Raw genomic sequence first — 230,686 nt, forward strand, 5'->3', positions numbered from 1 at the left:
GCCTTCTTCAAGGGCCTTGAGCAGGGCACAGCCCGGTTCGCGATCATGTTTGCAGTCGCGGAAACGGCAGGTTCCGATCAAATCATTGAATTCGATGAAGCCAGCTTCGACATCGGCGCGGCTGACATGGCCCAGGCCGAACTCGCGAATTCCCGGGGAGTCGATCAAGTCGCCGCCGCGTGGAAAGTGGAACAGGCGCGCGGTGGTCGTGGTGTGAGTGCCCTGACCCGACAGTTCGGAAAGCGGGCCGACACGGGCTTCGACTTCCGGGAGCAAGCTGTTGACCAGCGACGATTTACCGACACCGGACTGACCGACAAACACGCTGATATGCCCGTCCAGCTGGGTCTGCAGTTGCTGCATGCCGTCGCCTTGATGGGCGGACACTTCCAGTAATGGATAGCCCAACTGCCGATAAACTGCCAGCAACGCATTGAGCGCTGGAGCGTTTTGGTCGTTGATCAGGTCCGCCTTGTTCAACAGCAGCAGAGGACGAATCCCCGCATGTTCGGCGGCAACCAGATAACGGTCGATCAGGTTGGCGTGCGGCTCCGGCATTGGCGCGAAGACGATCACGATCAGATCGACGTTGGCGGCGACCGGCTTGAGCTGACCACGGCTGTCCGGGCGGCAAAGCTCGGTTGTGCGGGGCAGTTGCGCGACGATGACGCCGATACCCTGATTGCCGGCACGCCAGACAACCCGGTCGCCGGTGACCAGCGCCGGCAGGTTGGCGCGCAAGTGGCAACGGAACACCTGACCGGTTTGCTCGCCTTCCTGTGCCTCGACTTCGACCTGCACACCAAAGTGAGCGATCACAAGCCCTATTTGCTCAGGGCCGAGATCGCCGCCCTCAAGTGTTTCAAGGGTCTGCGATTCACGTTTGGCGGCGCGGGAGGCGCGCTCGCCCTGAATCTTTTCGATGCGCCAGTTTTGGCGACGATTGAGTTGGCGTTTGGCCATGGGTGTTCCGAGTCGATAAAGCAGCTGATTAGGTAAAACGCCGCAAGTCTAGCATGTCCCGCTAGGCTAAACTGCGCGCCTAAGTTGAGGAGTCGCGACATGCCCACGCAAGAAAAATTTAGTAAGCAGAACCTGATTTGGATCGACCTGGAAATGACCGGTCTGGACCCGGACACCGACGTCATTATCGAGATGGCGACCATCATCACCGACAGCGAACTGAACACGCTGGCTGAAGGGCCGGTGATTGCCGTGCATCAAAGTGACGAGACGCTGGCCCGCATGGATGAGTGGAACACCCGTCAACACGGTGGCTCTGGCTTGACTCAACGTGTCCGTGACAGCCGCATCAGTACCGCTGAAGCCGAAGCGCAGACCCTGGCCTTTATCCAGCAATGGGTGCCGGAACGCAGCTCGCCGATCTGCGGTAACAGCATTTGTCAGGATCGTCGCTTTCTGTATCGGCACATGCCAACGCTTGAGCACTACTTTCATTACCGCAACCTCGATGTTTCCACGCTTAAAGAGCTGGCAGCCCGCTGGGCGCCAAACTTGAAGAAGTTCGAGAAGGGCGGCTCCCATCTGGCGATGGACGATATCCGCGAATCGATCGGCGAATTGCGTCACTACCGTGAGCACTTCATTAAGGTGTAACAGGTCAGCAACGTTATGTGAAAGCTGAGACGTGGCGATAAATTTCGCCGCGCCCTCTTTTGGTGCCTCGTCTGACTGGTTAGACTGCGCGGCTTTATCGCGGGGACTCCGCCATGTTGCTGATGCTTTATCTAATCGCCATCACTGCGGAGGCCATGACGGGGGCGCTGTCAGCCGGACGGCGAGGGATGGACTGGTTTGGCGTGGTGCTGATTGCCTGCGTCACTGCACTGGGCGGCGGCTCGGTCCGTGACGTGTTGCTGGGTCATTATCCGCTGACTTGGGTCAAACACCCTGAATACCTGGTTTTGACCAGCGTCGCGGCGTTGGTGACCGTCTTCATTGCGCCGTTGATGCGCCATTTACGTTCGTTGTTTCTGGTGCTGGATGCGGTGGGGTTGGTGGCGTTTACGCTGATCGGCTGCATGACAGCGCTGGAGACCGGGCATGGCATGCTGGTCGCGTCAGTCTGCGGGGTGATTACCGGGGTATTTGGCGGCATCTTGCGAGATATCTTCTGCAACGACATCCCGTTGATTTTCCGTCGCGAGCTTTACGCCAGCGTGTCATTCGTGGCGGCCTGGTGCTATCTGATCTGCCAATACCTGGAGTTGCCCAATGAGCAGGCAATTCTGATCACCTTGTTTGGCGGTTTTTTGTTGCGGCTGCTGGCGATCCGTTTCCGTTGGGAAATGCCCAAGTTTATTTACAACGACGAGCCGTAAAAGCCGGACCTGCACCGTTTCATCGCCCATGTTGCCTCAACGCCCACTCCACATGCTCACGCACCAGCTCCGACGGGTAGTCGCGTCGAGCTTCCAGCGCTTCCAGCACGGGAATGGTCGATGGTGCATTGCCCAGCCCAACTGCCAGATTGCGCAACCAGCGCTCATAACCGGCGCGGCGCAGGGGCGAGCCTTCGGTGTTGCTGAGGAAGGTTGTTTCATCCCACAGGAACAACTCGGCCAGCCCTGCGTTGTCCAGATTGTGCCGTGGCTGAAAATCACCCTGGCTGGTGGGGCGGGCGAAGCGGTTCCAAGGGCAGACGATCTGGCAGTCATCGCAACCGAACACACGATTGCCGATCAGCGGGCGCAGCTCTTCAGGGATCGCCGTCTTGAGCTCGATGGTCAGGTAGGAAATGCAGCGTCGGGCGTCCAGCACGTAAGGGCCGACGAACGCTGCAGTAGGGCATATATCCAGGCAGGCCGTGCAGCGCCCGCAATGTTCGCTGGTGTGCGGCGGGTCGACGGGCAGCGGCAAGTCGACGAACAATTCGCTGAGGAAAAAATAGCTGCCGGCCTTGCGATTGAGTATCAGGGTATTTTTGCCGATCCAGCCCAGCCCGGCTTGTTCGGCGATGGCTTTTTCCAGTACCGGTGCGCTGTCGACGAACGCCCGATAACCAAATGGACCGATGGCGTGCTGGATGCGTTCGGCCAGTTGCTGGACGCGTTTGCGGATCAGCTTGTGATAGTCGCGGCCCAGGGCGTAGCGCGAGACGTAGGCTTTTTCCGGCTGGGCCAGACGTTGCGCCATTTCAGTGTCGCCCGGCAGATAGTCCATGCGTAGCGACACCACGCGCAGCGTCCCCGGCACCAGCTCTTCCGGGTGCGAACGTTTGCTCCCGTGGGCGGCCATATAGTCCATCTCGCCGTGATAACCCGCATCAAGCCAGCGTTGCAGATGCTGTTCATGCTCAGCCAGATCCAGGCCGGTAATCCCCACTTGTTGGAAGCCCAGCTCGCGTCCCCAGTCTTTAATTGATTGGGCGAGGGCGGCCAAGTCGGTGGAAATTGGCGGATCGGCAATAATAGCGGTCATACGAAGAGGAAACCGGGACTGAGGTGCGTATAATTCTGCCAGACATCGGAGCCTATAGACGCATGTTGCCAACTAAACCCGACGCATTGTACAGCGCAGCGCAAGTGCGAGACCTCGACGCCCGACTGATTGCAGCCGGTACGCCTGGCATTGAATTGATGCAGCGTGCGGCTCATGCGACGTGGCGAGCGCTGCGTCGCCATTGGCCAGAGGCGCGTGAATTGACCGTACTGGCAGGGCGCGGCAACAACGCCGGCGATGGTTATCTGGTGGCGGCGTTGGCCCGGCGAGCGGGCTGGCAGGTCGTGGTGTTGGCGGTGGGTGCCCCTGCACAATTGTCTGGCGACGCCTTGCAGGCACACGCCGAGGCGGTGGCGGCGGGCGTCAGCATCAAGGACTGGTCCGCCGAACAGGTGCCGAGCGGCATTGTCCTCGATGCGCTTCTTGGTACGGGCCTGAGCGGTGAGGTGCGAGAGCCTTACCGCAGTGCGATCAATGCGATCAATGCCAGCGGTCTGCCTGCCGTAGCCGTTGATATTCCTTCCGGGATATGTGCCGACACGGGTAAAACCCTTGGCGTTGCGGTGCGGGCTCAGCTCACAGTGACCTTTATTGGCCTGAAGCTGGGGTTGCTCACCGGCGATGCCGTGGACCGGGTTGGCGAGTTGGTATTCGATGACCTGCAGGCCGATCCGCTGATCGTGGCGCAAACGCCCGTCAGTGCTAAACGCCTGGATACGTTTAATTTGCCGCGCCTGGCCGCTCGATCTGCTTCGGCGAACAAAGGGCTGTTCGGTCGCGTGTTGGTGATTGGCGGTGATCACGGGCTTGGTGGTGCGGCCCTGTTGTCGGCAGAAAGCGCCTTGCGCAGTGGTGCTGGCATGGTGACGCTCGCGACCCGTCGTGAACATGTGCCGGCCGCGCTGACGCGAGTCCCGGAAGTCATGAGCGCGGGTATCAGCTCGGCGAATCAGCTGCGCGCCTTGATCGAGCCAGCTGCCGTGCTGGTGGTGGGGCCTGGTTTGGGTCAGGCCAGTTGGGGGCGCAGCCTGTTATCGGCGGCGGCCAATGCCCAGCGTCCTCAGGTGTGGGACGCCGATGCGCTGAATTTGTTGGCTGTCGGCGTCGTGACCCTGCCACCCGATAGCGTGATCACCCCGCATCCAGGGGAAGCGGCGCGGTTGCTGGGGGTCAGCACTCAGGCGGTTCAGGCGGATCGTCCGGCTGCGGCGCAGGCGCTGGCGCAGAAATACAAGACGGTTGTCGTCCTCAAAGGGGCGGGCAGCCTGATTGCCAGCGTCGATGGGCGGCTGGCGTTGTGTGATCACGGTCATCCGGCGATGGCCACGGCGGGTTTGGGCGATGTGCTCGCTGGACTGGTCGGGGCGCTGATGGCGCAGAAACTGCCGGCGTTCGAAGCGGCGTGTCTGGCGGTCTGGTTGCACGCCAGCGCTGGCGAGCGTGCAGGGAAATCGGGCCGGGGGCTGGCGGCCAGTGATGTCATTCCAGCCATTCGTCAGTTATTGGAGGAACAATCACCGTGTCTGAACTAATGCTGCACCTGGCTGATGAAGACGCCATGATGAGCTTCGGTTCACGTATCGCTCAGGTTACCGAAGGGCTCGGGGTGATCTTTCTCGAAGGCGACCTCGGTGCCGGCAAAACCACCCTGTCACGCGGGATTATCCGGGGCTTTGGGCATGTCGGTGCCGTCAAAAGCCCGACCTTTACCCTGGTCGAACCCTATGAAATCGGACCGGTTCGGGCCTTTCACTTTGATCTGTACAGGCTGGTCGATCCGGAGGAGCTAGAGTACATGGGTATCCGTGATTACTTCGATGGGAGTGCGCTTTGTCTGATCGAGTGGCCCCAACGTGGTGCGGGCTTTTTGCCAAAGCCCGACCTGACCATTACCATTAGGCCGCATGCGGAAGGTCGATCACTGACTTTGAGCCCAAGAGGCTCGCGTGGGGAAACCTGGTGTGCCGCTTTGGCTTTGGAATTCAAATAAATGATGGGGTTAGGTATGCGCATGCGCGCGCTGGTTACTGTTGTAGGTCTGCTGCTGACGGCGCTGGCTGTTGACGCGTTAGCCGCTACACAGGTACGAAGTGTTCGCTTATGGCGTGCACCGGACAACACTCGGCTGGTTTTCGACTTGTCCGGGCCGGTCCAGCACAGTGTTTTCACCCTGACATCACCTGATCGTCTGGTTATCGACATCAACGGCGCGACGCTGGCGGCGCCGTTGAAGATTTCTACGGCCAATACCCCGATCACCAGCATGCGTTCGGCTCAGCGCACACCGACCGACTTGCGCGTGGTCATTGACCTGAAAAAGGCGGTAAACCCGAAAAGCTTTATCCTTGCCCCCAACCAGCAATATGGCAACCGTCTGGTGGTCGATTTGTTCGACCAGGACGCCGAGGCGGCCCCGGTGGTGCCCGATACAGCTGCCAACACCGCACCCGCTGCGCCCATCAGCCCGGCCAAGCCCGAGATCAGGCTGGTGCCTGTCCCCAATGGCAAGCGCGATATTGTGATTGCCATCGACGCCGGCCATGGTGGCGAAGACCCTGGCGCGGGTGGTGCGCGAGGTCAGAAAGAAAAAGACATCGTGCTGTCTATTGCCAAGGAGCTGCAGCGCCAGATCAACTCGGAGAAAGGCTACCGTGCGGAGCTGACGCGTACTGGTGACTATTTCATTCCGTTGCGCAAACGCACGGAGATCGCCCGCAAGAAGGGCGCCGACCTGTTCGTTTCGATCCACGCCGACGCCGCGCCGTCCTCGGCCGCGTTCGGTGCGTCGGTGTTCGCCCTGTCTGAGCGCGGTGCTACGTCCGAAACCGCGCGCTGGCTGGCCGACAGTGAAAACCGTTCCGACTTGATTGGTGGCGCTGGCGCCGTAAGCCTCGACGACAAGGACAAGATGTTGGCCGGGGTGCTGCTGGACTTGTCCATGACCGCCTCACTGTCTTCCAGTCTCAATGTCGGGCAGAAAGTCCTGAGCAATATTGGACGGGTTACGTCGCTGCACAAATCCCGGGTCGAGCAGGCCGGGTTTATGGTGCTCAAATCTCCGGATATCCCATCGATCCTGGTAGAAACCGGCTTCATCTCCAACTCGGAGGAAGCGGCGAAACTCGCAGGCTCATCTCATCAGCAGGCATTGGCGCGCTCGATCAGCTCGGGTGTGAAACAGTTCTTCCAACAGAATCCACCGCTGGGCACCTATATCGCCTGGCTGCGGGACAGTGGCAAGATCGTCCAGGGGCCGCGCGACCACACGGTTCGCTCGGGTGAGACACTGGCCATGATCGCCGTTCGTTACCAGGTGAGCGTGGCGACACTACGTCATGCCAACAGCTTGAGTTCCGATGAACTCAGAGTAGGGCAGCGGCTGGATATCCCGAGTAATGCGTTGGCAGCTCAGCCATGAGCGAGTCGGCAGCGGACAGTGTGATCGACAGCGTTGAGATCAATAGCAGTGCGCGGATTGAGCTGCTTAGCCCGCGGCTGGCGAACCAGATCGCGGCCGGTGAGGTGGTCGAGCGGCCAGCATCGGTGATCAAGGAGCTGCTGGAAAACAGCCTGGATTCAGGGGCGAAGCGCATCGATATCGATGTCGAACAGGCCGGGATCAAGCTGTTGCGTGTCCGTGATGACGGCGGCGGGATTTCCTCCGATGATTTGCCGTTGGCGCTCGCACGGCACGCAACCAGTAAAATTCGCGAACTGGAAGACCTTGAACGAGTGATGAGCCTGGGCTTTCGGGGTGAGGCGCTGGCGTCGATCAGCTCGGTGGCGCGCCTGACCCTGACCTCGCGCACCCGTGATGCCGATCAAGCATGGCAGGTCGAAACCGAAGGCCGCGACATGGCCTCGCGGGTGCAGCCCGCCGCTCACCCGGTGGGCACTTCAGTCGAAGTCCGCGATCTGTTCTTCAATACCCCGGCGCGGCGCAAATTCCTCAAAGCCGAAAAAACCGAGTTCGATCACCTGCAAGAAGTGATCAAACGCATGGCGCTGGCGCGTTTCGATGTCGCGTTTCATTTACGGCACAACGGCAAGACGATCCTCAGCCTGCACGAAGCGAATGATGACAATGCTCGCGCCCGGCGTGTGGCCGCCATCTGCGGTCCAGGCTTTCTGGAGCAGGCGCTGCCAATAGAGGTTGAACGCAACGGCCTGCATTTGTGGGGCTGGGTCGGTTTGCCGACGTTCTCCCGTAGTCAGGCAGACTTGCAATATTTCTACGTGAACGGCCGTGCGGTGCGCGACAAACTGGTCGCCCATGCGGTGCGTCAAGCCTACCGCGATGTACTGTTCAATGGTCGGCATCCGACCTTCGTCCTGTTTTTCGAAGTCGATCCGGCGGTGGTCGACGTTAACGTGCACCCGACCAAACACGAAGTACGCTTCCGTGACGGGCGCATGGTGCACGACTTCCTGTATGGCACGCTGCACCGTGCGCTAGGGGATGTCCGCCCGGAAAATCAGCTGGCGGGTACCGCTCCAGTGGCGGCGTTGATCCGCCCGAGCGGCCCGGATGCCGGTGAGTTCGGCCCTCAAGGTGAAATGCGCCTGGCCAATAATCTGCTGGAGCAGCCACAGGCCGAACCTTACGTGCGGCCGGCGGGCTCGGGTTCAGGCGCTGGCTATCAATACCAGTATTCGCCTCGCACCTCCGCGCCACTGCCGGCGGCCGAGGCGCAAAGTGCGTATCGCGAGTTCTTCGCGCCGCTGCCTGAAGGCGGTGCGGCACCTTTGCCGGGCTCACAGGACGACATCCCGCCGCTGGGCTATGCCCTGGCGCAGCTCAAGGGGATTTATATCCTTGCGGAAAATGCCCACGGCCTGGTGCTGGTGGACATGCATGCCGCCCACGAACGCATCATGTACGAACGCTTGAAAATCGCCATGGCCAGCGAAGGACTGAGCGGCCAGCCATTGCTGGTCCCGGAATCCATTGCAGTCAGTCAGCGTGAGGCCGATTGCGCCGAAGAACATGTCACCTGGTTCCAGCGCCTGGGCTTCGAGCTACAGCGGCTGGGCCCGGAAACCCTGGCGATTCGGCAGATCCCGGCGTTGCTCAAGCAAGCCGAAGCCAATCGGCTGGTGCATGATGTGTTGGCTGACCTGATGGAATACGGCACCAGTGACCGGATTCAGGCACACCTCAACGAGCTGCTGGGGACCATGGCCTGTCACGGCGCGATTCGCGCCAATCGGCGCCTGGCCCTGCCGGAGATGAACGGGTTGCTGCGCGACATGGAAAACACAGAGCGCAGTGGCCAATGCAACCATGGTCGACCGACCTGGACCCAGATGGGTCTGGACGATCTGGACAAACTTTTCCTGCGTGGTCGCTGATGAGTGCTTTGCCCCCGGCTATCTTCCTCATGGGCCCCACCGCTGCAGGCAAGACCGATCTGGCCATTGAGCTGACCAAGGTTCTGCCCTGCGAGCTGATCAGCGTCGATTCGGCGTTGGTGTATCGCGGCATGGACATCGGCACCGCCAAACCGTCCAAAGAGCTGTTGTCCGAGTTCCCCCATCGCCTGATCGACATTATTGACCCCGTGCAAAGCTATTCGGCTGCCGAATTTCGTGCCGATGCATTGGCTGCGATGGCCGACATCACTGCGCGCGGCAATATTCCGCTGCTGGTGGGCGGCACCATGTTGTATTTCAAGGCATTGCAGGAGGGGTTGGCGGATATGCCGCCCGCCGATGCGAGCGTTCGTGCGCAGCTAGAAGCCGAGGCCGCCGCGCTTGGCTGGCAGGGCTTGCACGATCAATTGGCCCAGGTTGATCCGGTGTCGGCGGCGCGAATTCATCCCAATGATCCACAGCGGCTGATTCGAGCTCTGGAAGTTTATCGGGTGAGCGGATTGAGCATGACCGCACATCGCGAGCAACAAACTGCGCAAAGTACTGACGCAGCCGCTTCGGGACGTCATCAATTGCCCTATACTGTCGCAAACCTGGCCATCGCTCCGGCAGATCGCCACGTACTGCATGACCGTATTGCGCAACGATTTGTACATATGCTGGAACAGGGGTTCGTTGACGAGGTCCTAGCTCTGCGAGCACGAGGTGACCTGCATGCGGGGTTGTCGTCGATGCGAGCCGTGGGCTATCGCCAAGTCTGGGATCATCTGGATGGCAAACTGACGTGGGACCAGATGCAGGAGCGTGGCGTTATTGCCACGCGCCAGTTGGCCAAGCGACAGTTTACCTGGTTGCGTAGTTGGGCAGATTTGCAGTGGCTGGACAGTCTGGCTTGCGACAATCTGCCACGTGCCTTGAAATACATGGCATCGGTCTCCATATTGAGCTGATACCGTGCAATTGCCGTCTATCCTTGGGGGGTGGCGGCCTAAGTCAATTTGCTTACTATTTTTTCTATTGATCCTTAAAGGAGTGCGGCACATGTCAAAAGGGCATTCGCTACAAGACCCTTACCTGAATACTTTGCGTAAAGAGAAGGTTGGGGTTTCGATTTATCTGGTTAACGGTATCAAGCTGCAAGGCACGATCGAGTCCTTTGACCAATTCGTGATTTTGCTGAAAAACACCGTCAGCCAAATGGTTTACAAACACGCTATCTCTACCGTTGTGCCAGTTCGTCCAATTCGCCTGCCTAGCGCAGCCGAAACGGAGCTGGGCGACGCTGAGCCAGGTAACGCCTGATAGGAGTCTGCTTTGTTCTTTGAGCGCCACGGTGGTGGTGAACGGGCCATTCTCGTTCACTTGGATGGTCAGGACCCTGAGGCGCGTGAAGATCCGCAGGAGTTTCAGGAGCTGGCGATTTCTGCTGGCGCCGAGACCGTCGCGTTTGTCAGCGTGCCGCGTCATCGGCCAACAGCTAAATACCTGATCGGCAGCGGTAAGGTCGAGGAACTTCGCGACCTGGTCAAAGCCGAGCACGTAGATATCGTGATTTTCAATCACGTCCTCACGCCCAGTCAGGAGCGCAACCTCGAACGTGTTTTCGAGTGTCGCGTGCTTGATCGCACAGGTTTGATTCTGGATATCTTCGCGCAACGAGCGCGCACTCATGAAGGCAAATTGCAGGTCGAGCTGGCCCAGCTTGATCACATGAGTACTCGTCTGGTTCGTGGCTGGACCCACCTGGAGCGACAGGGCGGCGGCATCGGCATGCGCGGTCCAGGTGAAACCCAACTGGAAACCGACCGGCGTTTGTTGCGTGTGCGTGTGCGGCAGCTCAAGAGCCGTCTGGAGAAGGTCCGCAGTCAGCGGGACCAAGCCCGTCGCGGTCGCAAGCGCGCCGATATTCCTTCGGTGTCGCTGGTGGGATATACCAACGCGGGCAAGTCGACGCTGTTCAATGCGATGACCGACTCCAATGTCTTTGCCGCAAACCAACTGTTCGCGACCCTCGATCCCACCCTCCGTCGCCTCGAACTCGATGACTTTGGGCCGATCGTGCTAGCTGATACGGTCGGTTTCATTCGTCATCTGCCACACAAACTGGTCGAGGCGTTTCGCTCCACACTCGAAGAATCGAGCAACTCCGATTTGCTCTTGCACGTCATCGACGCTCATGAGCCTGAGCGCATGGCGCAGATTGAACAGGTGATGGCGGTGCTGGGCGAGATCGGTGCGGATGGCTTGCCGATCCTTGAGGTGTACAACAAACTCGATTTGCTTGAAGGGGTCGAGCCCCAGATTCAGCGAGATGCCGATGGCAAGCCGCAGAGGGTCTGGGTGTCTGCCCGTGATGGTCGAGGGCTGGATCTGCTTAAACAAGCAGTGGCTGAACTGTTGGGCGATGATTTATTCGTTGGCACCTTGCGCTTGCCTCAACGTTTTGCTCGACTGCGTGCTCAGTTCTTCAAGTTGGGCGCAGTTCAAAGCGAAGAACATGATGAGGAAGGCGGGAGTCTGTTGGCGGTACGTTTGCCGCGTGTTGAGTTCAATCGCCTGGTGAGTCGCGAAGGAATGCAGCCGCAGGAATTCATCGAGCAACACACTTTGCAATAAAAGCCTGAGAAAGCGGTTGTGCCGCGGACACAGGCATTCTGTAGCATTGGTTGGCGTGCCGTGGGCGCGTCTTTGCTTTATCAGATGGAGAGCGCTATGGCTTGGAATGAGCCGGGTGGCAACTCGAATAATCAGGATCCTTGGGGTGGTAAGCGCAAGGGCGGCGACCGCAAGGGGCCACCAGATCTCGACGAGGCCTTCCGAAAGCTGCAGGAAAGCCTGAACGGGTTGTTCGGTGGTGGTAAAAAACGTGGTGGCGGCGAGGACGATGGTCAACGCAAGGGCGGCGGTTTAGGTCTGCTCGGCATTGGTCTGGTCGTCATTGCGGCTGTCTGGCTGTATAGCGCCATCTATGTCGTGGATGAGCAGGAGCAGGCCGTAGTGCTGCGCTTCGGCAAGTACTACGAAACCGTCGGTGCGGGTCTGAATATCTATTTCCCGCCATTCGATCGTAAATATATGGAAAACGTCACGCGTGAGCGTGCCTATAGCAAGCAAGGGCAGATGCTGACCGAAGACGAAAACATCGTCGAAGTGCCGCTGACCGTGCAATACAAAATTACCAACCTGAAAGATTTCGTGCTGAACGTCGATCAGCCGGAAGTCAGTCTGCAGCATGCGACTGAGAGCGCTTTGCGCCACGTAGTGGGTTCCACTGCGATGGACCAGGTGCTGACTGAAGGTCGTGAGCTGATGGCCAGTGAGATCAAGGAGCGTCTGCAGCGCTTCCTCGATACGTATCGCACCGGCATCACCGTGACTCAGGTGAACGTACAAAGTGCTGCTGCGCCGCGTGAAGTTCAGGAGGCGTTCGATGATGTGATTCGCGCCCGGGAAGACGAACAGCGTTCGCGTAACCAGGCTGAAACCTATGCTAACGGTGTGATTCCCGAAGCGCGTGGCCAAGCTCAACGCATCGTCGAAAATGCCAATGGCTATCGCGATGAAGTCGTGTCCCGCGCCAAGGGTGAAGCTGATCGTTTTACCAAGCTGGTCGTCGAGTACCGCAAGGCTCCAGAAGTGACGCGTGAGCGTCTATATCTGGACACCATGCAAGAAGTATTCAGCAACACCAGTAAGGTTCTCGTGACCGGTGGCAACAAAGGGCAGAACAACCTGCTCTATCTGCCATTGGACAAGATGATCGAAAGCGGTCGTAGCACCACTGCTCCGACAACCGGCGCACCTGCCGCTGCCAATGAAATCGGCGCACGTGCTGCGACCGAGTCTCAACAGCAGCACGATGCGCGTTCAAGGGAGAGTCGCTGATGAGCAATAAATCGCTGATCGCCCTGATTGTTTGTGTCGTGCTGGCGGTCGTTGCCTGGAATAGCATCTACATCGTTGCTCAGACTGAGCGTGCGGTCTTGCTGCAATTCGGCCGTGTCGTCCAGGCGGACGTCCAGCCAGGTCTGCATGTGAAGGTTCCGTACGTCAATCAGGTGCGCAAGTTCGACGGGCGCTTGATGACCCTCGATGCACCGACGCAACGTTTTCTGACGCTGGAAAAGAAAGCGGTCATGGTTGATGCCTATGCCAAGTGGCGGGTGAAGGACGCTGAGCGTTTCTACACTGCGACTTCCGGTCTCAAGCAGATCGCTGATGAGCGTCTGTCACGCCGTCTTGAATCCGGGCTGCGCGATCAGTTCGGCAAGCGCACCTTGCATGAAGTGGTGTCGGGTGAGCGTGATGCGTTGATGGCGGATATCACCGCTTCGCTCAACACGATGGCAAGCAAAGAGCTGGGCATTGAAGTTATTGATGTCCGGGTCAAAGGCATTGACCTGCCGAAAGAAGTGAACCGCAGCGTTTTCGAGCGGATGAGTACCGAACGTGAGCGTGAAGCGCGTGAGCATCGGGCCAAAGGTAACGAGTTGGCAGAAGGCATTCGTGCCGATGCCGATCGTCAGCGTCGGGTTCTTCTGGCAGAAGCCTATCGTGAGTCTGAAGAAGCTCGCGGTGATGGCGATGCCCAGGCGTCCGCGATCTACGCCAAGGCCTACGGTCAGGATCAGGAGTTCTACGCGTTCTATCGTAGCCTGCGCGCCTACCGTGAAAGCTTCGCGAACAAAAGCGACGTGATGGTGCTGGACCCGAGCAGCGATTTCTTCCGTTATCTGGAAAAATCCAAGCCATAACCGGTTCACCCCGCCGGGCGGCAAAACCGCCTGGCGGGGTGATCGTTTAGGAAAACGTGTGTATGATGCGGCAGCCGGGAAAATCCCGGCTTTTTTGCGTCTGCACGATTGATTGGCCATGGCGTGGTAAAGCGCTGGGCAAGGTTTTTCGAGGAGAGCGGTTTGTAAAGCGGGTCTCGGACCGCTCGTTCTGTTGGGCTTGCATGTAAAAGCGCTCAGAATGTGACCGCACTCTGCTTCACTCAAGGCTCGCCCTCAGGGCTGGCCGCCCGGATCATAGGGGATTGGCGTAATGGCAACGGTTGACCGCTGGCTGCTACCAGATGGCATCGAAGAAGTACTGCCGCCGGAAGCGGCGCGCATTGAAGTGGCGCGCCGTCAGGTGTTGGATCTGTTCCAGAGCTGGGGCTATGAGTTCGTCGTCACCCCGCATATCGAATACCTGGAGTCGTTGCTCACGGGCGCGGGTCAGGACCTGGATCTGCGTACCTTCAAGGTGATCGATCCGCAATCAGGCCGGCAAATGGGTTTCCGTGCCGATATCACGCCGCAAGTGGCGCGTATCGATGCGCACACCTTGCGCCGCGAAGGGCCTAGCCGTCTGTGCTATGCCGGCAGCGTGTTGCATGCGCAGCCGCGAGCCTTGTCGTCCTCGCGTAGCCCGATTCAGTTGGGCGCCGAGTTGTACGGCGATGCCAGCCCGAGCAGTGATGTCGAAGTCATTAGCCTGATGTTGACTATGCTGCAGCTGGCCGACGTGCCTGATGTGCATATGGACTTGGGCCATGTCGGTATTTACCGTGGCCTGGCACGTGCCGCCGATTTGTCTGGCGAGGTCGAGCAGCTGTTGTTCGACGCTTTGCAGCGCAAGGCGATAGACGAAGTCATCGCGCTCACCGCTGATTTGCCAGCTGATCTGGCTGCGATGCTGCGCGCGCTGGTCGATTTGTGTGGTGGTCGTGAAGTGCTTGCGTCCGCTCGTGATCGACTGGCCCATGCGCCTGCTCCAGTGTTGGCTGCCCTGGATGATTTGCTGGCGATTGCCGAGCGCCTTTCCGCGCGCTTCCCGCAATTGCCGCTGTACTTCGATCTCGGTGAGTTACGGGGTTATCACTACCACACCGGCGTCGTGTTTGCGGTGTTCGTGCCGGGCGTAGGTCAGATGATCGCCCAGGGCGGTCGCTATGACGACATCGGCGCGGACTTTGGTCGGGCGCGCCCGGCTACGGGCTTCTCCACGGATTTGAAAACCCTGGTCACCCTGGGGCGTGCGGACATCGAGCTACCGTCTGGCGGTATCTGGATGCCGGACAGTACTGATGCGGCACTCTGGCAGCAGGTCTGCCAATTGCGTAGCGAAGGTCATCGTGTGGTTCAGGCATTGCCTGGGCAGTCGGTGTCTGCCGCGCGTGAAGCCGATTGTGACCGGCAATTGATTCAGCATGATGGGCTTTGGCAGTTAGTGCCGCTGGCTTCTTGAGTTTCCCTGTCGGCCGCAGCCGGCACCAAGTTTGCGCGAATGAGGACAAGTGTTATGGGTAAGAATGTCGTAGTCCTGGGCACCCAATGGGGTGATGAGGGCAAAGGCAAGATCGTTGATCTGCTGACCGAACATGCTACCGCTGTAGTTCGATACCAAGGGGGCCACAACGCGGGTCACACCCTGGTCATCGATGGCGAAAAAACCGTATTGCACCTGATTCCGTCCGGTGTGCTGCGCGAAGGCGTGCAGTGCCTGATCGGTAACGGTGTGGTGGTTGCGCCTGACGCACTCATGCGAGAAATCATCAAGCTTGAAGAGAAGGGTATTCCGGTACGTGAGCGTCTGCGTATCAGCCCTTCCTGCCCGCTGATCCTGTCCTATCACGTTGCGCTGGATCAGGCGCGTGAGAAGGCTCGTGGCGAGCTCAAGATCGGTACGACCGGTCGTGGTATCGGCCCGGCCTACGAAGACAAGGTCGCACGTCGCGGTCTGCGCATCGGCGACCTGTTCCACCGCGAGCGTTTCGCGGCCAAGCTGGGTGAGCTGCTCGATTACCACAACTTCGTTCTGGTCAATTACTACAAAGAGCCGGCCATCGACTTCCAGAAAACACTCGACGAGTGCATGGAATACGCTGAACTGCTCAAGCCGATGATGCTCGACGTCACTGCTGCGCTGCATGAAATGCGCCGCGAAGGTAAAGACATCATGTTCGAAGGTGCCCAGGGTTCGCTGCTGGACATCGATCACGGTACTTACCCGTACGTGACCAGTTCTAACACCACGGCGGGTGGCATCGCGACCGGTTCTGGTTTTGGTCCGATGTACCTGGATTACATCCTCGGCATCACCAAGGCTTACACCACTCGCGTCGGTTCGGGTCCTTTCCCGACTGAGCTGTTCGACGATGTTGGTGCGTTCCTGGCCAAGCGCGGTCACGAGTTCGGTGCAACCACCGGTCGCGCTCGCCGTTGCGGCTGGTTCGATGCCGTCATCCTGCGTCGCGCAATCGAGATCAACAGCATCTCCGGTCTGTGCCTGACCAAGCTCGACGTGCTCGACGGTCTGGAAACCATCAACATCTGCATCGGTTACAAGAACGAAAATGGTGCAGTGATCGATGCTCCAACCGATGCTGACAGCTACATCGGCCTGATGCCGGTTTACGAAGAAATGCCGGGCTGGACCGAATCGACCTTGGGCGCTAAAACCCTGGAAGAACTGCCCGCAAACGCCCGTGCTTATATCAAGCGTGTGGAAGAGTTGGTCGGCGCGCCGATCGATATCATTTCCACTGGCCCGGACCGCAACGAGACAATCGTGCTGCGTCATCCGTTTGCTTGATAAATCGTTGAAATAGTTACTGGAATGCGACAAAGGGCCACTTATGTGGCCCTTTGTCGTTTCTGTCTATCGGTTAGTGCTGGCGCGGCACGGCGCTTGCTGTAATTATCGTTCCAAAGAGTGCCATCATTTTAATGGCATCCGTAGTAGAGGAATAATCCCGTGTCCGCCGTCCTTTCTCTTTTACGTAGCCGCTTGTTGCGGCCTGTGTTCATTGCCCTGGGTGTCGCCCTTTTGGTGCAGGTGTTGGTCGCGGTTGCTCTGACCCGGAGCACGGTGACGGCGCTTGAGGCAGATTTGGCCACTCGACTAGGTGTAGATTCGCAACACCTGTCTGCGGAGCTGGAGCAAGCGAGTCGGGAAGTTACTTCCAGTCTGGATGCGTTGTCATCCAGCACTCGTCAACGCCTGAGTGCAGGTTTGTCATCGCGTCTGAAGGATGAGCAGGTGCAGCTGCGCGGCACGCTCGAAAAAGACCTCAAGGACTCGGCCAATGATATGGCGCAGTTGCTGGCGGCGGTCGCTCCGCGTGCCATGTGGGATAACGATACGCCGACTCTGTCGGAGTTTGCCCGCCGCGCTCAGCGCAATCCCAATGTGCTGTTTGTCATCTATGACGATGCTCAAGGTGAGCACCTGACGCGTTATCTGAATCGCGATAGCCCGCAGATCAAAGCCTTGCTCGCCAAAGGGGAGGGTGACCGGGCGATGGATAAAGTCCTGAACGCCGCCAGGAATGATCCTTCGGTGTATTACGTCGAGGCCGCGATCAGTCCTAATGGCGTCGAAATCGGCAAGGTGCTGATGGGGGTTTCTACCGCAACGGTCGAGCAGGACCTTGCGGCTCTGGACAAGCGCTTCTCCGCTTTAATTGTCGGTGGCGAACAGTTGGTCTCTGACAGTTTGGTGGGGGCGGCGGCCGATAGTTCCGCCGCGTTACGTACGCGTTTGCAGGGGGCGCAAACCGCTGCCTCGGCAATGGCCGCCAACACCAGCATCACGGTCCAGGAGGCGGCAGCGACATTGCGCTGGAGGATCGGTCTGGGACTGGCACTGGTCGGTCTCGGCGTATTGCTGCTGCTGGCCGTAGTGCTCGGGCGCCGGGTCGTGAGCAAATTGCACCTGCTGATTGCCGCGCTGGATGATCTGGCTGCTGGCGAAGGCGACTTGACCAAGCGCGTACAGCTCAACAGTAACGACGAAATCGGTGACATGGCGTCAGCGGTCAATCGTTTTGTCGACAAGCTTCAGCCTATCGTGCGTGAGGCGGGGGATGTGGCGCAGCGTACCGGGGTGGAAATTGGCGCCTTGAGCCTGCGTAACGCCGGGTCGGGCAAGGCGGCTGAATTGCAGCGAGATGAAGTGGCCGCCAGTCTCAAAGCCCTTTCGCAGATGGCGGATGAGGCTCAGGCAGAAAGTAATGCAATGCAGGCGGCCTTGAAGCAGGTTGTCGACATTCGAGTCGCGACCGACGAAAACACGCGGACGTCAACGCAGGTGGGTAACTTGATCGAAGCGTTGGCGGGGCAGGTTGATACCGGCGCCAAGGTCATTGAGCGTCTGGCCCAGCAAAGCGAGCAGATTGAAGTGGTGCTGACGGTTATTCACGGTATTGCCGAGCAAACCAACTTGCTGGCCCTTAACGCGGCAATCGAGGCTGCGCGGGCGGGTGAGACGGGTCGCGGTTTTGCGGTGGTGGCAGACGAAGTGCGTGCGCTGGCCAGCAAGACTCAAAGCTCCACAGGTGATATCCAGGCGCATATCGGGGCCTTGCAGCAGGGTGCCAAAGAAGCGGTGGCAGCCATTGGCTTGGCAGGTCGGCAGGCCAGCGAGGGGCTGGCGGTGTTGCGCAGCAGCGCCAAGCTGCAATTGACGGTGCAGGCATCGGTAGAACAGGTTCATGCCGCCATAGGTCTTGCAACCGAGGCTGCGGCGCATCAGGCGCAGGGCGCGCAAGCGGTGAGGGGCCGAGTGGAAGTTATTCATGCTCAGGCTCAGCGCGCGGCTCAGGCGGTTGTAGAAACCACGGCCAGCGGTAAGGTGCTTGATGGTCTGGCTGCACAATTGAAGGCAAGCCTGGGTCAGTTCCGCGCCTGACGGCGCTGAGCTACAGAGTTGGAAGAGGGTGCGCCAGGCGCACCCTGTGGTGGCGGCTTTTGATGGTTGATCTAGAATCTCAAACGCAGAAAACACAAAACCGAGCACGGGGCTCGGTTTTGTTTGAATTGGTGCCCAGAAGAAGACTCGAACTTCCACGACCTTGCGGTCACCAGCACCTGAAGCTGGCGTGTCTACCAATTTCACCATCTGGGCAGTTCGTTGGGTTCAGCAGCAGCTGTTAAGCTATTGTTTACTTTCAACTACAACAACGTTTGCCGTCGTTGTGGGGCGCATCATACGGAGGAGCTTAGTACCTGTAAACCCCCGTTGTGAAAAATATTTTTGAAATAGCGAACGGAGATAGCAAATGGTGTCTTCGCGTTTCAATCCGGTATATGCCAAACTAAATATATATAGATAAGGTGAACTCATTCTAATGGCCGATTGGCAGTCCCTCGATCCCGAGGCCGCTCGTGAAGCGGAAAAATACGAAAACCCTATCCCCAGCCGTGAGCTGATTTTGCAGCACCTTGCCGATCGAGGGTCTCCGGCGAGTCGCGAGCAATTGGTGGAAGAGTTTGGTCTGACAACTGAAGACCAGTTCGAAGCCCTGCGTCGCCGCTTGCGCGCAATGGAGCGCGATGCTCAGTTGATATACACCCGCCGGGGCACCTATGCCCCCGTGGACAAGCTCGACCTGATCCTGGGGCGGATTACCGGCCACCGTGACGGTTTCGGCTTCCTCATCCCTGATGACGGCACCGATGACCTGTTCATGAGCCCTGCGCAAATGCGTCTGGTGTTCGACGGCGATCGTGCTTTGGCGCGGGTTTCCGGTCTTGATCGTCGGGGTCGTCGCGAAGGCGTGATCGTCGAAGTGATCTCCCGTGCGCACGAAACCATCGTGGGTCGCTACTTCGAAGAGAGCGGCATCGGTTTTGTCGTGCCCGACAATCCGAAGATCCAGCAGGAAGTCCTGATTACCCCTGGCCGCAACTCCAGCGCCAAGATCGGTCAGTTCGTCGAGGTGAAGATTACTCACTGGCCGACGCCGCGCTTCCAGCCGCAAGGCGATGTGGTCGAAGTCGTGGGCAATTACATGGCGCCCGGCATGGAAATCGACATTGCCCTGCGCACCTACGATATTCCGCACGTCTGGCCTGAAGCGGTGCTCAAAGAAGCCGCCAAGCTCAAGCCGGAAGTGGAAGAGAAAGACAAGGAACACCGCGTCGATCTGCGTCATCTGCCGTTCGTGACCATCGATGGCGAAGATGCTCGCGACTTCGACGATGCGGTTTTCTGCGAAGCCAAGCCCGGCAAACTGCGTCTGTTTTCCGGTGGCTGGAAGTTATACGTCGCCATCGCCGACGTATCGAGCTACGTCAAAATCGGTTCGGCGCTGGACGCTGAATCGCAAGTGCGTGGCAACTCGGTGTACTTCCCCGAGCGCGTGATTCCGATGTTGCCCGAGCAGTTGTCCAACGGCTTGTGCTCGCTGAATCCGCACGTCGATCGCTTGGCCATGGTCTGTGAAATGACCCTGTCCAAAACCGGCGAGATGACTGATTACCAGTTCTACGAGGCAGTCATTCACTCCCATGCCCGCCTGACCTACAACAAGGTCAGCTCGATCCTGGAGCAGCCAAAAACGGCTGAAGCCAAGGAATTGCGTGGCGAATACGCCGGCGTCGTGCCGCACCTGAAGCAGCTTTATGCGCTGTACAAAGTGCTGCTGAGCGCTCGTCATACCCGTGGCGCGATTGATTTTGAAACTCAGGAAACCCGGATCATCTTCGGTACTGAGCGCAAAATCGCCGAAATCCGGCCGACCACGCGCAACGATGCGCACAAGCTGATCGAGGAATGCATGCTGGCGGCCAACGTGGCCACGGCTGAATTCCTGAAAAAGCACGAAATTCCAGCCTTGTACCGTGTGCACGATGGTCCGCCGCCAGAGCGTCTGGAAAAACTCCGGGCCTTCCTCGGCGAGCTGGGTCTGTCGCTGCACAAGGGCAAAGACGGTCCGTCGCCGAAGGATTACCAGGCGCTGCTGGCAAGCATCAAGGACCGTCCGGATTTCCATCTGATCCAGACCGTGATGCTGCGTTCGTTGAGTCAGGCGGTGTACGGCGCGGATAACCAGGGTCACTTTGGCCTGAATTACGAGGCGTATACGCACTTCACTTCGCCGATTCGTCGCTACCCGGATTTGCTCACGCACCGGGCTATCCGCAGCGTGATCCATTCCAAGCAAGATACCCCGCACGTTCGTCGTGCGGGTGCCATGACCATCCCGAAAGCGCGCATCTATCCATACGATGAGGCGATTCTGGAGCAGTTGGGCGAACAGTGTTCCATGAGCGAACGCCGTGCCGACGAAGCTACGCGTGACGTGGTCAACTGGCTCAAGTGCGAGTTCATGAAAGACCGCGTGGGCGAGTCGTTCCCAGGCGTGATCACGGCGGTTACCGGTTTTGGTCTATTCGTTGAGCTGACCGACATCTACGTCGAAGGCTTGGTGCACGTCACTGCCTTGCCGGGCGATTACTACCACTTCGATCCAGTGCATCACCGCTTGGCGGGCGAGCGCACCGGTCGCAGCTTCCGCTTGGGCGACACTGTTGAAGTGCGGGTCATGCGCGTCGATCTCGACGAACGCAAGATCGACTTCGAGATGGCTGAAAAAACCATCAGCGCGCCGATTGGTCGCAAGCGTCGTGGTGCTGAGCCGGCTGCGACGGAAAAAGCAGCTGCGCCAGCCAAGGCGGGGCGCCGTGGCGCTTCGACCAAGGCTGCGCCAGTGACTGAAGCCTATCGCCCAAGCGATGCCGTCGCGAAAAACGCGGAAGTGCGCAAAAGCCGTGAGCTGAAGCAGGCCTTGCTGGCAGAAGCGAAAGGTGGTGGAAGGGCGGCGTCGGGAAAGTCCAGTAAAGTGGATTCCGATTCGTCGGCCAAGCCAGCCAAACCGAGCAAACACCGTAAAGGCCCGCCAAAAGCGGGCTCGGCCCCTGCTGCGAAAAGCGGTGGGGTGCGTAAACCTAAGGCCAAGTCATGAGTCAGTTGGAAAAAATCTACGGTTTGCATGCTGTAGAAGCGTTGTTGCGTCACCACCCGAAACGCGTCAAGCAAGTCTGGCTGGCTGAAAACCGCAACGATCCGCGGGTTCAGGTGTTGATCCAACTGGCTAACGAAAATCGTGTGTCTGTGGGTCAGGCCGAGCGTCGCGAAATGGACGTCTGGGTCGAAGGCGTGCACCAAGGTGTGGTTGCCGAGGTCAGCCCGAGTCAGGTGTGGGGTGAAGCCATGCTTGATGAGTTGCTCGACCGTACCGAAGGCGCGCCACTGATTCTCGTGCTCGATGGTGTGACCGATCCGCATAACCTCGGCGCGTGCCTGCGCACTGCCGATGCGGCCGGTGCGCTCGCGGTTGTGGTGCCAAAGGACAAGTCGGCGACATTGACGCCGACGGTCCGGAAAGTGGCCTGCGGCGCGGCGGAAGTCATCCCGTTGGTGGCGGTCACCAACCTGGCCCGCACCCTTGAGAAGCTTCAGCAGCGCGGCCTTTGGGTCGTGGGTACGGCGGGTGAGGCTGAGGTTGAGCTGTATCAGCAAGACCTGACCGGCCCGACGATTCTGATCATGGGCGCCGAAGGCAAGGGCATGCGTCGCTTGACTCGCGATCATTGCGATTACTTGGTGCGCCTGCCGATGGCCGGCAGCGTCAGCAGCCTGAACGTCTCTGTGGCGACGGGCGTGTGTCTGTTCGAAGCGTTGCGTCAGCGCAGCGTCAAGGCAGCCGCGAAGAAGTAACCCTTGTAGGCGCGCGCTTGTCCGCGATGGAACGATAACGCTGTGTGTCAGGCAGACCGCGTCGTTGCTATCGCGGGCAAGCGCGCTCCTACAAGTATTGAGTAGTACTCATTGCTCAAATAATCACCAATTGCCTTGCGCCCCACCAAGCCCTTCTCTACAATTGCGCCCCTTGCTGTCATGGCAGGCGCTCATGTGCCTGTCCCTGAGCAAGACAAACAGTGTCATTCACTCCTTGTCTGACCGCTTTTTAGTTAGCGGCAGGCTACAACCCGTAAGGAGCATTCATGCGTCATTACGAAATCATCTTTTTGGTCCACCCGGATCAAAGCGAGCAAGTCGGCGGCATGGTTGAGCGTTATACCAAGCTGATCGAAGAAGACGGCGGCAAAATCCACCGTCTGGAAGATTGGGGCCGTCGTCAACTGGCCTATGCAATCAACAATGTTCACAAGGCTCACTACGTGATGCTGAACGTTGAATGCACCGGTAAAGCTTTGGCTGAACTGGAAGACAACTTCCGTTACAACGATGCCGTGATCCGTAACCTGGTCATCCGTCGCGACGAAGCCGTTACTGGCCAGTCCGAGATGCTCAAGGCTGAAGAAAACCGCAGTGAGCGCCGTGAGCGTCGTGACCGTCCTGAGCACTCCGACAGCGCCGATGGCGATGACGGCGACAACAGCGACGCCAGCGATAACGCTGACGAGTAATCCACGGACCTTTTGAGGAGCCAATTACATGGCACGTTTCTTCCGTCGTCGTAAATTCTGCCGCTTCACCGCTGAAGACGTGAAAGAGATCGATTACAAAGATCTCAACACTCTGAAAGCCTACGTATCCGAGACCGGCAAAATCGTTCCAAGCCGTATCACTGGTACAAAAGCACGTTATCAGCGTCAGCTGGCCACCGCTATCAAGCGTGCCCGCTTCCTGGCCCTGCTGGCCTACACCGACAGCCACGGCCGCTGAGACCAGGCAGTCGACAAAGTAGTAAGGGATAGAACGCATGCGCGCCATGGCTAATTTCATCATGCGCGGCCGCGTGCAGGCCACTCTCGTAGTGGTCGGATGTGCGGCGTTGCCGCTGTTGTTCTGGTTGAGTGCTGCCGCGGGTTGCCTTGTGCTTCTGCGGCGCGGTTTGAGTGATGCCGTTGGCATCCTCGCCTGGGCTCTGCTGCCGGCATTGGTCTGGTGGTATTTCGGTGAGCCCCGCACGCTTATGGTGTTGTTGGGTTCGCTAGGGTTGGCAGCGTTGTTACGTGCCAGCGAGTCTTGGGTCCGCGTGCTGCTGGTCAGCGTGGCATTGGGTCTGTTGTATGCAGTAATCCTGGGAGCGGTTTTCCGCGAACCCATCGACGCGATGGCGCTGGAGTTGCAAAAACTCCTGCCGCAAGTCCTCGATGGTCTCTACCAGCAGTTATCGGTAGAAGAGCGAGCGCGTCTAGGGGCACTGATTGCACCGGTCCTTAATGGCCTTATAGCGGCTTTGTTGCAGATCGTCAGTGTGTTGAGCCTGATTCTTGGGCGTTACTGGCAAGCGTTGTTGTACAACCCGGGTGGTTTTGGCCGCGAATTTCGTAGCATAAGACTCCCGCGGGTACCGGCGTTGGTGCTGCTGGTGTGCATGCTTCTGGGGCCGAATTTCGGTCCGCAGATGGCGATGTTGACACCGTTGTGCAGCGTACCGCTGGTGTTTGCAGGGCTGGCCTTGATACATGGCCTGGTGGCTGAAAAGCACCTTGGCAGGTTCTGGTTGGTGGGGTTGTACGTAACGCTGTTGCTGTTTATGCAGCTGATCTATCCGTTGCTGGTGGTGTTAGCCATCGTCGACAGCCTGATTGATTTTCGCGGTCGTTTCGCGTCGAAAGACGTCGATAACGGGTCTGCGAACGGTGAAGGTTAAAAGTTAAGAGGATTTTCACATGCAACTGATCCTTCTGGAAAAAGTCGCCAACCTGGGCAACCTGGGCGACAAAGTGAATGTTAAGGCCGGTTACGGTCGTAACTTCCTGCTGCCGTACGGTAAAGCTACCGCTGCGACCGCTGCCAACGTGGCTGCGTTCGAAGAGCGTCGTGCTGACCTGGAAAAACTGGCTGCAGACAAAAAAGCTTCTGCTGAAACTCGTGCTGCCCAACTGGCTGAGCTGGAAGTGACTATCACTGCCACCGCCGGTGACGAAGGCAAGCTGTTCGGTTCGATCGGCACCCACGACATCGCTGATGCACTGACCGCCTCTGGCGTTGAAGTTGCAAAAAGCGAAGTTCGTCTGCCGAACGGCACTATCCGTAACGTTGGCGAATTCGACGTAGCCGTGCACCTGCACAGCGACGTAGAAGCCACTGTACGCGTTATTGTTGTAGCCGCTTAAAGCAACACTCAATCGTCTGGCGACTTGCTCGTCAGACGGTTAACATCGGGCACGATCCTGTTCACAGGTCGTGCCTTTTGTCTTTTTGTTCCCCCTGATTCCGTGTGGCCATGAACGATATTTCCGCGCCCGAGCAATACGATCTGCAAACCGCTGCCCTCAAGGTGCCGCCGCACTCCATCGAGGCCGAACAGGCTGTGCTCGGTGGCCTGATGCTGGACAACAACGCCTGGGAGCGCGTGCTCGATCAAGTATCGGACGGCGATTTCTATCGACATGACCACCGCCTGATTTTTCGTGCTATCGCCAAACTGGCTGATCAAAACAGTCCGATTGACGTGGTCACCCTTGCCGAGCAACTGGACAAGGAAGGTCAGACCTCGCAGGTCGGCGGCCTGGGCTACCTCAGTGAGCTGGCGAAAAACATTCCGTCGGTCGCCAACATCAAGGCTTACGCGCAGATCGTGCGTGAGCGGGCGACCTTGCGTCAGTTGATCGGCATCAGTGCCGAAATCGCCGACAGTGCGTTCAACCCTGAAGGTCGCAGCGCCGCCGAGATTCTCGACGAGGCCGAGCGGCAGATCTTCCAGATTGCCGAAGCACGTCCAAAAAGTGGCGGCCCGGTCAGCGTCAACGACCTGCTGACCAAAGCTATCGACCGCATCGACACGTTGTTCAACACCGATAACGCGATTACTGGCCTGTCTACCGGTTATACCGACCTCGACGAGAAAACCAGCGGCCTGCAACCGTCTGACTTGATCATCGTTGCGGGTCGTCCGTCGATGGGTAAAACCACGTTCGCCATGAACCTGGTAGAGAACGCGGTTCTGCGCAGCGATAAGGTAGTTCTGGTCTATTCGCTGGAGATGCCAGGCGAATCGCTGATCATGCGTATGCTGTCGTCGCTGGGTCGTATCGACCAGTCCAAAGTTCGCGCCGGGCGCCTGGAGGACGACGATTGGCCACGCCTGACCTCGGCGGTCAATCTGCTCAACGACCGCAAACTATTCATCGATGACACCGCTGGCATCAGCCCTTCAGAGATGCGCGCGCGTACTCGCCGCGTGGTGCGTGAACACGGCGAAGTCGGCCTGATCATGATCGACTACCTGCAACTGATGCAGATCCCGGGTTCCAGTGGTGACAACCGTACCAACGAGATTTCCGAGATTTCTCGCTCGTTGAAATCCCTGGCCAAAGAATTCGCCTGCCCAGTGGTCGCCTTGTCCCAGCTCAACCGTTCCCTTGAGCAGCGCCCTAACAAGCGCCCGATCAACTCCGACTTGCGTGAATCCGGAGCGATCGAGCAGGATGCTGACGTCATCATGTTCGTTTACCGGGACGAGGTGTACCACCCGGAAACCGAGCATAAAGGCATCGCCGAGATCATCATCGGCAAGCAGCGTAACGGTCCCATCGGTACAACGCGGCTGGCGTTCATCGGCAAATACACCCGTTTCGAGAACCTCGCGCCGGGCAGTTACAACTTCGACGACGAGTGATTCGCTGGCGACCTTGCAGGCACGTCAGCGCCTGCAGGGGATTTCAGCCTGCACACCCTTTTCCGACCATTGCGGTCGGAATTGGTTATTTTTTGTGCTATATTCCGCGACCGCGATTTTGTCGATAAAAATCGCCTCCCTGAACACCAACGCCGGTCATCGTCATGCAAGCAGCCAAGCCGTTATTTGACTATCCCAAGTACTGGGCCGAATGTTTCGGACCAGCGCCTTTCCTGCCCATGTGCCGGGAAGAAATGGATCAGCTGGGTTGGGATTCCTGCGACATCATCATCGTTACCGGGGATGCGTACGTTGACCATCCGTCGTTTGGCATGGCAATCATCGGCCGGCTGCTGGAGTCCCAGGGCTTCCGCGTCGGGATCATTGCCCAGCCGAACTGGCAGTCCAAAGACGACTTCATGAAGCTCGGTGAGCCAAATCTGTTCTTCGGTGTCGCTGCCGGCAACATGGACTCGATGATCAACCGCTACACCGCCGACAAAAAAGTGCGCTCCGATGACGCGTATACGCCTGGCGGTATGGCCGGTAAGCGTCCAGACCGTGCCAGCCTGGTGTACAGCCAGCGCTGCAAAGAAGCCTACAAGCATGTGCCGATTGTATTGGGCGGTATCGAAGCCTCGTTGCGCCGCATTGCCCACTACGATTACTGGCAGGACCGGGTTCGCAACTCGATCCTCATAGACGCCTGCGCCGATATCCTGCTGTACGGCAACGCGGAGCGGGCCATTGTCGAAGTCGCCCAGCGTCTGTCCTACGGTCACAAGATCGAAGACATCACCGACGTGCGCGGCACCGCATTCATTCGTCGCGACACGCCGCAAGGCTGGTACGAAGTTGATTCCACGCGTATTGACCGTCCGGGCAAGGTCGACAAGATCATCAACCCGTACGTCAACACCCAGGACACCCAGGCCTGCGCCATCGAGCAGGAAAAAGGTCCGGTGGACGATCCGCAGGAAGCCAAGGTCGTGCAGTTGTTGGCCAGCCCTCGGATGACTCGCGATAAGACAGTCATTCGTCTGCCGTCCATGGAAAAAGTCCGCGCTGACGCCGTGCTCTATGCCCACGCCAACCGCGTGTTGCACCTGGAAACCAACCCGGGCAACGCCCGCGCACTGGTACAGAAGCACGGCGAAGTGGACGTCTGGTTCAACCCGCCACCGATTCCGATGACCACCGAAGAAATGGACTACGTGTTTGGCATGCCCTATGCGCGTGTTCCGCACCCGGTGTATGGCAAGGAGAAAATCCCGGCCTACGACATGATCCGTTTCTCGGTGAACATTATGCGTGGCTGCTTCGGCGGCTGTACCTTCTGCTCGATCACCGAGCACGAAGGGCGGATCATTCAGAACCGTTCCGAAGAGTCGATCATTCGCGAGATCGAAGAAATTCGTGACAAGGTTCCGGGTTTTACTGGCGTGATCTCTGACCTCGGCGGCCCGACCGCGAACATGTATCGCATCGCCTGCAAGAGCACCGAGATCGAATCCGCCTGCCGTAAACCGTCCTGCGTGTTCCCTGGCATTTGCCCGAATCTGAACACCGACCACTCGGCGCTGATTCAGCTGTACCGCAGCGCCCGGGCATTGCCCGGCGTGAAGAAGATCCTGATCGCCTCCGGCCTGCGCTACGACCTGGCGGTCGAGTCACCGGAGTACGTCAAAGAGTTGGTGACTCACCACGTCGGTGGTTACCTGAAGATCGCCCCGGAACACACCGAGGAAGGTCCGCTCAACCAGATGATGAAACCGGGCATTGGCAGCTATGACAAGTTCAAGCGCATGTTCGAGAAGTATTCGAAAGAAGCCGGTAAAGAGCAGTACCTGATCCCGTACTTCATCGCAGCCCACCCAGGCACCACCGATGAAGACATGATGAACCTGGCGCTGTGGCTCAAGGGCAACGGTTTCCGCGCCGATCAGGTGCAGGCGTTCTACCCGTCGCCGATGGCCACCGCCACCGCTATGTATCACTCGGGCAAGAACCCGTTGCGCAAAGTGACCTACAAGAGCGACTCGGTCACTATCGTTAAAAGCGAAGAGCAACGCCGGCTGCACAAGGCATTCCTGCGCTACCACGACCCGAAAGGCTGGCCGATGCTGCGTGAAGCCCTCATACGCATGGGCCGCTCCGACCTGATCGGGCCGGGCAAGAATCAGCTTATCCCGCTGCATCAACCCGCGACGGATAGCTATGAAAGCGCCCGTCGCAAGAACTCGACGCCGGCTGGCAGCCATAAGGTTGCCAAGACCACGAAGAGCACGCTGATTCAGACCCAGCACACGGGTCTTCCACCTCGTGCAAGCGATGGCGGCAACCCGTGGGACAAGCGCGAAGAGGCTAAAGCCGCGGCGTTTGCCCGCAACAAGCAGGCGGCCAAAGAGCGCATTGAGGCCGCCAAGGGCGGCAAGAGCCAGCGGCCCGTGCGCAAGCCAGTGGTTCCACGCTAAGCAGCGAGCCCATGCACCACAACGCCAGCCTCAGGCGAGCGTTGTGGTCAGGCCGTCAGGCGTGTTTAACGTCTTCGGTCAAGGTAGCCGGCCTCCTTCGAACACCGTGAACTCCCCATCAGGCACTTTCGATTTAAGTGCCATGAGCCCCGCAGTGCAGGACTGGCAGGTCGGATAGGTTGAAAAAACCTCTATCGATTCCACCTTGGTAAAGTCAATTTTATCGGCGTTTAGTGCGTTCAATATCATGTGCTCGCTGTCCATCATCCTGTGATTTCCTGACGCGTTAGCGGTCAGGTCGGGAAGGAAGAGGGCCTCGTGAGGGTCCGCTTTACGCGTGCCGACCGGGTTTTTAGTTCGCTGAGCATTGATGTAATGCGTTTTGTCCGGCGACACCGCGATGCCTGCCTTGGTGATGTTCCAGTTTTTCAGCGTGGAGTCATCGCCTTTGTCGACCTGTTTTGTCAGTGGAAAATCAAGACGAGGCTTTTTTAAGCCTGACAGGCTGTAATAGACTTTCGTCGGTTGGCTGTCTGAATCTTTTGATTTGATTTTTACGTACGCGAAGTTTTTGTTTTCAGGGGTCAGGCGTTGTGTCGTTGCCCGCTGTGTAATGTTGTCTGCGGTAAATGTTGTCTCTGACACGTGCAGCCTGTTCAGTTCAGTGGCAATCCCCGCTCTCGCTGTCAGCGGAGTGTTCAGGTCGAGCGACGTCCATGAGGGCCTGTTAACACGAGCAGCCACAACAGCGCGGTCTTGAGTATATTTGCAAAAGAGTGCCGCCTGCTGAGGCGTAGTACCCATGTCGAAAGGCCCCCCTACAAATGTGCTGATGTAGGTTTCCCTTCCCGCAACGATGTCCCGCCTGATCGCGTTCAGGTCGGCGTCGATGACGGCGGGGCTAAGTTCTTTTATGTACCTGTTCGCATCATAAGAGCCATTATAAATATAGATAAGATAGTGTTCATCTTTGAGGCGGGTTGCCGAGTCCACGTTATTAATGTTCACCTGTATTCTGGTTAAGGCCAGCGACCGGTCGTCAAAAAAATTTCCAGAGTAATAAATGCCCTCGTCCGCCTGGGTAACGATGACTCTCGCGCCGCCGACTGTTCGTTTTGCGACAACAGCCGAAATGATACGGGTATCTTTTATACCCTCCACCAGACCCTCTTTAATCTCGATCTGTTTGAAAATATCGTTTCCCCCCGTAACGTTTGCCGTAATTTTCTGCTTGTAGTTTTTAGGCAGAAGTAGCGTGGTTGCTGGTTGTTTAATGAGTCGGCCGTTTTTTATTTCATGGACACTGCGTTGATGAACCAGTGTGCCCGTATCGGCGGCGGTCACGCGCCTATCTGTAAACCAGGGCACGGCATCGACCCCCTGTGTCCGGGCCGCGTCAACGTTACTGTGTCCTGCATTAATGAACCTGTTCGCGGCACACTTAATAAGGTCGTCCGGTGATCTTTTAAGTCGGCAAGGCACTTTCAAGAGCGGGTCCAATTCATCTGCTTTGTTTAAAGCCCGTGCCCGCTTCAATACAGACTGCCCGTTCTCGCGGGTTATCTTTTTATACGTAATGCCGCCAGCTTCCAGAAAGAGATCATCCCCCCAGCGCGTCCAATGTTTAGTAAGGTTCGGTGTCGTGTCCAAAAGCGTCCAGCCGCCATTCTGATCATTGAGTGCGATGTCTGTGGGCACATGGCGACTGAGGCTGCCTTGGTCGTTGATACGCATCAATGGCGCGCCATAGGGCTGACGTGTCATGGGGTCGACAAGATAAGGTGTCGAACCTTTTGCCGATGAACGAAGGTCATGATAAGTCAGCACGTTTTGATGCTGATTGACCTTTCGCACGCGATAGCGGCTGTCTGATAATGTCCAGGCGGCTTGTTGTTCGTCGGTGACCAGACGTAAACCCTTATTGCCATGACGGACTGTCGTCAGCCGATCCCTCAACTGTTTGACGCCAACCCGAAGTAAGCGCGTGCCTGCATGATTCAGTTTCAGGACGACGTGCGTGCCGGAGGTGAACAGGGTGAAAACTCCGTCTAACGGGTTAATTGCCGTCACTGCGGTGACAAGGTAGTTGCCGGCAAGAGGCGCCAGGCGGGGCAGGTTGGCTCTGAGGCCAAATGTCGCGGCATTGCGCACGAAGCGAAACGTGAGGCTGCCGACTTTTGCCAGCGGCGCTATTAGAGAAAGCACATCAAAAGCAAGTCCGATCGTGGCCATGATGATAGTGCGAAGGTCGCCCGACTTGATGCCCGAAACAAGATCTTCCAGTGGACCCCATATAGGGATGACGTAGTCTTTCAGAAACGCCACCGCATCGACCGAGCCGTCGAACAGGGTGACTCCCCTGGCCGCTTCGCGCAGTTTACTTTCGCTTTCGAAAAGATAACCTTGGGCCACGTCACGGCCTATCTGCGCCGCTCGCAACGGTCGCCAGGTCTCCGCCAGCGCTGTTGTGTGCTGGGCAGGAAGATACCCGTGGAGAAAGTGAACAACCGCGGTAGAAGTGGTGTTTAACAGCGGCGCAGCCCCTGTGGCGTGTGCGTTCAGGTCGAATGGCAGCAGCGTCCCACGACGCATAAAGGCGCTGTTGCGGAGCTTGATTGCATTGGATATCGGCGCAAGAGCGAGGTCATCCCTGCGACGGATAAACCCTGCATAAGGCAACACTTCATGAACGTTTTCTCGGCCTTCATGGGTGGCGTGGATGATGAATCCATACCGCGCCATCAGTGGCAGGAAATTGCGATCATCATCGTCCAGCGCAATGTTGGCGGTAGGTTTACGCAATCCATATAACTGAACATGGCCTTGTTCAATGGCGTCGCGTTCTTGCTTGGGAAGATCGCTGATGAGCGCCATGATGATGTGTTCATAGGCAGCCTTTGTGCTTTTCAGCCATGACCCGAAGTCGGCCTCGAATGCGGTGGGTATGTCAGGAAGGCCTTTGTATCTTAAAAACTGCGGGTGGAAGGCGCCAAGCTCATAGAGATAGGGCGGGATCCACGCAGGGTTATCCCCCTTTAATCGACCAGAGGCCAGCAGGTCCAGAGCCGAATAACTCGCGGGTCCGTTAGGGTAGAAGTTTCTGTAGTCGACTGAATAACGGCGTCTGTTGGCCTGTAGGGTCATGTCCAGGTCTGTCTCCGGAAAACTGATGAATTCAGTCTCTGGAGGCAAGTTCCATTCGGCCAGTGTTTTTCGTGTCATGTCCAGGCGTTGGGGGGCAGGTTGTTTAAGCTGTTGTATGGCGTTCTCTAGCGTTTCTTCGTGGTCGGTAAACTGCGCCATTGCCGTGTTGCGCTGTTCCGTTGAATAGCCTCCGTCTTCCGTGGGCTGGATCACTGTGTGCGCAGTGGCCCACTGTATGGCTGGCGGTGTAAGTGTTGCCGAAATCAATAACTCTTGTTCGGGTGTCGCCGTGCCGAGCAAGGTCGATGCATAGGTTGAGAGCTGCTGGTAATTCATCGTCAGCGCCGAGCCGGGTTCAATGGCGTGGGCAAGGTTGATGCCGTGTTGAAAATGCACCCACGCCGAACTCCATCGGTACCCGAGTTCGGGGGGCGAACCTTCAATCTGGAAGTCGACCGGGTAATGCGCTCTCAGCAAGAAACTGACCAGCACTGCCGTTTTGTCATAGGCCGCTATGCCGTGCTGCTGGTAGTGCTTTTCAATGTCGTCACGCAGGGCGCTGTAACTTTTCCCCGCGTTTTCTGGGCTTTCAAATTCATAGCCCAGCAGGTTTGAGGCAGGGTCCAACGCCCGCGCGAGCGCGTGATGTACCAGTTTCGCAACGATGGCCGGTGATGTCCTCTGGTGTGCGTGGGCTCCATACCAGCCCAGGGCAACTAGCAGGCTATGGGCAAGACGTTGTCCTTCGGCAGACTCCACGATCTTTGCAAACGTGGTCATTGGATAGGCGCGAATGTCGGCGATCAGCGACGACCTCAGAAAGGTCCCGCCGAGTTGATCCACCCAAGGCGCAGCACTGCCTGACATGAAGTGTTTGAGCGTCTCGATGACGAGTGCGCCGTCGATGTTCTCGCCGATATCTACCGTTTCACGGGTGATGATTCGAAGTACTGCTTCTTGGGTGGCTTGCAGCGCATCAATGCAAACCCGACTCTCGACCTGATTTGTTGGCGGCGTCAAACCATAGCGTTTCAGCAGTTGAAAGGGTTGTACCGTACCGTCGCCGTACAGTGCTCCACCCAGTTGATCTGCGGTATCAAACAGTGCTTTCAGGGCGTCCCTGAGTTCGTCCGATGCCCTGATGATCAGGGTCAGATCGTGATCTGTTCGTTCAGCATCATATCCGCGAAGCCCCTGGGTCCTGGTAATACTGACCTCGGTGAGTGACCCTATTTTTTGAGCCGCACAGACGTCGATAAATGTACGGGTGGCCGCGAAGGCATTCAACGTGTCGACTGCCGCGGCATAGTCCTTGTGAAAGGGCGTGCCGGGAGTGGGTTGAAGACGGGGTATTTCGAAGTTGAAATCGCTGGCAGTTTTTTTCGCAGTAAGCACGTCCAGCAACAGTGCGAAGTCACCCAATTCAGGGCGGCCCCAATGAGTGAAAGGTGTGTGTTTGGTCGGTGCTGCTAATGAGGTTTCAATGTTGGCGTTGAGCATTTCTATTGAGGTTGTCTCTAAAGATGTCATTTCCACGACTCGATCTATGCCCTCGCTGGGGGAGTCTTGTTCGTGCCCGCCCATGATCAATGGGTGGACCATCTAAGCCGGGAGCGCCAGGAAGCCTGCTTTACATAGTTATTGTGTGTGTGGGATTCACCAGGCGCTGGGCCGCAGAGGGACTTTCTGAAGGAAACCGTTCAGGGCGCAGGTTTTTTGGGCGCAAGCACTGTTTGTGTGCAACGCTTGCACCGCAGGTCAGACATGGCGCTTTAATGGTGCCCAACGCTGCTGCTGTACCGAGGAACCGCCGTATTTGCCCGGATGGCATAAGTCTTGCGCGGTTCCATTACCGTCCAGGCTCGCAGGAGGCACGCCGTGTCGATTCATATCGCCTTGCACCATGTCACGCATTACCGCTACGACCGCGCGGTCGAGTTGGGTCCGCAGATCGTTCGACTCCGTCCGGCGGCGCATAGCCGTACACGCATTTTGTCTTATGCCTTGAAAGTCCAGCCTGAGCAGCACTTCGTCAACTGGCAGCAGGACCCTCAAGGTAACTATCTGGCCCGCCTGGTCTTCCCCGAAAAGACCAACGAGTTACGCGTAGAGGTTGATCTGGTCGCCGAGATGGCGGTGTTCAACCCGTTCGACTTCTTTCTTGAGCCGTACGCGGAAAAAATCCCCTTTACCTACGCCAGCGATGAACAGCGAGAGCTGGCGCCGTACCTTGAAAAATTGCCGCTGACCCCGAAGTTTTCGGCTTATCTGGCGAGCATTGATCGCACGCCATTGCCTGCCATCGATTTTCTGGTGGCGCTGAACCAGCGCTTGAGCCAGGACATCGATTACCTGATTCGTATGGAGCCTGGCGTGCAGACGCCGGAATTCACCCTGGAAAACGCTTCCGGCTCATGCCGCGATTCGGCCTGGTTGCTGGTGCAGTTGCTGCGTCACTTGGGCATGGCTGCGCGTTTCGTGTCGGGCTACCTGATCCAGCTCAAGGCGGATGTCGAAGCGCTCGACGGGCCGTCCGGCACCGATGTCGATTTCACCGATTTGCACGCGTGGTGCGAGGTGTATCTGCCCGGTGCTGGCTGGGTCGGACTTGATGCAACGTCCGGTCTGTTCGCGGGCGAAGGCCATATTCCATTGGCTTGCAGCCCGGAGCCGTCTTCTGCGGCGCCGATCAGTGGCCTGGTCGAGCCCTGTGAAACCGAGTTCACTCATGAAATGTCGGTCGAGCGCATCTGGGAAGCGCCCCGCGTCACCAAGCCCTACAGCGAAGAACAGTGGCTGGCGATCCAGGCCCTTGGGCACAAGATCGACAGTGACCTGACCCGTGATGACGTGCGCCTGACCATGGGCGGCGAACCGACGTTTGTATCGATTGATGACCGTGATGGCGATGAGTGGAACACCGCCGCCCTCGGCCCAGAAAAACGTCGGTTGTCTGCCGAGTTGTTCCAGCGCATGCGTAAGCATTACGCGCCAAAGGGCCTCGTGCACTTTGGGCAGGGCAAGTGGTACCCCGGCGAGCAATTGCCGCGCTGGTCTCTGAACTGTTTCTGGCGTCGCGATGGGCAGCCGGTATGGCGTAACAACGCCTTGGTCGCAGATGAAACCGAAGACTACGGTGCCGATGGCACGTTGGCCGGACGTTTCCTTGCCAGCGTTGCAGAGCGCCTGAAACTGCCCGCGCGCTTTGTATTCCCGGCCTATGAAGATAATTTCTATTACCTGTGGCGCGAAGGTGCGTTGCCGCTGAACGTCGGGGCCGAGGATTCGCGTCTGGCTGACCCGCTGGAGCGTGATCGCCTGCGCAAAGTGTTCGCCCAAGGGCTGGACAAGGTCATCGGGCAAGTTCTGCCCCTGGCGCGCAATGCGGCGGGCGACCTGTGGCAGAGCGGTCGCTGGTTTCTGCGCGACAATCATTGCCGGCTGGTGCCGGGGGATTCGGCACTCGGTTATCGACTGCCGCTGGCGTCGCAACCGTGGGTCAAGGCGGCGGAATACCCATTCATTCATCCGACTGACCACAATCAGGCGTTTGCTGAACTGCCTGCCAGCGAGCAGTTGCAGACGCAGCTCCGCGGCTTGACCGAGCACGCAAACCCAGGCGCCGAGCGCGAGCCCAAGATCGATGAGTCGGCCGATTGGCTGACGCGTACCGCGTTGTGCGCCGAAGCGCGAGAAGGGCGGTTGTACCTGTTCATGCCGCCGCTGGAGAAACTCGAGGACTACCTCGAACTGGTCGCTGCCATCGAAGCCACTGCCGAGGAACTGCACTGCCCGGTATTGCTCGAAGGGTATGAGCCGCCCAGCGATCCACGGTTGTCGAATTTCCGGATCACCCCTGATCCGGGTGTCATCGAAGTCAATGTGCAGCCCTCTGCCAGTTGGGATGAGTTGGTTGAACGCACCGAATTTCTCTATGAACAGGCGCGGCTGACACGTCTGACCACCGAGAAATTCATGATCGATGGTCGCCACACCGGTACCGGCGGTGGCAACCATTTCGTCCTCGGCGGCGCGACCCCTGCGGACTCACCCTTTCTACGGCGTCCGGATTTGCTGCGCAGTTTGCTCAGCTATTGGCACAACCATCCCTCATTGTCGTATCTGTTTTCCGGCTTGTTTATCGGCCCGACCTCACAAGCGCCGCGTGTCGATGAGGCGCGCAACGATTCGCTGTACGAACTGGAGATTGCCTTCGCGCAAATGCCGGAACCGGGCGAAGAATGTGCGCCGTGGCGGGTGGACCGGTTGCTGCGAAACCTGTTGATCGATGTCACCGGCAACACGCACCGCGCTGAGTTCTGTGTCGACAAACTCTACTCGCCTGATGGTGCGACGGGGCGTTTGGGCCTGCTGGAGCTGCGCGCTTTTGAAATGCCTCCCCATGCCCGCATGAGCCTGGCTCAGCAGCTGTTGCTGCGTGCATTGGTCGCGCGTTTCTGGCGTGAGCCGTATGCGCCCGCCAAGTTGGCGCGTTGGGGCACCGAGCTGCACGACCGCTTCATGCTGCCGCACTTTATCGAACAGGATTTTGCCGATGTCATCGTCGAGCTGAATGCCGCCGGTTATCCAGTGCGTGCCGAATGGTTTGCCGCGCATCTGGAGTTCCGTTTCCCGAAAGTCGGCGATTACGCGGTCAGCGGCATCGAACTGGAAGTGCGTCAGGCACTGGAGCCCTGGCATGTGCTGGGTGAAGAAGGGGCTGCGGGAGGCGCGGTGCGCTATGTCGACTCGTCGCTGGAGCGCTTGCAGATCAAGGTCAATGGCTTGCCGCCGCAGCGTTACATGCTGACCTGCAATGGCATCGCGGTGCCGCTGCAGCCGACAGGACGGGTCGGCGAGTTCGTTGCGGGCGTGCGTTATCGTGCGTGGCAGCCCTCCAATTGTTTGCAGCCGACCATCCCGGTGCACGCGCCGTTGGTGTTCGACCTGCTCGACACGTGGATGCAGCGTTCGCTGGGGGGTTGCGAGTATCATGTCGCGCATCCTGGGGGGCGCAATTACGAGACGTTGCCGGTGAATGCCAATGAGGCAGAAAGCCGTCGTCTGTCGCGTTTCTTCCGTATTGGCCATAGCCCCGGCAAGCTGCAAGTGCCGTTGTTGAGCATTAATGATGAACTGCCGATGACGCTGGATATGCGCCGCCACTAGCAAGCCCATTGAGGGAGATGCCACGCGCAGGGTTTGCCTGAGCGCGTGACATTTTTCTGTACTCATTCGATGTCTTTTGTTGTCTGCCGAGACTTTCATGCCTGACCTGCTTGACCGTTATCCGCTGACTGCGGGTACTTATCACGAGATGCTCGATGCCAGTGGCGCTGTTCGTCCGCATTGGCAGCGCCTGTATGAGCATCTGCAACGCAGCACGCCCGCGCAGTTGATGCAGCGTCAGGCGTTGCTGACTCGGCAGATTCAGGAAAACGGGGTGACCTACAATGTCTATGCCGATCCAAAAGGCGCAGACCGGCCTTGGGAACTCGATCTACTGCCACACCTGATACCGGCTCAGGAATGGCAGCACGTCGCTGCGGGCATCGCTCAGCGGGCGCGATTGCTCAATGCGGTACTGGCCGACCTGTACGGTCCTCAGCAGTTGATCGCCGACGGCTTGCTGCCGGCGGAACTGGTGTTCGGGCATAACAATTTTCTGTGGCCGTGTCAGGGCGTGAAACCGCCCGAAGGCACGTTCCTGCACATGTACGCTGTGGATTTGGCGCGCACTCCCGACGGCCGCTGGTGGGTAACCGCCGACCGTACCCAGGCGCCCTCGGGGGCCGGTTTTGCGCTGGAAAACCGGCAAATCGTCTCGCGCGCGTTCCCGGACATGTACCGCGACTTGCAGGTGCAGCACCTGTCGGGCTTTTTCCGCGCCTTGCAAGAGACGCTGGTGCGCCAGGCGCCCAGCGACAACGAAGCGCCACTGGTGGTTCTGTTGACCCCCGGCCGCTTCAACGAAAGCTACTTCGAACACCTTTATCTCGCTCGCCAACTGGGTTATCCGCTGGTCGAAGGCGGCGATCTGACGGTGCGCGACGCCACGGTTTACCTGAAAACGCTCAGTGGCCTGCGTCGGGTTCACGCGATCATGCGTCGGCTCGACGATGACTTCTGCGATCCATTGGAGTTGCGCACCGACTCTGCGCTGGGCGTTCCCGGCTTGCTCGAAGCGGTGCGCCAGGGGCGGGTACTGGTCGCCAACGCCTTGGGCAGCGGCGTTCTGGAATCACCTGGCTTACTGGGCTTTCTGCCGAAAATCAATCAGCACCTGTTTGGTGAAGAATTGATCCTTCCGTCCGTGGCGACATGGTGGTGCGGCGAACCTCCGGTGCTGGCCCAGGCGCTGGAAAAACTTCCCGAACTGCTGATCAAACCTGCGTTCCCGTCACAAAGTTTCACGCCGGTGTTCGGTCGCGATTTGAATGTCGAGCAGCGTCAGGCATTGGCAGAGCGGATGCAGGCCCGGCCTTACGCGTATGTTGCGCAGGAGCTGGCGCAACTGTCCCACGCACCTGTGTGGCAAACCGATGGCGATCAGTTGCAACCTCGGGCGATTGGTATGCGGGTGTATGCGGTCGCCAGCGCCGACGGTTATCGGGTGCTGCCGGGTGGGTTGACCCGGGTGGCTGCCGAGGCCGATGCCGACGTAGTGTCGATGCAGCGCGGCGGAGCGAGCAAGGACACCTGGGTCTTGGGTGAGCGTGTCTATGGTGTTGAACCGTGGAAAGGCCAGCGTGCCCTGGGTGTGCGTGACCTGATTCGACGTGATCCTTATCTGCCATCGCGGGTGGTGGAGAATTTGTTCTGGTTCGGCCGCTACTGCGAGCGTTGCGATGACAGCGCACGGTTGCTGCGGATCATGCTGGCGCGCTATGTCGATGGTGACGACCCTTTGGCCCTGCAAGCGGCGGTAAAGCTGGGCGAGAGCCTGCACTTGCTGCCAGACGAGGAAGAGGGGGGCGAACTGCACGAGCGTTTGCTCGCGGGACTGTTGGGCGAAGACGGGGTCTTCAGCCTGCGGGCCAACCTGCAACGCCTGCAGTGGGCGGCATCGCAAGTGCGCGGCAAGCTGTCGCGAGAGAACTGGCAAGCGTTGGTTGAACTGCAGCGCGAAACCACAAGTCTGGAAACAGACGATCCTGACTTTGGTGAACTGCTGGACTTCCTCAACCGTCTGGTGATGTCACTGGCAGCCTTGTCCGGCTTTGCTCTGGACGACATGACCCGCGATGAAGGCTGGCGCTTTTTGATGATCGGTCGACGTATCGAGCGGCTACGGTTTCTCAGTACCAGCCTGGCGGCGTTTCTGCGCGATGCTGCGGTAAACGATGACGCGGGCCTGGAGTGGCTGTTGGAGCTGGGCAATAGCAGCATCACCTACCGCTCGCGTTACCTGGCAGTGCCGCAATTGATTCCGGTGCTCGACTTGCTGTTGCTCGATGAGCAAAACCCGCACGCGGTGTTGTTCCAGTTGAAGCTGGTGTCGAGTTCGCTGGTCCGTTTGAACGAAGACTTCGGCGCGCCTCGCGATACCAGCTTGCCGTTATTGATCAGACGCCTGTCGGCCTTCGACCTTGGCAGCCTGGAGAACTCGCTGTTCGGCCAGGGCAGCGTGCGCGCTGTACTCGATGGTCTGGCCGATTTGCTGCAGAGCATCGGCGAGGCCAGCGGCCAAGTGTCGGACCGATTGGCCTTGCGCCATTTTGCCCACGTCGATGATGTCAGCCAGCGTACGGTGTCCGTCTGATGAGCGCCCATTACCAGATTTTTCACGACACTCATTATGAATACGACAGCCCGGTGTCCCTGGCGCAGCAATTGGCCCATTTGTGGCCACGGCCTTGCGCTTGGCAGCGTTGTACCGAGCAGCAATTGCTGATCACTCCGACGCCCACCAGCCGACGGGATGAGCTGGATGTATTTGGCAATCCGCTCACGCGTCTGGCATTCGAGCGACCGCATGATGAGTTGCGGGTCAACGCACGACTGCGGGTCGAAGTGTTGGCCCGGCCGTCGCTGGACTTTAGCCTGTCCGCCGATTGGGATGCCACGCGCAGCGCGTTGACCTACAGCGGGCGGCCGATGTCACCAGCGATTCTAGAAGCGTGCCGGTTCCGCTTCGAGTCCCCGTATGTGCATTTGAAACAAACCTTCGTCGACTTCTCCGAAAGCTGTTTTCCGCACGATCAGCCGTTATTGCTGTGCGTGCAGGCGTTGATGGAGAAGATTTTCAGTGAGTTCACCTTCGACGGTGAAGCCACTCAGGTGGCAACGCCGCTGGTCGAGGTGTTGGAAAATCGACGCGGGGTGTGTCAGGACTTTGCCCACTTGATGCTTGCCTGCCTGCGTTCGCGCGGCCTTGCGGCACGCTATGTCAGCGGTTATCTGCTCACCCAGCCACCGCCCGGCCAGCCACGCATGATTGGCGCAGATGCGTCGCATGCCTGGATTTCGGTATTTTGTCCGGTGTTGGGTTGGGTCGATTTTGATCCGACCAACAATGTGCAGCCAGCGTTGGAGCACATCAGCCTGGCCTGGGGCCGGGATTTCTCCGATGTATCGCCGTTGCGTGGGGTGATTCTGGGGGGAGGCAGTCATGACCCGGAGGTTCGGGTGACGGTGATGCCGGTCAGCGCCGAGGCCGATTGACCTTGGTTAATACATTCTGAAGGGGGAGGTGCCATGGTCTGCCGCATGAGCGACAGACGTGGCGTACGGGCTTCGTCGATTGGCGAAGCCCCGCGGTTTCAGCTGGCAGGCGTTTGCTCTGGAGTCGCCTCAGCGTCGTCGGCAGGCTCTTGGCCTTCAACGGTTTCGCCTTCTGCGCCGGTTTCAGTCAGGGCAGCATTCTTTTTCTGCAGCTTTTCCTCTTTCTTCTGCTCTTTTGCCAGATCTCTCTGACGTTTGGCGAAGGAATAGTTAGGTTTAGCCATGGGCGGTCCTCTGTATAAGGCGGGAAATGCCGCTATTCTGCCTGAGAACCGGGTCGGGCACACGGCGTTGTGTGCTCAACGGTCTCTGCGAGGCATTTGACCGGCTGGTCAGGTCGGTTTTTGGTCTGCCCACTTCGGGGCTGCCAAGGGTTTCCAGGCCTCCAGGGCGTCCAGCAGTTCGCTCGGCGACTTGCTGATCTGCAGCATGCCGCGGTGCTGCTCGCGGACAAAACCTTCGCTGGCCACGTGGTCGAGAAAGTCGGTCAGTTTGCTGTAAAAACCGTTCACGTCCATCAGCCCCAGCGGTTTGGCGTGATAGCCCAACTGGCCCCAGGTCCAGACTTCGAACATTTCTTCCAGCGTCCCCAAACCACCCGGTAGAGCGATAAAGGCATCGCTTAGTTCCGCCATGCGCGCTTTGCGGGCGTGCATGCCATCGACGACTTCGAGTCGGGTCAGGCCTTTGTGGCCGATTTCAGCATTTTGCAGGCTTTCGGGGATGATCCCGATCACTTCGCCGCCCGCCGCCAAGGCGGCATCGGCCACGATCCCCATCAGGCCGACGGCACCGCCGCCGTAGACCAGAGTCAACTTGCGTTCAGCCAAGGTACGGCCCAACGCAATCGCAGCTTCGCGGTACACCGGGTTAGTACCGGCGCTGGCACCGCAAAATACACATACGGATGTTAAAGACATTGCCTGCTCCATGATCATCGATGCTCACAGAGTAAGGGCTCGGGCACCTCAGTCCAAGCGCCAGTCGCGTCCTGGTTATTCGTAATGGTGTTCATAGGTACCGCTGGCGCCGCACGCATAAGCGGCAAACAAGCTGCGAAACAGGCTGTTGAGGTGCATGATGTGTGCTCCAGTGAGTGATGATGGCCCCATGTTAGGGCGTCGCTACTCGCTTGGCTGGTTGATTGTTTCGATGACGTCGATAGCTGTAGACAGTGACATGCGTTGCGTTGACGCAGGTCATTGGAACTTGACCGCAGATCAGGCAGTCTTCCAACAGACAGTTTTTTCAAAAAAATTACCCTGCCTTGGAGATTCACCATGCTTCGTAAACTTGTTGCTGTATCCCTGCTGACATTAGTCAGTGGCCACCTGTTGGCGGCAGAGTGCAAGGTCGACATCGATTCCACGGACCAGATGTCCTACAGCACTAAAGAAATCACTGTCGACAAAACCTGCAAAACGTTCACTGTTAATCTGACCCACTCCGGCAGCTTGGCAAAAACTGTCATGGGCCATAACTGGGTGTTGGCCAAAGAAGCTGACGCGCAACCCGTCGCTACCGACGGTATCGGCGCAGGCATCGACAAAAATTACCTGAAAGACGGTGATGCCCGGGTCATTGCGCACACCAAAGTCATTGGTGCTGGCGAAAAGGATTCGGTGACGTTCGATGTGTCGAAGCTTAATGCCGCTGAAAAATATGCGTTTTTCTGCACGTTCCCAGGCCACATCAGCATGATGAAAGGCGCTATCGTCCTGAAGTAACGCTTGCGCACAGTGTCATGGCCCGGCCCCGCGTCGGGCTATGACGCTTCAGCCATCCTGAATGTCATGCGAATGGTTTTACCCGCCAGCTCATTGCGGCTCACGGCGCCTCCCGGGCGACGCGGCCTGCGCTGATCGCTGATCAGTGTCCACTGCCGATTCGCGGCATGGCAGGTCAAGAGCGATTGCAGGTTTTGCCCATCCGGCTGGGTATACGTCTGCCAACTGCATATCCCGCGATATTCCTTTTCCCCGGATTCGGGAAACCCCGGTACACCTTTTTGCAGCGCATCACGCACGGCGATTGCGCCGCTGGTCGTACTGCTGCGTTGCGCGTACCCGGCCCCATAAAAACCCTCCGTGACGAAATCCACTTCGCTTAACTGCAGCGTGCAGTCTGGAAGGTGCCACGCCAGCGGTACTTCAAAGCTGAATGTCTGCGGTAAATCGCTTGGGCGAGTGTCCAGGTGTAACTGTGGGTGGTGATAAGGGCAGCCGTGCTGGCCCGGCATCGGATCGTATTGGGCCGTTCCCCGCAGGGCGGTGTTCGCGGGCATTTCGCCAATCAACATAAAGTGGGTGCTGCTGCGGTAACCGCTGTCGTTGGCGGGGGGCTCGCAGGTGGCGATTGCGATCCAGCTGATGACGCCGAGACCAGCGAACAGTGGAAGAAACCAGGCACGCTGAATCATCGAAAGGCGTTGAAGGTGATAAGCCCTGTAGGCACTGAGCATCCAACTGAGTCCTTGCGCGAAACGTCTGACAACAGGTTGCCTAACGCATCGCGCCAACTCAATGGGTTAACAGAAATCGGGAAGTTTCCTACAGCGCTATGCTCGGTGCAGTGTGTTCTTCTTCAGGACGTCATCTTAAAGATGGCCTGCGCATTGCTGCTGTCGAAGTTCAGATCGAGCTTGTCGTCGACGGGGTCGAGTTTGCGCTGGATAAATTCGACAAACGAGCCGGGCACCTGATGCTCATGCAACTGGCCATTGGTGTCCGCCATTGCGCGACTCACGGTGCAGGCCTTGTAGGCGGTTTGCATCACTCGGCCCGATGCGGACACTTCGATGCAGGCCTTCATAGGCCGATCCTTGCGGTTCTGGTCGGCCACTAAAGCCTCAAGGTCGGTGACCCGGTCGGTCAGGTGATTGAAGCTATTGCCTTCGGTGGCGATCCAGGCCATTTCCGCGCTCTCGCTCAGGACTTGCTGATAATCCGCGTGCTGCACCACGCCATGCTGGCGCTCGAATGCGTCGTACAGCCCCGGCAGCAAGCGATACGCTTCGGCCAAGGTGCAGTGACGGGTCAGTTGCAGGCGTTTGAGGATGCTCAAGTGCTCGGCGTTCAGCGGATCGCGGCTGGAGCGGGCCACGCGGCTGACGGCCCCCTGAAACGCTTCGCTGAACCGACCGGGATGCAGTTCGGAAACGAAGAACTGGGCGATGTCTTCCGGCAGATCTTGCTGGCGATAAGCCCAGCCAGTCATGTTCAGTTTGGTCAGTGGATACGTGCGCACGTCAGTAAAGCCCAACGGCTCCAGTAAGCGAGTGAACGCCAGGCGACCGCGCGGCAGTTCGCCGTTATCGAACCAGTCCACGGTACGAATCGCGCCGTGGTCGAACAGCACTTTGCGGCCATTTTCGGCTTGTTCGTCGACGTATACGCGACCTGCTGGCACAGCCTCCACCAGCTTGTGGAGTAGGCACAGGTTCAGCGCTTCAGCCAACCACGCGCGATGCAGCGCGCTGTCGCTCCAGCTGAAGGCGTGCAGCCCTTCCGGTACTTCGACGTGGGATTCAAGCCACTGCGCAGCAGGTTGGCCGACGACGGAGGCGACGAGAGAGAAAAGGCCTTGGAACGAGGACATGGGCAGCGGCTCTGGCTGAATGAGAGGTGCCTATGAAAGCGTTGATCAGCCAGCCGGACAAGCGAAAAAAAACGGCAGGTTCATTCCGTTTTCTATTGTTGAAACGCCATCCCTCTGTAGGCGCGGGCTTGCAACTACGCGTCCCGCCGCGATCAGCTTGATACGGTGTGTCAGTTACACCGCAATCGCGGGCAAGCCCGCTCCTACGTGGGTTCTGTGTTGTTTTACGGCGCGAATGGCAGTTCGCGCTTGTGCTGCGTTTTTGCGTAGGTGTCGCGGATGATCTTGAAGGCTTCTTCGCGGACCGTCTCGCCATGCAGGAACGCATCGATCTCGGCATAGGTCACGCCGTGGGACGCCTCATCCGGTTTGCCGGGTACTAGGTCTTCAAGGTCAGCGGTGGGGACTTTTTCCACCAGCGATTGCGGGGCGCCAAAACTGCGGGCAATGGCCCGAACCTGATTTTTCACCAGCCCGCTGAGCGGTGCCAGGTCGCAGGCACCGTCGCCGAACTTGGTGAAAAAACCCATCACGGCTTCCGCCGCATGGTCGGTGCCGATCACCAGCCCCTGGCGCGCGCCGGCGATGGTGTATTGCGCGACCATGCGCATCCGCGCCTTGGTGTTGCCCATCACAAAATCTACCGCGCTGGCGTGTTGGCCTTCGAATGCCTTGATCTGCGCTGCCAGCGCTTGCACGGACGGACCGATATTGACTGTGTGCGACTCGTCCGGCGCAATGAACTCCAGACATGCCTGGGCTTCGTGCTCGTCGAACTGGACCTGGTACGGCAGGCGGACTGCGATGAACCGATAGCTGTCATCCCCGGTGCTTTTACGCAATTGCTCGACGGCGCGTTGCGCGAGCAAACCGGCGGTCAGCGAGTCGACACCGCCACTGATGCCCAGTACCAGGGTCTTGAGCCTGGCGTTCTGCAGGCATTGCTGGATAAAGGCGATCCGTCGGGCGACCTCGGCTTCAAGTGCATTCTGGTTGGCGAAAGGCGGCTGGACCTTGAGCTGTTCAGCGATCTGGAGCTGTACGGCTTGCATGATTCACTCCTTAACAGGTTGTGCAGAAACGGAAGGGTTGGAAACCGGGCTCGCAGGCACTTCGAACACATGCCGCAGGTAGGCGACAAAGTTGGGGTCCTTGCATTGCGTCTTACCGGGTTCGTCGGAAATTTTCGCCACGGCCTGACCCGCGCAAGCCGTCATTTTAAGCACAATGCTCAAGGGCTCTACACCGGGGATGTCGGCGGTGAGATTGGTCCCGATGCCGAAGCTGACGTTGATTCGACCTCGTAGCGTACGGAATATATCCAGCGCCTTGGGCAGGTTCAGGCCGTCGGAGAACACCAGGGTCTTGCTCATCGGGTCGATGCCGAGCTTCTGGTAATGATCAATGCATTTTTCGGCCCACATGATCGGGTCGCCGGAATCATGGCGTAACCCGTCGAACAGTTTGGCGAAGTACAGATCGAAATCGTTGAGGAAGGCGTCGGTGGTGATGCAATCGGTCAAGGCAATACCCAGCAGGCCACGGTATTCACGGACCCAGCAGTCGAGCGCGGCACTTTGACTGTCGATCAGCCTCGGGCCGAGTTGCTGGTGGGCCATGATCCATTCGTGGGCCATGGTGCCGAGCGGTTTGAGGTCCAGCGTGCGGGCCAGTTGCACGTTGCTGGTGCCGACGAACTGGCCGGGGAAGTCGCGCTTGAGCACGCTGACCACTTCCTCTTGCACGCGGTAGGAGAAGCGCCGACGGGTGCCGAAGTCCGCAACTTTCAGTTCTGCCAGCTCATCGGCGGTGGCGTTGGCGTATAGCCAGTCGAATTTGCGATACAGCTGATCACGCGCCTGCACGAGCAATGTGTCGGGGTGGCGATGACGGTTGCGCACTTCGCTGACAATGGCCAGCAGCGGCACTTCGAACATAATCACGTGCAGCCACGGCCCGTGCAGACGAATGCACAGCTCACCGTTCTCGATGCTGGTCTGCACATAGCGCATGTTGAAGCGGAACAAGCCGAGGAAGCGCAGGAAATCGGGCTTCATAAAGCTGATGCGCTCAAGAAAACCCAGTTGAGCGTCGCTCATGGACAGCTCGCAGAGCAGCTCGATCTGATGACGGATCTCGGCCAGATAAGGCCGCAGGTCTTCGCCATTGCGGCAACGAAACTCCCACTCCACGTCGACGTTTGGGTAGTTGTGCAGCACCGCTTGCATCATGGTCAGCTTGTAGAAGTCGGTGTCGAGCAGGTTCTGCACGATGCGATCGGAGAAGGCGCTCTCACTCATGTTGTCAGCTCTCCAGAGCGGCCGATGGGGTTGGGCTCGCAACGCTCAGGCAACGCTGTAAAGGCGCTGCTGACGTCCGTGCGGGCTGCTGGGCCGGCATTGTCGCCCCTAACTTGTCGGGTTATCCAACTGTTCCAGCATCCAGCGCACGAAATCCCGGATTTTAGGCACTTCTGCCGTGTGCTCCGGGTAGGCCAGGTAATAAGCATCACGGCTAGGCAGCGCATGGGGCCAGGGGATGACCAGCTTACCGTCCGCCAGCTCCTCCTCGACCAGAAACCGCGGGAGCAGCGCGACCCCGCACCCGACCTGTGCGGCGCGTATGCACATGTAGAACGTCTCGAAGCGCGGCCCGTGGTAGCTGTGTTCGGTGTGGTAACCCTGGCTGTCGAACCAGTCATGCCAGGCTTGCGGGCGTGAGGCGCTTTGCAGCAGCACCAGATCGCTTAGCTGGGTCGGGTCGGTAAACGGTGTGTCCGGCAGGCTGCCGGGCGCGCAGACCGGAATAAGTTCTTCGCTGAACAGTTTTACCGACTCGGCACCCGGACGGGCGCCTTGGCCGAAATAAAACGCCATGTCACAGCGGCCCTGAATCAGGTCGTCGGGTTCCTGTTCATCCATTAGGTCCAGGTGGATGTGCGGATGGCGCAATCGCCAGCCCTTGAGCCGGGGCACCAGCCAGCGGGCGCCGAAGGTCGATGGCGTGGACACGCGCAGCACTTCGGTTTCGCCACCGTAGGACCGCAGGTAGTGGGTCGACATTTCCACCTGTGTGAGGATTTTGCGCACTTCGCCCAAGTACAGCGCGCCGGCCGGGGTCAGTTGCAGGCGTCGGCGCACGCGGCGAAACAGCAAGTGCTGCACCAGTTCTTCAAGCTGGGCGACTTGTTTGCTGACGGCGCTTTGCGTCAGGTTCAGCTCTTCGGCCGCGCGGGTAAAACTCAAGTGCCGGGTCACTGCCTCAAAGCATTGCAACGCGGTGATTGATGGCAGATAACGTTTGTTGAGCATGCTCAGGCCTTATGTTTTTCGAGGCTGCCACGTGCAGACGGGAGGGGCAGCATGAATAAACGGAATGATATCTCGCCTAATGGTCGTTTGTTCGCACGTCTCAGGCCAGCTATTAGTAGAGCCTGACGCTTCACCTATCTTTCGATTTCCGTTTTTCATGTCCAGAATCAAGGAGACAACATGCTTACCGACTTGCTCAATCGCCTCGGTGTCGATCCCGCCCTGTATCAGAACGGCGATCAGGCCGTGCACACGCCTGTCGATGGCAGCCGTATCGCTTCCGTGCATTGGGAAGGGCGAGCGGAAGTCGAGCAGCACGTCACCCGTGCCGAGCACGCGTTCGAAGCCTGGCGTAAAGTTCCGGCGCCTCGCCGTGGTGAGCTGATTCGTCTGTTCGGTGAGGCCCTGCGCAAGCACAAGGCCGAGTTGGGCCAGTTGGTGTCTTGGGAAGCAGGAAAAATCACTCAGGAAGGTCTGGGTGAAGTGCAGGAAATGATCGACATCTGCGATTTCGCTGTCGGCCTGTCGCGCCAGCTGTACGGTCTGACCATCGCTTCCGAGCGCCCAGGTCACCATATGCGCGAAACCTGGCACCCGCTGGGCGTCGTCGGTGTGATCAGTGCGTTCAACTTCCCGGTCGCGGTCTGGGCCTGGAACACCGCACTGGCGCTGGTCTGCGGCAATGCCGTGATCTGGAAACCGTCGGAAAAAACCCCGCTGACCGCACTGGCCTGCCAGGCGCTGTTCGAAGGCGTGCTCAAACATTTCCCTGATGCGCCTGCTTACTTGAGCCAGGTGGTTATCGGTGGGCGTGAAGCCGGCGAAGCACTGGTCGACGACCCACGCGTGGCGCTGATCAGTGCCACTGGCAGCACGCGCATGGGCCGCGAAGTCGCGCCGAAAATCGCGGCACGCTTTGCCCGCAGCATTCTTGAACTGGGCGGCAACAACGCAATGATCCTCGGCCCAAGCGCCGACCTTGATCTCGCCGTGCGCGCGATTCTGTTCAGCGCAGTCGGTACGGCCGGCCAACGCTGCACCAGTTTGCGTCGCTTGATTGCCCACGAATCGGTCAAGGACGAAATCGTCAGTCGCCTGAAAACCGCCTACGCCAAAGTACGCATCGGTCATCCGCTGGAAGGCAATCTGGTCGGTCCGTTGATCGACAAAAACAGCTACGAAAATATGCAGGACGCCCTTGAACAGGCCCTGAGCGAAGGCGGTCGAGTATTTGGCGGCAAGCGTCAATTGGTCGAGCAGTTCCCCGATGCTTACTACGTGTCCCCGGCCATCGTCGAAATGCCAGAGCAAAGTGATGTGGTTTGTACCGAAACCTTCGCCCCGATTTTGTACGTGGTGGGTTACGACGATTTCGCTGAAGCCGTGCGCCTGAACAACGCCGTGCCGCAAGGCCTGTCGTCGTGCATTTTCACGACGGACGTGCGCGAAGCAGAGCAGTTTATTTCTGCGTTGGGCAGCGACTGCGGGATCGCCAACGTCAACATCGGCCCAAGCGGTGCGGAAATCGGCGGCGCTTTTGGCGGTGAGAAAGAAACCGGTGGCGGTCGTGAGTCGGGCTCGGATTCATGGCGCGGTTACATGCGTCGCCAGACGGCGACCGTGAACTACTCCCTTGAATTGCCGCTGGCGCAGGGCATTACGTTCGACTGACAGTCCCTTGTCGCGGGCAAGCCCGCTCCTACAGGTTCTGCGTTGTCCTTGTAGGAGCGGACTTGCCCGCGATTGACTTGATTTGGGGTTTTTGCGATGGCGCTACGCGAAGAATGTCTGTGGGAAAAGCTGACGCCACAACGGCCTGAGGCCGAGGCGCTCAAGGGCGAATTGACGGTCGATGTGTGCGTGATTGGCGCGGGCATCACCGGGTTGTCGGCAGCGATTCATTTGTTGGAGCAAGGCAAACGGGTCGCCGTGCTTGAGGCCCACCGCACCGGCCATGGGGGCTCTGGGCGCAATGTAGGGCTGGTCAACGCCGGGTTGTGGATACCTCCAGACGAGATTGAAGCCGGCTTCGGAAAGAAAGTCGGCAGTCAGTTGAATCAGATGCTCGGCGCCGCGCCGTCGTTGGTGTTCAGCCTGGTCGACAAATACAACATCGATTGCCAGTTGCGCCGCGAAGGTACACTGCACATGGCGCACAACGCCCGTGGCGAAGCCGATCTGCGCAGTCGCGAGGAACAATGGAAGCGTCGGGGCGCGCCGGTCGAGTTACTCACCGGCAAGGCGTGCCAGGACGCCACCGGCACTCAGAAAATATCCGCAGCCCTGCTGGATCGCCGTGCAGGCACATTCAACCCGATGGCCTTCACCAGCGGGCTCGCAAAAGCCGTGGGCAGCCTCGGCGGTCAACTATTCGATCACTCCCCGGTCACCCGCCTGGAACGTCAGGGCGAGCGTTGGTGCGTCATCACCGAACACGGTGCCGTGCTGGCCGAGAAAGTGGTGATTGCTTCCAATGCGTATACCGAAGGCGAATGGACGGAGCTGCGCCGTAACTTTTTCCCGGGTTATTACTATCAGGTCGCCTCGGCGCCACTGACCGAAGAGGCTGCACAGCGGATTTTGCCGGGTGGGCAGGGTTCCTGGGACACGCGCCAGGTGCTCAGCAGCATTCGTCGCGACGCTGATGGTCGTCTGTTGTTAGGCAGCCTGGGCAACGGTAATCAGAAGCCGGCCTGGTTCCTCAAAGCGTGGGCAGACCGCGTCCAGCAGCATTATTTCCCCTACCTCAAACCGGTGGACTGGGAATTCACCTGGACGGGCTGTATCGCGTTTACCCCTGACCACCTGTTGCGGCTCTTTGAGCCTGCGCCGGGGTTGGTGGCCGTCACCGGTTATAACGGTCGAGGCAACACCACGGGCAGCGTCGTGGGTAAGGCGTTTGCCGATTACCTGTGCCATGGCGATACCAAGGTGTTGCCGATTCCGTTTGCGCCGATGCTGCCGTTGTCGGGTGTGGGGCTGCGCAGCCGCCTTTATGAGGCGGGTTTTTCCCTGTATCACGCGGGCCAGTGCCTGCGAATCGTGATTTGAGGAGAATTTTCTGGCAACGAGCGGCGCTTTTTCGCGCACCAACTAACCTCTAATGGTGCGTCCCGTAGCGGACGCGCACCGCGGATGTGCACTTCGGTTACGCGTACGGTTACAGTCGGGTTGCACGGGGTCGCCTGCATGGGTTGCAAGTTTTAAGGGGGAGGGTTGCTCTTTTATATAAGGAGGGTTGTACCTGTTCCGGTTTAGACGGTTGCACGCCCAATGAAAAAGGGCACAAAACGGTCGAATAACAACAAAACAACGACTTTTTTCAGAATAAAAAACCTATGGCACGCCACTTGCTCTGCGCTTGTAGCTGAATCGAAGCTTCCGCTGAAGTTGCTGTGCTAACTAAAACACCTCAGGAGCACCGTCACATGTCGCAGACGTTTTACAGGAAAGGTTTTCTGGCACTCGCAGTTGCTACTGCATTGGGTGTTTCTTCGTTTGTTCAGGCAGATGTCAAAATTGGCGTAGCAGGTCCGATGACCGGTGCGAACGCGTCCTTCGGTGAGCAATACATGAGAGGCGCCCAGGCTGCAGCGGACGCGATCAATGCCAGCGGTGGTGTAAACGGCGAGAAAATCGTATTGGTCAAGGGCGATGACGCCTGCGAACCGAAACAGGCGGTCGCGGTAGCCAACCGTCTGACCGATCAGGACAAAGTGGTGGGCGTGGTTGGGCACTTCTGCTCATCGTCGACGATTCCTGCTTCAGAAGTGTATGCCGACGCAGGCATCATCGTGATGACCCCGGGTTCCACCAACCCCGTCGTCACCGAGCGCGGCCTGAAAGCCATGTTCCGTATGTGTGGGCGTGATGATCAGCAGGGCATCGTCGCCGGCGATTACATCGTCGATGTGCTCAAAGGCAAACGCGTTGCTGTGATCAACGACAAAGACACTTACGGCAAGGGTCTGGCTGACGCTACGTCGAAGCAGTTGACCGCGCGTGGTGTTAAACCGGTTATTGAAGAAGGTCTTACCCGCGGCGAAAAAGATTTCAGCGCCCTGGTCACCAAGATCCGTTCAGAAAAAGCCGATGTCGTTTACTTCGGTGGCCTGCACCCGGAAGCCGGCCCACTGGTCCGTCAACTGCGTGAACAGGGCCTCAAAGACGTTAAGTTCATGTCCGATGACGGCATCGTGACTGACGAGCTGGTGACCACCGCCGGTGGTGCTCAGTACGTCGACGGCGTGTACATGACCTTCGGTGCCGACCCTCGCATGTTGCCAGACAGCAAGGTTGTGGTTGAGAAGTTCCGCTCCTCCGGTTACGAGCCTGAAGGCTACACCCTGTATGCCTACGCGTCTGTGCAGGCCTTGGCTGCCGCGTTCAATGGTGCCAAGTCCAACAAAGGCGAGGCTGCCGCCGAGTGGCTCAAAGCCAATACGGTGCAAACCGTAATGGGCAAGAAAAACTGGGACGGTAAAGGCGACTTGAAAGTCTCCGATTACGTGGTTTACCAGTGGGATGCACAAGGCAAATACCATCAGCTGGAAAAACAGAAGTGAGATAAACGCATCGCAGAGCCTGCGTCTCCCGACATAAGTCGTCAGAAGCAGGCTCAGCTTTGGTAATGGGTTCTAATTTCTTCTGGAGCCACTTGAACCCGGCCAGATGCGCCTCACAAGGGCTCATCGAAACCGGATTCAACGTGGCCTCTCAAGCGTGTGAGAGTGCATGATGGACGGTATTTTCCTGCAGCAAATTATCAATGGCCTGACCCTCGGGTCGGTCTACGGCCTGATCGCCATCGGCTACACAATGGTCTACGGCATCATCGGCATGATCAACTTCGCCCACGGCGAGGTGTATATGATCTCTGCGTATCTCGCGGCGATCAGCCTGGCTCTGCTGTCCTCCTTCGGTATTCAATCCTTTCCGCTGTTGATCTTCGGGACGTTGCTGTTCACCGTCTTTGTGACCGGTGTGTATGGCTGGGTCATCGAGCGTATCGCTTACAAACCGCTGCGTAACTCCACCCGACTGGCGCCGCTGATCAGTGCCATCGGCGTTTCACTGATCCTGCAGAACTATGCGCAGATCAGCCAGGGTTCACGGCAACAAGGTGTGCCGACGTTGCTGGCCGGGGCGTTGAAACTGGATATCGGGACAGGTTTCGTCCAGATCACCTACACCAAAATCTTCATTCTGGTTGCAGCGTTTGCCGGGATGGCCCTGCTGACCTACATCATCAAGTACACCAAGCTGGGCCGCATGTGTCGCGCGACCCAACAAGACCGCAAAATGGCTTCGATCCTCGGGATCAACACGGATCGGGTCATTTCCTACGTGTTCATCATCGGTGCAGCCATGGCTGCACTGGCCGGTGTCCTGATCACCTTGAACTACGGCACCTTCGACTTCTACGCAGGCTTCGTGATCGGTATCAAAGCGTTCACCGCTGCGGTGTTGGGCGGGATTGGCTCGCTGCCTGGGGCCATGCTCGGCGGGATTATCCTGGGCATCTCCGAGTCGCTGTTTTCCGGACTGATCAACTCTGACTATAAGGACGTCTTCAGCTTCTCGCTGTTGGTACTGATCCTGATTTTCCGTCCTCAAGGCCTGTTGGGTCGCCCACTCGTGGCGAAGGTGTAAGTATGTCTGCAGCCAATAATAAACCTATCGATATCAAGAAAAGCCTGGTTGACGCCATTCTGGCCGGGCTGATCTCCCTGATTGTGTTCGGCCCGGTTGTCGGCGTGGTGCTCGATGGCTATAGCTACAACCTGCAACCCACCCGTGTGGCGTGGATGGTCGGGATTGTCATGGTCGGGCGTTTTTTCTTGAGCCTGTTTCTGCAGACTGCACAGGGCCTGAAAGTACTGCAAGGGTTCGAAGTCACCGGCTCAGGCGTGCATGTGCGGGCACCTGACCACAAGTCAAAGCTGTACTGGGTCATTCCGCTGCTGATCGTGATTGCCATCATCTTCCCGATCTTCGCCAACAAGTACCTGCTGACAGTGGTGATTCTCGGCCTGATCTACGTATTGCTGGGCCTTGGCCTCAATATCGTGGTCGGTCTGGCCGGTCTGCTCGACTTGGGTTATGTGGCGTTCTATGCCATTGGTGCCTATGGCCTGGCGCTGGGTTATCACTACCTTGGGCTGGGGTTCTGGACGGTCCTGCCGCTGGCGGCCATCACGGCTGCGCTGGCCGGATGCATACTTGGCTTCCCGGTATTACGAATGCACGGTGACTATCTCGCCATCGTGACCCTGGGCTTCGGTGAAATCATTCGTCTGGTGCTGACCAACTGGCTGTCTTTTACCGGCGGACCGAACGGCATGCCGGTGCCATCGCCGACCTTTCTCGGCCTGGAGTTCGGGCGGGTGGCCAAGGATGGTGGGATACCTTTCCACCAGTTCTTCGGGACTGAATACAACCCGAACCTGAAATTCCTGTTCATTTACACCGTGCTGTTCCTGGTGGTCCTGCTGGTGCTCTACGTCAAACATCGCCTGACTCGCATGCCGGTCGGTCGTGCGTGGGAAGCGCTGCGTGAAGATGAAATCGCCTGCCGCTCCATGGGCCTGAACCATGTTCTGGTGAAGCTCTCTGCGTTCACTATCGGTGCGTCCACTGCCGGTTTGGCGGGTGTGTTTTTCGCCAGCTATCAGGGGTTCGTCAACCCGACGTCGTTCTCCTTCTTCGAGTCGGCGCTGATCCTCGCCATTGTGGTGCTGGGGGGCATGGGCTCGACCATCGGTGTGGTGATTGCGGCATTCGTTCTGACCGTCGCCCCGGAACTGCTGCGCAGCTTCTCGGAATACCGTGTGTTGTTGTTCGGCATCCTGATGGTGTTGATGATGATCTGGAGACCGCGTGGCTTGATCCGTATCAGCCGGACCGGTATTACCCCGCGTAAAGGAGTGGCGCCATGAGCGATGAAGTCATTCTTTCGGTAGAGAACCTGATGATGCACTTTGGTGGGATCAAGGCGCTCAGCGACGTCAGCCTGAAGGTCAAGCGCAACTCGATCTTCGCCTTGATCGGGCCTAACGGTGCCGGCAAAACCACGGTGTTCAACTGCCTGACCGGTTTCTACAAAGCCTCGGGCGGTCGGATCGAGCTGAATGCCCGCGGCACCCGTACCAATATCATCCAGTTGCTGGGTGAGTCCTTTCGCGCCACTGATTTCGTCGCGCCAAAAGCCTTCGCCAGCCGTCTGTTCTACAAAATGTTCGGCGGCACGCACCTGGTGAATCGTGTCGGTCTGGCACGCACATTCCAGAACATCCGCTTGTTCAAGGAAATGTCGGTACTGGAAAACCTGCTGGTGGCTCAGCACATGTGGGTCAACCGCAGCATGGTGGCCGGGATTCTCAACACCAAGGGTTACCGCAAAGCTGAAAGCGATGCCCTGGACCATGCTTTCTACTGGCTGGAAGTGGTGGACCTGGTGGACTGCGCCAACCGTCTTGCGGGCGAGCTGTCCTACGGCCAGCAACGGCGTCTGGAAATCGCCCGGGCCATGTGCACACGGCCGCAGATCATTTGCCTGGACGAACCGGCTGCGGGCCTCAACCCGCAGGAAACCGAAGCCTTGAGCAAAATGATTCGGTTGCTGCGCGACGAACACGACCTGACAGTGGTGTTGATCGAGCACGACATGGGCATGGTCATGAGTATTTCCGATTACATCGTGGTCCTCGACCATGGCAACGTGATCGCCGAAGGTGGCCCCGATCAGATCCGCCACGACCCGAAAGTGATTGCCGCGTACCTGGGCGCTGATGAAGAGGAGTTGGTATGAGCGAACCGATCCTCGAACTGAAAGAGATCGATGTGTTTTACGGGCCGATCCAGGCCCTGAAAAAAGTGTCATTGCACATCAACGAAGGTGAAACCGTCAGCCTGATCGGCTCCAACGGTGCCGGCAAGTCGACCCTGTTGATGTCGATCTTCGGCCAGCCACGGGCCGCCAGTGGGCAGATCATTTATCGCGGCGTCGACATCACACAGAAGTCTTCGCACTACATCGCCTCCAATGGCATTGCGCAGTCGCCAGAAGGGCGGCGGGTGTTTCCCGACATGTCAGTCGAGGAGAACCTGCTGATGGGCACTATTCCGATTGGCGACAAGTTCGCCACGCAAGACATGCAACACATGTTCGACCTGTTCCCACGGCTCAAGGAGCGCCGTAATCAGCGCGCCATGACCATGTCCGGTGGTGAGCAGCAAATGCTCGCCATCGCTCGCGCATTGATGAGCCGACCCAAACTGCTGCTGCTCGATGAGCCGTCGCTGGGGCTGGCGCCGATCGTGGTCAAGCAGATCTTCCAGACCCTGCGTGAACTGGCCTCCAGCGGAATGACGATCTTCCTGGTGGAACAGAACGCCAACCACGCGCTGAAGCTCTCTGATCGCGCTTACGTGATGGTTAACGGTGAGATCCGCCTGACAGGTACCGGGCAGGAGTTGTTGGTCAACGATGAGGTCAGGAACGCTTATCTCGGCGGTCACTGATCCGCACTCAAACAGGCTGTAAATACCAAGCGCGCCCCGGGTGAATTCACTCGGGGCGCGCTTTTTTCAAATTGTGGAAAACAATTTTCACAAGCTCTGAAAGCGCGGCATAAAGCCGCTGCAAATAGTTGTTTTGTCACGCTTTTGACTTGTCCAAGATTGCTGTGGAGGCGGCTGTGGGTAACATGGGAGTAGCTGGCTGAAGCCCTTGTTGTACGCGGGCTGTAGAAGGTTGGTTGTTTTTTGATCAGTGGTTTTTACGCGAGCTCCAGTGCGTTCTGTCAACGTTTTTATAGCTGGTTATTCATACAGCTAATTTATCGGTGCAACCTGTGGATAAGTCTGTGGGCAAGCACTGGAAAGGTTCGGCTAAGGGCCGTAGTTACTGGCATGGGGCCTTCACCTGCAGTTTTGGCCTGGCCGGCTGATTTTTGCCTGCTACACGCGCGGACCCCAGGGTCAAGTGAAAAACTTCCGATATCCGCACGCCGGCCCTGAATTGGCGGGTTTGAGCGAATGTGCACTTGCCCCCAAAGACTGTGGGTCTGGCTGTGGATAAGGTGGGTAAAACCCAGTGCAGCCCATATGGAACGTGGCTTTGCCTCGATAGAGTGTTTTTTGTACAGTCGCAGCCAGCGCAGAAGGCTGATTTATCCCCAAAGGGTTGCTGGAAACCCGCTTGGGCGGGCATTCTGCTGACCTGTTTCCCTTATCCGTCATCATGGCTGCGCTACGTTCAAGCCAAATCAGGAGAAAGACATGACTTCCACTGTGTTCATTACCGGTGCCACTTCCGGCTTTGGCGAAGCGTGCGCCCGTCGATTTGCCGACGCTGGCTGGTCGCTGGTGCTGACGGGCCGTCGTGAGGAGCGCCTTGACGCGCTGTGCGCCGAGTTGTCCAAGCAGACCAAAGTCCATGGCCTGGTGCTGGACGTACGCGACCGCAAGGCCATGGAGAGCGCTATCGAGGGCCTGCCGGCTGAGTTCGCGACCCTGCGCGCGCTGATCAATAACGCCGGTTTGGCACTGGGTGTGGACCCTGCGCCGAAATGCGATCTGGATGACTGGGACACCATGGTCGACACCAACATCAAGGGCCTGCTGTACAGCACCCGTTTGTTGCTGCCACGGTTGATCGCTCACGGGCGTGGGGCCGGGATCATCAACCTGGGCTCCATCGCGGGCAATTATCCGTACCCGGGCAGTCACGTGTATGGCGCGTCCAAAGCGTTCGTCAAACAGTTTTCGTTGAACCTGCGCTGCGACCTGGTAGGCACTGGCGTGCGTGTGACCAACATCGAGCCGGGCCTGTGCGAAAGCGAGTTCTCGCTGGTGCGTTTCGCCGGTGACAAGGCGCGTTATGACGCCACGTACGCGGGTGCCGAGCCGATTCAGCCACAGGATATCGCCGAGACCATCTTCTGGGTGCTGAACACGCCTGCGCACATCAACATCAACAGCCTTGAGTTGATGCCGGTGAGCCAGACCTGGGCTGGTTTTTCGATTGATCGCAGCCGGGGCTGAGTCAGCGGCTGCACATCGTTTATGGCGTGCTCAACCCAGGCAAACCGGTTGACCCACAATTTGCGCTTGCGCGGTGAGGGTCAAGACGGAATCTACAGATTCTTTGCCCGCGAAGGTGGTGTCAGGGTTGGCCGAAATACTCAGCCAATCCGCTGTAGCAGGTCGCCAGGTGATAGGGCGTGGTCGACGGCATATCGTTGCGGCTGACCTTGCCATCGGCATCCAGGCATTCATGCCAGCCTGCCGGGTGCAGAAAGCGTTGTTGCAGGGCCACCAGTTGGCGCGCCAGTAATGCATCGCTGTCAGGCCGCAAGGTCAATGCCCGCAGGTATTCGGCCTGCGCCCAGATTCGCTGGGTGCCATCGCGCACCGCGCCGTTCACTTCCAGCATTGCCTTGACCGCACCTGTTTGCAGGTCGACGCCATGTTGCTCGGTAAATGCGAACGCTCGGCTCAGCGATGCGTGCAGGGGACTGTTGCGCAGCAGTGGTGAGGACTCCAGCAAGAAAAACCATTCGAACTGATGCCCCGGTTCGAACCAGTTATTCACAGCCTCCGTCGGTTTTTCCAGTATTACGCCGTGCACCGGGTCGATGAATCGCTGCTGCATCGCGGCGACCAACGCGGCCAATGCTGCTTGAGTGGGCAGGTCTTCGCGCACTGACACCGTGGCGAGGAAGGCCTCGGCCAGATGCATCAATGGGTTCTGCAGTGGACCACTGTCGAGGAACGACCAATCCTGACCGAGACAGGCTTCGTATAGCCCGTCGCCATTGGTGAAGCGCTCGGCCACCACGTTCAGGGCAGCATTGAGTACCGATTCGACCAGCGGATCGCGCACTTTGGCCCAGTAATGAGCGCAGGCGAAAATGATGAACGCGTGGGTGTACAGGTCTTTGCACCGATCCAGAGGCCCACCTTGTGGATCGATGCTGTAAAACCAGCCACCGTATTCGGCATCATGGAAATGCTGCTGCAAAGAGCGGAACAGCGCTGCGGCATGGACACGTGCATCCGGCGTCGAGGGTTGATCGATCAGGCTGGAGAACAGATACAACTGCCGTGCACACGCCATGGCGCGATAGCGCTTGGGAGGCAACGGCTGATGATCGGCGTCCACGGCCTCATAGGGCAGCGCCAGCGCCGCATTCCAGCCAGAACCTAGCCAGAGCGGCACGATTACCTGCTGGAAATGTAGCTGCACGGCAGCGAATACAGGGGTCAATTCAGGCTTGGAGGCAGAGCTGGAAACATCGGGCATCGGCTGGCGTCACGGCTAGGGCGTTTGCGCGACATGGTAACGCAACGGTGTATTGGGCACACCGTGTTGACCCATTCGCGAATAAATTCGCCCCCACAAAAAAATAGGCGATCTGTGGGGGGATTCGCGAAAGTGCCAACTCATGCGCGTCAGATCACGCCACCTGAGTCAACAGGCCCTGGCGCTCGATGAAGGCAATGATCTGCTCAAGACCCAAGCCGGTTTTCTGGTTGCTGAAGACGAAGGGTTTATCACCGCGCATCTTTTTCGTGTCGCGGTCCATTATTTCCAGCGATGCGCCTACCAGCGGGGCGAGGTCGACCTTGTTGATCACCAGTAAATCCGACTTGCAGATACCGGGGCCGCCCTTGCGTGGCAGTTTGTCGCCGGCCGAGACGTCGATCACATAGAGGGTCAGGTCCGACAGCTCGGGGCTGAAGGTGGCGGACAGGTTATCGCCACCGGATTCGACGATGATCAGGTCCAGTCCCGGAAAGCGTCGGTTCAACTGATCCACCGCTTCCAGATTGATCGAGGCATCTTCGCGAATGGCTGTGTGTGGGCAGCCGCCTGTTTCGACGCCGATGATCCGCTCGGGCGCGAGGGCTTCATTGCGTACCAGAAAGTCGGCGTCTTCACGGGTGTAGATATCGTTGGTGACCACGGCCAGGTTGTAACGGTCGCGCAGGGCCAGGCACAGGGCCAGAGTCAGGGCAGTCTTGCCGGAACCGACCGGGCCACCGATGCCGACACGCAGGGGTTGGCTGTTCATAATGTTCTCCATTGAGCGCTACAAGGCTCTTCACAAAAAAAGATCAGGACCGAAACAGTCGGCTGTATTGACGTTCATGGGCCATGCTCGCCAGCGAGAGGCCGAAGGCGGCGCTGCCGTAATGTCGGGGCTCGGTTGTGGCGGCCTGTTGTTGGGCCTGTTGCAGCAAGGGCAACAGCTCGCTGGTCAGGCGTTGCGCAGCTTGCTGGCCCATCGGCAGGGTTTTCATCAGCACGGCCAGTTGGTTTTCCAGCCAGCTCCATAACCACGCGGCCAAGGCGTCTTGCGGGCTGATTTGCCAGGCACGGGCAGCCAAGGCCCAGCCTAATGCGAAGTGCACCTCTGGCAGTTGCACAAGGAACGCCCGGGCCGGTTGATCCAGTTCAGGCAGACCGTTGAGCAGCTGTTGCAGGGAATAGCCCATCTGCCGGCTTTCCTGATAGAACTCGCGGGTTTCCCGACTGGCGCGGTGTTCCTGGCTCAGCTGGAATAATTGGCCCCAATCGTCCTGTGCCGCTGCGGTGCAGTGGGCCAGCAATAATGGCGCTTCGAAACGCGCCAGATTGAGCAACAGTTGATCGCCTATCCAGCGTCGAGCGCTGCCGGAGTCGGCGACCAACGCTTGCTCGACCGCCATTTCCAGACCTTGCGAATAGCTGTAACCGCCAATCGGCAGCTGCGGACTGGCCAGACGCAGCAGCGCCCAGGCGTTGTTCACGTACGCACGCCAAATTGGTGCATGCGTGGCGGGTAATTAAACTCTTCTTCGCCCGCTCGCGAATGGTGATGGCCGCCACCATAAGCGCCATGCTCGGGTTGGAACGGGGCCTCAATGGATTCGGTGGTTGCGCCGAGCTGGTCGAGCATGGCCTTGAGTACATAGTCATCAAGCAGGCGCAACCAGCCATCGCCTACTTGCAGGGCGACATGTCGATTACCTAGGTGATACGCGGCGCGGGTCAGCTCATAAGCGTTGGAACAGGTAACGTGCAGCAGTCGTTCAGGCCGGGCGCACACGCGAACGATGCGCCCGTCCTCGGCTTGCAGGCACTCACCGTCGCGCAGGGGCGGCTGACCGCGCTCGAGAAATAGCCCAACGTCTTCACCCTCGGCACTGAAGCAACGCAGGCGGCTTTTACTGCGCGCCTCGAAATTCAAATGCAGCTCGTCAGCCCATGTGGCTTGAGGATCGATTCTTCGATGAATCACCAGCATCAGAGTGCTTCCAGCTAAGTGCGATGCAGTAGGCAGAGCAAGGTGCTTGCCAACAGTGATCGTGTGGGGGTTTGCTGACAGAGAGTGCTGCATCTGCGTGCAGATAGCACGCAGAGGGGCACCCTATTGGTGCGTAGCACTGATTGGGGCGCTATTGCGGGTCACTCGGTACTGCCAAGCCCTTGCCAATGGTTGGCGCCGATAAAGATGAAGCGCAACTGCTGGGTGATTTTAGCTCTAGGCGTCAGGTGTTCGGCAAGGTTCTCGGCGGGTGGGTCGATCAGCTCTGGGAGCATGGCGAAGACGCTTTTCACCACCAGATCGGCCATGACAGACAGGTCATCAGGGTTGAGGTGTCGCAATTTTGGCATCCCCGCCAAGTCAGTGGCGAGGTCAGCGCTGATGCCTTCACGCAGGGCGCCCAGCGCCTGACGCACTTGAAGCGAGCCCCCATATTGTTCGCGGGCCAGAAACAGAAACTGTGAGCGGTTGGCGGCAACCACCTCGAGAAAGATTTTCACCGACGCGTCAATGATCCCGGTCGCCACGAAGGTGTTGTGCCGCACCAGCCGAATGGTTTCGCGAAAGGTTTCGCCCACTTCGCAGACCAAGGTCAGGCCCAGTTGATCCATGTCCTCGAAATGCCGGTAGAATCCGGTCGGCACGATGCCCGCTGCTTTGGCCACTTCACGCAGGCTCAGGCTGCCGAATCCTCGGCCGCTCTCCATCAAGCTGCGAGCGGCGTCGAGCAAGGCGTGACGGGTTTGTTGTTTCTGTTCGGCGCGGAGCAGCATGGGGCAGCAGATATCTGAAAGGAGACTGCTCGGCACTCTATCAAATGAACTTCGCATGCGTCGAATCGACCGCTGCAAAAGTGAATATCAGTCAACAGCAGGAATCCGCTGACAGTGAGCCGGCTAAACGATCAGAACCGCCTTCAGTGCTCGGCTGAGTGAGCAGACTGGCGTTGACGTCATCGAATCGAATTCAGCTTATTTGCCACGTTGACCAAACCTGAGCGGCTTTTTCCAGTCGAACAGCAAAGTCGTTCGGAGGCGCGCCCCTACATATGTGGGCGTGCTACCGCTATCAGGAGAATCGTGCAATGACGCGCGGCAGTAAAATTTTTAGCGGTATTAGTGCCACGCTGTTGGTGTTGTTGGCCGTTCTGGGCATTGTGATTGCGACGTTCGATTGGAACCGAATCAAACCGACCCTCAACGAAAAAGTCTCTGAGGCCCTGCATCGACCCTTTGCAATCAATGGCAATCTCGCGGTGCAATGGCAGCGTGAACCTGACCAAGGCGGTTGGCGCGCCTGGTTGCCGTGGCCGCATTTCGTCGCTGAAGACCTGACGCTAGGCAATCCGGACTGGTCGAAAAGTCCGCAGATGGTCATCCTCAAGCGTGTTGAGTTTCGTTTGGCACTCCTGCCGTTGTTGCTTCAACAGGTTGTGATCCCGCGAATCGATTTAACCGGGCCCGATGCGAAGCTGGAACGCCTGGCCGATGGCCGCGCCAACTGGACCTTCGACTTGCCCAAGGTCGACGCAAACGCCGAGCCTTCGAAGTGGGTGATCGACATCGGTACGATTGGCTTTGATAAAGGACTGGTCAGTCTCAATGACCAGCGCCTCAAAACGCAAGTCGAACTGGTCATTGATCTGTTGGGCAAACCCATCCCGTTTAGCGATATCGTCGGCAGTGGCCAGGCGAAAAAAATCCACGATCAGGGCGTCGTGCCGCAGGATTACACCTTTGGCCTGACGGTCAAAGGGCAGTATCACGGCCAGAAACTCAGTGGCACCGGCAAAGTCGGTGGGTTGCTGGCGCTCAAAGACGCAACACAACCTTTCCCGCTGCAAGCCGATCTGCAGATTGCCGACACCCATATTGCGGTTGCCGGCACCCTGACCGACCCGCAAAACCTGGGTGCGCTGGACCTGCGCCTGAAGCTCGCGGGCAGCAGCCTGGCTAACCTGTACCCGCTGACCGGTGTCACGTTGCCGGACTCGCCAGCCTATGCCACCGACGGTCATCTGGTTGCCAAACTGCATGAGCCCGAGGGCGCGTCGTTTCGGTACGAGGGCTTCAACGGCAAGATCGGCAACAGCGATATCCAGGGTGATCTCGGTTATGCCGCCAGCCAGCCGCGTCCGAAGCTGACCGGGACCCTTGTGTCCAACCAGTTACTGCTGGCCGATCTGGCGCCATTGATTGGTGCCGACTCCAATGCCGCGCAGAAAAAGCGCGGGGGCGACAGCAAGCAACCTGTAGGCAAGGTGCTACCCGTTGAAGCGTTCCGCACCGAGCGCTGGCGCGATATGGATGCCGACGTCGAGTTCACCGGTAAGAAAATTGTCCAGAGCACAGACTTGCCGTTCACTGACCTGTACACCCACGTGGTGCTCGACGACGGCCAGTTGAGCCTGCAACCCCTGCGCTTTGGCGTGGCGGGCGGCAAGCTGGACGCGGACATTCGTCTGGACGGACGTGCCACGCCGCTGCAAGGGCGGGCGAAGCTCACCGCGCGTAACTTCAAACTCAAGCAGCTTTTTCCGACATTCGAGCCCATGAAAACCAGCTTCGGCGAGCTGAATGGTGACGCAGACATCAGCGGGCGCGGCAATTCGATAGCCGCGTTGCTGGGAACGTCCAATGGTGATCTGAAAATGTTGGTCAACGACGGCGCCATCAGCCGTGGGTTGATGGAGATCGCCGGGCTCAACGTCGGCAACTATGTGGTCGGCAAGATGTTTGGCGACCAGACAGTGAAGATCAATTGTGCCGCAGCTGATCTGGGGATCAAGAACGGCCTCGCCACAACCCGGTTGTTCGTGTTCGACACCGAGAACGCGATCGTCTACATCGATGGCACGGCGAACTTCCGCAGCGAGCAGCTGGATCTGAAGATCAATCCGGAATCCAAGGGCATGCGCGTGTTTTCGTTGCGTTCGCCCCTGTATGTCCGCGGGCCGTTCGCCAAGCCTGACGCCGGTGTTGAGACCGGGCCGCTGCTATTAAGAGGGGCGGGGATGGTGCTGTTGGGGGCGGTCATGGGACCCGCTGCCGGTTTGCTCGCCCTGGTGGCGCCTAGCGGAGGCGAACCGAATCAATGCGCACCGTTGCTGGAACAGATGAAAGCGGGCAAGGCACCGAAGACGGTGAAGTGAATTAGACAGATCGCACTCTCTGGTGGATGCCGCCCGGTCTCCGACGCCGCGCTGTCGCGCAGCAGACTGAGTCTCGATTCTGCCCAGAGGGCGTGGGAGCTGACTTGTCTGCGAAGAAACCGGGGTGCGCTCGACTCGGCACGACCTTCCTGAAGTGGTGAATTCAACCATTTTGCGACTGCTGCGCAGCCGATTCGCAGACAAGTCAGCTCCCACGAAGTAAATCACCTATTTACCGTGGGAGCCGGGGGACGCTTACAAATCTTTCAAAATATCCGCCATGTCATCGGCGTGCTCTTCTTCCTGAGCAAGGATCACTTCGAAAATACGCCGGGTGGTCGGGTCCTGTTCGCCGATGTATTGAATGATTTCGCGATAGCTGTCGATGGCGATCCGCTCGGCGACCAGGTCCTCGTAGACCATTTCCTTAAGCGTGTTGCCGGCGACGTACTGTGCGTGGGAGTTTTTCGACAGGGTGTCGGGATTGAATTCCGGTTCGCCGCCCAACTGTACGATCCGCTCCGCCAGCAGGTCCGCATGCTCGGCCTCTTGCTGAGCGTGCTCGAGGAACTCGGTGGCCGCGACGTTAGCTTTCAGGCCTTTGGCCATGTAGTAGTGGCGCTTGTAGCGCAGGATGCACACCAGTTCTGTGGCCAGTGACTCGTTGAGCAAACGCAATACGGTTTCACGGTCAGCGCTGTAACCCTCGGTTACGGCACCGTTTTCCACATTCACGCGCGCACGTTGGCGCAAGCTGCTCACATCTGATAATTGCTGCTCGTTGCTCATCATCAATCTCCAGGGCTAATCCGGTTTCCGTCTCGCTTTCGAGAGCTGCCCGTTAAAACCTTCAAATGGGTACTCCGGCGTGATCGGTACGTAGTTGAGAGTGATGAACAACGAGAAAGTTTTATTGAGATGGGGGTGATTGGTCCATTGCCAGTTTCAATTGGACACGAGACAGTGAGCCCGCATTGCGCAGGTACCGTTAAGGTTGAAGTCCTCTCTGCAAAGGATCCGGGTTTATGACGCAAGAGTTGGCGACGCGTTATCCGCTGGTGATGGTTCCGGGTTTATTAGGGTTTGTCCGGGTGGTGGTGTACCCCTACTGGTTCGGGATCGTGTCGAGGTTGCGGCAGGGTGGGGCCAAGGTCTTCCCGGTGAGGGTGTCTGCAGTCAATTCCACAGAAGTGTGCGGCGAACAATTGCTGCAACAGATCGAGCGAATACTGCGCGAAACGGGAGCGGCCAAGGTCAACCTGATTGGCCATAGTCAGGGCGCACTGACCAGTCGCTACGCCGCAGCGAAACGCCCGGATCTGGTGGCGTCCGTGACCTCGGTCGCGGGCCCCAACCATGGCTCGGAGCTGGCGGATTACCTGGGACGAAGCTTCCCTCCCGGCACGGTCCGACGACGCTTGCTCAACGGCGTCATGCGCCTGATGGCCGGGCTGATGCGCCTGTTGGAGACCGGCTATCGCGGGCCGAAGTTGCCGACCGATGTCGATGCGTCTCACCAATCGCTGACCACCGAAGGCGTGTCGCTGTTCAACCGCCGCTGCCCGCAAGGCTTGCCCGAGACGTGGGGCGGGCAGGGCGAAGAGTCGGTCAACGGTGTGCGTTATTACTCGTGGTCTGGCACGTTGCAGCCAGGGCGCAGTGATCGCGGACGTAATCGTCTGGACGGTACCAACGTCACCTGCCGCCTGTTTGCCCGGACCTTTACCCGAGAACGCGGGCATTGCGACGGTATGGTCGGGCGTTTCAGTTCGCACCTGGGGACGGTCATCGGCGATGACTATCCGCTCGACCATTTCGACATCGTTAACCAGACACTCGGGCTGGTGGGCAAGGGGGCTGATCCGGTGCGGTTGTTCACCGAGCATGCCGAGCGTCTCAAAGCTGCAGGGCTATAAGGCTGCTGATGGGGCCCGCAAGGGTGTTTTCCAGCGTTCCGCCAGCACCACGCCGCCCAGCGTCAGCGCACCACCGAGCAAGTGATACAGGGCCAGACGTTCGCCCAGCACTGCAGCGGCAATCAGTGCGGTGATGATCGGCAACAGGTTGAAAAATAACGTCGTGCGACTCGGGCCCAGACGGCTGATGGCGTGCATCCACATCAGCGGGGCCAGCATCGAGGTCGGAATGCAGGCATACAAAATCAAAGGGATATTGCTCGGGCTCAGCCCTGCTTTGGGCGACAGGATAAACAGCGGCAGCAGAACAATAATCGCCACCAACACTTGCAGGTACAGCAGTTGCAGGGGCGGCATGCGCAATTGCCACTTTTTGAGCAGCGTGCTGTAGACCGCATACGCCAGGGTCGCGACCAGCATCATTGCGTCGCCCATGTTCACACCCTGCTCGATCAAGGTACTCAGGTTGCCCGCTGAAATCACCACCAAGACCCCGCCAAACGACAGCACCGCACCCACCAGCGCCCCTGCGGTCAGGCGATTACCGAGACTGGTGATCGACAGCGTCAGGGCCATCATCGGCATCAGCGACAGAATGATCCCCATGTTGGTGGCCGAGGTCAGGGTCGCGGCGAAGTACGCCAGGCTTTGATACACCGCCATGCCGAGCACGCCGAGGATGAAAACTTTCCCCAGGTTGGGTTTTATCATCGTCCAGTTGCTCAGCACTGGTTTGAGCATGAAGGGCGTGAACAGGATCCCGGCCAGCACCCAGCGATAGAAACCGATCTCGGCGGGGAAGATCACCCCCACGGCCAATTTGTTGACGACGGTATTGCCGGCCCAGATCAAAATGGCCAATAACGGATACAGGTATTGCATGAGGACAACCACAACAGAAATGAGGCTGGATTATCCCCTGTCTGGATCGATGGCTATACTCTGTTTCAGACAATATCCCCTTGAATACAGACAGCATGAACAACAAGCTTTTAAGCATTCCAGACTTTTCCGGGCTGCCGTCCCCGGTTTACCTGCGTCACGACGAGTTCGGCGCTGACACTCACAGTGCGTCGCACAGCCACGCCTGGGGCCAGCTCAACTTTGTCGCCCATGGGGTGATGGAACTGGATATCGCCGGGCAGCGCTTTATCTCGCCACCGCACTATGCCGTGTGGATACCCCCCACTACCGAACACAGTTGCTACAACCGCCAGGCTATCGTTTATCGCTCGGTCTATCTCGCCCTCGAACATTGCGCCAGTTTACCGAGCGAGCCGTGCACGCTGGTGATCAGCGATATTCTCAAAGCGATCCTCAATGACTTTGCGGAACGGGACGTGAAAATCCCTGAGCGCGAAGCTGATATCCGGTTGGCGCAAGTGGTGGTCGATCAATTGCGCGTGGCGCAGGTGCAAACGCGTTATCTGCCTTATGCACAAAGCCCAGGGCTGCACAGCGTGCTCCAGGCCTTGCAGGCCGATCCCGGGGATAATAGGCCCTTGGTCGAGTGGGCGCGTGAGGTGCATGTCAGTGAACGGACATTAGCGCGCTTGTGCCTGCGCGAGCTGGGGATGAGCTTCGGTGACTGGCGTCAGCGCATGCGATTTCTGGCGGCCATCGAGGCGCTGGAAGGACGTCGCTCTGTGCAGGAAATCGCTTTCGATATGGGCTACAGCAGTGCCTCGGCGTTTATCTCGATGTTCCAGCGTCTGGTGGCCGGATGTACGCCCGAGCAGTATCGGCGGCAGGCAAAAAAAGCCTGATAGACAGATGCCGTAACACATGGCGGAGCGTTGGCTACACTTCAACGCGAACCGTGCTGCCCGGTGCGGTAATCAGGAGAAAACTCCATGAAGATGCTGCATATACCTTTGCTGATCGTGGGTGTGTTGATGTGTGCCCAAGGATTCGCCGCCACAGAACAACAGAACAAGATGGCCGCGTGCAATGCGGACCCCCAGGCGAAAACCCTAAAGGGCGATGAGCGCAAAGCGTTCATGAGCAATTGCCTGAAGGCGTCACCCGCACCGGCAGCCAAGGCGGTCACGCCTCAGCAACAGAAAATGAAAGACTGCAATGCCGATCCTCAGGCGAAAGCGCTGAAGGGTGATGAGCGCAAAGCATTCATGAGCCAGTGTCTCAAAAAATAATCGACAACCGGCTGCCATGACAGGCACAGCGGTACGTCCAGCGCATTTAAACCTGCGATTGCCGGCCTTGATTCGGGTCGTCATCGCCGGCGTGGTCGGCTGATCATCGGCACGGCTATCGGATCGCTGGTCCTCGACCCCGAACGCTGGCAGACTGCCCACCTTTTCGAGCCGTTCGTTTTGGGGCTGTCATGCCAACGTTTTCTCCGCGTCACGTGTTGTTGGCCAGTTGGATCATCATTTTTTGCGGTTTGTTACTGGTCTTGCCGTTCAAACTGCTACCGAGTCTATTGGCTGGGTTGCTGGTGTACGAGCTGGTCAACATGCTCACACCGAAGCTGCAGCGTCTGATTGCAGGAGATCGTGCGCGCTGGCTGGCGGTGGCGTTGCTGGGCACGCTGGTGGTCAGTGTGCTGGCCTTGCTGTTTGCAGGCGCGATCAGTTTCTTGCTGCACGAAGCAGAAAATCCTGGCGCATCGCTGGATAAATTCATGATTCTGGTGGACCGCGCTCGCGGGCAACTGCCACCGTTCATCGACAGTTATCTGCCCGCCAGCGCCGCCGAGTTCCGTGTGTCGCTGGGTGCCTGGCTGGCGAAGCATGTGGGCGAGTTACAGCTGCTAGGCAAGGGCGCGGCGCACATGTTTGTCACGCTGCTGATCGGTATGGTGTTGGGGGCGATCATCGCCTTGCAGCAGGTGAGCGACGTTCACAAGCGCAAACCGCTGGCGGCGGCGCTGTTCGATCGTCTGAGTTTTTTGAGTCAGGCCTTTCGTAATATCGTTTTCGCGCAGATCAAGATTTCCCTGCTGAACACCGCGTTTACCGGGATCTTTCTGGCGGTGGTCATGCCGTTGTTCGGGGTTCACCTGCCGCTGACCAAAACGCTGATCATCCTCACCTTCCTGCTTGGCCTGCTGCCGGTGGTGGGGAATCTGATGTCCAACACGCTGATCTTCATTGTCGGTATGTCGCTGTCGATCTGGGTGGCCGCAGCGGCACTGGGTTATCTGATCGTGATCCACAAGCTCGAGTACTTCCTCAACGCGCGGATCGTCGGCGGCCAGATCAGTGCCAAATCGTGGGAATTGTTACTGGCGATGCTGATCTTTGAAGCAGCCTTCGGCCTGCCCGGCGTTGTGGCCGGGCCGATTTATTACGCGTATTTGAAAAGTGAGTTGAGGGGTGTCGGGCTGGTTTAGCGCGGTATCAGATCGACCGTTTCGGGCCATTTGCGAATGAGTTCACTCCCACAGAAGCATGCGATCTTCTGTGTGAGCCAACTGTCTGACTGAATCAGCCGTAGCGCTTCTTGGCTTCGATCGCCAAGCCGCTGCCGATGCTGCCGAAGATGTTGCCTTCCACATGGCGGGCGTTGGGCAGCATGGCCGAGACGCTGTTACGCAACGCCGGAATGCCGCTCGAGCCGCCGGTGAAGAACACCGTATCAACCTGATCGACACTCACGCCCGCATCATTAAGCAGCTTCGACACGCTGTTGCGCACCCGCGTCAGCAATGCGCCGATGGCTGACTCGAACAACGCCCGGCTCAGTTCCACGCTCAAGCCAGGCTGAATCCGGTCCAGCGCAAGATGGCGGCTTTCTTCGTGGGTCAGCTGGATCTTGGTTTCTTCCACTTCCATCGCCAGCCAATGCCCGGCGCGCTGCTCGATCAGCTTGAACAGGCGGTCGATGCCGCTGGTGTCCTCGATGTCGTAACGCATGCTGCCTAACGCCAGCTGGGATTTCTGCGAGTACACGGCATTGATGGTGTGCCAGGTCGCCAGGTTCATGTGGTGGCTGGTGGGCATGTAGGCCTGACTCTTCATCCGGCTGCCGTAACCGAACAGCGGCATCACGCCTTGCAGGCTCAGTTGCTTGTCGAAATCAGTCCCGCCGACGTGTACGCCGCCGGTGGCGAGAATGTCGTCGTGACGGTCGGCGATGAAGCGCCGGTCCGGCGACAGGCGTACCAACGAGAAGTCCGAGGTACCACCGCCAATGTCGACGATCAATACCAATTCTTCGCGCTCGATGGTCGACTCGTAGTCGAACGCCGCTGCGATGGGTTCGTACTGGAAGGAGACTTCCTTGAAGCCAATCTTGTGGGCGACTTCCACCAGGGTGTCTTCGGCTTCCTGGTCGGCGGCGGCGTCGTCATCGACAAAATGCACCGGGCGGCCCAGTACCACTTCATCGAACGCGCGGTCGGCGGTGACCTCGGCGCGTTTTTTCAGCTCACCGATAAACAACCCCAACAGGTCCTTGAACGGCATGGCCGTGCCCAGAACACTGGTGTCGTGTTTGATCAGTTTGGAGCCCAACAGGCTTTTCAGCGAGCGCATCAGGCGGCCTTCATAGCCGTCCAGGTACTCGTGCAGTGCCAGACGGCCATACACCGGGCGGCGTTCTTCCATGTTGAAGAACACCACCGAAGGCAATGTAATTTTGTTGTCTTCCAGCGCGATAAGCGATTCCATGCCAGGGCGCAGCCAGCCGACAGTGGAGTTGGACGTGCCGAAGTCGATACCGCAGGCACGGGCTGGAGATTCGTTTTTCATGTGTTCCATGTTCCAGTTAAAAAACGGCCGCGCAGTGTATGTCAGCGCACCGCAGATGCGTAGGGCAAACGTCGGTTAGATGCAGTTAAATGCTGATTTTGAGGATCGATCCGTGCGCAAGGCTTGAACTGGCCGCACTTGCCCCCAATCTTGCGGGTATTGCCTGGCGCCTGAGCGGTTTATAAGCTGAACTCATCACGGGAGTCCGCTCGTCAGCCGCTAAGCTTGCAACGTTAATCGATCCAAACGCGCCGAATGAGAGGATGCTATGCACAGAGCATGGGCGTTTCGGGGCTAAGCTGAATAAATTTGGGGAGGGTGACCGTTAGATGGACTTCAAAGACTACTACAAGATTCTTGGCGTAGAGCCGACGGCGGACGACAAGGCGATCAAGACCGCGTACCGCAAAATGGCGCGCAAGTATCACCCTGATGTCAGCAAAGAAGTGGGCGCAGAAGCCAAGTTCAAAGAGGCTTCAGAGGCTTATGAAGTCCTCAAAAGCGCGGAGAAACGCGCCGAATACGATGACCTGCGCAAGTACGGCCAGCAGGGCCGTCCATTCCAGGGGCCGCCTGGGTGGCAGGGTCGTGGTGCGCCTCAAGGTGGTTTCGGGGATGAAGCCGGGGGCGATTTTTCAGACTTTTTCAGCTCGATCTTTGGTGGTCGGGCTCAGCAAGGCCGTGCGCACAGCGCCGGTCGCCGTGGACAGGATGTAGAGATGGAACTTCCGATCTTCCTTGAAGAAACCCTGTCGACCGAATCGAAACAGGTCAGCTTCAAGGTCGCGCAACACAGCGCTGACGGCCAGCGTATGCCGGACATCACCAAGACCCTGAACGTGAAAATCCCGGCCGGTGTCGCCGACGGTGAGCGTATCCGCCTAAAAGGGCAGGGCGCGCCGGGTGTGGGCGGTGCGGCCAACGGTGATCTGTACCTGATCATCCGTCTGGCACCTCATCCGTTGTTCGATGTCGAAGGTCATGACCTGATCATCACCGTACCGTTGACCCCATGGGAAGCTGCTCTGGGTGCCAAAGTCGCGGTGCCGACCCTGACTGGCAAGATCCACCTGACCATCCGGCCGGACAGCCAGAGCGGTCAGCGCTTACGCGTCAAAGGCAATGGTTTGGTCGACAAAAAGGGGCTGCGGGGTGATCTCTACGCCCAGCTTAAAGTCGTCATGCCCACGTTTTCTGACGAAGAAACCAAGGCGATTTGGCAAAGCCTGGCTGAAAAAGCCGCCTTTGATCCGCGGGTCCAATGGAGTAACTGATCATGAGCAGCACCCTGATCGTAGAGCTGGATATGAAGGAATTCTGTCAGGTAACCGAGATACCGGCTGCCTACGTGATCGAAATCGTCGAACACGGCATCCTCGAACCTCAGGGGCAAAAGCCGGATGACTGGTTGTTCGACGCCCACGCCCTGGCGGTCGCCAAGCGAGCGCTGAAATTGCAGCGTGACTTGGATCTGGAATGGCAAGGGGTGGCTGTGGCGCTGGATCTGTTGGACGAAGTCGAGCTTTTACGGGCCGAGAACCGCATGCTCAAGCAGCGCTTGGGGCGGTTTTTGCTGGAGTAGTCTGGAACTCTCGCCAGCGAGGCTGTGCGGCCCGGATGTTCCTACAGTAGTTCACGTTCCCACTGTAGGAGCCAACGTGTTGGCGAAGCGCTCAATCAGGCACTCAATGCTTCGGTAAAGTCACCGTAAACGTCGTGCCATCGTCACGGTTCGACGTGACCTTGATACTGCCCTGATGGGCATTGACCACTTCCCTGACGATAAACAGCCCCAGCCCAAGGCTGGTCGATGGTTGGCCGACGACTTCGCTGGCGCTGCGTACCAGCGGGTCGAAAATCGTTGCGATCGCATCCTCCGCAATAGGCTCGCCGAAGTTGTGCATGAGCAGGGTAACGTCGTGTTCATCGGCAGTGAGGGTCAGGCTGATTTTGCGGTTGTTGGAGCCGTGCTGTAGCGCATTGCCAATCAGGTTTTGCAGCAATTGATCGATGCGCCCGCGATCCCATTCACCGTGGGTATCACCGCTGACCACAAGACTTGGATCGCAGTGCGGCTGACCGGCGCAGGCTTCTGCGATGGCCTCGCGACAGGCGCTGGCCATGTCCATGGGCTTACGCTCGACCGGCAAGCTGGCACCCAGACGGCTGCGCACGAACTCGAGTAAATCCCGAACCATCGCCCCCATGTGCCGGGTGCCACCTTTAATGCGTGCCACATAAGCCTGCGCGCTTTCATCGAGGTCGAGCTTACGCGCCAGCAGTTCTGTGGACATGCTGACCGCTTGCAAAGGCGTGCGCAGATCATGTCCCAGAATCGCCAGGAAGATATCCCGTGAGCGTGTCACTTGCTCGGCATAGGCCGCGGTGGACTCGGCCAGCGCTTCATCGATGGCTTCGTTGAAGCGAATCATGTCTTGAAAGTACGTCAGATCTGGCGACTCCAGACTGGCGACCCATAATCGAATCACGCTGGCACGCAAATGACGAAATTCAGACGTCATCTGCACTAAATCAAAGCCTACGTTATGACGCAACTCGCCATGGCTGGCGGCTGCCTGATCCAGTGTCGGGGATTTTTCCGGGCCTTCGCCTTTCGCTTTGGCCGCCTGTTCGCTTGCAGTCTGCGAGGTGGTCATGTCCCGGGCGGCCGCCAGCAGAATCGTTTTGGCGTGGTCACGTAGCTCGATTCGGTTCATCGAGTCGGCTGCAGGCTTTATGGTTTTTGCGAACTTTTCCCACTCATCGACTATACGGTCAACCTGTTGGACGATGAATTCAGAGAGGCGCATGGCCGGTTACCTTGCTGGGCAGCTATAAATGAGGTGGCGCATCTTAGCGTCTTTGTCTCGTTTCAAGCACTGCCAGGTTCCGGGCGGCCTGTTAACGCTTCAAAACAGGCCGCATCGAAACCAACGGCATCAGAATAGAAAGTACCGTTGTGCCATGGGCAACACTGCAGCGGGTTCGCACCACAACAACACGCCATCGGCCTTGACCTGATACGTCTGTGGATCGACGTCGATTTTTGGCAGGTAGTCATTGTGGATAAGATCGGTTTTTTTTACGTTGCGACAGCCCTTTACCACGCTGATTTTCTTTTTCAGGCCCAGTGATTCGGGGATCCCGGCATCAAGCGCCGCCTGGCTGATGAAGGTCAGGCTGGTGGCGTGCAGCGAGCCACCGTAACTGGCGAACATAGGTCGGTAATGCACGGGCTGCGGCGTCGGAATCGAGGCGTTGGAATCGCCCATCAGGCTGGCGGCGATGGCGCCACCTTTCAGAATCAGGCTGGGTTTTACCCCGAAGAACGCAGGACGCCACAGCACCAGATCGGCCCATTTACCCACTTCGATCGAGCCCACTTCATGGCTGATGCCGTGGGTAATCGCCGGGTTGATGGTGTATTTGGCGATGTAACGTTTGGCGCGGAAGTTGTCGTTGCCGGGGCCGTCTTCAGGCAGCGGGCCGCGCTGCTTCTTCATTTTGTCGGCGGTTTGCCAGGTGCGCATGATCACTTCGCCGACGCGGCCCATGGCCTGGCTGTCGGAGCTGATCATCGAGAACGCGCCGAGGTCGTGCAGGATGTCTTCGGCAGCGATGGTTTCGCGGCGGATACGGCTTTCGGCGAACGCCACGTCTTCGGCAATGCTCGGGTCCAGGTGATGGCAAACCATCAGCATGTCCAGGTGTTCGTCGATGGTGTTCTTGGTGAACGGCCGGGTCGGGTTGGTCGAACTGGGCAATACATTGGGGAAGCCGCAGGCCTTGATGATGTCCGGGGCATGCCCGCCACCCGCGCCTTCGGTGTGATAGGTGTGAATGGTGCGGCCCTTGAATGCGGCCAACGTGGTTTCCACAAAACCGGACTCGTTGAGCGTGTCGGTGTGGATCGCCACCTGCACATCGTATTGATCGGCCACGCTCAGGCAGTTGTCGATGGCGGCTGGCGTGGTACCCCAGTCTTCGTGCAGCTTGAGGCCAATGGCCCCAGCCTTGACTTGCTCGATCAGGGGTTCGGGCAGGCTGACATTGCCCTTGCCGGTGAAACCGATGTTCATCGGGAAGGCATCGGCAGCTTGCAGCATGCGCGCCAGATGCCACGGCCCCGGGGTGACCGTGGTCGCATTGGTGCCCGTGGCCGGGCCGGTGCCGCCGCCAATCATGGTGGTCACGCCGCTCATCAAGGCTTCTTCGATCTGCTGCGGGCAGATGAAGTGGATATGGGTGTCGACGCCACCGGCAGTCAGGATCATGCCTTCGCCAGCAATCACTTCGGTGCTGGCGCCGACCGCGATGGTGACGTCAGGCTGGATATCCGGATTGCCGGCTTTGCCGATGGCGGCAATGCGTCCGTTCTTCAGGCCAACATCTGCTTTGACGATGCCCCAGTGGTCGATGATCAGGGCGTTGGTAATCAAGGTATCGACGACCTCGGCCGCCAGCAATTGGCCCTGGCCCATGCCGTCACGAATGACTTTGCCTCCGCCAAACTTCACTTCCTCCCCATAGGTGGTGAAATCTTTCTCGACTTCGATCCACAGCTCGGTATCGGCCAGCCGCACGCGGTCGCCAACGGTGGGGCCGAACATGTCGGCGTAGGCTTGTCTGGAAATCTTCATGGCGATCCCTTGGTTCGTTCGGTGCCTGTACCGGCCTCTTCGCGGACAAGTCCGCTCCTACAGGTGAAACGCAATCCATTGTGGGAGTGGGCTTGTCCGCGAAGGCGTCCGTTCAGATGAAAAATATCGGTCTGGCGAAATGAATCATTTCAATCCAACTCACCCATGACCCGACCGGCAAAGCCGAACACCCGGCGGTGGCCGGCCAGGTCGACCAGCTCCACATCCCGCGACTGGCCGGGCTCGAAGCGCACGGCGGTGCCAGCGGGGATGTTCAGGCGCATGCCACGGCTGGCCATCCGGTCGAAGGTCAGGGCGTCGTTGGTTTCGAAAAAGTGATAGTGCGAGCCCACCTGAATGGGCCGGTCACCGCTGTTGGCGACGTTCAGGTTGATCGTGCGACGGCCGGCATTGAGTTCGATATCGCCGGGCTGGATCTGGTATTCGCCAGGGATCATTCGGTCTTCCTCGCCAGAGTTTTGTAATAAATGGCTGTCGCTTTGTATTCACCGTCGGGGTTGCACGCGTAATCGGGCAACTTGCCGGCGCAGGTGTAGCCCAACGAGCGATAGAAGTTTTCAGCAGGCGAACCGGACTCGGTTTCCAGGTACAGCAGACCGCGCTTGTGTTGGTGCGCCGCCAACTCGACTGCCCCCATCAACTGTCCGCCCAACCCTCGCCGTTGCGCGACGCTGAGCACCAGCAGTTTTTGTACTTCGGCGCGATTCAGTCCGTTCTGTTTCTCGCACAGCGACAGTTGCACGCTGGCCAGCACCTGCTCTTCCTGAACGACTGCCCACAGCAGCAAGTTGCCTTTTTCCAGCGCTGCACGCACCCCGTCGAAATAGGTGTAGGCCTCACTGGCCGAGAGATTGGCCATGAACCCCACCGATGCGCCTTGCTTGACGGCGTCCAGCAGCAACTCGACCAGACCTTGGCGATAGTGGGCAAAGCTTTCGGCAGTGACGCGTCGTAACTGGGCGGCGTTCATGGCGGTATTACTCCTGATGGGGTGCGGGAGCCGGGGCATCCGGTGACAGGTTCAGTTGCATAAAGGTCAGGTCCAGCCAGCGACCGAACTTGGTCCCGACCTGCGCCATCTGGCCTGTGACCGCGAAACCCAGGCGCTCGTGCAGGTGCACCGAGGCGGTATTACCGCTTTCGATAGCGGCGACCATCATGTGTTTGTCGCAGGCCTTTGCACGTTCGATCAGTGCCTGCATCAGTCGCGGGCCGAGGCCGTTACCACGTTGGTCGGCGCGCACGTAAACCGAATGCTCGACGGTATGCCGGAAGCCGTCGAACGGACGCCAGTCGCCGAACGAGGAGTAACCCAGTACCTCGTCAGCCGCATCGACTACCACCAAAATAGGGTAGCCCTGAGTCTGGCGAGCGTCGAACCAGGCCTTGCGATTGGCGAGATCGACTGCTTGTTCGTTCCAGATGGCCGTGGTGTTGAGCACGGCGTCGTTGTAGATATCGCGGATGCCGGCAAGGTCGGCTTCCACTGCGTCACGAATGAGGTATGTCATTACAGGGCTCGCAGGGTCAAAAATCAGACAATCGGTTGGTGTACGGTGACCAGCTTGGTGCCGTCAGGAAAGGTCGCTTCGACCTGGATCTCCGGGATCATTTCCGGGATACCTTCCATCACCTGTTCGCGGCTGAGCAGGGTGGTGCCGACATGCATCAGCTCGGCAACGGTTCTGCCATCACGGGCGCCTTCCAGCAGTGCGGCGGAGATGTAGGCCATGGCTTCCGGGTAATTGAGCTTTACCCCTCTGGCCAAACGCCGTTCGGCAACCAGACCGGCGGTGAATATCAGCAGTTTGTCTTTTTCGCGTGGTGTCAGGTCCATTGTTTAATCCGTTTCAAATGGGTCAGGCCGCCGCGATCCTGTAGGCGCTGGCTTGCCTGCAATCGGCCGCGAAGCGGTCGTGCTTTAAAATTGCATGAAGATCCTGCATCAGGTGCTCCATATTCTAGGTGCAACCGCTTCGCGCCCGAGCAATGCCGGGCGCAGCAGCGTCCATAACTCGATCAGCCAGGCGCGTGCGTGCAGGGCTTCGTCAGCCAGGCAGCGGGCGACCAACAGGCCGGGCAATTGGGTCAGGTTACCGCGTACCGGGTTTTGCAGGTTGCGGCAGGTTTCCAGCAACTCACTGCTGGCCTCGCCGGTCATCAGCAGCGTGGCAAAAACCGGCTTGCCATCCAGGCCGATGGGCGAATCGAGCAGGCCATCGCCGCCTATGATTCGCTGGCGTTCGTGCCACAGCCATTGGCCATCGCGGCGAATATCCAGCTGCGATTGAAAATGGCCCAGGTCGAAACGCTCGCCACTGGCCGGGCGACCCAGCGCAACCATGTCCCAGTAGCACAGCCGCGCATCGCCTTGCAGCTCAATATGCGTGGTCAACTCGGCCTGGGCGGCGCTAAAGACGATGGTTTCCTGCGGCAGCCATTCCAGCGTGGCGCCCGCTTCAACGCGCAGTTCCAGCTGCTGGTATGCCGGGCTTGCGGCGCGGTACCACTTGGCGGCGCCGGGGCTGGTCAGTTGTGCCCACGCGTTTTTACCGACGGTGGCGCAAATATCGAGTCGATCCCCGCCGGCAATCCCGCCCGGAGGGTGAACAATGATGTGCTGACAGACCTGCGGACCTTCGGCATACAGGTGTTTTTGCACCCGTAGCGGGCCTTGATGCCGACGCATGACGGGCCGTGTGCTGTCACCGAAACGCCCATAGCCCAGCTCCAGCTCGGCATGCCAACTGGGGGTGAACAGCGCGGTGTGGGCAGGAAGGTTCATTCGTCGTTATGTGTATGAGGTATGCAGGGAGACCGCACCTTAGCGGATTGGCGCATCAAATTGTAACCAGACCACGAACCCCTTGCGTTTCCATGTCCTCGCCACGGCCTTGCTGGACGATTTCGCCACGGGACATCACCAGGTATTGATCGGCCAGCTCGGCAGCAAAGTCATAGAACTGCTCCACCAACAAAATCGCCATGTCCCCACGTGCCGAGAGCTGTTTGATCACCGCGCCGATCTCTTTGATCACCGAGGGCTGGATGCCTTCAGTCGGCTCATCGAGGATCAGCAGGCGAGGGCGACTGGCCAGCGCGCGGCCAATGGCCAGTTGCTGTTGCTGACCGCCGGACAGATCGCCGCCGCGTCGTTGTTTCATTTGCAGGAGCACCGGAAACAGCTCGTAGATAAATGCCGGGACTTCCTTGGCCTCGGAGCCAGGGAAACGTGACAGGCCCATGAGCAGGTTTTCTTCTACGGTCAGACGCCCGAAAATTTCCCTGCCCTGAGGTACGTAAGCGATGCCCGCGTGCACCCGTTGATGGGGTTTAAAACCGGTGATGACCTTGCCTTCCCATTGCACCACGCCTTCCTTGGAAGGCAGCAGCCCCATCAGGACTTTGAGCAGCGTGGTCTTGCCCACGCCGTTACGGCCGAGCAAGCACGTTACTTCTCCGATTTTCACGTCGAAAGACAGGCCGCGAAGGATATGGCTACCGCCGTAATACTGGTGGAGCTTGTCGACTTGCAGCATAGGTAAGTTCTCAAGCAAATAGATGTGCAGGAATGTGCGTTATCGCCCTAAATACACTTCAATCACCCGTTCATTCGTCTGCACATCGTCCAGCGACCCTTCAGCCAGTACGCTGCCTTGATGCAGGACGGTGACGTGATCGGCTATCGAACCGACGAAGCCCATGTCGTGCTCCACCACCATCAATGAGTGCTTGCCCGCCAGGCTTTTGAATAGCTCGGCGGTGAACTCGGTTTCGGCGTCGGTCATCCCTGCGACGGGTTCGTCGAGCAACAGCAATTGCGGGTCCTGGACCAGCAGCATGCCGATCTCCAGAAACTGCTTCTGACCGTGGGACAGCAGCCCCGCCGGACGATGCATCGAAGACGTCAGGCGGATGGTTTCCAGCACTTCATGGATACGGTCGCGCTGCTCGCCGGTCAGGCGTGCACGCAAGCTGGCCCACACGGATTTGTCCGTTTTCTGCGCCAGCTCCAGGTTTTCGAACACGCTCAAGGCTTCGAACACCGTTGGTTTCTGGAATTTACGGCCGATCCCCGATTGGGCAATCTGCACTTCACTCATCTGCGTCAGGTCCAGGGTCTCGCCGAACCAGGCCTTGCCGTGGCTTGGGCGAGTCTTGCCGGTGATCACGTCCATCAGCGTGGTTTTGCCCGCGCCGTTGGGACCGATGATGCAGCGCAGCTCGCCGACGCTGATGTACAGGTTCAAATTGTTCAACGCCTTGAAGCCATCGAAGCTGACGCTGATGTCTTCCAGGGTCAGGATCGTGCCGTGTCGCGTGTTAAGGCCTTCTTCGGCACGCTGGCCGAGGCCGATGGCATCCCGGCTGGTGCCCGCGTCTGAATTCGGATCGAGGATCGGTTCGAGCATGAAGGCGGGTGTCGGTGTGGTTTTCATTGCTCGCCCCTTTTCTTCAGCAGGCCAATCACGCCTTTGGGCAGGTACAACGTCACGCCAATAAACAGCGCACCGAGAAAGAACAGCCAGTACTCGGGGAAGGCCACGGTAAACCAGCTCTTCATGCCATTGACCAGTCCGGCGCCCAGCAGCGGGCCGATCAGCGTGCCACGTCCGCCCAAGGCGACCCAAACGGCCGCTTCAATGGAGTTGGTCGGCGACATTTCGCTGGGGTTGATGATGCCGACTTGCGGCACATATAGCGCCCCGGCCAGGCCGCACAGTACTGCGCTCAGGACCCAGACGAACAGCTTGAAACCGCGCGGGTCGTAGCCGCAGAACATCAGGCGGTTTTCGGCGTCACGCAGCGCGGTCAAGACCCGGCCGAATTTGCTTTGCGCCAGACGCCAGCCGACAAACAGGCTGCCCACCAGCAGGATCACGGTGGCCAGAAACAAGGTTGCCCGGGTGCCCTGCGAACTGATGCTGAAGCCCAGAATGCTGCGGAAGTTGGTGAAGCCGTTGTTGCCGCCGAAGCCGGTTTCGTTGCGAAAGAACAGGAGCATCCCGGCGAAGGTCAGGGCCTGGGTCATGATCGAGAAATACACGCCCTTGATCCGCGAGCGGAAGGCGAAGAAACCAAAGATCAACGCCAGTAAGCCGGGGGCCAAGACCACCAGGCACATGGCCCAGAGGAAGTGATTGGTCCCGGTCCAGTACCAGGGCAGTTCGGTCCATGACAAGACGGTCATGAATGCAGGTAACTCATCGCCTGCCGCTTCGCGCATCAGGTACATGCCCATGGCATAACCGCCGAGGGCGAAGAACAGTCCGTGTCCCAGCGACAGCAGCCCGGCGTAACCCCAGACCAGGTCCAGCGCGACGGCAACGATGGCGTAACACAGGATCTTGCCCACCAGCGTCAGGGTGTAAGCCGAGACATGCAGGCTGTTATCGGCTGGCAGTAACGACAACAGTGCCAGTGCGACCAGCAGCACGAGCACGACTGCGCAGAGGGCCAGGGTGATTTTCGGGCCGGCCTTTTGCGCGGCCGTCACCATAAGAGGCTGGTTCATCAGTCGATCACCCGTCCTTTGAGTGCGAAGAGCCCTTGCGGACGTTTCTGGATAAACAGAATGATCAGCGCCAGGATCAGGATCTTTCCGAGTACGGCGCCGATCTGCGGTTCGAGGATTTTGTTGGCGATGCCCAGCCCGAAGGCCGCCATCACACTACCGGCCAATTGACCGACCCCACCCAGCACCACGACTAGGAACGAGTCGATGATGTAGCTCTGGCCCAGGTCCGGGCCGACGTTGCCGATCTGACTCAAGGCCACGCCACCCAGGCCAGCGATGCCTGAACCAAGACCGAAGGCCATCATGTCGATGCGCCCGGTGGGCACGCCGCAGCAGGCGGCCATGTTGCGGTTCTGAGTGACGGCGCGCACGTTCAGACCCAGACGGGTCTTGTTCAGCAGCAGCCAGGTCAGGGCCACCACGAACAGCGCGAAGGCGATGATCACAATCCGGTTGTAGGGCAGCACCAGGTTGGGCAGTACTTGAATCCCGCCCGATAGCCAGTCGGGGTTGGCGACTTCAACGTTCTGCGCGCCGAATACCAGGCGAACCATCTGGATCAGCATCAGGCTGATACCCCAGGTGGCGAGCAGGGTTTCCAAAGGTCGGCCATACAGATGGCGAATCACCGTGCGCTCTAGCGCCATGCCGATAACCGCCGTGACGAAGAACGCCACCGGCAGCGCGACCACTGGATAGAACTCCAATGCTCCTGGCGCATAACGCTGGAACATCAGCTGCACGACATAAGTGGAATAGGCCCCGAGCATCAGCATCTCGCCGTGAGCCATGTTGATCACGCCCAGCAGGCCGAAGGTGATCGCCAGTCCCAGCGCGGCCAACAACAGAATCGAGCCCAGCGACAGACCGCTGAATGCCTGACCGAGGATCTCGCCGATCAGCAGTTTCCGTTTGACTTGCGCCAGGCTGGTTTCGGCCGCCGTGCGCACACCCGCATCGGTTTCGACGGCGGGGTCGAGCAGGGTTTCCAAGCGTGTGCGGGCCAATGGGTCGCCGGTTTCACCCAGTAAGCGGACGGCTGCCAAGCGTACGGCCGGGTCGCCATCGACCAGTTGCAGATTGGCCAGCGCCAGGCTCAAGGCGGTGTGTACGTCGGCGTTGGTTTCGCTCGCAAGCTGCCGATCCAGGAATTTCAGTTGCGCCGGTTTCGCGCTTTTTTGCAGGTGTTGCGCGGCGCCCAGACGCAGCTTGGCGTCTGCGGCGAGTAATTGGTGACTGGCGAGGGCGGTGTCGACCAGCCCGCGCAGTCGGTTATTCAGACGGAGGGTTTTGGTTTCACCGTCGACGGTAATCTGACCTTGTTGCAGGCTATTGATCAACTCGACACGTGCCGGATCGGGCTGTGCGGCCCACGCTTCAAGCAATTTGGCTTGTTGCCCGGAATCGGCCGCAACGAAGTCGCCAGCATCACTGGCATGGGCTGCAAAGGGCAGCAGCAGCGCCACAGCGAGAATGAAGCGGTAAAAGGCAGTGGGCATATTGGTGTCTCACGTTCATCCACGGACTTTGTAGGAGCGAACTTGTTCGCGAAGGCCAGACAACGCGGTCGGTCAGGCACTCCGCGCCGCATGGCCTTCGCAGACAAGTCAGCTCCTGCAAGGCGAGCTGAATCAGGAATCAAACCGACTTAGTTGCTCTTCACTGCATAGTCCGGCTTCTTGTCGTTGCCAGGGATGTACGGGCTCCACGGTTGCGCGCGGATCGGTTCCTTGGTCTGCCAGACCACGTTGAACTGACCGTCGTCCTGGATTTCGCCGATCATTACCGGTTTGTGCAGGTGATGGTTGGTCTTGTCCATGGTCAGGGTGAAGCCCGACGGTGCGGCGAAAGTCTGGCCGGCCATCGCTTCGCGGACCTTGTCGACGTCGGTCGATTTGGCTTTCTCGGCGGCTTGCGCCCACATGTGGATGCCGACGTAAGTGGCTTCCATCGGGTCGTTGGTCACCGCTTTGTCAGCGCCCGGCAGGTTTTTCTTCTTGGCGTAGGCTTTCCAGTCCGCGACAAACTTGGTGTTGACCGGGTTCTGTACGGATTCGAAGTAGTTCCAGGCCGCGAGGTTGCCCACCAACGGCTTGGTGTCGATACCGCGCAGTTCTTCTTCGCCGACCGAGAACGCAACAACCGGCACGTCGGTGGCTTTCAGGCCTTGGTTGGCCAGCTCTTTATAGAACGGCACGTTGGAGTCGCCGTTGACCGTGGAGATCACAGCGGTCTTGCCACCGGCAGAGAATTTTTTGATGTTCGACACGATGGTCTGGTAATCGCTGTGGCCGAACGGGGTGTAAACCTCTTCGATGTCTTTGTCGGCAACGCCTTTGGACTTGAGGAACGACCGCAGAATTTTGTTGGTGGTGCGTGGGTAGACGTAGTCAGTGCCCAGCAGGAAGAAGCGCTTGGCGCTGCCGCCTTCTTCGCCCATCAGGTATTCGACGGCCGGAATGGCTTGTTGGTTAGGCGCTGCACCGGTGTAGAAGACGTTAGGCGACATTTCTTCGCCTTCGTATTGCACAGGGTAGAACAGCAGCCCGTTGAGTTCTTCGAACACCGGCAATACCGATTTGCGCGAGACCGACGTCCAGCAGCCGAAGACCACCGCGACCTTGTCCTGGGTCAGCAACTGACGGCCCTTTTCAGCGAACAGCGGCCAGTTGGAGGCCGGGTCGACAACCACGGCCTCAAGCATTTTGCCATTGACGCCACCCTTGGCGTTGATTTCGTCGATGGTCATCAACGCCATGTCTTTGAGTGAGGTCTCAGAGATCGCCATGGTGCCGGACAGTGAATGCAGGATCCCGACTTTGATCGTTTCGGCTGCCTGAATAGTCCAAGTCATGCCCATTGCGGCAATCGAGGCGGACAGGGTGAAAGCTTTGATCAGACTGCGACGCTTCATAGGGCCATCTCCATTCACTTGGGATTTTTAGTAGGGCGAATCAGAACACCTGAAAGCTTCTTAGCAAAGGCTATGCCCAGCTCGGGAAATGGAGCATATGCGGGGGGTATATCGGCTGAATATGGCAGGAGCGCACCACGATGGTGCCGGGAAAAACCCTTGGTGCGCAGTTGCGGGTACAAACAGTGCGTGATCTGGAGGGGATCTGATGGCTCGATGCCAAGGGAGAGCAGCCTGCAACAAGTGTTGCCTGCCATAGCAAAGTGGGCCCTGAAACCGGGCGGGGGAGGAACTCATCAAAATCCCTCCCGCCAGGTATCAGGGCCCACACCTGCAATCTAAGCCGTAGCGACGGATTTGGCAAAGCGCGAAAGAACTATCCGATCGAATAGGCACACCCCCACTAACGAAGCCCCCACCAGTGGAAACGCCACCCCCACGCCAATCATGATGATAATCGCGGTTTTCCAGCGTGGGAGGTCATGGCGCAGCGGCGGCACACCCAGGCCACCTTGCGGACGACGCTGCCACCAGATCACCAGCCCGCTGATGGCGCTGAGCAGCACCATCAGGCAAATCAGGAAAATGATGAGCTGGTTGATCCAGCCAAAGAACTTCCCTTCATGCAGCATTACCCCCATTTCCGTGGCGCGGGAAACCGTGCTGTAGTCCTTCCAGCCCACATCGGCCAGCACCTTGCCGGTGTACTGATCAATGTGCAGGGTGGCATCGTTGCGCGGGTCGTCGGCGAACACTGAGACGGTGAACACGCCATCGGCGGTGGCGGGTTGTGTGATGCTGTAGCCCGGCTCTATGCGATGCTCGGTAGCGATGTCGACGACCTGTTGCAGCGACAGCGTGGGCGCAGCGGGTGCCGACATGCCGCCGCCGTGAGCCATGTGTTCGGCATGGTCAGCGGACCGTGGCATTGGCGTGTTTTCCAGAGCCCAAGGGACGGTCTGGCGGGTCGCGGTATTGAGCTCACCGGCCTGTTTGTCGGACTTGGGGATATCGTTCCACATCGCCGCCGGGAAGGTGTTCCAGACATCGGCGAATTGCTTGCCCCAAAAGCCGGTCCAGGTCATGCCGCTGAGCAGCATCAACAGCAGCAACAGGGCGCCCCAAAAACCGGTCACCGCATGCACGTCTCGCCACAGCACGCGCCCGCGACTCTTGAACCGCGGCCACAGCGCGCCTGACCCGGACTTGCCCCTTGGCCACCACAGGTACAGGCCCGACACCACCAGCAGAATGCCCCAGCCCGCGGCCAGTTCAATCAGCCGGTCACCGACTTTGCCGATCATGAGTTCGCCATGCAGAGCACGGGCGATGGCCTGCACGTTATTCCTGGCATCCTGCTCGCCAAGAATATCCCCGCTATACGGGTCGATAAACACGTTCAGTTCGCGGCCTTCCTGCTGCATCACGAATTGCGCGCTGCCTTGGGCGTTCAACGGTGGCAGGTACTTGCTGACATGCGCCTGCGGATAATCGACTTGCACCCATTGTTGCAGTACATCGGCACTGAGTCGATGCTGGCCTGGCGTCACGTACAGCAGATCGCTGTACATCACGGTGTCCAGTTGAGGCTTGAACAGATAAATCATCCCGGTCAGGGACAGTAGAATCATGAACGGTGCGACGAACAGGCCGGCATAGAAATGCCAGCGCCATGCAAGGTTGTAGAAGGAGACGTTTGATTTATTCATGTGTAGCGCTCCCGGCGACATCATTTACAACACGGTTCAGATGGAACAAAGGAGCAGGCATGCCCGCTCCTCTGGAGGCGCAGTGGTCTAGAAGCTCATGTCGACTTTGGTCCACAGCGTGCGGCCCGGTTCGTTGATCGACTGCGGGTTGTCTGAAGGGAAGCCAAAACCGGCGTTGCCGGCCAGGTTCAGGTGCTCGGCATAAGCTTTGTCCAGGAGGTTGTCGACGCCGGCACTGACCTTCAGGTGCTTGTTGATCCGGTAGGCGCCATTCAGCGAGAACACGCCAAACCCTGAGCTGTCACCGAGGTCTTTGCCGACCACGTTGCCTTTGTTCAGGTCGACCCGGGTCTGCGCGCTGACCACTCGCCACAAAGCTCCGGCACTCCAGGCGTCGCGGCTGTAGCTGAGGCCCAGACGGGTCTCCAGTGGCGGCATTTGCGGCAGGGCCGTGCCGTCGCTACTGTTCTTGCCCCAGGCGTAGGCCAGGGTCGCATCGGTTTTCCAGTTGGAAGTCAGCTGGTACGCCGCGCCCAGTTCGCCGCCCATGATCCTGGCGTCGATGTTCTCGGCCTGAGAGGTCGTGCCCATCATGCCGGTGGTGTAGTTGAACAGAATGTAATCACGGACCTGACCGACATAACCCGACGCCCAGGCCTGCAAGTCGTCATGTTGGTATTGCACGCCGAAATCCAGTTGCGTGGTTTTTTCCGGCTTGATCGCATCGAAGGCATTGAGTGATCCGGCCGGGCCTGAGGAGGGGGAAAACAATTCCCAATAGTCCGGAAAACGCTGCACATGGCCCAGGCCGACGTAGAGCGTGGCAGGCGCTGCGGCAAGGTCGTGCTCATAACGCACAAAGCCACTGGGCAGGGTGTCGGCGCGGGTTTCGTTGGCCGTGGGGTTCGCCTTGGCCGTCATTCCCGAACCGCTGCTTTTCCGGTAATCCTTGGCCGAGGCACGGTCCAGGCGCGCCCCTGTGATCAGTCGATTATCCTGCGCGACGTACCACGTCAGTTCGCTGAATACCCCGTAGTTGTGGAAGTCTGCATCCTTGGTCCACGGCAGCTCCTTATAGGCGTCGATACCCATAGCGCTGCGCTGGCGGTGCTCGTTGGTCTGCGCATCAATGCCACTGATCAACTGCACGTCGGCCCAGCGCCACGTGGCCTTGATTCGCGCGCCCAGGGTTCGGCGATCCACGTTCGATGCCATTGGCCCGGCCATCATCCCGGTGCCAGACGGCGTGCGCAGGCTATAGTTGTCCATCACATGGTCGGCGTAGTTGTAGTAGACCTGCGCCTCAACCTTGTCCAGAACATCGCCGATATTGGACTTCTCGAAACGCAGCCCCAGGCTCTCGCGCTTGAACTGCGAACCGTCCATGCCGCGCCCAGCATAACGGGCTTCACCGTCACCTTTGCCCGCCGTCAACTCCACCAGCGTGTCAGCGTCCGGTGTCCAACCCAGCGCGACATCGCCGTTCCACTTGTCCCAGCGCGACGGCACGGTATTACCATTGCCGTCCTTGTAATCGTCGGAGTGGGACTGGTTGCCGATCACCCTCGCGTAACCCAATTCACCGCCGGCTGCGGCGTCTATCAGCTTGTCGAAACGGCCATTGGATCCGGCCAGTACGCTGGCGTTGACCCGGCTGCCCAGCTCACCGAATTTCTCGGGGTCACGTTCGAACAGCACTGTGCCCGCCGAAGCGCCTGGCCCCCAGAGCACGGTCTGCGGACCCTTGATCACGGTCAGGCGGTCAAAGGTTTCCGGGGAAATATACGACGTGGGCGCGTCCATCCGGTTTGGGCAGGCGCCCAGCATCATGCCGCCGTTGGTGAGGATGTTCAGGCGTGAGCCGAACATCCCGCGCAGCACTGGATCGCCATTGGTCCCGCCCGCACGAATGGCGGTAAAACCGGGAATGGTTTTCAGGTAATCCGCTCCGTCGCTGGCCGGAACCGGCTGCCGCGGATCTTTGGGGTTGGTCACTATCGTCAGCGGCGAGCTGGGGGCGATGGCCGTGATCACCGTCGGGCTGATCTCGGTGGCGTCTTGCTGAGGTTCATCAAGGGTCGGCAGTGCAAACGCCAGAGGTGTGAGCATGCAACCGCACAGTACGGCGACTGCGTGCTTCATGCGCAGTTGAGGTTCGTTCAGGGTAAAGCGGGGAGCCACTCGCATCGTGCACAGGCGAGTCTTGGCAGTGGAGCTGGACATAAGCGTTCCATCATCAATCAGTCGGGATCGTCACACCCTGCAACCGCTTCAGGCGGTGCATGCAGGTGTGAACAATAAGGGTGTCAGAGCAGGACTGAAGAGGGTGGCGCGCGGGTGCGGGCGTTGGGGAAGGTGGTCTGCCGCGCATAACCCTGGCGGGCTGCAGCGGTAAAGAAGCCTGTCGGTTTTGGCGGGGTAGCGGCGATAAAGGCCAGAGCTTGCGGCAGTGCCGGACAACTGAACAGCAGTGTGCAATAACCGCACTTGGCCCATATGACGTGATCGGTCGTGACCGAGGGTGTGGCTTGTTCTGCGCTGTGGCAGGCGGGGGTGTCTGCCGTCATGTCCATGGACGCGGACATCGGCATCGACATACCGGCGTGCGGATCCATCGGCATCGCTTGGGAGATCAGCGGGCCGATAAAGATCATCAACATGGCGAACAGGCTCAGCCATGCGCCTCGCGTCCCGTTGGGGCGAGGCTGCACGGAGGACCTGAAGCCTGGTGAGCGCCTGTGGTTCAACGCAGGTCAGTCAGTTACTGCATGTGCATATTCATGGGCATGGAGTCGGTATTCTCGTCCGGTGCGTGCTTTTGCACCGCAACCTCGACCGTTACGTCACCGGCTTTTTCGAAATGCAGCGTCAGCGGGAAACGTTGGCCGTCGACGAGCGTCGACTTATCTTTAAGCCCGAGCAGCATGACGTGATAGCCCATGGGCGCAAACGCCACCTCGCCACCAGCGGGGATGTCGACGCTCTGAACCTGCTGCATCTTCATCAAACCGTTCTGATGCTGGTGTTCATGCAGCTCGGCTTTGCCGGCCACGGGCGTGTCGACACTGAGCAGGCGATCGGGGTTTTTACCGTTGTTGTGCACGACGAAATACGCGGCCACGGTGGGTGCGTTGGGCGGTAATTCCATGGACCACGGATGAGCGATGTGCAATTCGCCGACGGCGTATTCGTGGGCATTGGCAAAGCAGGCAGGCAGCAACAGTGCGGCCACAACAAGGATCTTCTTGATCATGGTAATTCTCCAGCGGGATCGATTCCGATGCACCCAGCCTCATGAGGCTATGGCGCTGATTCAACGGCTCGGATCAAACCAGCGGAGAAGCACGCGGATTGAGGCTCGGCCATTGCTGGCGTGGGGACAGCGGGGCAGGGGAATGAATCGAAAGGGTTTTTCGCGTTTCAAGCTGAGAGGCATACCACGCGGCAAAGCTGGCAGGGATTGCCACCAGCGGTGCGGACCCACTGCAGCACCAGCAATGCTGCATGGTCGAGTGATCATCGTTGTGCGGCGCACTGTGATCGGCCTTGCCCAACGAAATCGCCACCAGCTTAGTGCCGCTGGCCGTACAGAAACTGCCCCACAACACTTGCTCGCTGGCCGTCTTTGGCGCCGCCCCGGAAAGCGGCATGGCAAGCATGTTGAACAGCACTGCAAAGCAGGCAATCCAGGCAAATGCCATCCGACGTTGGGACATGGGAGGTGCTTTCCGTGTCAGTAAGCGATCAATGGCGCTATTTAGCCTGAATGGCCGGGATAAGTAAAAGAAGCGAGTGTGGTGTGATGCCGCAGTGACTGACATCGATCCTGCGACCCCTTCGCGGTCGATCGCAGGCAATAGAACCTTGGCGCCTCTCAAACTGTAGGCGCTGCCGAAGGCTGCGATAAGGTCGGAACGACCTTCAAATACGTTCTAGCCTTTACAAAAAATGGTGCTCATCCAACGCTGACAGCAATTGGCTGACATCTAAAAACTCCCGATCCACCCCCGGCAACTCCGGCCTGCGCAGTATCAACACCGGCACCCCTCGCTCCCGCGCCACCTCCAGCTTCGGCTCTGTGGCGCTGCTGCCGCTGTTTTTGCTGATCAGGACGTCGATATGCCGACGTTCGAACAAGGCGCGTTCGTCGTCCAGCACAAAGGGCCCGCGGGCGCCGATCACTTCGCAGCGTTCGTTGCCTGGGTAGTCGTCCAGGGCGCGCAAGGTCCAGAACTGGTGGCCGGGGATTTCGTGCAGGTGCTGCAAGGGTTCGCGACCGAGGGTGAATAGCGGCCGCGTGAAGGGTTCGAGAGCGGCGATCAGTTCGGCCCAGTCGCCGACTTCGCGCCAGTCATCGTCAGGTTGTGCCGCCCAGGCCGGGCGTCGCAATGCCCAGCAGGGGACACCGCTGAGGTGCGCGGCGGTCACGGCATTTTGGCTGATTTGCGCCGCGTAGGGATGCGTCGCGTCCAGCAGCAAATCGATGCGTTCAGCGCGAATGAACTGCGCCAGACCATCAGCCCCGCCGTAGCCACCGACCCGCACCCGGCACGCCAGATCAGTCGGCACCCGACCCACGCCCGCCAGGCTGTAGATATGCTGCGGCCCCAGTCGACGCGCGATGGCAAGGGCCTCGGTGACGCCGCCGAGCAATAGCAGACGCTTCATTCGCAGCCTCCTGCCTGACCGACGATCCCGCCTTGGCGGTCGATGGCAAACACTTCCACGTGAACCTGTGCCGGCACCACACTGCGGGCAAACGCTCGGGCATGACGGCATACCTCATCGCCCAGGGCGATACCGGCCGCGCTGGCCATCGCCAACGCTTGCTGGCTGGTGTTGGCCTCGCGGATGGCCTGTTGCAGCGTCGCATCGGCACCGAGGGTCGCGGCCCACTTGGCCAGTTGTGGCAGGTCGATGCTGGAATGACGGCTGTGCAGGTCCATGTGGCCGGCCGCCAGCTTACTGATTTTGCCGAAGCCGCCGCAAATGCTCAATTTATCCACAGGCACCTTGCGCAGATGCTTGAGCACCGCGCCGACAAAGTCGCCCATCTCGATCAAGGCGATTTCCGGCAGGTTGTAGACCCGGCGCATGGTGTCTTCGCTGGCGTTGCCGGTGCAGGCGGCGATGTGCAGATAACCATTGGTTTTGGCGACGTCGATGCCTTGATGGATGGATGCGATATACGCCGCGCAGGAAAACGGTCGGACAATGCCGCTGGTGCCGAGGATCGACAGGCCACCGAGAATGCCCAAGCGCGGGTTCATGGTTTTCAACGCCAGTGCTTCGCCGCCTTCGACACACAGGGTGACTTCGAAACCACCGGTGTACCCGGTCTTATCAGCCAGCTGCAGCAAATGTTCGCTGATCATCTTGCGCGGCACCGGATTGATCGCGGGCTCACCCACATTCAACACCAGGCCGGGCCGGGTAACGGTGCCCACACCGGGGCCCGCGACGAATTGCACGCCGGTTTCGGTCGTCAGTCGCACCCGTGAAAATACCAGCGCGCCATGGGTGACATCCGGGTCGTCGCCGGCATCCTTGATCGTGCCCGCTTCAGCGCCATCGGCAAACGGTCGGCAGAACTCCAGGCGCATCTGCACCTGCCTGCCTTTGGGCAAGACGATTTCCACTGCGTCGCTCACCTCGCCGTCGAGTAATAAACGGGCCGCCGCCAGGCAGGTGGCTGTCGCGCAACTACCGGTGGTGTAGCCACTGCGCAAGGGAGCGGGCTGTTCGGCGGTTTCGGCGCGCATCAGGGTTTGATCGCTTCAAGCAGGGTGATGGGCAGGGCCTGGCGCCAGGTATCGAATTCGCCCAGTGGCTTGGCGTGGGCGATATGGATGCGGGTCAGTTCACCGCCGTGCTGTTCACGCCAGTTGATCAGCGCGGTCTCGCTTTGCAGGGTCACGGCGTTGGCCACCAGTCGTCCGCCAGAGCGCAGCTGTTGCCAGCAGGTGTCGAGTACGCCGGGACGCGTGACGCCGCCGCCAATGAAAATCGCATCGGGCGCTTCCAGACCTTGCAGCGCCTGAGGTGCCCGACCGCGAATCAATTGCAGGCCCGGCACGCCCAACGCGTCGCGGTTGTGCTCGATCAGTAACTGGCGACCCTCGTCGGCTTCGACCGCCAGAGCATGGCAGCTTGGGTGCGCGCGCATCCATTCGATGCCTATGGAGCCGCAACCCGCGCCCACGTCCCACAGCAGTTCACCGGGTGCCGGGGCCAGGCGGGCGAGGGTGATGGCGCGTACATCGCGTTTGGTCAGTTGACCGTCATGTTCAAAGGCACTGTCCGCCAGCCCGGCCAGCAGGGACAGGCGTGGCGCACCGGGTTCAGCACGGCATTCGATGGCGACCAGATTCAGCGCCGCAATCGGCAGGTCTACCCACTCACTGGCGATGCCTTCGACCCGGCGTTCAGCGTCTCCGCCCAAATGCTCCAGCACGGTCATCCGGCTCGGGCCGAAGCCACGGGCGCGCAACAGCTCGGCGATGGCGGCGGGGCTGCTGCCGTCGTTGCTCAGCACCAACAGGCGCAAACCGTTATGCAACTGCGCGTTCAACGCCGCCAGCGGTCGGGCGACCACCGACAAGGTGACCACATCCTGCAATGGCCAACCCAAGCACGCAGCGGCCAACGAATAAGACGAGGGCGCAGGCAGCACGCGCATTTCATCGACACTGACCTGTCGCGCCAGGCTGGCGCCCACGCCAAACAACATGGGGTCGCCACTGGCCAGCACGCAAATCGGCGTGCCGCGCTGCTCAAGCACCGGACTCAGGGAAAACGGGCTGGGCCACGGGCTGCGCTCGGCACGAATGCAGGCGGGCAGCAGATCAAGCTGGCGCTGCCCCCCAAACACCTGCCCGGCTTGCAGCAGCGCACGGCGAGCCGTCTTGCCCAAGCCTTTGAAGCCGTCCTCACCGATTCCCACGACTGTCAGCCACGGCGACATGTACATTCCTCAGCCAACTAATGCGTACTTCCGACAGACCGGCTTTTCATGCCTGCGGACAAAGCAGGCATAATACCGCGCCCAATGGGCTATAGCGCCTTTTCAAATTCTGCCGGGTGACCCATTGAACGAGCCAATGCCTGCTCGCACGTCCTCAATCTCTTTACGCCCCTCGGCTTGTCCGGGGTTGTTGCGCATCGTCCCGGCGCTGGACGGCGGTATTTGCCGGATCAAGCTGGCGGGCGGGTCGATCACGGCCGCCCAGGCGTGCGCGGTGGCCGATGCGGCGCAGCGTTATGCCGGGGGCGTGATCGAGGCGACCAACCGCGCGAACCTGCAGATTCGCGGGGTCGGTACTGATCCGGACGGTTTGATCGCGATTCTATTGGACGCCGGTCTGGGGCCGAGTAACCCTGCAAGCGACGATGTGCGCAACCTGATGCTCAGCCCGACGGCAGGCATCGACCCGCAGCAGTTGTTCGACAGCCGGCCGTTGGCCGCGCAGATTCTAGGCACCCTGGAGAACGAGCCTCGTTTCCATGACCTGTCGCCTAAATTTGCCCTGTCGCTGGATGGCGGCGAAGCACTGGCGATGCTCGAGCATCCCCATGATATGTGGTTGTCTGCACGGATGATCGACGACGACGTCTTGATGGCGTTCGGCCTGGCCGGTTGCCCTGCCGAGGATGCGCCGTTGGCCGCTGTGCCGCTGAGTCATGCTCATGAATTGGTGGTGGCGGTGCTGGACGCGTTCCTTGAGCTGGCGCGACCTGAGCAGACGCGCATGCGCCATCTGTTGGCTGAAATGTCGACCGAGGCGTTTCTTCAGGCGGTGGCCAAGCGCATGACTGTTGATTTCTGTAGGAGCCAACGTGTTGGCGAATGGCTTGACACGGTTTGCCTGACACACCGCCTCGCGAGCAAGCTCGCTCCTACAGGGGGCCAATTGCAGTCCCCTGCGAATCGGCATCTTGGCATTTATTCACAGGACGTGGCCGGTCTGGTGGCCGTCGGTGGTGCTGCGCCACTGGGGCGACTTGGCTCGTCGATGTTGCGCTCGGTCGCGCAATTGGCGGCCGAATGGGGCGACGGAACGTTGCGCCTGACACCCTGGCAGAGCCTGTTACTGCCTAACGTTCGCCGTGACCACGCGGCGAACGTGCTGACGGGGCTGCAGGCCGCCGGGTTGATCTGCTCGCCCGAACAACCGTTGGCCCACTTGATCGCCTGCACCGGCTCGGCGGGCTGTGGCAAAGGATTGGCCGACACCAAGGCGGATGCACTGCTGCTGGCCGCCCGACTCGAACACCTCGACCTGAAACAGGCGGCGCACCTGACGGGCTGTTCGCGTTCATGCGCGGCAGCCCATGTCGCCCCGGTGACCTTGTTGGCGGTGTCCGCCGGCCATTACGACCTCTATTTTCGCGACGCGCAGCAACCGGGTTTCGGTAGCTTGCGCGCGCGTGACCTCACTATTGAAGCAGTCGGCACGCTGTTAGCCGCCGACTCACGGAGCAGCACCGATGATTGATTACATCCGCGACGGTCAGGAGATCTATCGCAACTCCTTCTCGATCATTCGCGCCGAGGCCCGGCTTGATCAGATCCCTGCCGACCTGGAAAAACTCGCGGTGCGGGTGATCCATGCGTGTGGCATGGTCGAGGTCATCGAAGACCTGCGCTTCTCCCCCGGTGCAGGCACGGCCGGGCGTAATGCGCTGGCCGCCGGTGCGCCGATTCTGTGCGATGCGCGCATGGTGTCCGAAGGCGTGACTCGCACGCGCTTGCCTGCCAACAACCCGGTGATTTGCACCCTTAAAGACGAAGGCGTACCGGAGTTGGCCCGCGAGCTGGGCAATACTCGCTCTGCCGCCGCGCTGGAACTGTGGCGTCCGTACCTGGAAGGCAGCGTGGTGGTGATTGGCAATGCGCCAACTGCGTTGTTCTACCTGCTGGAAATGCTCGATGCCGGTGCACCTAAACCGGCATTGATCCTCGGCTTCCCGGTCGGTTTCGTCGGCGCGGCAGAGTCCAAGGCAATGCTCGCGGCGAACAGCCGGGGTGTGCCGTTTGTGATCATGCAGGGCCGTCGTGGCGGCAGCGCCATGGCTGCGGCTGCGGTCAATGCATTAGCGACGGAGATCGAATGATGCAGCAACCCGGTCGTTTGATTGGCTTGGGCGTCGGCCCCGGCGATCCTGAGCTGATTACTGTCAAAGCCCTGCGCCTGTTGCGTGAGTCGCCAGTGGTCGCGTACTTCGTCGCCAAGGGCAAGAAAGGCAACGCGTTCGGCATCATCGAAGCCCATTTGCAAGACGCGCAGACCCTGTTACCGCTGGTGTACCCGGTGACCACCGAAGCCTTGCCTGCACCGTTGTCCTACGAGCAAGTGATCAGCGATTTCTACGATGACGCCAGTGAGGCACTGGCCGCGCATCTGGACGCGGGGCGCGATGTTGCGGTGATCTGTGAAGGCGATCCGTTCTTCTACGGCTCGTATATGTACCTGCACGACCGCCTCGCCGAGCGTTATGAAGCCGAAGTGGTGCCGGGCGTCTGCTCAATGCTCGGTGGTGCTTCGGTGCTGGGCGCGCCGCTGGTGTACCGCAATCAAAGCCTGTCGGTGCTGTCTGGTGTATTGCCCCACGACGAGCTCAAACGTCGTCTGGCCGATGCCGATGCGGCGGTGATCATGAAGCTGGGGCGCAACTTCCCCAAAGTCCGGCAAGTACTGGAAGAGCTGGGCATGGCGGACCGCGCGTTGTATGTCGAGCGCGCAACCATGTCCAATCAGAAGATCGTGGCGCTGGACCAGGTCGAGCCAATGTCTTCACCGTATTTCTCCCTGATCATTGTTCCGGGCGAAAGGTGGCAAGGCTGATGATTGTTAAAACACCCGCCATCGTCATTCTGGGCAATGGCAGCCTGGCGACGGCACGCCGCATTCAACAGCTTTTTCCGGATGCCTTGATCCATGGTCTGGCGGCACGGGTTGAAGGTGCCGATCTGACGTACACCGAGTTTGGCGCCACGTTGCGTCAGCTCTATCAGCAGGACACACCGATCATTGCCTTGTGTGCTGCCGGCATCGTGATCCGGACGCTAGCGCCCCTGCTCCTGGAAAAAGGCGTTGAGCCACCCGTGCTGGCCGTGGCTGAGGACGGCAGTGCAGTCGTGCCATTGTTGGGCGGGCTGGGCGGGGTCAACGTCATGGCCCGTGAGATTGCTGCAGGACTGGGGATCGCTGCAGCGATCACCACCAGCGGCGAGTTGCGTTTCGGCACCTGTCTGCTCAATCCACCGAGCGGTTACGCGCTAGGCGATCTGGAGTTGGGCAAACGATTTGTCTCCGACTTATTGTCCGGGCAACACGTGCGGATCGAAGGTGCCGCGCCATGGCTCGCGCAAGCGCAGTTGCCTGAAGATGAGCACGCACAGCTGGCGATTCATGTCGGTTGCGCCGAACGCGAGCCGGCGGCCAACGAGCTGCTGATCTACCCGCGCAGTGTATTGGTGGCTGTCAGCGCGACCGTGCCGGATCTGGTGAATGCTGTGCGCGCCGCTTTGCACAACGCCGGGATTGCCGTTCAGGCGCTGGCCTGCTTGCTGGCGTCCGACCGTGAGATGGCCAACCCTGCGCTACGTGAAGCAGCATGGGCGCTGGGCGTGCCGCTGCGGTTTGCTTCAACAGCAGCGGAGGCTGAAGTCAGCGAGTTGGCGCAACAGGCCGTGCCACAGCTACTGCCCCCCATCAGTGTGGGCAGTGGCATCGCCATTGCTGTCGCCGCGCAGCCGTTGGATGTGCAGCAGATCGGTCGTGGACGCGGGCGTCTGGCGGTTATCGGCCTTGGCCCTGGCGCTGCCGAACTGATGGTGCCAGCGGTCAAAGCCGAACTGGCGCGGGCCAACGATGTGCTGGGTTACGAAACCTACGTGCGCATGGCCGGGCCGTTCCGTGCCGATCAAGTGCTGCACTGCACCGACAATCGCGAAGAAATGCAGCGCGCCCGACACGCCTTCGAACTCGCGGCACAAGGACGCTCGGTGGTCGTGGTGTCGTCGGGTGATCCTGGCGTGTTCGCCATGGCCTCGGCCGTACTTGAAGCACTGCATGAGTCGAGCAACGCCAATTGGCACGCCGTTGAACTGGAAATACTGCCGGGGGTGTCCGCCTCGCTGGCCACTGCCGCCCAGGCGGGCGCACCGTTGGGCCATGACTTCTGCGTGATGTCGCTGTCGGACAACCTCAAGCCATGGGACGTGATTGAAAAACGTCTGGATCTGGCGTCTCAGGCCGATCTGGCGCTGGCGTTCTACAACCCCATTTCCCGCTCTCGCCCCTGGCAATTGGGGCGAGCGCTGGAAATCGTCCGCCAACATCGCACCCCGGAAACCCCTGTCACTCTGGGCCGTGATATCGGCCGTCCAGGGCAAACACTGCGTGTCATCACCTTGGGCGAATTGACCCCGGACCAAGTGGACATGCGCACCATGGTCCTGATCGGTTCGTCGACGACCTGCACCTTTCCCCGTGCCGATGGCGGCAGTTGGGTCTATACGCCGCGATGGTATGGCGTGAAGCCGAGCGGTTGAGTCAACGTCGTCAATATGGGTATTTAGTTCGTAAGACAAGTCTCTGGTTCTGTGGGCTTACGTCGAAGTTATAAAGGCGAAAGTCCACGAATGGCTGCTGAAAATGTACAGGGCTAAGTATTCCGGATGTTTGACGGTATGCACTTGAATAATACCCGGCAGAATGCTCCAGGTAGGCGGCTAGAAGCGATCATCAATGTGCGCTAGTTTGAGTGGTGCCCACGAAGGGTGATCGCTGAATTAGAAAAGGATTTACACATGAATGATTACGTTGAACCAACAATGAGTGTTGAAGCGTGCCGGGCTTATATTATGGGTTGCGAATTTCCGGCAGTAGCGCTGTCTTCGGATGAAGTCGATCATCCTGTACAGGGCAAAATGCTCCGATCCTTGACAGTCGACGAGAAAAAGGAAGGCGCCGCAGTCGTCGCTAATAGTATTGTTTCCTTTGTGGCGGGTATGTCGAAGCAGAATAAGGACGATATCAAGAACTCCGTACTGTTCGCGACGCTGGTTGCCAATCGTGCACATCCCGAGATGGAAGGCCAACGCTGGTATGAGAAGTTCATGGAGGTGATGTCCCGGGCATCTGGATGGCTCCCGAAGCGCAAGGATTACGCCAGGTACACGACGGTCGAACAGCAGTTCACGATGGATCAGGTTGGCCTCAAGATCCTCTCTTCCGCAGTTGCCGCCGCGGCGCTTCCTGGTCCGACCTCGGTATTGCTGCTGGGCGTGGCGAAGCAGGCACTTGATGCCCTTCAGGCCAGCAAAGAGCCACTCAGGTTGTTTGAGGGTAAAAGCCGCTCTCATGCAGGGGGTACCTTCAGTATTGTCTCTTGCACTGAGTCGAGCGATGGCGAAGTGGTAATGGCCGTGGGGACCGTCAGCTTCTCGTCCACTCTGGATGTCACGAACGTCCTGTTCTGGAACTGGAACAATACGTCGGTGAGTATTTCCCGCGCCGAGTCGCACCTGGTGTTGAATCAGGGTGTTTACGCCAACGTGCGGGACGACATCCTTGCAAAACTGGGGAGCAACGCGAAAGACGCCGTTGCGGAATACAGTATTTAATAACCCAGAGAGCCGCAGGTACTGCGGCTCTCTGGCGCAGGTAACGTTATCAAGGAGAGGCCCATGCGCAATGGAATGCAGGATGCTTATGTGAACGCAGGAAGTGTCGTTCTTTTTGATGACGGCGTCGGTCATTCATTTAAAGAGGACGTGCTTGATGCTCAGTTATATATTCAGCTGGCCGCATCGAAGAAGTATTCGAAGTTCGCTGAGTTTGAGGCGTGGCGTACAACATACTTCGCGGCAATGGCTACGTTCGGCTGGATAGTTTCAGGCCGTAAATACGACAGTCACCCAATAGAGAAAGATGAACTGTTTGAACCGTGGTCGTGGATCGAACGTGAACTTGATGACCGTGTACCGGCGTCACTCATCGCTCATGCTAAACGGGTATTGGTACCCGGCCCCGAGCGTGTCCTGAACCCTCCCGCACAGTTGCTTCTCGGAGAGAATACTCTGCAATCTGAACCGTGGCAGGCAGAAGTGAATGAGCGTCTTTCCGGCGATATTTCAGCTCATGTGCTTCAGATACCACCCGCCACCCAATTGTTCAGCGTGGTGTTACAGCTGAGCTTTGTTCATGCCGCCCCTTCGATGAGCTCGGTGTTAATCTCGTTTAAAACCGTAGAACCCATTGAGCCACAGTCATTCCTCCTGACATTCGACCCTGACCGAATCGTGGGCAACATCGCGGTTGCCTCCTACTCGGCCGAATTGTTGGATATTCGTTACGCACAGTTTCGGGAGCCGTTCATTACGGCCCTTGGCGGCCGAAGGACGTCAATGATTCTGCGGCTTGAGGACACGGAACAATGATGGCTAAGAACGCTAGCGCTGCGTTGATAGGCAGCAGCCTGACATCATTTTATTCCGGGATGTCGGAGCAGGAGCGGCAAGATATCAAGGATTGCCTGTTGTACGCGGAGCTGTATGCCAGTGAGAAATTTGACCGGCAACAGCTCTGGACAAGCTGGATGAATCGTTATCAGCGCGGATTGTTGAAGCTCGGGTTCACATTGACGGGTTTCATTGTGGAAAACCCGATACAGATTGAGTCCGCGCGGGATTTCGACCGGGTTACCTTCGACGCGATGAGCAAGGTCGGGTCAGCTCATCTTGTCGAGCTTGCGCAGACCTCGTTCAATGCCATGAAAACCAATGAGCATGCAAAGGTGTTTCTGGACAGTTGGTTCAGTACCGGACGCTCGGAAAGCTTTCAGGTTGTGCCCTGTGAAAATCTGCCCTCGGGAGAGTTACAGGTTCTGGTCTGTGGGCTGAATATGACCTCTCGCGTTGTGGTGGAGGGATCATTTTTTTGGAAGAACATCAACTCGGAGATGACTGTCCGAATCAACGGTGGCAGCTTTGCGTTCAACAGCACTGCCTATGTTGAACACAGGGGGCGCGTGAGGAATGAGTTGGGCGACCAGGCCAAACGCTACATCACTGAAATAGAACTTTAGCGCGGTGGCAGGCTGGCTTCACTACGGCACCAGGTACCCCTTCACCCCGGTAAAGATTATTTGCGCCGCCAGTGCGCACACGAACAAGCCCATCAACCGACTGACGATCTGCAGGCCTTGATCGCCGAGAATGCGTTCAATGCGGTTGGAGAGGTACAGCACAATCCCGACGGTGAGGCTGGCAAGGGCGATGCTGAGGATCGCGGTGACCTTGTCGTCCCAGTGTGGCTGGCTGACGCCCATGACCAGCAAGGCGCCGATGGTGCCGGGGCCAACAGTCAGGGGAATGGTCAGCGGCACGATGGTCACGTCTTGCTGAACGTTGTCGGTCTGGACTGCGGATTTACCTTGAGCCATGCCCAATGCCGAGATGAACAACACACTGCCGGCGCCAATGCGGAACGCATCCACGGTGATGCCGAACACGGTAAAAATCGCCCGCCCGAACAGGTACAGCAGAACACTTGAAACGAGCGTGGCCAGCGCGACTTTCCACGCCAGGCGACGACGTTCCTTGCTGGAATAACCACGGGTCAGGCTGATAAAGCAGGACAGGACGAAGAACGGGCTATAGAGCACCAACATCTTCAAATAAACGCTGAACAACACGTGGAGCATGGTTTTAGCTCGCCCGACAGGTGAATGACGAAAAGAAGTCTATCAGGCGGCGCATGCCGTCTTGTGGAGGAATATCAGTTTCATTTGCGCGTGGGTGAAATCAGCCGGTTTGGGTCTGAGCCTGACGTTGCTCGCGTTTGGCGACCCAGTGTTCAATCAGCTCGCGCAATTGCGACAGCTCTACGGGTTTGGCCATGTGTCCGTCCATGCCTGCTTGAACGGCGCGCTCTTTATGCTCCGTCAGGATATGCGCGGTCAGTGCGACTACCGGCGTGCGTATTCGTTGATTACCGACTTCCCAAGCGCGCAGCTGTTGGGTGGCGGAAAACCCGTCAAGGATCGGCATCTCGCAGTCCATCAACACCAGGTCATAGTGTTGGGCCTTCATCGCGATCAGTGCTTCTTCGCCGTTGCTGGCGGTGTCCGGTTGGAGGTTGAGTTTGCCGAGCATGCCGCGAATCACTTTGGTCGAGATGCTGTTGTCTTCGGCAACGAGGATGCGGAAATCGCTCGGGACGCTGATGGGCTTGCTGGCAGCGGACGGCAAACTGAGCGGGGACGTGCCCTTATTGCGCTGGTTGAGTTCGTCGGCCAGGGTCGTCTTGAGCGTATAGCCCGCTACCGGTTTGGCCAGGATGCGTTTGATGCCGGCGTTGCGTGCGATGATTTTGCTCGGCGCGTTACTGATGCCAGTGAGCATGATCAACAGGATGTCGTGGTTCAGGCTTGGGTCTTCCTTGATCTTGGCTGCCAGTTGCATCCCGGTCATGCCGGGCATGTTCTGGTCGAGCAGGACAGCGTCGAAATAATCACGCAGATGCGCCTTGGTCCGCAGCAGTGCCAGCGCTTCCTTGCCCGACGGCACGGCACTGACATTCAAGCCCCAGGCGCTGCATTGCTGCACCAGGACTTTGCGGCAGGTGTCATTGTCGTCTACCACCAACACACGGGCGCCCTTGAGCGAACTATCGAGGTCTGTGGTGGGTTGTTCCAGTCGATCCGGGTCCAGCGGCAACGTGAGCCAGAGCGTACTGCCCTGATTGGTGCCGCTCTGGATGCCGAATTCACCGTGCATCAGCATGATCAATTGCCGGGCAATCGCCAGCCCCAGGTTGCCGCCGAGCTTGGTGCTGGAGAGGAAATTCTTGCTGTGCAATTCGGTGTGCAGCAGCGCGTCGCGCTCCTTGACCGCCAAGGGCTCGCCGCTGTCTTGCACGGCAATCCGCAGGCGCGGTTTGCCGCTGCGCGAATCCAGTGCAACCACCAGCAGAACCTCGCCCTGGTCGGTTTTCTTCAGGGCATTTTCCAGCAGGCTGAGTAACGTTTGGCGGAGGCGCGTAGGGTCGCCGCTGATCACGCGCGGGACCTGTGGTTGAATAAAACTGATCAGTTCGACGTTCTGCTGTTCGGCTTTGGCCCGGAAGATATTCAGGCAGTCCTCGAGCAGTGCGTTGAGGTCGAACTGCACATCATCGAGCTCGATTTGTCCGGACTCGAGCTTGGTGATGTCGAGAATCTCGTTGATCAGCGTCAGCAGCTCATTCCCGGCGCTGTGGATGGTCTGTACGTAATCACGCTGCTTGACTGAAAGCGGCGTGCCCAGCAGCAGCTCGGTCATGCCCAGCACGCCATTCATCGGGGTGCGGATTTCGTGGCTGAGCTTCGCCAGAAACTCGGCCTTGGCATTGATTTCGGCGGTGCTGGCGGCCAGATCGCGGCTGGCGCTGAAGTTATCTTCGGTGATGCTGCGATGACGCTCGCTGAGGGCAATACTCATCAGCAGCCCCGCGATACAGAACACACCCAGCAGGGTAATGATCAGCCATTGCGGGGCGATCAGAGTCAGACGGAGCAAGGCTGGCAGAATCACCAGGCAACCCAGATTGAACACGACCATCGCCAGGACAAATAGCCGGGCAGGGCTGTAACCCTTGTGCCAGTGGCAGGAGGCAACAAACAGGATGCTCAGGCTCGCCAGCGCCACCACGCCAAAGGTGATGATATTCAGGGGCAGGGCATCGACGAACAATACCAATAGGCCACACAGCCCGATGACCAGCATGTCGGCCAGCAAAAAACGGTTCAGGCGTCTGGACCGCCGAGGCGCGAAAAATCGATAAGCGAACATCAGGCCGCTCAGAGCCGCAAGGATCAATGCCAGGTATGCACCGGGTGTCTGCGCCAGGTGCCTGTTGGGCAGCCAGGGTGCCAGCAGATTCAGGAGCAGCAGCGCACTCAAGGCCAGCATCGCCTCACAGGCCCCCAGCCACAGGCTACTTTGTGCGCGAGTGTGGGCGAAGCGCGTGATGTTTTGCAGGACCAACATTGCCAGGCAGCCGAGGAACAGGCCAAGCAACAACGGCTGCCGCTCGTCTGCCGCGCTGGCTATCGCCGATTGCAGGGTGATGTTGGGGCGCAATTTCTGTTCTGACACCGAGCGCAGGTAGATGTCCAGTGGGACATTGCTTTGTGGCAGTGGCAGGAGGAAGTCGGTGGAGGGTGGCAATTTGTTATCGCGCGGTATGTTATTACCGGCACGTGAGTGGCTGATCAGTGTGTTGCCGTCAAGCACGTACAGGTCCAGGCTAGCCAGGTCGGGCGCGAAGATGCGCAGCAGTTGTTCGTGATCGTCGGGTTGCAGGCGATAGTGCAGCCAGACTGCGCTGTTGCGGTCACCTGCGCTGACTTGATCGAGCTCGATTGGACTGAATTGATTCGAGTAGCGCGCCGAATGGACATCGCTTAATTGCAGGTCGGCCTTTTCATCAAGCAATGTAGACCAGCCACCGCCTTGCTCGGCGTAAGCCGGGGGCATGCAGAGCAGGGTCAGCAGACTGACAGTGAAACCTATGGCGATCCTGAGCCAGCGCACGGCGAAATCCCTTCGTAGGTGAATGCCAGATAACTATGCGCGGGGCTGGAATAAACAGGCAAGCACCTGCTGATAGGTGCCTGCCTGGCTGGCCGTCTAGCCTTATTCCAGGTCTTCACCACGCTCGCGAGCAATGGCACGGTAGCCAATGTCGTTGCGATAGAAACAACCTTCCCAATCAATTTCAGCCGCCAGTCGGTAAGCGTGCTCCTGGGCGCTCGCTACGCTTTCACCTAGCGCGGTGGCACACAGGACACGCCCGCCGGACGTCACGACTTGACCATCCTTCAATGCTGTACCTGCGTGGAATACTTTGCCAGGCAAACCCGCTGCAGCGTCCAGACCTTTTATCACGGCATCTTTGGCGTAATCGCCTGGGTATCCGCCGGCGGCCAGCACGACGCCCAGACTCGGACGCGGGTCCCACTGAGCTTCAACTTTGTCCAGCGCTTGCGCCAGAGCGGCCTCGATCAGTAGCACCAGGCTCGATTGCAGACGCAACATCACCGGTTGGGTTTCCGGATCGCCAAAGCGGCAATTGAATTCGATGACCTTCGGATTGCCTGCTTTGTCGATCATCAGCCCAGCATAGAGGAAACCGGTGTAAACGTTGCCTTCCTCAGCCATGCCCCGGACAGTCGGCCATATGACCAGGTCCATGACACGTTGGTGGACCTGTGCAGTCACCACCGGGGCCGGGGAGTAAGCACCCATGCCGCCGGTATTCGGGCCGCTGTCGCCGTCGCCGACGCGCTTGTGATCCTGACTGGTGGCCATTGGCAATACGTTCTTGCCGTCGACCATCACAATAAAGCTGGCCTCTTCGCCATCGAGGAACTCTTCGATGACTACCCGCGAACCGGCTTCGCCAAACGCGTTGCCAGCGAGCATGTCGCGCACAGCGTCTTCGGCTTCAGTCAGCGTCATGGCAACAATGACGCCTTTGCCTGCCGCCAGGCCGTCTGCCTTGATCACGATCGGTGCGCCGGTTTTTTGCAGATAAGCCAACGCAGGCTCGACCTCGGTGAAGGTCTCATAATCCGCTGTCGGGATCTTGTGGCGGGCGAGGAAATCTTTGGTGAAGGCTTTCGAACCTTCCAGCTGCGCGGCACCTGCGGTCGGACCGAAGCAGTCCAGGCCACGGGCACGGAACAGATCTACGACGCCCGCGACCAGTGGCACTTCCGGGCCAACGATGGTCAGGGACACGTTCTTTTGTGCAAAATCTGCAAGCTGCTCAAGGGCCAGCACGTCGATGGCGACGTTTTCGCACTTGGCTTCAGTCGCGGTCCCGGCATTGCCCGGTGCCACGAAAACTTTCACGACACGCGGGTCCTGTGCGACTTTCCACGCCAGGGCGTGTTCACGGCCACCGCTGCCAATGATCAAAACATTCATTTCAAAAACCTCGATGACGCTGAATTCTGTTTTAGAACCTAAAGCGCTTTTCGCCGTAGGAGGTCGCACTGAAGCACATACCTGCTTCAGTGCGGCCGCTGCCAAGTTAGTGGCGGAAATGGCGCATGCCGGTGAACACCATCGCAATCCCGGCTTCATCGGCTGCGGCGATCACTTCGTTGTCGCGCATCGAGCCACCTGGCTGGATGACGGCAGTGATCCCAGCCTTGGCTGCGTTGTCGATGCCGTCACGGAACGGGAAAAACGCATCCGATGCCATGACCGCGCCCTGTACTTGCAGGCCAGCGTGTTCAGCTTTGATCGCGGCGATGCGTGCAGAGTTTACGCGGCTCATCTGGCCAGCGCCGACGCCGATGGTCTGACGATTCTTGGCGTAGACGATGGCGTTGGACTTCACGTATTTGGCGACTTTCCAGGCGAAGATCAGGTCGTGGATTTCCTGTTCGGTCGGCGCGCGCTGGGTCACGACTTTCAGGTCGTCGCTGCCGATCATGCCGATGTCGCGGCTCTGCACCAGCAACCCGCCATTGACGCGTTTGAAGTCCCAGGCGGGCATGCGCTCGGCAGCCCATTGCCCGGTAGTCAGCAGGCGAACGTTGGCCTTGGTGGCAATAATGGCTTTTGCTTCGGCCGTTACGCTTGGCGCGATGATCACTTCGACGAACTGACGATCGACAATGGCCTTGGCTGTTTCAGCATCCAACTCGCGGTTGAAGGCGATGATGCCGCCGAAAGCCGATTCGGTGTCGGTGGCATAGGCCAGTTCATACGCCTGGCGAATGCCGCCTTCGTCGTCCGGGCTGACCGCGACGCCGCACGGGTTGGCGTGTTTGACGATGACACAGGCAGGCTTGACGAAGCTTTTCACGCATTCCAGCGCGGCATCGGTGTCGGCCACGTTGTTGAAGGACAGTTCCTTGCCTTGTAACTGGGTCGCCGTGGCGATGCTTACTTCGGCAGGGTGGGCTTCCACGTAGAACGCCGCGCTCTGATGCGGGTTCTCGCCATAGCGCATTTCTTGAGCCTTGATGAACTGGCTGTTGAACGTACGCGGGAAGGCGCTACGGCCTTCAGTGCTGAGGGTTTCGGCGCTCTGGTCGATGCTGCCCAGGTAGTTGGCGATCATGCCGTCGTAGGCGGCAGTATGCTCGAATGCCTTGAGCATCAGATCGAAACGCTGGGCGTACGTCAGGCCACCGGCCTTGAGGCTTTCCAGTACGTGGCTGTAGTCGCTGGCGTTGACCACGATGGCCACGTCTTTGTGGTTTTTGGCTGCCGAGCGAACCATGGTCGGGCCGCCGATATCGATGTTCTCGATAGCGGTCGGCAGGTCACAACCTGGCTTGGCGATGGTCGCTTCGAACGGGTAAAGGTTGACCGCAACCAGATCGATCGGCTTGATCCCGTGCTCGCTCATGATGGCGTCGTCGATACCGCGACGGCCAAGGATGCCGCCGTGGATTTTCGGGTGCAGGGTCTTGACCCGGCCATCCATCATTTCTGCGAAGCCGGTGTAATCAGCGACTTCTACCGCAGCAATACCATTGTCCTTGAGCAGCTTGAAGGTGCCGCCGGTGGAGAGGATCTCGACGCCCAGAGCGGTAAGCCCGCGCGCGAATTCGAGAATCCCGGTCTTGTCGGAGACGCTGATCAACGCGCGGCGGATTGGCAGGCGGGTAGTCTGGTCGGTCATTTCAATTCCCATCTAAAGCAAAGGAGTCAGCAAAAAAAGGCGACCCAATGAGGTGGGTCGCCTCTTCTGTTTTAAATGCTTACAGCAGATCGTACTGCTTGAGTTTCTTGCGCAGGGTGCCGCGATTGAGGCCCAGTAATTCGGACGCTTTGGTCTGGTTACCCTTGACGTAGTTCATCACGCATTCGAGCAATGGCGCCTCGACTTCCGACAGCACGAGGTTGTACACATCCGTGACGGCAGCGCCTTCCAGGTGGGCGAAATAATTGTGCAGCGCTTTCTCGACGCTCCCGCGCAGGGTTTGACCCTCTTCGCTCGGGGTGTTGAGGTGCTGTTTCAAATTGACGTTGTCGCTCACGGGTGTTGTTCCACTCACTAAAGTCTCGGTCATCATCGTCATGCGGCCACCTCTTCTTCGTCCCTTGTTTCCGGGCTCTTGTAACGCTCGCTGAAAAAGTCGCGAACGTTGGCGCACTGTGCTTCCGTATCTTCCAAACGATTGAAGTGGGCGCGAAACTCCCTGGCGCCCGGCAAGGTTGCGAGATACCAGCCGACATGCTTGCGCGCAATACGCACGCCCAGCACATCGCCATAGAAAGTGTGCAGCGCCGCCAGATGCTCAAGCAGGATGCGTTCCACCTCACTCAACTGCAGCGCCGGTAATGTCTCGCCGGTGCGCAGGTAGTGTTCTATCTCGCGAAAAATCCATGGGCGCCCTTGGGCGGCCCGACCAATCAACAACCCGTCTGCACCGGTCGCCTGTAGCACGTACCGGGCTTTTGCCGGTGAATCGATATCGCCATTGGCGAAGACCGGGATCGACACTGCCTGTTTGATTTCGGCAATGGTGTCGTATTCGGCTTCGCCGGTGTACAGGTCTGCCCGGGTGCGGCCATGTACCGCCAGCGCCATTATTCCCGCCTGCTCGGCGATTTTCGCCACGGTCAGACCATTTTTGTTCGCCCGGTCCCAGCCGGTACGAATCTTCAAGGTGACCGGTACATCGACTGCAGCCACTACGGCCTGCAGGATCTCGCTCACTAGGTGTTCGTCTTTCAATAACGCAGAGCCGGCAGCCTTGTTGCAGACTTTTTTTGCCGGACAACCCATGTTGATATCAATAATCTGTGCGCCCATTTCGACATTGGCGCGTGCTGCATCCGCCAGCATCTGCGGGTCACCGCCGGCGATCTGTACCGAGCGTGGCTCGGGATCACCTTCGTGGATCATGCGCAGGCGCGATTTGCGACTGTTCCACAGGCTCATGTCACTGGTGACCATTTCCGAAACCACCAGCCCCGCACCGAGTTGACGGCAGAGCTGACGAAAAGGCTGGTCCGTGACCCCGGCCATCGGGGCGAGAATCAAGCCGTTTTGCAATGTATAGGGGCCGATACGTACCGCCGACATAGGTGTGCCTGTTGTGGGGCCGAATCAATGCATGTCATGTGGAAACGACTGCGGGCCTGGCACGCAACGGTTCCACACGGGCCTGCTCGGGTTCTGTCCGTTAAGTGCTTGCGCGACTTTTCAGACCGAACTCAGAGTGTGAAAAAGGGTTGGCATGATACCCGCTCTCGATGACTGGATAAAGGCTGAATTGGATAAAATCTGAACAGTTATTTTCTTGTCGTTGACGGTTCGGTTTTCTGCCACGACGTCATAAAAACGCCGTCAATCCCGGAAGGGTGAGCGCTTCATGCTCAAGCTTGAGGCTATCAGCCTTTTTTACCGGAGCGCTGCTGGCAGGCTGGGCTCTCCGGTCCGCGCGCGCTCACTCGGGTGAGCGGAAGCTCAAGCTGTAATTCACGGCTTTGGTCCCTGGATCGAGGATGTCCAGTGCGATATGAATCGGCGTTTGCGGTGGCATTTCAGCTTTACCGGCCATCTCGCCGCTCAGGTATTCGCTGGGTTTGAATCGACGACTGGCGATCAACTGGCCGTTGGGATCGGCGAATCGCAACTCCAGCAGCGGAAACGGCTGAGAAAAGGACGCCCGGTTATAGATGATTGCGTCAACCACCAGTGCGCCCTTGAACTCGGGATGGCTGCGCACCACCAGATTGCTGCTCTTGAGCAGCTTGATATCAACTTTTGACGGTACGGTGCAACCGATCTGCGGACAGATCTGCTGGAACCATGGGCGGTATTGATCCTGGCGCGCCAGCTCGTCGAAGTGATACCAGATGTATTGACCGGCCAATGCGACGCTCGCAAGCACAATCAGCAATCCCCAGAAAAAGCGTCGGCCCCAGCGCGGCTTGGGTTTCTGCCAGTCGAGTTGCAGTGGGTCGTCGGTCAGATCGAGGAGTGGCTTGTCTCGCGTCCCTTCATCGTACAAACCGGGTTCACTGCGACCGAGTTTGAGTCTTGGCTCCTGACGCTCATGCGATTCGTCGAGGGTGTCCGGTTCGTCGCCGTCGATGGCCGACCAACTTCCGGGGTCTTCTTTGGGCGGAGGAGGGCTCTGGCTTTCGCTCAGGCGTGGTCCCTGCGCCTCGGGTTCGTCGTCCAGTGCTGCGCTGTCGAGTGACAACGAAGGCTCGGTACGATGGTGTGAAGTCGGTTCGGACGCTTCGTTCGTTTTGGGCGCGGCGCTGGCTTCAACGTGGAGGTGTTCTGGTGCATCGTCGTTGAGCAGGCTGTCGACCCACTGCTCGTTTTCTATATTGGCGCTGTCGCGACGTGCGCTCAGTGCCGAGTCGTCATGCCTGGAGTGGCCTTCGCGCCCGAACGTTTCAGGCAGCTGGATTTCCCGTTGCTCAAGCCTGGCGAGCTCTTCGTCCAAGTCGAGGTCGTCCAGATCAACGCTGTCGAGCTCAATTGCGCTGGCCTTCCACTGAGGGGCAGGCTTGACTGGTTCTTCAGTGGGTACGACCACAGGCTCGGGCGGGATGATGGGAGCGGCGGGAAGAGGCGCTTGCGTTTCTGCGGGCGACTTGCCTGACCGTTGTTCGAGCAGTTGTTTTGCCGCATTGAAGACCTGCAGGCAGGAGCCGCACCGGACCACGCCCCGGGCCACGCTCAATTGGGCGTGGCTGACGCGGAAACTGGTCTGGCAGTGCGGACACTGAGTAACGAAACTGTCGGTCATGCGGCTATCCGGTTTAGGCAGGCGCTCATCTTAGTCCATGGTTTCAAATAGCGGTTAACGGCGACGACCTGTGATACGGACCCAGCCATCACGATTGGCGATGGGGTCCAGGTCGAACGTGTCGGCGTAAGCCGCGGCCACTTCTTCGCCTTGCTCAGCGAGGATGCCCGATAACGCCAGGCGACCACCGGTTTTGACCAGACTTGCCAGGGTTGGTGCCAACGACACCAAGGGGCCGGCCAGGATATTGGCGACCAACACGTCGGCTTTTTCTTGCGGCAGGTCTTCCGGCAGGTACAGGGTGAAACGCTCGGGGGCGATAGCGTTGCGGTCTGCGTTGTCGCGCGAGGCATCCAGCGCCTGGTAGTCAATGTCGGTGCCGACGGCTTGTTTGGCGCCCAGCAACAACGCCGCAATCGCCAGAATCCCCGAGCCGCAGCCGAAGTCCAGCACGCTGCAGTCTTTCAGGTCCTGACCGTCGAGCCATTCCAGGCACAGCGCGGTAGTGGGGTGCGTGCCGGTGCCGAAGGCCAGGCCCGGATCGAGCAGCAGGTTGACCGCATCCGGCTCGGGTGCCGCGTGCCAGCTCGGGACGATCCACAGGCGCTGACCAAAACGCATGGGATGGAAGTTGTCCATCCAGCTGCGTTCCCAGTCCTGGTCTTCGATGACTTCGCTCATGTGTTCCGGCAATTCTGCACCGGTGAGCAATTGCAGGTGGGCCAGCACCTGATCGGCATCGGTGTCGGCTTCGAACAGCGCCAGCAAGTGGGTATGCGACCACAGCGGCGTAGTGTTGAGTTCCGGCTCGAAAATCGGCTGATCTTCGGCGTCCATGAAGGTTACGGACACGGCGCCCACTTCAAGAAAAGCGTCTTCGTAGGTTTCGGCTTGTTCTGGGCTGATGGCGAGACGGACTTGCAGCCAAGGCATGGCGGGCACCTTTGAAAAATGACGATGTGCAGCCAGCGGCTGCGAGAAGCGCGCAAGTTTACTTGAGCGCGAAGGGGAAGGGCAAAAAACAACAAAGCCGCGGCTAGGCGGCTTTGAGGGGAAGAGCCCAAGACAGGCTCTTTCTGACATGACAGATCAGATAGGGCTGGGCGACACAATGATTTTGACGTTGTGTTCCTTGTTGTTGACCAGTTCCTCAAACCCGAGACTGACAATGTCCTCCAGGCCAATCCGTCCGGTGACCAGCGGCGTGATGTCCAGGCTGCCGTCGGCGATAAGGGCGATCACATCGGCGAACTCGCCGTTGTAGGCCAAAGAGCCCATGACCTGTTTTTCGGTGGACACCAAGTCGAAGAAATTGAATTGGCTGGGCTCCTCGAAAATACCCACCAGCACGCATTTGCCGGCTTTGCGGATCACATCGATGGCGAGCTTGGCCGTGTGTTTATTGCCGATGCATTCGAAGCTCACATCGGCGCCCAAGCCATGGGTGGCCGCGCGAATTTCGGCAAGCGCGTCGCACTCGGAAGGATCGAAGACCCGGTTGGCGCCGACTTCGAGTGCCTTGGCCTTGCGCGCCGACGACATTTCCAGGGCAATAACCTGTGCGGCACCGGCCGCTTTGGCGCACATGATTGTGCACAGGCCAATGGTGCCAGCGCCCACGACCACCACGGTTTGCCCGTGCAGGCTGCCTGCCTTCTTGACGGCATGCATGCCCACCGCCAGTGGCTCGATCAGCGCACCGGCCTCTTTAGGGAAACCTGCCGGCAATTTGTACAAAAGGTTGGCAGGCACATTGACCCACTCAGCGAAGGCGCCATTGTTCATCAGGCCGGTAAACGCCAGTCGTTCACAGATGTTGTAGAGGCCATGGGTGCAGTAATAACAGGTGCCGCAATGCTGGCAGGCGTCAGCGGTGATCAGGTCACCCACGGCAAAACCCTGGACGTTGGCGCCGAGTTTGATGATTTCGCCGCAGAACTCATGGCCCAGAATGCATTGGCCCTGAATGCCGGTCATCGGGTGCGGAGCGTCTACCGGAATGAACACTGGTCCGGCGACGTATTCATGCAGGTCCGAACCGCAGATGCCACACCAGTCCACGCGAATCTGTACCCAGTCGGCAGGCGGGTCGGAGGGCAGCGGCACGTCTTCTACGCGGATATCGTGGCGTCCATGCCAGACCGCTGCGCGCATGCTGGCGGTGCTTTTCAATGCAGTGCTCATCGTGTGTTATCTCCTCACAACAGTGTGGAAGCTCCAGCGAGCGTCGGGCAGGCCAGAGCCGCTGATTTATTGGCCCTGCAGGAAGCCGAGAATCAGGCGGTTGACCTGCTCCGCCGCTTCCATCTGCACCATGTGGCCTTGACCCGCCAACACCTCGACCTGTGCACTGAGCCCTTGAGCATGAGCGGCAGGGATGATGGCGTCGTTGGCGCCCCAAATCACCAGGCTCGGCTGCTGCGCGACGACTGACCGCAGGTCGCTGTGCTGCTGTCCGCCAGCAAACAATTGGGTGCTCAGCAGGCGCAGGGCTGCGTCGACCCCTTCCAGGCGTTTGAACTTGAGCATGTCTTCAAGCATTTGCCGATTCACCAGCGCGGGGTCGGAAAACAGTTGCACCAGTTGTGGCTTCAAGGCGTTGCGGTTGGCGGCGTCGATAAAGCCCTGCAAATACTCGCCATTGATCTGCGAGCCCAAGCCAGCGCTGGCGATCAAGGTCAGTGAGCGGACTCGATTCGGTGCAAGGCGGGCGGCGTTGAGTGCGACGGCGCCACCCATCGAATGGCCGGCCAAGTGTGCGGACTCTATGTCCAGATGATCGAGCAAGCTCAGGACGGTCTGGCTCAGTTCATCCAAGTCGCCGCGTTGCAGGGTTTTGCCCGACTCGCCATGCCCCGGCAGATCGAGTGCGATAACGCGGCGCCCGGCAGCCAGTGCGTCGTGGTTGAACAGCCAGTTGTTTAAATCTCCGCCGAAACCGTGAATCAACACCAGCGGACTGGTGCCTTCGCCACGGTCGAAGAAGCGTAGCGTGCGGCCCTCGAGCTGGATTTTCTGCGGTGCCGGACCGCTGTCTTCTGCAGCATCGCCACCGGGCACGAACTCGGCCTGGAAGCGTTCGATCACCGCGTCGACCTCTGCATCACTGGCATCCCCCTCGACAACGATGGCGAGCAGGGCGCCCACGGACAGGGTTTCATCCTGTTGCGCTATCCGGCGCCGCAACACGCCAGAAAAAGGGGTTTCGACGCTGCTGGAAATTTTGTCGGTTTCGACATCGAGCACCTGATCGCCTTTCTCTATGCGCTCGCCTTCCTCCTTGAGCCACGTGTCGACGCGCCCTTCGGTCATCGACAGGCCCCATTTAGGCATGGTTAGCGTATGAATCTGGCTCATGCAACCTTCCTCCCTTCGCAAATTTTATGCACGGCCGCCTCGATTTTCGCCGCGGTAGGGATGTACAGGTCCTCCAGCGCGTCGGAGAAAGGCACAGGGGTGTGCGGCGCGGTGACCATTTCAATCGGTGCTTTGAGGGCGAAAAACGCTTTCTGAGCGACCAGTGCCGAGATGTCGGTGGCCATCGAACAGCGTGGGTTGGCTTCGTCGATCACCACCAGACGCCCGGTTTTTTCTACACTTTCGAGGATGCTGTCTAGGTCCAGCGGGCTGGTGGTACGCAAGTCCAGAACTTCACAGGCAATGCCCTGGCGTGCGAGGTTGTTTGCTGCCTCCAGCGCCAAATGGACCATGCGACCGTAGGTCACGAGGGTTACGTCATCGCCCTCGCGCAAGAAATTGGCTTCGCCAAACGGCACGGTATACAGCTCTTCCGGGACTTCACCCTGCATGCTGTAAAGCATTTTGTGCTCGCAGAAAATCACCGGGTCGTTGTCGCGAATGGCCTGGATCAGCAAGCCCTTGGCGTCATAGGGCGAGGACGGGCACACCACTTTCAGGCCGGGGATGTGGGTCCACAGGGAGGTGAGCATTTGCGAGTGCTGGGCGGCGGCCCTCAAGCCGGCGCCATACATGGTGCGGATTACCACCGGGGTGACGGCCTTACCACCGAACATGTAGCGAAATTTAGCCGCCTGGTTGAGGATCTGATCCAGACAGCAGCCCGCGAAATCAACGAACATCAGTTCGCACACGGGGCGAACCCCTTGAGTGGCGGCGCCTATGGCGGCACCGACATACCCCAGTTCGGACAGCGGCGTATCCAGAACCCGCCCAGGAAACTGGTGATAGAGACCCTTGGTGACGCCGAGCACGCCGCCCCAGGCATCCTGCTCGCCGGGTGCGCCTGCGCCGCCAGCGACGTCTTCACCCATGATGAATACGGTGGGGTCGCGGCGCATTTCCTGGGCAAGCGCTTCGTTGATCGCCTGCTGATAGCTTATTTTTCTCGCCATGATAATTCTCCTGTTGTTCTTGTTTTGAGGTCGGCTCAGGGATAGGACACGTACACGTCGGTCAGCAGGTCGCTTGCCTGGGGTTTAGGGTCGGATTTGGCCCGGCGTACGGCGTCTTCGATCAGGTGCTCGACGTCTAGATCGATCTGGTCGAGTTGAGCGACTTTCAGCAGCCCGGCATTCAGGCTGCGTTCGCGGAACTGCATGAGACAGTCACGGGTGTCGCGAAAGTTCTTGATCTCGTCGGGCGCGCGGTAGGTTTGTGCATCACCTTCGAAATGGCCGTAGTAGCGGGTGAGTTTCATCTCGATCAGCGACGGCCCTTCGCCGGCTCGGGCGCGAGCGACAGCGGCACCCGCAGCTTCGTGGACCGCGAAGAAGTCGAAGCCGTCTACCGTCACGCCGGGCATGCCGAAACCGGCTGCGCGGTCGGCGATATGGTCACTGGCGACCGACCACACAGACGCCGTGGCCTCGGCGTAACCGTTGTTTTCGGCGATGAACAGGCAGGGCAGGTTCCAGATCGACGCGAGGTTCATGGCTTCGAAAACCGCCCCCTCGTTTGAACCGCCATCGCCAAAGAAGGCCACCGCAACACCCTGCGTGCCTTTGAGCTTGGCGGCCAGGGCGGCACCGGCAGCCAAGGGTGCGCCGGCGCCGACGATGCCGTTGGCGCCGAGCATGCCTTTCTCCAGGTCGGCGATGTGCATCGAACCGCCCTTGCCGCCGCAGACCCCGGTTTTCTTGCCGTAGATCTCGGCCATCATGCCGTACACATCGACCCCCTTGGCGATGCAATGGCCATGGCCGCGGTGGGTGGAAGCAATGCAGTCATCGTCGGTAAGGTGGGCCATGACGCCAGCGGCCGAGGCTTCTTCGCCGGCATACAGGTGGACGAAGCCAGGGATCTCGCCAGTGGCGAATTCGACGTGCAGGCGCTCTTCGAAGACGCGGATCGTGCGCATCACTTTGTAGGCGTGCAACAGTTGCTCATGGGACAGGTGAGTGGACATCTTGTTGTTCTCCTGGGTTGTCTCAACACGGAAGGTTTGCGGGGTGTTGCGGGTGCTCGCGACCTATCGCCAGCAGGCGATGGAGCGCGGCGTAGGCCAAAACGGCTTCGACATCAATGCTGATCGGGCCGTAAGGGTCGAGGGTGACGGTGGGGTGGTCGTTGGCGCTGAACTCGATTTCACGCTCGCCGTCCAGGGCCAGGGTGCCATTGAGCAGACTCGGCGAATAAGCCACCCCAGGTTGCATCGAGCCGCAGGCACTGACGGCGCAGCCCTGGAGCAAACCTGGCGCCAGCGGCACCAGAACGGCATCGTCGGCGTTGGGGTTCAGGCGGACCCAGGCGCCCAGCGGTGATTGGCGCGAAACTGGACACCACAGCCCGCAGAGTGCCGAAAGGCCAATGGCATGGGGCTCGGCAAACGTCACGAAAACTTCCGCCAGGTCTTCGGCGCGGCAGATCGCACGGGCTCCGATGAAAGGTTGCGACGAGACGGCGACATCGACCAGCGCCCATTCACAAATGCCCCGGGCGTGCTCGCGAACCAGCAAACGCTTGTTGCGCCGCAGGCCAACCCCGGAAGGAATACGTCCGCTTGCGCAGAGCCCACCGGCCAGCCCGGCACTGGTGGCTTCACGCAGTTCAGGGAAGGCGTTGTTAGTCCCGGTCGAGAGTGTCAGCAGGGGAATGTCACCGACTTCGGCGGCAACCGCCTTGTGCGTCCCGTCGCCGCCCAACACTGCGATCAGTGCGACCCCTTGTTCGGCCATCATTCGTGCGGCCAGACGTGTGTCTTCGACGGTCTGGCGCAAGGGCATGTCGAGAAAGGTCAGGCGTGGCCAGTGGCTTTCACGAGCGTTACGTCCCTGGCTGGCTTTGAGCACAGCGGCGGCGATGCCTGTCATGTCGGGCGCCAGCAAGACGTGCTGGATGCCGGTGGCGCCGAAAGCGCCGAGCAGACGCTGGACCACGGAGGCCTTCTCGGTACTCGAATAAACGCCAGCATTGGCCGTCAGGCGGCGCACATCGCGACCCGACGCCGGGTTGGCGATGATCCCCACGGTCAGCGCGGGTTCAGTCATGGCACACCTCTGATTATTGTTTGTCTGTGTCAGAGCAAGGCCGGTGCCAACCCGGTTGATATGGCCGCAGAGGGCCGGTGCAGAGCGCTTCGTGCAACAGCGTCGAGTGCCTGGCGGAGGGGCTGGGCGAGACGCGTGGTTGCAGATGACCGGGGGTTTGAGCGAGACGCTGAGACGCTCCGTCTCAACGACGGCTCGCTCGCAGGAAGGGTTGTCGTGGGTAGGCAAACGGCGCTTAATAACGCGCATAACAACAATACGCCCAGAGGTGGACAGGCCATGTTTGCCGCACACTCCAAAGCTCATGTGGACTGCGTCAGCCGCGTGCTGAGGCATGCCGGTCGCCTGCCACAAGCCCCCGTCCCGGACTTGATTCTCGATTCCTGGCGACGCTCGATGGACCAATACCATTTGGACCCTGCCTCGCAGCAAGGTCCGCGCATCCTTTCTCACACTGTCCTCAAGGAATGCCGCGAGCGTGCTGACCTGTTCCTGCGAATTGCCGGCGAGGAAGTCGCGAGGCTACACGGACGGGTTCGCGAAGCCGATTATTGTGTGCTGCTGACCGACGCGCAGGGCCAGACCATCGACTATCGGGTCGAGTCGGGCATCCGCAACGATTGCCGCAAGGCCGGTTTATACCTGGGAACCTGCTGGTCGGAAGGCGAGGAAGGGACCTGCGGGGTTGCCGCCGTGCTCACGGGCAAGGCGCCGGTGACGGTTCATAAACGTGATCACTTTCGGGCGGCCTTCATCGGGTTGACCTGTTCTGCGGCGCCGGTGTTCGATCCCCAAGGTGAGCTGCTCGGCGTGCTGGACGTTTCGGCGCTGCAATCGCCGGATGATCGGCGCAGTCAGCATTTGATCCGGCAGATGGTCGTGCAGAGTGCCCGCGTTATAGAAAACGCGTTCTTCATGCACAGCGCTCAGGGGCATTGGTTGTTACGTGCGCACAGCGCGCCGGGGTATGTCGACAGTCAGCCCGATTACCTGTTGGCGCTGGATAACGACGGCCGCTTGTTGGCCCTCAACAGCATGGCGCGACAGGCTTTGCGTCAGCGTTTTGGTCGCTTGCCAGAGCACATCAACGAGGTGTTCGGCCCTGATGCCTTGCAGGCGGTAACGGATGAAACGCCGCAACTGCTGCGCTGGGGAGGCGATGACGGCGAATTGCATGTGCGACTCAGCGCGCCCCGCAGGCAGCACCCGATGCGAGCCGTGCCGACAGAGGAAAGCGCCGCCACCCAACTCGATCCGTGCATTGCCCAGAGCTTGCAGTTGGCGGTGCGGGTCAAGGATTGCAACTTGCCGGTCCTGATTCAGGGTGAGACCGGCTCAGGCAAAGAGGTGTTTGCCCGGCAGTTGCATGACATCAGCGCCAGGCGCAGCGGGCCGTTTGTCGCCCTCAACTGTGCGGCTATTCCGGAAAGCCTGATCGAGAGCGAGTTGTTCGGCTACGTCGCCGGTGCGTTCACGGGGGCGTCGAGCAAGGGCATGCGCGGGCTGTTGCAGCAGGCTGACGGTGGCACGTTGTTCCTTGATGAGATCGGCGACATGCCCTTGAGTTTGCAGACCCGTCTGCTGCGGGTCATGGCCGAAGGCGAGGTCGCCCCCTTGGGCGGTGCGCGGCGGCAAACGGTGGATATTCAAGTGATCTGTGCGACACACCGCAATCTTGCGGCGATGGTGGCGGACGGTAGTTTTCGTGAGGATTTATATTTTCGTCTCAGCGGTGCGCGATTCCAGTTGCCGCCTTTACGCGAGCGCAGCGACCGCCTGGTGTTGCTCAATCGACTGTTCGAAGAAGAAGCGCGTTTGTGCGGCGGGCGGGCGGGTTTGAGTGCGTCGGCACTGGAATGCCTGCTCAGCTACGCGTGGCCGGGCAATATCCGCCAATTGCGCTATGTCTTGCGTTACGCCTGTGCGGTGTCCGCAGGCATGACTGTCCAGTTGAGTGACCTGCCGGAAGATGTCCGTGGGGCACCTGGCACCGAGCGTTCGTTGACTCATTCGGTTGAAGAACGCGTCAGTCCGCAACGTCAGCTATTACTGGATGCGCTCATCCGTCATCGCTGGAAACCCGGTGATGCCGCCCGATCACTGGGGATATCGCGGGCGACGTTGTACCGGCGGGTGAACCTGCACGGTATCGAGATGCCGGGTAAAAGGCGCATTTAGGGCCAAAAAAAGACCCTTGCCGCGAGGCGAGGGTCTTTTTCAGGTGCTGCGAGTGGCTCGAGTAACGGAGACCGTTATTCGTTAGCCAATTTGTGTTCCAGGTAGTGGATGTTGACTCCGCCTTTGCAGAAGCCTTCATCACGAACCAGGTCACGGTGCAGCGGGATGTTGGTTTTGATCCCGTCTACCACAATCTCGTCCAGCGCATTGCGCATGCGCGCCATGGCTTCGTCACGGGTTGCGCCCCACGTGATCAGCTTGCCGATCAACGAGTCGTAGTTCGGCGGTACTTTGTAGCCACTGTAAAGGTGGGAGTCGACCCGTACGCCATTACCGCCCGGCGCATGGAAATGCTTGACCAGTCCAGGGCTCGGAATGAACGTTTTCGGGTCTTCGGCATTGATCCGGCACTCCAGTGCATGCCCGCGAATGACTACGTCATCCTGGGTATACGAGAGTTTGTTGCCGGCGGCGATGCTGAGCATCTCCTTGACGATGTCGATGCCGGTGACCATTTCCGATACCGGATGCTCTACTTGAACCCGAGTGTTCATCTCGATGAAGTAGAAGTTGCCGTCCTCGTAAAGGAACTCGAACGTGCCGGCACCACGGTAACCGATGTCGATGCAGGCCTTGACGCAACGCGCTAGAACTTCCTGGCGAGCCTTTTCGTCGATGCCCGGTGCCGGTGCTTCTTCAAGCACCTTCTGGTGCCGACGTTGCAGCGAGCAATCACGGTCGCCCAAGTGGATCGCGTGACCCTGGCCATCGGACAGCACCTGAACTTCCACGTGACGTGGGTTGGTCAGGAACTTTTCCAGATAGACCATCGGGTTGCTGAACCAGGCTGCCGCTTCGGCACGGGTCTGCTTCGCCGCTTCGATCAGGTCTTCTTCGCGGTGCACTTCGCGCATACCACGACCACCACCGCCGCCAGCGGCTTTGATGATCACGGGGTAACCGACTTCGCGACCGATGCGCAGCGCGGTTTCTTCGTCTTCGGGCAGTGGGCCGTCAGAACCTGGAACCGTTGGCACGCCAGCACGCTTCATGGCGTCCTTGGCAGAAACCTTGTCGCCCATCAGGCGGATGGTTTCGGCGGTAGGACCAATAAAGGCGAAACCGGATTTCTCCACCTGTTCGGCGAAGTCGGCGTTTTCCGCAAGGAAGCCGTAACCCGGGTGAATCGCCGTGGCGCCTGTCAGTTCGGCAGCCGAGATGATGGCTGGAACGTTCAGATACGACAGGTTGGCAGGTCCAGGACCAATGCAGACGGTTTCGTCTGCCAGGCCCAGGTGCATCAACTCGCGGTCTGCCGTTGAGTGTACGGCGACGGTCTTGATGCCCAGTTCTTTACAGGCACGCAAGATGCGCAGGGCGATTTCGCCGCGGTTGGCGATCAGAACTTTTTCCAACATCGCAGGCTCTCCGTGGTTCAAACGATGGTGAACAGCGGCTGGTCGTACTCAACCGGCTGACCGTTTTCTACCAGGATGGATTCGATCACACCGCTGGTTTCAGCTTCGATGTGGTTCATCATTTTCATCGCTTCAACGATGCAAATGATGTCGCCCTTCTTCACGGTCTGGCCGATTTCGACAAAAGCTGGCGAAGTCGGAGCAGGCGTGCGGTAGAACGTACCGACCATCGGCGAACGAGCGATCGTGCCGTTGAGTTTTGGTGCGGCAGGTGCTTCTGCAACAACGGCAACGGGCGCGGCAGCAACAGGTGCAACCGGCGCAGCCATTGGAGCAGGTGCGTAGTACTGCTGAGCAGGGGTTTTGCTGTGACGGCTGATGCGTACGGACTCTTCACCTTCACGGATCTCGAGCTCGTCGATGCCGGATTCTTCCAGCAGTTCGATCAGTTTCTTAACTTTACGGATATCCATTAATCATCAACTCCCAAGGGTCGGTCAGGGGCGTATAGCTTGTTGTTCAAGCTGTTCCAGGGCGGCCTCCAGGGCCAGTCGGTAACCGCTGGCGCCAAGGCCGCAGATCACTCCCACCGCTACATCCGAGAAGTAAGAGTGATGGCGGAAAGGTTCGCGTTTGTGCACGTTAGAGAGATGCACTTCGATGAATGGGATGCTCACGGCCAGCAGCGCGTCACGTAATGCGACGCTGGTGTGCGTAAAAGCTGCTGGATTGATCACAATGAAGTCCACGCCTTCATCGCGTGCGGCGTGAATGCGATCGATCAGTTCATACTCGGCATTACTTTGCAGGTACATCAGATGATGGCCACGGTCTCGGGCCTGTTTTTCCAGATCCTGATTGATCTGCGCCAAGGTCACCGCGCCGTAGAGGCCCGGTTCGCGTGTGCCGAGCAGGTTCAGGTTAGGTCCGTGGAGAACCAGTAAGGTCGCCATCTGTTGTTCCTTCTTGTGTATGCGAGCATCGATGCGCAGCGACTATGCCGTAAACCCCTGCGGACTGTCCAGTTAACTGCAATAGCCAGCACGATGACCGATGTTCGCGCGAAGTTTGTGACTCGTTTATTGAATTTGGTCATTTGCCCTGGCGATGCGTGCCGCGAAGGCTGTCGCATTGATTTCGCCGACCACCCGAATATCCGCAAGCTCCGCGCCCTTTTTGCCGAAGAACAGCAGCGCAGGCGGGCCGAACAGCTTGTAGCGGTCGAGCAGGGCGCGTTGTTCGGCGCTGCTGTCGGTCATGTCGAAACGAATCAGGCTATAACCGGTCAGCTTGCTCGTCACGCGGGGATCGGGCAGCACGTCATGTTCGATGACTTTGCAGCTGATGCACCAGTCGGCGTACCAGTCCAGCAGCAACGGTTGACCGGCATTTTTTGCGTCGTTCAGGGCGCGGTCCAGTTCGGCCGCAGTGCTGATGGTCTGCCATGGGCTGGTGGGTGCCACGGCTTCATTGGCCATCAATGCCGCTTGTGGTCGGCCCAGCGGACGCAAAGGATCGGTCTGGCCGCTCAGTGCGCCGTACCAGCAGGCCACTGCGTAGACCAGCAAAAACAGGCCAAGCAACTGATTAAGGCGTTGTGGACCGGACTTGTAGGTGAACTCCAGTGCGCCAAGAAACAGGGCAACGCCGGCCCCCAGCAAGCCCAGCAGGAGCAGGGTGATCTCGCCTGGGATGACCCGGCTGAGCAGGCCGATGGCCACGGCCAGCAGCAGGACGCCGATAATGTTTTTTACCGAGATCAGCCACTCGCCGCTTTTAGGCAGCCATGCCGCGCCGCCCGTGGCGACCAGCAGCAAGGGCGTGCCCATGCCGAGTCCCAGCGCGAACAGCTTCAAGGCTCCACCCAGCGCATCACCGCTGGCGCTGATATAAAGCAGCGCGCCTGCCAGGGGCGCCGAGACACACGGCGAAACCAGCAGGCTGGAGACCACGCCGAGGACTGCCGCGCCCCATAAAGAGCCGCCTTCAGTGCGTCCCGCAACCCGGTGCAGGTGAAAGCTGATGAAGTGCGGCAGACGCAGTTCGAACAGACCAAACATTGCCGCAGCGAAAATCATGAAGAACAGCGAAAAAGGTACCAGCACCCAGGCTGATTGCAGGCGCGCCTGTAAGTTCAGCTCTGCGCCGAACATGCCCATCAACGCCCCGAGCAGGGAAAAACAGATGGCCATCGGGAGCACATACGCCAGCGACAAGCTGAAACCGCGCAACCCGCCGACCTGCCCGCGTAGGACCACGCCGGACAGGATCGGTAGCATAGGCAGTACGCACGGGGTGAATGTCAGGCCGATACCCGCAAGGAAAAACAGCGCCAGTTCCTTCCAGCCCCAGGTGCCCTTGGTTGGTGGTGTGGCAGACAAGCCTGTACTTGCGGCCGCAACGTCGCCGATGTCCAGGCGCTCGGTTTCAGGCGGATAGCACAGACCCTTGTCGGCACAGCCTTGATAGGTGACGGCCAGGGTGAACGGTCGGTTGTCGCCGGGTTTGCGTGGCAGGTCGACATCGAGAATGCCGTGATAGACCTCTACGTCGCCAAAGTACTCGTCGTGTTTTTGCTCGCCCTGAGGCAGCTGCGCGGCGCCCAGGCCGATATCGGCAGGCTCGGTGCGGAACTGAAAGCGATGGCGGTATAGGTAATAGCCTTCGCTGGCGACGAAACGCAATTTGATCGATTGCGGTGTGGTTTCGATCAGGCTCAGGCGAAATGCTTCGCGGACCGGCAGGAAGTCAGCGCTGTTGTTTAGCGATGCTGTGCCTAGTGTGGTGCTGGGGCGATTGTCCAGGAGGCTGGCACCCGAGGCGGGCAGGGCGAGGATCAATAACATCAGGCAGAGCAGGCGGCGCATAGCGGTCTCGCATGTCGAAAGTCCGCGCATGATAGCGGACTGCTCCCGGTCTTGCATGACACAGACCTTGTAGGCGCTTGCGCCTACAAGAGGCGGATCTACACCCTGAACGCTTGCACGGCGGTGTTCAGTCGCCCGCCAAGTTGTTGCAGGTGTTGGCTTTGGCTGCGGCCTTCGCCGATGCGCAGCAGGTTATCCCCGCCCAATTGGTGGATGCCTTCGCTGTGATCGCGAATTTCGCTGACGGCACCGCTTTGTTGGGCGGTAACGTCGGCGATGCGTTCTGCGGTGTTGGCGATGGTCTGGATCGCACCGACGATTTCATCCAGCGCGCCATCGGCGGCTTGTGCCTGATTGGCGGTGGCTTTGGCGTGCTCGACCTGAGCACGCATGCCTTCTACCGACTCACTTGCCGCTTTTTGCAAGCTGGCAATTAGTACTTGAATCTCGCCCGTGGCCCCGGCGGTGCGCTGGGCCAGTGAGCGTACCTCCTCGGCGACCACCGCAAACCCCCGACCCATTTCCCCGGCGCGAGCGGCCTCGATGGCGGCGTTGAGGGCCAGCAGGTTGGTCTGGTCGGCGATAGAACGGATCACGGTCAACACGCTGCCAATGGTGGCCGACTCCACAGCCAGGATTTCTATGGCCTGAGCGTTGTGTTGCACTTCGCCCACCAGGGCATGCAGCCCGGTCAGGCTCAGGCCGATCACCCGTTGACCCTGTTCTACGGCGCGACCGGCATCGCGGCTGGCCTCTGCGGCTTGGCTGGCGTCCCCGGCCACCTGTTGAATGGTGGCTTCCAGTTCGCCCAGCGAGTCGCGAATCAACGCGGTATCACTGGCCTGGCGTTCTGCGCCGCCATGCAGGCCGGTGCAGAGTTCGGCCAAGGCATGACTGCTGCCCTCAACCTGCTCTGCGTTCAAGCGGATAGTGCCGACCAGGTCCACGAGGTAGGCCCGCAGACGATTCAGCGATTCTTCGATGTCGCGCAGTTCGCGGTTGGTCGCGCCCAGCTGGATGTCCTTGGCGAAATCCCCCTCGGCCCAGGTCGATAACGCGGGCGCAAGATTGGTCAGAACGCGGGACAGGCGCCGTTGCAGGGTGTCGATCAACAGCGCGATCAACAGGATCAGGCCGATCATCAGGCCTTGCATCATCCGCACATCGCCCTGGATAAGTGCGTGCTGTCCGCGCACCTCCGGTTCCAGGCTGGTGATTGCTTTTTGCAGCGTGTCGATTTTGAGTTGAGCGCTGGCGCTGAGTTCTGCGCGGCGCTGAATCTGATCCCGGGTACGGTTCAGCTCGGCAGGGTAACGGTTAAGCAGGCTGCTCAATTCACGTTTGTAGCCCACGCCGCTGTCTTCGGCGACGGCTTTCTCGCTGTTGCCCAGGCCCATCATGGCGGAGAAGTCTTCGGTGCTCGACTCGGCACTGGCCGTGACGCCGAGCAATGGCAAGGCATCCAGTGCTTGCGCCTGGGTGCTGATGGCGGCGACTTCACGTTCGACATCGGCGGCCAGCTCACTGCGGCCGCTGCTGACCAGTTTGTCCCGGGCCAGACTCAGGCGTCCCAAGTGTTGTGATGCGCTCAGTAGCGGGCCTTGGTAGCTGGGCGCCGCAGGGTTGGTGTTGCTGGAAGCATAGTGCGTGAGCTGTTCAAGCGCGGCGCCCAGTTCGCGTTCAGCCTGTAACAGCAGGCCTTGCGGATCACCCGCCAGCTTACCGGCGGCCAGCAGGTCGTTACTGCTGAACTCGCGCAGTTGGGAGAGGCTCGGGCGCAGGCTGTCGGCCATCTGTGGCGGCAGCGCATCGAGCTCATGCTGGAGCTTGTCGATGGCCTGAATGGCATCGCTTTGGCGCAGCGCATCGCCGCTGGAGAGGTAATCCTCAATGCTGCGCGCGACTTGGTTTTGAAACGCTTGAGACAGGCTCAGGTAGCGCTCCATCAGTTGATAGGGGCGTTCCAGTGCCTGCTGTGACCACCAAAGCGTTATTCCTAACGCGACACAAACGGTGACCAGCAGTAACGTATTGAGATTGGTAAGCAGCTTCAGGCGCATGTGGTCTCGACCCGACGACTAAGGGTAAGCGCTTGAAGTTATTGCGTTTTGGTTACAGTGTTATGACCGAATCGGTCGATTCATGAATAAAAGTGGCACTTTGCCTCTGGCGGCCCGCGTGCACCTGATTACGTCCCGCATCTTTAGCGTGGTACAGCGCATCATCTGCCAGTGACGACAGCGTCAGGCTGTCGGCGCTTTCGTACAATTCCACAACACCTGCACTAAAGGTGCACGACAAATCCACCGGTTGCGCCGGGTAATGAATCTCAGCAAAGCGCTGGCGGATCTCGTCCAGCACTCGGTGCGCGTTGTGCAGGTCGGTGTCAGGCATCACGATGGCAAACTCTTCGCCACCGTAACGGCCAATGTAGTCGGTCTTGCGCAGGCGTTGTTTGAGGAACAGCGCCAGGCTTTTGATCACCCTGTCGCCCATGGGGTGACCATGGCTGTCGTTGACGCGCTTGAAGTGATCGATGTCGAGCATGGCAAAGCTCAGCGGCTTGCCTTCGCGGCGTGCGCGGAAGCTGCAATCTTCAAGCAGTTGCAGGATATGTGTGTGGTTATACAGGCCGGTCAGACTGTCGCGAACCATCCGCGCTTTGAGGTTGCGCGCTCGCGCCGCGCGGTTGCGCACGGTGGTGATCAAATGCCGTGGCTTGATCGGTTTGGTCAGGAAGTCATCGCCGCCTTCACTCATGGCATCGAGTTGCTTGTCCAGATCGTCTTCGGCCGACAGGTAGATGATCGGTACGCTGACATAACGGTCGTTATGGCGGATCACCTTGGCCAGCTCGGTACCTGTGCAGCCCGGCATGTACATGTCGAGGATGATCAGGTCAGGTTGGAACTCCGCGAGTTCGGCCATGGCCTGGATCGGGTCAATCAATGTGCGGGTGATGATTCCGGCACTGTTCAGCAGGCGCTCGGTGTGAGTGGCCTGAGCGCGGGAGTCATCGATGATCAGCACTTTATAGGGCTCGTATTGCGCCACACAGGTGAGGACTTCGATTTTTTCCAGAAGGCTCGATGCGTCTAGCGTGCCGGTGAGAAACTCCTGACCGCCAGCGCGTACGGCGGCCAGTCGGGTCGGGGTGTCAGTTTCGTTATGGCTGAAAAACAACAGCGGCAGCTTGTGCTCCAGTCCGTCCTGCACCTTTGCCGCCAGGATCAGGCCTTCGCCGGGGCCGCAGAAGTCGACGTCCATCACGATCGCTGCCGGGTAGCGCTCAGCCATAGTGGCGTGGAACGCGGCAATACTGTCCAGCGACAAGGCGCTCAGACCGAAGAACTCAAGTTGTTTGGCCAGTCGCTCTGCGCGCTCGTGGTCCTGAAGCATCACGTAGATTGGCTTACGCAGGGGCGGCAACGACGTTTGGTCCAGGTGGTCACCGTGGCGCAGGCCGGTGCGCGACAAGCGTTGCATCAACCGGTTGAGTTCGGTGATCAGGCTGCTGCTCAGGCGTCCACGGTTGGCTTCGACGTCATCAAGTGCCACGCTGATACTGCGTGCCAATTGTGCGTGCTCAGCCTGTTCAAAGCGCTCGGCGAAACGCAGCAGGCGCAAGGTGGAATCGGTGAGCTCTGCCATGTCTGCAGTTGACCATTCACTTTGCTGCAGGCGTTGCCAGACCTCAAGAATTTGACGTGCCTGATGAATTACCCGCTGGGCAAAATGATGCTTGAGACGATCACGACTCGGATCTTCTGGCTCGGTCATATCCTGGCTACTAGTGAGGGTGCAAGCGTAGGTAGGCTGGTGGCTCTATGCTAGCACCTCTCATCATCCCCCAGCGTGCCGTAAGTCAATTAGCCCCTAAAGTATTGAGCCTTCTAATGACCAATCCGTTTGCGTGGGTAGTACAGAATTACAGGGGTTGAATTGGCGTTTTTTTGCAGATTTTGTATCCGAAACAGGATGTGAGCAGGCAAGCCTGCGAACGGCTGAGAATCGGACGCAACAGGGTGGCGAAAACACCGGGATAGATAGGTAAGAAAGTTCTGATTTTTTGGCTCGGTGCTCTGAATGATTTGTGAGCTATCGCTGTAAGAACATTCTGAATTTTTAGCTCAAGGCTTCGGGCAAGCCTGCGCCTGATAGGGTTTCGACATCCAATCAGGGGCCACCTCAATGACTCAGTGCTTTAAAGATCACGAATGCGACAAACAGGTCTTGAATCAAAACACCAAGCCCATCGCTGAGTGCGCGAGTCACGTCGTCGAACTGTACGGATGCAAAACCAGGGTCACTGAGGTGCCGGTTCTGACCTGTGAGGGTGTCTGGCGCGTTTTTCAGCGGGAGGCCGAAGAGGTTGTGGCCCCCGGCGGCATCCTGATTGCCGACCCCATCGAACGAAACCGCGCCATCAACGCCGCCTACGCCAGACTGTGGCTGCACGAGCCGCGCTTCCAGTGGGCCGGACTGGCGGCCTTTGCTTCCAAGCAAGTCGGTTGCGGGTTGTTGCATGCGGCGGGCTCTGTCGACGGCGTCCAGGCGGAGTACGACGCAGGGCAGAGATTGCTGGCCGGTAGTTCGGTCTCAAGTTCTGGCATTCCGGGCGTGTACACCATCAGCGATATGGATAAGCAAACGCTGCGCGATTACCAGCAAGCGAAGGACAGCAACCCTGTCCCATCCCCCGATATTCGCCTCGAGGGAGAATCGTTATCCCTGATGCAGCAGCAGTTCCAGCACGTCTACGAAATGATGGCACTGGGCAACACCACGTTGTTCCTCGATATCTTTCCGTTGCATGCGTTTTATAAAAAACGCGGGTTCGCGGAATTGAAGACGTGCCTGAAAACACGCGCGAGCATTTATGGTCATCCCAAATTCCCGGTGCTGTGGCCGGTAGGGCAGGAAATACTCCGTTTTGGGAAGTCTTATTCTGAAATTCTACGAGCCTTTGAGGCAATAGAGGCTGGGGATATTGCCGAGAGCGTGAAACGATTTGCCGCTCACGAGCAGCGGAACATCCTGCAACCATCAATCTACGAGGATCGGCAACTGATCGCTCTGTTGCGCGGTAACCACGCGTCCTATGTCACCGGCTTCCCCTCTGGCGTTGCCCAAGCTATCGAGTTGACTCTCGCCAGCCAATGTCAGGGGGTCGAGGATGGCCGCACTATCGGCTTCGGCAGCAACCCGTTGGCGGACCTGTCTGACGTTGAACAGCGGATGGTCTTCGTGCTCAGAGCGGCGGCGCGCTTCGACGAGATGCTGAATGACAACAATCGTGGTGCGCTGGAACAGTCGATCAAGGACATCGCTGCGGGTGAGGGCGTGCGATGAGCTTGCAATCACGCGTCGGTGGCCGGCGTCGGCGACTGGGCATTGTCCTGCTCGCCCTTTTTGCTGTTGCGCTGTTGCGCTGGGGTTTTCAGGCGCTAGCGGATGAACCGGAACTCGCGTTAGTGATCGGTGAACCCTGGGAAGACATGCGCAAGCGTTCAAGTGCGGCCATTAGTCCGGCGATACCTGGAGAGGTTTGGTTTGGCATGCCCAAGTCCGATGCGCGATTGCGGTTCAGCGACCCGCAGTACGGGTTCGTCACGCCGCTGGCTCGCTTCTTCACTATTGGATTTGAAAACGAGCGAATTGATGGCATTCGCATGTCCCCCCAAATCGAACCGCTGCTGCTCGATGACGCCCTTAAGGTCGTGCTGGACTTACAGGATCAATGGCGCCAGAGCGGCTGGGTCGTCATCTGGCCGAAAGACGATCCACCCTTCGCCGATACGCCCGAATGGCGCGCCCAATTGCGGGACGTGAACAAGGGCGGAACAACCTATTGGCAGGCTGGCGACAAATATCAGGTCATGTTGTTGATGAATCGCTTCAAAGATAAAAAGCGCCCCAGCGAAGAGCGCTACCTGATCACCCTTGATCTAGCTAAACCGTGGCTACCCACCCATACGGAGCCACCCGTGCTTGCACGCTGAGTACTCGCCCCACGCCAGTCACCCGAATACTTTTTCTCGCAACAATAATGGAGCATCCGAATGCCAACACCTGCTCTGGAAATCCTGCAAGCCATCGAGCTGACCCTCGCCAGCCAATGTCAGGGGGGCGAGGATGGCCGCACTATCGGCTTCGGCAGCAACCCGTTGGCGGACCTGTCGGACGTTGAGCAGCGGATGGCCTTCGTGCTCAGAGCGGCGGCGCGCTTCGACGAGATGCTGCACGACGACAACCGCAGTGCCCTGGAGCAGTCGATCAACGAGATCGCCGCTGGCGAGGGCGTGCGATGAAACTGCAATCACGCGTCGGTGGCCGGCGTCGGCGACTGGGCATTGTCCTGCTCGCCCTTTTTGCTGTTGCGCTGTTGCGCTGGGGTTTTCAGGCGCTAGCGGATGAACCGGAACTCGCGTTAGTGATCGGTGAACCCTGGGAAGACATGCGCAAGCGTTCAAGTGCGGCCATTAGTCCGGCGATACCTGGAGAGGTTTGGTTTGGCATGCCCAAGTCCGATGCGCGATTGCGGGTCAGTGACCCGCAGTACGGGTTCGTCACGCCGCTGGCTCGCTTCTTCACCATTGGATTTGAAAACGAGCGAATTGACGGTATCCGCATGTCCCCGCAAATCGAACCGCTGCTGCTCGATGACGCCCTTAAGGTTGTTCTGGAATTACAGGATCAATGGCGCCAGAGCGGCTGGATCCCCATCAGACAGAGGAGCGCCCCTCCTTTCGCGGATACCCCCGAATGGCGAGCCCAATTGCGTGACGTGAACAAGGGCGGGACGACCTATTGGCAGGCCGGTGACAAATACCAGGTTCTGCTGCGGGTGCATCGCTTCAAAGACTACAAACGCCCCGACGAAGAGCGCTACATGATCACCCTCAATCTCGGCAAACCGTGGCTGCCCACCCATACGGAGCCCCCCGTGCTTGCACGCTGAGTACTCGCCCCACGGCAGTCACCCGAATACTTTTTCTCGAAAAAAAATGGAGCATCCGAATGCCAAGTCCCGCCTACATGACCATTCACGGAACCCAGCAAGGCCTTATCACTGCCGGTGCGCTCGGCAAGGACTCGGTTGGTAACGCATGGCAGTTGGGCCATGAAGATCAGATTCTGGTGCAGGCATACGACCACGGAGTCGTTATTCCTGGCGGAGTAACCGGTCGTCGTATGCACAAGCCGCTGATCATCACCAAGGCGGTCGATAAGTCCTCGCCTTTGCTCTTTAATGCAGCCGCCAACGGTGAAGCGATCAAAACGTGCCGATTAGACTTGTATCGCCCCGCTGGCAACGGTGTCCAGGAACACTTTTACACTATTGAATTGAAAGGCGCGGTCATCGTCGCCTTCAATGTGACCATGCCCCATTGTCAGAACTTAAGTACTGCCCATTTCACTCAATTGGAAACGGTGCACTTTGCCTATCAGTCCATTGTTTGTCGACACGAAATCGGCAAAACCAGTGGCTATGACGAATGGCAAGCAGGGTGTCAGCAGTGAAGTTAATCAGCGCGTTGTACCCGTCATTGTCGGAGGTGAAACATACCTATCCAGTTGACGAAGCGCTGGATATCGTCAAGCAGTATCTTGAACGTGGTGCCGATATCGATGGGATGGAGCCGCTTCGTAACGTTCTGATGCTCCCGTTTGACAGCGAGGTGGTGAAACGGGTCGAGAGTGGCGAATGGTTGTTGGTGAGGGACGAGGCATATTACTTTGATGGCGGGCAAATTGACGAATCAGTGGGTGCGAAGTTGTTTGATCATCGGGTGATGGAGTTGATGGATGCCCCTCCGCCCCAGGAAAAGCATCATCGCCGGATATTTCGCGTCACCGATAGCCAAACGGGGGAGCCGCTTATTAATCGGGGCTATATCGCCACCGTTGAAGGTGAGACGAGTAAGCGACGAACCGACGTTATTGGAATAGCCCATATACCCGCGCCGCCAGAGGGCGCAAAGATTTCCCTGCACGTGGTGCCTAACTAACTAGCGAATGTATGTCTTTCGGCGTGCCGTAGGTCAATTAATTGCTATTGATAGGAGAATTGACGCCGAAATATTATGATTGTCATCTAAAGCGGGTTTGAAATTCTGAGGAAGGGCGGTAGGACGCTTTGCGGCTGCCCTGTATCTCCATACGAATGGATCTTAGGTGGCAGCCGACTAAGGCCCCTGTCACTGGTCGCTCGAGTATTTCTCTTGTTCAAGACAAGCCCAAGTAGGCCGACAGTCATGGAGTTACAATGGTAACAAGAGCAGTAGTAATCGTGAAGGCGGACAATTGTATATAGGCAGTTGGAAGGGTATAGCCAAATCTGACCATTTAAATAATGGATTACCTATTTTGAAATAAGCAATATAAGTATGCTCAATATAATGCATAAAAAAATTAACACCGCATCACCTAAAAACCGCCGGGAGTATCCGAGTCGGAGAGGAGATGACAAGTATTCCTTGGTAATACGGGTATGGAGCTGGTGGCAAAATTAAGACGTTCGACTGGACTGAGCGAGCCCTCTGTCCTATGAAACTGATTGCAATAACTACGTCACTGGCAATGCTCCTCTGTCTAACCGTGGGGTATTATAAGTCTGCGGGAATGCATGGTCCGGTGCAATGGCATTTTTTTATTAAAAAGTCGCCAACCTTTAAAGTTGAATTTACTAACCTATTTGCCAAATCTGGAGATTATCCAAGGTTTCAGTACTTGAGTGATTCTGAAAGGCGCCAGATTATTGATTATTGTAAATATCGACTAGGGATTGAAACCAACCTTCAGAGTCAACAGGAGATGTTACGGTGCAGCGCTCGATAGGGTTTTGCGGGATTTTGATTCCGGTAGTGATATTGAATGTTGGTTATTACAACGACGTCGAAGAGCAAGGTTTCGCTTTAATCACTTTTTTTGGAAAAAAATCACTCACGCTCCAAATGAAATTCGTTAACCCGTACGCAAGTGGGGGCATAACGCGTTGGGTGGCAAGCAACAAAAACTTATTGATTATTATAAGGAACCGCATCGGATCGCGAACAATAGCTTGTCGAGCCTTTAGACTACGAAGCGAATGCCCCCGGCTACCCCCCTCAAACCATTTCCACGCAACCTCCCTCCCACACCCAAGGCACCTTGCTGTAAGGTTGTGGTCGAACCATTGAATTTCGTGATTGAAAGGATATAGCCATGCTGGACTGGAAGAACCGCGCGGGCCGCGCACAGGACCGTGTCGATGACTCAGCGGTTGGAACCCGCCCCCGAAGCTATTGGGGTGGTGTTTTTTTTAGCCGTGCTCTAGGTGTTCTGGTCGGCTTGTATTTGCTGGTCACGCTAGTGATTGGCTGGTACTGGAGCCAGGAACCGGCGCTGTTTCCGGTTCAGCAAAACGCGCAGTTGGCCGCTGAGAGCCAGGGCAAGCAGATGGTCATCGGCTACACCACGGTCGAAACGCTCAAGACCGTGGCATCGACGCTGCTCGATAAGCGCGGTGGTTATATTTCCAACGACCGCTTCCCGCCGGGCGTGTGGCTGGACAACATCTCGCATTGGGAATATGGCGTACTGGTGCAGGTGCGTGACCTGAGCCGTGCTTTGCGTAAGGACTTTGCCCGCTCGCAATCGCAATCGGCAGAAGACGCCGACTTGGCCAAAGCTGAGCCGCGTTTCAACTTCGACAATAAAAGCTGGGTCTTGCCGTCGAGTGAGTCCGAGTACCGGGAGGGGATCAATTCGTTGAGCCGCTATCAAGCGCGCTTGTCCGATCCTAGCCAAAAAAGTGCACTATTTTATGCCCGCGCCGATAACTTGAATAACTGGTTGGGTGACGTCGCCACCCGTCTTGGTTCGCTGTCGCAGCGGCTGTCGGCCAGCGTCGGCCGGGTGAAGCTAAACAGCAGCTTGAAAACCGAGTCTGTTCTCCCAGGCCAAGTACCGAAGGTCGATGAAGAGATCGTGGAGACACCGTGGCTGCAGATTGACGACGTGTTCTACGAAGCCCGGGGTCAGGCGTGGGCGTTGTCGCACCTGCTGCGCGCTATCGAAGTAGACTTTGCCGATGTGTTGGCGAAAAAGAACGCCACGGTCAGCGTGCGCCAGATCATTCGTGAGCTGGAAGCTTCGCAGGCACCGGTCTGGAGCCCAATGATTCTCAATGGCAGCGGCTTCGGCGTGCTGGCTAACCACTCGCTGGTCATGGCCAACTACATTTCCCGGGCCAACGCTGCGGTGATCGACTTGCGCCAACTGCTTTCGCAGGGTTGATCGATGCCGTTCTCCTCTCAGGAGGCCGCGCACCGCGCCGCCTCCGACGCCGAACAGATTGCCTGGGTCGATGAGCAGGACAAACAGCTGGGTTCTATTGAGCGGGCTCAGCTACGCGAGCGCGGTCTGATTGGACGTGGCACCTATATATTGCTGTTCAACTCTGCCGGTGACTTGTGCGTGCATCGGCGCACCTTGAGCAAGGCTATTTATCCGGGTTATTGGGACGTGGCCGCTGGTGGCATGGTGCTGGCCGAAGAAACGTACGCCGAATCAGCGGCCCGCGAACTCGAGGAAGAGTTGGGCGTCAGTGGTGTATCGCTGAGCGCGCATGAACATTTCTTCTTCGATCAACCGGGCAATCGCCTGTGGTGCGCGGTGTTCAGCGCTGTCTGGGACGGGCCGCTGACGTTGCAGCCTGAAGAGGTGCTGGAAGCACGCTTCATTCCGGTGGCCGAGGCCTTGAGTGAAACGCTGCACAAGCCTTACTGCCCGGACTCCCTGGCGGCACTGAAGCGTTATTTGGGGCAGACGGAGTCTTAGGCGCAAATGTTCAAGAAATTGGCGCATATTTGCCCTTAGCATCTGCACTTTTTGCCGTTACACTGCGCGACCTTTTCAAGCTGAGCCATTATTGGCCCAGTAGCGCTGCCCCTGCCTGAGTGGGGCTTCGCGGTCGGTTACCCGCTACGCCGGAGCCGGCCCATCTTTGTCCTCAAACAAGAGGATTGCTGGTGGCCAAAAAAGCCGCATCCTTCGCCGCCTTGGGCGGTCTGGTATTTTCCACCGACGCAGGACGGCATTGCCCCGACTGTCGTCAGCCCGTGGATACCTGTGTCTGCAAACAAACCGTTATCCCCGATGGAGATGGCATCGCCCGTGTGCGCCGCGAAAGCAAAGGTCGTGGCGGTAAAACGGTGACCACTGTCACGGGGGTGCCGTTGGCCGAAGACCCGCTCAAAGAGCTGGCGACTGCGCTCAAACGGCGTTGCGGAACTGGCGGTGCGCTCAAGGACGGGGTGATCGAGATTCAGGGCGATCATGTCGAACTGCTGTTGGCGGAGCTGGTGAAACTTGGGTTCAAAGCAAAGAAGTCCGGCGGTTAAGCCTCCACGTCTAAACTCTGTGCCTTGATCCGGGTCTACTTCTCAACGCAGACGGGCGCCTGTCGACACAGTGCCAAATCGTCACTTCCATTCTTTACACTGCGCCAGCCCTGTTGCGGCTGACGCTATTTGACTTCTTTATAGGGGACTTCGATGTCCGTACGACGCACACGCAAAGACGATGGCAGCCAATGGACAGTTGCGGACAGCCGCAGTGTTTATGGGATTCGTCATTGGGGAGCCGGTTATTTTGCAATCAACGACGCCGGCCGCGTTGAAGTTCGCCCCAACGGTCCGAGCAGTGCGCCTATCGATCTGTATGAACAGGTCGACGAGCTGCGCAAAAGTGGTCTCTCCCTGCCGCTGCTGGTGCGCTTCCCCGACATCCTGCAAGACCGCGTTCGTCAGTTGACTGGTGCGTTCGACGCCAACATCGAGCGTCTGGGCTACCAGAGCAAATACACTGCGCTGTACCCGATCAAGGTCAACCAGCAAGAAGCCGTGGTGGAAAGCATCATCGCCACGCAGGACGTCTCCATCGGCCTGGAAGCGGGTTCCAAACCGGAGTTGATGGCCGTGCTGGCCTTGGCGCCCAAAGGCGGGACCATCGTTTGCAACGGCTACAAGGACCGCGAGTTCATCCGTCTGGCATTGATGGGGCAAAAGCTGGGTCACAACGTCTTCATCGTGATCGAAAAAGAATCCGAAGTGGCGCTGGTCATCGACGAGGCTGCCGATCTCAAGGTCGCGCCACAGATTGGCCTGCGTGTGCGCCTGTCTTCGCTGGCATCAAGCAAATGGGCTGATACCGGCGGTGAGAAATCCAAGTTTGGTTTGTCTGCAGCGCAGCTGTTGTCCGTGGTCGAGCGTTTCCGCGCGGCGGGCCTTGATCAGGGCGTGCGCCTGTTGCACTTCCACATGGGGTCGCAGATCGCCAACCTGGCTGACTACCAACACGGGTTCAAAGAGGCGATCCGCTACTACGGCGAACTGCGCAATCTGGGCTTGCCGGTCGACCATATCGACGTGGGCGGTGGCTTGGGCGTGGACTACGACGGTACTCACTCGCGCAATGCCAGCTCGATCAACTACGACATGGACGATTACGCCGGTGTCGTGGTCGGCATGCTCAAGGACTTCTGCGACGAGCAGGAGTTGCCGCATCCGAACATTTTCTCCGAAAGCGGCCGCTCGCTGACGGCGCATCACGCGATGTTGGTGGTGCAGGTGACTGACGTCGAAAGGCACAACGACGAAATCCCGAAGATCGCTGACAAGGAAAGCCTGCCGGAGACCGTGCAATGGCTGGTAGACCTGCTCGGGCCGACCGACATCGAGATGGTCACCGAAACCTACTGGCGTGCCACGCACTACATGAGTGACATTGCCACGCAGTACGCGGATGGCAAGATCACGCTGGCGCAGAAAGCCTTGGCCGAGCAGTGCTACTTCGCGGTCTGCCGCCGTCTGCACAACTCGTTGAAGGCGCGCCAGCGTTCGCACCGTCAGGTGCTGGACGAACTCAATGACAAGCTCGCCGACAAGTACATCTGCAATTTCTCGGTGTTCCAGAGCCTGCCGGACACTTGGGCAATTGGCCAGGTACTGCCGATCTTGCCGCTGCACCGTCTCGACGAAGAGCCGAATCGCCGTGCGGTCCTGCAGGATTTGACCTGCGACTCCGACGGCAAGATCAAGCAGTACGTCGACGAGCAGAGCATCGAGACCAGCTTGCCGGTTCATGCCCTCAATGAAGGCGAAGATTATCTGCTGGGGATTTTCCTGGTGGGCGCCTATCAGGAAATTCTCGGTGACATGCACAACTTGTTCGGTGACACCGACTCGGTAAACATCTATCAGAAACCGGACGGCAGCGTGTACCACGGGGGCATCGAAACTCACGACACCATCGAGGACATGCTCCGCTACGTGCACTTGTCTCCGGACGAGCTGATGACGCATTACCGCGACAAGGTTGCCAGCGCCAAGATCAGTCCGCGCGAACGTACTCAGTACCTGGACGCGCTGCGTCTGGGTCTGACGCGGTCGTCGTACTTGTCTTCCTGATCGGATCGCCGGCGGCTGAGCTGTACACGAACGGGCCCTGAATGTGGCCCGTTCGTTTGTCTGGCTATCTGTCTGCCTTGTCGTTTTTTTTTGTAGGCTCTTTCCTGTTCTGCGTTCCAGCCCTCTACTCGGAAGGTTCTCTCGGCGAGAATCCCCGGTCGTACCCACGTAGAGGAGCCGCCGATGTTGGATCCAGTCACCGAGCCTTTTTTTCGCCTGGATATCCCGAACCTGTCCCACAGGCTCAACGTGCTGTCGTTTACCGGCACGGAAGCGATCAACCAGCCTTTTGCGTTTGAGCTGGAAGTGGTCAGTGAGTCCTCTGATCTGAACCTGCAAAGCCTGATGTACCGGTCGGCATGGTTGAGCTTTGTGGACACTAAAACCGGGATCAACGGGCAGATCCATGGCGCCGACCAAAGCCGTCGAGGGCCGCATCTCGGCCACTATCGTTTAAGCCTTGGTCCTCGGCTCGCGTGCCTTGCCGGGCGTTCTAACCAGCGGATCTTTCAAGGCCTGTCGGCCCCGCAAATCATTGCCAGGGTGCTCAAGGAGCATGGCATTCGCGCCGATGCGCACCGCTTTGAACTCAGCGGCACCTACCGTGAACGCATGTATTGCGCGCAGCACCATGAGTCGGATTTGCAATTCGTTCAGCGCCTGTGTGAGGAAGAGGGCATTCATTACCATTTTCAGCATTCAAGGCGCTGCCATATGTTGGTGTTCGGGGATAGCCAGGGTGGCTTTCGACGTGCGCCGACCTGTCCTTTCCAGACGGAATCGGCGCAAATAAAGCCCCGCAAGGTCGCTGCCGCACAGCATGCTGTTACTCGCTTTTCCGTCAGCACCGCTGACGGTGGGCAGGACAGTCGCCGCGCTCTGGAGCAGGCCGAGGGCGAAAGTACGGCGCCTTATCTGGGGGCCGGACTGCTATTGCCGTTGAGTGAGCATCCGCAAAAAGAGTGGAATCATCTCTGGCTCCTGACCGAGGTTCAGCACCGGGGTTATCAGCCGCAGGAGCTCGATGAGCTGTTGGCCGCCGTCATCAGCTCCGACTCGCCGTACAGCAATCATTTCCAGGCGACGCCGTGGGAGGTTGGCTTCCGCCCTTCGCCCGTAACGGCTCGGCCGCCCATGCGGGGTGTGCAGCGCGCGCGGGTGGTGGGCCCTGTTTTCGATCAGGTGTACTGCGACTCGATGGGCCGGATCAATGTGCAGTTCGACTGGGGGCTTCAAGGCGAGGGCGCGCAATACGCCAGCTGTTGGGTGCCGGTGTCTTCGGCGCTGGTCGGCGAGGGCGATGATGAGAGTGCCCAGCCGAGGGTCGGCATGGAGGTGATGGTGAGTTTTATCCACGGCGACCCCGATCAGCCAGAGGTAACCGCGTACTTGCAACGTCAGGGGGCGGAGGGCTTTGACCGCGCAGACAGTGCCCATCCCGAGTCTGTTTCTGACCTTGCCGGGTCAGACGCGAGTGAGGTACCGCGTCAGGACGAGCAGGTTCTGCGGATGCGCCTCGATCCGCGAACGTTTGTCAGCGAAGGGCAAAAAATCGAATTGTCTGGCGGGATCACGCTGACGTTCGAAAAAGACAGCGAACTGTTGTTTAGCGTTGGCAGTAGCTCGGTCCTCCTTAGGCATGACGGTTTGAAACTGAGCAGTGCGCAGATCATGTTTAACGCGGACCCTGCGCCGCAGTCTGCAGCGGACAAGCTCCGCGATGAAGCCGAACTGCACGCGCGAGCCAACGAACTGCTGGAGCTGTTGCAGGCCGGTCATCCGTTGGTCCTGCTGTGTCAGTTGCCTTCGGGTGGAAGTTTTGCCCACTGCCAAAGGACGCCTTGCGCCTGTCGGGCGATGACGCGAATCGACGGGGAGGGAGCGCCATGAAAGAGTCCGATTTCAACGGGTTTTACAGGCCTGACAATAAATGGCTATTGCTTGATACGCCGAGCGTGCCCGGCCTGGCCAGTCAGCTTAAAAAGCGCTTCCCTCGCACCCGCTGCTACGAACTGTTTGCGGACACGGAGATGCACCTGATCCGCAAACAGGGCCCGCTGCTGGTGTCCCTGCGCCCCGATGACCCCTTCAACGTTGTCTGCGAGAGTGAGACGGCGGCCTGGCCAGGTCTGACTATTTTTTGCTCGGCGCCCAAGAACGAATTGTTGGCCCATTTGCGGCGCATGCTCACTGTTCGTTTCAGCGATCACTACAAAAGCCTGATCACTTATTACAACGCACAGACCGCCTCCTATTTTTTCGACTCGATGGACGTGCAGGCGTTGAGCCGCTGGTTGGGGCCGATAGACTCGATCAGTTGGGTCGGCGGCACTTGGGCAGACAAAGCCGACGACTATCAGGACCGGCTGTACCTGAACAATCCGAAGCTGGACGTTGTGCCGTTGACGGCCGAACCCCAACTCAGCGTCCAGCAAGAGAAAAAGCTGCAACAGTGCCTGCTGGAACGCCATGCGTATTTCTGGAGCCGTGCGACCGACAACAGCTACCGCAAGACCCTGCGCCATCTTCAGGAAGGCCTGCGCCTTGGCTTCAATGATCCACAGATTCTTGATGAATGGCTCGGGTTGAGGGCCAGGTTTCCGACGGCCTCGTTGCCCTCGAACCTGGCAGACATGGGGCAGCAGGTGCGTTTCGACAACGTGCGTAATTATTGGGAGGGCGGACGATCGTAGTTTTACGCGCGCGGTCAGCTCAATGAGTAGGGGTCAATGTCCAGCGTTGGCAAACCAGCCATTGCTGCGGTTCAGGCGCCAGGCAAGTATGCCCAGCGTCGCGCCGCGCAGCAGCATGAACACCATGAACGTCAGCCACAGCCCATGATTGCCCAGGCCTTGGGCGAACCAGGCCAGCGGCGCCACGAGCACCACGCTGAGGACCATGGCATTGCGCATCTCCCGCGCACGGGTCGCGCCGATGAACAGGCCATCGAGCAGATAGCTCCAGACCGCAACCAGCGGCAGCGCAGCCAGATAAGGCAAGTAGATAAAAGCGGTCTCACGCACGGCCGGGATATCGGTTTGCATCTGGATAAACAGATGCCCTGCGAACATGAACACTACCGCGAACGCGACACTGGCTAGCAGGGACCAACCGGCAGCAATCGTCAGCGAACGGCGCAACGCGGCTCGGTCATGGGCGCCAATGGCGTGACCGCACAGGGCCTCCACGGCGTGGGCCAGTCCGTCCAGTGCATGAGCGGTGAGCAGCAGGCCGTTAAGCAGTAGCGCGTTGGCGGCCACCGTGGCGTCTCCCAATCGCGCACCTTGTACCGTGATCAGAAAAAAGACCGATTGCAGCGCCAGACTGCGAATGAAGATGTCACGGTTGACCGCCAACAGTGGCCGCCAGCTCTGCCACAAGGCGAGTGCCGCCCACGCGACCTTGCCGGGGTAGGCACGTAATGCTTGTTGGGTCAGCGCCAGGCCGAGAAGGGCGCCGGTCCATTCAGCCAGCACCGAGGCCCGCGCTGAACCGACCACGCCCCACTCCAGGCCAATCACAAACCACAGATTGAGGGCGATGTTCACCAGGTTGGTGGTCAATAGAATTGCCAGCGGGGCACGGGCGTTCTGGGTGCCGAGAAACCAGCCGACCAGCGCGTAACTGGCCAGTGCAGCAGGCAGGCCAAACAGGCGGGTGTGGAAAAAATCCAGGGTCAGTTGCTTGAGATCGGCCGAGGGCTGCATCAGGCCCAGTGCCAGTTGGCTGAACGGTAAGGCGAAGAGGCCGAGCACCAGCGCCAGCAGTACGGCCAGCAGCAACCCTTGCAACAGGATTTTCCGCAGCGCTGCTCCATCGCTGCGCCCGGCAGCCTGCGCGGCAAACCCCGTGGTGCCCATGCGTAGAAAACCCATGGCCCAGGCGAGGAAGGTGTACAGGCTGGCCCCCACTGCGACTGCGCCCAGTTGATGGGCATGCGGCAGATGGCCGATCACCGCACTGTCGACCAATGCCACCAATGGCACGGAAATATTGGACAGAATCATCGGTCCTGCCAGCGCCCAGACCCGGCGATGGGTAGGGCGGTCGCGCCAATCGTTCAGCAGTGTCGACATGAAAGCTCCCTGGAAGGTGCGCAGTGTAGCAATCCCCATGAGAACAAAGTCTCAATCCGGCGGTCTATCTGCCCACTGCGCTGCCCGTTAGGTCGCGGTTGCTCTATAGTTCACCCTCTCTCTACCGCTGCCGATGAGTGACCCATGCTTGACAAAGGATTGTTTCTGGCCTGTGTGCTGACGCTGCTAAGCGCCTGCGATTCGTCCACTTCACACAAGGCTGCGCCGGCCTCCGCACCCAATCCGGCCGCAGCGGTCGTTGAGTCGAGCAAGCCCAAACCGGCACTGGATCTTTCTGCCCTGAGCCAACGCTATGCGGGCCGTGAGCTGACAGTGGTCGATGTCTCGGAAATCCAGGTCGAGGGTGCCAGCACCCTGTCCGTGAGCTTTTCCGTACCGCTGGACCCGGAGCAGAAATTCGCTGAAAAGCTGCACCTGGTGGACACCAAAACCGGCAAGGTCGACGGCGCTTGGGAACTCTCCGACAATTTGATGGAGCTGCGTCTGCGCCATCTTGAGCCTCAGCGCAAATTGGTCCTGACCCTGGATGCCGGTCTGCTCGGGGTGAACAAGGCCAAGCTGGCAGCGGAATACATCAGTCGTCTGGAAACCAGTGATCTGCAAGCCACCGTCGGTTTCGCCAGCCGTGGCAGTCTGTTGCCGACCCGGTTGGCCGAAGGTCTGCCGGTGATCGCGTTGAACGTCGCCAAGGTCGATGTTGAATTCTTCCGCATCAAGCCCGAATCCCTGCCTGCGTTTCTCAGCCAATGGGGCCGTAGCAGCACCTTGCAGGGTTATGAATCCAAAGACCTGTTACCCATGGCCGATCTGGTCTATGGCGGCCGCTTCGACCTGAACCCGGCGCGCAATACACGGGAAACCCTGTTGCTGCCGATTGCCGGCCTCAAGCCGTTGCAACAGCCTGGCGTCTATCTGGCGGTCATGCGTGCTTCGGGCACTTACAACTATTCCCAGCCGGCGACCTTGTTCACCCTGAGCGACATTGGTCTGTCGGTGCACCGTTATCAGAATCGACTGGACGTGTTCACCCAAGCGCTGGAGGGTGGCAAGGCCCTGAGCGGTATCGAGCTTGAACTGTATGACGCCGATGGTCGCGTGGTCGGCCAGGGCAAGACCGATAACGCCGGACACGCCCAATTGCCATTGCCAGCCAAGGCCGAAGTGCTGCTGGCGCATCAAGGTGAACAGACCAGCCTGCTGCGCCTGAACAGCGCGGCGCTGGACCTGGCCGAATTCGATATCACGGGACCTAAAGCCCACCCTCTGCAATTCTTCGTCTTCGGCCCGCGCGATCTGTATCGCCCCGGCGAAACCGTGTTGCTCAACGGCCTGCTGCGTGACAGTGACGGCAAGGACGTGAAGCCGCAACCGATTAGCGTCGAAGTGCGTCGACCGGATGAACAGGTCAGCCGCAAGTTCGTCTGGGAAGCTGATGCGACATCGCTCTATCAATATCAGTTGCAACTCGCGGGTGAAGCGCCGACCGGGCGCTGGCAACTGGTCTTCGACCTCGGCGACGGCAAACCGCAGGTGTATGAATTCCAGGTAGAGGATTTCCTGCCAGAGCGTCTGGCGCTGGAAATCAAGGGCAGCGACACGGCGCTCAACCCGGCCGACAACGCTGATTTCAACATCAATGGCCGCTACCTGTACGGCGCCCCAGCATCGGGTAATCGCCTGACGGGCCAGCTGTATGTCCGACCGTTGCGTGATGCAGTAAAAGCCTTGCCCGGTTACCAGTTTGGCTCGATCACCGAAGAGGAGCTGAGCCAGGACCTCGATCTGGAAGAAAGCACCCTCGACGCCAATGGCGAGCTGAGCCTTGAGGTGGAGAGCAAATGGGCGCAGGCCAAATCGCCTCTGCAACTGATACTGCAAGCCAGCCTGCAAGAGTCTGGCGGACGCCCGATTACCCGGCGTTTGGTGCAACCGGTATGGCCAGCGGATCGGCTGCCGGGGCTGCGCGCCTTGTTCGACGGTGATCAGACCGATGGCAACGGTCCGGCAGAATTCGAGTTGTTGGTGGCTGACAGCGAAGGCCACAAACTGGCAGCCGATAACCTCAAGGTGCGGCTGGTGCGTGAGCGCCGCGACTACTACTGGAACTACTCGGAGAGCGATGGCTGGAGCTCTCGTTACAACGAGAAGTTCCTGAACCTTGACGAAGAAACCCTGAGCATCAAACAAGGCGACACTGCCAAAATCAGCTTCCCGGTGGAGTGGGGCCCATACCGCGTCGAGGTCGAAGACCCGGCAACCGGGATGATCAGCAGCCTGCGCTTCTGGGCCGGCTACCGCTGGCAGGACAATGCCGAAGGCGGCGCGGTGCGTCCGGATCAGGTCAAATTGGCGCTGGACAAACCGGCTTACGCCGATGGCGATACGGTCAACGTCACCGTCACACCTCCGGCGGCAGGCAAGGGTTACTTGTTGGTCGAGTCCAGCGACGGGCCGTTGTGGTGGCAGGAAATCGACGTGCCGGCTGAAGGCAAGCGCTTCGATATTGCGCTGGATAAACAATGGACGCGGCATGATCTGTACATCAGCGCGCTGGTGATTCGACCGGGCGAACGCAAAGCCAATATCACACCGAAACGTGCGGTGGGCGTGCTTCATCTGCCGCTGGATCGCTCACAACGCAAGCTGGCGCTGACGGTTTCGACACCCGAGAAAATGCGCCCCAAACAACCGTTGACCGTCAAGCTGCAAGCAAAAAACGCTGACGGCAGCGTGCCCAAAGAGGTGCATGTGCTGGTGTCGGCCGTGGACGTGGGCATCCTTAATATCACCGAATACCCGACGCCAGACCCGTTCGCCAAGCTGTTCGGGCGCAAGGCGTATGGTGCTGATCAACTGGACATCTATGGGCAACTGATCGAAGCCGGGCGGGGCCGTTTGGCGAGTCTGGCGTTCGGTGGCGATGCAGCGTTGGCCAAGGGCGGTAAGCGTCCGGAAACCAGCGTGACCATCGTGGCGCTGCAAAGCGCGCCGGTGACCCTGAATGCGCAGGGCGAAGGCGAAATCAGTGTCGATATACCCGACTTCAACGGTGAACTACGGGTCATGGCGCAGGCCTGGACGGGCGAGCGTTACGGCATGGCTGAAGCTAAAACCGTGGTCGCCGCACCGCTGATTGCCGAACTTTCAGCCCCACGGTTTCTTGCGGGAGGCGATCAGACTCAACTGGCACTGGACCTGTCTAACCTGTCCGGCAAAGCACAAAGACTTACTGTCCAGCTCAGTGCTGAAGGGCAACTGAGCGTGATCAACGCCAGCGCCGGTCAGAGCGTTGAATTGGCTCAAGGCCAACGCATCACGCTACAGATTCCGGTACGCGCCGAAGGTGGTTTTGGCCAAGGGAAAATCAAGGTGGTCGTGCAAGGGCTGGACTTGCCGGGGGAAAACCTGCCGGCGTTTAGTCGAGAGTGGACCTTGGGTATACGCCCGGCCTATCCGGCGCTGCTCAAACACTACCGTGCGGTGCTCAAGGATCAAGCCTGGAGCCTGCCCGAGGGTGCGCTTGAAGCCTTTGAACCGGCGGGTCGCGAAGCATTGCTATCGGTGTCGAGTCGTCCGCCGTTGAACCTTGGCGAGCAGATTCGCGCACTGAAAGCCTACCCTTATGGTTGTCTGGAGCAGACCGCCAGCGGCCTGTACCCGTCACTGTATGCGGATGCCGCGAGCCTCAAACGCTTGGGGCTCGAAGGCGAGCCGGATGCTGATCGCAAGCGCAAGATCGAGCTGGGGATCGAGCGGCTGCTGGGCATGCAACGCTACAACGGCAGCTTCGGTTTGTGGGGCGCCGATGGCGAAGAGGAATACTGGCTGACCGCGTATGTCACCGATTTCCTCCTGCGGGCCCGCGAACAAGGATTTGCCGTACCACCTGAGGCCTTGAAAAAGGCCAATGAACGGCTGTTGCGTTACCTGCAAGAACGCAACCTGGTCGACGTCAACTACAGCGAAAATGCCGAACACACCCGCTTTGCCGTGCAGGCCTATGCAGGCTTGGTGCTGGCGCGCAGCCAACAGGCGCCGTTGGGCGCGTTGCGCAGCCTGTTCGACAGGCGCACCGATGCGCGCTCTGGTTTGCCGCTGGTGCAGCTGTCGATAGCGCTGGAAAAAATGGGTGATAAACCGCGTGCCGAACAGGCGCTGATCGGCGGTCTTGCGGCCACCCGCAAACCCAATGACTGGCTCGCCGACTATGGCAGTCCGCTACGCGATCAGGCGCTGATTTTTGCGCTGCTCGAAGAGAACAACCTGGCGGCAGACAAACGCGAAGAGCGGCTGTTTGAGCTCTCGGATCAACTGGCGGCCACGCAATGGTTGTCGACTCAGGAACGCAACTCGCTGTTCCTCGCCGGGCGTGGTGTGCTCGGCAAGCCGGAAGCCAACTGGGCCGCGCAACTGAGCAGCGGCAATCAAACGCGTGAACTGAGCAACCATCAGCCGGGCCTCAAGCTTGAAGGCGCAACCCTGGCGTCGCCGTTGTCGTTGCAAAACACAGGCAGCACGACCCTGTATCAACAGCTGACTATTTCCGGCTATCCACAGCAGCCGCCGTTACCGGGGGGTGAAAACCTGAGTATTCGCCGCGAGTACTTGGGTATGAAGGGGCAGGCGCTGAACCTTGATGCGCTGAAAAGCGGTGAGCTGGTGCTGGTCCATATCGAGGTCAAGGCCAGGCAGCGGGTGCCTGATGCACTGGTGGTGGATTTGCTGCCGGCCGGTCTGGAGTTGGAGAACCAGAACCTGGCGCAAAGCGCGGCCAGCCTGGCAGACGCCAGCAGTGAGGTCAAAGAGTGGCGCGAGTCGATGCAGAACGCCGGGCTCAAGCATCAGGAGTTCCGCGATGACCGTTATGTGGCTGCGCTGAATCTGGATGCCTTCAACACCACGCACCTGCTGTACCTGGCGCGAGCGGTGACCCCGGGCACCTACCGTGTGCCGCCGCCGCAGGTTGAATCCATGTACCGGCCTAACTGGCACGCCTTGGGTGACGCGCCGGCGCAGATGGTGGTGAAGGGGAAATGAGCCTGTAACCGTCGATCCGGCAGGGCAGGGTTTGCTAGTGAATTATCCAGCTCAACAACCACAGGCCCAGAATCAGATAAATGATGCCGAACACGATCGAGGCGCGCATGAAGGCGCGGATGGCGGAGTACAACAGCATCAGGCCGATGATCAGCGCCAGGATGCTGATCAGCGACGTGTCCATGCCCAGCGTTCGGGACAGGCCTTCGACAAAATTGCCACCGGCATGAGCCAGCAGATTGAATAGCCCATCCAATCCGTTCACGATAAATCGAATCACGGCGCCCAGCGCCTGGCCGAGCCATTCGAAAAAGCTTTCTACCTGCATGTCTGATTCCTGATGAGGCTAATAAAAGAACACCTGTGTTCGCTTGGGCTATCGGTCGGCTCTGCGAGTTCCCGAGATAATAGAGGCTCTTGCGCTTGAACCCCCGAAAACTTGCGCGCTGGACGATGGGCAGCCTGTTGCTGCTGATCGCCTTGCTGTGGCTGGCCGACCATCTCTGGCCGTTGCCGCTGCCCAAGGATGATCTGGCGCGTGTGGTCCTGGCCGAGGACGGTACGCCGCTGTGGCGGTTTGCCGATGCCAATGGCGTGTGGCGCTACCCGGTGACGACTGATCAGGTGTCGCCGTATTACCTCGATGCCTTACTGACGTATGAGGACCGCTGGTTCTATCAACATCCGGGGGTGAACCCGCTGGCGTTGCTCCGGGCGACCTGGCAGAACCTCAGCGGCGCACGAGTGGTGTCGGGCGGCAGCACGCTGTCGATGCAAGTGGCGCGTCTGCTCGATCCGCATTCGCGAACCCTGCCCGGCAAGTTGCGCCAGTTGTGGCGCACGGCACAGCTGGAATGGCATTTGTCCAAGGATCAGATTCTCGGCTTGTACCTTAACCGGGCGCCTTTCGGTGGGACGTTGCAGGGCGTGGCGGCCGCCAGCTGGGCATACTTGGGCAAGTCACCCTTGCAGTTGACCCGCGCCGATGCGGCGTTGCTTGCGGTCTTGCCTCAGGCGCCGAGTCGTTTGCGCCCTGACCGCCACCCCAGGCGAGCGCAGGCGGCGCGTGACAAAGTGCTCAGGCGGCTGGCCGAGTTTCAGGTCTGGCCACAATCAGCGGTCGATGAGGCACTGGAAGAACCGCTGCTCCTGGCGCCGCGTCAGGAACCGAGCCTTGCGCCGTTGCTCGCCCGGCGCTTGAACCGCGCCGACAGCCCGCCGCTGATTCGCACCACTATCGACGCTACCTTGCAGCGTCGCCTCGAAGACTTGCTGCTGGGTTGGCGTGCGCGCTTACCGGAGCACACGTCGGCGGCGATTCTGGTGGTCGAGGAAGAGACCATGGCGGTGCGCGCTTACCTCGGTTCGGTTGACATCAATGATGCCCGGCGCTTCGGCCACGTCGACATGATCAGCGCGCTGCGCTCCCCGGGCTCGACCCTCAAGCCCTTTCTGTATGGCATGACACTGGACGCCGGGCTGATTCATTCCGAATCATTGCTGCAAGATGTGCCGCGCCGTTATGGCGATTATCGTCCGGGCAATTTTTCCTCGGGTTTCAGTGGCGCGGTTTCAGCCAGCAGCGCGTTGGCGATGTCGCTGAACCTGCCAGCGGTGCAATTGCTCGAAGCGTACGGCCCGAAACGCTTTGCCGCCGAGTTGCGCAACGGCGGTGTGCCGCTGACCCTGCCGCCGTTGGCCGAGCCGAATCTGGCCTTGATTCTGGGGGGCGCGGGCAGTCGTCTGGAAGACCTGGTCAGTGGTTACAGCGCCTTTGCTCGCGGCGGGAAAAGCGCCAACCTGCGCCTGCAACCGCCAGATACATTGCGCGAACGAAGGATGCTGTCGCCCGGTTCAGCGTGGATCGTGCGGCGTATTCTCAGCGGTCAGGCTCGGCCGGACATCGATCCCCACGCCGACTTGGTCCAGCGCCCGGTACTGGCCTGGAAGACCGGCACCAGTTATGGCTTTCGCGATGCGTGGGCAATTGGAGTGGGGCCCCGATTCCTGATCGGCATCTGGATCGGTCGCCCGGACGGCACGCCGGTACCGGGGCAATTCGGCCTGGCGTCGGCGGCACCGTTGATGCTCCAGGTGCATGACATGCTGATCAACCGCGACAGTCAACGCGGCATTACCGCCCCCGTGCAACCGGTGCCGATGAACGTGGGTGTCGCGGCGATCTGCTGGCCATTGGGCCAGCCCATGAGTAAAAGCGATCCGAACTGCCGACGTCAGCGTTTCGCCTGGACGCTGGACAACACCACGCCGCCGACTTTGCAGGCCGCCGATCAACCGCTCGGCCTGGGGTTGTTGGAGAAAGTATGGGTCAATGGCAAAGGCCTGCGGGTCGCCGCCAATTGCCCCGACGCACAGCCTCGGGACATAGCATTGTGGCCTGCGCCGCTGGAACCGTGGCTGCCGCGCCTGGAGCGCCGTGACGCCCGGATGCCGCCGAGCGATCCCGAGTGCCCACCCCAAGCCTCAAGCCTGGCTGCACCGTTGTCGGTGGTCGGTGTGCGAGAGGGGGATCAGTTGCGCCTGCCGACGGGCAGTAAAAACTCGCTGCGTCTCACCCTGTCGGCGTTGGGTGGCAGTGGTCGGCGCTGGTGGTTTATTGATGGTGTGCCCATGGCCGACACGGCTGACCAAGGCAGCTTCAACCCGACCCTGAGCCGGTTGGGACGCTATCAACTCAGCGTCCTCGATGAAGGCGGGCACACGGCACGGGTTGAATTCAGTGTCGTGGATTGAGTCGATCCCCTGTCCTTGATCCGCATCGTCGTGGCGACCTCACAGGGTCGATCTGAAGGATCTGCTCAGCGCGGTGGATACTGCGCCAGCACCTTGGCCACGGTCTGCCGGATTGCTGTATCGCGAGCCGCCGGGTTGTTCGTGTCGGTGTCCACGACCTGTTCGGTGCTGCCGCGCCACACCAACTTGCCGTCTTTGCCGTCGAGCAAATCGATTTGCAGGGTGCTGACTTTGTAGTCGACGCTACGGGTTTCGCTCATGCCTCCCCATCCGCCCCAGCCGTTGCCCCATGGACCACCGCCATAGTTGGTGTTGATCATCTGCTGACGATTCTCGACGATCAGGTAGGTTTGCACCTGGACATCAACTTTGCCCCCCGCCTGCGCCATACGCAGCCCGCGTTGATCGAGTTGCTCAGCCACCGCCTGACGAATGCGTTGTTCGGTCAGGTCGCTTTTTATCCGAGGATCATCGGGGCGGTATTGAACCCCTGGCTCTTTCCAGCCCCAGGTTCGATAGGCGCCAAAGTCCCTTGATGCATCGAAGTCGCGGTTGACCGGGGTTGCACAGGCACCGAGCAGCAACGCGAGAGACAGTACAGCCAGGCGGCGGAACATGATGGTTCTCCGGTAAAGATTATGAGGGAGGGTACGCCTTCAGGGCTTGTTGCACCGCCTGACGCAAGGCCTTGCCACGGGCAGACTGGTCGCCGCCACTGGCCGTTTCGGCGCTCGCACTCCATACAGGCTGACCGCTTTTTCCGTCGAACAGGCTGATGCGCACCACGATCACTTGCTCTTGATACGTACGCACGATTGGGACTGTTGCATACGCGCCATAACCGCCGCCGTGATAGCCGTCGTAATGGCTATAACCCATCCCACCGCCGTAGTAAGGATTGTAGGCGTCTTCACGGTATTGCCGCAGACGTGTTTCCAGGCGCACATCTGCGCTTACGCGCACGTCTGCCGGTTGATTGTTCATCGCCGGGCGTAAGCCGCGCTGATCCAGGCCATTGCCGATAGCTTCAGCCAGCTGCGCCGAATCCGCCCATGCTGAGCCCGTCGGGAGCTTGTCGTTGACCCAGGCCCAATTGCGATAACGCCCATAATCCCGGGGTGCCGCCGGGTAGGCGCTCAGGTCCAGCGTATGGGCCGCTTGCGCCGGTGCCGGCGGTATAGGGTTGGCGCTGGCGACATAGGGATTGCTGCTCTGACAGGCGCTAAGCCCCAGGCAGAGGAGGATTAAAGCGAGGCGGCACTTCATGATGGTCTCCGCAATGAGCCTCTTGGCGATGAACTACTCACCGTGGCTTGCACATCCAGTGCAGATAGCGCCCCAAGCCGGCAAAGGCAGGGTGGCGACGGTGGGCCAGTTCCATTTCCAGCAAATCCGCGAGTTGGACCCTGGCCTGAAATTCAGGCGGCATATAGTCGTGGAAAACCCGTACACCACTTTGGGTTTCGACCTGCCACAGAGGTTCAAGTTGCGCTGCTAATTCGCGCGGATCAAGGGGTTGTTGCGGGGTCAGGCTTTGCTTTTCTCCCGCCATGTCATTTTTGCGCATTTTGCGGAAATGACCTTTGAGCAGATTGCGATAAATCAAGGCGTCGCGGTTATAAAACGCCAGCGACAGCCAGCCGTCTTTCCGGGTCAACTGGTGTAGGACTGGCAGGATCGCGTGGGGTTCTGCGAGCCATTCCAGCACGGCGTGACAGATCACCAGATCATAAGGTTCGGTCAGTTGGCCGAGCAATTGTTGCCAGGAGGCCTGAATGAAGGTCGCGCTTTGCCCTGCATCGGCAAAGCGTTGGCGTGCGCTGTCGAGCATGGGTTCGGCTGGTTCGGCCAACGTTACCTGATGCCCGTGTTCGGCCAGCCACAACGACATATGGCCCAACCCGGCACCGATATCCAGGACGCGCAGAGGCCGGTCAGGCAGGACCTCGATGAGGTCAGCCTGCAAAACGGCCAGGCGGATGGCACCTTTGGCGCCGCCATAGATTTTTTCGGCGAAACGGGTCGCGAGCAGATTGAAATGACGGTCGCTCATTTGCTGAAACGCCGTTCGCTGTCGGCCAGTTTGTTGCGCACCACTTGATCCATATCCAGCCCCAACTCGCTGCACATCAGCAGCAGATACAAGACGATATCGCCCACTTCCTGCCCGGCATGCGCCAGTTGTTCAGCAGGCAACTGCCGCGATTGGTCTTCGCTGAGCCATTGGAAAATCTCGACCAGTTCGGCCATTTCCACGCTGGCAGCCATGGCCAGGTTTTTCGGGCTGTGGAATGGGCGCCAGTCATTCTGGTCGCGGATCTGGTGCAGGCGTTGGGTGAGTTCGTCGAGGTTCATGGGTCTCTCCTGAAGGCGTGTAGCTTCAAGGGGATGACGGCCGGAAGCAAGTGCTTCGAACGGCTGGAGACACGGTGTGTGGCTTACCTGAGTGGCACAAAGGTTTTAAGCCGCTCGGGCTTCTTCTCGTGCGGCTTGTGATAACTGTTTATGGTTGCGACTCGCGTAGTTTTCCGCGATCACCGAACAGACGATCAGCTGCATCGGGTGATAGATCATGATCGGCAACAGGATCAGGCCCAGCCCAGGGTTGGCGCCGAATATCAGTGCCGCCATCGGTGCGCCGGCGGCCAGGGACTTTTTGCTCGCGCAAAACACCGCTGCCACTTCATCGGCGTGATTGAAGTTCAGGGCGCGAGTCGTGCGCGTGGTCATGAACAGAATGACTGCCAGCAAGACGCCACTGCCAATAAAGGCGCTGAGAATCACCGTATCGCCTTGCTGTTGCCACATGCCGGACACCATCGAATTGCAAAACGCGGCGTAGACCAGCAACAGGATCACGACCTTGTCGACGATGTTGGTGTAGCGCTTGTGCCGGGCGAAAAAGGTGCCGAGGAACGGACGCACCAGTTGTCCCAGCACCAGTGGCAACAGAAGCATTGCGCTCAAGTCGAGCAGGGTCGAACCCAGATCAATCCCGCCAGCACCCGTGCCAACCACCAGGCTCACCAGCCAAGGGGTCATGAAAATCCCGAACACACTGGACATGCTGGCATTGAGAATGGCCGCAGGAACGTTGCCCCCTGCGCTGCCGGTCAATGCAACCGAGGAGGAAATGGTCGAGGGCAGGGCGCACAGGTAGAAGAAGCCGAGCATCAACAGGGCGGGCATGTGTGAGCCGAACAGCTGGTTGCAGATCAACCAGATCAGAGGGAAGACCACGAACGTGAAGGCCTGCACCATGATGTGCAGTTTCCAGCTTTTCAGGCCGTGGCTGATTTGTTCGCTGGACAGGTTCACCCCGTGCAGGAAGAACACCAGAAACACCCCGATGTTGATCACATATTCGGCATGCATCCCGCCGCCGGCACTGCCGAAGCCCGGGAAGAAATACGCGAGCAACGTGGCGATCAGCATGCCGCAAAGGAACCAGTCCGTGACGACGCGTTTGAGGTGCTTGAATGCGTGCATAAATAGGTCGGCCTGATGTTGTGGAGACGTTATGGAAAGAGGGACGCGTTATAAAAGAGTTTTGTAAAAAAGGATGACCGAAGGCTAACCTGCGCGCGATGATGCCGTCTTGCGACATAAGGCCAATCGATAGCGACTAACGGACAACTTATGGGCTTTCGTCAGGGTAACGAGCGTCAGATACCTCTACTCAGCGCTTTGCCGCGCCCGGTCTATGCGCGGGCGGAAAGCCTGGGGGCGGGTTCCTGGACGCCGCCTCATCGTCATGACTGGGTGCAGTTCTCTTATGCAATCAGCGGCGTATTAGGCGTGCACACCGCGGAGGGCAGTTTTTTCGCGCCACCGCAGTGGGGCGTGTGGATTCCCGCCGGGGTCGAGCATGACGTGGTTACGTCGATGCGGGCGGAGATGCGCAGTCTGTATGTGCGCAAGGAAGACTGCAGTTGGGCGCCGGAGCGTTGTCGTGTGCTGGAAGTCACGCCGCTGGCCCGCGAGCTGATCAAGACGTTTTGCTTGCTGCCGCCAAGTTATCCACAGGGTGACAGCAGCGAGGCGCGGCTGGTGCAGGTGCTGCTCGATCAACTGGCCCATCTGCCGGAAGTCGGGTTCTCTCTGCCGCTGCCGCGTCATCCGCGTTTGCTTGGGCTGTGCAACGAATTGATCGAAAACCCCAGTCAGTCGATCACCCTGCAGGGATGGGCCGAGCGCCTGGGCATGTCGGAAAAAACCGTGATGCGTTTGTTTCAGCGCGAAACCGGCTTGAGTTTTCGTGGCTGGCGTCAGCGCGCGCGGTTGTTATCCTCGCTCAGCGCACTGGAAGAGGGCGAAAGCGTGACTAACACGGCCCTGTCCTGTGGGTATGATTCGACCTCGGCGTTCATCGCTGCGTTTAAAAGCCTGTTTGGCTTCACCCCGGGTGAGCTGTTCAAGCCTTGATGCCTGCGGTCTGATGTTTTTTGCAGGTCCGTCCTGGGGAATTTATGTTATCTGTAACGGCCATGGATAAAACTGCTTACAGCTTGCGTGGTCCCATCTGACTGGGCTCGGTTATGCTCTGCCCGGCATGGAAGCTGCTAAATAATTGAAGCCTTTCGTAAATCTCTGAAGGTCAAAGGTCGGCATCTACTACTCGCTGTGAGAGGATTGCCGTATAACGAGCAACAATCGCGTGTTTGGCAACGAAGGACCCACAATAAAAGCTGATGAAGACTCCAAAACGCATTGAACCCCTGATCGAGGACGGTCTGGTCGACGAGGTGCTGCGCCCACTCATGAGTGGTAAAGAGGCAGCTGTTTATGTGGTGCGCTGTGGCAACGAGCTGCGGTGCGCCAAGGTTTACAAGGAGGCGAATAAACGAAGTTTCCGGCAGGCCGCGGAGTATCAGGAGGGTCGCAAGGTTCGCAACAGCCGGCAGGCCCGAGCGATGGCCAAGGGCTCGAAGTTCGGTCGTAAAGAGACCGAAGATGCCTGGCAGAATGCTGAAGTAGCCGCGCTGTTTCGTTTGGCCAGCGCGGGTGTGCGAGTGCCCAAGCCGTACGACTTCCTTGAAGGCGTGCTGTTGATGGAACTGATCGCCGACGAGTTTGGCGACGCGGCCCCTCGCTTGAACGATGTGGTGATGGAACCGGACCAGGCGCGGGAGTATCACGAGTTCCTGATCAGGCAGATCGTGCTGATGCTGTGTACCGGTCTGGTGCACGGTGACTTGTCCGAGTTCAACGTGCTGTTGACCCCGGGCGGGCCGGTGATTATCGATTTGCCGCAGGCTGTCGATGCCGCGGGCAACAACCATGCGTTCAGCATGCTGGAGCGCGATGTCGGCAACATGGCTTCTTATTTCGGACGCTTTGCCCCGGAATTGAAGGCGACCCGGTACGCGAAAGAGATGTGGGCGCTTTATGAAGCCGGCATCTTGCACCCGGGCAGTCCGCTGACCGGTGAGTTCGATGAGCCTGAAGACCTGGCCGATGTCGGTGGGGTTCTGCGGGAAATCGAGGCGGCCCGTCTGGACGAGGATCACCGTCAGGCTGTCCGCGCCGCAGATGACGCGCCACCGAGCAAAACCGAAGAGCCGCCTCCACCCTGGATACAGTGATCCGCTAAATAAAAAATCCGGCTCAGGCCGGATTTTTTATTGGGCAGTCGGAATGCCTGCGGCCAGGATCAGTCGCAACACCTACCAGACGCCAGATCCTTGAGAATCGGACAGTCCGGGCGATGGTCGCCCTGGCAGTGCTCGACCAACTCTTGCAAGGTATCGCGCAGGCTGGCCAGTTCGCTGATCTTCTGATCCAGCGCCGTGATGTGTTCACGCGCCAGGGCTTTCACATCGCTGCTGGCACGCTGGCGGTCTTGCCACAGAGTCAGCAGTTTGGCCACTTCTTCCAGTGAGAAACCCAGGTCTCGCGAGCGCTTGATGAAGGCCAGCGTGTGCAGATCTTCCGGCCCATACAGCCGATAACCGCTGTCACTGCGGTGCGCGGCCTTGAGCAGGCCAATGGACTCGTAATAACGAATCATCTTGGCGCTCAGACCACTGTTTTTGGCGGCTTGACCAATATTCATCATGGCTCCTCAATCGATATCCTTCGGCTTCCAGGTTTTCAGCAGCAGCGCATTGCTCACCACACTGACACTCGACAGCGCCATCGCAGCGCCCGCCAATACTGGGTTGAGGAAGCCGAATGCGGCCAGGGGAATGCCGATCAGGTTGTAGACGAAGGCCCAGAACAGGTTCTGGCGAATCTTCGCATAGGTTTTGCGGCTGATCTCCAGCGCCGCCGGGATCAAGCGCGGGTCGCCGCGCATCAGGGTAATCCCGGCCGCATGCATGGCCACATCGGTTCCGCCGCCCATGGCGATGCCGATGTCTGCCGCCGCCAATGCCGGCGCGTCGTTGATGCCGTCACCGACCATCGCCACCACCCCGGTTTTTTTAAGCTCGACAATGGTCGCCGCTTTGTCGGCGGGCAGGACTTCTGCGTGCACATCGCTGATACCCAATGCTTCGGCCACCACGCGGGCGCTGCCGCGATTGTCGCCGGTGAGCAGGTGGCTGCTGATATGGCGTGCAGTGAGTTGTTGGACCGCTTCCAGAGCGCCGGGCTTGAGCGTGTCTCCGAAGGCCAGCAGCCCCAGCACCGAGGGCTGCGCGCCGCGCTCGATCAGCCAGGACAACGTGCGACCTTCTGCCTCCCATGCTTGCGCGGATTGCGCCAGGGTTCCCATGGTCAGGCCGCTTTCTTCCAGCAGACGGCGATTGCCCAGCGCAAGATCCCGACCTTGCACGGTCCCGGCAATGCCTCGCCCCGGCAGCGCCTGGCTGGCGGCGACCGCCTCGATGTTCAAATCGCGGGCCGTGCAGGCATCCAGTACGGCCTTGGCCAAGGGGTGCTCGCTGCCTTGTTGCAGCGCGCCGGCCCATTGCAGCAGGACGTCTTCGTTGCCATCGACAGCGCTCAAGTGGGCGATGCGTGGTGTGCCGGAGGTCAGCGTGCCGGTCTTGTCGAAGACCATGGCCGTGACTTCATGGGCACGCTCCAGTGCTTCCGCGTCCTTGATCAAAATGCCATAACGGGCCGCCACGCCGGTGCCGGCCATGATCGCCGTTGGCGTCGCCAGGCCCAGCGCGCAAGGGCAGGCAATCACTAACACCGCCACGGCATTGATCAGGGCCGTTTCCAGCGGCGCGCCAGCCAGCAGCCATCCCGCCAGGGTGAAGACGGCGATCACCAGCACTGTCGGGACGAACACCTGACTGACTTTATCCACAAGCTTCTGAATAGGGGCTTTGCCCGCCTGAGCATCCTCGACCAGACGAATGATCCGCGCCAACACGGTTTCCGCGCCCAGCGCCCGAGTCTTGACCAGCAAGCGGCCTTCGCCATTGATCGCGCCACCGGTCACCTTGTCGCCGGGCTGCTTGGGCACGGGCAGGCTCTCTCCACTGATCAAGGCTTCGTCGGCGTGACTCTGGCCATCAATCACCTCGCCATCCACCGGGAAGCGTTCGCCGGGCTTGACCACCACCAGATCGTCGAGGCGCAAAGCGCTGATGGCCACGTCCCGTTCTTGTCCATCGATCAGTTGAATAGCACGTTCGGGGCGCAGGGCCTCAAGCGCGCGAATTGCGCTGGCGGTCTGGCGTTTGGCGCGACTTTCCAGGTATTTGCCCAGCAGTACCAGTGCGATAACCACCGCCGAGGCTTCGAAATACAGATGCGGCATGCTGCCCGGCGCGGTGTTCGCCCATTGATAAAGGCTCAGTCCATAGCCCGCACTGGTGCCCAGCGCGACCAGCAAATCCATGTTGCCGGCACCGGCCCTGACGGCTTTCCAGGCGGCGATGTAAAACCGCGCACCGAGAATGAATTGCACGGGCGTTGCCAGGGCAAACTGCACCCAGGCCGGTAGCATCCAGTGCACACTGAATGGCGCCAGCAGCATGGGCAGAACCAGCGGCAGCGCGAGGGCAATCGCCAGCAGCAATGCCCAGCGCTCCCGGGTCAGTCGCTGTTGTTGGTTGTCGGCGTTGGCGCGAGTGTCTTCCAGCAGGCTTGCGCCATAACCGGCCTGGGTGACGGCCGCAATCAGCACGGCAGGGTCGATTGGCCCTGACGATTCGACGTGCGCACGTTCGCTGGCGAGATTGACGCTGACGGTTTTGACGCCGACAACTTTGCTTAATGCGCGCTCGACCCGTCCGGCACAACTGGCGCAGGTCATTCCGGTTATGGGCAATTCGAGCGTGTTGGACATAGGCATGGGTAACTTCCCTGAAGGCTATGCCTCAAGGATTAACCTTGCCACACGGGTAAGGTCAAGCCCCGATCAATATTCCAGCGCGGCCCGCTTCAGGTACATGCCATTGGGGCCCATGGCGATCCGGTATTTACTGACTTCGCCGGCCTTTATTTCAATGACCATGCTCGGGGGGACATCCATGCCTGGCGCGCACCCTGAGACCTGACCGGGCAGGAGACGCAGGCGAATAGAGGTTTTGCCTGGCGCCAGGTTGAAGGACGTTGATGTTTCCTGAAACAAACGCCCGACCAATTGATCCTGAAGATACAGACCGATCTCGCATGAGGTATTCACCTCCAGCCGCTCTCGGGAAATGATCAGGACGCCGTAGTCTTGCGAGTCGGCGTTGGCGAAGGGGACTGTCGCCCATAGGCCGAGGATGCTCATTAGGCTCAATACTGACCAGCGCATTGCTGATACTCCTGCTTTTAATACGTTTATGACGCAGCTTGGCCGAGCCGCGAGACGAATACCAGCCCGGCAGAAAAAAACAGGGCCTTGACCTTGCCATGATGGAAAGGTTGAACATGCCTGCAACCTTACCGAGGAGCAACAACATGCAACGATTCAATGTTCAGGGTATGACCTGTGGCCACTGTGTCCGGGCAATCACCCAAGCGCTGCAGGGCAGCGATCCGGCGGCTGATGTTCAGGTCGATCTGGCCAGCGGCGAAGTGCGGGTTGAAAGCACACTCACGGCCGAGGCCATTATCAGTCTGATCAGTGCTGAAGGGTATGCGGTGCAGGTGATTTAAACGATGCGCCGAGTGAGGGTGTCCCGGCTTTGCGTCGGCCCGATCAACTGAAAAATCTTGAAGTAATTTTCCCATCAAGACGCGCTAAGGATTCAGGACGGTTAGACTGGTAAATTACGCTGGACACAGTTTTGGATGCCTGATGAACCTGAGAATAATCCTGATTCTTGGCGCTTTGAGCGCTTTTGGGCCGCTGGCCATTGATTTTTATCTGCCTGGTTTTCCGGCGATTGCCTTGGCTTTTGGCACCGACGAAAAACAGGTGCAACTGACCTTGGCGTCTTATTTCCTGGGCTTGTCCATCGGCCAATTGGCCTATGGTCCGGTCGCGGATCGCTTTGGTCGGCGCGTGCCGCTGCTGGTGGGTGTCGGACTGTTCACCCTGGCATCACTGGCGTGCGCTTTTGTGCCCACCCTCGAGTGGCTGATTGCTGCGCGCTTCGTTCAGGCGCTGGGCGGATGCGCCGGGATGGTGTTGTCGCGGGCCATTGTCAGCGATAAGTGCGACGCCGTGCAGTCGGCAAAAGTCTTCTCGCAATTGATGTTGGTCATGGGCCTGGCGCCGATTCTCGCACCCATGCTGGGCGGCCTGTTGGTCAACCTGTATGGCTGGCAGTCGATCTTTCTGGTGCTGACGGTATTCAGTGCCGTGTGCTCGCTGGCGGTTGCGCTGGGCTTGCCCGAAAGCATGCCAGCGGAGCATCCACGCCATCCATTGGCCGGCGCGTTGGGGCAATATCGGCGGTTGCTGGCTGATCGGATATTTCTCGGTCATGCCTTGACCGGCGGCATCGCGATTGCCGGTATGTTCGCCTACATCGCGGGCTCGCCATTCGTATTCATCAAGTTGTATGGCGTGCCGCCCGAGCACTATGGCTGGCTGTTCGGTGCGAATGCTGCGGGTTTCATTCTGGTGGCGCAGGTCAATGCGCGCATATTGGGCAAGCTCGGGCCGGCGCTTTTGTTGTCTCGCGCGGTCTGGGTTTATCTGGCGGCAGCACTGGTTTTGCTCGGCATTGCCGGGCTGCACACTCAGGCGCTTTGGCCGTTATTGATCCCGTTGTTCATCTGCATTGCCAGCCTGGGCTGCATCATCCCCAATGCTTCGGCCTGTGCCATGAACGGGCAGTGGGCGAGGGCAGGGAGCGCGTCGGCGCTACTCGGGTGCCTGCAGTTCAGTGTCGCCGCAGGAGCATCCGCCCTGGTGGGCGTACTGCACGACGGCAGCGCAGTTCCCATGGCAATGGTGATCAGTTTGTGCGGGATTTTCGCGGTGAGTGCCGCAGTATTGACCCGCCGTTTGCAGCGCACGCGTGATGCGAGTGTGGCTCAAACGGCTCAGGTCTGAGGCTGCCCGAGTTGCAGGCCGGCCCTGGCTCAGCCGGTGGCTTGCTGGCGACTTTCGGGTAATTTGTGCGGAGCCCGCAGGCGGGATTCAAGCGTGTTGACGAAGGCGCGTGCTTCGGCTTCAGAGCGAAAACTCACGACGTGCTGATCCATGCGGACCTGCCACGGACCCCCTTGGGATTTTGCTGATTCACGTACCAGGACTTTCATTGCTGACTTCCTCCTGTTGGTAAGGCTGCAATTGTAGACCTGGATCAGGCGAATATAGTGATCCAGGTCAAACCTCAGACTGACGGTCTTAAGTGATCAAAAACCTTCGAGAACGATCTTGCCCTTGGCCTTGCCGCTTTCCAGAAACGCATGCGCGCGACGCAGGTTGGCGGCGTTGATGGTGCCGAAGTGCTCACCAAAAGTGGTTTTCAAGGTGCCGGCATCGATCAGCTCCGCGACGCGGTTGAGCAGTGTGTGCTGCTCGATCATGTCGGCGGTTTCGAACAGCGACCGGGTGTACATGAACTCCCAATGCAGTGACAGGCTCTTGCGTTTCAGCTTGCTGACGTCGAGGGACTTGGGGTCGTCGATCAAGGCCAGTCGACCTTGCGGCGCCAGGGCTTCGACCAACTGATCGAGATGCTGGTCGGTCTGTGTCAGGCTGGCCACGTGAGTCACCTGTGGCAGACCTGCGCGGGTCAGTTCTTCGTTCAGCGGCTTGCTGTGATCAAGCACATGATGCGCGCCCAGCTGGCGAACCCAGGCCTCGGTTTCAGGTCGTGAGGCGGTGCCGATAACGTTCAACCCCGTGAGCTGTCTGGCCAACTGAGTGAGCATCGACCCCACGCCACCGGCAGCACCGACGATCATCAGGCGCTGTCCGGTGTCAGTGGCGCCGTCAGCAATCTGCAGGCGCTCGAAGAGCAACTCCCACGCAGTGATCGCCGTCAGCGGCAAGGCTGCGGCATGGGCGAAGCTCAAGGATTTTGGCATGTGCCCGACAATTCGCTCATCGACCACGTGCCGTTCGCTGTTGGCGCCAGCGCGGGCGATGGAGCCTGCATAGAACACCTTGTCGCCCGGCTGAAACAGCGTCACTTCGCTGCCGACCGCTTTGACGATACCGGCCACGTCCCAACCCAGGACCTTGGCGTCGCCGCCTTCGGGTTGGACGTTCTGACGAACCTTGGTATCGACCGGGTTGACGGAGATGGCTTTGACTTCCACCAGCAAGTCCCGAGGGCCGGCAACCGGCTCGGCCAGCTCGATGTCCTGCAATGACAGGGGGTCACTGATCGGCAGGGACTGGTAATACGCGATGGCTTTCATGGGGCGCTCCTGAGAAATAAGACTGAATAAATGGCATGGAGGGATGATTGGCTATTTCTCTTAAAGATAAAACCCGCTAAAACTGCAGGCTCTTTCAATTTATTTTTGATAATGCGAGCGCGTGATGCTGCGTTTTGATGATCTGCAACTGTTTGTCCGGGCCACCGATCTGGGCAGCCTGTCCGCTGCTGCGCGGGTCATGGACATGTCGGCGGCGGTCGCCAGCGCTGCGCTCAAACGTATCGAACAGCAACTGGGCGCGCGTCTGTTGGCACGTTCGACTCGTAGCTTGCGTCTGACGGTCGAGGGTGAGGGTTTCCTCGAATACGCCCGCGCGGCTCTGAGCAGTCTGGAAGAGGGACAGCGTTTTCTGGCCAGCAGCCAGGATCAAGTCAGTGGCGTCTTGCAACTGTCGGCGCCCTCGGATTTTGGCCGTAATGTGTTATTGCCCTGGCTCGACGAATTCCAGCGCCAACATCCGTTGCTCACGGTCCGCCTGCTGCTGGGCGACAGGATTGCCGATCTATTTCGTCAGCCGGTGGACATCGCTCTGCGTTACGGAGAGCCGGAAGATTCGAGCCTGATCGCGTTGCCCATCGTCCCGGATAACCGTCGCGTGCTATGCGCCGCGCCGTCGTATCTGGCCCGTCATGGTGAGCCGCAACATGTGGAACAGCTGGCACAGCACAATTGCCTGCTGTTCATGCTAGGCAATCGGGTGCATGACCATTGGCGTTTCCATGACGGCAAACGTGAAATGAGTTTGACCGTGCACGGAGATCGTTTTAGCGACGATGCCGACGTCGTGCGCCTGTGGGCGTTGGCCGGGGTTGGCGTGGCCTATAAATCCTGGCTGGATGTTGCGGCCGATGTGCATGCCGGACGCCTGAAGCTATTGATGCCGGAGCTGCAAGGGGAACTTGCCCCGCTCAATGTGCTCTGTGCACACCGGGCGCAACTGAGTAAACCGGTCAATTTATTGTGCGAGATGCTCAGGTCGCGCTGTTCTGAATTGGCGCAACGACACCCTGACAGCAAGTGACGTCAGGTCCATGTTGCGGTGGCTTACAGCGGTAAGAGAATTGTCTGACAGTCGATACGCAGGCGCTCTGCAGAAAAAGGATTATCAAGTGTTTTAAGCGCAAACAACGCTGTTTTAAAGTCGTATTTTTTTGCCTGTTTTTTGTGTTTTTTCCGTAGGCATTTCCCTCGCGATGCACGCCAGACTTTTCCGACGATGACTGAGAGTGTCCAGCCAGCGCCGCTTTCACGGCAGCCGGGTAAATCGAGACGGGTTTTCGTTGGCCTGGGTGATGGCTGACTTTGCCTATAGCGTGTCGGCCAATCCCCTGCCGCGGTTTTAATCCCATTTCGTAACAGGGCGCTGGGCTTATACTTGGCGCCAGCGGTCAGGTCCGCATAAGTCGTCAAGCCAGGTCTGAGGTGCAGGACGCTACCAGGCAAGGCGTTATCAATGCAGATGTGAGAGGGGCGTTTGAGTCAGAAACGGTTGTGGCATGTAAGCGCTGCGAGATGATGTTCTGGGCGTACGAGGTCAAATACAGCCCTGGTTTTGGCGGCTTAGCGTCTTGGCTGAACCCGATTTGCTGTTCACTATGTCAGTGCAATAGACGAATGTTTCAACAGGGAGTGAATACATGGAATATGCACCTTGCATTAGCCAGATTGCCGCGCTGCTGGCTGACCCCAAGCGCAGTGCAATGATTTGGGCGTTGATGGATGGTACCGCCCGCCCCGCGGACGAGCTGGCTTTGATGGCTGGTCTATCCACTTCTTCGGCAGGTGCGCATCTGGCGCGACTGACTACCGGCGGGCTTTTGAAGCAGGAGGCGCGCGGTAGAAAGCGTTTCTTCCGACTGGCTGCACCTGAAGTCGGCACTGCAGTCGAGGCACTGGCCAATGCGTCGATGGTCAGCACCGATCACATCAGCAAAAGTGTGTCGCAAGCCATTCCACCCACACCGCTCTCGCCGCTACGCCGTGCCCGGATTTGTTCTGACCATCTTGGCGGAGAGTTGGCGGCGGAGTTGTATCAGCGTCTGTTAGGTGCAGGCTGGATCGAGCAACATGAGCAGCGCATCGAAGTCACCAGCAAAGGTGTCGCTCAATTTGCCGAGCGCGGCATCTATGTTCCTGCGCTGGCCCATCGAAAGCGCCAGACCGTTTGCGCTTGCCCCGACTGGAGCGAGCGCAAGCCGCATTTAGGCGGCGCATTGGGTGCAGGGTTACTGCAATTGTTCATACAGCTGGGCTGGTTGCGCACCAGCGATGAGTCCACCGCCTTGCAGGTCTCGACCAGCGGGCAGCGTGAGATCAGCAGAATAGCCTCAGCTGCCTGATGGCCCCATCGTTCCCACGCGTTTATTGCGCGGGAACGATTACTGTTGCATCAAGGTTTGACCAACCGTGCATCCAGGCTGTTTTGCGCCAGGCGTAGGGCCTGATCCTGGGTCATCCCCAGATGCTTGTGCAGCGCGTAAAAATTCTCGGTCACATAACCACCGAAATACGCGGGGTCGTCTGAGTTGACCGTGACTTTCACGCCGCGCTCAAGCATGTCGAGAATGTTGTGGTGAGCCATGTCGTCGAAGACGCAGAGCTTGGTGTTGGACAGCGGGCAAACCGTCAGCGGGATCTGTTCATCAATGATGCGCTGCATCAGCCGCTCATCTTCGATAGCGCGGACACCATGATCGATACGCCGAATCTTCAACAGGTCAAGCGCTTGCCAGATGTAGTCGGGCGGGCCTTCTTCGCCTGCATGGGCGACCGTCAAAAAGCCTTCATTACGGGCGCGGTCGAACACGCGCTGGAACTTGCTCGGAGGATGGCCCATCTCTGAGCTGTCGAGACCCACGGCAATAAATGCATCGCGAAATGGCAGCGCTTGATCGAGGGTCTTTTCAGCTTCTTCTTCGCTCAAATGGCGCAGGAAGCTGAGAATCAACCCGCTGGAAATGCCGAGTTTTTCCTGGCCATCTTTCAATGCAGTGGCGATACCGTTGATCACCACTTCAAAGGGGATGCCCCTATCCGTATGGGTTTGCGGGTCGAAGAAGGGTTCGGTGTGAATGACGTTCTGCGCCTTGCAGCGTTGCAGATAGGCCCAGGTCAGGTCGTAAAAATCCTGCTCGGTGCGCAGTACATCCGCACCCCGGTAATACAGGTCGAGAAACTCCTGCAAATTGTTGAAGGCATAGGCCCGGCGCAATGTTTCGACATCGGCCCAAGGCAAGGCGATCTTGTTGCGATCAGCCAGTGCAAAGAGCAATTCGGGTTCCAGCGAGCCTTCCAGGTGCAGGTGCAGTTCTGCCTTGGGCAATGCGTTGAGCCATTCGTACATGTGCTTTTCTCATCAGGTGCAGATAGTCGGCATTCTACAGAGGGATGTCCGCTTTGAGATCGCTTCCTTTACGTGGCGTGGCCGACTCGCCGGTTGAAGCCGCGGCGCAACGTATTTGCTGTTACCGTTAGTCGCGAAACATTTACTGACAATGACACTTTTGACCCAAGGCATTCCAATGCTGACTTACTTCAGAGATGAAAAGTTTCTACTGCTGGCTGTCCTCGGTGCGCTGATCGCGTTCCCCTTCGAACATGCGTTGCTGAATCATGGCCAGGGTGTTGCGCAGGCGGGCGGGATTGCACTGGTGGCGGCGATTGTCTGCGCGTCGATGCGCGTGGCCCACCATGCCGAACTGTTGGCGCATAAATTCGGCGATCCCTATGGCACGATGATCCTGACGCTGTCGGCCGTCTTGGTCGAGGTCGTGATTCTGGCGATCATGATGAGCAACGAGCCTTCACCGACACTGGTGCGCGACACGATTTATTCAGCGGTGATGCTCGATATCAACGGCATTTTGGGGCTGGCGGCGCTGATGGGCGGGCTCAAGCATGGCGAGCAGTCCTACAACGATGATTCGGCGCGCACGTACAGTGTGATGATCCTCACTGCGATGGGCGTTTCCATGGTGGTGCCGGAGTTCATTCCCGAAGGTGACTGGAAGGTTTATTCGGCGTTCACGATTGGCGCGATGGTGGTGCTGTACGCCTTGTTTCTGCGCATGCAGGTGGGGCCGCACAGTTACTTTTTCAGCTATAGCTACCCTGAAAAAATGCGCAAGAACTTGCCCGCCGAAGAGGCTCCATCGATCAACCTGGTGCGTTCGATCGGCACCCTGATTTTTGGCGTAGTGGTGATCGGTGCGCTGGCTGAAGTGATGTCGAAAACTGTCGACCTTGGCCTGGAGGGGACAGGCGCACCGCCGGTCATGACGGCAATTCTAGTGGCGGCTATTTCCGCTGCACCCGAGATTCTGACGGCCTTGCGCGCGGCCTTGGCCAACCGCATGCAGTCCGTCGTGAACATCGCGTTGGGCGCCTCGTTGTCAACGGTGATCCTGACCGTTCCAGTCATGGAGGCGATGGCGCTGTACAGCGGTCAGCCGTTCCAGATGGCGATGACCCCGGTGCAAAGCGTGATGATGTTCATCACGCTATTGGTCAGCGCGATAAACCTGAATGATGGCGAAACCAATGCCATCGAAGGCATGACTCACTTTGTGCTGTTCGCGACTTTTATCATGCTGTCGCTGCTCGGGCTTTAAGTCAGCCGCTGATCAACTGCCGCGCCGCCTGGGTATGATAGGCGATCAGCTTTTTTAGATCGAGGCCTTCGACCTGCCCGTCGATCACCCGCCAGCGACCGCCAATCATCACCCGGTCCGCCCGATCTGCACCGCACAGCAGCAGGGCAGACAGCGGGTCGTGACTGCCGGAAAAACGCAGCTCGTCGAGTTTGAACAAGGCAAGATCCGCTTGTTTACCGACCGCCAGTTCACCGATATCACTGCGCCCCAGCAGCGTTGCCGAACCTTTGGTGGCCCAGCCGAGCACCAACTCGGGGGTGATTTTTTCTGCACCATATCGCAGGCGTTGCAGGTACAGCGCCTGACGTGTTTCCAGGATCATGTTTGACGCGTCGTTGGACGCCGAGCCGTCAACGCCCAACCCCAGGGGGACGCCTGCGGCCAGTAGGTCCAGAGTAGGGCAGATGCCCGAGGCCAGGCGCATGTTCGAGCTCGGGCAATGGCAGACTCCCGTGCCAGCGGCGCCTAATCGTCTGATCTCATCCGGATTGAAGTGAATGCCGTGGGCTAGCCAGGTACGCGGTCCGAGCCAGCCGACGCTGTCTAGATAATCCACGGTGCGCAGGCCAAAACGTTGCAGGCAGAAGTCCTCTTCATCGAGGGTCTCTGCCAGGTGCGTGTGCAGGCGCACATCCAGTTGTTCGGCGAGGGCCGCGCTGTCGATCATGATTTCTGGTGTGACTGAAAACGGTGAACAGGGCGCCAGCGCAATCTGAATCTGCGCACCGTCGCCGCGCTGATGATACTCGGCGATCAGGCGCTGGCTGTCGGCGAGAATCACTTCACCCTGCTGCACGGTTTGTTGCGGCGGTAACCCTCCATCGGCTTCACCCAGGCTCATGGAGCCACGCGTGAGCATGGCGCGCATGCCTAGCTCATGGACGCTTTGCACTTGAACATCAATGGCGTGATCCAGCCCTTCGGGGAACAGGTAGTGATGGTCGGCGGCGGTGGTGCAGCCCGACAGCAGTAACTCGGCCAGCGCCACTTTGCTGGCCAGCGCCAGCTTGTCCGGGGTCAGCCGCGCCCACACCGGGTACAGGGTTTTGAGCCACGGGAACAGCGCTTGGTTGACTACAGGAGCCCAAGCGCGGGTCAGGGTTTGATAGAAGTGGTGATGGGTATTGATCAGCCCCGGCAGCACGACATGCTCACGGGCGTCGAAAGTGTGGCCGCAGGGCGCGGACGGTTGCTGGCCTGCGGTGAGCAGTTCGCGGATCACACCGTCTTCAATCACCAGGCCTCCACGGGCGTCGAGGTCGTTGGCGGTGAAAATGGCCAAGGGGTTTTGTAGCCAGATGCGGGTCGCAGGCATGGGCCGGCTCCTCTGAAAGTGGGGTTCAGGTTCGCCAGCTCAGTGTTGCCCTGTCTGCTGATCCAGGGTCGCCGTGCTTCAGGTAGAAGCCGCGGTGAGGCCGAAGTTTATCAGGCCGGTTAATTACCAGGGAATCGTTTCACCTTTGTAGTTGATGAAGTGATGACCACCCTTGCCGGCATAGTCATCAATCTGTTCGACCAAACCATGGGTGCTGGTCTCTACATCGATATGAGCATTTTCGCCGCCCATGTCGGTTTTCACCCAGCCCGGATGCAGGGACAGGACCGTCGGCTTCGGGTCCGCCAATTGTGTAACGAAGGAATTGGTCATGGAGTTCAGCGCGGCCTTGCTGGCTTTGTACAACGCCATGTCGTTGCCTTCGGGGCACGTAACACTGCCCAGCACCGAACTCATAAACGCCAGGACCCCGGTGTCGGGACGAATCTGCTGGATCATTCTTTCGGCCAGACGAATGGGGGCAATGGCGTTGGTCATGAACAGCTGGCCGAGTTCGTCGACGGTAGCTTGCGCGGCGCTCTGGTGCTTTGGTCCGCTGACGCCGGCGTTGATGAACAGCAGATCAAAAACCTGTCCTTTCAGCTTCTCGGTGAAGGCATTCAACGATGACAGCTCATTGATATCGAGCACCTCGACCTGCACCTCAGGGATCGTCTGTGGTCCACCGGCTTTGTGCAGGTCACGCACCGTGGCGGTCACTTGCCAGCCTTGCTCGGAGAGGCGCTGCACCAGGCCCAGGCCAAGGCCACGGGAGGCGCCAATGATTAGCGCGGTTTTGGTATGCGGCATGGATAGAACTCCTTGTTCACAAAAAGTGGTTCAGGGAAGAAATAGCCCAGAGGGAAATTGCCGCCTCATGGACTCAATGGACAACGTTGACCCAGGCGTTGTTGCAACTCAAGGCGTAACTCGTTTAGTTCGGCGATACGAATGTCGATGACGTTGAGTGTGTCTTCCCGCAGTTGAACAAAAAATGACCAGCTGAGCGCACGCCATGATCTGTCTACGCCTGAGGCAGGCTTGCACGGCTTATCCACAGGTTGCTCCACAGTTATTGTGCGCAAGACAAAAGTGCGGGAATAAAGAGTGACCGGGAAGTACCCAACTGCGATAAGTGACGATAACACCCTGTTTTAAGGAGGTTTTATTTCAGTAATGGGTGGATTGAGCAAAAAACAACCAGTCGTCGCAACGCCATACGCAGCAAGGCCCGCAGGGGTGTGTACTCAGCTTATCCACAGCCGGGTGCACAGTAGATGTGGGCAATTAACCAGAAGGGGGTAAGGCGTGGATTCAGTCGTCCTCAAGGCGCTGCAAGAGAATCCGTCCGCGACTCAGATCTGCCAGTTGTCGCTGCAAAATGTCGAAGTGCTCAGGGCCCAGGGCGATCTGCAATTCGACGCCATTGGCGGTGAATGTTTCGTTCTCCAGCAGGCCATGCAGTTCGGCCAGACGCACCTTGACCAGCGTCAGTTCGCTGAAACTGCACGTACAGCTCAATTGCACCCGATGGATCAAGGGCAGTCGCTCGGCCTGCTGCAGGCATTTATTTGCGCCACCACCGTACGCGCGAGCGAGGCCGCCAGTGCCCAATTGGATGCCGCCATACCAGCGGATCACCAACACCACGACTTGATCGCAATCCTGCGCTTCGATCGCTGCCAGAATGGGCCGGCCGGCGGTACCACCGGGCTCTCCATCGTCGCTGCTGCGATAGTGATCGGCCAGTTTCCAGGCCCAGCAATTGTGCGTGGCATTCAGATCGCTGTGCTGCTCGATGAACGCTTGGGCCTGGGCAGCGCTGGTGATGGGGGCTGCAAGGGTAATAAAGCGGCTTTTGCGAATTTCTTCCCGGTATTCGCAAGGGCCAGCAAGGGTAAAAGGCATGCGTATGTTCCAGCTATCGACGACGTGAACCACTGTTTCCTGTAACGGACCGCTCAAGCAGCCGGAGGCGTCAGCCCACAACCTTTGAGGATGATGCGGATCAAATTGTCGCTGGCGGTTTCCATGTCCTGCTTGGTCAAGCGGGCGCGACCGGTGACCCGACAAATCTGCGTGGCGAAGTCAGCGTAGTGCTGGGTGCTGCCCCAGAGCAGGAAAATCAGATGCACGGGGTCGACGGGGTCCATTTTTCCGGCATCGATCCAGGCTTGAAAAACGGCTGCCCGGCCCTGAAACCAGGCGCGGTAGTCCTGACTGAAATGCTCATTCAGGCATTCGCCTCCGCTGATGATTTCCATGGCGAAGATCCGTGATGCTTGTGGCTGGCGTCGAGAAAACTCCATCTTGGCGCGAATGTAATGGCTCAGCGCATGAGCGGGATCGTCGTCGACGCTCAACGCGTTGAACGTGCTGTCCCACAGGTCGAGGATGTTGCTCAACACCGCAATGTACAACCCCAACTTGTTGGTGAAGTAGTAGTGCAGGTTAGCTTTGGGCAAGCCTGCATTCTTCGCGATGGTGTTCATGCTGGTGCCTTTGAAGCCATGACGGGCGAACTCGTCCTCTGCGGCTTTGATGATTGCCTCTTCGTTCTTCTGGCGAATGCGGCTGGCAGGTTTAGCGACGGCTTGGGCGCTATGGGCTGGGACTTCAAAGGTCATGGGCGGTTCCGGACGGATCATGGGCTGCAAGCTGAGAACAGATAACGCACCCGCGACGATCAGACAAGAGCCAGCAGCGCAAATTAATGCTCCAGGGCGTCGATTTTGGCTTCAGTTTGGTCTGCGGGAGCAGTGTCCTTATGCTCCGGCAACAGCATGCACATCACAATGGCCGTGATACCGCCGCTGGTAATCGCCGAGTCGAACAGGGTCTGCACCATTTTTGGCAGGTGACTGAGCAGTGTCGGCTGCGCAGCAATCCCCAGACCTACGCCGAAGGATGTGGCAATGATCAGCATGCTGCGGCGGTCCAGTCGGGCTTGGGACAGGATGCGTACGCCCGCAGCAGCAACGCTACCGAACATCACCAGGGTCGCGCCGCCCAGAACGGGTTTTGGGATTTGCTCAAGCAGCGCGCCGATCATGGGAAACAGCCCCAGCATGAACAGCAGCGGCCCGATGTACAGCCCGACATAACGGCTGGCGACCCCCGTCAATTGAATCACCCCGTTGTTCTGGGCAAAGGTGGTGTTGGGGAACGCGCTGAAGGTAGCGGCGATCATGCAACTGACGCCGTCACCGAGCACACCGCTTTTGAGTCGTGCGATATAGCTGGGGCCGGTGATGGGCTGACGCGAAAGCATGCAGTTGGCAGTCAGATCACCCACGGTTTCGAGGGTGCTGATCAAGTAGATCAGGGCCACGGGAAGAAAAGCCGTCCAATCGAAATTGAAGCCGAACTTGAAGGGGATCGGCACGCTGATTATCGGTAAGTCGGTGATGATGTGCGGCTCAAGTTTTCCGCAAAACCAGGCGGCGAGGCTGCCCGCTGCCAGGCCAATGATAATTGCGGACAGGCGCACCCACGGCGTGTTCGAGCGATTAAGCAGAATAATCACCAGCAGCACGAAAGCGCCAAGCCCCAGATTTATCGGTTCGCCGAAGTCCGGCGCCTTGAAGCCGCCGCCCAGATCGGTGATGCCTACGTTAATCAGACTTATGCCGATCAGGGTGATGACGATGCCTGTCACCAGCGGGGTTATCACCCTACGTAACTGACCAATGAATCGGCTGAGAACAATCTGCACCAGCGCGCCAAAAAAACACACGCCGAAGATCATCGCCAGGATGTCTTCCGGGTTGCCGCCACGCTGTTTGACCAGAAAGCCCGCTGACAGGATGGCACCCAGAAACGCGAAGCTGGTGCCTTGCAGGCAGATCATGCCGGCACCGATACCGAACGGGCGTCGCGCTTGAATGAATGTGCCCACGCCGGAGACCATCAGCGCCATGCTGATCAGGTAGGGCAGGTAAACAGTCAGGCCCAGCGCCGAGCCAATGATCAGGGGTGGCGTGATAATGCCGACGAAACTTGCGAGCACGTGTTGCAGCGCTGCGAGCACAGCTGGCAAAGGTTTTGGCCGGTCATTCAGGCCGTAGATCAGGTCATTGTTGGGAGAAGACTCAGGCTGCATATCAAACTCTCGGTGCGGATGAGGGCGGATCAGTACCGATGTTCTGCAAAAAGCTGTCCAGGTGTTCAGGTAATGCAGCGTTTAAGTTTATTTAAGTCATTTAAATCAATTAGATAAAACATTTAGTAGCTATTTATCTGGTCGCAAATCCACCGCGCAGGCGCGGAAAAAGAGCCTCAGCGCGTGGCGGCCAGGCTTTCAAGAAAGCTTTCCAGCACCAGATGAGGGCGACGTCCCTTGCGAGTGACCGAGGCCAGACTCAAGTCATAAAAACGTGCCGTCGGTTTTAGCGCGCGCAGTCGACCTTGCTGAACCCACAGGCTGGCGTAGTGATCCGGCAGGTAGCCGATATAGCGCCCGGTGAGAATCAAAAAGGCCATGCCTTCACGATCCGAGGCGCTGGCGGTGCAATTGAGTGCCTGGTAATGCGCCTGAATGTCCGCAGGCAAGCGAAAGGTCGGGGCGATAGCGTCCTGAGCATTCAATCGTTCGTCGTTCAGCGCGGCGTCATCCATATAGAAGAGCGGATGGCCAACAGCGCAATAGAGTAGGGAGCGTTCGCTGTACAACGGCTGATATTCCAGCCCGGACAGGGCGCTGGCCTGCGGCACGACGCCCACGTGCAAGCGCCCGTCGAGTACACCCTGTTCTACTTCATGGGGCGCGATCATGCGGATCTGAATATGTACGTCCGGGCCGCGTTCCTTCAATTGCGCCAGGGCATGGGTGATGCGCATGTGCGGCAGTGTGACCAGATTGTCGGTCAGGCCGATGTTCAGCTCTCCGCGTAAATGTTGATGCAGACCGTTGACCTCGGTGCGAAAGCTTTCTAAGGCACTTAATAGCTGCAAAGACGACTGATAGACCTCCCGGCCTTCTTCTGTCAGGGAAAAGCCCGCGCGTCCACGCTGGCAAAGGCGCAAGCCGAGTCGTTGTTCAAGATCGCTCATCTGTTGGCTGATCGCCGAACGGCCAATGCCCAGCGCGCTTTCGGCCGCCGAAAAGCCGCCGGACTCGACTACGCTTCGAAAGATGCGCAACAAACGAATATCAAAATCGCTGACTTGGGCCAGTGGATCGGGTCGACGGGTGCTCATAGTTTAGTAATCGTCTAACTGAAGATTATAAATGTTGGGTTTTTCAGACTTTATCCCCGTGGCAACTTAGCTGCAACCACACAGCTCAATAAGCTGCCCCATCGCCCCGTGAGGTATTTGCATCCATGAATCTTCCTGAATCCGCCGAGAATTCTCTGGCCAGCCAATTGAAGCTCGACGCTCATTGGATGCCATATACCGCAAACCGTAATTTCCAGCGTGATCCCCGGCTGATCGTGGCGGCGCAAGGCAGCTACCTGACGGATGATAAGGGCCGCAAGATTTATGACGCATTGTCCGGCCTATGGACGTGCGGCGCGGGGCATTCGCGCAAGGAAATTCAGGAGGCGGTCTCGCGTCAGTTGGGCACTCTGGATTATTCGCCGGCGTTCCAATACGGCCACCCTTTGTCCTTCCAGCTGGCTGAGAAAATCACCGACCTGACGCCGGGCAATCTGAATCACGTCTTTTTCACTGACTCGGGTTCCGAATGCGCGGATACCGCGGTGAAAATGGTGCGCGCCTACTGGCGCCTGAAAGGTCAGGCCACCAAAACCAAAATGATCGGCCGTGCCCGTGGCTATCACGGGGTCAACATTGGTGGCACCAGCCTGGGCGGTGTGAACGGCAACCGTAAAATGTTCGGCCAGTTGATGGACGTCGATCATTTGCCTCATACCTTGCTGACCAGCAATGCCTATTCACGCGGCGAGCCTGAGTTGGGTGGGATTGCGCTGGCCGATGAGATGCTCAAACTGATCGAGCTGCACGATGCGTCCAACATTGCGGCAGTGATCGTCGAGCCGATGGCGGGCTCTGCCGGTGTGATCGTTCCACCGAAGGGTTATCTGAAGCGCCTGCGTGAAATCTGCGATCAGCACAACATCCTGTTGATCTTCGACGAAGTCATCACTGGCTTCGGTCGCACCGGTTCGATGTTCGGCGCCGACAGCTTTGGTGTGACGCCTGACCTGATGTGTATCGCCAAGCAAATCACCAACGGCGCGATCCCGATGGGCGCAGTGATTGCCAGCAGCGAGATCTATCACACATTCATGAACCAGCCGACGCCCGAGTATGCGGTCGAGTTTCCGCACGGCTATACCTACTCCGCGCACCCGGTCGCCTGTGCGGCGGGCCTTGCTTCGCTGGAATTGTTGCAGCGGGAGAATCTGGTTCAGCAAGTCGCCGAGGTTTCGCCCCATTTCGAAAGCGCGTTGCACGGCCTCAAAGGCTCGAAAAACATTGTGGATATCCGTAACTACGGCCTGGCGGGCGCGATCCAGATCGCGCCCCGTGATGGCGATGCCATTGTGCGTCCTTTCGAAGCGGGCATGAAACTGTGGAAGGCGGGCTTCTATGTGCGCTTCGGCGGCGACACCCTGCAGTTCGGGCCAACCTTCAACAGCAAGCCGCAGGACCTGGATCGCTTGTTCGATGCTGTCGGCGAAGTGCTGAATCAGATCGACTGATTCGCTATGGGTTTAAACAGCAGGCGCGGCCGAGATCGCGCCTGATCGTATTTTTTGGAGTTCTGTCATGAGCAACATCCAGCACCTGATCAATGGCGAGTTCGTTACCGATACCGGCCGTACTGCCGATGTGTTCAATCCATCGACCGGTCAGGCGGTTCATAAAGTCCCCTTGGCCAGCCGCGAAACCGTTCAACAAGCCATCGATGCTGCCAAGGCTGCGTTTCCCGCTTGGCGCAATACGCCTGCGGCCAAGCGTGCGCAAGTGATGTTCCGCTTCAAGCAATTGCTGGAGCAGAACGAAGCGCGTATCGCGCAGTTGATCAGCGAAGAACACGGCAAGACCCTGGAAGACGCCGCCGGTGAGTTGAAGCGCGGGATCGAGAACGTCGAATACGCGTGTGCCGCGCCAGAGATCCTCAAGGGTGAGTACAGCCGCAACGTAGGGCCAAACATTGACGCATGGTCCGACTTTCAACCGCTGGGTGTGGTTGCGGGCATCACGCCGTTCAACTTTCCGGCCATGGTCCCGCTGTGGATGTATCCACTGGCAATCGTGTGCGGCAACTGCTTCATCCTCAAGCCGTCGGAGCGTGATCCAAGTTCGACCTTGTTGATTGCTCAGCTGCTGAATGAGGCGGGGCTGCCCAACGGCGTGCTTAACGTCGTGCACGGCGACAAAACAGCGGTGGATGCGTTGATCGAAGCGCCTGAAGTCAAAGCGTTGAGTTTTGTCGGTTCAACGCCTATCGCTGAATACATCTATAGAGAAGCTACTTCCCGTGGCAAGCGTGTCCAGGCATTGGGCGGCGCGAAGAATCACGCGGTGCTGATGCCCGACGCGGATCTGGACAATGCGGTCAGTGCGTTGATGGGCGCTGCGTATGGTTCTTGTGGCGAGCGTTGCATGGCGATATCAGTTGCTGTCTGCGTCGGTGATCAGGTCGCCGATGCGTTAGTGGCCAAACTGGTCCCGCAGATCAAGGCGTTGAAGATCGGTGCCGGGACTACCTGCGGGCTGGATATGGGGCCGTTGGTCACGGGGCAACATCGCGACAAGGTCTGCAGCTATATAGAGGACGGCGTGAGCTCGGGTGCTGAGCTGGTGATCGATGGCCGCGGTTTGAGCGTTGCGGGCAATGAAGAGGGGTTCTTCCTGGGTGGCTGCCTGTTTGATCGGGTCACGCCGGAGATGCGCATCTATAAAGAAGAGATCTTTGGCCCGGTGCTGTGCATCGTTCGGGTCGATAGCCTGGAACAGGCCATGCAGTTGATCAACGATCATGAGTATGGCAATGGCACCTGCATCTTCACCCGTGATGGCGAAGTCGCGCGTTTGTTCTGCGACGAGATTGAAGTCGGTATGGTCGGGGTTAACGTGCCGCTGCCGGTACCGGTGGCCTATCACAGCTTCGGCGGCTGGAAGCGTTCGCTGTTTGGCGACCTGCATGCTTATGGCCCGGATGGGGTGCGCTTCTATACACGCCGCAAAGCCATCACCCAGCGCTGGCCGCAACGTGCCAGCCATGAGGCCTCGCAGTTTGCCTTCCCTAGTTTGTAAGGGGTGAAAGAGGCGGGCCGTGAGGCCCGCCTCTTTCGTTTAGAGCCCTGTTTTAACGATGTGACAGGTTTGTGAAATTAGGTGTTGACGGCCCGTCAAATCTCTCTATAATTCGCACCTCTTCCGGAGCAGATGAGGCGGGAAACTCCTTGTAAATCAAAGAGTTATCCGAAGTAAGCGGCGAGGAAGGGGTTTTGATCTTCTGGATCGAAAGCGGTAGAAAAGAGGTGTTGACAGCAGCGTGTAACGCTGTAGAATTCGCCTCCCGCTAACGAGAGACGTGAAGTTGATCGAAGCGCAAGTGGTTGAAGTTGCAAAGGAAACTTTGAAACTTGTTAAAATAACCGCTTGACAGCAACAAGGGCTGCTGTAGAATGCGCGCCTCGGCTGAGACGAAAGATCTCAACCACCCGCTCTTTAACAATTGAATCAAGCAATTCGTGTGGGTGCTTGTGTTGTAAGACTGAAGTCAACTGATTATCAGCATCACAAGTTACTCCGCGAGAAATCAAAGATGTAACCAACGATTGCTGAGCTAAATTTAGGGTTTTTTAAAAACCCAAAGATGTTTGAACTGAAGAGTTTGATCATGGCTCAGATTGAACGCTGGCGGCAGGCCTAACACATGCAAGTCGAGCGGCAGCACGGGTACTTGTACCTGGTGGCGAGCGGCGGACGGGTGAGTAATACCTAGGAATCTGCCTGGTAGTGGGGGATAACGTTCGGAAACGGACGCTAATACCGCATACGTCCTACGGGAGAAAGCAGGGGACCTTCGGGCCTTGCGCTATCAGATGAGCCTAGGTCGGATTAGCTAGTTGGTGAGGTAATGGCTCACCAAGGCTACGATCCGTAACTGGTCTGAGAGGATGATCAGTCACACTGGAACTGAGACACGGTCCAGACTCCTACGGGAGGCAGCAGTGGGGAATATTGGACAATGGGCGAAAGCCTGATCCAGCCATGCCGCGTGTGTGAAGAAGGTCTTCGGATTGTAAAGCACTTTAAGTTGGGAGGAAGGGCATTAACCTAATACGTTAGTGTTTTGACGTTACCGACAGAATAAGCACCGGCTAACTCTGTGCCAGCAGCCGCGGTAATACAGAGGGTGCAAGCGTTAATCGGAATTACTGGGCGTAAAGCGCGCGTAGGTGGTTCGTTAAGTTGGATGTGAAATCCCCGGGCTCAACCTGGGAACTGCATTCAAAACTGTCGAGCTAGAGTATGGTAGAGGGTGGTGGAATTTCCTGTGTAGCGGTGAAATGCGTAGATATAGGAAGGAACACCAGTGGCGAAGGCGACCACCTGGACTGATACTGACACTGAGGTGCGAAAGCGTGGGGAGCAAACAGGATTAGATACCCTGGTAGTCCACGCCGTAAACGATGTCAACTAGCCGTTGGGAGCCTTGAGCTCTTAGTGGCGCAGCTAACGCATTAAGTTGACCGCCTGGGGAGTACGGCCGCAAGGTTAAAACTCAAATGAATTGACGGGGGCCCGCACAAGCGGTGGAGCATGTGGTTTAATTCGAAGCAACGCGAAGAACCTTACCAGGCCTTGACATCCAATGAATCTGCTAGAGATAGCGGAGTGCCTTCGGGAGCATTGAGACAGGTGCTGCATGGCTGTCGTCAGCTCGTGTCGTGAGATGTTGGGTTAAGTCCCGTAACGAGCGCAACCCTTGTCCTTAGTTACCAGCGCGTAATGGCGGGCACTCTAAGGAGACTGCCGGTGACAAACCGGAGGAAGGTGGGGATGACGTCAAGTCATCATGGCCCTTACGGCCTGGGCTACACACGTGCTACAATGGTCGGTACAGAGGGTCGCCAAGCCGCGAGGTGGAGCTAATCCCAGAAAACCGATCGTAGTCCGGATCGCAGTCTGCAACTCGACTGCGTGAAGTCGGAATCGCTAGTAATCGCGAATCAGAATGTCGCGGTGAATACGTTCCCGGGCCTTGTACACACCGCCCGTCACACCATGGGAGTGGGTTGCACCAGAAGTAGCTAGTCTAACCTTCGGGAGGACGGTTACCACGGTGTGATTCATGACTGGGGTGAAGTCGTAACAAGGTAGCCGTAGGGGAACCTGCGGCTGGATCACCTCCTTAATCGAAGACATCAGCTTCTTCATAAGTTCCCACACGAATTGCTTGATTCATTGAAAAAGACGATTTAGAAGCAGCCCGAAATTGGGTCTGTAGCTCAGTTGGTTAGAGCGCACCCCTGATAAGGGTGAGGTCGGCAGTTCGAATCTGCCCAGACCCACCAATTTTGTGTGGGAAACGCCTGTAGAGATACGGGGCCATAGCTCAGCTGGGAGAGCGCCTGCCTTGCACGCAGGAGGTCAACGGTTCGATCCCGTTTGGCTCCACCACTTACTGCTTCTGTATTGTAGAGTTTAGAAATGAGCATTCCATCAATTGGATGGTGAATGTTGATTTCTAGTCTTTGATTAGATCGTTCTTTAAAAATTTGGGTATGTGATAGAAAGTTAGACCGGGCAGCACTTTCACTGGTGGTGTCACGGGCTAAGGTAAAATTTGTGAGTTAAATTGCGAATTTTCGGCGAATGTCGTCTTCATAGTATAACCAGATTGCTTGGGGTTATATGGTCAAGTGAAGAAGCGCATACGGTGGATGCCTTGGCAGTCAGAGGCGATGAAAGACGTGGTAGCCTGCGAAAAGCTTCGGGGAGTCGGCAAACAGACTTTGATCCGGAGATGTCTGAATGGGGGAACCCAGCGGTCATAAGACCGTTACCTTACACTGAATACATAGGTGTATGGAGCGAACCAGGGGAACTGAAACATCTAAGTACCCTGAGGAAAAGAAATCAACCGAGATTCCCTTAGTAGTGGCGAGCGAACGGGGACCAGCCCTTAAGCTGTATTGAGATTAGCGGAACGTTCTGGAAAGGACGGCCATAGTGGGTGATAGCCCTGTACGCGAAAATCTCTTTGCAGTGAAATCGAGTAGGACGGAGCACGAGAAACTTTGTCTGAATATGGGGGGACCATCCTCCAAGGCTAAATACTACTGACTGACCGATAGTGAACTAGTACCGTGAGGGAAAGGCGAAAAGAACCCCGGAGAGGGGAGTGAAATAGATCCTGAAACCGTATGCGTACAAGCAGTGGGAGCCCACTTTGTTGGGTGACTGCGTACCTTTTGTATAATGGGTCAGCGACTTATTTTCAGTGGCGAGCTTAACCGAATAGGGGAGGCGTAGCGAAAGCGAGTCTTAATAGGGCGTCTAGTCGCTGGGAATAGACCCGAAACCGGGCGATCTATCCATGGGCAGGTTGAAGGTTGGGTAACACTAACTGGAGGACCGAACCGACTACCGTTGAAAAGTTAGCGGATGACCTGTGGATCGGAGTGAAAGGCTAATCAAGCTCGGAGATAGCTGGTTCTCCTCGAAAGCTATTTAGGTAGCGCCTCATGTATCACTGTAGGGGGTAGAGCACTGTTTCGGCTAGGGGATCATCCCGATTTACCAACCCGATGCAAACTCCGAATACCTACAAGTGCCGAGCATGGGAGACACACGGCGGGTGCTAACGTCCGTCGTGAAAAGGGAAACAACCCAGACCGTCAGCTAAGGTCCCAAAGTTATGGTTAAGTGGGAAACGATGTGGGAAGGCTTAGACAGCTAGGAGGTTGGCTTAGAAGCAGCCACCCTTTAAAGAAAGCGTAATAGCTCACTAGTCGAGTCGGCCTGCGCGGAAGATGTAACGGGGCTCAAACCATACACCGAAGCTACGGGTATCACTTAGGTGATGCGGTAGAGGAGCGTTCTGTAAGCCTGTGAAGGTGAGTTGAGAAGCTTGCTGGAGGTATCAGAAGTGCGAATGCTGACATGAGTAACGATAATGGGTGTGAAAAACACCCACGCCGAAAGACCAAGGTTTCCTGCGCAACGTTAATCGACGCAGGGTTAGTCGGTCCCTAAGGCGAGGCTGAAAAGCGTAGTCGATGGAAAACAGGTTAATATTCCTGTACTTCTGGTTATTGCGATGGAGGGACGGAGAAGGCTAGGCCAGCTTGGCGTTGGTTGTCCAAGTTTAAGGTGGTAGGCTGAGATCTTAGGTAAATCCGGGATCTTAAGGCCGAGAGCTGATGACGAGTGTGCTTAGGCACACGAAGTGGTTGATGCCATGCTTCCAAGAAAAGCTTCTAAGCTTCAGGTAACCAGGAACCGTACCCCAAACCGACACAGGTGGTTGGGTAGAGAATACCAAGGCGCTTGAGAGAACTCGGGTGAAGGAACTAGGCAAAATGGCACCGTAACTTCGGGAGAAGGTGCGCCGGTGAGGGTAAAGCATTTACTGCGTAAGCCCATGCCGGTCGAAGATACCAGGCCGCTGCGACTGTTTATTAAAAACACAGCACTCTGCAAACACGAAAGTGGACGTATAGGGTGTGACGCCTGCCCGGTGCCGGAAGGTTAATTGATGGGGTTAGCTAACGCGAAGCTCTTGATCGAAGCCCCGGTAAACGGCGGCCGTAACTATAACGGTCCTAAGGTAGCGAAATTCCTTGTCGGGTAAGTTCCGACCTGCACGAATGGCGTAACGATGGCGGCGCTGTCTCCACCCGAGACTCAGTGAAATTGAAATCGCTGTGAAGATGCAGTGTATCCGCGGCTAGACGGAAAGACCCCGTGAACCTTTACTATAGCTTTGCACTGGACTTTGAATTTGCTTGTGTAGGATAGGTGGGAGGCTTTGAAGCGTGGACGCCAGTCTGCGTGGAGCCAACCTTGAAATACCACCCTGGCAACTTTGAGGTTCTAACTCAGGTCCGTTATCCGGATCGAGGACAGTGTATGGTGGGTAGTTTGACTGGGGCGGTCTCCTCCTAAAGAGTAACGGAGGAGTACGAAGGTGCGCTCAGACCGGTCGGAAATCGGTCGTAGAGTATAAAGGCAAAAGCGCGCTTGACTGCGAGACAGACACGTCGAGCAGGTACGAAAGTAGGTCTTAGTGATCCGGTGGTTCTGTATGGAAGGGCCATCGCTCAACGGATAAAAGGTACTCCGGGGATAACAGGCTGATACCGCCCAAGAGTTCATATCGACGGCGGTGTTTGGCACCTCGATGTCGGCTCATCACATCCTGGGGCTGAAGCCGGTCCCAAGGGTATGGCTGTTCGCCATTTAAAGTGGTACGCGAGCTGGGTTTAGAACGTCGTGAGACAGTTCGGTCCCTATCTGCCGTGGACGTTTGAGATTTGAGAGGGGCTGCTCCTAGTACGAGAGGACCGGAGTGGACGAACCTCTGGTGTTCCGGTTGTCACGCCAGTGGCATTGCCGGGTAGCTACGTTCGGAATAGATAACCGCTGAAAGCATCTAAGCGGGAAACTAGCCTCAAGATGAGATCTCACTGGGACCTTGAGTCCCCTGAAGGGCCGTCGAAGACTACGACGTTGATAGGTTGGGTGTGTAAGCGCTGTGAGGCGTTGAGCTAACCAATACTAATTGCCCGTGAGGCTTGACCATATAACACCCAAGCAATTTGCGTCGAAAGAGCAGATTGCGGTGTGTGAAGACGACACAAACCGAAAATTGGCAACAACCCACAGATCTATCACATCCCCATTAGTTGGCCCGTTGCGCGCAAGCACGACGATCCGGCAGCCGAATTTCTTGACGACCATAGAGCATTGGAACCACCTGATCCCATCCCGAACTCAGCAGTGAAACGATGCATCGCCGATGGTAGTGTGGGGTTTCCCCATGTGAGAGTAGGTCATCGTCAAGATTAAATTCCGAAACCCCTGTCTGCTTATGCAGACAGGGTTTTTGTTTGTGCGCAGGAAAAAGTCCGATCAGGTGGCAATCCTGCTCGCTTGCCCTTAAGGTTCTGCCATCAGTTTTTCATTCAATTCATGGGCCGTCTGCGCGAAACTCGATGACGGTATCAGTCAAGGAAGCAGCTATGCCGGTTACACCAACGCTCAGTGCTGGATTCATGGTGGTTCATGGCAACCGACTGGATGAGTTGCGCAGCCTTGTCGTTTCATGGATGCGGCGTTATCCGCTGGCGCCCCTGGAGAATGAGATTGCGTTGGTGCAAAGCAACGGCATCGCTCAATGGTTGAAGCTGGCTCTGGCTGAGGACTCTCAGGACGACGATCAGGGTGGATGCGGAATCGCAGCCGCAGTGGATGTGCAACTCCCCGGCAGTTTCATGTGGCAGCTGTACCGAGTGGTGTTGGGACGTGATGAAATTCCAGCGACTTCGCTGTTGGACAAGGCACCTCTCACCTGGCGTTTGATGCGCCTGCTTCCTGCGCTGATTGATCAGCCACATTTCGAGCCGTTGCAACGCTTCCTGACTAACGACACCGATCTACGTAAGCGTTACCAGCTCTCTGAAAGGCTCGCGGACCTGTTTGACCAATACCAGGTCTATCGGGCTGACTGGCTCGAAGACTGGGCGGCGGGTCGCCATCAATTGCGCAACGGCCGAGGCGAGAGCAAGGCTCTGACCCCGGCCAATTGCTGGCAGGCAGAGTTGTGGCGTGCGCTACTGCTGGACGTCGGCGTCGAAGACATGGCGCAAAGCCGCGCGGGCGTTCACCAGCGTTTTATCGAGCGTATCAATAGCCTGACCGAGGCACCTGAAGGCCTGCCTTCGCGGGTCATTGTGTTTGGCATCTCTTCGCTACCGGCGCAAGCGCTCGAAGCCCTGGCCGGTCTGGCGAAATTCAGTCAGGTGCTGCTCTGCGTGCACAACCCGTGTCGGCACCATTGGGCAGACATCGTCGCCGATAAAGACCTGTTACGGCATCAATATAAGCGTCAGGCGCGTAAAGCCGGAATGCCCGTCGTGCTGGACCCCGAGGCGCTGCATCAGCATGCACATCCGCTGCTCGCCGCGTGGGGCAAACAAGGTCGTGACTACATCAATCTGCTGGACAGTTATGACGAGCCCAACAGCTACCGGGCAGCGTTCAGGGACGGACGTATCGATCTGTTCAGTGAGAGCGAACCTCGCACGCTACTGAACCAGCTTCAGGACGACATTCTCGAGCTGCGCCCACTCAGCGAGACCCGCGATCTGTGGCCTGCGGTCGACCCAGGCAAAGACCGATCGATCCGTTTCCATGTAGCGCACAGCGCGCAGCGGGAAGTGGAAATCCTTCACGATCAATTACTCGCCCGTTTCAGCGCTGACCCGGATCTGCGCCCGCGCGATGTGATCGTCATGGTCCCCGACATCGATAGCTACGCCCCGCACATCCGTGCCGTGTTCGGCCAGCTCGAGCGTGATGATCGACGCTTCATTCCGTTCACCCTGGCCGACCAAGGCCAGCGCGGCCGTGAACCGTTGTTGATTGCAGTCGAACACCTGCTGAAGATCCCGGACAGTCGATTCCCGGTCAGTGAAATCCTTGATCTGCTGGACGTCCCGGCACTGCGCGCACGGTTTGGCGTCGAAGAGCGTGACCTTGCGACGCTGCATCGCTGGATTGAAGGTGCGGGTGTTCGTTGGGGCTTGAACGCCAAGCAGCGCGCGGGCCTGGGTTTGCCTGATGAACTGGAGCAGAACAGCTGGCATTTCGGTCTGCGTCGCATGCTGCTGGGCTACGCCGTCGGGGCGGGCGCTTCCTGTGACGGCATTGAACCGTACGATGAGATTGGCGGGCTTGATGCCGCGCTGATTGGCCCTCTGGTCTCACTGATCGATGCCTTACAGGTTGCCCATAGTGAGCTCTCGCTCCCGGCGACGCCCCAGATTTGGGGCGCGCGTCTGCAAGCCTTGGTGCAAGTGTTCTTCGCGGCCGACAGTGAGCATGACGACTACCTGCTCGGCCAACTCGAGCAGTTGCGTGAAACCTGGCTGGACACCTGTGAATCGGTAGGCCTGCTCGACGAACTTCCCCTGACTGTCGTACGCGAAGCCTGGTTGGCCGGTCTTGACCAAGGGCGTTTGTCTCAGCGCTTTCTGGCGGGCTCGGTTAACTTTTGCACCCTGATGCCCATGCGTGCAATCCCCTTCAAACTGGTCTGCTTGCTGGGCATGAACGATGGCGACTACCCACGAGCGCAGCCGCCGCTGGACTTTGACTTGATGGGCAGCGACTACCGTCCCGGCGACCGTTCCCGGCGCGAAGATGACCGTTACTTGCTGCTTGAAGCGCTGCTCTCCGCACGTGATCAGCTGTACATCAGCTGGGTCGGGCGCAGCATCCGTGACAACAGCGAGCGTCCGGCGTCGGTGCTGATTGGTCAGCTTCGCGATCATCTCGCCAGCGGTTGGAAGCCGGTCGGTGCGGTAGAGCCAGAAGACGCGGAGAAACGTAATCCCGGCGAGCAACTGCTACACACGCTGACCCTCGAACACCCCTTGCAGCCGTTCAGCGCACGGTATTTCCATGACGGCAGCGGTTTCTTCAGCTTCGCTCGCGAATGGCAGATGCTGCACGAGTCGAACATCCCGGTGGCTGACGCGACGGCACTGTCCGAGCATCAGCAGGAGGAGCCGCTCAACCTGGCGCAACTACAAGACTTTCTGCGCAACCCGGTCCGGCACTTTTTCAGCCAGAGATTGAAGATTTTCTTCGAAGTGGCCGAAGCGCCCCTCGCGGATGAAGAACCCTTCGTGCTCGATGCCCTTGAGCGCTATAGCTTGAGCGAAAGCCTGCTTGAAGCGGCATTGGCGCGGCCCGAGCAGATCGATGACGCCTTGCTGTCCCAGGCCCGACGGCTGCAAGGCAGTGGGTTGCTGCCCATGGCCGGCTTCGGCGCGAGCCTGCAAGAGGAGCTGATCGAGCCATTGCCTGACCTGCTCCAGCGTTATCAAGACCTGCTGCGCCAGTGGCCCGAACCGCTGAACAGTGCATTGCCCGTCAGCTTTACTCACCAGCAGGTGAGTCTGGACGGCTGGCTCAGCGGGCTGCATAAAAACAGCAGCGGTGGGTTGTTGGCCGTGACCGCAATTCCGAACGCCATTGGCTCGAAGAAAACCCGCAAGTGGCATCGATTGACGCGGCCCTGGGTGATTCACCTGGTGGCCTGCGCTTGCGGTCTACCGCTGAGCACGGCGTTGGTCGCCAGCGATGAAACCCTGTTGCTGGACCCGCTGGAAAAAGACGCCGCAGCGACAGCGCTTAATCATCTGTTGATGGCCTGGCAAACCGGAATGCAGCGACCACTGCCCGTGGCCGTGAAAACCGCGTTTGCCTGGCTCGGCCAGAGTGACGAAGCGAAGGCAGAGGCAGCAGCCTGCAAGGCGTATGAAGGTGATGGCCAGACCACCAATGGTGAGCGTCGCGAAAGCACTGCGTTGGCCCGTCAGTTCCCGGATTTTGCTGCGCTGATCGACAGCGAAGAATTTGTGGGTTGGTGTGACGCCCTGTATCGCCCATTGTTTGAAGCCCCCTGGCAATCCCTGTCCACGGCGGAGGCCAGCGCATGAACCTCAATCAAACAGAACAGCCGACTCAACAACAGACAGCATCCCTGGCCCTGCGCTTTCCCCTTCACGGCAGCCAGCTGATCGAGGCCAGTGCCGGCACCGGCAAGACGTTCACCATTTCTGCGTTGTACCTGCGCCTGGTCCTCGGCCATGGCGGCGAATCGGGCTTCGGCCGAGAGTTACTGCCGCCGCAAATCCTGGTGGTGACCTTTACCGATGCCGCCACCAAAGAACTGCGCGACCGTATTCGCACTCGGTTGGCGGAAGCTGCACGGTTCTTTCGTGATGAGATGGCAGCACCCGATGATCTAATCGCTGAGTTACGCGATCAGTACAGCGCCGAGCAATGGCCTGCGTGCGCCAATCGCCTGGATATTGCCGCGCAGTGGATGGATGAGGCTGCGGTGTCGACTATCCACAGTTGGTGTCAGCGCATGCTGCGCGAGCACGCCTTCGACAGTGGCAGCCTGTTCACCCAAACCCTGGAAACCGATCACAGCGAATTGCTCAGTGAAGTGCTTCGCGATTACTGGCGGCGGTTTTGTTATCCCATGAGCGGTGATGCGCTGCAGTGGGTGCGCGCCCATTGGGGCAGCCCGGCGGCATTGCTGCCGAGAGTTCGGGCCCTGTTCGGCAACGCTGGCGACGGCGATAGAGGCCATACAACCCAAGAGCCTGCCGAGCTGATCGCGGCGACATTGCAGCAACGTCGCGAAGCGTTGCAGGCCCTGAAAGCCCCTTGGGTCGACTGGGCCGCCGAGCTGCTGGCGATCTGCATTGACGCGGTTACGCGCAAGGCCGTCGATGGGCGCAAGATGCAGGAGCGCTATTTCAAGCCGTGGTTCGAAAAGCTCACCGCGTGGGCGGCAGACGAGGATCAGGAAGAACTCGATCTGGGCACTGGCTTCACTCGCCTTACGCCCGATGGCTTTGCCGAAGCGTGGAAGGGTGACGCACCATCGCACCCGGCGCTCGACGCGATGCTCGAACTCAAGGCCAGTCTCGACACCTTACCCACGCCTGATGCCGCCGTGCTTGAACACGCTGCGCAATGGGTAGGCACACGCTTCGAAGAAGAGAAGCGTCGGCGAGCAGAGATGGGTTTCGATGACATGCTGCTCAGGCTCGATGCGGCATTGGGCAGCGCCGGGGGCGAGCGTCTGGCGACCCTGATTCGTGAGCAGTTCCCCGTGGCACTGATCGATGAGTTCCAGGACACCGACCCCGTGCAGTACCGGATTTTCGAGCGCATCTACCGACTCGAAGAGAACAGTCGCGAGACCGGGCTCTTCCTCATCGGCGACCCGAAACAGGCGATCTACGCGTTCCGTGGCGCTGACATCTACACCTACCTGCGCGCGCGCTCGGCCACCACTGGGCGCTGGCACACGCTGGATAAAAACTTTCGCTCCAGCCATGCCATGGTGGAGGCCGTCAATCATGTATTCGGGCGCGCCGAGCAACGCGAGCAAGGGCGCGGCGCCTTTCTGTTCCGTGACGGCAATGGCAATCAGGTGCCGTTCGGACCTGCCAAATCCCAAGGGCGCAAAGCGCTGTTTCAGGTTAATGGCCAAGCGCCCGCTGCGCTGAATGTCTGGCAGCTGGAAAGCGATCAACCGGTCTCTGGTGCGACCTATCGACAACAGCTGGCCGCCAGTTGCGCCAGCGAAATCGTGCGCCTGCTCAATGAAGGCCAGCAAGGTCACACCGGGTTCGTTCTGCCGGGTAAAGCGCTGTGCGGTTTACTGCCCGCCGATATCGCGATCCTGGTGCGAGACGGCAAAGAGGCGCAGGCCGTGCGCGGTGAGCTGTCGGCACGAGGTGTGCGCAGTGTTTATCTGTCGGACAAGGATTCGGTGTTCGCCGCGCAGGAAGCACACGACGTGCTGAGCTGGCTCAAAGCCTGCGCCGAACCGGATTCGGAGCGTACCCTGCGCGCCGCCTTGGCCTGCATCACTCTGAACCTCTCACTGGCCGAGCTTGAACGTCTGAATCAGGACGAATTGGCGTGGGAAGCGCGCGTCATGCAGTTCCGCGGCTATCGTGCGATCTGGCGCAGCCAGGGCGTGCTGCCGATGCTGCGGCGCTTGCTGCACGACTTCCAATTGCCGCAGGCGCTGATCAGCCGCAACGACGGCGAGCGCGTGCTGACCAACTTGCTGCACCTGTCTGAACTGCTGCAACAAGCCGCTGCCGAACTGGACGGCGAACAAGCTCTGATTCGCCATCTAGGCGAGCATCTGGCGTTGTCCGGTCAGGCGGGTGAAGAGCAGATCCTGCGCCTGGAAAGCGATGAGCAACTGGTCAAAGTGGTGACCATCCACAAGTCCAAAGGCCTGCAATACCCGTTGGTGTTCCTGCCGTTCATCTGCTCCTCAAAACCGGTGGATGGCAGCCGCTTGCCGTTGCACTTTCATGATGCGGACGGAAGGGCACAGATCAGTCTCAAGCCCACGGCAGCCTTGATCGAACAAGCGGATAACGAGCGTCTCGCCGAAGATTTACGCCTGCTCTACGTCGCCCTCACACGGGCAGAGTCCATCTGCTGGTTGGGCGTGGCGGACCTCAAACGCGGCAATGCCAACAGCTCAATACTGCACCGCTCTGCGCTGGGCTATCTGCTGGGTGGCGGGGCGCCGTTGACCGAATCCGCGGGGCTGAGCCAATGGCTGCAACACCTAAAAGCCGACTGCACGGCCGTCAACGTCGAAGCCATGCCCGAGCCGACGAGCATCACGTTCAGTCCGCCACGCAATGAAGCTGTCTTGCTTAAACCACGCCTGCCAAAACGCCGTGCCGCCGAAAACTGGTGGATTGCTTCGTACAGCGCCTTGCGTATTGGCGACACACTCACCGCAGGCAGCGACGAATCCCCGGACAGCCCGCAGGCGCAAAAACTGTTCGACGACGAACGACTCGATCCCGACGCACCCCGCGAGGTGCTGGTCAGTGGTGGCGACATCCATCGGTTCCCGCGCGGGCCTAATCCCGGGACCTTTCTGCATGGCTTGCTGGAATGGGCCGGGCGTGAAGGTTTTGCGGCAGCGGCCGCCGACCTGCTCAAACTGGAAAAAGCCATCGGCAGCCGCTGCAATCGGCGCGGCTGGCAAGGCTGGATTCCGACGCTCACTGACTGGATGACGCACCTGCTCAATCTGCCGCTGCGTCTGGCGGCGGATGATCAGCCTATGTCGCTGGGGCAGTTGGGCCAGTATCAGGTCGAAATGGAGTTCTGGTTCGCCTGTCACAAGGTCGACGTGGCACGGATGGATACGCTGGTTCGGCGCTACACCCATGACGGCGCGCCGCGAGCTCCGGCGGAAGCGGCGTCGCTCAATGGCATGTTCAAAGGGTTTATCGACCTGACGTTCGAGCACCAGGGCCGTTATTACGTGGCCGACTACAAGTCCAACTGGCTGGGCGTTGATGAAGAGGCCTACACCGAGCAAGCGATGACCGCCTCGATTCTGGACAACCGTTACGACTTGCAATACGTGCTGTACCTGTTGGCCCTGCACCGCCAGCTCAAGGCGCGTCTGGCTGACTACGATTACGACCGGCACATGGGCGGCGCGCTGTACCTGTTCCTGCGCGGCACCCGTGCGCCGAGTCAGGGCGCCTACTTCACCCGTCCGCCGCGTGAGCTGATCGAGCGTCTTGATCTACTGTTTCAAGGCAAGTCATTGCCCCAGGAAGATGTGCTGTCAGGAGAGTCCGCATGAGCCGCTCATTCGCTGAACTGTTGCCCACACCGCTGGATGCACAAAGCCTGGCCGAGCTGACGCCACTGAGTCGTGTCGACGACCTGCTGCTGTTGCTCGAGCGCTGGGTCGAGCGTGGCTGGCTGCGGGCGCTGGATCGGGCCTTTGTCGCATTCCTCAGCGAGCTGGACCCGCAGGCGGATTCGCTGGTGCTGCTGGCGGCGGCGTTGACCAGCCATCAACTGGGTCATGGGCATGTCTGCCTTGACCTGTATGAAACATTGAAAGAGCCGGACTTTGCCCTGTCACTGCCGCCTGAGGGCGATGTGCAGGCCGGTCCGATGCTGCTGCCCTCGCAATTGCTGGTGGCGCTGGACGGTGGCGCCTGGTGTCAGGCGTTGGCTGGCAGTGCCTTGGTGGCGCAGGCCGATGATCACAGCGAGGCTGCGGCGCACAAGCCATTGGTGCTGTCGGGTCGGCGTCTGTATTTACGCCGTTACTGGCACTACGAAAGACGTATCGCCGCAGCATTGCGTCAGCGTCTGGCGCAACAGGACGCCGCGCCCACAGATCTGGCGCAACGACTCGATGCGTTATTTGGCAAGGCCAATCCGGCCCCGGACGCGCTGATCGACTGGCAAAAACTGGCGTGCGCATTGGCGACGCGCGGGGCTTTCAGCATCATCACGGGTGGCCCTGGTACCGGTAAAACCACGACGGTGGTGCGGCTGTTGGCGTTGTTGCAGGCGCCTGCCGTGGAGAGTGGCCAGCCGTTGCGCATTCGTCTGGCGGCACCCACCGGTAAAGCGGCTGCTCGGTTGACCGAGTCCATCAGTCATCAAGTGCAGTCCCTTGAAGTGGCTGAAAACGTGCGGCAAAAAATCCCCAGCGACGTGACCACCGTGCACCGTCTGCTGGGCAGCCGACCGGGCACCCGTCATTTCCGCCATCACGCGGGTAATCCGCTGCCGCTGGACGTGTTGGTGGTCGATGAAGCTTCCATGATCGACCTGGAAATGATGGCCAATCTACTGGCTGCGTTGCCGGCCCATGCACGCCTGATTTTGCTCGGTGACAAAGACCAGTTGGCCTCGGTGGAAGCCGGCGCGGTGCTGGGTGATTTGTGTCGTGATGCGGAAGCGGGCCTCTATAGTCCGCAAACCCAAGCCTGGCTGCAGGCAGTCAGCGGCGAAGACCTGGGCAAAAGCGGATTGCAGCAAGGTGACGCCACGCAGTTCCCGTTGGCCCAACAAGTGGTGATGCTGCGCCATTCCCGGCGTTTCGTGCAGGGCAGCGGTATCGGCCAATTGGCCCGGCTGGTCAATCAACAACAGGCCGAAGACGCACGGGCATTGCTTGCCGCGCGCAGCCACAGCGACCTGTTTGCACTGGCGCTCAAGGGTGAACAGGACCGCTCTCTGGAGCGCTTGCTGCTAGAGGGGTTGGGGCAGGGCACCGAAGGCCCGCAAGGTTATCGGCATTATCTGGGTGTGCTGGCCGATCAGCGTCCTGCCGAAGGGGCCGCGCTTGAAGATCCATGCTGGACACTGTGGGCGCGCTCGGTGCTGGAAGCGTTCGATTCGTTCCAGTTGCTGTGTGCCGTGCGCAAAGGCCCGTGGGGTGTTGAAGGGCTGAATCAACGGATCACTCAGGCGCTGTTCAACGCGAACCTGATCGAAAGCGATCAGCACTGGTATGAAGGTCGTCCGGTACTGATGACGCGTAACGATTACGGGTTGGGCTTGATGAACGGCGACATCGGCATCGCCCTGCGCTTGCCCGAACGCAGCGGGCCAGAGGCGGGACGCCAGGTGCTGCGTGTCGCGTTTCCGCGCAATGACGGCAACGGCGGCGTACGGTTTGTGCTGCCCAGCCGGCTCAACGACGTTGAAACCGTGTACGCGATGACCGTACACAAATCCCAAGGCTCGGAGTTCGCCCATACCGCGCTGATCCTGCCTGAGTCCTTGAATCCGGTGCTGACCAAAGAGCTGATCTACACCGGCATCACGCGGGCCAAGCACTGGTTCAGCCTGATCGAGCCGCGCCAGGGTATTTTCGACGAGGCGCTCAGGCGCAAGGTCAAGCGCCTGAGCGGTTTGATGCTGGGGTTATAGCGGACGTAGCCCCATAAATCGCCTGACCCGCTCACCCGCGTCATGCGCCCTGATCACTTGGGGCGTGGCGTCGACCTGGATGAGCCCGTCCTCCATGAAAATGACCCGGTCGGAAATCGACAGGGCAAAGTCCATTTCGTGGGTGACGATGAGCATGGTCATGCCCTCTTTGGCCAGGTCGCGAATCACGTTCAGCACGTCGCCCACCAACTCCGGATCAAGGGCGGAGGTGGGTTCGTCGAACAGCATGATCTGTGGGTCCATCGCCAGGGCGCGAGCAATGGCGACGCGCTGTTGCTGACCGCCAGACAGCTGATGCGGGTATTTGTGGGCGTGGGCCAGCAGGCCGACCTTGTCCAGGAGCGCATAGGCGCGTTGTTCGCTCGGTGGCTGTTCGCGGCCGTGGTAGAGCGGTGCGAGGGTGATGTTGTCGACGATGGTGCGGTGCGGGAACAGGTTGAAACTCTGGAAAACCATGCCGATGCGCTGCACGCCGTAGCGGACCTGAGCACTGTTGAGGTTGTCGCCGGCATGGATGAAGCTTTCGCCGAACAGAATGATCTCACCCTGATCAATGCTCTCCAGGCTGTTGATGGTGCGGATCAGTGAGGTCTTGCCCGAGCCGGACGGGCCGATGATGGAAATCACCTGGCCGGCGTTCACGTCCAGATCGATGCCTTTGAGCACGTCATGCTGGCCATAACTTTTGTGGATGTTATGCAGCTGTAGCGCGGGCGCGGCGCCGATGCCGTTTTGCGTGCGGACGACGCTCGATGTCGGTATCAGGCTGGCGCGTAATTGAGCAACGCCAGCCGTGTCGAGGGTTTGCGGCGTGCGGTTGTTTAATTCCAGGTGTTGCTCAAGACGCTGCAGCAACCAGCCGAACAGGCTGACGATCAACACGTAGTACACCGCCACGGCTGACAGGGTTTCCATCACCAGGAAGTTCTGCGCGTAGAGGCGCTGGCCGACGGTCAGCAGCTCGGTCAGCGAGATGACCGAGACCAGTGACGTCAGTTTGACCACGGTGATGTATTCGTTGATCAGGGTTGGCAGGGAAATCCGAAAAGCTTGTGGGATCACGATCAGCCGTTGCATGCCAATCAGACCGATACCCAGTGCGCGCCCGGCTTCCTTCTGTCCTTTGGCAACTGAAATCAGGCCGCCGCGATGAATCTCCGCCATGTACGCCGCCTCGGTCACCACCAAGGCGAACAAGCCGGAATAGAAGGGGTTGGACAGCACTTCGCGGGTGAACGGAAACAGTTGGGGCAGGTTATAGACGAACACCACCAACACCAGCAGCGGGATGCTGCGAAAGAACCAGATATAAATCGACGCAGGCACACTCAACCAGCGTGAGGTCGAGAGTTTGGCCGAGGCCAGCAGAAAACCGAGCAGCATGCCGATGAACCAGGCCAGGGCACTGAGTTCGATCACCGTGATGCAGGCTTCCCAGAAATCCGACACAGAGAACAGAGAAAAAAAGTACGACCATTCAAATTGCATGTACACCTCAAGCTGCCGGCCTCGCAGGGGGCCGGCAGGTCAAACGGGAAAAAATCAGTGGGTGGGTTCTTCTAGGTTGTATTTCTTCAACAGGGCCGCGTATTCACCGCTTTTCTTGCTGTCGTCGAAGGCTTTAAGCAACGCCTGATACAGCGCTTCGTTACCTTTTTTGACGAAGATGCCCAGGGTCTGTTGATAGATGGAATGCTCGGTGCTGACCACCACACGGCCTTTGGTGCGCTCGGCGATCATGCCGGCCGCGCCATCGATTTCAACCTGGGTCTGGACGTTGCCGGACAGCAGCGCCTGGGTCACTTCCGGTGCTGACGGAAATTCGCTGACCGCAATGGCGCCTTTGTTGTTCGGCACGCAGTAGTCAGTGGACAGCTTGTTGAGCTGCGCCACCCAGGTCGTGCCTTTTTCCAGGCCGACTTTCAGGCCGCACAGGTCTTCTGGGGTTTTCGGTTTCAGCGGGTTGTCCTTGAGCACCATGATCGCAGCGCCGGTTTTGGCGTAGGGGATGGTCTGGGCCTGGGTTTGGCGCTCAGGGGTGATGTACATCCCGGAAATGATCGCATCGTAGTGGCCCGAGTTGAGGCCGAGGATCAGGCTCGGAAACTTGGTGTCGACGAATTCGGTCTTGAGGTCCATGTGCCTGGCCAGCAGTTGGGACAACTCGGGGTCGGAGCCGACCACATTCTTGTCTTTGTCATAGGATTCGAACGGTGGGTAAGTAATCTCCATACCGACCTTGAACTGCCCCGGCGTCACCGTTGTAGCGGCGTGGGCCAGGGTGGCGCCAAACACGGCGGCGGCAAGCACGGTCAAGCGGACAGCGGTGTTGTTTTTGTTGCGCATCGTCGGTGACTCCACAGTAGAAAAAAGGCGACATGGGTTAACGGGATCGTGACAGGGCTGCATTCAGGGAGCGTCCGGGGTCTGGTTTTTCAGGTGCCCGAAGCTCGACGGTTTGCGGGCTTTTTCCGGCAGTGCTATCTCGCCGTTTTCTACCCGTTTGCGTAGGTATTGGTAGGTCTGCAGGGCCTGGCCGAACATGTGTTCACCGATGGCGATTTCCTCGTAGTCTTTGCCGGCCTGAGCGAAGCTGGGCAGCGGCTTGATCTGGGTGTGGAAGTCGCAGGCGTAGAACAGCGGGAAGGAGTAACGCTCCTCACTCACCGTTCTGACACGATGAGCCGTAGCAACGAACGTACCAGCGGTCATGACCTCGAGCATGTCGCCGATGTTGACCACAAAGGCGCCCTCAATGGGCGGCGCATCAATCCACAGGCCCTGATCGTTCATGACTTCCAGACCCGGCTTGTCGGCAAGCAATATTGTGAAGCACTCGTAATCGGTGTGTGCACCAATACCGGGCGCGTCCTGCGCAGCGTCGTCGAACGGGTAATGGATCAGCCGCAGCTTGGACGGTGGGCGCGTGACCATCGCATCGAAGCAGTCTTCTTCCAGGCCCAATGCCAGGGCGAAGCCACCGAACAGCCTGCGGCCGAGCGCGAAAATTGCGGCGTAATAGGCTTGCACTGCCGCTTTGAAACCGGGCAGCAGCGGCCACTCGTTGGGCCCCAGCAGCGGCGTGTAGGCCAGCACCAATGGGTCATCGGCGGGCACTTCGAAGCCGATGTCGAAGGCTTCTTTATGGTCGGGCTTGCCCTTGGCGTAAACCTCTTCACCTTCGGGCACGAAGCCTTTATGGGTCTTTGAGGTGCCAATGTAGTGCTGCATCTTGGTGTCGAAGGACTGGTCGAAAAAATCCTTGGCCGCTTGATACAGACCGGTGATCAACTGCGCGTCGATGCCGTGGTTCTTGATGTACAGGAAACCGACCTCGCGGGCGGCGGCACCGAGCGCTGCGGCGACGGCCTGACGCTGGGCGAGGTCGGCACTGAACAACCCGGCAATGTCCACCACGGGGATGCTGCTGAAGTTGGCAGCGACCGAGGGTGCCGTGGTTTCGGAGAAATCAGGCATAACGAAAACGCTCCTTCAAAGACAAGTCGATTGAGTGAAACGCTGGAAGTGCTCGCGCTCGGTCTGGCCCATCCACACGTTCAGCGACCACAGATCGGCCACGGGTACGTTGGTGAAGGGCAGGTGATGCAAGTAACCGTCGGCGCCGAATTCCGGGGTCAGAGTGCTGACCTGATAGCCGCGTCTTTTTTGCGAGCACCAGATCGCTTCCCAATGCTGTTGATGGAAGGCCAGCTCTTTGGCGTATTCCGGCGCGGCCGGGTGCGGGACCTGTGGCCCCTGGTCATAGCCGACCCGGGCTTGAATGTGATGCACGCGATCGACGAACGCGCTGAGGTCATCCTCGGGGTCGTTGAGCAGGCGCTCGCAGGTGACGATCCAATGGCTGATGTCGCTGGTGAACAACAGATCAGGCAGTTGGCGGATCAGTTCGAGGGTGATCCACGGATTGAACAACGAGCGCGAGCGATGGGTTTCGAAGCTGCACACTTGACCGTGTTTGCGTGCCAGCTCCAGCGCCTGACCGAAAAAGTCGACCTGCTGTGGCAACTGCCAGCGGTCGTTGCCGGCAAGCACATTGACGAAGCGCGGCGACAGTTCGGCGGCCCAGGCGAGTTTTTTGTCCAGGTCGACCACGTGTTCAGCGACCGGTGCCGCCTGTTCGGGCAAGACGTTGTAGGCGGTGAAAACGGTGCTGATATAGCCGAGTTGGTTGGCCCTTAGAAACGCCGAGAATTCTGCACGCTCGCTGGCTTCCAGCGGCAGACGCGCTTCCATACCGTCGAAACCAGCGTCCAGCAGCTCTTCCAGCGCTTGGGTTTTACTCGCGGTATAGCCCCAGAGTGTGCGGAAAATATCCAGTTTCATCGACGACCTCAAAGATTCCTCGGGCTACGGCACAGCGCGACGACGGCATAAGCCGGGCCGGCAACGATGGGCAGTAGCGAAGGGGTAATCTTTGGGCCGAATCTCTGGGTATCCGGTCCCTTGGTGGGATGGATCTTAGGGGCGGCGCGGGAGCGGAAAGAATAGGAAAGCTCAAATCCATAGTTCAGAGATTTCTAAACTATCTAGACACGGATCAACTGTAGGAGCGGGCTTGCCCGCGATCCGCCGCGACCCCCGGCTTATCGCGGGCAAGCCCGCTCCTACATGGGGTTACTGTTCATCTGGCGGGTCCGCAAACAGCATTTCCTTGGTTTCGCCCAGCAAAAGCTGGCTGTTTTTCTCGGTCACTGTCCGGATGTAATCCCACAACAGGGTGATCCGCTTGAGCTTCCTCAGGTCCTCTCTGCAGTACATCCAGAATTGTCGTGTGATCTTCACTTCGCTCTCCAGCACCGGCAGCAAGCGCGGGTCTTGTGCTGCCAGGAAGCACGGCAGGATTGCCAGTGACCGACCTTGCAGCGCCGCCACATACTGGGCAATAACGCTGGTGCTGCGCAGGTGCGCGTTGGCGCCGGGGAGTAGATTGCTTAGATACAGCAGCTCCGAGCTGAAGGCCAGGTCGTCGACGTAACTGATGAACTGATGGTTGGTCAGATCCGTACTGCGTTGAATCGGCGGATGGCGGTCGAGGTATTCCTGGGTGGCGTATAGCCGCAGGCTGTAGTCGCACAGCTTGCAGCAGACATACGGCCCATGTTCGGGGCGCTCCAGAGCAATGACGATGTCGGCTTCGCGCTTGGACAGGCTGATGAAGTGCGGCAGCGGCAGGATATCCACCGAAATAGCCGGGTACGCGTCGAGAAAGTGCGTCAGCTGTGGCGTGATGAAAAAGCTGCCAAACCCTTCGGTGCAACCCATGCGGACATGGCCGGACAAGGCCACTCCCGACCCGGACACCTGCTCGCAGGCAAGGTGCAGCGTACTTTCGATCGACTCGGCATAACCGAGCAAGCGTTGGCCTTCGGGCGTCAGGATAAAACCGGTCGTGCGCGATTTCTCGAACAGTAATGTCCCCAACGATCCTTCCAGCGAATTGATCCGTCGGGACACCGTCGTGTAGTCCACCGCCAGGCGCTTGGCCGCGGTGCTGGCTTTGCGGGTGCGGGCGACCTCAAGGAAAAACTTCAGGTCGTCCCAATTGAGCAGGTTCAAGGAGGTGATGTTTTTTTGCATATTGATCCGGCTTTTATGAGCGTTCTTATTAGAAGTTTGCACATCTATACTCCAAAACACGGCCATGACCAACTTCTTGATCAGCGGTTCAGGAGCAAGACCCGCAAGGTCGCGAGCCACATCCCAGGCAACACCCACATGCCATAACACCCTGCACAAAAATAATAAGCGGAGGAGTTTATGAAGAACGCTACAACGGCGGACGCTGGCGCACTCGGTGCCAACCCTGCGAAAAAGGCCAAACCCTATCGGCTTGCCGGTATGGCGAGCATGGCCGGTACGACCATCGAGTGGTACGACTTTTTCCTCTACGGCACGGCTGCCGCGCTCATCTTCAACAAGATTTTCTTTCCCGCTCTGGACCCGATCACCGGTGTATTGGCAGCCTTCGCTACCTATGCCGTGGGTTTTCTCGGCCGGCCATTGGGCGGCGTGATTTTCGGCCACTTCGGTGACCGTATCGGGCGTAAGTCGATGCTGTTGCTGACGCTGCTGATGATGGGGATACCGACCATCATCATCGGCCTGATCCCCACCTATGATCAGATCGGCTACTGGGCCGCGTTGATTCTGGTGGTCATGCGCTTCCTCCAGGGCATGGCGGTTGGCGGCGAGTGGGGCGGGGCGGTGTTGATGGCCGTTGAGCATGCACCCGAAGGCAAGAAAGGCTTTTACGGCAGCTTGCCGCAAACCGGTGTGGGTGCCGGTCTGGTGTTGGCATCGCTGGCCATGGGCCTGGTTGCCAAATTGCCCGAAGCGGACATGCTCAGTTGGGGTTGGCGCCTGCCGTTCATCGCCAGCATCGTGCTGCTCGGCGTCGGCTGGGTGATTCGTCTGAAAGTCCCGGAATCACCGGACTTCGAAAAAATGAAAAAGCAGAACATTGCGGTCAAAATCCCGCTGTTTCAGGTGCTGCGCAATCATCCGCGCGAAACCCTGACCATCATCGGTGCCCGCACGGCAGAAAACGCCTGGTTCTATATGTCGGTGACCTTCGCCCTGGCCTACGCGGCCAACCAGTTGCAGATCCCGCGTGGCGATGTGCTAAACGCCATCACGGCTGGCGCGGCCCTGTCACTGATCACCATGCCACTGTGCGGGCACCTGTCCGACAAGGTCGGGCAACGTCGCTTGTACTTCGCCGGGCTGTTGCTGCTTTGCGCTTTCGTCTACCCGTTCTTCGCCATGCTCGAAACCCGCGAGCCACTGCTGGTCTGGTGGGCCATGGTACTGGCGGTCGGCGTAGTGTTTCCGATTTTGTATGCGCCTGAATCGCTGTTGTTCGCCCGGCAATTCCCTGCAGAAATTCGCTACAGCGGCATCTCGGTGTCGGTGCAACTGGCCGGCGTCCTGGGGGGCGGTTTCGCGCCAATGATCGCCACCAAATTGTTGGCCTACGCTGATGGTAGCCCTCATTACGTCATCGTTTATCTGATCGGCATGGGCGTGGTAGCGCTGTTCTGCACCGCCCTGATGAAGCCTGACCCGGCACGGCACAGGGCTTTATAGCCGCCGTTTGCTTTGACTTTTTTTGCCGCCCGCATCGGGCCGCTCGAATCCAGGAGAACTCCAATGAACGCTTCGCTCAATCCGTCCATCAATAAAAACGACACTGCCGTGGCCCGCGTCAAACTGCTGATCGGGGGTGAATGGGTCGATTCGCAGACCAACGAATGGCACGACATCGTCAATCCGGCGACTCAGGAAGTACTGGCGCAAGTTCCCTTCGCCACCGAGTCTGAATTGAATGCTGCGGTTGCGGCCGCCGAGCAAGCCTTCAAGACCTGGCGCCTCACCCCGGTAGGCGCACGGATGCGCATCATGCTCAAGCTCCAGGCGTTGATCCGCGAACACTCGAAACGCATCGCGGTGGTGTTGAGTGCAGAACAGGGCAAGACCATTGCCGATGCGGAAGGCGACATTTTTCGTGGTCTGGAAGTGGTCGAACACGCGTGCTCCATCGGGACTTTGCAGATGGGTGAATTCTCTGAAAACGTCGCAGGTGGCGTAGATACCTACACCCTGCGTCAACCGATCGGTGTCTGCGCTGGGATCACGCCTTTCAACTTTCCGGCAATGATCCCACTGTGGATGTTCCCGATGGCCATCGCCTGCGGTAACACCTTCGTGCTCAAGCCGTCCGAACAAGACCCGCTGTCGACCATGCTGTTGGTGGAACTGGCCGTCGAGGCGGGCGTGCCAGCCGGTGTGCTCAACGTGGTCCACGGCGGCAAGCAAGTGGTGGACGGGATCTGTACCCACAAAGAGATCAAGGCCGTGTCCTTCGTGGGTTCAACCGCTGTGGGTACTCACGTTTACAACCTTGCTGGTCAGCACGGCAAACGCGTGCAATCGATGATGGGCGCGAAAAACCATGCGGTGGTGCTGCCCGATGCCAATCGCGAGCAGACCTTGAATGCATTGGTCGGTGCCGGCTTCGGTGCCGCCGGTCAGCGCTGCATGGCGACGTCTGTGGTGGTGTTGGTGGGCGCGGCAAAACAATGGCTGCCAGACCTCAAGGCGCTGGCGCAGAAACTCAAGGTCAACGCCGGTAGCGAAGCGGGTACTGATGTCGGTCCGGTGATTTCCAAGCGGGCCAAGGAACGTGTGTTGGGCCTGATCGAAAGCGGTATCCGCGAAGGCGCCAAGCTGGAGCTGGATGGTCGCAACGTCTCGGTACCCGGGTTTGAAGACGGTAACTTCATAGGCCCAACCTTGTTCTCGGGTGTGACCACCGAGATGCAGATCTACACCCAGGAGATCTTCGGCCCGGTACTGGTCGTGATGGAAGTCGATACCCTCGATCAGGCGATTGCCCTGGTCAACGCCAATCCGTACGGCAACGGCACAGGCCTGTTTACCCAAAGCGGGGCGGCGGCGCGCAAGTTCCAGAGTGAGATCGATGTCGGCCAAGTGGGTATCAACATTCCGATCCCGGTGCCTGTCCCATCCTTCAGCTTCACCGGCTCGCGTGGTTCGAAACTCGGTGATCTGGGTCCGTACGGCAAGCAAGTCGTGCAGTTCTACACTCAGACCAAAACCGTCACCAGCCGCTGGTTTGACGATGACAGCGTGAACGATGGCGTGAACACCACGATTAACCTGCGCTAAGTCGCCTGACAGGAGAACGATTATGAAAATTGCATTTATCGGCCTCGGTAACATGGGCGCGCCCATGGCCCGCAACTTGATCAAGGCCGGTCATCAGCTGAATCTGTTTGACCTCAACCAGACAGTGCTGGCCGAGCTCGCCGCACTGGGTGGTCACATCAGCGCCTCGCCCAAGGATGCGGCGCAGGGCAGTGAGCTGGTCATCACCATGCTGCCGGCTGCCGCACATGTGCGCAGCGTGTACTTGAATGAAGACGGCGTGTTGGCCGGCATCGCCCAAGGGGTGCCCGCAGTGGATTGCAGCACCATTGATCCACAGACCATCCGTGATGTCGCGGCGACTGCGGCCAAACAAGGCGTGGTGCTGGGTGATGCCCCTGTTTCCGGTGGCACCGGCGGTGCGCAAGCCGGGACCCTGACCTTTATGGTTGGCGCCAGCGCAGAACACTTCGAAGTACTGAAACCGGTATTGGCGCAGATGGGCAAGAATATCGTCCACTGCGGCGACGTCGGCACCGGGCAGATCGCCAAAATCTGCAACAACATGCTGCTGGGGATTTCCATGATCGGCGTGGCCGAAGCCATGGCCCTGGGCAATTCGCTGGGGATCGATACCGGCGTTCTGGCCGGCATCATCAACAGCTCCACCGGGCGTTGCTGGAGTTCCGAAGTCTACAACCCATGGCCGGGCATCGTCGAAACCGCGCCAGCTTCGCGTGGCTACACCGGCGGCTTCGGGGCGGAACTGATGCTCAAGGATTTGGGCTTGGCGACCGAAGCCGCACGGGTCGCCCATCAGCCGGTGATTCTCGGCGCGGTGGCACAACAGCTGTACCAGGCGATGAGCTTGCGCGGCGAAGGCGGCAAGGATTTCTCGGCGATTATCGAGTCGTATCGCAAGGCTGAGTAAAGCGTCTCCCGCACAAAATAACGGACAACTCGAGTCGTCGAGCTGTCCGTTATTTTATGCCGCGCTGATAAATAAAGGGCTGTTCAAGCAAAAACGAAATACTTACGCACGGTTTCGACCACTTCCCACGTTCCCTTCATTCCAGGTTCAACAACAAAAATATCGCCCGCACGCAGGTGGATCGGCGCCATGCCGTCAGGGGTGATGATGCAGTAGCCTTCCTGGAAATGACAGTACTCCCACTTCACGTAGTCCACTCGCCATTTGCCCGGCGTGCAGATCCAGGTGCCCATGATCTTGCTGCCATCCTCGGAGGTGTATGCGTTGAGGTTGACGGTGTGCGGGTCACCTTCGAGCTTTTCCCATTTGCAGGCGTCGAGCACGGGCAGGGGATGAGTATCGCGAAGAACGGTAATAGGCGCAGACATGACAACTCCAAAGGTAGGGGCGCGGTTGTCAGACGGTGCAGGCCGCGCTCGGACACCATAGGGTGGTTATGTCAGGGGCAATTGTCTGTGCTCGACACTGAGCTATCCAGAAGCGCGGAGCCCGCACTCGATGCATTAAAACCCTGCGGCAATAATCTGAGCGCTATTCGTGCGCTGGAATCAAAAGTATTTTGCCCGGCTGCGGCTTATTCATTCGCGGTCCCATCGGTATTCTGCCGTCAGTCAATTTATAACCTCCTCAATCAAGCGCGTCGGCACTGCGGCTTGCCATTGAATACTGATGAGATACCCATGAAAAAAATTCTGTTATTGAACGGCGGCAAAAAATTCGCTCACTCCGAAGGTTTGTATAACGCCACCTTGCACAACGCGGCGCTGGCCTTCCTTGATCGCTCCGGATTTGATGTCAAAGAAACCCAAATCGATGCTGGCTATGACGTGGCCGAAGAAGTGGCCAAATTCCTCTGGGCCGATGTGATCATTTACCAGATGCCGGGCTGGTGGATGGGCGCACCGTGGACCGTGAAGAAGTACGTCGATGAAGTGTTCACCGAAGGTCATGGCAGCCTTTACGCCAACGACGGTCGGACCCGTTCCGACGCGACGCAGAAATACGGCAGCGGTGGTTTATTGCAGGGTAAGCAGTACATGATTTCCGCGACCTGGAACGCGCCGCAGCAAGCATTCGATGACCCGAGCGATTTTTTCGAAGGGAAAGGCGTGGACGCGGTTTATTTTCCTTTCCATAAAGCCAACGCGTTTTTGGGCCTGACAGCGCTGTCGACGTTCCTCTCTGTCGACGTGATGAAAGTCCCGGCCATTGAGGCGGATGTTGCGCGTTACGAGCAGCATCTAGCCACAGTGTTTGGTCTCTGAAGCGCGATCGCTCGCACGGTGTAGAAGCAGGTTTGTCCGCAATCACCACCCGGCAGGCGCACGTGATCTTTTTTGCTGAAAACAGCGCTAATATCTAGCCAGTTTTGAACGGAAGACAACAGTGAAAGCCAGATCAGATGAGTTGCAGGTATTCGTTTCGGTGATTGAAAGCGGCTCGATTTCTGCCGCTGCCGAACACGTGGGGCAAACCCCTTCGGCGATCAGCAGGACCTTGTCGCGGCTTGAGGCGAAGCTGGAAACCACCCTGATCAATCGCACCACGCGGCGCATGGACCTGACAGAAGAGGGCAAGTTCTTCCTCGAAAAAGCCAAGCAGATTCTGGCGCAGATGGAGGAGCTTGAAGAGCGCTTGTCCCTGCGCCAGCACGTGCCCTCCGGGCGTTTACGGATCAATGCTGCGTCGCCATTCATGCTGCATGCGGTGGTGCCTTACGTTGCCGAGTTCCGCAGGCTGTACCCGGACATTCTGCTGGAGCTGAACAGCAACGACCTGATCATCGACTTGCTTGAACAAAGCACTGATGTGGCGATTCGCATTGGCACCCTGACCGATTCGACGCTGCATGCGCGCTCATTGGGCAGCAGCCCGCTGAACATTCTTGCCAGCCCCGCCTACCTGAAGCAGCACGGCACTCCGGCCACGGTTGAAGCGCTGGCAAGCCATGCCTTGCTCGGCTTTACCCAGACAGAAAGCCTGAACCATTGGCCGTTGCGTCACGCAGAGGGTGATCGATTGCAGATCCAGCCCTCGATGTCCGCCTCCAGCGGCGAGACCTTACGCCAGTTGGCGCTGGCCGGGGAGGGCATTGTCTGCCTTTCCCACTTCATGACCCACGAAGATATCCGCCTCGGGCAACTGGTGGTGGTCCTGCCGGAAGCCAACAGCGGCTATCGGCAACCGATCCATGCGGTGTATTACCGAAATTCGCAGTTGGCGCTGCGTATTCAATGCTTTCTGGATTTTATTCAGAAAAAACTGGCGGGGTATGCGGCGTGAAAGCAGTCGCCTGAAGGACGACTGCTTTCATCAAGAGACAGGCGTCTCCCGCTCACGCCTGCACAGGGGTTACTGGTTATCAGTGATGCTCGCGCGTTGCGCGGAATTTCACATCAGGCCAGCGCTCTTCCATCAGGGCCAGGTTGACCCGGGTCGGTGCCAGGTAGGTCAGGTGACCACCGCCATCGACTGCAAGGTTTTCCACGGCCTTGATCTGGAATTCTTCGAGCTTCTTCTTGTCGCTGCATTCAATCCAGCGGGCTGACCACACGGTGATCGGCTCGTAGGCGCACTCGACCTTGTATTCTTCCTTCAGGCGGCTGGCAACCACATCGAACTGCAGAACGCCCACGGCGCCAAGGATGATGTCGTTGCTGCGCGTCGGGAAGAACACCTGCGTGGCGCCTTCTTCGGCCAGTTGCTGCAAGCCCTGACGCAATTGCTTGGACTTGAGCGGGTCCTTCAGGCGTACGCGGCGGAACAGTTCCGGTGCGAAGTGCGGGATGCCGGTGAAGCCCAGGTTCTCGCCTTCGGTGAAGGTGTCACCAATCTGGATCGTGCCGTGGTTGTGCAGGCCGATGATGTCGCCTGCGTAGGCTTCTTCCAGTTGCTCACGCTCGGAGGAGAAGAACGTCAGCGCGTCGCCGATCCGCACTTCTTTACCCAGACGCACGTGGCGCATCTTCATGCCTTTGTCATAGCGACCCGAACAGATACGCATGAAAGCGATACGGTCACGGTGCTTAGGGTCCATGTTCGCTTGAATCTTGAACACGAAACCGCTGAATTTTTCCTCGTTCGGTTCTACTGTGCGCTCGTTGGCAACCCGGGCCAACGGCTTGGGTGCCCAGTTCACAACAGCGTCCAGTACGTGATCGACACCGAAGTTACCCAGCGCGGTACCGAAGAACACCGGGGTCAACTGGCCGTCGAGGAACTCCTGCTGATTGAACGTGTGGCAGGCGCCCTGCACCAGTTCCAGCTGATCGACGAAGCGTTTGTACTCATCACCCAAGTGGGCGCGGGCTTCATCCGAATCAAGCTTTTCGATGATCTTGACGTCGGTACGCTCATGACCGTGACCGGCGGTGTAGACAATGATGTAGTCGTCGGCCAGGTGGTACACGCCCTTGAAGTCGCGGTAGCAACCAATGGGCCAGGTGATCGGCGCGGCCTTGATCTTCAGGACGGCTTCGATTTCGTCGAGCAGTTCGATCGGGTCGCGGATGTCGCGGTCGAGTTTGTTGATAAAGCTGATGATAGGGGTGTCGCGCAAACGGCAGACATCCATCAACGCAATGGTCCGTGGTTCGACGCCTTTACCGCCATCGAGCACCATCAATGCCGAGTCCACTGCCGTCAGGGTGCGGTAGGTGTCTTCGGAGAAGTCTTCGTGGCCCGGGGTGTCGAGCAGGTTGATCATGTGATCGCGATACGGGAACTGCATGACCGATGTGGTGATGGAAATCCCGCGCTGTTTCTCCATCTCCATCCAGTCGGACGTCGCGTGGCGGTCGGATTTACGTGACTTCACCGTGCCGGCGATAGCAATGGCCTTACCCATCAACAGCAACTTTTCAGTGATGGTGGTCTTACCCGCATCCGGGTGGGAAATAATGGCGAAAGTGCGGCGTTTCGCGACTTCGGCGGCCTGGTTGGTCATGGGAAATCGCCTGGCAGGTGATTCAAAAAAGGGCGCCGATTATAGCCCAAATTGATGCAATAACCGAACCGCTCAGTCGATCAAAGGTGGCGAAATAGTGTCTTTCGTGGGAACCTTTCAGGCTGTGGAGACGTCCACTCCCCTGTTACAGCCAACGTCAGGGGCTGAAAATTCAGCAAGTTAGCTTGACGAAGCTGCGCTTATGGCTTGTGTTTTCGCCGAGGTTAAACCCTTACCGGCGACCCACCCGCTGCTCTTCGCGAACGTTTGTGTGCTGCCAGTATTGGCCGGCCTTGCAACGCGTTTGCCGACTGAAATAAGGAGTCCGCCTGTGGCTAATCGCTATGGCAAGGGGCTATTGGGAGGTGCGGTTGTCATCGCATTTCTGGCCCTGCTGATCCACTGGATCGGCATCAGTACCATCGAACAGTACCAAGACGATCTGTTGTTCTATCTGCAAGCCCATTTGATTCTGGTGATGGTTTCAATGTTGGCGGCTCTGGTGGTCGGAATCCCGGCTGGCATTGCCCTCAGCCGACCGAACATGGTTGGCCGCGCCGAACGCTTCATGCAGATATTCAATATTGGTAACACCGTCCCACCTCTCGCCGTGCTGGCCATTGCCCTTGGGATTCTCGGGATTGGCAGCGGACCGGCCATCTTCGCACTGTTCCTCGCCTCATTGTTGCCCATCGTGCGCAACACCTATGAAGGCCTGAAAAATGTTCAGGGTTCACTCAAGGAAGCCGCCGTCGGCATCGGCATGACACCCACCCAGGTGCTGTTGCGTGTCGAATTGCCGAATGCCGTGCCGATTATCGTCGGTGGTGTGCGGGTGGCCTTGGCGATCAATGTCGGGACGGCCCCGCTGGCCTTTCTGATTGGCGCCAACAGCCTGGGCAGTCTGATTTTCCCCGGCATCGCCTTGAACAATCAGCCGCAGCTGCTGCTCGGCGCAGCGTGTACCGCCTTGCTCGCACTGCTGCTTGATGGCGTGGTGACACTGGCGAGCCGACTCTGGCTGGAACGCGGTCTGACCCGCTGATTGAAAGGAATTCCAATGAAAAGATCATGCTTATTTATAGGCTTTGCCTTGCTGCTCTCGGGATTTGCCCAGGCGGCTGAAAAACCGGTAATCCGCGTCGGCGCCCGAGTGTTCACCGAGCAAACAATCCTGGCGGAACTCACCGCGCAGTATTTGCGCACCAATGGCTACGACGTCAAAGTGACCGGAGGCCTGGGTAGCAATCTGGCGCGCAGCGCGCAAGAAAGCGGGCAACTGGATTTGATCTGGGAGTACACCGGGGTGTCCCTGGTGAATTACAACCATGTCGACGAAAAACTCGATAGCGCGCAGACCTTTGAACGGGTCAAAACGCTGGACGCGAAGAAGGGGCTGGTCTGGCTCTCGCCGTCGAAATTCAGCAACACCTACGCGCTGGCGTTGCCGAAAAAAGTCGCTGACCAGTATCCGCAGATCAACACCATCAGCGACCTGAGCCGCGTCCTGAAAGACGAAGTGAAAGACAAGCACATCGTTGCGCTGGACACCGAGTTCGCTAACCGTTCCGACGGTTTGCTCGGGATGGTCAAGCAATACGACATGAACCTGAACCGCGAGAGCATCCGCCAGATGGATGCCGGGCTGGTCTACACCGCGCTGCGTAACGGCCAGGTCTTCGCCGGGTTGGTCTACACCACGGACGGACGCCTGAACGCGTTCCAGCTCAAGCTGCTCGAAGACGACAAGCATTACTTCCCGGACTACACCGCTGCACCGGTGATTCGCCAGGAATACCTGGACGCTCATCCGGACCTCGCCGCGCAGCTCAAGCCGCTGGCCGAACTGCTGGATGACACCACCATGCGCGCGCTCAATGCGCGGGTCGATGTCGATCACGACAGCCCCTCCGTTGTTGCCGCGGATTTCCTGCGCGAGCACCCACTGCAGCCTGTCTCCCAAGACAATAAGGAGAAGCAATGAATATCTTCAGCACCTTCTCCCACCTGGACTGGCCGCTGGTCCTGCACCTGACCTGGCAGCACATCACGCTGGTCGGGATCGCCGTGACCCTGGCCATCGTGGTGGGCGTCCCGTTGGGCATATTAATGACACGTTTTCCGGCACTGGCCGGTCCGCTGCAAGCCAGCGCCACGGTGCTGCTCACCGTGCCCTCGATTGCCCTGTTCGGCTTGTTGCTGCCGTTCTATTCGAAGTTCGGTCAGGGCCTGGGGCCGATGCCGGCAATCACCGCCGTGTTTCTGTACTCGCTGCTACCGATCATGCGTAACACCTACCTGGCACTCACAGGTGTCGAACCGGGCATTCGCGAAGCGGCCAAAGGCATCGGCATGACCTTCGGTCAGCGCCTGCGCATGGTCGAATTGCCCATCGCCGTGCCAGTGATTCTCGCCGGGGTGCGCACTGCCGTGGTGATGAACATTGGCGTCATGACCATCGCCGCGACCATCGGTGCCGGCGGTCTGGGTGTACTTATTCTCGCTTCAATCAGCCGCAGCGACATGTCGATGCTGATCGTCGGCGCCGTACTGGTCAGTCTTCTGGCCATCTTCGCCGACCTGCTTCTGCAATGGTTGCAACGCACGCTGACTCCAAAAGGTCTATTGAAATGATGAATCCAAAGCAAATGATCGAACTTCAAAACCTGACCAAGACGTTTCACACCAATGGCAAAGACGTCACCGCCGTGGATGCCGTGAGCCTGACCGTCAACGAAGGCGAGATATGTGTATTCCTCGGGCCCTCGGGGTGCGGCAAGAGCACCACGCTGAAAATGATCAATCGGCTGATCATGCCGACCTCAGGCAAAGTCCTGATCAACGGCGAAGACACCGCCGACCTGGATGCGGTGACCCTGCGTCGCAATATCGGCTACGTGATTCAGCAGATTGGTCTGTTCCCGAACATGACTATCGAAGAAAACATCACCATCGTTCCGCGTTTGCTGGGCTGGGACAAGCAGAAGTGCCACGACCGCGCCCGCGAGTTGATGAGCATGATCAAACTTGAGCCCAAGCAGTACCTGAGTCGCTACCCACGTGAGTTGTCCGGCGGTCAGCAACAGCGGATCGGCGTGATTCGTGCGCTGGCGGCCGATGCCCCGTTGTTGCTGATGGACGAACCCTTCGGCGCGGTCGACCCGATCAACCGTGAAATGATCCAGAACGAGTTCTTTGAGATGCAACGGGCGCTGAACAAGACCGTGATCATGGTCAGCCACGACATCGACGAAGCCATCAAGCTGGGCGACAAAATCGCGATCTTCCGTGGTGGCAAGCTGATTCAGTTCGATCATCCCGACACCTTGCTCGCGCACCCTGCGGACGATTTCGTCAGCAACTTCGTGGGTCAGGACAGCACGCTCAAACGCCTGCTGTTGGTCCGCGCCGAAGATGCTGCCGACAACGCGCCATCCGTCAGCCCGGAAACCCCGGTCGGCGAAGCGCTGGAATTGATGGACGAACTCGACCGCCGCTACGTGGTCGTCACCGATGCCGATAACAAAGGCCTGGGCTATGTTCGCCGCCGTGACCTGCACCGTCAGCAAGGCACCTGCGCACAGTACCTGCGCGAATTTAATGCTACCGCAGCGTTCGACGAACACTTGCGCATCCTACTGTCGCGCATGTACGAGTTCAATCGGTCATGGTTGCCGGTGATGGACGCCGAGCGGGTCTTCCTCGGGGAAGTCACCCAGGAGTCGATTGCCGAGTACCTGAGCTCGGGCCGTTCGAAGGGCGGCAAAACCAGCATCACCTCGCCTGCGGAGTTGGCTGAGCAGGCCGCTGCGGTCTGATCGGATGCCATCGCGGGCAAGCGCGCTCCTGCAACGGATCGCGCTTGCCCGCGATTTTGAGCGACGCGGCTCCCCTGAAAATCCTCGCTCGGGGAACATCTGGCTGTCACATCGGTCGGTTACATACGTCAGTGATCCTTGCCTGGCGACGGACGTGTGTAAAAACGCGACATTTTTTGTTGATCTCAAGCCCCTCAAGTCCTAAAGTTCGCGCCGAACGTCCATGCTGGAAACGATCCATCCGGCTCAAGTACTGACGACGAGACAGCAAGGTCACCCAGACGCCCGCAGGGCCCGGTTGACCTTTTTTGCTTTCGGCGGACATGCCTTGGGAAGTAGGCGAACCAAAGTGGGGATACACACGGAGGACGTTCATTTGCACCCATTGATTAATTTAGTTTGCCAGTAGGAGTTCCCAGCATGCCGATCCAGGTCGAAGACTATTTTGAGCGCGAAACCTTCAACAAAATGAAGGCGTTCGCCGACAAGCATGAAACCCCGTTCGTGGTCATTGATACCCAGATGATCAGCAAGGCCTACGACGACCTGCGCGCAGGCTTCGATTTCGCCAAGATCTACTACGCGGTCAAAGCCAACCCGGCGGTGGAAATCATCGACCTGCTCAAAAGCAAGGGTTCGAACTTCGATATCGCTTCGATCTACGAGCTGGACAAGGTCATGAATCAGGGCGTTGGCCCGGACCTGATCAGCTACGGCAACACCATCAAGAAATCCAAAGACATTCGCTACTTCTACGAGAAGGGCGTGCGTCTGTATGCCACCGACTCTGAAGCCGACCTGCGCAACATTGCCAAGGCTGCGCCGGGTTCGAAAGTCTATGTGCGCATTCTCACCGAAGGCTCGACCACGGCTGACTGGCCATTGTCCCGCAAGTTCGGTTGCCAGACCGACATGGCCATGGACCTGCTGATCCTCGCGCGTGAACTGGGCCTGGTGCCTTACGGCATCTCGTTCCACGTAGGTTCGCAGCAGCGTGACATCAGTGTGTGGGACGCAGCGATCGCCAAGGTCAAAGTGATCTTCGAGCGTTTGAAAGAAGAAGACGGCATCGTTCTCAAGCTGATCAACATGGGTGGCGGCTTCCCGGCCAACTACATCACCCGTACCAACAGCCTGGAAACCTACGCTGAAGAAATCATCCGCTTCCTCAAGGAAGACTTCGGCGACGATTTGCCGGAAATCATTCTTGAGCCAGGCCGTTCGTTGATTGCCAACGCCGGTATCCTGGTCAGCGAAGTGGTACTGGTTGCACGTAAATCGCGTACCGCCGTAGAGCGATGGGTGTACACGGACGTGGGCAAATTCTCCGGCCTGATCGAAACCATGGACGAAGCCATCAAGTTTCCGATCTGGACCGAGAAGAAAGGCGAGATGGAAGAAGTGGTCATCGCGGGCCCAACCTGCGACAGCGCCGACATCATGTACGAGAACTACAAGTATGGCCTGCCACTGAATCTGGCTATCGGCGACCGCTTGTACTGGTTGTCCACCGGCGCGTACACCACCAGCTACAGCGCAGTTGAGTTCAATGGCTTTCCGCCATTGAAGTCTTACTACGTGTAATTGTTGAGCGCGTAACGCAAAAGGCCCATGAGCGATCATGGGCCTTTTTTGTGCCGATTAGAAAGCGGTCAGTGTGTGGCGTTATATTCCTACAGGGTGTGTCGATTCCGTTAACTGTTTATTGGGTGTGTGCTCTGCTACTTTTTGGCTGAGCGTTTAAAAACGCCATCCCCCAATAATCAAGGATTCGATTATGCTCAATTCAAGTGCGGCGGAAGTGTCCGCTGAAGAAGTAGGCACGGTCAGCGAACGTCTTATGATGGCGGCTTCCGGCAATCATTCAGATGTTGTCCGGTCCCCCGGGTTATTGATCACTAACGAAGATGTCCGGCGGATAAAAAGATACGTTGAGACGGGTCTTGAACTTCCCGCTGAGCTTGCTCAGGTTCAGCAGCTATTAGGCTATGAAAAAATTGATATCCCCGGTCTTGAGCCGCGTGATATGCAAGTTCTTTATCAGGACATAAAAGAACACGCTGAAAGCTGGTCGACTATTGAAATGGGCATGAAGACCGTTGGCACCAGTCTGGTCGTTTTTTCGGAAGACCTGGAAAGCAGCGGTGGTGCAATAACGGCCTTTGTCAAAGGCTTGGAAAGTTACCAGTCTACGCTCGGTAAGGTGGGTGATCTGACGCCCGAAGAGATCGATAAACTTCCTGAAGTGAGCCTGGGCGACGGTGACAAGAAAAAAATGCCGGCCTTGCTGGCTTTGGTTGATGACTTGAGAACCACCCTCGATCATCACAGTAAAACTGCCACCGACCTGAATTCAAAAATTTCCGATTTCAAAGATATGTTGAAGGACCGCATCGCCCCAGCGGTGGGTTTAAAGATTGCGTTGTGTGCCAGTAACGGAAATGACAAAGAAATAGCCAGGCTTACGGCAGAGGTCGACATCATTAACCTGCTCATTGCCGAAAAACTGGCCACCTACGAGTCTTACTCCGACTATAAATGGTTGGGGATTTGGTGGGGGCCGGTCGGTTTTGCAATCAGTGCTTCGATTTATGGGCCCAAGGCGGCGGCAACGGCCGCAGAGAAAGACCAATTAATAACTCAAAAGCAAGCGTTGGAGCAGCAGATTTCCGCCCGCAACACCTTGCTAAGCTCCCTTGTCGGCTTCGAAACCAGCCTTCAGGATTTGAAAATTCGAATCGATGGTGCTTCAGGCAGTGCGTCCAGTCTTGAGAGCATGTGGGGGTTGATTCAGGGGTATATCGATTCCTCGTATCGGAAGTTGGAAGGTATTACCGACGCCACCTACCTGGTGATTTTCGTGACCCGCCTCGAGAGCATCATCTCAAGCTGGATCAGTATACGGAAACAGGCGCAGGACTTACTGACCGCCTTTAATAATGTAACTGCTGAACGTTAACCCGTATTGCCCTGCGCGGTCTATGGCTGCCATTGCTACACCCTTCGACCCCCTATTCAATAGAGAATTTTATGACTGTTCACCTGTTAGATACACCTTATCAACTTCCTCACCCCGACCTGAACATCATCCGCACCAGCAGGGCTGAAATTGATCATCATGTCATTGCGCTGGGTACTATTTATCTCCCTGTTTTGAAAGACGAACTTCTAGGCTTGCGCAAAGAAATCAGTCTGACCGATGAATACATGCTGAATGTACTCACAGGGGTGCCCATCGCATTAGAGAATGAGGACATGGACGTCCTCTTCAATGCCCTTGATAAGCTCAATAAGCAAGCCTTGACCGAGGAGGTCAAGGCTGCGATTGAGGAATACTCCAAAGAAGTATCCGGGCTGATGGATCAGGGCGTGTCGACCGTTAAACAGTACGCGAGCGATCTGGATGATCGTGTCACAAACCTCAATGCCGCTAGGCTGAGCGACAATAAATACCGACTGCTTGAGTTAGAGCAGTCGGTCGACGCCGGTCAAGCACTGCTCACGGTCGAAAGAGAAGCTATCGCTGCACTTGAAGCTAATGCAGAGCTGCTAAAGCCTGCGATCAATGAGATCGATAAACTCTCGTTTTTCGATAAGTTGAAACCCTTGGTTGAAAGCCTTGAGGAACTGATAAAAATTGATCCGAAAGACCCACTGCTTGGCTCAATTCAGGCGGGCATTAAGGGTGTTAACAATATCCTGGGGTTGGCCAGCGACGGCGTCAATTACACCCACTTGATTCAAGCCCGGAGCGTTATTCAGGAGCGGCTGAAAGAGCGGCGTAAAAAAGTAGTTGATTTGGAGGATCGGATCGAGACGTCGTCCACGCGAGTCCAGCAACTCACAACGGCAGAGGGGCTCTATGAACATAAAGCGCGGTACGTCCAGGAAATCACTAAAATTGGACAGGCGCTTTCTACATTCGTGAACAGCAATCTCCCCAACAGCGCCGAAGCAGTAGCTCAACGTGCCGAGCGATTTGCGATCCAGGCGAAAGCTCTCGTTACCTATTTGAATACCCTTCGTAAGGCATGGCAGAGCTAAGCACGGTGTTAACGTGAGCCCGCCAACGGGATGAGTTGGAGGGCACGGGCGTTGAGTTAAAGGTTGTTGGAGTCGAGACGTCCGGACTCATCTTCCAATGCTGCGGCGCGCCGGTGGTAGTCGCCGGCTAACGCCCGCAGCGTTGGATGCTCAGCCTGCAACAAGGCCTCGGCACTCACCCGGAGGAAATTCAGATTTCCTCCGGCCAATGCTGCAGCGAACCAGCCCAACGCCTCCTCGATCCGTCCTTGATCGGCCAGCACTGCGGCATAGCTGAACTGCCCACGGAAATCCCCGCCCTCTGCCGAGCGGCGATACCAGTCGAACGCAGCCTGCGCGTCGGCCTCGCAAAACTCACCTTCCTCCAGATACCGTCCCAACAGGTTCATGGATTTGGCATGCCCCATGTAGGCTGCTTTGCGGTAACACGCCATTGCCCGATGTGGGTCCTTGGTCATGCCGCGACCGGTCGCGAGCAGGTTGGCAACGTTGTAGAGGCCCCAGTCCAGCCCGGCAATTGCCGCCATTTGATAGTGCGTGGCTGCTTTTTGCGGATCGGCGACACAACCCCATCCGTGTTCATGGCAGCGCCCCAGCATGTTCTGCGCCTGGGAGTGACCTCTATTGGCCGCAATCTGAAACCAGACCATCGCCAGTTTTGGATCGCGTTCGATGCCGTTGCCGTCGAGCAGTATCTGTCCGAGCAGCGCCTGAGCGTCGACGAAATTGGCTTTCGCCGCGCTGAGGATCGCTTGTGCGGCGCGTACCGGGTTTTGCCCCAGCATCGCGCTGAGCTGGTCGCCGTCGACAGTTTCTTCACGTAGCAGGGAGAAGGTCATGGTTCACACCTCGACCCAACGGCGCAGCAGGTTGTGGTAAGTGCCGGTCAACTGGATCAGTGAAGGATGATCGGGTACGTCCTGGGTCAGTTGCTGAATCGCGTTGTCCATTTCGAACAGCAGGGCGCGCTGGCTGTCTTCTCGAACCAGGCTTTGCGTCCAGAAAAACGAGGCGTAACGTGCGCCGCGAGTCACTGCGTTGACCTTGTGCAGGCTGGTACTGGGGTAGAGCAGCAGATCGCCAGCGGGCAGTTTGATCTGACGCGTGCCGTACGTGTCCTGAATCTCCAGCTCGCCGCCGTCGTATTCATCCGGGTCGCTGAAAAACAAGGTGGACGACAAGTCGGTACGTACCCGCTCCGGGCTGCCCTTGGTCTGGCGCACGGCATTATCGATATGAAAATCAAAGCTGCCACCGGCGGTGTAACAGTTAAGCAGCGGGGGAAATACCTTGCGCGGAAGGGCTACCGACATGAACAGCGGATTGGCCCACAAGCGATCCAGCAGGGCGGAACCGATCTCGATTGCCAGCGGGTGGCCTTCGGGCAGTTGCAAGTTGTGCTTGGCCTTGGCCGATTGATAGCCAGCGGTGACCTTACCGTCTGCCCAGTCAGCCTGCTCCAGAGCCTCGCGGATGCGCAGCACCTCTTCGCGAGAAAATAAGCCGGGAATGTGTAGGAGCATGCCGCAGAACCTGTAGGAAGAAAGATTGCGAATAATAATCTATCTCAATTGATAGTAATACCTGTTTGCATTATATTCCTCCGCCTTAACTCCTTGGGGAAGGAACTCACCATGTCGTGCCAACCATTAAAATCTTCTGCCAACTCGTCGCGTTCACTGGCTTCAGCGGTCGGCGTGGCCATCGCTGCGATGTCCGCGAGCCATATGGCCCAGGCGGCTGAAAGCACTGAGGACAAGGCCGTTGCTCTGGGTGCAACCAGTATCACTGGCGAACAGACAGACACGGCTTACAAAGCCGACGACTCCGCGTCGAAGAAATACACCGCTCCACTGCGCGAGACGCCGAAGAGCGTCACCGTGATCCCGCAACAAGTCATTCGCGACACCGGGGCCACCAGTCTGGCCGATGCATTGCGCACCACGCCGGGCATCACCTTTGGCGCAGGCGAGGGTGGTAATCCCAACGCCGACCGGCCGATCATTCGTGGTTTCAACGCCGAGAGCGACGTGTTTATCGACGGTATGCGCGACATCGCCGCGCAAAGCCGCGAAATCTTCAACATCGAATCGGTGGAAGTCAGCAAGGGTCCAGGCTCTGCGTTCACCGGCGCGGGTTCTACCGGTGGCAGCTTGAACCTGATCACCAAGGGCGCTCACTTGGGTGACGCCTATAACGGCGGCTACACCTTCGGCTCCGACCAGACCCAACGCTATACGCTGGACATCAACCAGCAGATGACCGACACCTCAGCGTTCCGCCTGAACCTGATGAAACACGAGGCCAACGTGGCCGGCCGTGATGCTGTGGACGTCAGCCGCTGGGGTGTGGCGCCATCCTTCGCTTTCGGTTTGGGCACTGATACCCGGGTGATGGTTGACTACTATCATTTGGACACCAATGACATACCGGACTACGGCATCCCGCTGACCAATAGGGGCACCGCCCGCAGCAAATACAACGTCGACAAACCCGCGAGCGTCAGCAAGGACAACTTCTACGGCCTGACCGATCGCGATTACCGTAAAAGTACCAACGACAGCGGTACGATCAGGATCGAGCACGACCTGAACGACAGCCTGACGGTGTCCAACAGCTTCCGCATGTCGCGCTCGACACTCGACTACATCGTCACTAACCCTGACGACAGCCGTGGCAACGTGGCCAAAGGGACCGTTTCGCGTTCGGCCAAAAGCCGTAACTCGACTTCCAGTGGCTTCGTCAACCAGACGGACCTGAGTGCCAAGTTCAACAGCGGTTTCATCGAACACAGCCTCGTGACCGGGCTTGAGTTCAGCTATCAGGACACCCACAACCGCAACTACAACGTGCTCAATGCCAGCGGCGGCAGTATTGCATCGACATGTTCATCGGCGCTTCGGGCCTCCGGCGATTGCACCAGCCTGTACAACCCGACGCCCGGTGACGCGTGGAACGGCACCATCACGGACAGTCAGGCGTTCACCGACACTGACACTAAAACCAGCGCTGCGTATGTGTTCGATACCCTGAAGTTCGACGAACAATGGTCGCTCAACCTCGGCCTGCGCTATGACCATTACGACGTTGAGTCCAGCGGGTATGCGACGGCCGGGCGCACCACGTCCGCCGGCACCTTTTCCCGGCAGAAAACCAGCGGGCTGCTGAACTACCAGGTTGGCCTGGTCTTCAAGCCTCTGCCTAACGGCAGCGTTTACGCGGCATGGTCCACGTCCAGCAACCCGGCGGGTGAAACCAGCGGTAACGGTGGCCTGGAAATAGCCGCCAACAACGCCGATCTCGAGCCAGAAAAGAACCGCAGCTATGAGGTGGGCACCAAGTGGGACTTCTTTAACGATGACCTGTCGTTAACCGCTGCGCTGTTCCGCACCGAAAAAACCAATGCCCGCATCAACGACCCGGATAACGCGACCGTTCAGGTCCTGGATGGCGAACAGCGCGTCGATGGTTTCGAGTTCACTTACGCGGGCAAGATTACCCATAACTGGAAGGTCTTCGGCGGCTACACCTACATGGAAAGCGAACTGGTCAAAACCACCCTTGCGGCGGACCAGGGCAATCACATGCCGAGCACCCCGCGTAACAGCTTCAACCTGTGGTCGACCTATGACGTGATGCCGAAACTGACCCTTGGCGCTGGAGCCACCTTCGTCGATTCGCGTTTCGGCAACGAAGCCAACTCGGTGGAGGTCCCGTCCTACTGGCGCTATGACGCGATGGCAACCTATCGCCTGACCAAGAACGTCGACTTGCAACTCAACGTACAGAACCTGACCGACAAGCGTTATTTCGATCAAGTGTTCCAGACCCACTATGCGCACGTTGCCGCCGGTCGTACCGCGCTGATGGGTGTCAACTTCCACTTCTAAGCGATGGTCTTCAACGCCCGGTTCATTTACGTGATCCGGGCGTTTGCCTGTGCAATCGAGAGTGCATGCTGCCTGAGCGCGTGATGCGCCGCAGCGGTTGAGTGAGGTAAGCCAAGGTGTTGAAAAAAACCCTGTTTCAGGTGCACTGGTTCTTTGGTATCAGCGCCGGACTGGTCCTGGCCTTGATGGGCATATCGGGGGCGATCAGCTCGTTTCAGGACGAGCTATTGGAGGTGCTCAACCCGAATGTGTTGCGCGTGGAACAACGTGCCTCAGGGGTTTTATCGCTGGTTGAACTGGTCAGCAAACTTGAGGCTCAGACGGGCAAGGTGGTCGCTTCGCTGTGGGTCGATGCCGACAGTGACAAGGCCGCACGGGTGGCATTTACGCCGCCGCCGGGGGAACGTCGTGGTGAGCTGAATTACTTCGACCCTTACACCGGCCAATTGCAGGGAGAGGTCTTCGGGCAGGATTTTTTCGGTCTGAATCTGCAGTTGCACCGTACTCTGGTGTTGGGCGAGTTCGGTAAGCAGATCACCGCTGCCAGCACCTTGATTCTGCTATTTTTCTGTTTGTCTGGTCTTTATATGCGTTGGCCGCGCCGAGCCTTGAACTGGCGCATCTGGTTGACACTGGACTGGGCGAAAAAAGGCCGGGGTTTCAAATGGGATTTGCACTCGGTTTTTGGCACGTGGTGCCTGGTGTTCTATCTGGTGTCGGCGTTGACGGGCCTGATGTGGTCCTACGACTGGTACAGCAACGGTGTGACTAAACTGCTGGGCGACGCGCCCGCTGGCGAGCAGCGCAAGGGAGGCGGCGGTCGTCCAGGTCGTGGACAGCCGGTAGCAGAAGGTCCGTTGCCGACGGTGGACTACCCTGCGGTCTGGGCCAGTATTCAAAGCGTCGCAGGCCCTGAACTGAGCAGCTGGAATCTGCGACTGCCGCCTGTGGCGGGTCAGGCAGCGACGGTTTATTACCTGCTCAAGGATTCGCCGCACCCGCGAGCCCTGAACCAGATCACCCTGGATCCGGCCACGGGCAAGGTCGGCGCGGTGTCCCGCTATGCCGACAAGAGCCTCTCCGCGCAGGTGTTGATCAGCAATTATGCGCTGCACGTGGGCAGCTATTTCGGGATCGTCGGGCGCGTTGTGATGACGGTTGCATCGCTGATGATGCCGCTGTTTTTTATCACCGGGTGGTTGTTGTACCTGGACCGTCGGCGCAAAAAACGCCAGATCAAAACTGCGCGTGGCCAGCTGATGCGAGATGTCGGCACGGCCAGCGACGCGCCTGCGTGGCTGATTGGCTTCGCCAGCCAAAGCGGTTTCGCTGAACAGCTGGCGTGGCAGACAGCCGGGCAGCTACAGGCGACGGGGTTGCCGGTGCGTGTGCAGCGCCTGGCGGACATCACGGCGCAGGATTTGAAGCAAAGCCACAATGCCTTGTTCGTTGTGAGTACTTTCGGTGACGGTGAGGCGCCCGACAGCGCCCGAGGCTTCGAGCGCACGTTGCTCGGCCAGCCCTTGTCGCTGACTAACCTGAACTACGCGGTGCTGGCGCTGGGCGACCGCCAGTATCAGCACTTCTGCGGCTTCGCCAAACGCTTGCACGGCTGGCTGGCCGAGCGCGGTGGCAACACGCTGTTCGCGCCGATTGAAGTCGACAGTGCCGACAGCGTCGCGCTGCAGCAGTGGCAACGGCAGCTTGGGGAATTAACCGGTGGCGCGCCGTCGATGGCCTGGCAGGCACCGGCGTTCAGCCGTTGGACATTGAGCCAACGCGAGTGGCTGAACCCCGGCAGTGGAGGGTCGAAGGTGTTTCTGCTGAGCCTGACGCCGCCGACTGCGCAGGTGTGGGACGCCGGGGACCTGGTCGAAGTATTGCCGCCAGACAGTGCTGTCGTACGCGAATATTCCATCGCGTCGATTCCGGCGGACGGCCGTCTGCAGCTCATCGTCCGTCAGGAAGTGCATGCAGACGGCAGCCTTGGGCTGGGTTCCGGCTGGTTGACTGAACAGTCCACGCTCGGCGCGTCCATCAGTCTGCGTCTCAGACGAAACAGCAGCTTTCATCTGCCACGCGAGCCGGTGCCGATGATCCTGCTAGGCAACGGCACAGGTCTGGCGGGGTTGCGCAGTTTGCTTAAAGCACGCATTGCCAAAGGACAGCAACGCAACTGGCTGTTGTTTGGCGAACGCAACATCGCTCATGATTTTCATTGCCGGGAGGAACTGCAAGGTTGGTTGGCGACAGGCGATCTGGCACGACTGGACTTGGCGTTTTCTCGCGATCAGGTCGATAAAATCTATGTGCAGGACCGTTTGCGTGAATCCGCGGATGAGTTGCGCAAGTGGCTGGCTGAAGGCGCGGTTATTTATATCTGCGGCAGCCTGCAAGGCATGGCGATGGGGGTCGAAGATGTACTGGTCGACGTGCTGGGGGCGCTAGAGGTTGCGCGTTTAGTCGAGCAGGGACGTTATCGACGGGATGTGTATTGAGCCGTTCGCGAAGGCGGTGTGGTTAACACACCGCCTTCGGCCCGTCACACGATGAACTGTTCTGCGTGATGGCAGGCAACCTGACGGTTGTCCAGCAGGCGCAGGGCCGGTTCTTCGGTGGTGCAGCGCTCAGTCGCGTAGGGGCAGCGCTTGTGGAAGGCGCAGCCGCTTGGCGGATTGAGCGGATTGGGCAGTTCACCGACGATTTTGATCTTCGGCTTCAGCGGGTCCGGGTGGATAGTCGGGGTCGCCGACAGGAGTGCCTGGGTGTAAGGGTGCAGTGGCCTGTTATAAATTTCTTCCTTGGGGCCCATCTCCGCCGGACGTCCGAGGTACATCACCAGCACCGTATCGGCCACGTGACGCACCACTGACAGGTTGTGGGAGATGAACACGTACGCGGTGTTGAACTCCTTCTGCAAATCCATGAACAGGTTAAGTACCTGCGCCTGAATCGAGACGTCCAGCGCGGAGGTCGGTTCATCCGCCACCAACACTTTGGGTTGCAGCATCATGGCGCGCGCCAGGGCGATACGTTGGCGCTGACCGCCAGAGAACATGTGCGGGTAACGCTGGTAATGCTCGGGACGCAGCCCGACCTGTTGCATCATCGCCTGGACTTTTTCCCGGCGTTCGGCACGGGTCAGGTTGGTATTGATCAGCAACGGCTCACCCAACTGGTCGCCGATTTTCTGCCGTGGGTTAAGCGATGCATAAGGGCTCTGGAACACCATCTGCACGTCGCGTCGCAATTGTTTGCGTTCGACTTTGCTGGCGCCAGTGACTTCTTGTCCGGCGATTTTCAGCGAGCCGGAGGAGGGCTCTTCAATCAAGGTCAGGGCGCGCGCCAGGGTGGACTTGCCACAGCCCGATTCGCCGACCACAGCCAGGGTCTTGCCAGCTTCCAGCTCGAAGGACACGCCGTTAAGGGCACGAACCAGGGCATGCCCCTTGAACAGGCCAAGGGATACTTCGTAGTGACGGGTAAGGTCGCGGGCGGTAAGAACGACGCTCATAACACCAGCTCCTGATTCAGCGGATAAAAACAGCGGGCAAGGCTATGGGCTTTAGAGTCCAGGCCTGGACGCTCTGTCCGGCAGTTGTCTTGCACATAGGGGCAGCGCGGTGACAGCAGGCAGCCCTGGGGTCGGTCATAACGCCCTGGCACCATGCCCGGCAAGGTCGCCAGACGTTCGGCGCCCATGCTGTGTTCGGGGATCGCGGCCAGCAAGGCTTCGCTGTAAGGGTGAGCGGGAACGTCGAACAACCCCGGCACCTGACCGATTTCAACGGCTTGCCCCGCGTACATCACGCACACGCGCTGGGCGGTTTCGGCGACTACCGCGAGGTCGTGAGTGATCAGCACCAGTGCCATGTCCTGCTCTTTTTGCAGGCTCAGCAGCAGGTCCATGATCTGTGCCTGAATGGTTACGTCCAGCGCTGTGGTCGGCTCGTCGGCGATCAGCAGTTTTGGCTCGCCGGCAATCGCCATGGCAATCGCGACACGTTGGCTCATGCCGCCGGACAGTTGGTGCGGGTAGGCATGCAAGCGAGCAGCAGCGCCGGGGATTTCTACTTTCTCAAGCAGTTCCAGTGCGCGTTGGCGTGCGGCTTTGCCAGACAGGTTCAAGTGCTGGCGCAACACTTCCTCGATCTGGAAACCCACGGTATAGCTGGGGTTGAGTGCGGTCATCGGGTCCTGGAAGACCATCGCCATGTCTTTGCCGATGATCCGTCGACGCTGACGCGCACTGAGCTTGAGCAACTCCTGGCCATCGAAGCTCAGGGAGTCAGCAGAGACCACGCCGGGCGGATCGATCAAGCCCATCAGCGCCATCATGGTGACCGATTTACCGGAACCCGATTCGCCAACGATGGCCAGCACTTCGCCCTTTTCCACGTTGAGGTCCAGACCGTCGACAACCGGTACGGCCTTGGCGTCGCCGAAGCGGACATTGAGATTCTTGATTTCTAAAAGTGACATGCGAATCTCCTCAGGCGGCATTCTTGAGTTTCGGGTCCAGCGCATCGCGCAGTCCGTCGCCCATCAGATTGATTGCCAGCACGCTGAGCAAAATGGTCAGACCGGGCAGGCTTACGACCCACCAGGCGCGTTCGATGTAGTCACGGGCCGACGCCAGCATCGTGCCCCATTCAGGGGTGGGCGGTTGCACGCCCAAGCCGAGGAAACCCAGGGCTGCGGCATCGAGAATCGCCGAAGAAAAGCTCAACGTCGCTTGCACGATCAGTGGCGCCATGCAGTTAGGCAGCACGGTGATGAACATCAAGCGTGGCAGAGTGGCGCCGGCCAGACGGGCAGCAGTGACGTAATCGCGGTTCAGTTCGCCCATGACGGCAGCACGGGTCAGACGCACGTACGAAGGCAGGGACACGACAGCAATTGCGATGATGGTGTTGATCAGGCCAGGGCCGAGGATGGCGACAATGGCAACGGCCAGCAGCAGCGACGGCAGGGCCAGCATGACGTCCATCAGGCGCATGATCGACGGGCCGAGAATACGCGGAAAGAACCCGGCGAGCAGGCCCATCAGAATCCCCGGAATCAACGACATGACCACCGAGGACAAACCGATCAGCAGCGACAGGCGCGAACCAGTGATCAAGCGCGACAGCAGGTCGCGTCCCAGTTCATCGGTGCCGAGCAGGAATTGCCATTGGCCGCCTGCGAGCCAGACCGGCGGGGTCAGCAGGAAGTCGCGGTATTGCTCGGTGGGGTCATGGGGTGCGACCCACGGGGCGAACAGGGCACAGAACACGATCAAGGTCATGAACATCAGGCCGGCAACAGCACCTTTGTTCTGCGAAAAAGCTTGCCAGAATTCTTTGTACGGCGAGGGGTAGAGCAGGCTTTGATCGACTGCTACCACGGGAGTAGGTGTGCTCATTAGGATGATCTCAGCGCTGGTGGCGGATGCGTGGGTTGGCAAAGCCGTAGAGGATGTCCACCACGAAGTTGACCAGAATCACCAGGCAGGCGATTAACAGGATGCCGTTTTGCACCACGGGATAGTCCCGGGCGCCAATGGCTTCAATCAGCCACTTGCCGATACCGGGCCAGGAGAAAATCGTTTCGGTCAGTACCGCACCCGCCAGCAGCGTGCCGACTTGCAGGCCGAACACCGTCAATACCGGGATCAGCGCATTACGCAGGCCGTGAACGAACACCACGCGTGCTGGCGACAGGCCTTTGGCCCGAGCGGTACGCACATAGTCTTCACGCAGCACTTCGAGCATCGAGGAGCGGGTCATCCGGGCGATCACCGCCAAGGGGATGGTGCCCAGCACGATGGCCGGCAGAATCAGGTGATGCAGGGCATCGAGAAACGAACCTTTTTCATCGCTGAGCAGCGTGTCGATGAGCATGAAGCCGGTTCGTGGTTCGATGTCATACAGCAGGTCGATACGCCCGGACACGGGGGTCCAGCCCAGCGACACCGAGAAGAACATGATCAGGATCAGGCCCCACCAGAAGATCGGCATCGAATACCCCGCGAGGGAGATGCCCATGACTCCATGGTCGAACAGGGATCCCCGCTTGAGCGCCGCGATCACCCCGGCCAACAGGCCCAGGATCCCCGCGAATATCAGCGCGGTAGTCGCCAGCTCCAGGGTGGCGGGGAACAGTGCGGTGAACTCCGTCCAGACGCTTTCGCGCGTGCGCAACGATTCGCCGAGATCGCCGTGGGCGAGCTTGCCGACGTAATCGAGGTACTGCGCATACAGGGGCTTGTTCAGGCCAAGACGTTCCATGGCTTGGGCGTGCATTTCCGGATCGACCCGGCGCTCCCCCATCATGACTTCGACCGGATCACCCGGAATCAAGCGAATCAAGGCAAAGGTCAGCAGGGTGATGCCGAAGAAGGTGGGGATCAACAATCCCACGCGGCGGGCAATAAAACTAAACATCTTCTGGTGTACCTCATCAGCCGGTTAGGCGTGCCCCGGTGAAGCTCGGGTTACGAGCAGCACCGGTGTTTTTATCTACTTCACCTGAGTGGTGGCGAAGTTGTTATTGGTCAGCGGACTGATGTGATAGCCCTCGACATTCTTGCGCATCGCCGTAAACAGTTTGGGGTGGGCCAAGCTTATCCACGGTTGTTCCTGGTGAAAAATGTGCTGGGCTTGCTCGTAGAGTGCGGCCCGTTCTGCGGGGTCGGTCGTCGCGCGTGCCTTGGAGATAGCTTCTTCAAATGCCTTGTTGCACCAACGGGCGTAATTTTCACCATTTTTTGCGGCGTCACAACTGAGAATAGGTGTCAGGAAATTGTCCGGATCACCGTTGTCACCCGCCCAGCCGGCGAACACCATGTCATGTTCTCCGTTCTTGGCGCGCTTTAGCATCTCGCCCCATTCCAGAACGCGAATATCCACCTTGATGCCTACCTGAGCGAGATCCGATTGCAGCATCTGTGCGCCGACCAACGGATTAGGGTTGGTGACGGCACCACCGTTACGGCTGAACAGGGTGAACACTTGCCCTTTTGGGACACCGGCGTCTTTCAATAGTGCGCGGGCCTTGTCCAGATCACGAGGTGGATTCTGGATATCTGTAGCGTAGCCGAGAAGCGTTGGCGGATACGGGTTGACCCCTTCGGTGGCTTTGCCTTCACCAAACAGGGCTCTGATATAGGCTTTTTTGTCGAAGGCTATATTGATCGCTTCACGCACCCGCACATCGCTCAAGTAGGTGTGCGACGTATTAATGGCAATGTAGCTGGTCATCATGGCTTCCATCTCGTCAATCTTGAGATTGGGGTCAGCGTTGATGCTGGCAATGTCGTCAGGTTTTGGATAAAGCGCGATCTGGCACTCGTTCGCCTTGAGCTTTTGCAGGCGAGTATTGTTGTCGAGCGTGATGGCGAAAATCAGCGCCTCGCTGGGCACAGTCCCCTTCCAGTAGTCAGGGTTGGCTTTAAAACGGACCTGTGCGTCTTTGGCGTAGCGGACCAGGATGAACGGGCCGGTGCCGACAGGTTTGCTGTTCAGCTCGCCGGGTTTACCGGCCTTGAGCAACTGATCGCCGTACTCGGCGGAGTAGATCGATGTGAAGGGCATTGCCAAGTCGCGCAGGAACGGAGATTCAGGACGGGACAGGGTGAATTTGACGGTGTAGTCGTCGAGTTTTTCGACGCTTTTGAGCAGGTCATTGAAACCCATGCTCTCGAAATAGGGGAAGCCGGTGAGCGATTTATCATGCCATGGGTGCTTTGGGTTCAGTTGACGCTGGAAGCTCCACAGCACGTCATCGGCGTTCATCTCACGCGTTGGCTTGAAATAGTCGGTGGTCTGGAACTTCACGCCGTGGCGCAAGTGGAAGGTGTAGCTGAGGCCGTCCGGGCTGATGTCCCAGCTTTCGGCCAGGCCCGGTGCGGTATCGCTGGTGCCGGGTTTGAATGCTACCAGCCGGTCGAGAATAGTTTCCGCCGAGGCGTCGGCCGTGACGGCCGTCGTGTACTGCACAATATCGAAACCTTCAGGGCTGGCCTCGGTGCAGACCACCAGGGGTTTGGCTGAAACGCTGACGGCGACGCTGAGCAGAGCCAACGCAATCGAGGTTCGTAGAGAAAGCACTGTCATATAGATCCTCCGTAAACACATGAACGGTGATGGCCTGTGCGGCTGATTGCGGTGGGTTCCGGGTTTCAGCCGCACAAGGCGCTATGGACGATTTAAAGAATGTTGAATGGAATCGTGGTCACCAGACGCAACTCGTTCAGGCTGCCGTCGACCTGATTCTCACTGGCGCGGTGGGTGGTATAAGTCGCGCGCACAGAGGTGTCCTTGAGAGGGCCGTTCTGCAAGGTGTAGCTGGTGCCGATCCCGTACTCCTGGTGTTTTTCACCGTCCATCTTTTTCACGTCGTAAGCGGTGCCGGCGTAGTGAGTACCGTCGATGCCCCAGCCGCGAGCCTCGTACACATTGAATTTCAGGCCAGGGACGCCGTACGCGGCCATGTTCAGCACGTAACCGATCTGGAAGGATTTCTCGTTCGGGCCGTTGAAGTCAGAGAGCAAGGAGTTGGCCAGGAAGATGCCGTTGGTCTCGTGGGCGTAGTCGAAGTACTCGTTACCGGCCACTTCCTGGTACGCGAAGGTCAGGCTGTGCGCCAGGTGAGTCGCGGTGAACGACAGGCTGAAGGTGTCGTTGTCGATCGCGCCGAGTTTGCTTTGGCCTGAGTCCTTGGTTTTGTAGTAGTTGAACCCGGTGGTCAGGCCCACGATCGAGGTGTCACCCACGTCATGAGTGATGCCGACGTAGTACTGCTTCCAGAAGTCTTCCAGGTCCGATGCGTAGAAGCTGGTCGTCAGGGCTTTGGACGGTTTGTAGTCGACACCGGCCATGCTCAGGCGGTCGGCAGTGGCGGTGCTGCTGGCGTACTCGGAGCGGAACCGGGTCATGCTCTGTTCGGTACGCGGCGATACGCGGTCGAAGCTGCCCGCCTGAAACGACAGGTTGTTGAACTCTTCGCTGAGCAGGCTGAAACCGTTGAAGCTCGAAGGCAGCGCACGGTTGCCGATGTAGGCAATGACCGGCGTGTTCATGGACTGGCGACCGGCCGTCAATGTGCTGTTGGAAATACGTGCCTTGATATTGCCCAGGCCCATTTTGCTCCATTGGTCGACGGCATCACCGTTGCTGTCAGTGAGGGTACGGTTTCCGCCGCCGGCGATACGCGCGTGGCCCGCTTCTAGCGCGACTTCGTTGTAAACGGCGACTTCAGTACCGATCCCGACCGTGCCTTCGGTGAAGCCCGAGGTGTAGTTGAGGAGGGTGCCTTGGGTCCAGGTATCACGACGGTTGGTGGGGACTTTTTGGCCGTCTTTTTGATAGCTGAAGAGGTCTGCGCGCGTACTGCGTTCCCGTGCGTAGAAGTTACGGGTGGACCCTGTCAGGTGCTGGTCTTCGATAAAGCCTTTTGCGCCGTCTTGAGCGTGAGTGGTACTCAACGTTGTCGGGACGAACGCCTGACTGGCGTTTTCTGCGTGAGCCATTGCGCCCAAGGTGGTAATGGACACGGCTAATAGAGCGGTACTGGTCTTTCTCACGGTATGAAGCTCCCTTTACTGCTTTTATAAGGGCCAGTCTTATGGGTGATCTGGCTTGATGGAACACGGCTACTGCACGCTTCAATGCCTCTTTGCACGCAAGGCATCAAATCGCCGGAATGGCGTTGCCGGGAGCGAAAATCTCGCCCCAGGATGAGCGTCGGGCAAACGACGACGGAACATCCCTGTTCCCGACGTGTTCTCGATCACTCAACTATTTTTGCGAATAGCAAAGCCATAAGCCTTCGAACTTATGTTCGTCAGGCCGTCCAGTAAATATTCGGAGTGCTTCAGGGCTTGTAGGAAACATGACTAGAGAGCGTGGGAAGTTGCTGATTAGGCGGTTTCCCAGCTGACGTGAGTTTCTATAAGTTCCGGAAGTGGATGTCACTGCGCCGTGTGTAACAGCACAGTGACAACACCCTTACTTGCTAACGCTGACACCGTAAAAGGAGTTCAGACCAAACGGGCTGATCTTGAAGTCCTGAACGTTGTTGCGCATAGGTTGGTAGACGGTGGAGTGCGCGATAGGGGTCATCGGCACGGCGTCTTTGAGGAGGTGTTGCGCCTGTTTGTACAGTTCGATGCGCTTGGCCTGATCCGGTGTTGACTTGGCTTGCTTGATGATGGCGTCGTACGGTTTATCACACCATTTCGAGAAGTTGTTGCCGTTCAGTGCGTCGCAACCGAACAGGGTGCCCAGCCAGTTGTCCGGGTCACCGTTATCGCCGCTCCAGCCAATCAGCATCGCGCCGTTTTCACCTGCTTTGGCGCGCTTGATGTACTCGCCCCATTCGTACGTGACGATCTTGGCCTTGATACCGATCTTCGACCAGTCGGACTGGAGCATCTCGGCCATCAACTTGGCGTTGGGGTTGTACGGACGCTGAACCGGCATCGCCCACAGGGTGATCTCGGTCCCTTCTTTAACGCCGGCTTCCTTGAGCAGCGCTTTGGCTTTCTCAGGGTTGTAGCCCGCGTCTTTGATGGTGGTGTCATACGACCATTGGGTCGGCGGCATGGCGTTGACGGCCAGTTGGCCCGCACCCTGATACACGGAATCGATGATTTGCTGTTTGTTCACCGCCATGTCCAGCGCTTGACGGACTTTCAGCTGAGCCATCGGGTTTGGCGCATCGCTGCCCTTGATTTTGTCCATCACGTTGTAGGCGATGTAACCAAGGTTGAAACCTGCCTGGTTAGGCATTTTCAGCTCTTTGTCCGCTTCGAGCACTTTAAGGTCGGCTGGGCGCGGGAACAGGGTGATCTGGCATTCGCCTTTCTTGAGCTTCTGCATACGCACCTACGGGTCGGTGGTGATGGCGAAGATCAGGTTGTCGACTTTGACGTCTTCAGGCTTCCAGTAATCCTTGTTGCCGGTGTAACGGATGTTCGAATCTTTCTGGTAGCTCTTGAACACAAACGGACCGGTGCCGATCGGCTTTTGGTTGATGTCCTGAGCCTTGCCTTCCTTAAGCAACTGAGCAGCGTATTCAGCGGACTGGATGGACGCGAAGCTCATGGCCATGTTCTGGATGAACGCAGCATCGACGGTCTTGAGCGTGAACTTGACGGTGTGGTCATCAAGTTTCTCGACCTTCGTAATGTTCTCGTCCATGCCCATGTCGGTGAAGTACGGGAACTCGGTCGGGTAGGCTTTGCGGAACGGATCGTCTTTGTTGAGCATGCGGTTGAACGTGAACAGCACGTCATCGGCATTGAAGTCACGCGTCGGCTTGAAGTAAGGCGTGGTGTGGAACTTCACCCCGTCGCGCAGATGGAAGGTATAGGTCAGGACGTCAGGGGAAATGTCCCAGCGGGTCGCCAACCCTGGAATGACCGCAGTGCCGCCGCGTTCGAACTGGCTCAGACGGTTGAACATGGTCTCGGCTGACGCGTCGAAGTCGGTGCCGGTGGTGTACTGGCCTGGGTCGAAACCGGCCGGGCTGCCTTCGGAGCAAAACACCAGATTGGTAGCTGCTTGGGCGAAGGGAGCGCTGGCGATCAAACCTGCGCTGAGTAGAAACGGAATGACCGCGTTTTTGAGCATGGTGGCCTCATGTTGTTGTCATTTTTTAGATAGAGGGTGCGACCTCGTGAGTCGCTCCTGCCGATACTTATGCAGGGGCCGTACCCAAAGCAAGATGGTGGCGCCAAGGAAACGTCAAACAGTGGTACGAACGTACAAGAATGTCGCATTCATGTACTTTTGTGCCAATTTGATCGTTTGCGTGGTCGTTTTCAGGAGCGTTCGCTGCACCGCAGGAGGGCAACCGGGCGTGTGAAATGCACCCGGTTAGCGCGAGAGTGTTACTGATGGCTATTTTTTCAGGCTGACGCCATAGAACGGCGTCAGGCCAAACGGGCTGAGTTTGAAGTTCTGCACTTCTTTGCGCAGTGGCTGAAATACCTTGGAATTGGCAATCGGAGTAATCGGCACCTGCTCCTTGAGAATGTGCTGAGCCTGTTGATAAAGCCTGATCCGCTCGGCGCGGTCACGGCTCAATTTGGCCTGTTGCACCAAGGCGTCATACGCCGGATCGCACCACTTGGCGAAGTTGCTGCCGCTGACCGCCGCGCAGCTGTAGAGCACGCCGAGCCAGTTGTCAGGGTCGCCGTTGTCGCCGGTCCAGCCATAAATCATCACGTCGTGCTCGCCGTTTTTGGCGCGCTTGATGTACTCACCCCATTCGTAGCTGACGATGTTGGCTTTGATCCCTATCTTTGCCCAATCGGCCTGGATCATTTGCGCTGACATACGCGCATTGGGGTTCGACGCCCGCTGTACGGTCATGGCCCACAGGTTGATTTCGGTGCCGGGCGCGACCCCCGCTTCCTTGAGCAGTTGCCTGGCCTTGGTCGGGTCGTAGGGCGCGTCCTTGATCGTAGGGTCGTAACTCCACTGGTTGGGTGGCAGGGCGTTTTGTGCGAGTTGTCCGGCGCTCTGGTAAACCGCCTTGATGATTGCCGGCTTATCGATGGCCATGTCCAGCGCCTGGCGCACCTTGAGTTGATCCAGAGGCTTGTGAGTGACGTTATAGGCGAGAAAACCAAGGTTGAAACCGGGCTGGCTGAGCACCTGGATGTTCGGGTCCTTCTCCATCAACTCGATGTCTTGCGGACGCGGGTAGCCGCTGACCTGGCATTCGCCGGTCTTGAGTTTTTGCAGGCGCACTGCGGCATCGCTGTTGATAGAAAACACCAGATTGTCGAGTTTCACATCCTCCGGCTTCCAATACGTCGGGTTGGCGCTGTAGCGGATCTGCGAGTCTTTTTGGTAACGCTTGAACACAAAAGGCCCGGTGCCGATGGGCTTCTGGTTGATGTCGGCGGCCTTTCCTTCCTTGAGCAACTGCGCGGCATATTCAGCGGACTGGACCGAGGCAAAGCTCATGGCCAGGTTCTGAATAAAGGCCGCGTCGACGTTGTTCAGACTGAAACGCACGGTGTGTTCATCAACCTTGTCGACGCGCTTGATCGTGGTGTTCAGGCCCATGTCGTTGAAGTACGGCGACTCGGATGGGTAAGCCTTGCGAAACGGATTATTCGGGTCGAGCAGACGATCGAACGTGAACAACACATCGTCGGCATTGAAATTGCGGGTGGGCGTGAAGTAATCGGTGGTGTGGAATTTAACGTTTTCGCGCAGGTGGAAGGTGTAACTCAGGCCATCGCTGGACACCTCCCAGCGGGTGGCCAGGCCAGGTTCGACTTCAGTGCTGCCACGTTCGAATTGCGTCAACCGATTGAACACGGTTTCGGCCGAGGCATCGAAGTCAGTCCCACTGGTGTATTGGCTCGGGTCGAAGCCGGCAGGGCTGGCCTCCGAGCAGTACACCAGGGTGCTGGCGGCCTGGACGACAGGCGTGCAAGCCAGCAGTGCGGCGGCGAGGAGCAGGGGTTTGAAGGCGGTCTTGTCCATAGTGGCCTCGAGAAAGTGATGCAAGCGCGTCGTCCAGAATGATCCGGCGATGTGGATAGACACGATAAACGCTGAGTAGGTAAAAGCCATCCTCGGAGCGTCATACGCGTTTCGCTTCAGCGATCTGCACTTCAACGAAGTGCTGAATCAACGAGACCTGCGGCTCTTGCTGGCGCAGGTCTTTGACCATTTTGCTCATGCGCTGCAACTTCTCGCTGGGTTTGGCCCATTCAGCCTCTGGCAACGGAGCGGACCATGCCTGCATCGCCTCGGGCACGGCGGCGCGGCCCATGCTTTTGATGCGGCGAATTTCCCACTCGGTGAGGTGGTTGGGCAAGGTCCAGAGGGTCATGACGTGGTACAGGTACCACCAGAACGGATAACTCCAGCCGACTTCGCCCGCCTTGCGCCGACGGCGCATGCGTTCGCGGGCGTTGTAGAACGTGTGCAGCCCTTCATGCGGCGGATCGTCGGGGCCTTGCAGGTCGAGCGGGTCCTGGATTTCCTTGAGGGTGTGAACTTCGTATTCCATGTACGCGCGAATGGCTTCCCAGTTGCAGATGGCCAACTCAAAACCGGCGCAGTGAAACTCCAGGGTGTACTGCTGATCGTGAGGCGGGTGGTAAAAACCGAGGCCCATGGCGTATTGGATGTTCAGGCCATATTGAGTAACACCTCGGGCCTGGACGACCCACGCGGAGAGTGATTCCCAGGGGACGAAGATCGGTTCGGTTTGGCCTGCGGGGACGAAACAGACTTCACGGCGCTGGCGGTTGAAGCGGGTGGGGACCAGGGTTTCGTATTTGGCGAGGTGGTTGAGGGAGATGATGATGCCGAGGGCTAGAGCGAGGCCGCCGCCCCACGCGCCGATTTGCAAGCCAGATGGGATCATACCCAATGCAAAATCGACAGAACTTTTTAGATCCTCATCTAGGAATAATCCCATTAAACCAAAGATCATCGGAGCCAAGAAAGCGACCATAACAAAGCATGAAAATGGACCTCCCACTATTAATTGCCAACTAAATGCAGTCGGTAATCCCAGCCCAAAGTCCATATAGGTGTCATTTACCGAACCCACTGCATTGCCATAGTCCTGAGCCGGCCTGTCGGTGGGCAAAGGAACGGGGGCCAGATAAATAACCTGGCCGCTGGGGAAGTTTTCGATCATCCCAGCATACGGTTCACGACTGATTGATGGAGGCGCGTTAAGGAGCGGTTTAGCCATATCAGTCGTCCTCCTCCTGCGGCAGGTGGAGGTGATCAATCAGGGCGTCATCGCGGTCCTCTTCTTGATTCTCTCGTTTCGCTTCAGCAATCTGCACTTCAACGAAGTGTTGGATCAACGAGACCTGCGGCTCTTGCTGGCGCAGGTCTTTGACCATTTTGCTCATGCGCTGCAACTTCTCGCTGGGTTTGGCCCACTCAGCTTCCGGCAGCGGAGCGGACCACACCTGCATCGCCTCGGGCACGGCGGCGCGGCCCATGCTTTTGATGCGGCGGATTTCCCATTCAGTGAGGTGGTTGGGCAGGGTCCAGAGGGTCATGACGTGGTACAGGTACCACCAGAACGGATAACCCCAGCCCACTTCCCCGGCTTTACGCCGACGGCGCATGCGTTCGCGAGCGTTGTAGAACGTGTGCAGCCCCTCATGCGGCGGATCGTCGGGGCCTTGCAGGTCGAGCGGGTCCTGGATTTCCTTGAGGGTGTGAACTTCGTATTCCATGTACGCGCGAATGGCTTCCCAGTTGCAGATGGCCAACTCAAAACCGGCGCAGTGAAATTCCAGGGTGTATTGCTGATCGTGAGGTGGGTGGTAAAAACCGAGGCCCATGGCGTACTGGATGTTCAGGCCATATTGGGTAACACCTCGGGCCTGGACGACCCACGCGGAGAGTGATTCCCAGGGGACGAAGATCGGTTCGGTTTGACCGGCGGGAACGAAACAGACTTCACGGCGCTGGCGGTTGAAGCGGGTGGGGACGAGAGTTTCGTATTTGGCGAGGTGGTTGAGGGCGATGACTATGAACAACCCAAACATTAGCCCAGCGCCAATAGAACCGTATTCCAGGCCAGAAGGAAACATGCCTGTTATGAAGCCGATTGCCTCCTCTAGATCGCCGCCAAGTCCCAGAACGATCAAGCCAACAAATAATGGCATTAAAAAAGCGGTCATAAAAAAAAAGCTCGTGGGACCGCCTAGCCCTGCTTGCCAACTAAATACTGCTGGCAACCCTAAGCCGAAGTCCATATAGGTGTTATTGACTTCACCTACAGCATTGCCATAGTCCTGAGCCGGGCTGTCAGTGGGCAATGGAACCGGGGCTAAATAAATGACTTGGCCACTGGGGAAAGACTCAATCATCCCTGCATACGGTTCACGGCTGATCGGCGGAGGCCCTTTAATGGAGGGTTTAGCCATATCAGTCATCTTCCTGCGGCAGTTGGAGGGGATCAATCAGGTAAAAAGTGCATTTCTCCCCTTGAGGTTCAAGGTTCTTATCAGCGATCTCACCGCCTTGGCCGTCGAGAGGTACGCGGAATTGATAAACGTTGAGTAAGTAAGCGCCATCCTCGGGGCTAAAGTCTCCGAGCTCAACGGTGACCACCAACTCGTCGCGTTCGGTGGCGGTTGGGCGATACTCGCGAGTGGGTGCCTCAAGCTCCAGAACCAAGGGTGTCGCTTGTTTGATCCGAAGTTTTTGGATCAATGCGTCAGTCGCGACAGTCCAGCGCTCTACCGGGTTGACTCGCGTAGTGTGAGTGCGGACTTCATAGCCGCCTATCCGGAGCACGGTTTTGGCTTTGCTGTTGCCAAAAGGCTTCATCAAATCGGCGCTGGAGGTGGTGGGCAGGTGCAGCACTATCCGGGTCGTCGATGGGGTGCTCTGATTATCGGATTGCTCGGGCCATACTTCGATTTTTGGGGCCTTGACCTGAACGTGCAGATTTTTTTGGTACTCGCTTAGCGGCAGCGACAAACGTCGATCCGTATCTCTGCTCCAGGGAGTAGTCTGCAGCCATTGATCATGGCGGCTGAGGTTATAGCGGTTGTAAAACCAAGTGCCTGACAGCTCCAGAGCTGTGAACAGAATCCCGGCCATATTGACGCGGAAAAATATCGTGGACAGACGTGTGCCTGCTGCGGCCCAAGCTGCCAGGCGGGCTTCGGTTTGAAATGCGACGGACAGGACATTCCTGGCA

The 230,686-nt window shown here is 58.6% G+C and carries 183 protein-coding genes, 3 tRNA genes, 3 rRNA genes and 4 pseudogenes (2 of these 193 only partly in view); 94 read left to right on the top strand and 99 right to left on the bottom strand.

Annotated features, from left to right (window positions below):
- A protein-coding gene (gene rsgA, locus RHM55_RS17530) for a small ribosomal subunit biogenesis GTPase RsgA (RefSeq protein WP_322177567.1) crosses the window boundary here: on the bottom strand, nucleotides 1-963 show its 5' portion. Its footprint begins 69 nt before the window's first position; the window shows 963 of its 1,032 coding nt (coding positions 1-963); the start codon lies at nucleotides 961-963; the stop codon falls past the left edge of the window.
- Nucleotides 964-1,062: 99 nt separating this feature from the next.
- On the opposite strand from rsgA, the gene orn reads away from it, so the two are divergent.
- On the top strand, nucleotides 1,063-1,617 hold the full coding sequence (orn, locus tag RHM55_RS17535; protein WP_322177568.1) for an oligoribonuclease: 555 nt from the start codon (nucleotides 1,063-1,065) through the stop codon (nucleotides 1,615-1,617).
- Between the two features lie 113 nt (nucleotides 1,618-1,730).
- Nucleotides 1,731-2,342: a trimeric intracellular cation channel family protein gene (locus RHM55_RS17540; RefSeq protein ID WP_322177569.1), complete on the top strand. Its 612-nt coding sequence runs from the start codon at nucleotides 1,731-1,733 to the stop codon at nucleotides 2,340-2,342.
- 19 nt (nucleotides 2,343-2,361) lie between these two features.
- On the opposite strand, the gene queG is transcribed toward RHM55_RS17540, so the two are convergent.
- Nucleotides 2,362-3,441 carry a tRNA epoxyqueuosine(34) reductase QueG gene (gene queG, locus RHM55_RS17545; RefSeq protein ID WP_322177570.1) on the bottom strand — a complete coding sequence of 360 codons (1,080 nt, stop codon included), beginning with the start codon at nucleotides 3,439-3,441 and terminating at the stop codon, nucleotides 2,362-2,364.
- 62 nt (nucleotides 3,442-3,503) lie between these two features.
- Here queG and RHM55_RS17550 point away from each other — a divergent pair, with 62 nt between their 5' ends.
- The 12 genes from RHM55_RS17550 to RHM55_RS17605 all read left to right on the top strand — a co-directional run bounded on the left by RHM55_RS17550 (nucleotide 3,504) and on the right by RHM55_RS17605 (nucleotide 18,513).
- Nucleotides 3,504-4,994, top strand: a complete 1,491-nt coding sequence (locus tag RHM55_RS17550) for an NAD(P)H-hydrate dehydratase (protein WP_322177571.1) — start codon at nucleotides 3,504-3,506, stop codon at nucleotides 4,992-4,994.
- Nucleotides 4,982-5,452, top strand: coding sequence for a tRNA (adenosine(37)-N6)-threonylcarbamoyltransferase complex ATPase subunit type 1 TsaE (gene tsaE / locus RHM55_RS17555; RefSeq protein WP_322177572.1), 471 nt, complete (start codon nucleotides 4,982-4,984; stop codon nucleotides 5,450-5,452). The genes RHM55_RS17550 and tsaE overlap by 13 nt, the downstream gene beginning before the upstream one ends.
- A gap of 15 nt (nucleotides 5,453-5,467) precedes the next feature.
- Complete coding sequence (locus RHM55_RS17560) at nucleotides 5,468-6,880, top strand: N-acetylmuramoyl-L-alanine amidase (protein ID WP_407074643.1); 1,413 nt, start codon at nucleotides 5,468-5,470, stop codon at nucleotides 6,878-6,880.
- Nucleotides 6,877-8,814 carry a DNA mismatch repair endonuclease MutL gene (mutL, locus tag RHM55_RS17565; RefSeq protein ID WP_407074641.1) on the top strand — a complete coding sequence of 646 codons (1,938 nt, stop codon included), beginning with the start codon at nucleotides 6,877-6,879 and terminating at the stop codon, nucleotides 8,812-8,814. Before RHM55_RS17560 ends, mutL begins: the two co-directional genes overlap by 4 nt.
- Nucleotides 8,814-9,785 (top strand): tRNA (adenosine(37)-N6)-dimethylallyltransferase MiaA, encoded by a 972-nt coding sequence (gene miaA, locus RHM55_RS17570; protein ID WP_322177573.1) that lies wholly within the window; start codon nucleotides 8,814-8,816, stop codon nucleotides 9,783-9,785. Before mutL ends, miaA begins: the two co-directional genes overlap by 1 nt.
- 91 nt (nucleotides 9,786-9,876) lie before the next feature.
- On the top strand, nucleotides 9,877-10,137 hold the full coding sequence (hfq, locus tag RHM55_RS17575) for an RNA chaperone Hfq (protein WP_219062428.1): 261 nt from the start codon (nucleotides 9,877-9,879) through the stop codon (nucleotides 10,135-10,137).
- 12 nt (nucleotides 10,138-10,149) lie between these two features.
- Complete coding sequence (gene hflX, locus RHM55_RS17580; RefSeq protein WP_322177574.1) at nucleotides 10,150-11,451, top strand: ribosome rescue GTPase HflX; 1,302 nt, start codon at nucleotides 10,150-10,152, stop codon at nucleotides 11,449-11,451.
- 96 nt (nucleotides 11,452-11,547) lie between these two features.
- A complete protein-coding gene (hflK, locus tag RHM55_RS17585; RefSeq protein ID WP_322177575.1) occupies nucleotides 11,548-12,720 on the top strand; it encodes an FtsH protease activity modulator HflK in 1,173 nt (390 codons plus the stop codon).
- Nucleotides 12,720-13,589, top strand: a complete 870-nt coding sequence (gene hflC / locus RHM55_RS17590) for a protease modulator HflC (protein WP_322177576.1) — start codon at nucleotides 12,720-12,722, stop codon at nucleotides 13,587-13,589. Before hflK ends, hflC begins: the two co-directional genes overlap by 1 nt.
- A gap of 292 nt (nucleotides 13,590-13,881) precedes the next feature.
- Nucleotides 13,882-15,069 (top strand): ATP phosphoribosyltransferase regulatory subunit, encoded by a 1,188-nt coding sequence (locus RHM55_RS17595; protein ID WP_322177577.1) that lies wholly within the window; start codon nucleotides 13,882-13,884, stop codon nucleotides 15,067-15,069.
- A gap of 54 nt (nucleotides 15,070-15,123) precedes the next feature.
- A complete protein-coding gene (locus RHM55_RS17600) occupies nucleotides 15,124-16,416 on the top strand; it encodes an adenylosuccinate synthase (RefSeq protein ID WP_219062433.1) in 1,293 nt (430 codons plus the stop codon).
- Between the two features lie 162 nt (nucleotides 16,417-16,578).
- Nucleotides 16,579-18,513: a methyl-accepting chemotaxis protein gene (locus RHM55_RS17605; protein ID WP_322177578.1), complete on the top strand. Its 1,935-nt coding sequence runs from the start codon at nucleotides 16,579-16,581 to the stop codon at nucleotides 18,511-18,513.
- A 129-nt stretch (nucleotides 18,514-18,642) separates the two neighbouring features.
- Here RHM55_RS17605 and RHM55_RS17610 read toward each other — a convergent pair.
- Nucleotides 18,643-18,729, bottom strand: a tRNA-Leu gene (locus tag RHM55_RS17610).
- 223 nt (nucleotides 18,730-18,952) lie between these two features.
- On the opposite strand from RHM55_RS17610, the gene rnr reads away from it, so the two are divergent.
- From rnr to RHM55_RS17650, 8 genes are all read left to right on the top strand, one after another.
- Complete coding sequence (gene rnr / locus RHM55_RS17615) at nucleotides 18,953-21,571, top strand: ribonuclease R (protein WP_322177579.1); 2,619 nt, start codon at nucleotides 18,953-18,955, stop codon at nucleotides 21,569-21,571.
- On the top strand, nucleotides 21,568-22,326 hold the full coding sequence (gene rlmB / locus RHM55_RS17620) for a 23S rRNA (guanosine(2251)-2'-O)-methyltransferase RlmB (RefSeq protein ID WP_322177580.1): 759 nt from the start codon (nucleotides 21,568-21,570) through the stop codon (nucleotides 22,324-22,326). The genes rnr and rlmB overlap by 4 nt, the downstream gene beginning before the upstream one ends.
- Before the next feature lie 287 nt (nucleotides 22,327-22,613).
- Entirely contained in the window at nucleotides 22,614-23,039 is a 426-nt protein-coding gene (gene rpsF / locus RHM55_RS17625) for a 30S ribosomal protein S6 (RefSeq protein WP_020293663.1), read from the top strand.
- Between the two features lie 28 nt (nucleotides 23,040-23,067).
- On the top strand, nucleotides 23,068-23,298 hold the full coding sequence (gene rpsR / locus RHM55_RS17630; RefSeq protein ID WP_002551829.1) for a 30S ribosomal protein S18: 231 nt from the start codon (nucleotides 23,068-23,070) through the stop codon (nucleotides 23,296-23,298).
- 37 nt (nucleotides 23,299-23,335) lie between these two features.
- Complete coding sequence (locus RHM55_RS17635) at nucleotides 23,336-24,232, top strand: hypothetical protein (protein WP_219062437.1); 897 nt, start codon at nucleotides 23,336-23,338, stop codon at nucleotides 24,230-24,232.
- Between the two features lie 19 nt (nucleotides 24,233-24,251).
- Nucleotides 24,252-24,698, top strand: coding sequence for a 50S ribosomal protein L9 (rplI, locus tag RHM55_RS17640; protein ID WP_322177581.1), 447 nt, complete (start codon nucleotides 24,252-24,254; stop codon nucleotides 24,696-24,698).
- A gap of 110 nt (nucleotides 24,699-24,808) precedes the next feature.
- Nucleotides 24,809-26,203, top strand: a complete 1,395-nt coding sequence (gene dnaB, locus RHM55_RS17645) for a replicative DNA helicase (protein ID WP_219062439.1) — start codon at nucleotides 24,809-24,811, stop codon at nucleotides 26,201-26,203.
- Nucleotides 26,204-26,367: 164 nt separating this feature from the next.
- Complete coding sequence (locus RHM55_RS17650; protein WP_322177582.1) at nucleotides 26,368-28,677, top strand: YgiQ family radical SAM protein; 2,310 nt, start codon at nucleotides 26,368-26,370, stop codon at nucleotides 28,675-28,677.
- A gap of 78 nt (nucleotides 28,678-28,755) precedes the next feature.
- On the opposite strand, the gene RHM55_RS17655 is transcribed toward RHM55_RS17650, so the two are convergent.
- The gene (locus RHM55_RS17655; protein WP_322177583.1) at nucleotides 28,756-33,351 is read right to left on the bottom strand and encodes a hypothetical protein; all 4,596 of its coding nucleotides are present in this window, start codon (nucleotides 33,349-33,351) and stop codon (nucleotides 28,756-28,758) included.
- A gap of 348 nt (nucleotides 33,352-33,699) precedes the next feature.
- Here RHM55_RS17655 and RHM55_RS17660 point away from each other — a divergent pair, with 348 nt between their 5' ends.
- The 3 genes from RHM55_RS17660 to RHM55_RS17670 all read left to right on the top strand — a co-directional run bounded on the left by RHM55_RS17660 (nucleotide 33,700) and on the right by RHM55_RS17670 (nucleotide 40,485).
- A complete protein-coding gene (locus tag RHM55_RS17660) occupies nucleotides 33,700-36,990 on the top strand; it encodes a transglutaminase family protein (RefSeq protein WP_322177584.1) in 3,291 nt (1,096 codons plus the stop codon).
- A gap of 97 nt (nucleotides 36,991-37,087) precedes the next feature.
- The gene (locus tag RHM55_RS17665) at nucleotides 37,088-39,583 is read left to right on the top strand and encodes a circularly permuted type 2 ATP-grasp protein (protein WP_322177585.1); all 2,496 of its coding nucleotides are present in this window, start codon (nucleotides 37,088-37,090) and stop codon (nucleotides 39,581-39,583) included.
- A complete protein-coding gene (locus tag RHM55_RS17670; protein WP_322177586.1) occupies nucleotides 39,583-40,485 on the top strand; it encodes a transglutaminase family protein in 903 nt (300 codons plus the stop codon). The genes RHM55_RS17665 and RHM55_RS17670 overlap by 1 nt, the downstream gene beginning before the upstream one ends.
- Before the next feature lie 98 nt (nucleotides 40,486-40,583).
- Here the strand turns inward: RHM55_RS17670 and RHM55_RS17675 are convergent, their stop codons facing one another.
- Nucleotides 40,584-40,769, bottom strand: coding sequence for a hypothetical protein (locus tag RHM55_RS17675; RefSeq protein ID WP_219062446.1), 186 nt, complete (start codon nucleotides 40,767-40,769; stop codon nucleotides 40,584-40,586).
- A 108-nt stretch (nucleotides 40,770-40,877) separates the two neighbouring features.
- Nucleotides 40,878-41,465 (bottom strand): TIGR00730 family Rossman fold protein, encoded by a 588-nt coding sequence (locus tag RHM55_RS17680; protein WP_322177587.1) that lies wholly within the window; start codon nucleotides 41,463-41,465, stop codon nucleotides 40,878-40,880.
- A 360-nt stretch (nucleotides 41,466-41,825) separates the two neighbouring features.
- On the opposite strand from RHM55_RS17680, the gene azu reads away from it, so the two are divergent.
- Complete coding sequence (gene azu, locus RHM55_RS17685; RefSeq protein WP_322177588.1) at nucleotides 41,826-42,272, top strand: azurin; 447 nt, start codon at nucleotides 41,826-41,828, stop codon at nucleotides 42,270-42,272.
- A 38-nt stretch (nucleotides 42,273-42,310) separates the two neighbouring features.
- Here the strand turns inward: azu and RHM55_RS17690 are convergent, their stop codons facing one another.
- The 5 genes from RHM55_RS17690 to RHM55_RS17710 form a co-directional block, all read right to left on the bottom strand.
- Nucleotides 42,311-43,006 (bottom strand): hypothetical protein, encoded by a 696-nt coding sequence (locus RHM55_RS17690; RefSeq protein WP_322177589.1) that lies wholly within the window; start codon nucleotides 43,004-43,006, stop codon nucleotides 42,311-42,313.
- Nucleotides 43,007-43,128: 122 nt separating this feature from the next.
- Nucleotides 43,129-44,142, bottom strand: a complete 1,014-nt coding sequence (locus RHM55_RS17695) for a 2-oxoadipate dioxygenase/decarboxylase family protein (protein ID WP_322177590.1) — start codon at nucleotides 44,140-44,142, stop codon at nucleotides 43,129-43,131.
- A gap of 224 nt (nucleotides 44,143-44,366) precedes the next feature.
- Nucleotides 44,367-45,194 (bottom strand): ammonia-dependent NAD(+) synthetase, encoded by an 828-nt coding sequence (gene nadE, locus RHM55_RS17700; RefSeq protein ID WP_322177591.1) that lies wholly within the window; start codon nucleotides 45,192-45,194, stop codon nucleotides 44,367-44,369.
- Between the two features lie 3 nt (nucleotides 45,195-45,197).
- Entirely contained in the window at nucleotides 45,198-46,442 is a 1,245-nt protein-coding gene (gene pncB / locus RHM55_RS17705) for a nicotinate phosphoribosyltransferase (RefSeq protein ID WP_322177592.1), read from the bottom strand.
- A gap of 108 nt (nucleotides 46,443-46,550) precedes the next feature.
- The gene (locus RHM55_RS17710; RefSeq protein WP_322177593.1) at nucleotides 46,551-47,453 is read right to left on the bottom strand and encodes a LysR family transcriptional regulator; all 903 of its coding nucleotides are present in this window, start codon (nucleotides 47,451-47,453) and stop codon (nucleotides 46,551-46,553) included.
- Between the two features lie 180 nt (nucleotides 47,454-47,633).
- Here RHM55_RS17710 and RHM55_RS17715 point away from each other — a divergent pair, with 180 nt between their 5' ends.
- The 8 genes from RHM55_RS17715 to RHM55_RS17750 all read left to right on the top strand — a co-directional run bounded on the left by RHM55_RS17715 (nucleotide 47,634) and on the right by RHM55_RS17750 (nucleotide 57,500).
- Nucleotides 47,634-49,124, top strand: coding sequence for an aldehyde dehydrogenase family protein (locus tag RHM55_RS17715; RefSeq protein ID WP_322177594.1), 1,491 nt, complete (start codon nucleotides 47,634-47,636; stop codon nucleotides 49,122-49,124).
- A gap of 96 nt (nucleotides 49,125-49,220) precedes the next feature.
- Nucleotides 49,221-50,504 carry an FAD-binding oxidoreductase gene (locus tag RHM55_RS17720; protein WP_322177595.1) on the top strand — a complete coding sequence of 428 codons (1,284 nt, stop codon included), beginning with the start codon at nucleotides 49,221-49,223 and terminating at the stop codon, nucleotides 50,502-50,504.
- A gap of 377 nt (nucleotides 50,505-50,881) precedes the next feature.
- A complete protein-coding gene (locus RHM55_RS17725) occupies nucleotides 50,882-52,018 on the top strand; it encodes a branched-chain amino acid ABC transporter substrate-binding protein (protein WP_322177596.1) in 1,137 nt (378 codons plus the stop codon).
- 172 nt (nucleotides 52,019-52,190) lie between these two features.
- Nucleotides 52,191-53,105, top strand: a complete 915-nt coding sequence (locus RHM55_RS17730) for an ABC transporter permease subunit (protein ID WP_219062578.1) — start codon at nucleotides 52,191-52,193, stop codon at nucleotides 53,103-53,105.
- Nucleotides 53,106-53,107: 2 nt separating this feature from the next.
- Nucleotides 53,108-54,391: a high-affinity branched-chain amino acid ABC transporter permease LivM gene (gene livM, locus RHM55_RS17735; RefSeq protein WP_322177597.1), complete on the top strand. Its 1,284-nt coding sequence runs from the start codon at nucleotides 53,108-53,110 to the stop codon at nucleotides 54,389-54,391.
- Nucleotides 54,388-55,263, top strand: a complete 876-nt coding sequence (locus RHM55_RS17740) for an ABC transporter ATP-binding protein (RefSeq protein WP_322177598.1) — start codon at nucleotides 54,388-54,390, stop codon at nucleotides 55,261-55,263. The genes livM and RHM55_RS17740 overlap by 4 nt, the downstream gene beginning before the upstream one ends.
- Entirely contained in the window at nucleotides 55,260-55,976 is a 717-nt protein-coding gene (locus RHM55_RS17745) for an ABC transporter ATP-binding protein (RefSeq protein WP_322177599.1), read from the top strand. The genes RHM55_RS17740 and RHM55_RS17745 overlap by 4 nt, the downstream gene beginning before the upstream one ends.
- A gap of 759 nt (nucleotides 55,977-56,735) precedes the next feature.
- Nucleotides 56,736-57,500, top strand: a complete 765-nt coding sequence (locus RHM55_RS17750) for an SDR family oxidoreductase (protein WP_322177600.1) — start codon at nucleotides 56,736-56,738, stop codon at nucleotides 57,498-57,500.
- Nucleotides 57,501-57,621: 121 nt separating this feature from the next.
- Here RHM55_RS17750 and RHM55_RS17755 read toward each other — a convergent pair whose 3' ends face one another.
- The 5 genes from RHM55_RS17755 to RHM55_RS17775 all read right to left on the bottom strand — a co-directional run bounded on the left by RHM55_RS17755 (nucleotide 57,622) and on the right by RHM55_RS17775 (nucleotide 61,542).
- A complete protein-coding gene (locus RHM55_RS17755) occupies nucleotides 57,622-58,761 on the bottom strand; it encodes an AGE family epimerase/isomerase (RefSeq protein ID WP_322177601.1) in 1,140 nt (379 codons plus the stop codon).
- A gap of 154 nt (nucleotides 58,762-58,915) precedes the next feature.
- Nucleotides 58,916-59,533: an urease accessory protein UreG gene (gene ureG, locus RHM55_RS17760; RefSeq protein WP_322177602.1), complete on the bottom strand. Its 618-nt coding sequence runs from the start codon at nucleotides 59,531-59,533 to the stop codon at nucleotides 58,916-58,918.
- A 43-nt stretch (nucleotides 59,534-59,576) separates the two neighbouring features.
- Nucleotides 59,577-60,251: an urease accessory protein UreF gene (locus RHM55_RS17765; RefSeq protein WP_322177603.1), complete on the bottom strand. Its 675-nt coding sequence runs from the start codon at nucleotides 60,249-60,251 to the stop codon at nucleotides 59,577-59,579.
- Nucleotides 60,248-60,748: an urease accessory protein UreE gene (gene ureE, locus RHM55_RS17770; RefSeq protein ID WP_322177604.1), complete on the bottom strand. Its 501-nt coding sequence runs from the start codon at nucleotides 60,746-60,748 to the stop codon at nucleotides 60,248-60,250. Before ureE ends, RHM55_RS17765 begins: the two co-directional genes overlap by 4 nt.
- 161 nt (nucleotides 60,749-60,909) lie before the next feature.
- The gene (locus tag RHM55_RS17775) at nucleotides 60,910-61,542 is read right to left on the bottom strand and encodes a TetR family transcriptional regulator (RefSeq protein WP_322177605.1); all 633 of its coding nucleotides are present in this window, start codon (nucleotides 61,540-61,542) and stop codon (nucleotides 60,910-60,912) included.
- A gap of 311 nt (nucleotides 61,543-61,853) precedes the next feature.
- Here RHM55_RS17775 and RHM55_RS17780 point away from each other — a divergent pair, with 311 nt between their 5' ends.
- Entirely contained in the window at nucleotides 61,854-63,920 is a 2,067-nt protein-coding gene (locus RHM55_RS17780) for an AsmA family protein (protein WP_322177606.1), read from the top strand.
- Between the two features lie 255 nt (nucleotides 63,921-64,175).
- Here the strand turns inward: RHM55_RS17780 and RHM55_RS17785 are convergent, their stop codons facing one another.
- The gene (locus RHM55_RS17785; protein ID WP_374028650.1) at nucleotides 64,176-64,709 is read right to left on the bottom strand and encodes a ferritin-like domain-containing protein; all 534 of its coding nucleotides are present in this window, start codon (nucleotides 64,707-64,709) and stop codon (nucleotides 64,176-64,178) included.
- A gap of 236 nt (nucleotides 64,710-64,945) precedes the next feature.
- On the opposite strand from RHM55_RS17785, the gene RHM55_RS17790 reads away from it, so the two are divergent.
- Nucleotides 64,946-65,836, top strand: a complete 891-nt coding sequence (locus RHM55_RS17790) for a triacylglycerol lipase (protein WP_322177607.1) — start codon at nucleotides 64,946-64,948, stop codon at nucleotides 65,834-65,836.
- On the opposite strand, the gene RHM55_RS17795 is transcribed toward RHM55_RS17790, so the two are convergent.
- Nucleotides 65,831-66,718: a DMT family transporter gene (locus tag RHM55_RS17795; protein ID WP_322177608.1), complete on the bottom strand. Its 888-nt coding sequence runs from the start codon at nucleotides 66,716-66,718 to the stop codon at nucleotides 65,831-65,833. The two genes, RHM55_RS17790 and RHM55_RS17795, sit on opposite strands and share 6 nt — an antisense overlap.
- Before the next feature lie 95 nt (nucleotides 66,719-66,813).
- Between RHM55_RS17795 and RHM55_RS17800 the strand changes: the two genes are divergently transcribed.
- The 3 genes from RHM55_RS17800 to RHM55_RS17810 all read left to right on the top strand — a co-directional run bounded on the left by RHM55_RS17800 (nucleotide 66,814) and on the right by RHM55_RS17810 (nucleotide 69,191).
- Nucleotides 66,814-67,602: a helix-turn-helix transcriptional regulator gene (locus RHM55_RS17800; protein WP_322177609.1), complete on the top strand. Its 789-nt coding sequence runs from the start codon at nucleotides 66,814-66,816 to the stop codon at nucleotides 67,600-67,602.
- An 87-nt stretch (nucleotides 67,603-67,689) separates the two neighbouring features.
- On the top strand, nucleotides 67,690-67,989 hold the full coding sequence (locus RHM55_RS17805; protein ID WP_322177610.1) for a PsiF family protein: 300 nt from the start codon (nucleotides 67,690-67,692) through the stop codon (nucleotides 67,987-67,989).
- Between the two features lie 191 nt (nucleotides 67,990-68,180).
- The gene (locus tag RHM55_RS17810) at nucleotides 68,181-69,191 is read left to right on the top strand and encodes a hypothetical protein (RefSeq protein ID WP_322177611.1); all 1,011 of its coding nucleotides are present in this window, start codon (nucleotides 68,181-68,183) and stop codon (nucleotides 69,189-69,191) included.
- Nucleotides 69,192-69,285: 94 nt separating this feature from the next.
- Here RHM55_RS17810 and RHM55_RS17815 read toward each other — a convergent pair whose 3' ends face one another.
- Nucleotides 69,286-70,551, bottom strand: coding sequence for an Hsp70 family protein (locus RHM55_RS17815; protein ID WP_322177612.1), 1,266 nt, complete (start codon nucleotides 70,549-70,551; stop codon nucleotides 69,286-69,288).
- Nucleotides 70,552-70,880: 329 nt separating this feature from the next.
- Between RHM55_RS17815 and cbpA the strand changes: the two genes are divergently transcribed.
- Entirely contained in the window at nucleotides 70,881-71,825 is a 945-nt protein-coding gene (cbpA, locus tag RHM55_RS17820) for a curved DNA-binding protein (protein ID WP_322177613.1), read from the top strand.
- Nucleotides 71,826-71,827: 2 nt separating this feature from the next.
- Nucleotides 71,828-72,133: a chaperone modulator CbpM gene (locus tag RHM55_RS17825; protein ID WP_322177614.1), complete on the top strand. Its 306-nt coding sequence runs from the start codon at nucleotides 71,828-71,830 to the stop codon at nucleotides 72,131-72,133.
- 103 nt (nucleotides 72,134-72,236) lie between these two features.
- Here the strand turns inward: RHM55_RS17825 and RHM55_RS17830 are convergent, their stop codons facing one another.
- From RHM55_RS17830 to cbiE, 20 genes are all read right to left on the bottom strand, one after another.
- Complete coding sequence (locus RHM55_RS17830) at nucleotides 72,237-73,361, bottom strand: HAMP domain-containing sensor histidine kinase (RefSeq protein WP_322177615.1); 1,125 nt, start codon at nucleotides 73,359-73,361, stop codon at nucleotides 72,237-72,239.
- A gap of 129 nt (nucleotides 73,362-73,490) precedes the next feature.
- On the bottom strand, nucleotides 73,491-75,191 hold the full coding sequence (gene ureC, locus RHM55_RS17835) for an urease subunit alpha (RefSeq protein WP_322177616.1): 1,701 nt from the start codon (nucleotides 75,189-75,191) through the stop codon (nucleotides 73,491-73,493).
- A 149-nt stretch (nucleotides 75,192-75,340) separates the two neighbouring features.
- Nucleotides 75,341-75,649, bottom strand: a complete 309-nt coding sequence (locus RHM55_RS17840; protein WP_322177617.1) for an urease subunit beta — start codon at nucleotides 75,647-75,649, stop codon at nucleotides 75,341-75,343.
- Entirely contained in the window at nucleotides 75,646-76,182 is a 537-nt protein-coding gene (locus tag RHM55_RS17845; RefSeq protein WP_322177618.1) for a GNAT family N-acetyltransferase, read from the bottom strand. The genes RHM55_RS17840 and RHM55_RS17845 overlap by 4 nt, the downstream gene beginning before the upstream one ends.
- Before the next feature lie 7 nt (nucleotides 76,183-76,189).
- A complete protein-coding gene (locus tag RHM55_RS17850) occupies nucleotides 76,190-76,723 on the bottom strand; it encodes an N-acetyltransferase family protein (protein WP_322177619.1) in 534 nt (177 codons plus the stop codon).
- Nucleotides 76,724-76,746: 23 nt separating this feature from the next.
- Nucleotides 76,747-77,049: an urease subunit gamma gene (gene ureA / locus RHM55_RS17855; protein WP_322177620.1), complete on the bottom strand. Its 303-nt coding sequence runs from the start codon at nucleotides 77,047-77,049 to the stop codon at nucleotides 76,747-76,749.
- Nucleotides 77,050-77,157: 108 nt separating this feature from the next.
- Nucleotides 77,158-77,997, bottom strand: coding sequence for an urease accessory protein UreD (locus tag RHM55_RS17860; protein WP_322177621.1), 840 nt, complete (start codon nucleotides 77,995-77,997; stop codon nucleotides 77,158-77,160).
- A gap of 55 nt (nucleotides 77,998-78,052) precedes the next feature.
- A complete protein-coding gene (gene urtE / locus RHM55_RS17865) occupies nucleotides 78,053-78,751 on the bottom strand; it encodes an urea ABC transporter ATP-binding subunit UrtE (protein ID WP_322177622.1) in 699 nt (232 codons plus the stop codon).
- Nucleotides 78,752-78,790: 39 nt separating this feature from the next.
- Nucleotides 78,791-79,651: an urea ABC transporter ATP-binding protein UrtD gene (urtD, locus tag RHM55_RS17870; RefSeq protein ID WP_322177623.1), complete on the bottom strand. Its 861-nt coding sequence runs from the start codon at nucleotides 79,649-79,651 to the stop codon at nucleotides 78,791-78,793.
- Complete coding sequence (gene urtC, locus RHM55_RS17875; RefSeq protein ID WP_322177624.1) at nucleotides 79,648-80,727, bottom strand: urea ABC transporter permease subunit UrtC; 1,080 nt, start codon at nucleotides 80,725-80,727, stop codon at nucleotides 79,648-79,650. The genes urtD and urtC overlap by 4 nt, the downstream gene beginning before the upstream one ends.
- Nucleotides 80,727-82,229, bottom strand: a complete 1,503-nt coding sequence (urtB, locus tag RHM55_RS17880) for an urea ABC transporter permease subunit UrtB (protein ID WP_322177625.1) — start codon at nucleotides 82,227-82,229, stop codon at nucleotides 80,727-80,729. The genes urtC and urtB overlap by 1 nt, the downstream gene beginning before the upstream one ends.
- Nucleotides 82,230-82,378: 149 nt before the next feature.
- Entirely contained in the window at nucleotides 82,379-83,644 is a 1,266-nt protein-coding gene (gene urtA, locus RHM55_RS17885) for an urea ABC transporter substrate-binding protein (protein ID WP_322177626.1), read from the bottom strand.
- Nucleotides 83,645-83,982: 338 nt separating this feature from the next.
- Nucleotides 83,983-85,353: a PepSY domain-containing protein gene (locus RHM55_RS17890; RefSeq protein ID WP_322177627.1), complete on the bottom strand. Its 1,371-nt coding sequence runs from the start codon at nucleotides 85,351-85,353 to the stop codon at nucleotides 83,983-83,985.
- 87 nt (nucleotides 85,354-85,440) lie between these two features.
- Nucleotides 85,441-87,576, bottom strand: a complete 2,136-nt coding sequence (locus RHM55_RS17895; RefSeq protein ID WP_322177628.1) for a TonB-dependent copper receptor — start codon at nucleotides 87,574-87,576, stop codon at nucleotides 85,441-85,443.
- An 83-nt stretch (nucleotides 87,577-87,659) separates the two neighbouring features.
- Nucleotides 87,660-88,013: a DUF2946 domain-containing protein gene (locus RHM55_RS17900; RefSeq protein ID WP_322183005.1), complete on the bottom strand. Its 354-nt coding sequence runs from the start codon at nucleotides 88,011-88,013 to the stop codon at nucleotides 87,660-87,662.
- Between the two features lie 101 nt (nucleotides 88,014-88,114).
- Nucleotides 88,115-88,606: a copper chaperone PCu(A)C gene (locus tag RHM55_RS17905; RefSeq protein WP_322177629.1), complete on the bottom strand. Its 492-nt coding sequence runs from the start codon at nucleotides 88,604-88,606 to the stop codon at nucleotides 88,115-88,117.
- Nucleotides 88,607-88,679: 73 nt separating this feature from the next.
- Nucleotides 88,680-89,069, bottom strand: a complete 390-nt coding sequence (locus tag RHM55_RS17910; RefSeq protein ID WP_322177630.1) for a DUF2946 domain-containing protein — start codon at nucleotides 89,067-89,069, stop codon at nucleotides 88,680-88,682.
- A gap of 223 nt (nucleotides 89,070-89,292) precedes the next feature.
- Nucleotides 89,293-90,021, bottom strand: a complete 729-nt coding sequence (locus tag RHM55_RS17915; protein WP_322177631.1) for a cobalt-precorrin-6A reductase — start codon at nucleotides 90,019-90,021, stop codon at nucleotides 89,293-89,295.
- Entirely contained in the window at nucleotides 90,018-91,115 is a 1,098-nt protein-coding gene (locus RHM55_RS17920) for a cobalt-precorrin-5B (C(1))-methyltransferase (protein ID WP_322177632.1), read from the bottom strand. The genes RHM55_RS17915 and RHM55_RS17920 overlap by 4 nt, the downstream gene beginning before the upstream one ends.
- Nucleotides 91,115-92,317: a precorrin-6y C5,15-methyltransferase (decarboxylating) subunit CbiE gene (gene cbiE, locus RHM55_RS17925; RefSeq protein ID WP_322177633.1), complete on the bottom strand. Its 1,203-nt coding sequence runs from the start codon at nucleotides 92,315-92,317 to the stop codon at nucleotides 91,115-91,117. Before cbiE ends, RHM55_RS17920 begins: the two co-directional genes overlap by 1 nt.
- A gap of 124 nt (nucleotides 92,318-92,441) precedes the next feature.
- On the opposite strand from cbiE, the gene cobG reads away from it, so the two are divergent.
- The 7 genes from cobG (at nucleotide 92,442) to RHM55_RS17960 (ending at nucleotide 99,447) form a co-directional block, all read left to right on the top strand.
- A complete protein-coding gene (cobG, locus tag RHM55_RS17930; RefSeq protein ID WP_322177634.1) occupies nucleotides 92,442-93,848 on the top strand; it encodes a precorrin-3B synthase in 1,407 nt (468 codons plus the stop codon).
- Nucleotides 93,841-94,467, top strand: coding sequence for a precorrin-8X methylmutase (locus RHM55_RS17935; RefSeq protein ID WP_322177635.1), 627 nt, complete (start codon nucleotides 93,841-93,843; stop codon nucleotides 94,465-94,467). The genes cobG and RHM55_RS17935 overlap by 8 nt, the downstream gene beginning before the upstream one ends.
- Nucleotides 94,467-95,198 (top strand): precorrin-2 C(20)-methyltransferase, encoded by a 732-nt coding sequence (locus tag RHM55_RS17940; protein ID WP_322183008.1) that lies wholly within the window; start codon nucleotides 94,467-94,469, stop codon nucleotides 95,196-95,198. The genes RHM55_RS17935 and RHM55_RS17940 overlap by 1 nt, the downstream gene beginning before the upstream one ends.
- Nucleotides 95,198-96,910: a precorrin-3B C(17)-methyltransferase gene (gene cobJ / locus RHM55_RS17945; RefSeq protein ID WP_322177636.1), complete on the top strand. Its 1,713-nt coding sequence runs from the start codon at nucleotides 95,198-95,200 to the stop codon at nucleotides 96,908-96,910. Before RHM55_RS17940 ends, cobJ begins: the two co-directional genes overlap by 1 nt.
- 258 nt (nucleotides 96,911-97,168) lie before the next feature.
- Nucleotides 97,169-97,984 (top strand): hypothetical protein, encoded by an 816-nt coding sequence (locus RHM55_RS17950; RefSeq protein ID WP_322177637.1) that lies wholly within the window; start codon nucleotides 97,169-97,171, stop codon nucleotides 97,982-97,984.
- Between the two features lie 63 nt (nucleotides 97,985-98,047).
- Complete coding sequence (locus RHM55_RS17955) at nucleotides 98,048-98,800, top strand: hypothetical protein (protein ID WP_322177638.1); 753 nt, start codon at nucleotides 98,048-98,050, stop codon at nucleotides 98,798-98,800.
- Entirely contained in the window at nucleotides 98,800-99,447 is a 648-nt protein-coding gene (locus RHM55_RS17960) for a hypothetical protein (protein WP_322177639.1), read from the top strand. Before RHM55_RS17955 ends, RHM55_RS17960 begins: the two co-directional genes overlap by 1 nt.
- Before the next feature lie 21 nt (nucleotides 99,448-99,468).
- On the opposite strand, the gene RHM55_RS17965 is transcribed toward RHM55_RS17960, so the two are convergent.
- The 13 genes from RHM55_RS17965 to RHM55_RS18025 all read right to left on the bottom strand — a co-directional run bounded on the left by RHM55_RS17965 (nucleotide 99,469) and on the right by RHM55_RS18025 (nucleotide 115,610).
- The gene (locus RHM55_RS17965) at nucleotides 99,469-100,065 is read right to left on the bottom strand and encodes a MarC family protein (protein WP_322177640.1); all 597 of its coding nucleotides are present in this window, start codon (nucleotides 100,063-100,065) and stop codon (nucleotides 99,469-99,471) included.
- A gap of 100 nt (nucleotides 100,066-100,165) precedes the next feature.
- Nucleotides 100,166-102,937 (bottom strand): hybrid sensor histidine kinase/response regulator, encoded by a 2,772-nt coding sequence (locus RHM55_RS17970; RefSeq protein WP_322177641.1) that lies wholly within the window; start codon nucleotides 102,935-102,937, stop codon nucleotides 100,166-100,168.
- A 102-nt stretch (nucleotides 102,938-103,039) separates the two neighbouring features.
- Entirely contained in the window at nucleotides 103,040-104,335 is a 1,296-nt protein-coding gene (gene purD / locus RHM55_RS17975) for a phosphoribosylamine--glycine ligase (RefSeq protein ID WP_322177642.1), read from the bottom strand.
- 106 nt (nucleotides 104,336-104,441) lie between these two features.
- A complete protein-coding gene (gene purH / locus RHM55_RS17980; RefSeq protein WP_322177643.1) occupies nucleotides 104,442-106,049 on the bottom strand; it encodes a bifunctional phosphoribosylaminoimidazolecarboxamide formyltransferase/IMP cyclohydrolase in 1,608 nt (535 codons plus the stop codon).
- A 79-nt stretch (nucleotides 106,050-106,128) separates the two neighbouring features.
- Nucleotides 106,129-106,449, bottom strand: coding sequence for a DNA-binding transcriptional regulator Fis (gene fis, locus RHM55_RS17985; RefSeq protein WP_007907419.1), 321 nt, complete (start codon nucleotides 106,447-106,449; stop codon nucleotides 106,129-106,131).
- On the bottom strand, nucleotides 106,446-107,459 hold the full coding sequence (dusB, locus tag RHM55_RS17990) for a tRNA dihydrouridine synthase DusB (RefSeq protein ID WP_322177644.1): 1,014 nt from the start codon (nucleotides 107,457-107,459) through the stop codon (nucleotides 106,446-106,448). Before dusB ends, fis begins: the two co-directional genes overlap by 4 nt.
- 364 nt (nucleotides 107,460-107,823) lie before the next feature.
- Nucleotides 107,824-109,143, bottom strand: coding sequence for a DUF3426 domain-containing protein (locus RHM55_RS17995; protein WP_322177645.1), 1,320 nt, complete (start codon nucleotides 109,141-109,143; stop codon nucleotides 107,824-107,826).
- A gap of 54 nt (nucleotides 109,144-109,197) precedes the next feature.
- A complete protein-coding gene (prmA, locus tag RHM55_RS18000; RefSeq protein WP_322177646.1) occupies nucleotides 109,198-110,076 on the bottom strand; it encodes a 50S ribosomal protein L11 methyltransferase in 879 nt (292 codons plus the stop codon).
- 156 nt (nucleotides 110,077-110,232) lie between these two features.
- Nucleotides 110,233-111,297 (bottom strand): 2,3-butanediol dehydrogenase, encoded by a 1,065-nt coding sequence (locus RHM55_RS18005; protein WP_322183010.1) that lies wholly within the window; start codon nucleotides 111,295-111,297, stop codon nucleotides 110,233-110,235.
- A gap of 96 nt (nucleotides 111,298-111,393) precedes the next feature.
- The gene (locus RHM55_RS18010) at nucleotides 111,394-112,500 is read right to left on the bottom strand and encodes an acetoin dehydrogenase dihydrolipoyllysine-residue acetyltransferase subunit (RefSeq protein ID WP_322177647.1); all 1,107 of its coding nucleotides are present in this window, start codon (nucleotides 112,498-112,500) and stop codon (nucleotides 111,394-111,396) included.
- Nucleotides 112,497-113,516 (bottom strand): alpha-ketoacid dehydrogenase subunit beta, encoded by a 1,020-nt coding sequence (locus RHM55_RS18015; RefSeq protein WP_219062518.1) that lies wholly within the window; start codon nucleotides 113,514-113,516, stop codon nucleotides 112,497-112,499. Before RHM55_RS18015 ends, RHM55_RS18010 begins: the two co-directional genes overlap by 4 nt.
- Nucleotides 113,517-113,551: 35 nt before the next feature.
- The gene (locus RHM55_RS18020) at nucleotides 113,552-114,529 is read right to left on the bottom strand and encodes a thiamine pyrophosphate-dependent dehydrogenase E1 component subunit alpha (RefSeq protein WP_322177648.1); all 978 of its coding nucleotides are present in this window, start codon (nucleotides 114,527-114,529) and stop codon (nucleotides 113,552-113,554) included.
- Between the two features lie 22 nt (nucleotides 114,530-114,551).
- Nucleotides 114,552-115,610 (bottom strand): ATP-NAD kinase family protein, encoded by a 1,059-nt coding sequence (locus RHM55_RS18025; protein ID WP_322177649.1) that lies wholly within the window; start codon nucleotides 115,608-115,610, stop codon nucleotides 114,552-114,554.
- 279 nt (nucleotides 115,611-115,889) lie between these two features.
- Between RHM55_RS18025 and RHM55_RS18030 the strand changes: the two genes are divergently transcribed.
- A complete protein-coding gene (locus tag RHM55_RS18030; RefSeq protein WP_322177650.1) occupies nucleotides 115,890-117,788 on the top strand; it encodes a sigma-54-dependent Fis family transcriptional regulator in 1,899 nt (632 codons plus the stop codon).
- 74 nt (nucleotides 117,789-117,862) lie between these two features.
- Here RHM55_RS18030 and accC read toward each other — a convergent pair whose 3' ends face one another.
- The 6 genes and pseudogenes from accC to RHM55_RS18060 form a co-directional block, all read right to left on the bottom strand.
- The gene (accC, locus tag RHM55_RS18035) at nucleotides 117,863-119,206 is read right to left on the bottom strand and encodes an acetyl-CoA carboxylase biotin carboxylase subunit (protein ID WP_322177651.1); all 1,344 of its coding nucleotides are present in this window, start codon (nucleotides 119,204-119,206) and stop codon (nucleotides 117,863-117,865) included.
- Between the two features lie 17 nt (nucleotides 119,207-119,223).
- Nucleotides 119,224-119,679 carry an acetyl-CoA carboxylase biotin carboxyl carrier protein gene (gene accB, locus RHM55_RS18040; protein ID WP_219062523.1) on the bottom strand — a complete coding sequence of 152 codons (456 nt, stop codon included), beginning with the start codon at nucleotides 119,677-119,679 and terminating at the stop codon, nucleotides 119,224-119,226.
- A gap of 24 nt (nucleotides 119,680-119,703) precedes the next feature.
- A complete protein-coding gene (gene aroQ / locus RHM55_RS18045; RefSeq protein WP_322177652.1) occupies nucleotides 119,704-120,159 on the bottom strand; it encodes a type II 3-dehydroquinate dehydratase in 456 nt (151 codons plus the stop codon).
- Nucleotides 120,160-120,285: 126 nt separating this feature from the next.
- Nucleotides 120,286-122,073 carry a protein-disulfide reductase DsbD gene (locus tag RHM55_RS18050; RefSeq protein ID WP_322177653.1) on the bottom strand — a complete coding sequence of 596 codons (1,788 nt, stop codon included), beginning with the start codon at nucleotides 122,071-122,073 and terminating at the stop codon, nucleotides 120,286-120,288.
- 98 nt (nucleotides 122,074-122,171) lie between these two features.
- Nucleotides 122,172-122,687, bottom strand: a pseudogene (locus tag RHM55_RS25990) (methyl-accepting chemotaxis protein); the annotation flags it as partial.
- Nucleotides 122,688-124,185: 1,498 nt separating this feature from the next.
- Entirely contained in the window at nucleotides 124,186-125,853 is a 1,668-nt protein-coding gene (locus RHM55_RS18060; RefSeq protein WP_322177655.1) for a PleD family two-component system response regulator, read from the bottom strand.
- A 411-nt stretch (nucleotides 125,854-126,264) separates the two neighbouring features.
- Between RHM55_RS18060 and RHM55_RS18065 the strand changes: the two genes are divergently transcribed.
- The 12 genes and pseudogenes from RHM55_RS18065 to RHM55_RS18120 all read left to right on the top strand — a co-directional run bounded on the left by RHM55_RS18065 (nucleotide 126,265) and on the right by RHM55_RS18120 (nucleotide 138,220).
- Nucleotides 126,265-127,425: a DUF2515 family protein gene (locus tag RHM55_RS18065; protein WP_322177656.1), complete on the top strand. Its 1,161-nt coding sequence runs from the start codon at nucleotides 126,265-126,267 to the stop codon at nucleotides 127,423-127,425.
- Nucleotides 127,422-128,075 (top strand): hypothetical protein, encoded by a 654-nt coding sequence (locus RHM55_RS18070; protein ID WP_322177657.1) that lies wholly within the window; start codon nucleotides 127,422-127,424, stop codon nucleotides 128,073-128,075. The genes RHM55_RS18065 and RHM55_RS18070 overlap by 4 nt, the downstream gene beginning before the upstream one ends.
- An 81-nt stretch (nucleotides 128,076-128,156) precedes the next feature.
- Nucleotides 128,157-128,384 (top strand): annotated as a pseudogene (locus RHM55_RS18075) (DUF2515 family protein); the annotation flags it as partial.
- On the top strand, nucleotides 128,381-129,034 hold the full coding sequence (locus RHM55_RS18080) for a hypothetical protein (RefSeq protein ID WP_322177658.1): 654 nt from the start codon (nucleotides 128,381-128,383) through the stop codon (nucleotides 129,032-129,034). The pseudogene RHM55_RS18075 and the gene RHM55_RS18080, both read left to right, overlap by 4 nt.
- Nucleotides 129,035-129,093: 59 nt before the next feature.
- Complete coding sequence (locus RHM55_RS18085; RefSeq protein WP_322177659.1) at nucleotides 129,094-129,597, top strand: Hcp family type VI secretion system effector; 504 nt, start codon at nucleotides 129,094-129,096, stop codon at nucleotides 129,595-129,597.
- Nucleotides 129,594-130,085 (top strand): hypothetical protein, encoded by a 492-nt coding sequence (locus tag RHM55_RS18090; RefSeq protein ID WP_322177660.1) that lies wholly within the window; start codon nucleotides 129,594-129,596, stop codon nucleotides 130,083-130,085. The genes RHM55_RS18085 and RHM55_RS18090 overlap by 4 nt, the downstream gene beginning before the upstream one ends.
- A 1,195-nt stretch (nucleotides 130,086-131,280) precedes the next feature.
- Nucleotides 131,281-132,354, top strand: coding sequence for a DUF2333 family protein (locus RHM55_RS18095; protein ID WP_322177661.1), 1,074 nt, complete (start codon nucleotides 131,281-131,283; stop codon nucleotides 132,352-132,354).
- Between the two features lie 3 nt (nucleotides 132,355-132,357).
- Nucleotides 132,358-132,897 carry an NUDIX hydrolase gene (locus RHM55_RS18100; protein ID WP_322177662.1) on the top strand — a complete coding sequence of 180 codons (540 nt, stop codon included), beginning with the start codon at nucleotides 132,358-132,360 and terminating at the stop codon, nucleotides 132,895-132,897.
- Nucleotides 132,898-133,088: 191 nt separating this feature from the next.
- Nucleotides 133,089-133,460, top strand: coding sequence for a translation initiation factor Sui1 (locus RHM55_RS18105; RefSeq protein ID WP_322177663.1), 372 nt, complete (start codon nucleotides 133,089-133,091; stop codon nucleotides 133,458-133,460).
- Nucleotides 133,461-133,613: 153 nt separating this feature from the next.
- Nucleotides 133,614-135,527: an arginine decarboxylase gene (speA, locus tag RHM55_RS18110; RefSeq protein ID WP_322177664.1), complete on the top strand. Its 1,914-nt coding sequence runs from the start codon at nucleotides 133,614-133,616 to the stop codon at nucleotides 135,525-135,527.
- A 183-nt stretch (nucleotides 135,528-135,710) separates the two neighbouring features.
- A complete protein-coding gene (gene vgrG / locus RHM55_RS18115) occupies nucleotides 135,711-137,417 on the top strand; it encodes a type VI secretion system tip protein VgrG (protein ID WP_322177665.1) in 1,707 nt (568 codons plus the stop codon).
- The gene (locus tag RHM55_RS18120; RefSeq protein WP_322177666.1) at nucleotides 137,414-138,220 is read left to right on the top strand and encodes a DUF4123 domain-containing protein; all 807 of its coding nucleotides are present in this window, start codon (nucleotides 137,414-137,416) and stop codon (nucleotides 138,218-138,220) included. Before vgrG ends, RHM55_RS18120 begins: the two co-directional genes overlap by 4 nt.
- Before the next feature lie 33 nt (nucleotides 138,221-138,253).
- On the opposite strand, the gene RHM55_RS18125 is transcribed toward RHM55_RS18120, so the two are convergent.
- A complete protein-coding gene (locus RHM55_RS18125) occupies nucleotides 138,254-139,603 on the bottom strand; it encodes an MATE family efflux transporter (RefSeq protein ID WP_322177667.1) in 1,350 nt (449 codons plus the stop codon).
- Between the two features lie 144 nt (nucleotides 139,604-139,747).
- Between RHM55_RS18125 and RHM55_RS18130 the strand changes: the two genes are divergently transcribed.
- Nucleotides 139,748-144,661 carry an alpha-2-macroglobulin gene (locus RHM55_RS18130; RefSeq protein ID WP_322177668.1) on the top strand — a complete coding sequence of 1,638 codons (4,914 nt, stop codon included), beginning with the start codon at nucleotides 139,748-139,750 and terminating at the stop codon, nucleotides 144,659-144,661.
- A 34-nt stretch (nucleotides 144,662-144,695) separates the two neighbouring features.
- On the opposite strand, the gene RHM55_RS18135 is transcribed toward RHM55_RS18130, so the two are convergent.
- Nucleotides 144,696-144,989 (bottom strand): hypothetical protein, encoded by a 294-nt coding sequence (locus tag RHM55_RS18135; protein ID WP_322177669.1) that lies wholly within the window; start codon nucleotides 144,987-144,989, stop codon nucleotides 144,696-144,698.
- A gap of 125 nt (nucleotides 144,990-145,114) precedes the next feature.
- On the opposite strand from RHM55_RS18135, the gene pbpC reads away from it, so the two are divergent.
- A complete protein-coding gene (gene pbpC / locus RHM55_RS18140; protein ID WP_322183012.1) occupies nucleotides 145,115-147,415 on the top strand; it encodes a peptidoglycan glycosyltransferase PbpC in 2,301 nt (766 codons plus the stop codon).
- Nucleotides 147,416-147,480: 65 nt separating this feature from the next.
- Here the strand turns inward: pbpC and RHM55_RS18145 are convergent, their stop codons facing one another.
- From RHM55_RS18145 to RHM55_RS18165, 5 genes are all read right to left on the bottom strand, one after another.
- Complete coding sequence (locus RHM55_RS18145) at nucleotides 147,481-148,032, bottom strand: DUF4136 domain-containing protein (RefSeq protein WP_322177670.1); 552 nt, start codon at nucleotides 148,030-148,032, stop codon at nucleotides 147,481-147,483.
- A 19-nt stretch (nucleotides 148,033-148,051) separates the two neighbouring features.
- Nucleotides 148,052-148,681 (bottom strand): DUF4136 domain-containing protein, encoded by a 630-nt coding sequence (locus tag RHM55_RS18150; RefSeq protein WP_322177671.1) that lies wholly within the window; start codon nucleotides 148,679-148,681, stop codon nucleotides 148,052-148,054.
- Between the two features lie 37 nt (nucleotides 148,682-148,718).
- Nucleotides 148,719-149,468, bottom strand: coding sequence for a methyltransferase domain-containing protein (locus tag RHM55_RS18155; protein WP_322177672.1), 750 nt, complete (start codon nucleotides 149,466-149,468; stop codon nucleotides 148,719-148,721).
- Nucleotides 149,465-149,770 (bottom strand): nucleotide pyrophosphohydrolase, encoded by a 306-nt coding sequence (locus RHM55_RS18160; RefSeq protein ID WP_219062549.1) that lies wholly within the window; start codon nucleotides 149,768-149,770, stop codon nucleotides 149,465-149,467. Before RHM55_RS18160 ends, RHM55_RS18155 begins: the two co-directional genes overlap by 4 nt.
- Nucleotides 149,771-149,875: 105 nt before the next feature.
- Nucleotides 149,876-150,904, bottom strand: a complete 1,029-nt coding sequence (locus RHM55_RS18165; RefSeq protein ID WP_322177673.1) for a bile acid:sodium symporter family protein — start codon at nucleotides 150,902-150,904, stop codon at nucleotides 149,876-149,878.
- A gap of 129 nt (nucleotides 150,905-151,033) precedes the next feature.
- On the opposite strand from RHM55_RS18165, the gene RHM55_RS18170 reads away from it, so the two are divergent.
- Both RHM55_RS18170 and RHM55_RS18175 read left to right on the top strand, forming a co-directional pair.
- Nucleotides 151,034-151,840: an AraC family transcriptional regulator gene (locus tag RHM55_RS18170; RefSeq protein ID WP_416152025.1), complete on the top strand. Its 807-nt coding sequence runs from the start codon at nucleotides 151,034-151,036 to the stop codon at nucleotides 151,838-151,840.
- A 266-nt stretch (nucleotides 151,841-152,106) separates the two neighbouring features.
- Nucleotides 152,107-153,000: a PA4780 family RIO1-like protein kinase gene (locus RHM55_RS18175; protein ID WP_322177675.1), complete on the top strand. Its 894-nt coding sequence runs from the start codon at nucleotides 152,107-152,109 to the stop codon at nucleotides 152,998-153,000.
- 68 nt (nucleotides 153,001-153,068) lie between these two features.
- Here the strand turns inward: RHM55_RS18175 and cueR are convergent, their stop codons facing one another.
- The 3 genes from cueR to RHM55_RS18190 all read right to left on the bottom strand — a co-directional run bounded on the left by cueR (nucleotide 153,069) and on the right by RHM55_RS18190 (nucleotide 156,119).
- Nucleotides 153,069-153,470 carry a Cu(I)-responsive transcriptional regulator gene (cueR, locus tag RHM55_RS18180; RefSeq protein ID WP_322177676.1) on the bottom strand — a complete coding sequence of 134 codons (402 nt, stop codon included), beginning with the start codon at nucleotides 153,468-153,470 and terminating at the stop codon, nucleotides 153,069-153,071.
- A 9-nt stretch (nucleotides 153,471-153,479) separates the two neighbouring features.
- Nucleotides 153,480-155,669 carry a heavy metal translocating P-type ATPase gene (locus tag RHM55_RS18185; RefSeq protein WP_322177677.1) on the bottom strand — a complete coding sequence of 730 codons (2,190 nt, stop codon included), beginning with the start codon at nucleotides 155,667-155,669 and terminating at the stop codon, nucleotides 153,480-153,482.
- 66 nt (nucleotides 155,670-155,735) lie between these two features.
- Nucleotides 155,736-156,119 (bottom strand): hypothetical protein, encoded by a 384-nt coding sequence (locus RHM55_RS18190; RefSeq protein ID WP_322177678.1) that lies wholly within the window; start codon nucleotides 156,117-156,119, stop codon nucleotides 155,736-155,738.
- 146 nt (nucleotides 156,120-156,265) lie between these two features.
- Between RHM55_RS18190 and RHM55_RS18195 the strand changes: the two genes are divergently transcribed.
- Both RHM55_RS18195 and RHM55_RS18200 read left to right on the top strand, forming a co-directional pair.
- On the top strand, nucleotides 156,266-156,463 hold the full coding sequence (locus RHM55_RS18195) for a heavy-metal-associated domain-containing protein (RefSeq protein ID WP_322177679.1): 198 nt from the start codon (nucleotides 156,266-156,268) through the stop codon (nucleotides 156,461-156,463).
- Between the two features lie 142 nt (nucleotides 156,464-156,605).
- Nucleotides 156,606-157,811: a multidrug effflux MFS transporter gene (locus tag RHM55_RS18200; protein WP_322177680.1), complete on the top strand. Its 1,206-nt coding sequence runs from the start codon at nucleotides 156,606-156,608 to the stop codon at nucleotides 157,809-157,811.
- 29 nt (nucleotides 157,812-157,840) lie between these two features.
- Here RHM55_RS18200 and RHM55_RS18205 read toward each other — a convergent pair whose 3' ends face one another.
- A complete protein-coding gene (locus tag RHM55_RS18205) occupies nucleotides 157,841-158,020 on the bottom strand; it encodes a hypothetical protein (protein ID WP_219062561.1) in 180 nt (59 codons plus the stop codon).
- Nucleotides 158,021-158,116: 96 nt separating this feature from the next.
- Nucleotides 158,117-159,130 carry a zinc-binding alcohol dehydrogenase family protein gene (locus RHM55_RS18210; protein ID WP_322177681.1) on the bottom strand — a complete coding sequence of 338 codons (1,014 nt, stop codon included), beginning with the start codon at nucleotides 159,128-159,130 and terminating at the stop codon, nucleotides 158,117-158,119.
- Between the two features lie 124 nt (nucleotides 159,131-159,254).
- On the opposite strand from RHM55_RS18210, the gene RHM55_RS18215 reads away from it, so the two are divergent.
- Nucleotides 159,255-160,172, top strand: coding sequence for a LysR family transcriptional regulator (locus RHM55_RS18215; protein WP_322177682.1), 918 nt, complete (start codon nucleotides 159,255-159,257; stop codon nucleotides 160,170-160,172).
- Between the two features lie 23 nt (nucleotides 160,173-160,195).
- On the opposite strand, the gene RHM55_RS18220 is transcribed toward RHM55_RS18215, so the two are convergent.
- On the bottom strand, nucleotides 160,196-160,561 hold the full coding sequence (locus tag RHM55_RS18220; protein WP_322177683.1) for a hypothetical protein: 366 nt from the start codon (nucleotides 160,559-160,561) through the stop codon (nucleotides 160,196-160,198).
- A 227-nt stretch (nucleotides 160,562-160,788) separates the two neighbouring features.
- Between RHM55_RS18220 and RHM55_RS18225 the strand changes: the two genes are divergently transcribed.
- Nucleotides 160,789-161,490, top strand: a complete 702-nt coding sequence (locus RHM55_RS18225; protein WP_322177684.1) for a helix-turn-helix transcriptional regulator — start codon at nucleotides 160,789-160,791, stop codon at nucleotides 161,488-161,490.
- 50 nt (nucleotides 161,491-161,540) lie between these two features.
- Here the strand turns inward: RHM55_RS18225 and RHM55_RS18230 are convergent, their stop codons facing one another.
- Nucleotides 161,541-162,494, bottom strand: a complete 954-nt coding sequence (locus RHM55_RS18230) for an adenosine deaminase (RefSeq protein ID WP_322177685.1) — start codon at nucleotides 162,492-162,494, stop codon at nucleotides 161,541-161,543.
- A 178-nt stretch (nucleotides 162,495-162,672) separates the two neighbouring features.
- On the opposite strand from RHM55_RS18230, the gene RHM55_RS18235 reads away from it, so the two are divergent.
- The gene (locus tag RHM55_RS18235) at nucleotides 162,673-163,761 is read left to right on the top strand and encodes a calcium:proton antiporter (protein ID WP_322177686.1); all 1,089 of its coding nucleotides are present in this window, start codon (nucleotides 162,673-162,675) and stop codon (nucleotides 163,759-163,761) included.
- 1 nt (nucleotide 163,762) lies between these two features.
- On the opposite strand, the gene RHM55_RS18240 is transcribed toward RHM55_RS18235, so the two are convergent.
- The 7 genes and pseudogenes from RHM55_RS18240 to RHM55_RS18270 form a co-directional block, all read right to left on the bottom strand.
- The gene (locus RHM55_RS18240; RefSeq protein WP_322177687.1) at nucleotides 163,763-165,118 is read right to left on the bottom strand and encodes an 8-oxoguanine deaminase; all 1,356 of its coding nucleotides are present in this window, start codon (nucleotides 165,116-165,118) and stop codon (nucleotides 163,763-163,765) included.
- Nucleotides 165,119-165,241: 123 nt separating this feature from the next.
- Complete coding sequence (locus RHM55_RS18245; protein WP_322177688.1) at nucleotides 165,242-165,928, bottom strand: SDR family oxidoreductase; 687 nt, start codon at nucleotides 165,926-165,928, stop codon at nucleotides 165,242-165,244.
- Between the two features lie 65 nt (nucleotides 165,929-165,993).
- A pseudogene (locus RHM55_RS18250) lies at nucleotides 165,994-166,104 on the bottom strand (MerR family transcriptional regulator); the annotation flags it as partial.
- Nucleotides 166,105-166,432: 328 nt separating this feature from the next.
- Nucleotides 166,433-167,026: a YigZ family protein gene (locus RHM55_RS18255; protein WP_322177689.1), complete on the bottom strand. Its 594-nt coding sequence runs from the start codon at nucleotides 167,024-167,026 to the stop codon at nucleotides 166,433-166,435.
- Between the two features lie 53 nt (nucleotides 167,027-167,079).
- Nucleotides 167,080-167,745: a TetR/AcrR family transcriptional regulator gene (locus RHM55_RS18260; RefSeq protein ID WP_322177690.1), complete on the bottom strand. Its 666-nt coding sequence runs from the start codon at nucleotides 167,743-167,745 to the stop codon at nucleotides 167,080-167,082.
- Nucleotides 167,746-167,828: 83 nt separating this feature from the next.
- Nucleotides 167,829-169,220: a nucleobase:cation symporter-2 family protein gene (locus RHM55_RS18265; protein WP_322177691.1), complete on the bottom strand. Its 1,392-nt coding sequence runs from the start codon at nucleotides 169,218-169,220 to the stop codon at nucleotides 167,829-167,831.
- Between the two features lie 176 nt (nucleotides 169,221-169,396).
- Nucleotides 169,397-170,317, bottom strand: coding sequence for a LysR family transcriptional regulator (locus RHM55_RS18270; protein ID WP_322177692.1), 921 nt, complete (start codon nucleotides 170,315-170,317; stop codon nucleotides 169,397-169,399).
- Between the two features lie 125 nt (nucleotides 170,318-170,442).
- Between RHM55_RS18270 and RHM55_RS18275 the strand changes: the two genes are divergently transcribed.
- The 10 genes from RHM55_RS18275 to recD all read left to right on the top strand — a co-directional run bounded on the left by RHM55_RS18275 (nucleotide 170,443) and on the right by recD (nucleotide 188,596).
- On the top strand, nucleotides 170,443-171,789 hold the full coding sequence (locus RHM55_RS18275; protein WP_219062571.1) for an aspartate aminotransferase family protein: 1,347 nt from the start codon (nucleotides 170,443-170,445) through the stop codon (nucleotides 171,787-171,789).
- A 67-nt stretch (nucleotides 171,790-171,856) separates the two neighbouring features.
- Nucleotides 171,857-173,350: a CoA-acylating methylmalonate-semialdehyde dehydrogenase gene (locus tag RHM55_RS18280; RefSeq protein WP_322177693.1), complete on the top strand. Its 1,494-nt coding sequence runs from the start codon at nucleotides 171,857-171,859 to the stop codon at nucleotides 173,348-173,350.
- A gap of 571 nt (nucleotides 173,351-173,921) precedes the next feature.
- Nucleotides 173,922-175,460: ribosomal RNA gene (locus tag RHM55_RS18285) — 16S ribosomal RNA — on the top strand.
- 83 nt (nucleotides 175,461-175,543) lie between these two features.
- A tRNA-Ile gene (locus RHM55_RS18290) sits at nucleotides 175,544-175,620 on the top strand.
- 30 nt (nucleotides 175,621-175,650) lie between these two features.
- A tRNA-Ala gene (locus RHM55_RS18295) sits at nucleotides 175,651-175,726 on the top strand.
- A 236-nt stretch (nucleotides 175,727-175,962) separates the two neighbouring features.
- A 23S ribosomal RNA gene (locus RHM55_RS18300) occupies nucleotides 175,963-178,853 on the top strand.
- Nucleotides 178,854-178,999: 146 nt separating this feature from the next.
- Nucleotides 179,000-179,115: ribosomal RNA gene (rrf, locus tag RHM55_RS18305) — 5S ribosomal RNA — on the top strand.
- Together the 16S, 23S and 5S rRNA genes with 2 tRNA genes alongside form the textbook arrangement of a ribosomal RNA operon.
- Nucleotides 179,116-179,292: 177 nt before the next feature.
- Nucleotides 179,293-182,778: an exodeoxyribonuclease V subunit gamma gene (gene recC, locus RHM55_RS18310; RefSeq protein WP_322177694.1), complete on the top strand. Its 3,486-nt coding sequence runs from the start codon at nucleotides 179,293-179,295 to the stop codon at nucleotides 182,776-182,778.
- Nucleotides 182,775-186,500 (top strand): exodeoxyribonuclease V subunit beta, encoded by a 3,726-nt coding sequence (gene recB, locus RHM55_RS18315; protein WP_322177695.1) that lies wholly within the window; start codon nucleotides 182,775-182,777, stop codon nucleotides 186,498-186,500. Before recC ends, recB begins: the two co-directional genes overlap by 4 nt.
- On the top strand, nucleotides 186,497-188,596 hold the full coding sequence (gene recD / locus RHM55_RS18320) for an exodeoxyribonuclease V subunit alpha (protein ID WP_322177696.1): 2,100 nt from the start codon (nucleotides 186,497-186,499) through the stop codon (nucleotides 188,594-188,596). Before recB ends, recD begins: the two co-directional genes overlap by 4 nt.
- On the opposite strand, the gene RHM55_RS18325 is transcribed toward recD, so the two are convergent.
- The 5 genes from RHM55_RS18325 to RHM55_RS18345 form a co-directional block, all read right to left on the bottom strand.
- Nucleotides 188,591-190,105, bottom strand: a complete 1,515-nt coding sequence (locus RHM55_RS18325; RefSeq protein ID WP_322177697.1) for an amino acid ABC transporter permease/ATP-binding protein — start codon at nucleotides 190,103-190,105, stop codon at nucleotides 188,591-188,593. The genes recD and RHM55_RS18325 overlap by 6 nt on opposite strands.
- Before the next feature lie 54 nt (nucleotides 190,106-190,159).
- Entirely contained in the window at nucleotides 190,160-190,963 is an 804-nt protein-coding gene (locus RHM55_RS18330) for an ABC transporter substrate-binding protein (protein ID WP_322177698.1), read from the bottom strand.
- A 63-nt stretch (nucleotides 190,964-191,026) separates the two neighbouring features.
- On the bottom strand, nucleotides 191,027-192,094 hold the full coding sequence (locus RHM55_RS18335; RefSeq protein WP_322177699.1) for an isopenicillin N synthase family dioxygenase: 1,068 nt from the start codon (nucleotides 192,092-192,094) through the stop codon (nucleotides 191,027-191,029).
- A 15-nt stretch (nucleotides 192,095-192,109) separates the two neighbouring features.
- Nucleotides 192,110-192,961: a sugar phosphate isomerase/epimerase family protein gene (locus tag RHM55_RS18340; RefSeq protein WP_322177700.1), complete on the bottom strand. Its 852-nt coding sequence runs from the start codon at nucleotides 192,959-192,961 to the stop codon at nucleotides 192,110-192,112.
- A 291-nt stretch (nucleotides 192,962-193,252) separates the two neighbouring features.
- The gene (locus tag RHM55_RS18345) at nucleotides 193,253-194,215 is read right to left on the bottom strand and encodes a LysR family transcriptional regulator (protein WP_219064331.1); all 963 of its coding nucleotides are present in this window, start codon (nucleotides 194,213-194,215) and stop codon (nucleotides 193,253-193,255) included.
- Nucleotides 194,216-194,395: 180 nt separating this feature from the next.
- Here RHM55_RS18345 and RHM55_RS18350 point away from each other — a divergent pair, with 180 nt between their 5' ends.
- The 3 genes from RHM55_RS18350 (at nucleotide 194,396) to mmsB (ending at nucleotide 198,236) form a co-directional block, all read left to right on the top strand.
- Nucleotides 194,396-195,724: an MFS transporter gene (locus RHM55_RS18350; RefSeq protein WP_322177701.1), complete on the top strand. Its 1,329-nt coding sequence runs from the start codon at nucleotides 194,396-194,398 to the stop codon at nucleotides 195,722-195,724.
- A gap of 63 nt (nucleotides 195,725-195,787) precedes the next feature.
- On the top strand, nucleotides 195,788-197,326 hold the full coding sequence (locus RHM55_RS18355) for a CoA-acylating methylmalonate-semialdehyde dehydrogenase (RefSeq protein WP_322177702.1): 1,539 nt from the start codon (nucleotides 195,788-195,790) through the stop codon (nucleotides 197,324-197,326).
- Between the two features lie 22 nt (nucleotides 197,327-197,348).
- Nucleotides 197,349-198,236: a 3-hydroxyisobutyrate dehydrogenase gene (gene mmsB / locus RHM55_RS18360; protein ID WP_322177703.1), complete on the top strand. Its 888-nt coding sequence runs from the start codon at nucleotides 197,349-197,351 to the stop codon at nucleotides 198,234-198,236.
- A gap of 83 nt (nucleotides 198,237-198,319) precedes the next feature.
- Here the strand turns inward: mmsB and RHM55_RS18365 are convergent, their stop codons facing one another.
- Nucleotides 198,320-198,664, bottom strand: coding sequence for a cupin domain-containing protein (locus RHM55_RS18365; RefSeq protein ID WP_322177704.1), 345 nt, complete (start codon nucleotides 198,662-198,664; stop codon nucleotides 198,320-198,322).
- 312 nt (nucleotides 198,665-198,976) lie between these two features.
- Here RHM55_RS18365 and RHM55_RS18370 point away from each other — a divergent pair, with 312 nt between their 5' ends.
- Both RHM55_RS18370 and RHM55_RS18375 read left to right on the top strand, forming a co-directional pair.
- Complete coding sequence (locus RHM55_RS18370) at nucleotides 198,977-199,561, top strand: NAD(P)H-dependent oxidoreductase (RefSeq protein ID WP_322177705.1); 585 nt, start codon at nucleotides 198,977-198,979, stop codon at nucleotides 199,559-199,561.
- Nucleotides 199,562-199,682: 121 nt separating this feature from the next.
- On the top strand, nucleotides 199,683-200,579 hold the full coding sequence (locus tag RHM55_RS18375) for a LysR family transcriptional regulator (RefSeq protein ID WP_322177706.1): 897 nt from the start codon (nucleotides 199,683-199,685) through the stop codon (nucleotides 200,577-200,579).
- Between the two features lie 79 nt (nucleotides 200,580-200,658).
- Here the strand turns inward: RHM55_RS18375 and RHM55_RS18380 are convergent, their stop codons facing one another.
- The gene (locus RHM55_RS18380) at nucleotides 200,659-202,242 is read right to left on the bottom strand and encodes a peptide chain release factor 3 (protein ID WP_219064314.1); all 1,584 of its coding nucleotides are present in this window, start codon (nucleotides 202,240-202,242) and stop codon (nucleotides 200,659-200,661) included.
- A 331-nt stretch (nucleotides 202,243-202,573) separates the two neighbouring features.
- Here RHM55_RS18380 and RHM55_RS18385 point away from each other — a divergent pair, with 331 nt between their 5' ends.
- The 7 genes from RHM55_RS18385 to RHM55_RS18415 all read left to right on the top strand — a co-directional run bounded on the left by RHM55_RS18385 (nucleotide 202,574) and on the right by RHM55_RS18415 (nucleotide 210,104).
- Nucleotides 202,574-203,287 (top strand): ABC transporter permease, encoded by a 714-nt coding sequence (locus tag RHM55_RS18385; RefSeq protein ID WP_322177707.1) that lies wholly within the window; start codon nucleotides 202,574-202,576, stop codon nucleotides 203,285-203,287.
- 15 nt (nucleotides 203,288-203,302) lie between these two features.
- Nucleotides 203,303-204,226 carry a glycine betaine ABC transporter substrate-binding protein gene (locus RHM55_RS18390; RefSeq protein ID WP_322177708.1) on the top strand — a complete coding sequence of 308 codons (924 nt, stop codon included), beginning with the start codon at nucleotides 203,303-203,305 and terminating at the stop codon, nucleotides 204,224-204,226.
- The gene (locus RHM55_RS18395; RefSeq protein WP_322177709.1) at nucleotides 204,223-204,876 is read left to right on the top strand and encodes an ABC transporter permease; all 654 of its coding nucleotides are present in this window, start codon (nucleotides 204,223-204,225) and stop codon (nucleotides 204,874-204,876) included. The genes RHM55_RS18390 and RHM55_RS18395 overlap by 4 nt, the downstream gene beginning before the upstream one ends.
- A 14-nt stretch (nucleotides 204,877-204,890) precedes the next feature.
- The gene (locus RHM55_RS18400) at nucleotides 204,891-206,060 is read left to right on the top strand and encodes an ABC transporter ATP-binding protein (RefSeq protein WP_322177710.1); all 1,170 of its coding nucleotides are present in this window, start codon (nucleotides 204,891-204,893) and stop codon (nucleotides 206,058-206,060) included.
- Between the two features lie 420 nt (nucleotides 206,061-206,480).
- On the top strand, nucleotides 206,481-207,644 hold the full coding sequence (locus tag RHM55_RS18405) for a type III PLP-dependent enzyme (RefSeq protein ID WP_219064310.1): 1,164 nt from the start codon (nucleotides 206,481-206,483) through the stop codon (nucleotides 207,642-207,644).
- Nucleotides 207,645-207,837: 193 nt separating this feature from the next.
- Nucleotides 207,838-209,019, top strand: a complete 1,182-nt coding sequence (locus tag RHM55_RS18410; protein ID WP_322177711.1) for an alpha-xenorhabdolysin family binary toxin subunit A — start codon at nucleotides 207,838-207,840, stop codon at nucleotides 209,017-209,019.
- 71 nt (nucleotides 209,020-209,090) lie between these two features.
- Nucleotides 209,091-210,104 carry an alpha-xenorhabdolysin family binary toxin subunit B gene (locus RHM55_RS18415; protein ID WP_322177712.1) on the top strand — a complete coding sequence of 338 codons (1,014 nt, stop codon included), beginning with the start codon at nucleotides 209,091-209,093 and terminating at the stop codon, nucleotides 210,102-210,104.
- Between the two features lie 56 nt (nucleotides 210,105-210,160).
- On the opposite strand, the gene RHM55_RS18420 is transcribed toward RHM55_RS18415, so the two are convergent.
- Nucleotides 210,161-210,943: a tetratricopeptide repeat protein gene (locus RHM55_RS18420; protein WP_322177713.1), complete on the bottom strand. Its 783-nt coding sequence runs from the start codon at nucleotides 210,941-210,943 to the stop codon at nucleotides 210,161-210,163.
- A 3-nt stretch (nucleotides 210,944-210,946) separates the two neighbouring features.
- Nucleotides 210,947-211,627 carry a Fe2+-dependent dioxygenase gene (locus RHM55_RS18425; protein ID WP_322177714.1) on the bottom strand — a complete coding sequence of 227 codons (681 nt, stop codon included), beginning with the start codon at nucleotides 211,625-211,627 and terminating at the stop codon, nucleotides 210,947-210,949.
- A 111-nt stretch (nucleotides 211,628-211,738) separates the two neighbouring features.
- Between RHM55_RS18425 and RHM55_RS18430 the strand changes: the two genes are divergently transcribed.
- Entirely contained in the window at nucleotides 211,739-213,994 is a 2,256-nt protein-coding gene (locus RHM55_RS18430; protein WP_322177715.1) for a TonB-dependent siderophore receptor, read from the top strand.
- Nucleotides 213,995-214,110: 116 nt separating this feature from the next.
- Nucleotides 214,111-216,492 (top strand): sulfite reductase flavoprotein subunit alpha, encoded by a 2,382-nt coding sequence (locus RHM55_RS18435; RefSeq protein WP_322177716.1) that lies wholly within the window; start codon nucleotides 214,111-214,113, stop codon nucleotides 216,490-216,492.
- A 44-nt stretch (nucleotides 216,493-216,536) separates the two neighbouring features.
- Here RHM55_RS18435 and RHM55_RS18440 read toward each other — a convergent pair whose 3' ends face one another.
- From RHM55_RS18440 to RHM55_RS18490, 11 genes and pseudogenes are all read right to left on the bottom strand, one after another.
- Nucleotides 216,537-217,508 carry a peptide ABC transporter ATP-binding protein gene (locus RHM55_RS18440; protein ID WP_322177717.1) on the bottom strand — a complete coding sequence of 324 codons (972 nt, stop codon included), beginning with the start codon at nucleotides 217,506-217,508 and terminating at the stop codon, nucleotides 216,537-216,539.
- Nucleotides 217,505-218,476, bottom strand: a complete 972-nt coding sequence (locus RHM55_RS18445; RefSeq protein WP_322177718.1) for an ABC transporter ATP-binding protein — start codon at nucleotides 218,474-218,476, stop codon at nucleotides 217,505-217,507. The genes RHM55_RS18440 and RHM55_RS18445 overlap by 4 nt, the downstream gene beginning before the upstream one ends.
- A gap of 10 nt (nucleotides 218,477-218,486) precedes the next feature.
- Nucleotides 218,487-219,398, bottom strand: a complete 912-nt coding sequence (locus tag RHM55_RS18450) for an ABC transporter permease subunit (RefSeq protein ID WP_322177719.1) — start codon at nucleotides 219,396-219,398, stop codon at nucleotides 218,487-218,489.
- 10 nt (nucleotides 219,399-219,408) lie between these two features.
- A complete protein-coding gene (locus RHM55_RS18455) occupies nucleotides 219,409-220,419 on the bottom strand; it encodes an ABC transporter permease subunit (protein WP_219064300.1) in 1,011 nt (336 codons plus the stop codon).
- Nucleotides 220,420-220,494: 75 nt separating this feature from the next.
- Nucleotides 220,495-222,090, bottom strand: a complete 1,596-nt coding sequence (locus RHM55_RS18460) for an ABC transporter substrate-binding protein (protein ID WP_322177720.1) — start codon at nucleotides 222,088-222,090, stop codon at nucleotides 220,495-220,497.
- 92 nt (nucleotides 222,091-222,182) lie between these two features.
- Nucleotides 222,183-223,559, bottom strand: coding sequence for an OprD family porin (locus RHM55_RS18465; protein ID WP_322177721.1), 1,377 nt, complete (start codon nucleotides 223,557-223,559; stop codon nucleotides 222,183-222,185).
- A 424-nt stretch (nucleotides 223,560-223,983) separates the two neighbouring features.
- Nucleotides 223,984-225,609 (bottom strand): annotated as a pseudogene (locus tag RHM55_RS18470) (ABC transporter substrate-binding protein).
- A 270-nt stretch (nucleotides 225,610-225,879) separates the two neighbouring features.
- Nucleotides 225,880-227,481 (bottom strand): ABC transporter substrate-binding protein, encoded by a 1,602-nt coding sequence (locus RHM55_RS18475; RefSeq protein ID WP_322183015.1) that lies wholly within the window; start codon nucleotides 227,479-227,481, stop codon nucleotides 225,880-225,882.
- Between the two features lie 100 nt (nucleotides 227,482-227,581).
- The gene (locus RHM55_RS18480) at nucleotides 227,582-228,373 is read right to left on the bottom strand and encodes a hypothetical protein (protein WP_322177722.1); all 792 of its coding nucleotides are present in this window, start codon (nucleotides 228,371-228,373) and stop codon (nucleotides 227,582-227,584) included.
- A gap of 337 nt (nucleotides 228,374-228,710) precedes the next feature.
- Nucleotides 228,711-229,904: a hypothetical protein gene (locus RHM55_RS18485; RefSeq protein ID WP_322177723.1), complete on the bottom strand. Its 1,194-nt coding sequence runs from the start codon at nucleotides 229,902-229,904 to the stop codon at nucleotides 228,711-228,713.
- 1 nt (nucleotide 229,905) lies between these two features.
- Nucleotides 229,906-230,686: the 3' end of a toxin VasX gene (locus RHM55_RS18490; RefSeq protein ID WP_322177724.1), read on the bottom strand. The gene runs 2,756 nt beyond the window's last position; only the last 781 of its 3,537 coding nucleotides appear in the window; the start codon falls outside the window, past its right edge; its stop codon occupies nucleotides 229,906-229,908.

Source organism: Pseudomonas sp. MH9.2, from assembly GCF_034353875.1.
Taxonomy (GTDB): domain Bacteria; phylum Pseudomonadota; class Gammaproteobacteria; order Pseudomonadales; family Pseudomonadaceae; genus Aquipseudomonas.

Bases quoted from the DNA above. Each gene is read 5' to 3' on its own strand.
- RHM55_RS18095 (WP_322177661.1), top strand. From the start codon at position 131,281: ATGCTGGACTGGAAGAACCGCGCGGGCCGCGCACAGGACCGTGTCGAT.
- RHM55_RS17740 (WP_322177598.1), top strand. From the start codon at position 54,388: ATGAGCGATGAAGTCATTCTTTCGGTAGAGAACCTGATGATGCACTTT.
- RHM55_RS18050 (WP_322177653.1), bottom strand. From the start codon at position 122,073: ATGCGCCGCCTGCTCTGCCTGATGTTATTGATCCTCGCCCTGCCCGCC.
- RHM55_RS18195 (WP_322177679.1), top strand. From the start codon at position 156,266: ATGCAACGATTCAATGTTCAGGGTATGACCTGTGGCCACTGTGTCCGG.
- recD (WP_322177696.1), top strand. From the start codon at position 186,497: ATGAGCCGCTCATTCGCTGAACTGTTGCCCACACCGCTGGATGCACAA.
- accB (WP_219062523.1), bottom strand. From the start codon at position 119,679: ATGGATATCCGTAAAGTTAAGAAACTGATCGAACTGCTGGAAGAATCC.
- ureE (WP_322177604.1), bottom strand. From the start codon at position 60,748: ATGCTGGTGATTCATCGAAGAATCGATCCTCAAGCCACATGGGCTGAC.
- RHM55_RS18080 (WP_322177658.1), top strand. From the start codon at position 128,381: ATGAAACTGCAATCACGCGTCGGTGGCCGGCGTCGGCGACTGGGCATT.
- urtA (WP_322177626.1), bottom strand. From the start codon at position 83,644: ATGAAGCGTCGCAGTCTGATCAAAGCTTTCACCCTGTCCGCCTCGATT.
- RHM55_RS18325 (WP_322177697.1), bottom strand. From the start codon at position 190,105: ATGCAATTTGAATGGTCGTACTTTTTTTCTCTGTTCTCTGTGTCGGAT.
- miaA (WP_322177573.1), top strand. From the start codon at position 8,814: ATGAGTGCTTTGCCCCCGGCTATCTTCCTCATGGGCCCCACCGCTGCA.
- RHM55_RS17650 (WP_322177582.1), top strand. From the start codon at position 26,368: ATGCAAGCAGCCAAGCCGTTATTTGACTATCCCAAGTACTGGGCCGAA.
- RHM55_RS18350 (WP_322177701.1), top strand. From the start codon at position 194,396: ATGAAGAACGCTACAACGGCGGACGCTGGCGCACTCGGTGCCAACCCT.
- RHM55_RS18065 (WP_322177656.1), top strand. From the start codon at position 126,265: ATGACTCAGTGCTTTAAAGATCACGAATGCGACAAACAGGTCTTGAAT.
- RHM55_RS18405 (WP_219064310.1), top strand. From the start codon at position 206,481: ATGCCGATCCAGGTCGAAGACTATTTTGAGCGCGAAACCTTCAACAAA.
- RHM55_RS18200 (WP_322177680.1), top strand. From the start codon at position 156,606: ATGAACCTGAGAATAATCCTGATTCTTGGCGCTTTGAGCGCTTTTGGG.
- RHM55_RS17750 (WP_322177600.1), top strand. From the start codon at position 56,736: ATGACTTCCACTGTGTTCATTACCGGTGCCACTTCCGGCTTTGGCGAA.
- RHM55_RS17560 (WP_407074643.1), top strand. From the start codon at position 5,468: ATGCGCATGCGCGCGCTGGTTACTGTTGTAGGTCTGCTGCTGACGGCG.
- RHM55_RS17730 (WP_219062578.1), top strand. From the start codon at position 52,191: ATGGACGGTATTTTCCTGCAGCAAATTATCAATGGCCTGACCCTCGGG.
- RHM55_RS18255 (WP_322177689.1), bottom strand. From the start codon at position 167,026: ATGCCTTTTACCCTTGCTGGCCCTTGCGAATACCGGGAAGAAATTCGC.
- RHM55_RS18280 (WP_322177693.1), top strand. From the start codon at position 171,857: ATGAGCAACATCCAGCACCTGATCAATGGCGAGTTCGTTACCGATACC.
- RHM55_RS17800 (WP_322177609.1), top strand. From the start codon at position 66,814: ATGAACAACAAGCTTTTAAGCATTCCAGACTTTTCCGGGCTGCCGTCC.
- RHM55_RS17600 (WP_219062433.1), top strand. From the start codon at position 15,124: ATGGGTAAGAATGTCGTAGTCCTGGGCACCCAATGGGGTGATGAGGGC.
- RHM55_RS17890 (WP_322177627.1), bottom strand. From the start codon at position 85,353: ATGAATAAATCAAACGTCTCCTTCTACAACCTTGCATGGCGCTGGCAT.
- RHM55_RS17540 (WP_322177569.1), top strand. From the start codon at position 1,731: ATGTTGCTGATGCTTTATCTAATCGCCATCACTGCGGAGGCCATGACG.
- cobJ (WP_322177636.1), top strand. From the start codon at position 95,198: ATGATTGTTAAAACACCCGCCATCGTCATTCTGGGCAATGGCAGCCTG.
- RHM55_RS17860 (WP_322177621.1), bottom strand. From the start codon at position 77,997: ATGAACCTTCCTGCCCACACCGCGCTGTTCACCCCCAGTTGGCATGCC.
- RHM55_RS18260 (WP_322177690.1), bottom strand. From the start codon at position 167,745: ATGACCTTTGAAGTCCCAGCCCATAGCGCCCAAGCCGTCGCTAAACCT.
- RHM55_RS18415 (WP_322177712.1), top strand. From the start codon at position 209,091: ATGACTGTTCACCTGTTAGATACACCTTATCAACTTCCTCACCCCGAC.
- orn (WP_322177568.1), top strand. From the start codon at position 1,063: ATGCCCACGCAAGAAAAATTTAGTAAGCAGAACCTGATTTGGATCGAC.
- RHM55_RS18025 (WP_322177649.1), bottom strand. From the start codon at position 115,610: ATGACTGAACCCGCGCTGACCGTGGGGATCATCGCCAACCCGGCGTCG.
- RHM55_RS18215 (WP_322177682.1), top strand. From the start codon at position 159,255: ATGCTGCGTTTTGATGATCTGCAACTGTTTGTCCGGGCCACCGATCTG.
- urtE (WP_322177622.1), bottom strand. From the start codon at position 78,751: ATGCTGCAAGTCGACAAGCTCCACCAGTATTACGGCGGTAGCCATATC.
- azu (WP_322177588.1), top strand. From the start codon at position 41,826: ATGCTTCGTAAACTTGTTGCTGTATCCCTGCTGACATTAGTCAGTGGC.
- RHM55_RS17915 (WP_322177631.1), bottom strand. From the start codon at position 90,021: ATGAAGCGTCTGCTATTGCTCGGCGGCGTCACCGAGGCCCTTGCCATC.
- RHM55_RS18425 (WP_322177714.1), bottom strand. From the start codon at position 211,627: ATGCTCCTACACATTCCCGGCTTATTTTCTCGCGAAGAGGTGCTGCGC.
- RHM55_RS18225 (WP_322177684.1), top strand. From the start codon at position 160,789: ATGGAATATGCACCTTGCATTAGCCAGATTGCCGCGCTGCTGGCTGAC.
- RHM55_RS18245 (WP_322177688.1), bottom strand. From the start codon at position 165,928: ATGCCGCATACCAAAACCGCGCTAATCATTGGCGCCTCCCGTGGCCTT.
- RHM55_RS18275 (WP_219062571.1), top strand. From the start codon at position 170,443: ATGAATCTTCCTGAATCCGCCGAGAATTCTCTGGCCAGCCAATTGAAG.
- RHM55_RS18145 (WP_322177670.1), bottom strand. From the start codon at position 148,032: ATGTTCCGCCGCCTGGCTGTACTGTCTCTCGCGTTGCTGCTCGGTGCC.
- rnr (WP_322177579.1), top strand. From the start codon at position 18,953: ATGGCCGATTGGCAGTCCCTCGATCCCGAGGCCGCTCGTGAAGCGGAA.
- RHM55_RS18070 (WP_322177657.1), top strand. From the start codon at position 127,422: ATGAGCTTGCAATCACGCGTCGGTGGCCGGCGTCGGCGACTGGGCATT.
- ureA (WP_322177620.1), bottom strand. From the start codon at position 77,049: ATGGACCTGACACCACGCGAAAAAGACAAACTGCTGATATTCACCGCC.
- RHM55_RS18130 (WP_322177668.1), top strand. From the start codon at position 139,748: ATGCTTGACAAAGGATTGTTTCTGGCCTGTGTGCTGACGCTGCTAAGC.
- RHM55_RS18440 (WP_322177717.1), bottom strand. From the start codon at position 217,508: ATGAGCGTCGTTCTTACCGCCCGCGACCTTACCCGTCACTACGAAGTA.
- RHM55_RS18335 (WP_322177699.1), bottom strand. From the start codon at position 192,094: ATGCCTGATTTCTCCGAAACCACGGCACCCTCGGTCGCTGCCAACTTC.
- RHM55_RS18010 (WP_322177647.1), bottom strand. From the start codon at position 112,500: ATGAGCCAGATTCATACGCTAACCATGCCTAAATGGGGCCTGTCGATG.
- RHM55_RS17815 (WP_322177612.1), bottom strand. From the start codon at position 70,551: ATGAAAAACGAATCTCCAGCCCGTGCCTGCGGTATCGACTTCGGCACG.
- RHM55_RS18175 (WP_322177675.1), top strand. From the start codon at position 152,107: ATGAAGACTCCAAAACGCATTGAACCCCTGATCGAGGACGGTCTGGTC.
- RHM55_RS17780 (WP_322177606.1), top strand. From the start codon at position 61,854: ATGACGCGCGGCAGTAAAATTTTTAGCGGTATTAGTGCCACGCTGTTG.
- RHM55_RS18330 (WP_322177698.1), bottom strand. From the start codon at position 190,963: ATGCGCAACAAAAACAACACCGCTGTCCGCTTGACCGTGCTTGCCGCC.
- RHM55_RS18030 (WP_322177650.1), top strand. From the start codon at position 115,890: ATGTTTGCCGCACACTCCAAAGCTCATGTGGACTGCGTCAGCCGCGTG.
- RHM55_RS18455 (WP_219064300.1), bottom strand. From the start codon at position 220,419: ATGTTTAGTTTTATTGCCCGCCGCGTGGGATTGTTGATCCCCACCTTC.
- RHM55_RS18020 (WP_322177648.1), bottom strand. From the start codon at position 114,529: ATGTCCACTCACCTGTCCCATGAGCAACTGTTGCACGCCTACAAAGTG.
- RHM55_RS18240 (WP_322177687.1), bottom strand. From the start codon at position 165,118: ATGCCTGCGACCCGCATCTGGCTACAAAACCCCTTGGCCATTTTCACC.
- prmA (WP_322177646.1), bottom strand. From the start codon at position 110,076: ATGCCTTGGCTGCAAGTCCGTCTCGCCATCAGCCCAGAACAAGCCGAA.
- mmsB (WP_322177703.1), top strand. From the start codon at position 197,349: ATGAAAATTGCATTTATCGGCCTCGGTAACATGGGCGCGCCCATGGCC.
- speA (WP_322177664.1), top strand. From the start codon at position 133,614: ATGTCCGTACGACGCACACGCAAAGACGATGGCAGCCAATGGACAGTT.
- RHM55_RS17950 (WP_322177637.1), top strand. From the start codon at position 97,169: ATGAATGATTACGTTGAACCAACAATGAGTGTTGAAGCGTGCCGGGCT.
- RHM55_RS17910 (WP_322177630.1), bottom strand. From the start codon at position 89,069: ATGTCCCAACGTCGGATGGCATTTGCCTGGATTGCCTGCTTTGCAGTG.
- rpsF (WP_020293663.1), top strand. From the start codon at position 22,614: ATGCGTCATTACGAAATCATCTTTTTGGTCCACCCGGATCAAAGCGAG.
- RHM55_RS18135 (WP_322177669.1), bottom strand. From the start codon at position 144,989: ATGCAGGTAGAAAGCTTTTTCGAATGGCTCGGCCAGGCGCTGGGCGCC.
- RHM55_RS17935 (WP_322177635.1), top strand. From the start codon at position 93,841: ATGATTGATTACATCCGCGACGGTCAGGAGATCTATCGCAACTCCTTC.
- urtD (WP_322177623.1), bottom strand. From the start codon at position 79,651: ATGAAAACCACACCGACACCCGCCTTCATGCTCGAACCGATCCTCGAT.
- RHM55_RS17850 (WP_322177619.1), bottom strand. From the start codon at position 76,723: ATGACATACCTCATTCGTGACGCAGTGGAAGCCGACCTTGCCGGCATC.
- RHM55_RS18190 (WP_322177678.1), bottom strand. From the start codon at position 156,119: ATGCGCTGGTCAGTATTGAGCCTAATGAGCATCCTCGGCCTATGGGCG.
- RHM55_RS18150 (WP_322177671.1), bottom strand. From the start codon at position 148,681: ATGAAGTGCCGCCTCGCTTTAATCCTCCTCTGCCTGGGGCTTAGCGCC.
- RHM55_RS17795 (WP_322177608.1), bottom strand. From the start codon at position 66,718: ATGCAATACCTGTATCCGTTATTGGCCATTTTGATCTGGGCCGGCAAT.
- RHM55_RS18365 (WP_322177704.1), bottom strand. From the start codon at position 198,664: ATGTCTGCGCCTATTACCGTTCTTCGCGATACTCATCCCCTGCCCGTG.
- RHM55_RS18205 (WP_219062561.1), bottom strand. From the start codon at position 158,020: ATGAAAGTCCTGGTACGTGAATCAGCAAAATCCCAAGGGGGTCCGTGG.
- RHM55_RS17755 (WP_322177601.1), bottom strand. From the start codon at position 58,761: ATGCCCGATGTTTCCAGCTCTGCCTCCAAGCCTGAATTGACCCCTGTA.
- RHM55_RS17895 (WP_322177628.1), bottom strand. From the start codon at position 87,576: ATGTCCAGCTCCACTGCCAAGACTCGCCTGTGCACGATGCGAGTGGCT.
- RHM55_RS17805 (WP_322177610.1), top strand. From the start codon at position 67,690: ATGAAGATGCTGCATATACCTTTGCTGATCGTGGGTGTGTTGATGTGT.
- RHM55_RS17785 (WP_374028650.1), bottom strand. From the start codon at position 64,709: ATGAGCAACGAGCAGCAATTATCAGATGTGAGCAGCTTGCGCCAACGT.
- accC (WP_322177651.1), bottom strand. From the start codon at position 119,206: ATGTTGGAAAAAGTTCTGATCGCCAACCGCGGCGAAATCGCCCTGCGC.
- RHM55_RS18160 (WP_219062549.1), bottom strand. From the start codon at position 149,770: ATGAACCTCGACGAACTCACCCAACGCCTGCACCAGATCCGCGACCAG.
- RHM55_RS17905 (WP_322177629.1), bottom strand. From the start codon at position 88,606: ATGATCAAGAAGATCCTTGTTGTGGCCGCACTGTTGCTGCCTGCCTGC.
- RHM55_RS17680 (WP_322177587.1), bottom strand. From the start codon at position 41,465: ATGTCTTTAACATCCGTATGTGTATTTTGCGGTGCCAGCGCCGGTACT.
- pbpC (WP_322183012.1), top strand. From the start codon at position 145,115: ATGGGCAGCCTGTTGCTGCTGATCGCCTTGCTGTGGCTGGCCGACCAT.
- pncB (WP_322177592.1), bottom strand. From the start codon at position 46,442: ATGAGTGAGAGCGCCTTCTCCGATCGCATCGTGCAGAACCTGCTCGAC.
- fis (WP_007907419.1), bottom strand. From the start codon at position 106,449: ATGACGATGATGACCGAGACTTTAGTGAGTGGAACAACACCCGTGAGC.
- RHM55_RS18340 (WP_322177700.1), bottom strand. From the start codon at position 192,961: ATGAAACTGGATATTTTCCGCACACTCTGGGGCTATACCGCGAGTAAA.
- RHM55_RS18155 (WP_322177672.1), bottom strand. From the start codon at position 149,468: ATGAGCGACCGTCATTTCAATCTGCTCGCGACCCGTTTCGCCGAAAAA.
- dusB (WP_322177644.1), bottom strand. From the start codon at position 107,459: ATGTCGGCGGTACGTATCGGCCCCTATACATTGCAAAACGGCTTGATT.
- RHM55_RS18060 (WP_322177655.1), bottom strand. From the start codon at position 125,853: ATGACCGAGCCAGAAGATCCGAGTCGTGATCGTCTCAAGCATCATTTT.
- recB (WP_322177695.1), top strand. From the start codon at position 182,775: ATGAACCTCAATCAAACAGAACAGCCGACTCAACAACAGACAGCATCC.
- RHM55_RS18265 (WP_322177691.1), bottom strand. From the start codon at position 169,220: ATGCAGCCTGAGTCTTCTCCCAACAATGACCTGATCTACGGCCTGAAT.
- mutL (WP_407074641.1), top strand. From the start codon at position 6,877: ATGAGCGAGTCGGCAGCGGACAGTGTGATCGACAGCGTTGAGATCAAT.
- purH (WP_322177643.1), bottom strand. From the start codon at position 106,049: ATGACCGACCAGACTACCCGCCTGCCAATCCGCCGCGCGTTGATCAGC.
- aroQ (WP_322177652.1), bottom strand. From the start codon at position 120,159: ATGGCGACCTTACTGGTTCTCCACGGACCTAACCTGAACCTGCTCGGC.
- RHM55_RS17670 (WP_322177586.1), top strand. From the start codon at position 39,583: ATGAGCGCCCATTACCAGATTTTTCACGACACTCATTATGAATACGAC.
- RHM55_RS18125 (WP_322177667.1), bottom strand. From the start codon at position 139,603: ATGTCGACACTGCTGAACGATTGGCGCGACCGCCCTACCCATCGCCGG.
- RHM55_RS17810 (WP_322177611.1), top strand. From the start codon at position 68,181: ATGCCAACGTTTTCTCCGCGTCACGTGTTGTTGGCCAGTTGGATCATC.
- RHM55_RS18430 (WP_322177715.1), top strand. From the start codon at position 211,739: ATGTCGTGCCAACCATTAAAATCTTCTGCCAACTCGTCGCGTTCACTG.
- livM (WP_322177597.1), top strand. From the start codon at position 53,108: ATGTCTGCAGCCAATAATAAACCTATCGATATCAAGAAAAGCCTGGTT.
- rplI (WP_322177581.1), top strand. From the start codon at position 24,252: ATGCAACTGATCCTTCTGGAAAAAGTCGCCAACCTGGGCAACCTGGGC.
- RHM55_RS17695 (WP_322177590.1), bottom strand. From the start codon at position 44,142: ATGTCCTCGTTCCAAGGCCTTTTCTCTCTCGTCGCCTCCGTCGTCGGC.
- RHM55_RS17720 (WP_322177595.1), top strand. From the start codon at position 49,221: ATGGCGCTACGCGAAGAATGTCTGTGGGAAAAGCTGACGCCACAACGG.
- RHM55_RS17790 (WP_322177607.1), top strand. From the start codon at position 64,946: ATGACGCAAGAGTTGGCGACGCGTTATCCGCTGGTGATGGTTCCGGGT.
- RHM55_RS17725 (WP_322177596.1), top strand. From the start codon at position 50,882: ATGTCGCAGACGTTTTACAGGAAAGGTTTTCTGGCACTCGCAGTTGCT.
- purD (WP_322177642.1), bottom strand. From the start codon at position 104,335: ATGAATGTTTTGATCATTGGCAGCGGTGGCCGTGAACACGCCCTGGCG.
- RHM55_RS18400 (WP_322177710.1), top strand. From the start codon at position 204,891: ATGATCGAACTTCAAAACCTGACCAAGACGTTTCACACCAATGGCAAA.
- RHM55_RS17745 (WP_322177599.1), top strand. From the start codon at position 55,260: ATGAGCGAACCGATCCTCGAACTGAAAGAGATCGATGTGTTTTACGGG.
- RHM55_RS17665 (WP_322177585.1), top strand. From the start codon at position 37,088: ATGCCTGACCTGCTTGACCGTTATCCGCTGACTGCGGGTACTTATCAC.
- RHM55_RS17715 (WP_322177594.1), top strand. From the start codon at position 47,634: ATGCTTACCGACTTGCTCAATCGCCTCGGTGTCGATCCCGCCCTGTAT.
- RHM55_RS17825 (WP_322177614.1), top strand. From the start codon at position 71,828: ATGAGCAGCACCCTGATCGTAGAGCTGGATATGAAGGAATTCTGTCAG.
- RHM55_RS18395 (WP_322177709.1), top strand. From the start codon at position 204,223: ATGAATATCTTCAGCACCTTCTCCCACCTGGACTGGCCGCTGGTCCTG.
- RHM55_RS17655 (WP_322177583.1), bottom strand. From the start codon at position 33,351: ATGACATCTTTAGAGACAACCTCAATAGAAATGCTCAACGCCAACATT.
- RHM55_RS18355 (WP_322177702.1), top strand. From the start codon at position 195,788: ATGAACGCTTCGCTCAATCCGTCCATCAATAAAAACGACACTGCCGTG.
- RHM55_RS18005 (WP_322183010.1), bottom strand. From the start codon at position 111,297: ATGCGCGCAGCGGTCTGGCATGGACGCCACGATATCCGCGTAGAAGAC.
- RHM55_RS18210 (WP_322177681.1), bottom strand. From the start codon at position 159,130: ATGAAAGCCATCGCGTATTACCAGTCCCTGCCGATCAGTGACCCCCTG.
- queG (WP_322177570.1), bottom strand. From the start codon at position 3,441: ATGACCGCTATTATTGCCGATCCGCCAATTTCCACCGACTTGGCCGCC.
- RHM55_RS18100 (WP_322177662.1), top strand. From the start codon at position 132,358: ATGCCGTTCTCCTCTCAGGAGGCCGCGCACCGCGCCGCCTCCGACGCC.
- RHM55_RS17690 (WP_322177589.1), bottom strand. From the start codon at position 43,006: ATGCTCAGTGCCTACAGGGCTTATCACCTTCAACGCCTTTCGATGATT.
- RHM55_RS17675 (WP_219062446.1), bottom strand. From the start codon at position 40,769: ATGGCTAAACCTAACTATTCCTTCGCCAAACGTCAGAGAGATCTGGCA.
- recC (WP_322177694.1), top strand. From the start codon at position 179,293: ATGCCGGTTACACCAACGCTCAGTGCTGGATTCATGGTGGTTCATGGC.
- RHM55_RS18235 (WP_322177686.1), top strand. From the start codon at position 162,673: ATGCTGACTTACTTCAGAGATGAAAAGTTTCTACTGCTGGCTGTCCTC.
- RHM55_RS17840 (WP_322177617.1), bottom strand. From the start codon at position 75,649: ATGATCCCTGGCGAATACCAGATCCAGCCCGGCGATATCGAACTCAAT.
- RHM55_RS18445 (WP_322177718.1), bottom strand. From the start codon at position 218,476: ATGTCACTTTTAGAAATCAAGAATCTCAATGTCCGCTTCGGCGACGCC.
- ureC (WP_322177616.1), bottom strand. From the start codon at position 75,191: ATGAAGATTTCCAGACAAGCCTACGCCGACATGTTCGGCCCCACCGTT.
- RHM55_RS18420 (WP_322177713.1), bottom strand. From the start codon at position 210,943: ATGACCTTCTCCCTGCTACGTGAAGAAACTGTCGACGGCGACCAGCTC.
- cbpA (WP_322177613.1), top strand. From the start codon at position 70,881: ATGGACTTCAAAGACTACTACAAGATTCTTGGCGTAGAGCCGACGGCG.
- ureG (WP_322177602.1), bottom strand. From the start codon at position 59,533: ATGAACAGCCAACCCCTGCGTGTCGGCATCGGTGGCCCGGTCGGTTCC.
- RHM55_RS18380 (WP_219064314.1), bottom strand. From the start codon at position 202,242: ATGACCAACCAGGCCGCCGAAGTCGCGAAACGCCGCACTTTCGCCATT.
- vgrG (WP_322177665.1), top strand. From the start codon at position 135,711: ATGTTGGATCCAGTCACCGAGCCTTTTTTTCGCCTGGATATCCCGAAC.
- RHM55_RS17955 (WP_322177638.1), top strand. From the start codon at position 98,048: ATGCGCAATGGAATGCAGGATGCTTATGTGAACGCAGGAAGTGTCGTT.
- RHM55_RS18120 (WP_322177666.1), top strand. From the start codon at position 137,414: ATGAAAGAGTCCGATTTCAACGGGTTTTACAGGCCTGACAATAAATGG.
- cueR (WP_322177676.1), bottom strand. From the start codon at position 153,470: ATGAATATTGGTCAAGCCGCCAAAAACAGTGGTCTGAGCGCCAAGATG.
- RHM55_RS17635 (WP_219062437.1), top strand. From the start codon at position 23,336: ATGCGCGCCATGGCTAATTTCATCATGCGCGGCCGCGTGCAGGCCACT.
- RHM55_RS18185 (WP_322177677.1), bottom strand. From the start codon at position 155,669: ATGCCTATGTCCAACACGCTCGAATTGCCCATAACCGGAATGACCTGC.
- RHM55_RS17775 (WP_322177605.1), bottom strand. From the start codon at position 61,542: ATGCTGCTCCGCGCCGAACAGAAACAACAAACCCGTCACGCCTTGCTC.
- RHM55_RS18370 (WP_322177705.1), top strand. From the start codon at position 198,977: ATGAAAAAAATTCTGTTATTGAACGGCGGCAAAAAATTCGCTCACTCC.
- RHM55_RS18390 (WP_322177708.1), top strand. From the start codon at position 203,303: ATGAAAAGATCATGCTTATTTATAGGCTTTGCCTTGCTGCTCTCGGGA.
- RHM55_RS18460 (WP_322177720.1), bottom strand. From the start codon at position 222,090: ATGACAGTGCTTTCTCTACGAACCTCGATTGCGTTGGCTCTGCTCAGC.
- dnaB (WP_219062439.1), top strand. From the start codon at position 24,809: ATGAACGATATTTCCGCGCCCGAGCAATACGATCTGCAAACCGCTGCC.
- RHM55_RS18015 (WP_219062518.1), bottom strand. From the start codon at position 113,516: ATGGCGAGAAAAATAAGCTATCAGCAGGCGATCAACGAAGCGCTTGCC.
- hflC (WP_322177576.1), top strand. From the start codon at position 12,720: ATGAGCAATAAATCGCTGATCGCCCTGATTGTTTGTGTCGTGCTGGCG.
- RHM55_RS17960 (WP_322177639.1), top strand. From the start codon at position 98,800: ATGGCTAAGAACGCTAGCGCTGCGTTGATAGGCAGCAGCCTGACATCA.
- RHM55_RS18410 (WP_322177711.1), top strand. From the start codon at position 207,838: ATGCTCAATTCAAGTGCGGCGGAAGTGTCCGCTGAAGAAGTAGGCACG.
- urtB (WP_322177625.1), bottom strand. From the start codon at position 82,229: ATGCCCACTGCCTTTTACCGCTTCATTCTCGCTGTGGCGCTGCTGCTG.
- RHM55_RS17920 (WP_322177632.1), bottom strand. From the start codon at position 91,115: ATGCGCGCCGAAACCGCCGAACAGCCCGCTCCCTTGCGCAGTGGCTAC.
- RHM55_RS17995 (WP_322177645.1), bottom strand. From the start codon at position 109,143: ATGACCGACAGTTTCGTTACTCAGTGTCCGCACTGCCAGACCAGTTTC.
- hflK (WP_322177575.1), top strand. From the start codon at position 11,548: ATGGCTTGGAATGAGCCGGGTGGCAACTCGAATAATCAGGATCCTTGG.
- RHM55_RS18270 (WP_322177692.1), bottom strand. From the start codon at position 170,317: ATGAGCACCCGTCGACCCGATCCACTGGCCCAAGTCAGCGATTTTGAT.
- RHM55_RS18480 (WP_322177722.1), bottom strand. From the start codon at position 228,373: ATGATCCCATCTGGCTTGCAAATCGGCGCGTGGGGCGGCGGCCTCGCT.
- RHM55_RS17595 (WP_322177577.1), top strand. From the start codon at position 13,882: ATGGCAACGGTTGACCGCTGGCTGCTACCAGATGGCATCGAAGAAGTA.
- RHM55_RS18165 (WP_322177673.1), bottom strand. From the start codon at position 150,904: ATGCACGCATTCAAGCACCTCAAACGCGTCGTCACGGACTGGTTCCTT.
- RHM55_RS18450 (WP_322177719.1), bottom strand. From the start codon at position 219,398: ATGAGCACACCTACTCCCGTGGTAGCAGTCGATCAAAGCCTGCTCTAC.
- RHM55_RS18230 (WP_322177685.1), bottom strand. From the start codon at position 162,494: ATGTACGAATGGCTCAACGCATTGCCCAAGGCAGAACTGCACCTGCAC.
- hfq (WP_219062428.1), top strand. From the start codon at position 9,877: ATGTCAAAAGGGCATTCGCTACAAGACCCTTACCTGAATACTTTGCGT.
- rlmB (WP_322177580.1), top strand. From the start codon at position 21,568: ATGAGTCAGTTGGAAAAAATCTACGGTTTGCATGCTGTAGAAGCGTTG.
- RHM55_RS17900 (WP_322183005.1), bottom strand. From the start codon at position 88,013: ATGTTGATGATCTTTATCGGCCCGCTGATCTCCCAAGCGATGCCGATG.
- RHM55_RS17550 (WP_322177571.1), top strand. From the start codon at position 3,504: ATGTTGCCAACTAAACCCGACGCATTGTACAGCGCAGCGCAAGTGCGA.
- urtC (WP_322177624.1), bottom strand. From the start codon at position 80,727: ATGAACCAGCCTCTTATGGTGACGGCCGCGCAAAAGGCCGGCCCGAAA.
- RHM55_RS17710 (WP_322177593.1), bottom strand. From the start codon at position 47,453: ATGCTCAACAAACGTTATCTGCCATCAATCACCGCGTTGCAATGCTTT.
- RHM55_RS17830 (WP_322177615.1), bottom strand. From the start codon at position 73,361: ATGCGCCTCTCTGAATTCATCGTCCAACAGGTTGACCGTATAGTCGAT.
- RHM55_RS17940 (WP_322183008.1), top strand. From the start codon at position 94,467: ATGCAGCAACCCGGTCGTTTGATTGGCTTGGGCGTCGGCCCCGGCGAT.
- RHM55_RS18485 (WP_322177723.1), bottom strand. From the start codon at position 229,904: ATGGCTAAACCCTCCATTAAAGGGCCTCCGCCGATCAGCCGTGAACCG.
- rpsR (WP_002551829.1), top strand. From the start codon at position 23,068: ATGGCACGTTTCTTCCGTCGTCGTAAATTCTGCCGCTTCACCGCTGAA.
- RHM55_RS18345 (WP_219064331.1), bottom strand. From the start codon at position 194,215: ATGCAAAAAAACATCACCTCCTTGAACCTGCTCAATTGGGACGACCTG.
- RHM55_RS18475 (WP_322183015.1), bottom strand. From the start codon at position 227,481: ATGGACAAGACCGCCTTCAAACCCCTGCTCCTCGCCGCCGCACTGCTG.
- RHM55_RS18085 (WP_322177659.1), top strand. From the start codon at position 129,094: ATGCCAAGTCCCGCCTACATGACCATTCACGGAACCCAGCAAGGCCTT.
- RHM55_RS17965 (WP_322177640.1), bottom strand. From the start codon at position 100,065: ATGCTCCACGTGTTGTTCAGCGTTTATTTGAAGATGTTGGTGCTCTAT.
- nadE (WP_322177591.1), bottom strand. From the start codon at position 45,194: ATGCAAGCCGTACAGCTCCAGATCGCTGAACAGCTCAAGGTCCAGCCG.
- RHM55_RS17845 (WP_322177618.1), bottom strand. From the start codon at position 76,182: ATGAACGCCGCCCAGTTACGACGCGTCACTGCCGAAAGCTTTGCCCAC.
- cbiE (WP_322177633.1), bottom strand. From the start codon at position 92,317: ATGTCGCCGTGGCTGACAGTCGTGGGAATCGGTGAGGACGGCTTCAAA.